The organism is Roseateles sp. P1_C1_2 (genome assembly GCF_056406535.1).
The window spans coordinates 1-185,853 of sequence record NZ_JBFUAB010000016.1 but is presented as its reverse complement, the minus strand read 5'-3'; the positions used below and the strand labels follow the sequence as shown (position 1 = coordinate 185,853).

General features: G+C 69.4%; 175 protein-coding genes, 1 tRNA gene, 1 rRNA gene and 1 pseudogene. 102 read left to right on the top strand and 76 right to left on the bottom strand.

Annotation, left to right across the window (positions count from 1 at the left end; genetic code table 11):
- From AC1D2H_RS17525 to AC1D2H_RS17505, 5 genes are all read left to right on the top strand, one after another.
- On the top strand, positions 1-1,950 hold a 1,950-nt coding region (locus AC1D2H_RS17525), incomplete at its 5' end, for a hybrid sensor histidine kinase/response regulator (protein ID WP_478011863.1).
- Between the two features lie 200 nt (positions 1,951-2,150).
- Positions 2,151-4,913, top strand: coding sequence for a TonB-dependent receptor (locus AC1D2H_RS17520; RefSeq protein WP_477937570.1), 2,763 nt, complete (start codon positions 2,151-2,153; stop codon positions 4,911-4,913).
- Between the two features lie 101 nt (positions 4,914-5,014).
- A complete protein-coding gene (locus AC1D2H_RS17515; protein ID WP_478011862.1) occupies positions 5,015-8,734 on the top strand; it encodes an ATP-binding protein in 3,720 nt (1,239 codons plus the stop codon).
- Positions 8,735-8,813: 79 nt separating this feature from the next.
- Positions 8,814-9,269 carry a (2Fe-2S)-binding protein gene (locus AC1D2H_RS17510; RefSeq protein WP_478011861.1) on the top strand — a complete coding sequence of 152 codons (456 nt, stop codon included), beginning with the start codon at positions 8,814-8,816 and terminating at the stop codon, positions 9,267-9,269.
- Positions 9,270-9,279: 10 nt separating this feature from the next.
- A complete protein-coding gene (locus AC1D2H_RS17505; RefSeq protein WP_477937566.1) occupies positions 9,280-11,499 on the top strand; it encodes a xanthine dehydrogenase family protein molybdopterin-binding subunit in 2,220 nt (739 codons plus the stop codon).
- On the opposite strand, the gene AC1D2H_RS17500 is transcribed toward AC1D2H_RS17505, so the two are convergent.
- A complete protein-coding gene (locus AC1D2H_RS17500) occupies positions 11,496-11,699 on the bottom strand; it encodes a heavy-metal-associated domain-containing protein (protein WP_477937564.1) in 204 nt (67 codons plus the stop codon). The two genes, AC1D2H_RS17505 and AC1D2H_RS17500, sit on opposite strands and share 4 nt — an antisense overlap.
- 38 nt (positions 11,700-11,737) lie before the next feature.
- Between AC1D2H_RS17500 and AC1D2H_RS17495 the strand changes: the two genes are divergently transcribed.
- Together AC1D2H_RS17495 and AC1D2H_RS17490 are read left to right on the top strand one after the other, a co-directional pair.
- Positions 11,738-12,292, top strand: a complete 555-nt coding sequence (locus AC1D2H_RS17495; RefSeq protein ID WP_478011860.1) for an NADPH-dependent FMN reductase — start codon at positions 11,738-11,740, stop codon at positions 12,290-12,292.
- Complete coding sequence (locus tag AC1D2H_RS17490) at positions 12,289-13,188, top strand: pirin family protein (protein WP_478011859.1); 900 nt, start codon at positions 12,289-12,291, stop codon at positions 13,186-13,188. The genes AC1D2H_RS17495 and AC1D2H_RS17490 overlap by 4 nt, the downstream gene beginning before the upstream one ends.
- 6 nt (positions 13,189-13,194) lie before the next feature.
- Here the strand turns inward: AC1D2H_RS17490 and AC1D2H_RS17485 are convergent, their stop codons facing one another.
- Entirely contained in the window at positions 13,195-13,941 is a 747-nt protein-coding gene (locus AC1D2H_RS17485) for a PA3715 family protein (protein ID WP_478011858.1), read from the bottom strand.
- A complete protein-coding gene (locus tag AC1D2H_RS17480) occupies positions 13,938-14,957 on the bottom strand; it encodes an STAS-like domain-containing protein (RefSeq protein ID WP_477937556.1) in 1,020 nt (339 codons plus the stop codon). Before AC1D2H_RS17480 ends, AC1D2H_RS17485 begins: the two co-directional genes overlap by 4 nt.
- Positions 14,958-15,369: 412 nt before the next feature.
- Between AC1D2H_RS17480 and fba the strand changes: the two genes are divergently transcribed.
- The 6 genes from fba to AC1D2H_RS17450 all read left to right on the top strand — a co-directional run bounded on the left by fba (position 15,370) and on the right by AC1D2H_RS17450 (position 22,582).
- Positions 15,370-16,434 carry a class II fructose-bisphosphate aldolase gene (gene fba, locus AC1D2H_RS17475; protein WP_478011857.1) on the top strand — a complete coding sequence of 355 codons (1,065 nt, stop codon included), beginning with the start codon at positions 15,370-15,372 and terminating at the stop codon, positions 16,432-16,434.
- Complete coding sequence (locus tag AC1D2H_RS17470; RefSeq protein ID WP_478011856.1) at positions 16,406-16,867, top strand: gamma-glutamylcyclotransferase family protein; 462 nt, start codon at positions 16,406-16,408, stop codon at positions 16,865-16,867. Before fba ends, AC1D2H_RS17470 begins: the two co-directional genes overlap by 29 nt.
- A 99-nt stretch (positions 16,868-16,966) precedes the next feature.
- Positions 16,967-20,089: a PAS domain S-box protein gene (locus AC1D2H_RS17465; protein WP_478011855.1), complete on the top strand. Its 3,123-nt coding sequence runs from the start codon at positions 16,967-16,969 to the stop codon at positions 20,087-20,089.
- Between the two features lies 1 nt (position 20,090).
- A complete protein-coding gene (locus AC1D2H_RS17460; protein ID WP_477937548.1) occupies positions 20,091-20,462 on the top strand; it encodes a response regulator in 372 nt (123 codons plus the stop codon).
- A gap of 31 nt (positions 20,463-20,493) precedes the next feature.
- Entirely contained in the window at positions 20,494-21,390 is an 897-nt protein-coding gene (locus tag AC1D2H_RS17455) for a phosphoribosylaminoimidazolesuccinocarboxamide synthase (RefSeq protein ID WP_478011854.1), read from the top strand.
- A 70-nt stretch (positions 21,391-21,460) separates the two neighbouring features.
- Positions 21,461-22,582 carry a hypothetical protein gene (locus tag AC1D2H_RS17450; RefSeq protein ID WP_478011853.1) on the top strand — a complete coding sequence of 374 codons (1,122 nt, stop codon included), beginning with the start codon at positions 21,461-21,463 and terminating at the stop codon, positions 22,580-22,582.
- Between the two features lie 7 nt (positions 22,583-22,589).
- Here the strand turns inward: AC1D2H_RS17450 and AC1D2H_RS17445 are convergent, their stop codons facing one another.
- A complete protein-coding gene (locus tag AC1D2H_RS17445) occupies positions 22,590-23,909 on the bottom strand; it encodes a hypothetical protein (protein WP_478011852.1) in 1,320 nt (439 codons plus the stop codon).
- Positions 23,910-24,015: 106 nt separating this feature from the next.
- On the opposite strand from AC1D2H_RS17445, the gene AC1D2H_RS17440 reads away from it, so the two are divergent.
- Positions 24,016-25,803, top strand: a complete 1,788-nt coding sequence (locus AC1D2H_RS17440; RefSeq protein WP_478011851.1) for a serine/threonine protein kinase — start codon at positions 24,016-24,018, stop codon at positions 25,801-25,803.
- A gap of 14 nt (positions 25,804-25,817) precedes the next feature.
- On the opposite strand, the gene AC1D2H_RS17435 is transcribed toward AC1D2H_RS17440, so the two are convergent.
- Positions 25,818-26,768, bottom strand: a complete 951-nt coding sequence (locus AC1D2H_RS17435; protein ID WP_477932607.1) for a tetratricopeptide repeat protein — start codon at positions 26,766-26,768, stop codon at positions 25,818-25,820.
- A 113-nt stretch (positions 26,769-26,881) separates the two neighbouring features.
- Here AC1D2H_RS17435 and purE point away from each other — a divergent pair, with 113 nt between their 5' ends.
- Genes purE through AC1D2H_RS17415 form a run of 4 tightly spaced genes read left to right on the top strand, consistent with a single transcriptional unit; the run spans position 26,882 to position 30,479 of the window.
- On the top strand, positions 26,882-27,346 hold the full coding sequence (gene purE, locus AC1D2H_RS17430; protein WP_477932611.1) for a 5-(carboxyamino)imidazole ribonucleotide mutase: 465 nt from the start codon (positions 26,882-26,884) through the stop codon (positions 27,344-27,346).
- Positions 27,346-28,509 carry a 5-(carboxyamino)imidazole ribonucleotide synthase gene (locus AC1D2H_RS17425; RefSeq protein ID WP_478011850.1) on the top strand — a complete coding sequence of 388 codons (1,164 nt, stop codon included), beginning with the start codon at positions 27,346-27,348 and terminating at the stop codon, positions 28,507-28,509. Before purE ends, AC1D2H_RS17425 begins: the two co-directional genes overlap by 1 nt.
- Positions 28,509-29,495, top strand: a complete 987-nt coding sequence (locus tag AC1D2H_RS17420) for an L-threonylcarbamoyladenylate synthase (RefSeq protein ID WP_478011849.1) — start codon at positions 28,509-28,511, stop codon at positions 29,493-29,495. Before AC1D2H_RS17425 ends, AC1D2H_RS17420 begins: the two co-directional genes overlap by 1 nt.
- 24 nt (positions 29,496-29,519) lie before the next feature.
- Positions 29,520-30,479, top strand: a complete 960-nt coding sequence (locus tag AC1D2H_RS17415; RefSeq protein WP_478011848.1) for an SGNH/GDSL hydrolase family protein — start codon at positions 29,520-29,522, stop codon at positions 30,477-30,479.
- Positions 30,480-30,503: 24 nt separating this feature from the next.
- Here the strand turns inward: AC1D2H_RS17415 and AC1D2H_RS17410 are convergent, their stop codons facing one another.
- Positions 30,504-32,237, bottom strand: a complete 1,734-nt coding sequence (locus AC1D2H_RS17410; RefSeq protein ID WP_478011847.1) for a long-chain-fatty-acid--CoA ligase — start codon at positions 32,235-32,237, stop codon at positions 30,504-30,506.
- 64 nt (positions 32,238-32,301) lie between these two features.
- Complete coding sequence (locus tag AC1D2H_RS17405; RefSeq protein ID WP_478011846.1) at positions 32,302-33,003, bottom strand: DUF8198 family protein; 702 nt, start codon at positions 33,001-33,003, stop codon at positions 32,302-32,304.
- A gap of 35 nt (positions 33,004-33,038) precedes the next feature.
- Between AC1D2H_RS17405 and AC1D2H_RS17400 the strand changes: the two genes are divergently transcribed.
- Entirely contained in the window at positions 33,039-33,875 is an 837-nt protein-coding gene (locus tag AC1D2H_RS17400; protein ID WP_478011845.1) for an esterase/lipase family protein, read from the top strand.
- A gap of 42 nt (positions 33,876-33,917) precedes the next feature.
- Here the strand turns inward: AC1D2H_RS17400 and hppD are convergent, their stop codons facing one another.
- Positions 33,918-35,057, bottom strand: a complete 1,140-nt coding sequence (gene hppD, locus AC1D2H_RS17395) for a 4-hydroxyphenylpyruvate dioxygenase (RefSeq protein ID WP_477932593.1) — start codon at positions 35,055-35,057, stop codon at positions 33,918-33,920.
- Positions 35,058-35,176: 119 nt separating this feature from the next.
- Between hppD and AC1D2H_RS17390 the strand changes: the two genes are divergently transcribed.
- From AC1D2H_RS17390 to AC1D2H_RS17380, 3 genes are read left to right on the top strand one after another with little or no spacing between them, the layout of a single operon-like run.
- Positions 35,177-35,659, top strand: a complete 483-nt coding sequence (locus AC1D2H_RS17390; RefSeq protein ID WP_478011844.1) for an Lrp/AsnC family transcriptional regulator — start codon at positions 35,177-35,179, stop codon at positions 35,657-35,659.
- 58 nt (positions 35,660-35,717) lie between these two features.
- Positions 35,718-36,254 (top strand): RNA polymerase sigma factor, encoded by a 537-nt coding sequence (locus tag AC1D2H_RS17385; RefSeq protein ID WP_478011843.1) that lies wholly within the window; start codon positions 35,718-35,720, stop codon positions 36,252-36,254.
- 54 nt (positions 36,255-36,308) lie between these two features.
- On the top strand, positions 36,309-36,953 hold the full coding sequence (locus tag AC1D2H_RS17380; RefSeq protein ID WP_478011842.1) for a PEP-CTERM sorting domain-containing protein: 645 nt from the start codon (positions 36,309-36,311) through the stop codon (positions 36,951-36,953).
- Here AC1D2H_RS17380 and AC1D2H_RS17375 read toward each other — a convergent pair.
- From AC1D2H_RS17375 to AC1D2H_RS17360, 4 genes are all read right to left on the bottom strand, one after another.
- The gene (locus tag AC1D2H_RS17375) at positions 36,938-37,780 is read right to left on the bottom strand and encodes an HDOD domain-containing protein (protein ID WP_478011841.1); all 843 of its coding nucleotides are present in this window, start codon (positions 37,778-37,780) and stop codon (positions 36,938-36,940) included. The two genes, AC1D2H_RS17380 and AC1D2H_RS17375, sit on opposite strands and share 16 nt — an antisense overlap.
- 236 nt (positions 37,781-38,016) lie before the next feature.
- The gene (locus AC1D2H_RS17370) at positions 38,017-38,253 is read right to left on the bottom strand and encodes a hypothetical protein (protein WP_477932583.1); all 237 of its coding nucleotides are present in this window, start codon (positions 38,251-38,253) and stop codon (positions 38,017-38,019) included.
- 65 nt (positions 38,254-38,318) lie between these two features.
- Positions 38,319-38,510 (bottom strand): hypothetical protein, encoded by a 192-nt coding sequence (locus tag AC1D2H_RS17365; protein WP_477932582.1) that lies wholly within the window; start codon positions 38,508-38,510, stop codon positions 38,319-38,321.
- Between the two features lie 288 nt (positions 38,511-38,798).
- Positions 38,799-39,368 carry a hypothetical protein gene (locus AC1D2H_RS17360; RefSeq protein WP_478011840.1) on the bottom strand — a complete coding sequence of 190 codons (570 nt, stop codon included), beginning with the start codon at positions 39,366-39,368 and terminating at the stop codon, positions 38,799-38,801.
- A gap of 147 nt (positions 39,369-39,515) precedes the next feature.
- On the opposite strand from AC1D2H_RS17360, the gene AC1D2H_RS17355 reads away from it, so the two are divergent.
- Complete coding sequence (locus tag AC1D2H_RS17355) at positions 39,516-39,935, top strand: nuclear transport factor 2 family protein (protein WP_478011839.1); 420 nt, start codon at positions 39,516-39,518, stop codon at positions 39,933-39,935.
- 6 nt (positions 39,936-39,941) lie between these two features.
- Here the strand turns inward: AC1D2H_RS17355 and fusA are convergent, their stop codons facing one another.
- Positions 39,942-41,999, bottom strand: a complete 2,058-nt coding sequence (gene fusA, locus AC1D2H_RS17350) for an elongation factor G (protein WP_478011838.1) — start codon at positions 41,997-41,999, stop codon at positions 39,942-39,944.
- A 329-nt stretch (positions 42,000-42,328) separates the two neighbouring features.
- On the opposite strand from fusA, the gene AC1D2H_RS17345 reads away from it, so the two are divergent.
- Positions 42,329-43,735 carry a M28 family metallopeptidase gene (locus tag AC1D2H_RS17345; RefSeq protein WP_478011837.1) on the top strand — a complete coding sequence of 469 codons (1,407 nt, stop codon included), beginning with the start codon at positions 42,329-42,331 and terminating at the stop codon, positions 43,733-43,735.
- On the opposite strand, the gene AC1D2H_RS17340 is transcribed toward AC1D2H_RS17345, so the two are convergent.
- A complete protein-coding gene (locus AC1D2H_RS17340; protein WP_477932609.1) occupies positions 43,732-44,610 on the bottom strand; it encodes a LysR family transcriptional regulator in 879 nt (292 codons plus the stop codon). The genes AC1D2H_RS17345 and AC1D2H_RS17340 overlap by 4 nt on opposite strands.
- A 115-nt stretch (positions 44,611-44,725) precedes the next feature.
- On the opposite strand from AC1D2H_RS17340, the gene AC1D2H_RS17335 reads away from it, so the two are divergent.
- Positions 44,726-45,595, top strand: coding sequence for an SDR family oxidoreductase (locus AC1D2H_RS17335; protein WP_478011836.1), 870 nt, complete (start codon positions 44,726-44,728; stop codon positions 45,593-45,595).
- Positions 45,596-45,599: 4 nt separating this feature from the next.
- Here the strand turns inward: AC1D2H_RS17335 and AC1D2H_RS17330 are convergent, their stop codons facing one another.
- The 4 genes from AC1D2H_RS17330 to AC1D2H_RS17315 all read right to left on the bottom strand — a co-directional run bounded on the left by AC1D2H_RS17330 (position 45,600) and on the right by AC1D2H_RS17315 (position 51,729).
- Positions 45,600-47,009, bottom strand: a complete 1,410-nt coding sequence (locus tag AC1D2H_RS17330) for a DUF1501 domain-containing protein (RefSeq protein ID WP_478011835.1) — start codon at positions 47,007-47,009, stop codon at positions 45,600-45,602.
- Positions 47,010-47,019: 10 nt separating this feature from the next.
- A complete protein-coding gene (locus AC1D2H_RS17325; protein ID WP_478011834.1) occupies positions 47,020-48,750 on the bottom strand; it encodes a DUF1800 family protein in 1,731 nt (576 codons plus the stop codon).
- Between the two features lie 206 nt (positions 48,751-48,956).
- Positions 48,957-50,699: a hypothetical protein gene (locus tag AC1D2H_RS17320; RefSeq protein WP_478011833.1), complete on the bottom strand. Its 1,743-nt coding sequence runs from the start codon at positions 50,697-50,699 to the stop codon at positions 48,957-48,959.
- Positions 50,700-51,285: 586 nt separating this feature from the next.
- The gene (locus AC1D2H_RS17315; RefSeq protein WP_477932562.1) at positions 51,286-51,729 is read right to left on the bottom strand and encodes a hypothetical protein; all 444 of its coding nucleotides are present in this window, start codon (positions 51,727-51,729) and stop codon (positions 51,286-51,288) included.
- A gap of 211 nt (positions 51,730-51,940) precedes the next feature.
- Between AC1D2H_RS17315 and AC1D2H_RS17310 the strand changes: the two genes are divergently transcribed.
- Positions 51,941-54,496 carry an EAL domain-containing protein gene (locus tag AC1D2H_RS17310; RefSeq protein WP_478011832.1) on the top strand — a complete coding sequence of 852 codons (2,556 nt, stop codon included), beginning with the start codon at positions 51,941-51,943 and terminating at the stop codon, positions 54,494-54,496.
- A 2-nt stretch (positions 54,497-54,498) separates the two neighbouring features.
- Here the strand turns inward: AC1D2H_RS17310 and AC1D2H_RS17305 are convergent, their stop codons facing one another.
- From AC1D2H_RS17305 to AC1D2H_RS17290, 4 genes are all read right to left on the bottom strand, one after another.
- Positions 54,499-54,966, bottom strand: coding sequence for a hypothetical protein (locus AC1D2H_RS17305; RefSeq protein WP_477932559.1), 468 nt, complete (start codon positions 54,964-54,966; stop codon positions 54,499-54,501).
- A 127-nt stretch (positions 54,967-55,093) separates the two neighbouring features.
- Complete coding sequence (locus tag AC1D2H_RS17300; protein WP_478011831.1) at positions 55,094-56,563, bottom strand: CHASE3 domain-containing protein; 1,470 nt, start codon at positions 56,561-56,563, stop codon at positions 55,094-55,096.
- Entirely contained in the window at positions 56,526-56,939 is a 414-nt protein-coding gene (locus AC1D2H_RS17295) for a response regulator transcription factor (RefSeq protein ID WP_477932555.1), read from the bottom strand. Before AC1D2H_RS17295 ends, AC1D2H_RS17300 begins: the two co-directional genes overlap by 38 nt.
- A 123-nt stretch (positions 56,940-57,062) precedes the next feature.
- Entirely contained in the window at positions 57,063-57,392 is a 330-nt protein-coding gene (locus tag AC1D2H_RS17290) for a BON domain-containing protein (protein WP_477932553.1), read from the bottom strand.
- Positions 57,393-57,583: 191 nt separating this feature from the next.
- On the opposite strand from AC1D2H_RS17290, the gene AC1D2H_RS17285 reads away from it, so the two are divergent.
- A complete protein-coding gene (locus AC1D2H_RS17285) occupies positions 57,584-58,234 on the top strand; it encodes a response regulator (protein ID WP_477932551.1) in 651 nt (216 codons plus the stop codon).
- On the opposite strand, the gene AC1D2H_RS17280 is transcribed toward AC1D2H_RS17285, so the two are convergent.
- A complete protein-coding gene (locus AC1D2H_RS17280; RefSeq protein ID WP_478011830.1) occupies positions 58,228-58,425 on the bottom strand; it encodes a hypothetical protein in 198 nt (65 codons plus the stop codon). The genes AC1D2H_RS17285 and AC1D2H_RS17280 overlap by 7 nt on opposite strands.
- Positions 58,426-58,543: 118 nt before the next feature.
- On the opposite strand from AC1D2H_RS17280, the gene AC1D2H_RS17275 reads away from it, so the two are divergent.
- Positions 58,544-59,311 carry a substrate-binding periplasmic protein gene (locus AC1D2H_RS17275; protein WP_478011829.1) on the top strand — a complete coding sequence of 256 codons (768 nt, stop codon included), beginning with the start codon at positions 58,544-58,546 and terminating at the stop codon, positions 59,309-59,311.
- On the opposite strand, the gene AC1D2H_RS17270 is transcribed toward AC1D2H_RS17275, so the two are convergent.
- The 6 genes from AC1D2H_RS17270 to AC1D2H_RS17245 form a co-directional block, all read right to left on the bottom strand.
- On the bottom strand, positions 59,300-60,886 hold the full coding sequence (locus tag AC1D2H_RS17270; RefSeq protein ID WP_478011828.1) for an acyl-CoA dehydrogenase family protein: 1,587 nt from the start codon (positions 60,884-60,886) through the stop codon (positions 59,300-59,302). The genes AC1D2H_RS17275 and AC1D2H_RS17270 overlap by 12 nt on opposite strands.
- A gap of 2 nt (positions 60,887-60,888) precedes the next feature.
- On the bottom strand, positions 60,889-62,046 hold the full coding sequence (locus AC1D2H_RS17265; protein ID WP_478011827.1) for a GGDEF domain-containing protein: 1,158 nt from the start codon (positions 62,044-62,046) through the stop codon (positions 60,889-60,891).
- The gene (locus AC1D2H_RS17260; protein WP_478011826.1) at positions 62,043-62,510 is read right to left on the bottom strand and encodes a CreA family protein; all 468 of its coding nucleotides are present in this window, start codon (positions 62,508-62,510) and stop codon (positions 62,043-62,045) included. Before AC1D2H_RS17260 ends, AC1D2H_RS17265 begins: the two co-directional genes overlap by 4 nt.
- Positions 62,511-62,741: 231 nt before the next feature.
- A complete protein-coding gene (locus AC1D2H_RS17255) occupies positions 62,742-63,854 on the bottom strand; it encodes a lactonase family protein (RefSeq protein WP_478011825.1) in 1,113 nt (370 codons plus the stop codon).
- Entirely contained in the window at positions 63,851-65,140 is a 1,290-nt protein-coding gene (locus AC1D2H_RS17250; RefSeq protein WP_478011824.1) for an alanine racemase, read from the bottom strand. Before AC1D2H_RS17250 ends, AC1D2H_RS17255 begins: the two co-directional genes overlap by 4 nt.
- 10 nt (positions 65,141-65,150) lie before the next feature.
- Complete coding sequence (locus AC1D2H_RS17245) at positions 65,151-66,044, bottom strand: diacylglycerol/lipid kinase family protein (RefSeq protein ID WP_478011823.1); 894 nt, start codon at positions 66,042-66,044, stop codon at positions 65,151-65,153.
- Between the two features lie 112 nt (positions 66,045-66,156).
- On the opposite strand from AC1D2H_RS17245, the gene AC1D2H_RS17240 reads away from it, so the two are divergent.
- Positions 66,157-67,347 carry a GGDEF domain-containing protein gene (locus AC1D2H_RS17240; RefSeq protein ID WP_477932533.1) on the top strand — a complete coding sequence of 397 codons (1,191 nt, stop codon included), beginning with the start codon at positions 66,157-66,159 and terminating at the stop codon, positions 67,345-67,347.
- Here AC1D2H_RS17240 and AC1D2H_RS17235 read toward each other — a convergent pair.
- Both AC1D2H_RS17235 and AC1D2H_RS17230 read right to left on the bottom strand, forming a co-directional pair.
- Entirely contained in the window at positions 67,344-67,940 is a 597-nt protein-coding gene (locus AC1D2H_RS17235) for a YdeI/OmpD-associated family protein (protein WP_478011822.1), read from the bottom strand. The two genes, AC1D2H_RS17240 and AC1D2H_RS17235, sit on opposite strands and share 4 nt — an antisense overlap.
- 2 nt (positions 67,941-67,942) lie before the next feature.
- Positions 67,943-68,524: a TMEM175 family protein gene (locus AC1D2H_RS17230; RefSeq protein WP_477932529.1), complete on the bottom strand. Its 582-nt coding sequence runs from the start codon at positions 68,522-68,524 to the stop codon at positions 67,943-67,945.
- 201 nt (positions 68,525-68,725) lie between these two features.
- Between AC1D2H_RS17230 and AC1D2H_RS17225 the strand changes: the two genes are divergently transcribed.
- The 4 genes from AC1D2H_RS17225 to AC1D2H_RS17210 all read left to right on the top strand — a co-directional run bounded on the left by AC1D2H_RS17225 (position 68,726) and on the right by AC1D2H_RS17210 (position 72,508).
- Entirely contained in the window at positions 68,726-69,721 is a 996-nt protein-coding gene (locus AC1D2H_RS17225) for a transglycosylase SLT domain-containing protein (RefSeq protein WP_478011821.1), read from the top strand.
- A gap of 94 nt (positions 69,722-69,815) precedes the next feature.
- Positions 69,816-70,958, top strand: coding sequence for a GGDEF domain-containing protein (locus tag AC1D2H_RS17220; protein ID WP_477932526.1), 1,143 nt, complete (start codon positions 69,816-69,818; stop codon positions 70,956-70,958).
- A 102-nt stretch (positions 70,959-71,060) separates the two neighbouring features.
- Complete coding sequence (locus tag AC1D2H_RS17215; RefSeq protein ID WP_477932524.1) at positions 71,061-71,957, top strand: ankyrin repeat domain-containing protein; 897 nt, start codon at positions 71,061-71,063, stop codon at positions 71,955-71,957.
- The gene (locus AC1D2H_RS17210) at positions 71,954-72,508 is read left to right on the top strand and encodes a DUF4124 domain-containing protein (RefSeq protein ID WP_478011820.1); all 555 of its coding nucleotides are present in this window, start codon (positions 71,954-71,956) and stop codon (positions 72,506-72,508) included. The genes AC1D2H_RS17215 and AC1D2H_RS17210 overlap by 4 nt, the downstream gene beginning before the upstream one ends.
- Before the next feature lie 9 nt (positions 72,509-72,517).
- On the opposite strand, the gene AC1D2H_RS17205 is transcribed toward AC1D2H_RS17210, so the two are convergent.
- Both AC1D2H_RS17205 and icmF read right to left on the bottom strand, forming a co-directional pair.
- Positions 72,518-73,363: a hypothetical protein gene (locus tag AC1D2H_RS17205; protein WP_478011819.1), complete on the bottom strand. Its 846-nt coding sequence runs from the start codon at positions 73,361-73,363 to the stop codon at positions 72,518-72,520.
- A gap of 255 nt (positions 73,364-73,618) precedes the next feature.
- The gene (icmF, locus tag AC1D2H_RS17200) at positions 73,619-76,909 is read right to left on the bottom strand and encodes a fused isobutyryl-CoA mutase/GTPase IcmF (RefSeq protein WP_478011818.1); all 3,291 of its coding nucleotides are present in this window, start codon (positions 76,907-76,909) and stop codon (positions 73,619-73,621) included.
- Between the two features lie 81 nt (positions 76,910-76,990).
- Between icmF and AC1D2H_RS17195 the strand changes: the two genes are divergently transcribed.
- From AC1D2H_RS17195 to AC1D2H_RS17185, 3 genes are all read left to right on the top strand, one after another.
- The gene (locus AC1D2H_RS17195; protein ID WP_478011817.1) at positions 76,991-77,473 is read left to right on the top strand and encodes an Lrp/AsnC family transcriptional regulator; all 483 of its coding nucleotides are present in this window, start codon (positions 76,991-76,993) and stop codon (positions 77,471-77,473) included.
- 97 nt (positions 77,474-77,570) lie between these two features.
- Positions 77,571-78,488, top strand: coding sequence for an SMP-30/gluconolactonase/LRE family protein (locus AC1D2H_RS17190; protein ID WP_478011816.1), 918 nt, complete (start codon positions 77,571-77,573; stop codon positions 78,486-78,488).
- Between the two features lie 75 nt (positions 78,489-78,563).
- Entirely contained in the window at positions 78,564-80,531 is a 1,968-nt protein-coding gene (locus AC1D2H_RS17185) for an OPT family oligopeptide transporter (protein ID WP_478011815.1), read from the top strand.
- A gap of 3 nt (positions 80,532-80,534) precedes the next feature.
- On the opposite strand, the gene AC1D2H_RS17180 is transcribed toward AC1D2H_RS17185, so the two are convergent.
- Together AC1D2H_RS17180 and AC1D2H_RS17175 are read right to left on the bottom strand one after the other, a co-directional pair.
- Positions 80,535-81,419 carry a hypothetical protein gene (locus AC1D2H_RS17180; RefSeq protein WP_478011814.1) on the bottom strand — a complete coding sequence of 295 codons (885 nt, stop codon included), beginning with the start codon at positions 81,417-81,419 and terminating at the stop codon, positions 80,535-80,537.
- 90 nt (positions 81,420-81,509) lie between these two features.
- On the bottom strand, positions 81,510-82,187 hold the full coding sequence (locus AC1D2H_RS17175) for a Bax inhibitor-1/YccA family protein (RefSeq protein WP_478011813.1): 678 nt from the start codon (positions 82,185-82,187) through the stop codon (positions 81,510-81,512).
- Between the two features lie 108 nt (positions 82,188-82,295).
- On the opposite strand from AC1D2H_RS17175, the gene AC1D2H_RS17170 reads away from it, so the two are divergent.
- The 4 genes from AC1D2H_RS17170 (at position 82,296) to aceK (ending at position 87,012) form a co-directional block, all read left to right on the top strand.
- A complete protein-coding gene (locus AC1D2H_RS17170; RefSeq protein WP_477932507.1) occupies positions 82,296-83,180 on the top strand; it encodes a LysR family transcriptional regulator in 885 nt (294 codons plus the stop codon).
- An 82-nt stretch (positions 83,181-83,262) separates the two neighbouring features.
- A complete protein-coding gene (locus AC1D2H_RS17165) occupies positions 83,263-84,441 on the top strand; it encodes an isovaleryl-CoA dehydrogenase (RefSeq protein ID WP_478011812.1) in 1,179 nt (392 codons plus the stop codon).
- A gap of 23 nt (positions 84,442-84,464) precedes the next feature.
- Complete coding sequence (gene can / locus AC1D2H_RS17160) at positions 84,465-85,139, top strand: carbonate dehydratase (RefSeq protein WP_478011811.1); 675 nt, start codon at positions 84,465-84,467, stop codon at positions 85,137-85,139.
- A gap of 25 nt (positions 85,140-85,164) precedes the next feature.
- Positions 85,165-87,012, top strand: coding sequence for a bifunctional isocitrate dehydrogenase kinase/phosphatase (aceK, locus tag AC1D2H_RS17155; protein WP_478011810.1), 1,848 nt, complete (start codon positions 85,165-85,167; stop codon positions 87,010-87,012).
- A 3-nt stretch (positions 87,013-87,015) separates the two neighbouring features.
- Here aceK and AC1D2H_RS17150 read toward each other — a convergent pair whose 3' ends face one another.
- Positions 87,016-88,170: an MORN repeat-containing protein gene (locus AC1D2H_RS17150; protein WP_478011809.1), complete on the bottom strand. Its 1,155-nt coding sequence runs from the start codon at positions 88,168-88,170 to the stop codon at positions 87,016-87,018.
- Positions 88,171-88,330: 160 nt separating this feature from the next.
- Here AC1D2H_RS17150 and AC1D2H_RS17145 point away from each other — a divergent pair, with 160 nt between their 5' ends.
- Both AC1D2H_RS17145 and AC1D2H_RS17140 read left to right on the top strand, forming a co-directional pair.
- Positions 88,331-88,915 carry a hemerythrin domain-containing protein gene (locus tag AC1D2H_RS17145; RefSeq protein WP_477932497.1) on the top strand — a complete coding sequence of 195 codons (585 nt, stop codon included), beginning with the start codon at positions 88,331-88,333 and terminating at the stop codon, positions 88,913-88,915.
- Between the two features lie 120 nt (positions 88,916-89,035).
- Positions 89,036-89,779 (top strand): transporter substrate-binding domain-containing protein, encoded by a 744-nt coding sequence (locus AC1D2H_RS17140; protein WP_478011808.1) that lies wholly within the window; start codon positions 89,036-89,038, stop codon positions 89,777-89,779.
- Between the two features lie 5 nt (positions 89,780-89,784).
- Here AC1D2H_RS17140 and AC1D2H_RS17135 read toward each other — a convergent pair whose 3' ends face one another.
- From AC1D2H_RS17135 to AC1D2H_RS17125, 3 genes are all read right to left on the bottom strand, one after another.
- On the bottom strand, positions 89,785-90,153 hold the full coding sequence (locus AC1D2H_RS17135; protein WP_477932493.1) for a VOC family protein: 369 nt from the start codon (positions 90,151-90,153) through the stop codon (positions 89,785-89,787).
- An 88-nt stretch (positions 90,154-90,241) separates the two neighbouring features.
- A complete protein-coding gene (locus AC1D2H_RS17130) occupies positions 90,242-91,666 on the bottom strand; it encodes a M16 family metallopeptidase (RefSeq protein WP_478011807.1) in 1,425 nt (474 codons plus the stop codon).
- Between the two features lie 14 nt (positions 91,667-91,680).
- A complete protein-coding gene (locus tag AC1D2H_RS17125) occupies positions 91,681-93,096 on the bottom strand; it encodes a M16 family metallopeptidase (RefSeq protein WP_478011806.1) in 1,416 nt (471 codons plus the stop codon).
- Between the two features lie 184 nt (positions 93,097-93,280).
- Between AC1D2H_RS17125 and AC1D2H_RS17120 the strand changes: the two genes are divergently transcribed.
- A complete protein-coding gene (locus AC1D2H_RS17120) occupies positions 93,281-93,904 on the top strand; it encodes a hypothetical protein (protein WP_477932487.1) in 624 nt (207 codons plus the stop codon).
- A gap of 5 nt (positions 93,905-93,909) precedes the next feature.
- Here AC1D2H_RS17120 and AC1D2H_RS17115 read toward each other — a convergent pair whose 3' ends face one another.
- From AC1D2H_RS17115 to AC1D2H_RS17105, 3 genes are read right to left on the bottom strand one after another with little or no spacing between them, the layout of a single operon-like run.
- A complete protein-coding gene (locus AC1D2H_RS17115) occupies positions 93,910-94,203 on the bottom strand; it encodes a hypothetical protein (protein ID WP_478011805.1) in 294 nt (97 codons plus the stop codon).
- Positions 94,204-94,215: 12 nt separating this feature from the next.
- A complete protein-coding gene (locus AC1D2H_RS17110; RefSeq protein ID WP_478011804.1) occupies positions 94,216-96,762 on the bottom strand; it encodes a serine/threonine-protein kinase in 2,547 nt (848 codons plus the stop codon).
- Positions 96,759-97,307 carry an ECF-type sigma factor gene (locus AC1D2H_RS17105; RefSeq protein WP_478011803.1) on the bottom strand — a complete coding sequence of 183 codons (549 nt, stop codon included), beginning with the start codon at positions 97,305-97,307 and terminating at the stop codon, positions 96,759-96,761. The genes AC1D2H_RS17110 and AC1D2H_RS17105 overlap by 4 nt, the downstream gene beginning before the upstream one ends.
- An 89-nt stretch (positions 97,308-97,396) precedes the next feature.
- Here AC1D2H_RS17105 and AC1D2H_RS17100 point away from each other — a divergent pair, with 89 nt between their 5' ends.
- On the top strand, positions 97,397-97,648 hold the full coding sequence (locus tag AC1D2H_RS17100) for a DUF3297 family protein (protein WP_477932479.1): 252 nt from the start codon (positions 97,397-97,399) through the stop codon (positions 97,646-97,648).
- 10 nt (positions 97,649-97,658) lie between these two features.
- Entirely contained in the window at positions 97,659-98,459 is an 801-nt protein-coding gene (locus AC1D2H_RS17095) for a substrate-binding periplasmic protein (RefSeq protein WP_478011802.1), read from the top strand.
- Here the strand turns inward: AC1D2H_RS17095 and AC1D2H_RS17090 are convergent.
- Both AC1D2H_RS17090 and AC1D2H_RS17085 read right to left on the bottom strand, forming a co-directional pair.
- Positions 98,456-98,854 carry a hypothetical protein gene (locus tag AC1D2H_RS17090; RefSeq protein WP_478011801.1) on the bottom strand — a complete coding sequence of 133 codons (399 nt, stop codon included), beginning with the start codon at positions 98,852-98,854 and terminating at the stop codon, positions 98,456-98,458. The two genes, AC1D2H_RS17095 and AC1D2H_RS17090, sit on opposite strands and share 4 nt — an antisense overlap.
- Entirely contained in the window at positions 98,851-100,209 is a 1,359-nt protein-coding gene (locus tag AC1D2H_RS17085) for a cytochrome P450 (RefSeq protein WP_478011800.1), read from the bottom strand. Before AC1D2H_RS17085 ends, AC1D2H_RS17090 begins: the two co-directional genes overlap by 4 nt.
- 60 nt (positions 100,210-100,269) lie before the next feature.
- Here AC1D2H_RS17085 and AC1D2H_RS17080 point away from each other — a divergent pair, with 60 nt between their 5' ends.
- The 9 genes from AC1D2H_RS17080 to AC1D2H_RS17040 all read left to right on the top strand — a co-directional run bounded on the left by AC1D2H_RS17080 (position 100,270) and on the right by AC1D2H_RS17040 (position 108,756).
- Positions 100,270-101,124, top strand: a complete 855-nt coding sequence (locus AC1D2H_RS17080) for a helix-turn-helix domain-containing protein (RefSeq protein WP_478011799.1) — start codon at positions 100,270-100,272, stop codon at positions 101,122-101,124.
- A 14-nt stretch (positions 101,125-101,138) separates the two neighbouring features.
- Positions 101,139-101,939 (top strand): substrate-binding periplasmic protein, encoded by an 801-nt coding sequence (locus AC1D2H_RS17075; RefSeq protein WP_478011798.1) that lies wholly within the window; start codon positions 101,139-101,141, stop codon positions 101,937-101,939.
- Between the two features lie 52 nt (positions 101,940-101,991).
- A complete protein-coding gene (locus tag AC1D2H_RS17070) occupies positions 101,992-102,813 on the top strand; it encodes a hypothetical protein (protein WP_478011797.1) in 822 nt (273 codons plus the stop codon).
- 83 nt (positions 102,814-102,896) lie between these two features.
- A complete protein-coding gene (locus AC1D2H_RS17065; RefSeq protein ID WP_478011796.1) occupies positions 102,897-104,075 on the top strand; it encodes an acetyl-CoA C-acyltransferase in 1,179 nt (392 codons plus the stop codon).
- Positions 104,076-105,779 (top strand): hypothetical protein, encoded by a 1,704-nt coding sequence (locus AC1D2H_RS17060; RefSeq protein WP_478011795.1) that lies wholly within the window; start codon positions 104,076-104,078, stop codon positions 105,777-105,779.
- Between the two features lie 3 nt (positions 105,780-105,782).
- Positions 105,783-106,910 (top strand): hypothetical protein, encoded by a 1,128-nt coding sequence (locus tag AC1D2H_RS17055; protein ID WP_478011794.1) that lies wholly within the window; start codon positions 105,783-105,785, stop codon positions 106,908-106,910.
- 29 nt (positions 106,911-106,939) lie between these two features.
- A complete protein-coding gene (locus AC1D2H_RS17050; RefSeq protein WP_478011793.1) occupies positions 106,940-107,569 on the top strand; it encodes a LysE family translocator in 630 nt (209 codons plus the stop codon).
- The gene (locus tag AC1D2H_RS17045) at positions 107,566-108,231 is read left to right on the top strand and encodes an SDR family oxidoreductase (protein WP_478011792.1); all 666 of its coding nucleotides are present in this window, start codon (positions 107,566-107,568) and stop codon (positions 108,229-108,231) included. The genes AC1D2H_RS17050 and AC1D2H_RS17045 overlap by 4 nt, the downstream gene beginning before the upstream one ends.
- A 54-nt stretch (positions 108,232-108,285) precedes the next feature.
- Positions 108,286-108,756: a MaoC family dehydratase gene (locus tag AC1D2H_RS17040; protein ID WP_477932459.1), complete on the top strand. Its 471-nt coding sequence runs from the start codon at positions 108,286-108,288 to the stop codon at positions 108,754-108,756.
- On the opposite strand, the gene AC1D2H_RS17035 is transcribed toward AC1D2H_RS17040, so the two are convergent.
- The 3 genes from AC1D2H_RS17035 to AC1D2H_RS17025 form a co-directional block, all read right to left on the bottom strand.
- Positions 108,737-109,117: a response regulator gene (locus AC1D2H_RS17035; RefSeq protein ID WP_477932457.1), complete on the bottom strand. Its 381-nt coding sequence runs from the start codon at positions 109,115-109,117 to the stop codon at positions 108,737-108,739. The two genes, AC1D2H_RS17040 and AC1D2H_RS17035, sit on opposite strands and share 20 nt — an antisense overlap.
- A complete protein-coding gene (locus AC1D2H_RS17030; RefSeq protein ID WP_478011791.1) occupies positions 109,114-110,925 on the bottom strand; it encodes a PAS domain-containing sensor histidine kinase in 1,812 nt (603 codons plus the stop codon). The genes AC1D2H_RS17035 and AC1D2H_RS17030 overlap by 4 nt, the downstream gene beginning before the upstream one ends.
- A gap of 106 nt (positions 110,926-111,031) precedes the next feature.
- The gene (locus AC1D2H_RS17025; protein WP_478011790.1) at positions 111,032-114,088 is read right to left on the bottom strand and encodes a VIT domain-containing protein; all 3,057 of its coding nucleotides are present in this window, start codon (positions 114,086-114,088) and stop codon (positions 111,032-111,034) included.
- Between the two features lie 122 nt (positions 114,089-114,210).
- Between AC1D2H_RS17025 and AC1D2H_RS17020 the strand changes: the two genes are divergently transcribed.
- Positions 114,211-115,347, top strand: a complete 1,137-nt coding sequence (locus AC1D2H_RS17020) for an acyl-CoA dehydrogenase family protein (RefSeq protein WP_477932451.1) — start codon at positions 114,211-114,213, stop codon at positions 115,345-115,347.
- Here AC1D2H_RS17020 and AC1D2H_RS17015 read toward each other — a convergent pair whose 3' ends face one another.
- A complete protein-coding gene (locus tag AC1D2H_RS17015; RefSeq protein WP_478011789.1) occupies positions 115,348-115,926 on the bottom strand; it encodes a GNAT family N-acetyltransferase in 579 nt (192 codons plus the stop codon).
- A 335-nt stretch (positions 115,927-116,261) separates the two neighbouring features.
- On the opposite strand from AC1D2H_RS17015, the gene AC1D2H_RS17010 reads away from it, so the two are divergent.
- Positions 116,262-117,197, top strand: a complete 936-nt coding sequence (locus AC1D2H_RS17010; protein WP_478011788.1) for an ABC transporter ATP-binding protein — start codon at positions 116,262-116,264, stop codon at positions 117,195-117,197.
- A 3-nt stretch (positions 117,198-117,200) separates the two neighbouring features.
- Positions 117,201-118,502: an ABC transporter permease gene (locus AC1D2H_RS17005; protein WP_478011787.1), complete on the top strand. Its 1,302-nt coding sequence runs from the start codon at positions 117,201-117,203 to the stop codon at positions 118,500-118,502.
- Positions 118,503-118,688: 186 nt separating this feature from the next.
- Here AC1D2H_RS17005 and AC1D2H_RS17000 read toward each other — a convergent pair whose 3' ends face one another.
- Together AC1D2H_RS17000 and lepB are read right to left on the bottom strand one after the other, a co-directional pair.
- Entirely contained in the window at positions 118,689-119,021 is a 333-nt protein-coding gene (locus AC1D2H_RS17000) for a hypothetical protein (protein WP_477932444.1), read from the bottom strand.
- 113 nt (positions 119,022-119,134) lie between these two features.
- Complete coding sequence (lepB, locus tag AC1D2H_RS16995; RefSeq protein WP_477932442.1) at positions 119,135-119,821, bottom strand: signal peptidase I; 687 nt, start codon at positions 119,819-119,821, stop codon at positions 119,135-119,137.
- A gap of 109 nt (positions 119,822-119,930) precedes the next feature.
- Here lepB and AC1D2H_RS16990 point away from each other — a divergent pair, with 109 nt between their 5' ends.
- The gene (locus tag AC1D2H_RS16990) at positions 119,931-120,434 is read left to right on the top strand and encodes a GNAT family N-acetyltransferase (RefSeq protein ID WP_478011786.1); all 504 of its coding nucleotides are present in this window, start codon (positions 119,931-119,933) and stop codon (positions 120,432-120,434) included.
- 47 nt (positions 120,435-120,481) lie between these two features.
- On the opposite strand, the gene AC1D2H_RS16985 is transcribed toward AC1D2H_RS16990, so the two are convergent.
- On the bottom strand, positions 120,482-120,655 hold the full coding sequence (locus tag AC1D2H_RS16985; protein ID WP_439467489.1) for a hypothetical protein: 174 nt from the start codon (positions 120,653-120,655) through the stop codon (positions 120,482-120,484).
- A 188-nt stretch (positions 120,656-120,843) separates the two neighbouring features.
- Here AC1D2H_RS16985 and AC1D2H_RS16980 point away from each other — a divergent pair, with 188 nt between their 5' ends.
- Positions 120,844-121,344: a TspO/MBR family protein gene (locus AC1D2H_RS16980; RefSeq protein ID WP_478011785.1), complete on the top strand. Its 501-nt coding sequence runs from the start codon at positions 120,844-120,846 to the stop codon at positions 121,342-121,344.
- Between the two features lie 60 nt (positions 121,345-121,404).
- Complete coding sequence (locus AC1D2H_RS16975; RefSeq protein ID WP_478011784.1) at positions 121,405-122,037, top strand: CPBP family intramembrane glutamic endopeptidase; 633 nt, start codon at positions 121,405-121,407, stop codon at positions 122,035-122,037.
- Here the strand turns inward: AC1D2H_RS16975 and AC1D2H_RS16970 are convergent.
- A complete protein-coding gene (locus AC1D2H_RS16970) occupies positions 121,965-122,483 on the bottom strand; it encodes a thioesterase family protein (RefSeq protein WP_478011783.1) in 519 nt (172 codons plus the stop codon). The two genes, AC1D2H_RS16975 and AC1D2H_RS16970, sit on opposite strands and share 73 nt — an antisense overlap.
- 3 nt (positions 122,484-122,486) lie before the next feature.
- On the bottom strand, positions 122,487-122,786 hold the full coding sequence (locus AC1D2H_RS16965) for a putative quinol monooxygenase (RefSeq protein WP_478011782.1): 300 nt from the start codon (positions 122,784-122,786) through the stop codon (positions 122,487-122,489).
- Positions 122,787-122,898: 112 nt separating this feature from the next.
- Here AC1D2H_RS16965 and AC1D2H_RS16960 point away from each other — a divergent pair, with 112 nt between their 5' ends.
- The 5 genes and pseudogenes from AC1D2H_RS16960 (at position 122,899) to AC1D2H_RS16940 (ending at position 127,052) form a co-directional block, all read left to right on the top strand.
- Positions 122,899-123,858 (top strand): GlxA family transcriptional regulator, encoded by a 960-nt coding sequence (locus tag AC1D2H_RS16960; protein WP_478011781.1) that lies wholly within the window; start codon positions 122,899-122,901, stop codon positions 123,856-123,858.
- A gap of 189 nt (positions 123,859-124,047) precedes the next feature.
- On the top strand, positions 124,048-124,599 hold the full coding sequence (locus AC1D2H_RS16955; protein WP_478011780.1) for a hypothetical protein: 552 nt from the start codon (positions 124,048-124,050) through the stop codon (positions 124,597-124,599).
- A gap of 152 nt (positions 124,600-124,751) precedes the next feature.
- Positions 124,752-124,952: pseudogene (locus AC1D2H_RS16950) on the top strand (helix-turn-helix domain-containing protein); the annotation flags it as partial.
- Between the two features lie 18 nt (positions 124,953-124,970).
- Positions 124,971-125,396, top strand: coding sequence for an SET domain-containing protein-lysine N-methyltransferase (locus AC1D2H_RS16945; RefSeq protein WP_478011865.1), 426 nt, complete (start codon positions 124,971-124,973; stop codon positions 125,394-125,396).
- Between the two features lie 72 nt (positions 125,397-125,468).
- On the top strand, positions 125,469-127,052 hold the full coding sequence (locus AC1D2H_RS16940) for an EAL domain-containing protein (RefSeq protein WP_478011779.1): 1,584 nt from the start codon (positions 125,469-125,471) through the stop codon (positions 127,050-127,052).
- Here the strand turns inward: AC1D2H_RS16940 and dacB are convergent.
- Entirely contained in the window at positions 127,049-128,434 is a 1,386-nt protein-coding gene (gene dacB, locus AC1D2H_RS16935; protein ID WP_478011778.1) for a D-alanyl-D-alanine carboxypeptidase/D-alanyl-D-alanine endopeptidase, read from the bottom strand. The two genes, AC1D2H_RS16940 and dacB, sit on opposite strands and share 4 nt — an antisense overlap.
- A 23-nt stretch (positions 128,435-128,457) precedes the next feature.
- On the opposite strand from dacB, the gene tsaB reads away from it, so the two are divergent.
- The 7 genes from tsaB to AC1D2H_RS16900 all read left to right on the top strand — a co-directional run bounded on the left by tsaB (position 128,458) and on the right by AC1D2H_RS16900 (position 135,242).
- A complete protein-coding gene (gene tsaB, locus AC1D2H_RS16930; protein ID WP_477932425.1) occupies positions 128,458-129,141 on the top strand; it encodes a tRNA (adenosine(37)-N6)-threonylcarbamoyltransferase complex dimerization subunit type 1 TsaB in 684 nt (227 codons plus the stop codon).
- Positions 129,138-129,623, top strand: a complete 486-nt coding sequence (gene rimI / locus AC1D2H_RS16925) for a ribosomal protein S18-alanine N-acetyltransferase (protein WP_478011777.1) — start codon at positions 129,138-129,140, stop codon at positions 129,621-129,623. The genes tsaB and rimI overlap by 4 nt, the downstream gene beginning before the upstream one ends.
- 23 nt (positions 129,624-129,646) lie before the next feature.
- Positions 129,647-130,363, top strand: a complete 717-nt coding sequence (locus tag AC1D2H_RS16920; protein ID WP_478011776.1) for a uracil-DNA glycosylase — start codon at positions 129,647-129,649, stop codon at positions 130,361-130,363.
- The gene (locus AC1D2H_RS16915) at positions 130,360-132,429 is read left to right on the top strand and encodes a putative bifunctional diguanylate cyclase/phosphodiesterase (RefSeq protein WP_478011775.1); all 2,070 of its coding nucleotides are present in this window, start codon (positions 130,360-130,362) and stop codon (positions 132,427-132,429) included. The genes AC1D2H_RS16920 and AC1D2H_RS16915 overlap by 4 nt, the downstream gene beginning before the upstream one ends.
- Before the next feature lie 169 nt (positions 132,430-132,598).
- Positions 132,599-133,678, top strand: coding sequence for a class I SAM-dependent methyltransferase (locus AC1D2H_RS16910; protein ID WP_478011774.1), 1,080 nt, complete (start codon positions 132,599-132,601; stop codon positions 133,676-133,678).
- Between the two features lie 11 nt (positions 133,679-133,689).
- Positions 133,690-133,995: a c-type cytochrome gene (locus AC1D2H_RS16905; protein WP_478011773.1), complete on the top strand. Its 306-nt coding sequence runs from the start codon at positions 133,690-133,692 to the stop codon at positions 133,993-133,995.
- Complete coding sequence (locus tag AC1D2H_RS16900; protein WP_478011772.1) at positions 133,992-135,242, top strand: FCSD flavin-binding domain-containing protein; 1,251 nt, start codon at positions 133,992-133,994, stop codon at positions 135,240-135,242. The genes AC1D2H_RS16905 and AC1D2H_RS16900 overlap by 4 nt, the downstream gene beginning before the upstream one ends.
- 264 nt (positions 135,243-135,506) lie before the next feature.
- Here the strand turns inward: AC1D2H_RS16900 and AC1D2H_RS16895 are convergent, their stop codons facing one another.
- The 5 genes from AC1D2H_RS16895 to AC1D2H_RS16875 all read right to left on the bottom strand — a co-directional run bounded on the left by AC1D2H_RS16895 (position 135,507) and on the right by AC1D2H_RS16875 (position 141,684).
- On the bottom strand, positions 135,507-138,080 hold the full coding sequence (locus tag AC1D2H_RS16895; protein WP_478011771.1) for a protein kinase domain-containing protein: 2,574 nt from the start codon (positions 138,078-138,080) through the stop codon (positions 135,507-135,509).
- Between the two features lie 15 nt (positions 138,081-138,095).
- Positions 138,096-138,515: a VOC family protein gene (locus AC1D2H_RS16890; RefSeq protein ID WP_477932408.1), complete on the bottom strand. Its 420-nt coding sequence runs from the start codon at positions 138,513-138,515 to the stop codon at positions 138,096-138,098.
- Between the two features lie 96 nt (positions 138,516-138,611).
- Complete coding sequence (locus AC1D2H_RS16885) at positions 138,612-138,815, bottom strand: hypothetical protein (protein ID WP_478011770.1); 204 nt, start codon at positions 138,813-138,815, stop codon at positions 138,612-138,614.
- Positions 138,816-138,943: 128 nt separating this feature from the next.
- A complete protein-coding gene (locus tag AC1D2H_RS16880; RefSeq protein WP_478011769.1) occupies positions 138,944-139,354 on the bottom strand; it encodes an SRPBCC family protein in 411 nt (136 codons plus the stop codon).
- 98 nt (positions 139,355-139,452) lie between these two features.
- Positions 139,453-141,684 (bottom strand): C1 family peptidase, encoded by a 2,232-nt coding sequence (locus AC1D2H_RS16875; RefSeq protein ID WP_478011768.1) that lies wholly within the window; start codon positions 141,682-141,684, stop codon positions 139,453-139,455.
- Positions 141,685-142,026: 342 nt separating this feature from the next.
- Here AC1D2H_RS16875 and AC1D2H_RS16870 point away from each other — a divergent pair, with 342 nt between their 5' ends.
- Positions 142,027-143,007, top strand: coding sequence for a 2-dehydropantoate 2-reductase (locus tag AC1D2H_RS16870; RefSeq protein WP_478011767.1), 981 nt, complete (start codon positions 142,027-142,029; stop codon positions 143,005-143,007).
- A 13-nt stretch (positions 143,008-143,020) separates the two neighbouring features.
- On the opposite strand, the gene AC1D2H_RS16865 is transcribed toward AC1D2H_RS16870, so the two are convergent.
- From AC1D2H_RS16865 to AC1D2H_RS16855, 3 genes are all read right to left on the bottom strand, one after another.
- Entirely contained in the window at positions 143,021-143,779 is a 759-nt protein-coding gene (locus AC1D2H_RS16865) for a substrate-binding periplasmic protein (RefSeq protein ID WP_478011766.1), read from the bottom strand.
- A gap of 101 nt (positions 143,780-143,880) precedes the next feature.
- Positions 143,881-144,450 carry an NnrU family protein gene (locus AC1D2H_RS16860; RefSeq protein ID WP_478011765.1) on the bottom strand — a complete coding sequence of 190 codons (570 nt, stop codon included), beginning with the start codon at positions 144,448-144,450 and terminating at the stop codon, positions 143,881-143,883.
- A 14-nt stretch (positions 144,451-144,464) separates the two neighbouring features.
- Positions 144,465-144,929 carry an Lrp/AsnC family transcriptional regulator gene (locus tag AC1D2H_RS16855; protein ID WP_478011764.1) on the bottom strand — a complete coding sequence of 155 codons (465 nt, stop codon included), beginning with the start codon at positions 144,927-144,929 and terminating at the stop codon, positions 144,465-144,467.
- 122 nt (positions 144,930-145,051) lie between these two features.
- On the opposite strand from AC1D2H_RS16855, the gene AC1D2H_RS16850 reads away from it, so the two are divergent.
- The 3 genes from AC1D2H_RS16850 to AC1D2H_RS16840 all read left to right on the top strand — a co-directional run bounded on the left by AC1D2H_RS16850 (position 145,052) and on the right by AC1D2H_RS16840 (position 147,814).
- Positions 145,052-146,146: a saccharopine dehydrogenase family protein gene (locus tag AC1D2H_RS16850; RefSeq protein ID WP_477932392.1), complete on the top strand. Its 1,095-nt coding sequence runs from the start codon at positions 145,052-145,054 to the stop codon at positions 146,144-146,146.
- Positions 146,147-146,154: 8 nt separating this feature from the next.
- Positions 146,155-147,675, top strand: a complete 1,521-nt coding sequence (amaB, locus tag AC1D2H_RS16845) for an L-piperidine-6-carboxylate dehydrogenase (RefSeq protein WP_478011763.1) — start codon at positions 146,155-146,157, stop codon at positions 147,673-147,675.
- Between the two features lie 54 nt (positions 147,676-147,729).
- A tRNA-Leu gene (locus AC1D2H_RS16840) sits at positions 147,730-147,814 on the top strand.
- Positions 147,815-147,976: 162 nt separating this feature from the next.
- On the opposite strand, the gene AC1D2H_RS16835 is transcribed toward AC1D2H_RS16840, so the two are convergent.
- A complete protein-coding gene (locus AC1D2H_RS16835; RefSeq protein WP_478011762.1) occupies positions 147,977-149,992 on the bottom strand; it encodes a putative bifunctional diguanylate cyclase/phosphodiesterase in 2,016 nt (671 codons plus the stop codon).
- A gap of 131 nt (positions 149,993-150,123) precedes the next feature.
- Here AC1D2H_RS16835 and AC1D2H_RS16830 point away from each other — a divergent pair, with 131 nt between their 5' ends.
- From AC1D2H_RS16830 to AC1D2H_RS16795, 8 genes are all read left to right on the top strand, one after another.
- Positions 150,124-150,465 (top strand): HU family DNA-binding protein, encoded by a 342-nt coding sequence (locus tag AC1D2H_RS16830; RefSeq protein WP_056194383.1) that lies wholly within the window; start codon positions 150,124-150,126, stop codon positions 150,463-150,465.
- Between the two features lie 12 nt (positions 150,466-150,477).
- Positions 150,478-151,518 (top strand): LacI family DNA-binding transcriptional regulator, encoded by a 1,041-nt coding sequence (locus AC1D2H_RS16825; RefSeq protein WP_478011761.1) that lies wholly within the window; start codon positions 150,478-150,480, stop codon positions 151,516-151,518.
- A 348-nt stretch (positions 151,519-151,866) separates the two neighbouring features.
- On the top strand, positions 151,867-153,234 hold the full coding sequence (locus AC1D2H_RS16820; RefSeq protein ID WP_478011760.1) for a GH1 family beta-glucosidase: 1,368 nt from the start codon (positions 151,867-151,869) through the stop codon (positions 153,232-153,234).
- A gap of 253 nt (positions 153,235-153,487) precedes the next feature.
- The gene (locus AC1D2H_RS16815; protein ID WP_478011759.1) at positions 153,488-154,789 is read left to right on the top strand and encodes an HD-GYP domain-containing protein; all 1,302 of its coding nucleotides are present in this window, start codon (positions 153,488-153,490) and stop codon (positions 154,787-154,789) included.
- Positions 154,790-154,845: 56 nt separating this feature from the next.
- Positions 154,846-156,921, top strand: a complete 2,076-nt coding sequence (locus tag AC1D2H_RS16810) for a putative bifunctional diguanylate cyclase/phosphodiesterase (RefSeq protein ID WP_478011758.1) — start codon at positions 154,846-154,848, stop codon at positions 156,919-156,921.
- 247 nt (positions 156,922-157,168) lie between these two features.
- A complete protein-coding gene (locus AC1D2H_RS16805) occupies positions 157,169-157,492 on the top strand; it encodes a DUF1840 domain-containing protein (protein WP_478011757.1) in 324 nt (107 codons plus the stop codon).
- Positions 157,492-158,136, top strand: coding sequence for a histidine phosphatase family protein (locus AC1D2H_RS16800; protein WP_478011756.1), 645 nt, complete (start codon positions 157,492-157,494; stop codon positions 158,134-158,136). The genes AC1D2H_RS16805 and AC1D2H_RS16800 overlap by 1 nt, the downstream gene beginning before the upstream one ends.
- A gap of 153 nt (positions 158,137-158,289) precedes the next feature.
- Positions 158,290-159,240, top strand: coding sequence for a porin (locus AC1D2H_RS16795; RefSeq protein WP_477937167.1), 951 nt, complete (start codon positions 158,290-158,292; stop codon positions 159,238-159,240).
- A gap of 71 nt (positions 159,241-159,311) precedes the next feature.
- Here the strand turns inward: AC1D2H_RS16795 and ruvB are convergent, their stop codons facing one another.
- The 4 genes from ruvB to AC1D2H_RS16775 all read right to left on the bottom strand — a co-directional run bounded on the left by ruvB (position 159,312) and on the right by AC1D2H_RS16775 (position 163,108).
- Positions 159,312-160,370, bottom strand: coding sequence for a Holliday junction branch migration DNA helicase RuvB (gene ruvB, locus AC1D2H_RS16790; RefSeq protein WP_478011755.1), 1,059 nt, complete (start codon positions 160,368-160,370; stop codon positions 159,312-159,314).
- The gene (ruvA, locus tag AC1D2H_RS16785; protein WP_477937163.1) at positions 160,367-160,936 is read right to left on the bottom strand and encodes a Holliday junction branch migration protein RuvA; all 570 of its coding nucleotides are present in this window, start codon (positions 160,934-160,936) and stop codon (positions 160,367-160,369) included. Before ruvA ends, ruvB begins: the two co-directional genes overlap by 4 nt.
- Positions 160,937-161,013: 77 nt before the next feature.
- Positions 161,014-161,667, bottom strand: coding sequence for a response regulator (locus tag AC1D2H_RS16780; protein ID WP_477937161.1), 654 nt, complete (start codon positions 161,665-161,667; stop codon positions 161,014-161,016).
- 28 nt (positions 161,668-161,695) lie between these two features.
- A complete protein-coding gene (locus tag AC1D2H_RS16775; protein ID WP_478011754.1) occupies positions 161,696-163,108 on the bottom strand; it encodes a sensor histidine kinase in 1,413 nt (470 codons plus the stop codon).
- A gap of 110 nt (positions 163,109-163,218) precedes the next feature.
- Here AC1D2H_RS16775 and AC1D2H_RS16770 point away from each other — a divergent pair, with 110 nt between their 5' ends.
- The 4 genes from AC1D2H_RS16770 (at position 163,219) to AC1D2H_RS16755 (ending at position 165,699) form a co-directional block, all read left to right on the top strand.
- Positions 163,219-164,187, top strand: coding sequence for a PhoH family protein (locus AC1D2H_RS16770; RefSeq protein WP_478011753.1), 969 nt, complete (start codon positions 163,219-163,221; stop codon positions 164,185-164,187).
- Complete coding sequence (locus tag AC1D2H_RS16765; protein WP_477937155.1) at positions 164,184-164,378, top strand: hypothetical protein; 195 nt, start codon at positions 164,184-164,186, stop codon at positions 164,376-164,378. Before AC1D2H_RS16770 ends, AC1D2H_RS16765 begins: the two co-directional genes overlap by 4 nt.
- A gap of 1 nt (position 164,379) precedes the next feature.
- Entirely contained in the window at positions 164,380-164,823 is a 444-nt protein-coding gene (gene ybeY / locus AC1D2H_RS16760) for an rRNA maturation RNase YbeY (protein ID WP_477937153.1), read from the top strand.
- Positions 164,824-164,916: 93 nt separating this feature from the next.
- Complete coding sequence (locus tag AC1D2H_RS16755; RefSeq protein ID WP_477937151.1) at positions 164,917-165,699, top strand: PEP-CTERM sorting domain-containing protein; 783 nt, start codon at positions 164,917-164,919, stop codon at positions 165,697-165,699.
- Between the two features lie 9 nt (positions 165,700-165,708).
- Here the strand turns inward: AC1D2H_RS16755 and AC1D2H_RS16750 are convergent, their stop codons facing one another.
- Positions 165,709-166,815 (bottom strand): magnesium transporter CorA family protein, encoded by a 1,107-nt coding sequence (locus AC1D2H_RS16750; protein ID WP_477937149.1) that lies wholly within the window; start codon positions 166,813-166,815, stop codon positions 165,709-165,711.
- A 4-nt stretch (positions 166,816-166,819) separates the two neighbouring features.
- Positions 166,820-167,836, bottom strand: a complete 1,017-nt coding sequence (hemB, locus tag AC1D2H_RS16745) for a porphobilinogen synthase (RefSeq protein ID WP_478011752.1) — start codon at positions 167,834-167,836, stop codon at positions 166,820-166,822.
- A gap of 372 nt (positions 167,837-168,208) precedes the next feature.
- On the opposite strand from hemB, the gene AC1D2H_RS16740 reads away from it, so the two are divergent.
- From AC1D2H_RS16740 to AC1D2H_RS16715, 6 genes are all read left to right on the top strand, one after another.
- Positions 168,209-168,637, top strand: a complete 429-nt coding sequence (locus AC1D2H_RS16740; protein ID WP_478011751.1) for a CopD family protein — start codon at positions 168,209-168,211, stop codon at positions 168,635-168,637.
- Positions 168,638-168,657: 20 nt separating this feature from the next.
- A complete protein-coding gene (locus tag AC1D2H_RS16735; protein WP_477937143.1) occupies positions 168,658-169,758 on the top strand; it encodes a VanZ family protein in 1,101 nt (366 codons plus the stop codon).
- 14 nt (positions 169,759-169,772) lie between these two features.
- Positions 169,773-170,099, top strand: coding sequence for a (2Fe-2S) ferredoxin domain-containing protein (locus tag AC1D2H_RS16730; protein WP_478011750.1), 327 nt, complete (start codon positions 169,773-169,775; stop codon positions 170,097-170,099).
- Positions 170,096-170,719: an alpha/beta hydrolase gene (locus tag AC1D2H_RS16725; protein ID WP_477937139.1), complete on the top strand. Its 624-nt coding sequence runs from the start codon at positions 170,096-170,098 to the stop codon at positions 170,717-170,719. The genes AC1D2H_RS16730 and AC1D2H_RS16725 overlap by 4 nt, the downstream gene beginning before the upstream one ends.
- Positions 170,720-170,740: 21 nt before the next feature.
- A complete protein-coding gene (locus tag AC1D2H_RS16720) occupies positions 170,741-171,886 on the top strand; it encodes a D-alanyl-D-alanine carboxypeptidase family protein (protein WP_478011749.1) in 1,146 nt (381 codons plus the stop codon).
- A 253-nt stretch (positions 171,887-172,139) separates the two neighbouring features.
- Entirely contained in the window at positions 172,140-172,424 is a 285-nt protein-coding gene (locus AC1D2H_RS16715) for a DUF493 family protein (protein ID WP_056194323.1), read from the top strand.
- On the opposite strand, the gene AC1D2H_RS16710 is transcribed toward AC1D2H_RS16715, so the two are convergent.
- Positions 172,425-173,054 (bottom strand): tetratricopeptide repeat protein, encoded by a 630-nt coding sequence (locus AC1D2H_RS16710; protein ID WP_478011748.1) that lies wholly within the window; start codon positions 173,052-173,054, stop codon positions 172,425-172,427.
- A 56-nt stretch (positions 173,055-173,110) separates the two neighbouring features.
- On the opposite strand from AC1D2H_RS16710, the gene lipB reads away from it, so the two are divergent.
- Positions 173,111-173,788 (top strand): lipoyl(octanoyl) transferase LipB, encoded by a 678-nt coding sequence (lipB, locus tag AC1D2H_RS16705; protein WP_477937133.1) that lies wholly within the window; start codon positions 173,111-173,113, stop codon positions 173,786-173,788.
- Between the two features lie 2 nt (positions 173,789-173,790).
- The gene (gene lipA, locus AC1D2H_RS16700; protein WP_477937131.1) at positions 173,791-174,768 is read left to right on the top strand and encodes a lipoyl synthase; all 978 of its coding nucleotides are present in this window, start codon (positions 173,791-173,793) and stop codon (positions 174,766-174,768) included.
- On the opposite strand, the gene AC1D2H_RS16695 is transcribed toward lipA, so the two are convergent.
- Positions 174,769-175,752 (bottom strand): N-acetylmuramoyl-L-alanine amidase-like domain-containing protein, encoded by a 984-nt coding sequence (locus AC1D2H_RS16695; protein WP_478011747.1) that lies wholly within the window; start codon positions 175,750-175,752, stop codon positions 174,769-174,771.
- 62 nt (positions 175,753-175,814) lie between these two features.
- Positions 175,815-176,720, bottom strand: a complete 906-nt coding sequence (locus tag AC1D2H_RS16690) for a LysR family transcriptional regulator (protein WP_478011864.1) — start codon at positions 176,718-176,720, stop codon at positions 175,815-175,817.
- Positions 176,721-176,820: 100 nt separating this feature from the next.
- On the opposite strand from AC1D2H_RS16690, the gene AC1D2H_RS16685 reads away from it, so the two are divergent.
- Positions 176,821-177,678 (top strand): alpha/beta fold hydrolase, encoded by an 858-nt coding sequence (locus tag AC1D2H_RS16685; protein WP_478011746.1) that lies wholly within the window; start codon positions 176,821-176,823, stop codon positions 177,676-177,678.
- Here the strand turns inward: AC1D2H_RS16685 and AC1D2H_RS16680 are convergent.
- From AC1D2H_RS16680 to AC1D2H_RS16670, 3 genes are all read right to left on the bottom strand, one after another.
- Complete coding sequence (locus AC1D2H_RS16680; RefSeq protein WP_477937125.1) at positions 177,675-178,160, bottom strand: TlpA family protein disulfide reductase; 486 nt, start codon at positions 178,158-178,160, stop codon at positions 177,675-177,677. The genes AC1D2H_RS16685 and AC1D2H_RS16680 overlap by 4 nt on opposite strands.
- A 21-nt stretch (positions 178,161-178,181) precedes the next feature.
- Positions 178,182-179,282 (bottom strand): ATP-binding protein, encoded by a 1,101-nt coding sequence (locus AC1D2H_RS16675; RefSeq protein WP_478011745.1) that lies wholly within the window; start codon positions 179,280-179,282, stop codon positions 178,182-178,184.
- A gap of 188 nt (positions 179,283-179,470) precedes the next feature.
- Positions 179,471-180,700, bottom strand: a complete 1,230-nt coding sequence (locus tag AC1D2H_RS16670; protein ID WP_478011744.1) for a CaiB/BaiF CoA transferase family protein — start codon at positions 180,698-180,700, stop codon at positions 179,471-179,473.
- Positions 180,701-180,780: 80 nt separating this feature from the next.
- Between AC1D2H_RS16670 and AC1D2H_RS16665 the strand changes: the two genes are divergently transcribed.
- From AC1D2H_RS16665 to AC1D2H_RS16655, 3 genes are read left to right on the top strand one after another with little or no spacing between them, the layout of a single operon-like run.
- Positions 180,781-181,257 (top strand): hypothetical protein, encoded by a 477-nt coding sequence (locus AC1D2H_RS16665; protein WP_478011743.1) that lies wholly within the window; start codon positions 180,781-180,783, stop codon positions 181,255-181,257.
- An 11-nt stretch (positions 181,258-181,268) separates the two neighbouring features.
- Entirely contained in the window at positions 181,269-181,667 is a 399-nt protein-coding gene (locus tag AC1D2H_RS16660) for a PTS sugar transporter subunit IIA (RefSeq protein WP_478011742.1), read from the top strand.
- The gene (locus AC1D2H_RS16655) at positions 181,664-181,933 is read left to right on the top strand and encodes an HPr family phosphocarrier protein (protein ID WP_477937115.1); all 270 of its coding nucleotides are present in this window, start codon (positions 181,664-181,666) and stop codon (positions 181,931-181,933) included. The genes AC1D2H_RS16660 and AC1D2H_RS16655 overlap by 4 nt, the downstream gene beginning before the upstream one ends.
- Here the strand turns inward: AC1D2H_RS16655 and AC1D2H_RS16650 are convergent, their stop codons facing one another.
- Positions 181,934-182,737: a GNAT family N-acetyltransferase gene (locus tag AC1D2H_RS16650; protein WP_478011741.1), complete on the bottom strand. Its 804-nt coding sequence runs from the start codon at positions 182,735-182,737 to the stop codon at positions 181,934-181,936.
- A 114-nt stretch (positions 182,738-182,851) separates the two neighbouring features.
- Here AC1D2H_RS16650 and ptsP point away from each other — a divergent pair, with 114 nt between their 5' ends.
- Together ptsP and AC1D2H_RS16640 are read left to right on the top strand one after the other, a co-directional pair.
- Positions 182,852-184,627: a phosphoenolpyruvate--protein phosphotransferase gene (ptsP, locus tag AC1D2H_RS16645; RefSeq protein WP_478011740.1), complete on the top strand. Its 1,776-nt coding sequence runs from the start codon at positions 182,852-182,854 to the stop codon at positions 184,625-184,627.
- A gap of 726 nt (positions 184,628-185,353) precedes the next feature.
- Positions 185,354-185,853: ribosomal RNA gene (locus AC1D2H_RS16640) — 16S ribosomal RNA — on the top strand; the annotation flags it as partial.

The window sequence follows — 185,853 nt, the reverse complement described above, 5'->3', positions numbered from 1 at the left end:
GGCGCCGCCCACGCGCCGGGGCTGGACTGGGACGCGCTGACGGCGCCTGCCGACGCGCTGCTGGACGCGCTGGCGGAGCCGTCCAGCCTCGGCGTCATCTCGGTGGCCCTGGACGACGACGGCTTGCTGCGGCATGTGCCGCTGCTGCACCGCGTGCAGGGCCGCAGCCTGCCCAGCCTGGCCTTTGCGGCACGGCTGCGGGCCGATGGCGCGCTGGCCTGGCGGCGCGACGGTGGCGATCTGCTCGCCGGGGCGCGCCGCTGGCCGGTGGACGAGGCCGGCCAATTGCGCCTGCGCCTGCCGCTGAACGGCGACGCGCCACCGCGGGTGTCCTGGCAGCGCCTGATGCGTGCGGCCCTGGGCGAGGTGGAGGACACCGAACTGGCCCGGTTGCTGGCCGGTCGCAGCGTCTTCGTCGGCAGCAGCGCCTTCTTTGCCGACGAGGTCATGACGCCCCAGGGACGGCTGTCGGGCACCGCGCTGAATGCCGCCGTCTTCGAAGCGCTGGGCGGCGAGCCGCTGCCGCTGCTGCGTGACCGTGGCGCGGCGGTCTGGGCTGTCGATGCCGGCCTGCTGGCCCTGGGCCTGTTGCCACTGCTGCTGCGCCGCCAGGCTCTTGCCGCCGGTGTGGCCATGACGGCCATGGTGCTTGCTGCGTGGTTGGCCGTGGCAGCAGGGCGGCTGCCCACGCCGGCGCCGGCCTTCTATCTGCTGGCCCTGGGCCTGTTGTTCACCGCCATCGAGCATGAGCGCGCCCATCGCGAGCGCGAACGCGAGCTGACCCGCGAGCGCGAGCTGGCCGACGCGCGCAGCCGCGCCAAGACCGAATTGCTGGCCCAGGTCAGCCACGAGATGCGCACGCCGATGAACGCGGTGCTGGGCTTCTCCGACATCCTGGCGCGCTCGCCGCTGCGGCCCGAGCAGGCCCATTACGTCGAGGTGCTGGGCCACGCCGGCCGCCAGGTCTTCGCCCTCATCAACGACCTGCTCGACAACGCCCGCATCGAGAGTGGACGGCTGGAGCTGGCCCCCCACCCCTTCAACCTCGTCGATCTCGTCGAGCTGCAACTGGAGCTGCTGCGTTCGCGCGCCCAGAGCCAGGGCCTGTGGCTGCGCGTGTTCGCGCGCACCGAGGCCACCGGCTGGGTGCTGGGCGACCAGCAGCGCGTCGCCCAGATCGTCACCAACCTGGTCGGCAATGCGATCAAGTTCACCAAGACCGGTGGCGTGACGGTGGAGCTGTCGCGGGATGGCGAGGGCCGCGTGCTGATCAGCGTGCAGGACACCGGCATCGGCATCGCGACGGACCGGCTGGAACGCATCTTCCAGCCTTTCGCCCAGGCCGACGCGTCCATCGCGCAGGAGTTCGGCGGCACGGGCCTGGGCCTGGCCATCACGCGCAGCCTGGCGCGGCTGATGGGCGGCGACGTCGGCGTGCAGAGCCGCCTCGGCGAGGGCAGCCGCTTCGAGGTCAGGCTGGACCTGCCGGAATCGCGCCCGCCGCATGCCGACCTGACCGAGGCGCGCGCCGAACCACGTGCTGACCGTATTGCGCCGAGCCGCTCGCTGGCCCTGCTGCTGGCCGAGGACAACGACGTCAACGTGCTCGTCATCGAGGGCATGCTGCAGCCCCTGGGCCACCGCATCACGCGGGTGCGCGACGGCGAGCAGGCGCTCGCCGCCTTGCGAAAGGGTACGGGCGACGGCGAGTTCGACCTCGTGCTGATGGACATGCTGATGCCGGGCATGGACGGCCTCACGGCCACGCGCCAGTGGCGTGCCATCGAGGCCGCAGAGGGCCTGCCTCGCACACCCATCGTCGCGCTGACGGCGAACGCCTTCGACACCGATGTGCAGCAGTCCCTCGCTGCCGGTTGCGACGCGCACCTGACCAAACCCCTGAGCCTGGCGGCGCTGCTGCAGGCCCTGGCCCAGTACGCGCGAGTCTGAGTCGTTAGGGGCCGGCCTGGCCCGTGTGGAAAGTCAGCCCCTAGTTCTTGGTGCTGCGATTGCGCCACAGCCTGACTTCCCGCAGGGGAAACCGCATGAAGTGCCGCTCACACTTCTTTGCACGAGGGCAACAAGCCGCGCCGCGGCGGGGGTCGGGGCGACCTCTTCACAAAGCCCCAAACGACAGGAGTACTGCTTCCATGCAACACCGTCACACCCGACTGGCGCTGGCGCTGCTGGCCGCCGGCATCGCCGGCACGGCCGCCGCGCAGAACGCGCCGGCCCAACAGCAGCAGCTCGAGCGCATCACCATCACCGGCTCGTCCATCAAGCGCGTCGAGTCCGAGACGGCCCTGCCCGTCACCGTGATGACGCGCGACCAGATCGAGAAGACCGGCGCCACCAATGTCGAGGACATCCTGCGCCGCATCGGCGCCAACACGGCCATGCAGTCGGATTCGACGCAGGGCGCCGGCTATTCCCAGAGCTTTGCCAACCTGCGCGGCCTGGGCCCCAATTCCACGCTGGTGCTGCTCAACGGCAGGCGCCTGGCCAACTTCGCCTTCGGCTCCATCGGCGGCAACTCGTCGGTCGACCTGAACAGCATCCCCTTCGCGGCCATCGATCGCATCGAGGTGCTGCGTGATGGCGCCTCGGCCGTGTACGGCACCGACGCCGTCGGCGGCGTCATCAACTTCATCACCCGCAAGGACTACGACAAGGGCGCCATCACGCTGAAGTACGGCGCACCCGAGAAGAGCATCGGCGGCAAGGAGACCAGCGCCTCCATCGCCTTCGGCATGGGCGGCCTCAAGACCGACGGCTACAACCTGCTCCTGACCGGCAACGTCAAGAAGCAGACCAAGGTCAGCTCCCTCGACCAGAAGTGGTATCTGCGCGGCATCGACGAAATCCCCGGCTCCGATCCCCCGACCTCGGGCCGCTCCTTCCCGGGCCGCCTCGTCGACTTCAACATCACGCCGGGCGCCTATGCCAACGCGGGCGCCGACTTCAGCCCCTGCGACCCCAACTTCAACACCATCCAGACGCTGGCGGCGACGACGCCCAACGGCACGCCGATCAAGCGCTGCCGCTTCATCTATCCGGCCATGCAGGAGAACCTGCCCGACTCCAAGAAGGCCGATGCCTTCGGCCGCTTCACGCTGGACACGGGCAACGATTCGCAGGTCTTCTTCGAGGCCAGCTACGCACGCAACGACTCCATCGGCCGCACGGCCGCCGTGCCCATCGACTCGACAGCGGGTCATGTGAAGGCCGACGGCACCTACCCGTCCTTTGCCTTGCCCATTTCGAGCAAGTACTTCCCGGCGGCGCTGCTGACCAGCCTGGGCTACACCCCGGCCCAGTTCGACACGCTGGGTGGCGGCTTCACCGAGATCGCGATGCGCTCCGTGCCGGTCGGCCCGCGCACCAACAACGTGTTGAACGAGCAGACCCGCTTCGTGGCCGGTGCCTCCGGCATCTTCCAGGGCTGGGACTACGACGCCGGCCTGACGATGTCGCAGGCCAAGGGCTCGCTGGACTACTACAACTATCTGCACGAAGGCCGCTTCATCGCCGAGCTGGCCAAGGGCATCATCAACCCCTTCGGCCCGCAGGACGAGGCCGGCCTGGCCGCACTGAACCGCGCCCGCATGGAAGGCCCGATGCGCCGCTCCAAGAGCACGACCTATGCGTTCGACGCCAAGGCCAGCAAGGAGCTGATGAGCATGGCGGGCGGCCCGATGATGCTGGCCGTCGGCACCGACCTGCGCAAGGAAAAGGCTGACGACCATGCCGTGAACCCGGACTACGAGCTGGGCCTGCACATCGGCGGCGAGGGCACCGTGCCCAAGACCGTGGCCTCGCGCACCATCTACGCCGTCTTCAGCGAGCTCTCCATGCCCTTCGCCAAGGGCTGGGAGGCGACCGTCAAGGCGCGCTATGACAAGTACAGCGACTTCGGCAGCACCTTCAACCCGGGCGTGACGCTGCGCTTCCAGCCCAGCAAGGAAATCCTGCTGCGCGGCAGCGCCGGCACCGGTTTCCGCGCGCCGACGCTGTGGGACGTCAACAGCCCAACGGCCTTCACCAACACCGCCAACTCCCTGGTCGACCCGAACTGCCCGGCCGGCCAGGCCGGCGACCCGCGCTGCGAAACGCAGTTCAATGTGCGACTGTCCAGCGACCCCAACCTCAAGCCCGAGAAGTCGCGCCAGTACTCCATCGGCGCGGTGTTCGAGCCGGTGCGTGACCTGTCCATCGCGCTGGACTACTGGCACATCCAGAAGAAGGACCAGATCGGCACCATTGGCGGCGACGCCATCATGTCCGACGCGACCCTCTACCAGCGCTACAACGCCCGCATCCACCGCCTGGCCGCGCCGAACAACTTCATCAGCTACATCGAGACCCCGGTCGAGAACCTGGGCGACCTGAAGACCAACGGCATCGACGTGGACGTGAAGGCGAGCTGGCCGCTGGGCAGCATGGGCCGCCTGGGCGCCAGCTTCACCGGCAGCTACATCAACCAGTGGAAGCAGCAGAACGGCAAGGGCACGCCCTTCGTGTCCTATGAGGGCACGGCCGGCGACGGCGCCGGCGTGCAGCCGGTGCCCAAGTGGCAGCACACCCTGGGCCTGGACTGGAACCTGGGCAACTGGAACCTGACGCTGGAGAACGTCTTCATCAAGGGCTGGACCGAGTCGGCCGGCCTGGTGGAGGCCAATGTCGGCCCGTTGGTGGAGCACAAGGTCAAGGACACCAGCCGCTGGAACATGGCCGTCGGCTGGAAGCCCATCCCGACCCTGGCCCTGCGCCTGGGTGCGCGCAACCTGCTGGACCAGGATCCGCCGTTCACGGCCGTGTCCAGCTATGGCTCGCATGTGACCGGTTATGCCGGCTCCTTCGTCGACCCGCGCGGCCGCTTCTGGTACATGACAGCAAGCTATCAGTTCAAGTGAAATGACTCGCGCCCAGGGCGCGATCGCAAGGGGCTCTTCGGAGCCCCTTTTTCTTTGGACAGGCAGCCTGGGCCGGCATGTTGCCGCTATCGTCACGCCGCATGAGCCTGCCCGCGCCGCGCGACTTCGACACCTCCTTCATGGCCGGCGGCGGCGAGCTGGGCGAACTGATGCGCGCCCACGACTGGACCGCCACACCGCTGGGTGAGCCGGCTCAATGGCCGCGCAGTCTGAAGACGGTCGTGCGCATCATGCTGACGTCGCGCCAGCCGATCTGGATCGGCTGGGGTCCGCAGCTCATCTATCTCTACAACGACGCCTACCAGTCCATCATTGGCGGCCGGCATCCCTGGGCCCTGGGGCAGCCGACCGCCATGGTCTGGCGCGAGATCTGGCCCGAGATCGCGCCGCTGCTGGGCACGGCGATGACGGGCGACGGCATCTTCGTGGAGAGCCAGCTCCTCATCATGGAGCGCAACGGCTACCCGGAGGAGACCTACTACACCTTCTCCTACAGCCCCATTCCCGGCGACGACGGCGTGCCGGCCGGCATCATCTGCGCCAACTCCGACGAGACGCTGCGCGTCGTCGGCGAGCGCCAGCTGGCCCTGCTGCGCGAACTCGCCTTGCGCGCGGCGGACGCCCGCACCGTCGCCGATGCCGTGCAGCGCTGCACCGAGGCGCTGGAGACCAACCGCAAGGACGCGCTGTTTGCGGCCGTGCTGCTGCGCGAGCATGGCGAGTCCGCCTTCGCGCTGGCCGGCACCGCGGGTGGCAAGGGCCCGTGGCTGGAGGCGCTGCGAGCGCTCGATGTGCGCGGCGAGCCCTGGCGGGCGAGCGAGGTGCTGCGCTCCCAGCGCCCCTGGATCGTCGACGCGCTGCCGGCCGGCGTGGCCTGGCCCCGTGGCGACTGGAAGGAGGCCGCCGCCAAGGCCATGGTGCTGCCGATCCGCCCCAGCGGCGATGCCGGGCAGGAGGGGGTGCTCATCGTCGGCCTCAACCCCTATCGCCTGCCGCGCGACCACTACACCGATTTCCTGGGCCTGGTGGCCCAGCAGCTGTCGGCGGCCATCGGCAATGCCGAGGCCTATGAGATGCAGCAGCGCAAGGCCGAGGAACTGGCCCGCCTGGACCGGGCCAAGACCCAGTTCTTCTCCAACATCAGCCACGAGTTCCGCACGCCGCTGACGCTGATGACGGGGCCGCTGCGCGATGCCCTCGAGCACGAGCAGCTGCCGCCCTCGGCGCGCAGCCGGCTGCAGATGGTGGAGCGCAATGCGCTGCGCCTGTCCAGGCTGGTCAATGCGCTGCTGGAGTTCTCGCGCATCGAGGCCGGCCGCGTGACGTCGGTGTTCCAGCCTACCGACCTGGCGGCGTTGACCGGCGAACTGGCCAGCAGCTTCCGCTCGGCGATGGAGAGCGCGGGCCTGGTCTTCCGCGTCACCTGCCCGGCGCTGCCAGAGCCGGTCTATGTCGACCGCGACCACTGGGAGCGCATCCTGCTGAACCTGCTGTCCAACGCGCTGAAGTACACGCTGCAGGGCGAAGTCGGCGTGCGGGTCGGCGCCGAGGCGGACTGGGCCATCGTGGAGATCGAGGACAGCGGCATCGGCGTGGCGCCCGAGGAGCTGCCGCGGCTGTTCGAGCGCTTCCACCGCGTCGAGGGCGTGCAGGCACGCACCCACGAGGGCAGCGGCATCGGCCTGGCCCTGGTGCAGGAGTTGATGCGCCTGCATCACGGCCGCATCGACGTGGACAGCGAGCTCGGCCGCGGCACGCGCTTCACGCTGCGCCTGCCGCTGGGCCATGCGCATCTGCCGGCCGAGCAGGTCAGGCACGAGCGGGTCGAGACACGCAGTGGCAGCCAGGCGCCCTCCTATGTGCAGGAGGCGCTGCGCTGGCTGCCCGAAGCGGTGGCCGAGGACGCGCCCCCGGTCGGCGTCGACAGGGTCGGCATCGGCGACCGCTACCGTGCGACGCTGGGCGCCCGCATCGTCGTGGCCGACGACAACGCCGACATGCGCCACTACCTGCGCCGGCTGCTGGCGCCCTATTTCCGCGTCGAGGAGGCGGCCGACGGCGAACAGGCCCTGGCCGCCGTGCGCCGTGAGCGCCCGGCGCTGCTGCTGTCCGACGTGATGATGCCCAGGCTGGATGGCTTCGAGGTGCTGGCGGCCCTGCGCGCCGACGATGCGCTGCACACCCTGCCCGTCGTCCTGCTGTCGGCCCGTGCCGGCGAGGAGGCCCGCATCGAGGGCCTGGGCGCCGGTGCCGACGACTACCTCATCAAGCCCTTCACGGCCCGCGAGCTGCTGGCGCGCGTGTCCGCCCTCATCGAGCTGGACCTGGCGCGCCGCGGCGGCGAGCAGCAGCTGCGCCTCTTCCTGGCCCATGCGCGCATGTTCACCTGGGAGATCGACCTGGGCACGCGCCGGCTGACCGTGTCCGAGAACGCGGCCGACGTGCTGGGCGCCACGCTGCGCCATCTCGAAGAGGGTTTTGCCCTCGTCCATCCCGAGGACGTCGACGAAATACGCACGAGCATCGAAACGGCGGCGCGCGACGGTGGCGGCTTCACGCTGGAGCAGCGCATCGTGCGGCCCGACAACGGCGAGCTGCGCTGGCTGGAGACGCGCGCCCAGGCGCTGTGCAACGACGCCGGCGAGGCCGTGCGCCTGAGCGGCATCTCCTTCGACATGACCGATCGCAAGCGCCTGGAGGAGACGCTGCGCCAGTCGGACCGCCGCAAGGACGAGTTCCTTGCCATGCTGGCCCACGAGCTGCGCAATCCGCTGGCGCCCATCCGCACGGCGGCGGCGCTGATGCTGCGCACCACCCAGCCCGGCGCGCCGCAGCGCCGCGCGGTGGAGATCATCGACCGCCAGGTGCAGCAGATGGCGCGCATGGTGGACGACCTGCTGGACGTGTCGCGCATCACCCATGGCCGCATCGAGCTGGAGTGCGAGCCGGTCGAGCTGCACAGCGTCATCGACGCGGCCGTCGAGGCCGTCGGGCCGGCGATGCTGGAGCGCCGCCACCGGCTGAAGGTCGTGTCCGGCCCGGCGCTGGCCGTGCTGGCTGTGCTGGGTGACGCGGCGCGGCTGCAGCAATGCCTGGTCAACCTGCTGTCCAACGCGGCCAAATACACCGACGGCGGCGGCGAAGTGTGCGTCGAGCTGGCCCGGGACGGCGAAGAGGCCGTCATCCGCGTGCAGGACAGCGGCGCCGGCATCGCGCCGGAGACRCTGCCCGTCATCTTCGACCTGTTCGTGCAGAGCGCGCGCACGCTGGACCGCGCCCAGGGCGGCCTGGGGCTGGGCCTGGCTATCGTGCGCCGCCTCGTCGAGATGCATGGCGGCCGCGTCGGCGCCAGCAGTGCCGGCATCGGGCGGGGCTCGAGCTTCGAGATCCGCCTGCCGCTGCTGCACCAGCGGCCGGCGGCCGCGCCGGTGGCGGTCAGCGCCGCCGAGGCGCCGCGGCGCGTGCTGCTGATCGACGACAACCAGGACGCCGCCGAATCCCTGGCCATGATGCTGCGCGCCGATGGCCATGAGGTGCGCACCGGTTTCGGCCCGCAGGACGCGCTGTCGATGGCGGCTGCCTGGCAGCCCGACGTGATGCTGCTGGACATCGGCCTGCCCGGCATGGATGGCTATGAAGTGGCACGGCGCTTGAGGGCCGCAGGCCAGGCGCTGCGCCTGGTGGCGCTGACGGGCTATGGCCAGCCCGAGGACGTCCAGCGCTCCGTCGAGGCGGGCTTCGACGGCCACCTCGTCAAGCCGGTCGCCCTGGAGGCGCTGGCCCGGGCCCTGCGCCCCTAGGGTCGCAATGCCCGACTGATGTACTGGGCGGCCGCTTCTGGCTAGAGTCCCGCCGTCCCACCCCCCCTCGGAGGAAACCATGATCAACATGACCGTCAACGGTCGCGCCGTCTCGCTGGATGCTGACCCCGACATGCCATTGCTGTGGGCGGTCCGAGAGGAGTTGCAGCTCACCGGCGCGAAGTTCGGCTGCGGCGCGGCGCAATGCGGCGCCTGCACCATGCACGTGGCCGGCGCGCCGGTGCGGGCCTGCCTGACGCCGATCTCCTCGGTGACGGGCCCGGTGACCACCATCGAGGGCATGGCCAACGACAAGGTCGGCCAGGCCGTGCAAGCCGCCTGGGTCGAGCATGACGTGGCCCAGTGCGGCTACTGTCAGAGCGGCCAGGTCATGAGCGCCGTGGCCCTGCTCAAGGGCAACAAGAAGCCCAGCGACGCCCAGATCGACGAGGCGATGGCCGGCAATATCTGCCGCTGTGGCACCTACACCCGCATCCGCGCCGCCATCCACGCGGCCGCGGCTCAACTCGCCTGAGGAGAACGACATGCTGAACCCACGTCGTATCGACCAGGCCCTGACTGGCGGTCTGTCCCGCCGCAGCTTCGTCACCACCACCGTCGGTGGCGCCGTCGGCCTGGCCTTGCTGCCAGGTCTGAGCCAYGCCCAGGCGCCCAAGCCCGGCTCCAAGCCGACCGAGCAGCCGCTGGCCTTCGTCACCATCGCCAAGGACGGCACCACCACCATCCTGTGCAATCGCATGGACATGGGCCAGGGCATCGAAACCGGCCTGGCCATGATCTGCGCCGAGGAGCTGGACGCCGACTGGAGCAAGGTGCGCACCGGTTTTGGCGACCAGAAGGCCGCCTATGTGGACCCGATGTTCGGCATCCACCTGACCGGCGGCTCCAACTCGGTCAAGAACAGCTACCAGCAATACCGCGAGCTGGGGGCCCGCACCCGGGCCATGCTGGTGGCCGCCGCTGCGGAGAGCTGGGCCGTGCCGGCCGCGTCACTGAAGGCCGAGAACGGCGTCATTTCGGGCGGCGGAAAAAGCGCCGGCTACGGCGAGTTCTTCGACGCCGCGATGAAGGGCACGGTGCCCGAGGCCGTCACGCTGAAGGACCCCAAGGCCTTCAAGCTGATCGGTCGGCCCACCGGCCTGGTCGTCAGCAAGGCCAAGAGCACGGGCACCCAGGCCTATGGCATGGACGTGCAACTGCCCGGCATGGCGGTGGCCGTCATCCAGCGCCCGCCGGTCTTCAATGGCAAGGTTGGCAAGCTCGATTCGGCCGAGGCCCTCAAGGTCAAGGGCGTCAAGGCCGTGCTGACCGTGCCGCTGGACCGCGGCGGCCAGGGCGTGGCCGTCGTCGCCAGCGGCTACTGGGCCGCCAAGAAGGGCCGCGATGCCCTCAAGGTCGACTGGGACCTGGGCGGCGTCGCCAAGCCCGACACGGCCGCGCTGACCAAGCAGTACCTGGCCCTGGCCAGGACGGCCGGCACGCCGGCGCCCAAGCCCGAGTTCCAGGCCGACGTGGGCGCCTGGAGCAAGGCGCCCAAGAAGATCACGGCCGACTTCGTCTTCCCCTACCTGAACCACGCCCAGATGGAGCCGCTGGCCTGCACGGTGGACCTGAAGGCCGACCGCTGCGATTTCTATTACGCGGCCCAGATGCCCGGCATCGACGCGATGAACCTGGCCAAGACGGTGGGGCTCAAGCCCGAGCAGGTGCAGATCCATGTGCAGATGGCCGGCGGCGGCTTCGGCCGGCGCGCCACGCCGGCGACCGAATGGCCGCGCGAGGCGGCGGCCGTGGCCGTCGCGCTGGCCCAGGCCGGCAAGCCCATGCCGGTCAAGGTGATCTGGAGCCGCGAGGACGACGTCAAGGCCGGCTACTACCGGCCCATGACCGTGCACCGCGCCGAGATCGGCTTCGATGCGGCCGGCAAGATCGCGGGCTGGCAGCACCGCATCGTCAGCCAGAGCATCCTGAAGGGTTCGCCGCTGGAGGGCTTTGGCTACCAGAAGGGCGTGGATGGCACGACGACCGAGGGCATGCGCGAGCCCTATGAGTTCCCGATGAACCTCAGCGTCCACCACCCCGACGTCAATGTGCCGGTGCTGTGGTGGCGCTCGGTCGGCTCCACGCACACGGCCTATGTGATGGAGACCCTGGTCGACGAGATCGCTTTCGCCACCAAGCAGGACCCCGTCGCCTACCGCCTCAAGCTGATGGAGGGCAACGCCAAGGCCGACCGCCATCGCGCCGCCCTGCAGGCCGCTGTCGACAAGAGCGGCTATGGCAAGCGCAAGCTCAAGGCCGGCCAGGCCTGGGGCGTGGCGGTGCACGAGAGCTTCGAGTCCGTCGTCGCCTATGTCGTCGTCGCCAGCATCAAGGGCAAGGGCAAGGACCGCCAGCCGGTGCTGCAGGAAGTGCACGCCGGCGTGCACTGCAATCTCTGCGTCAACCCCAAGGCCGTCGAGACCCAGGTGCAGGGCGCGGCCATCATGGCCCTGGGCACGACGATGCCGACCCACCGCGTCACGTTCAAGGATGGCGTCGTCGAGCAGAACAACTTCTACGACATGGCCATGCCGCGCATGCCGGACGCGCCCAAGGTCATGACGGTCAGCATCGTGCCGAGCAACGACCCGCCCAAGGGCATGGGCGAGCCGGGCCTGCCGGCGCTGGCACCGGCGCTCGCGAATGCGGTGGCGCGCCTGACCGGCCAGCGCCAGCGCGAGCTGCCGTTCCGCTTCGCCTAGGCTGATTCCGAGGCTGGTGGGTAGCCAGCCTCGGCCAGCACGGCCGCCAGCGCCTCGCGGGGCAGGGCGCTGTCGACCTGGGCCGTTTTGGCTTCGCGGTCGATGTCGACACGGGCCTGGGCGTCGGCGGCCTTCAGCGCTTCGGTGATGGCGGCCACGCAATGGCCGCAGCTCATGTCGGGCAATGTGAAGCTGTGCATGCTGGCATCATGCCCGCATCTCCGCTGGACGTACTGCCATGCACATCATTGCCCTCAGCGGCGCGCTGCGCCGCGCCTCCTACAACACGGCCCTGCTGCGCGCCGCCGTCGAGATGGCGCCCGAGGGTGTCAGCATCGAACTGCGCACCCTGCACGGCATCCCCCTCTATGACGGCGACGTCGAGGCCCAGGGCATCCCGGAGGCGGTGACGACGCTGCGCGAGGAGATCCGCGCCGCCGACGCGCTGCTCATCGGCACGCCCGAGTACAACAACAGCATCCCCGGCGTGCTGAAGAACGGCCTGGACTGGCTGTCGCGACCGAGCGGCGAGGGCGCCAAGCTGTTTGGCGGCAAGCCGACCGGCCTGATCGGTGCGACGCCGGGCGGCTTTGGCACGGTGCAGTCGCAGGATGCGCTGCTTTCCGTCTTCCGCACCTTCGGCAGCGACTTCTGGATGGGCGGGCGGCTGATGGTGTCCCGGGCCGGCACGGTCTTCGATGCCGACGGCAAGCTCGTCGACGACAAGGTGCGCGAGCAGTTGCAGACCTTTGTGCAAGGCTTTGTCGACTTCGTGCGCCGGAGGGCCGCATGAGCGTCCACGTCGAGCGCATCGCCAGCCACATCGGCGATGTCGGCGGCATCCCCATCCAGCGCGCCCTGCCCAACAAGGGCCGCCGCATCATCGGCGCCTGGTGCTTTGCCGACCATGCCGGCCCGGCCACGCTGCCGCCGGAGCAGCGCATGAAGGTCGGCCCGCATCCGCACACCGGCTTGTCCACCTTCAGCTGGATGATCGAAGGCGAGATCCTGCACCGCGACAGCCTGGGCTCCGAGCAGGTGCTGCGCCCCGGCCAGGTCAACCTGATGACGGCCGGCCACGGCATCAGCCACAGCGAGGAGTCGCTGAGCGACCGCATCCATCTGGCCCAGCTGTGGATCGCGCTGCCCGATGCCGAGCGGGAAAGGGCGCCGAGCTTCCAGCACTTTGCCGAGCTGCCGCACTGCTCGGTCGGCGGCTTCGACGGCACGCTGCTGGTCGGCGATTTCGATGGCCAGCGCTCGCCGGTGCCCAGCTTCACGCCGCTGCTCGGCGTGGACCTCGTGGCCGCTGGCCCGGCCGACGCGGTGCTGGCGCTGCAACCCGGTTTCGAGCATGGGCTGATGCTGCTGGAAGGCGAGGTCGAGGCAGCGCCCGCCGGGCATGATGCCGTCGAGACCATCACGCCGGGCACGCTGCTCTATATCGGCCCCGGCTGTGAGTCCGTCGAACTGCGCTGCCCGGCGGCCGCACGGGTGCTGCTGCTCGGCGGCGAGCCCTGGGCCGCGCCGCCGCTGCTGTGGTGGAACTTCGTCGGCCGCGAGCCGGCCGAGATGCAGGACTGGGCGATGGACTGGGCCCGCGAGGATGGCGGGCGCTTCGGCGTCGTGCAGGGCTATGTCGGCCCGCGCATCCCGGTGCCGCCGGTGCCGGCGCTCAGGAAGCCCTGAGCCGCTTCACCAATTCAGCGTGCAGCAGTAGCCGCTCCAGAACGGCGCCGGCTCGGCGTTCAGTCGATAGGACTTGCCGTCGTAGCGGTAGGCCCATCGGTGCGGCCGGCGGCTGGCTCTTTCGTCGGTGTTGGTCACGATGATGTCGGCCCAACCCGCCGGACCAGGCCGGCCCATGGCCAAGGAGAGTTCGGCAGCCTGCCACTGGTCCTCGGCGTTTTCGAGGCGGGCCCGGGCATGCGTCGCGACGTTCAGCACCTGGCGCAGACTGCTGCCTGCGGGCACGAACAGCATCAGCTCGTTGCCCCAGTAGGCCTCGGCATATTGCGAACCATGGGCGGTGGAATGAAAACGCAGCCCCAGCGCGCGCAGTTGCGGCGTCAGCTGCCAGGCTGCGGTGTCGAGCTTGAAGCTGTACTCACCGACACCGGTCAGCGCGTCCGAGTCGACATGGGTCCAACGCATCTGCAGCGGGCGCTGCGTACGGGCATCGAGCAGGGCCAGGACCACCTCCCAGGCCGCGTCGCCCTCGGGTGACTTGGCGGTGCTCTCGAAGGCCATCACGGCGGCGAAGACCTGGCCCGCTGAGGGTGGCCAAGGCTTGCAGTGCTGTGAGACCAGATTGCCCAGCCCGACGACGCTTGGCCGCGCCGCCCGCAGCGCCTGCTCGATCGCGTCGCTGCAGCCCTGGCGGTCCTGGGCCTGCGCCAGGGCGCAGCTTGCGCCCAGCGCCAGCGCGAGAACCCTTTTCATCCCGCGCGCGCGCTCTTCACCAGCGCCTCGATGCGCGGCGTGGCATTCACCGGCACCAGCTCGATCTGAGGATTGGCCTTGGCGAAGACGCGGAACAGCTCGTCGGTGAAGCCATGGCCGACGTCGGTGACGCCGTCGAAATCGATCTCGGCGCGCTTGAAGGCCGACAGCCGCGAGCCGACGCGGCGGGCCTGGGCGCGCGAGTCCAGGGCCTGGCCTTCGCTGGTCAGCAGGCGCAGCTGCACGCGGGTGTGGTCGAACTCGATGCCGTCGCCTGCCAGGCTCCAGGTTTCCATGACGCCGTCCAGCGTGCGCGTCGTGTTCAGCGCGATGGCCATGTAGATGCTGCTGCCCTGGCGCGGCAGGGCCCGGCCCTTTTTCCAGCCGGCGCTTTCCCAAGCGCGGCGCTGGTAGGCGGTGTTGTTGGCGTGGATGTCGAAGACATCGGCCAGCTGCGAGCTGAAGAACAGGCCGCGGCCGGTGTGGGCGTCGGGGGCGCTCGTCAACCGCCCCTTGCTGAGCTCCAGCATCGCGTGCTGCGGGTCTTCGAGCTGGAAGGCGGTGCAGATCTTGTCGAAGACGCCGATGCCGTCATCGCTGACGAGCAGTTGTACATGCGTCGGCGTCTGGCGCAGCGACACGGTGACGCTGCTGCCGCCCGAATGGTCGGCGGCGTTGTTCACGAGCTCGGTGAAACCATGCTGGACCATGCGCTCGACATGCTTGGGCAAGGCGAAGTGAGGCGCGAAATCGCGCTGCCAGGGCAGGTCTTCCTGCAGGCCATAGAGGGTGTAGCTGCGCGCCACCTGGCGCAGGCTGCCCGGCGTGAATACCGGCCGGCGGCCGCTGCCGCCGCGGGCCAGCCAGCCGGCTTCGACCAGGCGCTTGAGGGCGGCCAGCGTGGCGCGGTGGCTGGCGCCGGTGCGTTCCTCGATATGCGTCGCCAGATCGTGCGAATGCTCGCTGGCCGCCGCGGTGATCCAGTTGGTGAGGTGGTCGAACACCAGTCTTGTCATGAGCACGCATTGTGCTGACTACTTCAACTGCGGGGGGTGGGGCGGTCCCTGACTCAGGAGGCTGCCGGCCTTTGGGGCGGGCGCGCGCCGGGGCAAGTTGCCAGGCCAGACAAGGCGCGGCCGCCGCTGTGGGGTCATTCCCACGAGGCGGGCGCAACGCTGGATGGCGTGGCAACTCGCCCCGGCCCTACGGGTTGACCCGCCTTCGAGGCTCATGCGGCGTTGCAAATACTCGCCGGGTATCCCACCCGGCTCCGCTTTGCGCCTTGCCTGACCCCCGAATGCGGGTCAACGCGCGCCCGTCCCAAAGGCCGGCAGCCTCCATAGAATCCCCAACCAGTTACGGCGCGGTTACCAAGTACGTTGGGAACCGCAGTCGGTCGAGATTTATCAACTACACCGGGGACAACCCATGCCTCTCGTTTCCATGCGCCAGTTGCTGGACCACGCCGCCGAAAACGGCTACGGCATCCCAGCCTTCAACGTCAACAACCTGGAACAGGTGCAGGCCATCATGGCCGCGGCCGACGAGGTCGGTGCGCCGGTCATCCTGCAGGCCAGCGCAGGCGCCCGCAAATACGCCGGCGAGCCCTTCATCAAGCACCTGATCCAGGCGGCGGCCGAGATGTACCCCCACATCCCGCTGGTCATGCACCAGGATCACGGCACCAGCCCCAAGGTCTGCTCTGGCGCCATCGACCTGGGCTTTGGCTCCGTGATGATGGACGGCTCGCTGATGGAAGACGGCAAGACGCCGGCTTCCTTTGAATACAACATGGAAGTCACCCGCAAGGTCGTCGAGATGGCGCACCAGGTCGGCGTCACCGTGGAAGGCGAGCTGGGCTGCCTGGGCAACCTCGAAACCGGTGAGGCCGGCGAGGAAGACGGCATCGGCGCCGAAGGCAAGCTCGATCACTCCCAGATGCTGACCGACCCCGAGGAAGCCGCCGTCTTCGTCAAGGCCACCCAGCTGGACGCGCTGGCCATCGCCATCGGCACCAGCCACGGCGCCTACAAGTTCAGCCGCAAGCCCACGGGCGACATCCTGGCCATCGGCCGCGTGAAGGAGATCCACGCGCGCATCCCCAACACCCACCTCGTCATGCACGGCTCGTCCAGCGTGCCGCAGGACCTGCTGGCCATCATCAACCAGTACGGCGGCAAGATGAAGGAGACCTTCGGCGTGCCGGTCGAGGAGATCCAGGAAGCCATCAAGCACGGTGTGCGCAAGATCAACATCGACACCGACGTCCGCCTGGCGATGACGGGCGCGGTGCGCAAGTTCCTGGCCGAGAACCCCGACAAGTTCGACGCCCGCGAATGGCTCAAGCCGGCCCGCGAGGCCGCCAAGGTCATCGCCAAGGAGCGCTACATGCAATTCGGCTGCGAAGGCCAGGCCGGCAAGATCAAGGGCCGCACGCTGGTCGACATCGCCGGCGCCTACGCCCGTGGCGAGCTGGCACAGAAGGTCCAATAAGGGTTCAGTGACGCGTCACTGCTTCACTTACGGCTCACTGATGTGGGCCGACATCATGGCCCGCGTCTGCGGGCGTGAATTCGCCAGCGAGCCTGCCTCGCTGGCCGATCATCAGCGCCACCCGGTACGCGGCCAGGACTATCCCGGCCTGCGGCCCGCCCCCGGCGGGCTCGTGCAGGGGCGGCTCTACCTGGATGTGACGCAGGACGCCTGGGCGCGGCTCGATGCCTTCGAAGGCGTCGAGTACGAGCGCGCCGACATCGTCGTGACACCGGGCGATGGCGGCACGCTGCCGGCCCAGGTCTACCGTTTTCGCGCCGAGTTCGCTGACCGGCTTTTGGCCGGCGACTGGGATGCCGATGCCTTCGGCCGCGAAGGCCGTGAGCGCTTCATCGCCCGCTATGTCGGCTTCGACCTGATCACGCCACGCTGAAGCCCCGGGAATAAACCACGTTTCGGCCGATGCACCCCCTGTTTGCGGGGCCACAATGCATTGGCATAACCCCTTGGTAGTTGGGGTTGGGAGCATGGGATGGACGAGCTGACCGGAATCGTCGCGCGGGCAGGGTTCCTGCCCCACGGCTATTGCTTCCAATGGTCGCCGGGCCTGCTCTGGACCATGGTGAGCGCCGATCTGTCCATCGCCCTGGCCTATTTCTCCATTCCGCTGGCCATCGCCAGCTACGCCCGCCAACGCCCCCAGGTCAACCTCGGCAGCATCGCGACGCTGTTTGCCGTCTTCATCTTTGCCTGTGGCGTGACCCATGTGCTGGACGTCTGGACGATCTGGCGCCCCGACTACGAACTGCAGACAGCCGGCAAGGTCTTCACCGCCTGCGCCTCGGTGCTCACCGCGGCCGTCGCCTGGCGGCTGATGCCCACGCTGCTGGCCCTGCCGTCCATCGACGAGATGCGCACCGCCAACGAAGCCTTGCGCCGCGAGATGGACCGCCGCCACAGCGCCGAGGACCATCAACTGGAGGCCGAGCAGAACCTGGCCGCGACGCTGGCGGCCATCGATGCCGGCTTCATCACGACCGACGGCGAGGGCCGCGTCACGCGCATCAACGCCGTGGCCGAGCGCATCACCGGCTGGCCGGCGCGCGAGGCCTTGGGCCGTTCGCTCTGGGAGGTCTTCCAGCGTGAGGGCATGCCGGCTGACCTGATGGCGCGCAACCCCATCGACGTCGTCCGTGACCGCACTTCCGACGTCGCCTTCCGCAGCCAGGCTGTCTGTGTCGCGCGGGACGGCAGCTCGCGCCCCGTCGAGGTCCATGCCGACCTGACCCACCATGCCGACGGCAGCGAGCGCGGCGTGGCCATCGTGTTCCGCGACGTCGGCCGCCTGACCGAGGCCGAGGCCGAGGTGCGCCGCCTGGCCGCCGTCGTCGAGTCTTCGGCCGATGCCATCGTCGTGAAGACGCTGGACGRCCACATCACGAACTGGAACGCGGCCGCCGAGAAGATGTTCGGCTACACCGCCGCCGAGGTCGTCGGCCAGCCGGTGCAGATGCTGATCCCGCCCGAACGCGAGGCGGAGGAGATGGGCATCCTGAACCGCATTGCCCAGGGGCAGCATGTGCCGCCCTTTCGCACCGTGCGCATCGCCAAGGACGGCCGCCGCGTCGAGATCTCGGCCCAGGTCTCGCCGCTGCGCGACGCGACGGGTCGCATCATCGGTGGCATCAAGTCGGCACGCGACCTGACCCACCAGCGCCAGATCGAGGCCGCGCTGCGCCAGAGCGAGGCAAGGCTGCGCTTCGCGCTGGAGTCCGCTGCCATCGGTGACTGGGAACTGGAGCTGGACAGCGGCGCCATCCACCGCTCGCGCCGCTACGACCAATGCTTCGGCCTCGTCGACGCCAGCGGCAACTGGAGTCGCGAGCGCATGCTGGCCGCCGTCCATCCCGACGACCGCGCCATGGTGGAGGCTGGCCTCGCGGCCCTGCCCGAGGGCCATCGGCCCTGGCATGCCGAGTTCCGCGTCGTCTGGCCCGACGACAGCGTGCACTGGCTGCGCCTGGACGCGCGCGTCACCCACGACGATGCGGGCTCGCCGCGCCTGGTCGGCATTGCCGCCGACGTGACCGCCATGCGCACCGCCGAGCAGGCCCGCCAGCAGTCCATCTGGCTGGCGGCCGAGAACCGTCGCGTGCAGGAAGGCAGCCGGCTCAAGAGCCTCTTCCTGGCGAATATGTCGCATGAGCTGCGCACGCCGTTGAATGCCGTCATCGGTTTCGCCGACCTGCTGACCATGGGTGCCCACCCGCCGGACTCGCAGCGCCAGCGCGAATGGCTGCAGCACATCGCCAGCAGCGGCCGGCATCTGCTGGCCATGATCAACGACGTGCTCGACCTGTCCAAGATCGAGGCGGGCAAGATGGACTTCCACCCCGAGCCCGTCGAACTGCCAGCCCTCGTCGACGACGTAATGGCCACCGTCGCCGTGCTCGCCGAGCAGCGCACCCTGAGCCTCAAGTCCTCCATCGAGCCGGGCCTGCGCGGCCTGGTGCTGGACCCGGCGCGGCTCAAGCAGGTGCTGCTGAACTACCTGTCCAATGCCATCAAGTTCACGCCGGCCGGCGGCCACATCGAACTGCGCATGGTGGGTGAAGGGCCCCGGCTGTGGCGGCTGGAGGTCGAAGACAGCGGCATCGGCATCCCGCCCGAGCGCATCCATCAACTCTTTGTCGAGTTCCAGCAGCTCGACGACGGCCTGACCAAGCGCCACCAGGGCACCGGCCTCGGCCTGGCGCTGACGCGCCGGCTGGTGGAGGCCCAGGGTGGCCGCATCGGCGTCTACAGCGAGCCCGGGCGTGGCAGTCGTTTCTATGCCGTGCTGCCGCGCCAGCCGCTGGACGCGGTGCTGCCGGCCGAGCGGCCGGCCCACCAGCAGCTGATCGCGCTGTGCGACCACCCGCTGCGCGATGGCCTGGCGCGCGAGCTGTCGCAGGCCGGCGTCATCGCCGACACCGCGTCCACCGCCGGGGAGGTGCTGCGCCTGACCCGCGTGCGCCGCTATACCGAGCTGGCCATCGACCTGGGCTTGCCCGATGCGCCGGGCCTGTCCCTGCTGGCGGCGCTGCGCAGCGGCGGGCCGTCCATGCATGCGGCCGTCAAGGCCCTGGCGCTGACGCCGCGCGCCGGCGCGGGCGTCGCCTTCCCCGTCACCGATGTGCTGGCCAAGCCGCTGCGCCGGGCGGCCCTGGCGCGGGCCTTGCTGCCTTTGCGTGACCGGCTGGGCCCGGGCCGGCCCGTGCTCGTCGTCGACGACGAGGCGGCGTCGCGCGAACTGATGTGTGCGGCCCTGCAGGGCGCCGGCGTCGAGGCCGTCGCGGCGGCCAGCGGCGCCGAGGCGCTGCAGCGCCTGTCCGTGCTGCAGCCCGCCGCCCTCGTGCTCGACCTGATGATGCCCGGCATCGACGGCTTCCAGGTGCTGCACGAGCTGCGCGGCGACCCGCGCTGGGCCACGTTGCCCGTCATCGTCTGGACGGCACTGGCGCTGGGCGTCGAGGACATCGAGAGCCTGGCGCGCTCGGCCACGGCCATCGCCAATGCGGGCGAGGCCCAGCCGATGGCCGCGGTGCGCGATGCGCTGCTGAATGCCGCGCGCCAGGACCGCCGGGGCCGGCGTCGCAACGGAACCGGGAGCTGAAATGGCTGGCGAACGCATCCTCATCGTCGACGACAACGAGCTCAACATCGACCTCGCCCAGTATGTGCTGGAGGCCGACGGCTTCATCGTCGACCGTGCCCTGCATGTCGACGAGGCCTGGGCGCGGCTGCGCGCCTACCGGCCCGCGCTGGCCCTGGTCGACATCCAGTTGCCCGGCACCGACGGCCTGAGCCTGGCGCGCGCCATCAAGGCCACGCCCGACCTGGCCGACCTGCCCGTCATCGCCTTCACCGCCTTTGCCATGCCGGGTGACGAGCAGCGCTTCCGTGCAGCAGGCTGTGACGGCTATCTGACCAAGCCGATTGATGTGCACAGTTTTGCAGCGACTGTCCGGTCCTACCTCGGCACCTAAAATCCGCGGCGTTGCCCTTTCGCTCGCCGCCATGCCCCAAGCTCTGTACGAATCCAGCCTGACCTCCCTCCCGCTGCTTGGCCGCGGCAAGGTGCGCGAGAACTACGCCGTCGGCGACGACCGCATCCTGATGGTGGCCAGCGATCGCCTGTCGGCCTTCGACGTCATCATGGGCGAACCGATTCCCGGCAAAGGGGCGCTCCTGACCCGCATGGCGCTGTTCTGGTTCGACAAGCTGCAGGGCATCGTCCCCAACCACCTGACCGGCGAAGACCCGCTGTCCGTCGTCACGCCAACCGAGGCCGAGCAGCTGAAGGACCGCACCATGCTGGTCAAGCGCCTCAAGCCCCTGCCGATCGAGGCCGTGGTGCGTGGTTATCTGGCGGGCAGCGGCTGGGCCGAATACCAGCAGAGCCAGAGCGTCTGCGGCGTCAAGCTGCCCGCGGGCCTGCGCAATGCCGACAAGCTGCCCACACCCATCTTCACGCCGGCCACCAAGGCCGAGATGGGCGACCACGACGAGAACATCTCGTTCGAGCAGGCGGCCGGCATCATCGGCACGGAGCTGGCCACCCGCGTGCGCGACATCTCCATCCAGCTCTACCAGCGCGCCGCCGATTTCGCGCTGACCAAGGGCATCATCATTGCCGACACCAAGTTCGAGTTCGGCCTGGACGCCGACGGCACGCTCACACTCATGGACGAGGTGCTGACGCCCGACTCCTCGCGCTACTGGCCGGTCGAGAGCTATGCGCCGGGCAGCAACCCGCCGAGCTACGACAAGCAGTTCGTGCGCGACTGGCTGGAGGCGGTGCGCATCGACGGCCAGCCCTGGGGCAAGAAGGCGCCCGCGCCGGCCCTGCCTGCCGAAGTGATCGACCGCACGGTGCAGAAGTACGAAGAAGCGCTGCAGCGTCTGACCGCATGAGTACCGCCCGGCCGTCCGCAGGGACTCATTCCCGCTTGGCGGGACAGCGCGCAGCGCGAAGGGTGCACCAATGAACCACAAGCTGCGCAGCCGGCTCGCCCAGCGTCTGGATGGCGAGATCGCCGCCGTCGCGGCCATGCCGGCGCGCGCGGCGGTGCTGCAGGCCCAGCGCGCCATCCTGTGGCTGCGCCACGGCCGCGAGGCCGAGGCCCGCGAGGAACTGAACCGGCTGCAGGCCCGCGCGCTCGCCCAGCCGCGCGTCGAGCTGGCCGCCTGGCTGCACCTGGCCGAGGGCCTGACCGCCTATTTCAGCGCCTTTGGCGGCGGCGCCCGTGAGCGTGTGCGCCGGGCCCAGGTGATGGCCCAGGCCGCCAAGCTGCCGGCCCTGCAGTCGCTGTGCGACGCCTGGCTGGCCCAGATGGCCTTTGTCGACCGCGACATCGATCGCCTCGTGATCCATGCCGCCGCCGTGCTCGCCGCGCCCGCCGACAACCCGGCGGCCTGTCGTGTCGCCTCCGCCCTGGGCATGGCCTGGGACCTGGCTGGAGACCCAGCTGCCGCGTCGTCCTGGTATGCCTGGGGCCGCCGCGCCGCCAGCGCCGATGGCGACGACGCCGGCCTGGCGGCCCTGCTCTACAACCAGATGCAGATGCGCGCGCTGCGCATCCGCCACGCCGCCCTGGCCGGCGAACCCGGCGAGGCGCCGGCCGTGCTGCTCGGGGTGGATTCCATCGGCCATTTCGACGACGCCGTCGGCGGCTCGGCCCGCGCCGACCTGACGCCGCTGCTGCGCGCCCAACTGCTGACCGTGCAGGGTGACTTCGYCGCCGCCGCCCCCTTGCTGGAGGCCCATCTTCCCGAGGCCGTGGCCGCCGGCCTGGCCCGCACCGGCGGCAGCCTGCTGGCCGACCTGGCCTGGTGCTGGGCCAATACCGGCGAGTCCCAGCGCGCCCGTGCCCTGGCCGACCAGGCCGCCGTCGAGGTGCTGGCCGAGGACGCCGCCCACTGCGACCTGGACGAATGTGCCGCCCTGCATGCCCGCCTGGCCCAGGTCTACGCCAAGTTGCACGAGGACGGCCTGGCCGCCCGCCATGGCGATGCGGCCCAGGCCGCCTGGGCCCAGGACGCGGCCCAGCGCAGCCTTTGGGCYGAACGATTGACGTCGGCCGGCCTGCGCGAGCCGCCGCGCTGAGCGGGTTTCAGCAGCCGAAGTCGCCGGCGCGCCGCACGGCGACCAGGCCCTGCAGCAGCTTCTGCTCGTCGAAGATCGCCAGGTAGAAGCTGCGCAGCGCCGGGCCGTTGCTGGGGCAGCAGGGGCTCGAGGAGCCGGTGGTGAAACAGCTGGTGGGCGTGCCGCTGGTGGTGGTGATGCCGACGCCGTAGCTTCCGTTGCCGTTGGGGTTGTTCGGGTTGAAGGCAAAGCCCAGCAGCGCAGCGGCATTGAACTTCAGGCCGTCAGCGGCAATCCTGAACTCGCGCTCGGCGGTCACGGCCTGGGCGAAGTTGCCCCCCGTGCCGTCCATGGCCTTGAGATTGGCCTTCAGTGGATCCAGCGCGGCCGACAGGCCGGCGGCCCGCAGCCTGGTCGCGAGGTCGACCAGGGGGCGCGCCTCGGTGACGGCAATCTCTGGCAGCAGCATCTCGCCGGCGACGGGCAGGGCGGCGGCCGTGTTGAAGATCAGTGCGTCGGCGCTTTCCTTGAGCGCCGAGGCCAGGCGGCGCGGGCCGAAGGCGGCCAGGCCCTCGCGCGTGGGCCTGAGGGCCAGCAGCGTCAGCCGGCCGACCGTGAGCGCCTCGGCGCGATGGTCGTCCTGGGCGTAGCTGCGCACGCCGGCCTTGAGCCTGAGCATGCGGGTCTTGCGGCGCAGGCCGTCGTCGTCGGTGAAAAGGCCGTCCTCCCAGGTGGCGGCGGGCCAGTCCATCTGCAGCTGGAGTCGGTCGCGCAGCACCAGGCGCAGCGCGAAGTTGGGATCAAAGGCGGCCGTGGGCGCCGCCAGGCCGCTCTTGGCCAAATCCACTTCGGTGGTGGACCAGGCTGCCACCGTGGCGGCACCGGCCAGCTTCTCGGTGGCGACCCAGAACTCGGGCAGCAGCTTGTAACCCGATTGCAACCAGATCTCCCGCTGCAGCGCCGACGTGATGGCGGCGCCGCTGGCGTCCAAGGCCTCGGCCGGTGAGTGGCCGCGCAGTTCGCTGGCGCTGTCGCCGCTGGTCGCTGCAGCCAGCAGCTGCCAGGGCGCCAAGCTCAGCGCCGGCACGGCGGCATCGGTGGCGGTGGACAGCAGTTCGGTCACGGCCAGGCGCTGGCTGGCGGCGGCGGCGTTGGCCAGGTCGGCGCTGCCGGCTTGGGCAGGCGCGCTGCGCGTCGCCTGGTAGGACGCCAAGGCCTGGGCGCGGGCGCCCGGGTCGGCGGTCTGCGGTTGGCTGGTGGGTTCGCTGCCACCGCCGGCGCCACCGCCGCCGCAGGCACCAAGCATCAGACTGAGTGCCCAGAGGAGGCCAAGGCTGCGGGTTTTCATGGGCGTTAATGTAGTGATCCCGGGCGGCCGGGCCGGGAACTCCGGCACGCTGACCGGCTTTTTACGGAGTCTCGACGCGCCCGGGCTGCGTTACCCTCGCCGGCCTATGACCGCCGACTCCCGCGACGAAGACGCCATCAACGCCCTGCCGGTGGGCACGCGCTTTGGCGAGCTGGAAATCCTCGGCACGCTCGGCGTGGGCGGCTTCGGCATCGTCTACCTGGCGCGCGACCATTCGCTGGAGCGCGAGGTCGCGATCAAGGAGTACATGCCCAGCCAGTTCGCGCTGCGCGACGGGCAGTCCCAGGTGTCGGTGCGTTCGGTATCCATGAAGGAGACCTTCGAGCTCGGCCGGCGCAGCTTCGTCAACGAAGCCAAGCTGCTGGCCCGCTTCGACCACCCGTCGCTGCTCAAGGTCTACCGCTTCTGGGAAGCCAACGGCACGGCCTATATGGCCATGCCCCGCCTCGTCGGCCAGAACCTGCGCGAAGCCCGCAAGAGCCGCCCGACGCCGCCGCCGGAAGCCTGGGTCAGGCGCATCTTCGACGCCGTGCTGGGTGGGCTTGAGACCCTGCATGCCCAGCATGTCTGGCACCGTGACGTCGCGCCCGACAACATCTTCATGCCGGCCGACGGCAGCCCGCCCATCCTGCTGGACTTCGGCGCCGCCCGCCAGGCCATCAGCGACCGCACCCAGGTCTTCACCGCCATCCTGAAGCCCAGCTTCGCGCCCATCGAGCAATATGCCGAGGCGACGACGCTGCGCCAGGGCGCGTGGACCGACTTCTATGCCTTGGCCGCGGCCATGCATGAGCTGCTGACCGGCCGCCCGCCGCCGCCGGCCACGGCGCGCGCCATGGGCGACGAACTGGCGCCATTGGACGTACCCGGTTATTCGCCGGCCTTCCTGGCCAGCCTGGACTGGGCCTTGCGCGTGGCGCCCCACCAGCGCCCTCAGACCGTGACCGCCTGGCGCGAGGCGCTGGACGGCCGCGTGGCCGTGCCGCCGCCCCAGGCCGCCCCGCCGCGGGCCGCGCCGCCACCGCCTGCGGCGCCCGAACCCCTGGATCTCGAGTTCGCCGACACGGTGCAGGGCCCGCTGCCGGGCGATGACGACGATGCCACTGTCGTCGTGCCGCTGCGCAAGTCCGCGCCCAAGCCTCCGCCGCCGCCCCCGCCGCGGGCTGCAAAGCCGCCGGCCCAGGCCGTGGCGTCGCAGCCGCCCGCGTGGCGGATGCCGGCCATGATCGGCGGCGGCGTCGGCGCCGTGCTGCTGCTCGGCCTCTTCGTCATGCAGCTGCGCGGCGGGCCGGCCAAGCCCGAGCTCACGCCGGCTGAACCGGCCGCGTCCGTGGCGGCACCGGCGCCGGCACCCGCGCCTGCGCCCGTGCAGCAGCCCCAGCCCGAACCCCAGGCCGCGGTGGCCAGTGCGCCGCCTCCTCAGCCTGTGCCGGCATCGGCGCCGGCACCCGCGCCGGTGGTGGCAGCGCCTGTCAAGCCCGCGCCGGCCTCGGCCGCGACCGGTGTGAACACCCGTCCGGCGTCAACGCCCGCCTCGGCGCCGACGCGCCGTGACGCGACGTCCAGGCCCATGACGACCGAGAAGGCAGGCGACTTCCGCCCGGTGGTGCCGCGCAGCCCGGTGTTCGCGGCCCCCGAGCCGGCGGCGCCCAGCCCGGCCGTCCCGTCGAGCAAGGCGGCGCCGCCGCCCGCGTCCACGCCCGCTCCGTCCAGCGAGCCCCGCACCGCCAACGAGGCCTGCGGCGGCCGGGTGCTGTTCGCGCGTGCCTGGTGCATCGACCGGCAGTGTGAAAAGCCGATCTATCACAACGACCCGGAATGCGTCAGGCTGCGTGACATCCGCGGCAATCGCGGCAACAGCGGCGTGCCCTGATCGGGCGCCGCTGATCAGAACAGCGCCATCGACAACTTGCGGCGGTAACTGTCGATGAGCGGGTCGCTGTGCACGACGGCCGCCTTGCCGGCCAGTTCCAGCGTGCCGCTCTTGGCCTCGGCGGCCGGCTTGGGTGCCGGCTTGGCCAGCAGCTCCAGGATGGCCACATAGGTCTTGCGCGCGGCTTCGCCGTTCCAGGCCTTGTCGCGCATGATGATTTCCAGCAGCTCGTCCATGGCTTCGGTGAAGCGCTGGCCGGCGAGGTGGACTTGGGCCAGCGAGAAGCGGGCGTCGAAGTCGCGCTTGTTGGTGGCTATTGATCCCTGCAGCGCGGCCGGGTCGGCACCGGCGGCGGCCTCGAAGGCGCTCAGCCAGGTGGCCAGCGCGGCCAGGCGCGGCGAGGGCGTCAGCGTGTCGGCGGCCTTGGCGGCCACCGGGGCGAAGGCCGCCTGTGCGTCGCCCAGCAGGCCGAGCTCCAGCAGAGCCTTCACGTAGTCGAAACGGGCAGTGTCATTGCCCGGGTCGGTCTGCACGGCGTGGGCCAGCTTGGCCAGGGCCGCCTCCAGGTCACCTTCGGCCATCAATCCTTCCGCTTCGGCCAGGTCGGCCTCGGCCTCGAGCTCTTCACCGGCCGGCACATGCTTGTCCAGGAATTCGCGGATCTGGGCCTCGGGCAGCGCGCCGACGAAGCCGTCCACCGGCTGGCCGCCGGCGAACATCACGCAGAAGGGGATGGAGCGCACGCCGAACATCTGGCTGAGCTGGGTGGCGATCTCGGGCACCTCGTCGCTGTTCAGCTTGGCCAGCGTGAAGCGGCCGGCATAGGCGGTTTCCAGCTTCTCCAGGATGGGGCCGAGGGTGCGGCAGGGGCCGCACCAGGGCGCCCAGATGTCCAGCAGCACGGGCTGGGTCTGGGAGGCATTGATGAGTTCGGCTTCGAAGTTCTGGAGGGTGATGTCGATCATGGCGAGGAGGGAGGTGGAGCCTCGGCTTCTACAATTCAAGGCTTTCCTGAGCCCCGGAGCGCGATTTGCCTATCTCAGCCCCCACGAACCCGGATGCCGTCATCGGCATCGTCATGGGCTCCAGCAGTGACTGGGAAACGATGAAGCTGGCAGCCGAGATTCTGACCGAGTTCGGTGTCGGCTTTGAGGCGAAGGTGGTCTCCGCCCACCGCATGCCCGACGAGATGTTCGCCTATGCCGAGGCCGCATCCGGCCGGGGGCTCAAGGCCATCATCGCCGGCGCCGGCGGTGCGGCCCATCTGCCGGGCATGCTGGCCGCCAAGACGACGGTGCCGGTGCTGGGCGTGCCGGTCGCCAGCCGCCATCTGCAGGGCGTCGATTCCCTGCACTCCATCGTGCAGATGCCCAAGGGCATCCCGGTCGCGACCTTTGCCATCGGCAATGCCGGCGCGGCCAATGCGGCGCTGTTCGCGGTGGCGATGCTGGCGACGGGCAACGCCGCGCTGCTGGACAAGCTGAATGCATTCCGCACCAAACAGACAGCAGTCGCCTGCGCGATGAGCGAGGAACTGCGCTGATGACTGCTTTGCTCCCCGGTGCCGCGACGCTTGGCGTCCTCGGCGGCGGCCAGCTCGGCCGCATGTTCGTGCACGCGGCCCAGGCCCTGGGCTACCGCTGCATCGTGCTCGACCCGGACGCCATCAGCCCCGCCGGCGCCGTGGCCGACAAACACATCAAGGCCGACTACCTGGACTCCTTCGGCCTGGCCCAGCTGGCGCGCGACTGCGACGCCATCACGACCGAGTTCGAGAACGTGCCGGCCCTGGCGCTGGACACGCTGGCCGGCATGCGCATCGTGGCGCCCGCCGCAGCGGCCGTCGCCGTCTGCCAGGACCGCGCCATCGAGAAGGCGCATTTCGAGGCGGCCGGCGTGCCTTGTGCGCCGCATGCCGTCATCAGCAATGAGATCGAGCTGGCGGCCGTCGACCCCGCCCTGCTGCCCGGCATCCTGAAGACCAGCCGCATGGGCTATGACGGCAAGGGCCAGGTACGCGTCGCGACCGCGGCAGAGCTGGCCCAGGCCTGGGAAGGGCTCAAGCGCGTGCCCTGCGTGCTGGAGCAATTGCTGCCGCTGAAGCTCGAGCTGAGCGTGCTGGTGGCGCGTGGCGCGGACGGCCAGATCGTCAACTTCCCCGTGCAGCAGAACCTGCACCGCGGCGGCATCCTGGCCGTCACCGAGGTGCCGGCGCCCGACGTGCCGGCCGAGGTGGACAAGCTCGCCGTCGCCGCGGCCCRCCAGGTGGCCGCCGCGCTGGACTACGTCGGCGTGCTGTGCGTTGAGTTCTTCTGGCTGCAGGATGGCCGCCTGGTCGTCAACGAGATGGCGCCGCGGCCGCACAACTCCGGCCACTGGACGATGAACGGCGCCGACGTGTCGCAGTTCGAGCTGCAGGTGAGGGCGCTGACCGGCCTGCCGCTGCCCGAGCCGCGTCAGCATTCGGCCAGCGTCATGCTCAACCTGCTGGGCGAGCTGTGGTTCAACGAGGATGGCGGCCCGACGCCGCCGGCCTGGGAGCGGGTGCTGGCCCTGCCCGGCACGCATCTGCATCTCTACGGCAAGGCCGAGGCGCGCCACGGCCGCAAGATGGGCCATCTGAACATCACGGCCGACTCGCCCGCGGCGGCGCACGACGTGGCCCTGCAGGCCGCCGCCATGCTGGGTCTGCCGACCGACTTCTGATGCTGGTCCTCCCCGGTCACGACCCCGAAGCCGTGCAGGCCGCCGCGCGCCGCCTGGCCGACGGCGAGCTGCTGGGCCTGCCGACCGAGACGGTCTATGGCCTGGCCGCGCGAGCCGACCGCGACGCGGCCGTGGCCAAGATCTTTGCCGCCAAGGGCCGGCCGAGCGACCACCCGCTGATCGTCCATGTGCTGGACGTCGCCGGTGCCGAGCCCTTTGCCGACCACCTGCCCGCCACGGCGCGCCGGCTGATGGAGGCCTTCTGGCCCGGTCCGCTGACCGTCATCGTGCCGCGCAAGGCCGGCATGGCCGAGGCCGCGGCCGGGGGCCATGCCACCGTGGCACTGCGCTCGCCGGCCCACCCGGTCGCCCGCGCCGTGCTGGCGGCGGCACGCGAACTGGGCGTCGAGGGCGTGGCCGCTCCCAGCGCCAACCGTTTCGGCCGGGTCAGCCCGACGCTGGCCAGACATGTCGCCGAGGAATTCGGCCCCGGCCTGATGGTGCTCGATGGTGGCGCCTGCGAGGTCGGCATCGAGTCCAGCATCGTCGACTGCAGCCGCGCCACGCCGACCCTGCTGCGCCCCGGCCTGCTCAGCCGCCCCCGCATCGAGGCGGCCCTGGGCCAGACGCTGGCCGAACCGGACGCCACCGCGCCCAAGGCCTCGGGCACGCTGGCAGCCCACTACGCGCCGAGCGCCCATGTGCGCCTGCTGGATGCCGAGGCCCTGGCTTTACGTTTGGCCACAGCGGCCGCCAGCGGGGGCCTGGAAGGGGTGGCGGTATATTCACGCGCCCAGTTGCCAGCCTGGCGTTGGCAGGCCCTGCCGGCCGACCCGGCGGCAGCGGCCCACGAACTGTTTGCGGTGCTGCGGGCCCTGGATGCGGCCGGCGCCCGCGAGATCTGGGTCGAAGCGCCACCGCGCGACCCCGCCTGGGATGGCGTGCGGGACCGGCTCAGCCGGGCCGCTGCCGCCTTCACTGATTGAGTTTTTGTCCCTGAGTTGATCGTCATGCAACGTGTTGTGTCCCAGAAATTGAAGCGCGGCCTGGCCTTGGCCACGATTGCGGCGGCCGCGCTGATCGCCGGCTGCGGCGGCGGCAGCACGCAGCAGATCGACCCCTTTGCGCCCACCCGCGTCATCGCCTTCGGCGACGAGATGGGCACCATCCTGCAAAGCGGCAAGAAGTACACGATCAATGGCCTGAACGCCGACACCAAGCTGGTGGACTGCAAGCAGAGCCCGATCTGGAGCCAGATCCTGGCCGCCGGCTTCAGCTTCGTCTACCCGCAGTGCAACACCGACTTCGTCGCGCTGCCTCAGGGCATCATGTACGCGGCGGCGGGCCAGAAAGTGGCCGACGTGCGCGACAAGATCGACCAGCACCTGTCCAACGACCGCTTCGGGCCCAAGGACATCGTGGCCATCATGGTCGGCGTCAACGACATCGTCGAGCTCTACCGCCAGTTCCCGCAGCAGAGCCGTGACTCGCTGATCAACGAGGCCAAGGCCCGTGGCAAGCTGCTGGCCGACCAGGTCAACCGCATCGCCAACGCGAACGGCCGTGTGGTGGTGAGCACCATCTTCGACGTCGGCGTCACGCCCTTCGGCCAGAAGGAAAGGCAGCAGCAGACCGACATCGACCGCGCCATCTTCCTGAATGACCTGAGCGCGGCCTTCAACACGACCATGCGTCTGAACCTGCTGAACGACGGTCGCCTGGTTGGCCTGGTGCTGCTTGACGAGTACGTCCAGCAGCGCGTCCGCTTCCCCAGCATCGCCGGTTTCGTCAACGTGACGGATGCGGCCTGCCGCACCGACGTCGCGGCGCAGGACTGCACGATCGATACGCTGGTGACCGACGCCAATGCGACGCAGTGGATGTGGGCCGGCGACACGCTGCTGGGCCCGAAGGCGCAGGCCGACCTGGGCTCCAGTTTCCTGGGCCGCGCGAAAAACAACCCGTTCTGAAGCCCGCCGCGCGCGGCGGCCGCCTCAGGCCGTCGTGGTGCGCAGCTCGCGGCGCAGGATCTTGCCGACGTTGCTCTTGGGCAGCTCGTCGCGGAACTCGATGAACTTGGGCCGCTTGTAGGCCGTCATCTGCGCCGTGCAATAGCTGGCCAGGTCTTCCTCGGCCAGGGCCGGGTCGCTCTTGACGACGAAGAGCTTGACGGCCTCGCCGGACTTGGCGTCCGGCACGCCGATGGCGGCGCACTCCAGCACGCCGGGGTGCATGTTGACGACCTGCTCGATCTCGGTCGGGTACACATTGAAGCCGCTGACCAGGATCATGTCCTTCTTGCGGTCGACGATGCGCACATAGCCGCGCGTATCCATGATGCCGATGTCGCCGGTCTTGAAGAAGCCGTCGGCGCACATGACGTTGGCGGTCTCGTCGGGGCGCTTCCAGTAGCCGGCCATGACCTGCGGGCCGCGGATGCAGATCTCGCCGCGCTCGCCGATGGGCAGATCGTTGCCGTCGTCGTCGCGGATGGCGATCTCGGTGGACGGCACCGGCAGGCCGATGCTGCCGTTGAAGGCGCGCTGGTCCAGCGGGTTGATGGTGGCGGCCGGCGAGGTCTCGGACAGGCCATAGCCTTCGACGACCGGGCAGCCGGTGACCTTGAGCCATTTCTCGGCCGTGGCCTGCTGCACGGCCATGCCGCCGCCGTTGGAGATGACGAGCTCGGAGAAGTCCAGGCGCGAGAAGCTCGGGTCGGCGGCCAGCGCATTGAACAGCGTGTTGACGGCCGGGAAGATGTGGATCTTGTGGCCGCGCAGCGTGTCGATGAAGCCGGGGATGTCGCGCGGGTTGGGCACGAGGATGTTGAGGTGACCCATGCGCGCGCCGAGCATGAAGCAGGCCGTCAACGCGAAGATGTGATACAGCGGCAGCGCACAGACATTGGTGAACTGCATGTTCTGGTCGGGCAGCTTGGCCAGCATGGGCTGGAACCAGGCCTCGACCTGCAGGATGTTGGCGACGATGTTGCGGTGCAGCAGGGTGGCGCCCTTGGACACGCCGGTGGTGCCGCCGGTGTACTGCAGGAAGGCGACGTCGTCGGGGCCGAGTTCGGCCTTCTTCAGCGACAGGCGCTCGCCGTGGCGCAGCGCCTCGTTGAAGCGCACGACGGTGCGGCCGTCGCCTTGGGCCAAGCGGAACTCCGGCACCATCTTCTTCAGGTGGCGCACCGCGAAGTTGATCAGCGGGCCCTTCCACCAGTTCAACAGGTCGCCCATGGAGGCGAGCACGACATGCTTCACGTCGGTGGCGTTGATGACCTCGGACAGCGTGTGCGCGAAGTTCTCCAGCACGACGATGGCGCGCGCGCCCGAGTCCTTGAGCTGGTGCTCCAGCTCGCGTGGCGTGTACAGCGGGTTCACGTTCACGACGACGAAGCCCGCGCGCAGGATGGCCGCGATGGCCACGCCGTACTGCAGCAGGTTGGGCATCATGATGGCGACGCGGTCGCCCTGCTTCAGCCCCTGGGCCTGCAGCCAGGCGCCGAGCTGCGTGGACAGCTGGTCGACCTCGCTGAAGCGCATGCGCTGGCCCAGGCAGATGGCGGCGTCGCGCTGGGCGTGCTTGCGGAAGGCCTCGTTGAGCAGGTCCACCAGCGAGCCGTAGACGCGGGTGTCGATCTGCGCCGGCACGCCGGCCGGATAGCTGGCCAGCCAGGGCTTGGCGCGGGATGTCACTTCGGTGACTTCGGCAAGTACGGCGGTCATCGGCGGGCCCTTCTGGCGTGCGCTGGGTGAAGCCGATGATGTTGGGACGGCCGGTTACATCAAGCTAGGGGAGTTGCCCTAACGCAGAGGCATCGGCACGAAACAAAGCGCGTGCGAGTGTGTCCTCGCGGTGTCGCACAGTGGACAGGAACTCGCCCGCGCCACGCATCGCGCGGAAGGCGTCGAAGCCGCTTTCGAGAAAACTCTGCAGCGCGCCCAGGCCGGCCATCTGCGCCGGGCCGCGCATCAGCTTCAGCGTCTGGCGCAGCAGGGGCTTGCGCGTGAGCTTGTCCAGCGCCTCGCCGACCGCCATGGTCAGCTCGATCTGCTGCTGGCGCGAGGCCGGCTCGCCGCAGGCCCGCCAGGCGATGCCGTAGTCATGGGCCGTGATCTCTGGCGACAGCAGATGCTCGGCCATGCGTGTGTCCAGGCGCTCGGACAGGGCATGCAGGCGCGCCAGCCTGGCGACGGTGTCGACGACCTCCTCGGGAAAGAGGCGGGTCAGCGTCGGGATTACGCGGGCGAACTGGGCGTCGCGCTGGCGGTAGTCGTCGGGGCCGTAGAGCTCGTGCAGGAAGAAGCGCGTGGCGGCTTCGTAGCGCGGGTTGGCCAGCAGGTCGGCGTAGCTGGCGGCGAAGCGGCGCTGCTGGTAGGTCTTCAGGGCCTGGACGCGGGCTTCGAGCTCGGGGTCGGTGGCACGGCGGGCGCGTTCGGCGTCGACGGCGCGCAGCTCCTTCAGCAGGGATTCGGCACTGAGATGGTCCATGGGTCGGCGGAATTCTGCCTTCCTACACTCGGGCGATGAATGGACGACTGCAAAGGATCTGGGTGCTGCTGAGGCTGGCCGTGGCGCTGGCGGTCGGCTGGCGCTTTGGCTGGGCTTGGGGCGTGCTGACGCTGGGCCTGCATGCGGCCATCCTGGCGGGCGGCTTCCTGCAGCTGCGCTGGGTCAACCGGCCAGCGCCGACCTGGAGCCAGCTGCTGCGGGCCTGGGCCAGGGAAGTGATCGCCAGCGAACTGGCCTTCTCCTGGCGCCAGCCCTGGCGGGAATGGGTCGAGCCCGACCATCTGCCGGCGGGCGCCGGGCGCGGCATGCTGCTGGTGCACGGCTTCTCCTGCAACCGCGGGCGCTGGAACGGCTGGATGGAGCGGCTGCGCGAGCAGGGCGTGGCCTTTGTCGCGCCGTCGCTGGAGCCGGCCTTCGGCAGCATCGACGCCTATGCCGGCGAGATCGAGGCCGGCGTGCAGCGGCTCAAGGCGCACACGGGGCGCATGCCCATCCTCTGCGCCCACAGCATGGGCGGCCTGGCGCTGCGAGCCTGGTGGCGCCAGTACGGCGCGGGCCACGAGGCGCCGCACGTCATCACCTTGGGCTCGCCCCACCAGGGCACGCGCATGGCGGCGCTGGGGCTGGGCATCAACACCCGGCAGATGCGCCTGGGCAATGCCTGGCTGGCGGCCCTGCCCGGGCTGCCCGACGTCGACTGCTTCTGGACGCCCTGCGACCAGATCGTCAACCCGGCGGAGCGGGCCATCCTGGCCGGCGCGCGGGCGCACCGGCTGGACGGCGTGGGCCATATGGGCCTCGTCCACTCGGACGAGGCCTGGAACCTTGTCCAGGAGGCGTTGCTGGCCTAGGCATTCCAGGCTTTCGGGCCGAGCGCTGGGCGAGGGGCTATCTCAGACGGCCTTGGCTTCGGTGTCGGTCAGCACGCCGCGGCGGATCTGATCGAGCTCGATGCTCTCGAACAGGGCCTTGAAGTTGCCCTCGCCGAAGCCTTCGTTGCCCTTGCGCTGGATCAGCTCGAAGAAGATCGGGCCGATCACTTCCTTGGTGAAGATCTGCAGCAGCAGCTCGTTGTCCACGCCCAGGTGGGTGGCGCCGTCGATGAGGATGCGCAGGCGGCGCAGTTCGTCGACGTTCTCGCCATGGCCCGGCAGGCGCTTGTCGATGAGGTCGAAATAGGTCTCGATGGTGTCCTGGAAGGCCACGCCCGTGCCCTTCATGCCTTCGACCGACTTGTAGATGTCGGTCGTGCCGAGCGCCACGTGCTGGATGCCCTCGCCGTGGTACAGGTCCAGGTATTCGGCGATCTGGCTCTTGTCGTCCGAGCTCTCGTTGATCGGGATGCGGATCTTGCCGCAGGGGCTGGTCATGGCCTTGCTCTTCAGGCCGGTCAGCTTGCCTTCGATGTCGAAGTAGCGCACCTCGCGGAAGTTGAAGAAGCGCTCGTAGAACTCCGACCACTCCTTCATGCGGCCGCGGAAGACGTTGTGCGTCAGGTGGTCGATCTCGGTCAGGCCGTGGCCGGCCGGATTCGGGTCGACCGGCTGGCCCTGGGCGTCCAGCAGCGGCACGAAGTCCACGTCATAGATCGAGATGTTGCCGATGGCGCCGGCCTTGGCGCCGTGCTTGCCCTGCCAGCGGTCGACGAAATAGATCAGCGAGTCGCCGATGCCCTTGATGGCCGGGATGTTCAGCTCCATCGGGCCGGCCTTGTTGTCGAAGCCCCAGGCGCCCAGCTCCAGTGCGCGGTTGTAGGCGTGAGCGGCGTTGTCGACGCGGAAGGCGATGGCGCAGATCGACGGGCCGTGCAGGCGGGCGAAGCGCTGCGCGAAGGAGTCGGTCTCGGCGTTGATGATGAAGTTGACGCCGCCCTGGCGATACAGCGTCACGCTCTTGTGGCGGTGCTTGGCAACGGCCTTGAAGCCCATGGTCTCGAACAAGGCGCCCAGGCCGGCCGGGTCGGGCGCGGCGAACTCGATGAACTCGAAACCGTCGGTGCCCATGGGGTTGTCCCAGGGAGTGAACTTGGCCATGCGTTGCCCCGTCGAGAGTGCGTTGAAAGTGGAAATTCTGCGGCGCGAGGGGCGCAGATTTCATGCAATTTGAGGCGCAATACGTCGTTGTGGCGCAGTAAAGCTGCAAAAATAATCCAATGGACGCACCCATCGAGCTCGACGCCATCGACCGCCGCATCCTGCGCGCGCTGCAGGCCGACGGCCGCCTGACCTATGACGCGCTGGCCGCCGAAGCCGGCCTGTCGTCCTCCGCGGTGCTGCGCCGCGTGCGCCGGCTGGAGGAGGCGGGTGTCATCGCCTCCTATGTCGCCCTGGTGGCGCCGGAGCGCATCGGCCTGGGCCTGACGGCCTATATCAATGTCAGGCTGGAGAAGCAGACCGACAACCCGCTGCGCAACCCGCGCGATCTCTTCCGCGCCGCCGTGCAGACCTGGCCCGAGGTCGTCGAATGCGCAGCGCTGACGGGCGAGATGGACTATCTGCTGCGCGTGCTGGTGCAGGACATGCAGCACTACGCCCGCTTCATCAGCGACACGCTGCTGATGCACCCCAGCGTGCAGGACTGCAAGACCAGCTTCGTGCTGGAAAGGCTGAAGAACACGACTGCTGTGCCGGTGTGAGCCGTTGAATTGAACCGCTGAATTGAACCGCTGAAGGGCCGGCCGGTATTCACCGGCCATGGCCAGCCTGCAACCCCCCTCGTCGCCCGACGCCGGCGCCATGCTGGGCTGGCTGCCCCGATTGCGCCGCTACGCGCGGGTGCTGCGCCGCAATCGCGAGGATGCCGATGACCTCGTGCAGGACACGCTGGAGCGCGCCTGGTCGCGTGCCGGCCTCTGGCAGGGCGTGGGCGACATGCGCACCTGGCTGTTCAGCATCATGCACAACCTGCATGTCGACGCGCTGCGACGCGGCCGCCTGGACGTCGTCGAGCTGGACGACGGTCACGTCCCCGAGGTTTCCGTCGCGGCGACGCAGGCCGAACGCCTGGCCCTGCGCGACCTGTACAAGGCGCTGGCCGCCCTGCCGGACGAGCAGCGCGAGGTGCTGTTGCTCGTCGCACTGGAAGGCATGGCCTACGCCGAGATCGCCCAGGCGCTGCACATCCCCATCGGCACCGTGATGTCGCGGCTGTCGCGTGGCCGCGAGAGGCTGCGCGGGCTGGTGTCGGGCGACCGGACTTCTAGGGGGGCGGGGAATAGAGCCTCGTTCTGAGCGTCCACGCAAGGCGGGCCACGCGGCCCTTCAACGAATCTTTCTGGAGTCAGCATGCGCCTTCCCGTTACGACCCTCCTGGCTGCGGCCCTGCTCGGCCTGCCCCTGGCCAGCCACGCGCTGGACGGCATCACCGACCCGCAGGGCGACTTTCTCGCCACATTCGCGGGCAGCAGCAGCAGCCATGACCTGGACGTGCTGTCCGCCAGCGTCTTCTACAACCCGGGTACCGACGTCTTCACGCTGACGGCGACGCTGGACGGGGCGCCCGGCAGCACGGCGGCGGGCTTCTATGTGTGGGGCGTCAACCGCGGCGCGGGCACGGCCGGATTCGCGAGCCTGGGGGTGAACGGCGTGCGCTTCGACCGCGTCGTCATCCTGCGCCCCAATGGCACCGGCTCGGTGGGCGGCGCCGGCAACCTGCCTGCGGGCTCGGTCACCATCAGCGGCAATGTCATCACCGGCACGGTCAGCGGCAGCCTGCTGCCGAGCACCGGCTTCAACAAGCTGGACTACACCTTCAACCTGTGGCCGCGCGACGGCGCCTTCGCCGGCAATGCCGCCATCTCGGACTTCGCGCCCAACAACGCCAACTTCACGGCCACGCCGGTGCCGGAGCCGACCAGCGCTGCGTTGCTCCTGGGTGGTTTGGGGTTGGTCGCTTTCCTGAGCCGTCGTCGGCGTCAGTCGAATTCGTGAAGCAGCTTTAGCGCGTGGGCTTCGCTGAGGTTGAGCAACTCGGCGATGTCGTGCAGGTCGTCCGGCACACCGGCGTCATCCCAGCCCCGCGCCGTGTGCCGCGCCAGGCGCACGGCCAGGTGCACGCAGCGGATCTGCGGGTCGCGGCCGTCCTTTTCGCTGGTGATGCGCGTCAGCAGCTCCGGCAGGCGCCAGCGCCGCATCAGGGCCTGCTCCAGGTCGGCCAGTTCGAGGCCCAGCACCTGGCGTTGCGCGACCGCGCTGCGCAGATGCCGGTCGGCTTCCTGCAGTGCGGCAATCTTCAGCGCCAGCTCGGGCGCATGCACCCACAGCAGCATTTCGGCAAAGTCGTGCAGCAGCGAAGCGCTGTGGATGACGGCGGCGTCGGGATCGGCGCGGTGGGCGGCAAAGCCCAGCGCGAAACGTGAGGCGCGCTCGGCGCGCTGCATCACGCGTGACAGGCCGAGCAGGGCCTCGTCGTTGTCGGCGAGAACCATCTCCAGCGTCGGCTGCGGGCCGAAGTCGCGGAAAAAGGGGGTGATGCCCATCAGCACGATGGCGGCGGTCACCGTCTCGGGGGCCGCCTGCAGGCCGAAGCTGTGGCTGCGCTTGAGCTCGCTGGCATGCGCCAGCACCTTGAGCGTCATCAGCGGGTCGGCGGCGATCATCTCGCCCAGACCGTGCGCATCGACGTCGTCCTCGGTCGCGCGCATGTGCTCCAGCGACTCGGCCGTCTCGGCCAGCACGGGGATCTCCGCCCGCGCAAAAGCGTCCACCCAGGCATCCAGGCTGGGCAATGGGGCGGTCAGGCGCAGACGTTCGGCCATGTTGTCCCGATGCTAGGCCCGGGTGGGGCCGCCTGCTCGTCAGAAGCGGTCCCGTTTTGCCAACCATTTCAGCTTTGACGGCACCACTATTTCGGGGCGAGCGCAGGGCCGCTCCCAAGCCGGCCCGGCTGGCGATGTGCTTGCCGGTCAATACGGCAAGCATCGGCGTCCCCTCGGGGGACCTTTCGCACTTGCCGGCGTTCAGCCGGAGCAAGAGCGAACGAGGGGCGCCTTTCCTACAGCCTGCGCACGCCTTCCAACTGGGCAGTCAGCTTGCCGTCGACGTAGAGCGCCCCTTCGGGCGCGCCGGCTTCGGCATAGAACTCCAGGTGGTTGCGGGCGCGCCGGCGGCGGTAGGCCGGCGAGAACACCAGCCGGATCGCGCGGGCGGCGCGCTTGACGCGGGTCCAGCGGCGGGCCCAGGCGGCGTGGGTTTCGGCGGCGTCGGGGCCGCTCAACTCGATCAATCTCATGAGGGTCTCCTTGGCACCAAGCCGGCCCTCATGAGATGGATGAGGGAGCTGACGGTGCGCTGTTGTCAGGGGCTGTCGTCGGGGAATCTGTCGCGCAGCAGGCGTCGCAATTCGAGGCGGGCCTGCTGGCGCTGGGCATGGGCGTCGTGGGCGCTGCGGTGGGCGCCGGCCTGGCGTTTCATGGCCGGTGCCACCAGCGGATTGCGCGGTTTGAGCGCCTTGATCTGCAGGGGACGGGGAGAGGTGAACTGGGGCATGGCGTGCTCCGGTTGGGGCCGCGCGTGGGCGGCGGGCAATGCAGCGGCTCGGCCCGGGGTGGCGCCAGCGTTTGCGTGAAAGGTTTGGGATGCCCGGGGCTTGGCGCTCGAGGCAAGCGGGCCGGGCGGTCAGGGGGCTTGGGTGTGCGACCTCGCTGTGGCGGGAGAACTGCAACACGCCACAACTTGCGCAAATGATAAACAAACGTTGCTCTTGCGCAAGCGGTTTTTATCCAACACCCCTAACGTGAGTAGTCCCCACCGTCCAATGACGGATGCGTCCGAGGATCAGCGTTTTTTGGGCTTGAGCGGGGCGATGCCGGCCTGCAGCCTGCGCCATTCGTCCAGCTCGGCCTGCGGGCTGGGCGCGGCGGCCTTGGCCACCGGCGCGGGTGCCGGCGTGGCGGTGGGCGTGAGCACTTCGCCGAGCAGGTCCAGCAGCCGCGTGCGGGCGCGCTGCGGGTGGCGGCGGTAGTAGGTCAGCACCAGGCCGATGATGAAGCGCTCGTCGTCATCCTTGGGCAGACTGGGCGAGTCCGCCTCTGCAGACGCGACAGGTGCAGGCATGGCGAGCGACGCCAGAGGGGCCGATGCCCCGTGTTCCAGATCCATCCAGCCCGGCGGCTTGTGGCAGAGCTGCTCGAACTGGCGCGCCAGGCGCTCGCCGATCTGGCGCGAGCGGCCCTTGATCTGGCTCCAGTAGCTGGGCTGGATCTGCAGCCGTTCGGCAAAGCGTCGCTCCAGGCCACGCAAGGTGGCCGCATCGGCATGTTTGACGGTGGCGCTGACGAACTCTTCGAACAGCCGCATCGCGTTGTCCAATCGGATCTGCGCGACGTCGCGGGGGGCGCTGGGCATGGACCGCAATGATAAATGGATCTTCACCTTCACTTCTGCGCCACCCGAGCCGTAGGACGGCTCCGACCGGGCGGGGCTGGCGACTCCTACTGCGGGCACGCCCGGTGGCGCCCATAGTGAGGTTTTAGGCCGTCAAAGGAGATTGGCATGCACCCCGCAGACAGCACCCTCATCGCGCTGGAAAAGAAGTTCTGGCAGTCCATGGTGGACGAAGACACCCGACTGCTGGCCGAGCCGTCCATGATGGTCAGCTCGCATGGCGCCATGCAGTTCGACCACGACCAGTACCGCGAGATGGCCGAGAAGGGCAGCATGGTCATCAAGTCGTTCAAGCTCAGCGACATGCAGGTCATGTACCCCAACGACGACACCGCCGTGCTGACCTACCACGCCAAACAGACGCTGGCGCCGCGCGGCAAGTCCGATGAAATCGAGCAGGAAATGGCCGACTCGTCCGTCTGGCTGCGCAAGGACGGCGAATGGCTGTGCGTGATGCACACCGAGACCGAAGTCGACGCCAAGGCCAAGCCGGCGGCCAAGAAGACGGCCGCCAAGGCCAAGCACTGACGCCGCTCAGTCGCTCTCGTCGTGCGCCTTGTAGGCGCCGACCAGGGCAGTCTGGGTGTTGGGCGGCACCGCCTCGTAGTGCGACAGCAGCAGCGTGTAGCGCCCTTCGCCCGCAGTGATCGCGTTCAGCCGCGTCTGGTAGCTGGCCAGTTCCGCCAGCGGCGCCAGGCCCTGCACGATGAGGCTGCCCGGCACGGCGGCGCGCGTGCCGTTGACCTGGCCGCGGCGTGAGGCCAGGTCGCCGGTGATGTCGCCGATGCCGTGCTCGGGCGCGGTGATCTCGACCTGCACGATGGGCTCCAGGATCAATGGCCGGGCCTCGCGCACAGCTTCGATCAGCGCACGGCGGCCGGCGGTGACAAAGGCGATTTCCTTGCTGTCCACCGAGTGGTGCTTGCCGTCGTAGACGACGACGCGCAGGTCCACCAGCGGGTAGCCGGCGATGACGCCGCTGGCCAGGGCCGAGCGCACGCCCTTCTCGACGGCCGGCATGAACTGGCCCGGGATGGTGCCGCCCTTGACCGCGTCGACAAACTCGAAGCCGGCGCCGCGCTCCAGCGGTTCGACGCGCAGATAGACCTCGCCGAACTGGCCCGCGCCGCCGCTCTGCTTCTTGTGGCGGTAATGGCCTTCGGCCGGGGCCGAGATGGTCTCGCGGTAGGCGATGCGCGGCGGCTCGGTGAGCACATCGCCCTTGTAGAGCTCGCGCAGGCGCTCCAGCAGCAGGCGCAGATGCAGYTCGCCCAGGCCGTAGACCAGGGTCTGGTGGGTTTCGCCGGCCTGCTCGATGCGCAGGCAGGGGTCTTCGTCCACCAGGCGGGCCAGCACCTCCCAGAGCTTCTGCTCATCGCCGCGCCGCGCGGGGCTGATGGCCAGGCCATGCACCGGCGTCGGGAAGTCCAGCGGCTTCAGATGGATGTGTTCGTCCTCCTGGGCGTCGTGCAGAACGGCATCAAAGGCCAGGTCGTCCACCTTGGCGACGGCGCAGAGGTCACCCGGCAGGGCCTCGTCGATATCGACATGCTTGGCGCCCTGCAGCATGAAGAGGTGCCCGACGCGGATGGGCTTGCGCGCATGGCCGACAAAGAGCAGGCCGCCCTTGGCGACGCGGCCCTGGTGCACGCGCATGACGCCCATCTTGCCGAGATAGGGGTCGGCGACGATCTTGAAGATATGGGCCAGCACATGGGCGGCCGGGTCGGGCCTGGCCGGGTAGGGCACGGGCTCGGTGCCCTTGCCTTCCAGGAAGGGTGGCGGGTTGCCCTCGGCCGGGTTGGGCATCAGGGCCTCGATGGCCGACAGCAGCTCGCCAATGCCGGCGCCGGTCTTGGCCGAGCAGAAGCAGACCGGGATCAGGTGGCCCTCGCGCAAGGCCTGCTCCAGCGGCGCGTGCAGTTCCCGCGGGTCGACGTCGCCATCGGTCAGGTAGCGGTCGACAAAGGCCGCATCGACCTCGACGACCTGCTCGACGAGGGCCCGGTGCGCTTCGGCGACGGACGAAAAATCGGCGTCCCCGGACGCCGCGAAGAAACAGTCGGCGACGCGCTTGGCGCCGCCGGCGGGCAAGTTCAGTGGCAAGCATTCCTTGCCGAACACCTCGCGGATCTGGGCCAGCAACCCGGGCAGGTCGGTGTCGGGGCAGTCGATCTTGTTGACGACGATGAGGCGCGTCAGCCCGCGCTCGCCGGCGGCGCCCAGCAGGCGCTGAGCCATCAGCTCGATGCCGTTCTGCGCGTTGATGACGATGATGGCCGTGTCCGCCGCCTCCAGCGCCGGCAGGGCCTGGCCGACGAAGTCAGGCGCACCGGGCGTGTCGATGGCGTGCACGCGGATGCCGCCGTGGGTGAAGTGGGCGAGGCTGGACTGCAGGGAATGGCCGAGGCGCCGCTCCAGCGGGTCGTGGTCGCTCACCGTGCTGCCGCGCTCGATGCTGCCGGCCTGCGGGATGGCGCCGGCATGGGCCAGCAGCGCTTCCAGCAGCAAGGTCTTGCCGGCGGACGCGGGCCCCACCAGCGCGACCGTTCGGATAGCGCTCACTCGTGAATCCAGGCTTGAAGCACTCATAGCACCTCCTCGGTGTGGGGCCTGCGAACCCCTCTGGGATCGGTGCGAGAGGATCTGCGCGGGTGCAGGGCTAGGCGCGCGGCGCCGTCTGGGCTCATGCCCAGGCCAGGCGCGCAACAACACCATGCGCCCGCGCAGATCCTCTCCCGAAGGGTTGTCACTCAAAAGTCCGCGCGCGGCGTTGCTCGGCCTCGCCGGGGCCTACCCCGGCTTCACCTCACGCCTTGCTCGCGGACTTTTGAGTGGCAACGCATCCGACCCCAGAGGGGTTCACAGGCCCCGCCAGAGTAGAAGAAGCCGGCCAACCCGGCAAGGGCAGAATCGTTTGCATGCACGCCCGACTCGCCACACTCGCCCTCGTCCTGCTCGCCGCCACGGCCCAGGCCCAGACCCTGCCGGCCGACGATCTCCAGGCCATGCTGGCCGAGGTCAGCCCGGCGCGCATCGAGGCGCGCATCCGCAAGCTGGTGAGCTTCGGCACGCGCCACACCCTGTCCGACATCGCCTCCGACAGCCGCGGCATCGGCGCCGCGCGGCGCTGGATCACGGCCGAGCTGTCGACCTGTTCCAAACTGGCCGGCGGGCGGCTGCAGGTGGAGGAGCAGAGCTTCATCGAGCCGGCCGGCAACCGCGTCAACCAGCCCACCGAGCTGGTCAACGTCGTCGCGACGCTGCCCGGCCGCGGCGCGAGCAAGAGCCGCGTCCTCGTCGTCAGCGGCCACTACGACTCGCGCAACAGCGATGTCATGGACGCCCTCGGCGAAGCCCCGGGTGCCAACGACGACGCGTCCGGCACGGCCACGGTCATGGAGCTGGCCTGCGTGATGGCGCGGCGCCAGTTCGACGCCACCCTCGTCTTCATGACCGTGCCCGGCGAGGAGCAGGGCCTGCTCGGTGCCGCGCAATGGGCCCGCGAGGCCCGCGCCGCCGGCACCAACGTCGAGGCCATGATCACCAACGACATCGTCGGCAGCTCGCGCGGCGACGCCGGCCAGCGCGACGCGAGGCGGCYGCGCCTGTTCGCCGACGGCCTCGACCCGCTGGTGCGCCTGCTGACCGCCGCCAACGCCAACCGTCCAGCCAGCGAGACCGACGCCAAGTCCATTGCCGCCATGCAGGCCGAGCTGCTGCCGCTGCTGCAGGCCGGTGGCAACGAGGACCTGCCCACCCACCAGCTCGGCCGCCACCTCAAGGCGGCCGCCGAAGCGGCCATGCCCGGCTTCACGGTCCAACTCATCCAGCGCCGCGACCGCTATCTGCGCGGCGGCGATCACATCCCCTTCCTCGAACGCGGCTATGCGGCCGTGCGCATCAGCGAGCCCTTCGAGAACTTCGCCCACCAGCACCAGAACCCCAGGACCGAGAACGGCATCGTCTATGGCGACCTGCCCGAATTCGTCGACTTCCCCTATGTGGCCGACGTGACGCGGGCCAACCTGGCCGGCCTGGCGACGCTGGCCTGGGCGCCTGCGCCGCTCAAGGGTGTCAGGCTCGATGCCCGCGAGCTGACCAACGATTCGACGCTGGAATGGCAGGCCAGTGATGACCCCGAGGTGGCTGGCTACCGCATCGTCTGGCGCGATACCGATTCAGCCGCCTGGCAGCAGTTCAAGGACGTGGGCAAGGCCACGCGCGTGACGCTGCCGGTGTCCAAGGACAACGTCGTCTTCGGCGTGCAGGCGGTATCGAAGAAGGGCTACGCCAGCCTGGCGAGCTTTCCTTTGCCGCGGCGCTAGCCACTCAGCACCAGCGAACCGCCGGGGTAGCGCGACCCCATGAACTCGACGAAGGCCTTCACCTTCGGGCTGGCCAGGCGCCGCGAGGTGTGCAGCACCCACAACTCCACCGCAGGGCCGGCCACGGCGCCCCACAGCACGAGTTCTCCGCTGGCAAGCTGCCGCCAGACGATGGACTGCGGCACCCGCGTGACGCCGGCGCCGGCGATGGCAGCGTCCCGGATCATCAGCATCGACGACAAGCGCAGCACAGGGTCGGGCTCGACCGTGAGGCGGCCGTCGTCGAGGGCCCAGGTGGCGCCGTCGAGCAAGGCGCTGACGACGGCGGCGACCCGCACGGGCGTGGGGCTGGGCCCAGGCATGGCGATCGAGGGCGCGGCGACGACCACGAGCCTGTCCAGCGCAAAGCAACGCCCGACCAGCGCGGTGTCCGGCCGCGGGTTGGGGCGGATGGCCACGTCGAACTGCTCTTCCACCAGGTCGACCACGCGGTCGTCGGCCACCACGTCGAGGGTGACGTCGGGGTAGAGGCGCCGGAAGTCGGCCGCCAGCCGGCCCATCGCGAGTTGCGAAAACAGGATGGGCGCGGCAATGCGCAGCCGCCCAGCGACCTTGGCCGAGCCTTCGCGCGCCGAACTGAAGGCGTCGACCACCTCATGCATGGGTCCCTCCGTGCGCGCCAACAGCTGCTGCCCCGCCTCGGTGAGTTCCAGCCCCTTGGCGCTGCGCTCTATGAGCCGCACGCCCAGCTGATCCTCGAGGTCCGCCACGCGGCGTGACAGCGTCGCCTTGGAGCGCCGGCTGGCCCGGCTCGCCCGCCCAAAGCCACCGTGGGTGGCCACGAGGTTGAAGTCCACCAGCGCGTTCAGGTCCATGTGTTTTGAATTCAAGACAGTGAGTCTTGATTTTGGTGTCTGTGTTTATGGATTGCAACGGCCTATCTTTCGTTCCGTCCCTTCCGACACAACCTTCAGACCACGGAGTTTTCAAATGAGCATCCTCGTCATCGGCGCCACCGGCACCATCGGTTCCCTCGTCGTCCAAGGTCTCGCCCGCCAGGGCGCGGACGTCACCGCCCTGGTTCGCCAGACCGGCACGCTGTCCCTGCCCGCGGGCGTCAAGGGCGTCGTCGCCGACCTGACCGACGTGGCCTCCATGCGCCAGGCGATGTCAGGCATCCGCACGCTGTTCCTGCTGAACGCGCTCGCCGCCGACGAAGTGACGCAATCCCTGCAGGCGCTGAACGTCGCCCGCGAAGCGGGCATCCAGCGCATCGTCTACCTGTCGGTCATCAACGCGGACCTCTACGTCGATGTGCCGCACTTCACCGGCAAGTACACGGTGGAACGCATGATCGAAAAACTGGACCTGCCGGCGACCATCCTGCGCCCCGCCTACTTCATGCAGAACGACGTGCAGGTGCAGCCGGTCATCGAGGGCTATGGCGTGTTCCCCATGCCCATCGGTTCAAAAGGCTGCGCGATGGTGGACGCGCGCGACATCGCCGACATCGCCGTGGCCGAGCTGCTGCGCCGCGACCGCGCGCCGCAGCCGCTGCCACGCCTGCTGCTGGAAGTGGTCGGCCCCGACGTGATCAACGGCCCCGCTGCGGCGGCCGTCTGGAGCCAGGCGCTGGGCCGCGACATCCATTACGCCGGTGACGACGTGCAGGCCTTCGAGGCGCAACTGGCACAGAACGCGCCGGGCTGGATGGCCTACGACCTGCGGCTGATGATGAGCGGCATCCAGCGGCTGGGCCAGATCGGCGCGGACGGCGCGGCCGAAAAGCTGGTGCAGTTGCTGGGGCGTCCGCTGCGTACCTACCAGGCGTTCGTGGCCGAACGCGTGCAGGCGGGCTGAGCCGTCAGACGAAGCCGAGCGTGCGCGCGCTGCCGAAGTTGGCCAGGTTGGGCAGCACCGCGTCCAACTGCCCGGCGCTCGCGCCCAGCCAGCCCAGCAGCGTCGCGGCGTACTGGTCGACCGAGCTGGTGGGAATCCAGCGGCCCTGCTCGTCCCAGCTGTTCATGCTGGCGTCGTCCGGCCCACCGACGGCCAGCGTCGGGTAGCTGCCATAGAAGCCGCCCCGCACGGCCCCGCCCAGCACGAGGTGGTGGTTGCCCCAGGCGTGGTCGGTGCCGCTGCTGCTGTTGGGCTTGAAAGTGCGGCCGAAGTCGCTTTGCGTGAAGGTGGTGACGGCCTCGGCCAGGCCCAGTGCCTTCAGCGCGGCCTGGAAGCAGGCGAGGGCATCGCCGAGCTGCTTGAGCAGGCCTGCGTGATGCCCCGCCGTCGCGTCGCCGGCGACCTGCTCGCCATGCGTGTCGAAGCCGCCGAGCTGGGCGAAATAGATCTGCCGGTTGCCGCCCAGCGTGGCGCGCACGTCCAGCAGCTTGGCGGCCTGGTAGAGCTGTTTACCGATGCCGGTGCTGACGTTGCCGTCGGCGATCAGGGGTGCAAAGGCGGTGTCGATGGCGATGTTGCTGCCCGCCTCGCCGGGTTTGCGCTGGACCAGAGCACCGAGCTGTTCGGACAGCGCAAAGGCGTCGATCTGCTGCTTCTGGAAAGCACCGGCGAGGTCGGTGTCGGCCGACTGCTCAGCCAGCGCCTTCATGGCGTCGAGCTTGAGCGCATTGGGTTTCCAGCTCACGTCGGCCGCTGCCAGGCCGGCGGCGCCAAAGCCGTCGCCCGGGCCGGGCAGCACCAGTGGCGCGGCGAGTTCCGACAGGCCGAAGTGGCCATTGCCGCCCACGCTGATGACGGGGCTGGCCAGGCCCAGCGCCGCCGAAGCGCGGCCACCCCAGCCAGTGCGGCTCTGAGCGTCGGTGCTGGCACTTTCCCACAGCACCTGCTGGTCGCTGTGCGAGAACAGGCTGGGCGGTGTCAGCACTGTCTTGCCGGCGTCGGCGCGGTACTGGGCCTTGGTCAGCGGTGCGTAGAGCGGGCCGACGTTGAACTGCACGGCCAGTCTGCCGGCCGCGAACAGCGGGTTCAGCGCGGCCAGCGCGGGGTGCAGGCCGAAGTCGCTGTTGCCCAGGCGGCCCAGGCTGGCCAGCGGCAGGGCCAGGCCGGCGCGTACTCGGGTGTAGTCGGCATGGCGGGTGGCGTCCATCGGCACGACGGTGTTCATGCCGTCGTTGCCGCCATACAGGAAGACGCAGACCAGGGCCTTGAAGTCGGCCGCGCGCGCCACGCGCAGGGGCGCCAAGGCGCCCAGCGTGCCAAGGCCGAGGGCACCGGCGAGCAGACGGCGGCGGCTGGGGGTGGGGTGGTGGTGCATGGTGCGACCCTCAGCGGACGAGTTGGTATTGCGGCGCGGCGAAGACGAGGTAGGCCGCGGTCCTCACGCGGTTGCGCTGCCAGGTCTTGGCGTCGGTCTTGTCCGTCCACCAGGACACGGCCTCCAGCACCTTGGCGCGCGGCGCCGAGGGCAGCACCTCGCCGTGGGCGAGCAGCGACAGCCGGTCGACGAGCTTGCCGGCATCGGCCGCGTCGGCGTCGAAGGCGTCCAGCGTGACCTGCGTGCCGGTGGCCTTGGGCACCGTGGCAGAGGGCTGGGAGCCGCCCCAGTTCAGCAGATAGGTCAGGTAGTTCAGCCTTTCCAGCGACGTATTTGCGTTGTGGATGCCGAAGGCGCCGCCGCCCAGCTGGGTGCCGGGGACCGGGTAGTCGGGTGGGTAGAAGTTGAAGACCGACGGCGAGCGGAAGACATGCTGGCGCAGCGTCTCGCCCCACCACCAGCCCAGGGCGTCGCCGTCGGTCTGGCCGTTCAGCGCGCGCAGCACGCCGGTCATCATCAGCGCCGGCTCGCGCAGCCGGCCGCCGCGGGCACCAGGGGGCGCATCGCCGCGGGCTTCGGCGTCCAGCAGCACGGCGGCCACGGTGGCGGCCAGGTCGCCCGTCTTGCCCGTGCCGAAGCTGAGGCCCTCCTTGCTGAACGTGCCGCTCTGGAAGGCCGCGGCCACGCGGCCCACGTAGGCGGGCGTCGGGTTGGAGCGCACCAGGGCCTGGATGAGTTGGCGGCCGATGAAGGGCGGCATGTTGGGGTGGGCCATCAGGCTGTCCAGCACGGCGTCCAGCGCCTGGGCGGGCGTGCTGCCGGCGGCCTTCTTGCCGCCGGCCAGCAGCGCACGCTCGGCGCTGTCGTGCAGGCCCGGCAGCGGCGCCATCTCGCCGTCGTAGAACTGGCAGTTGGCGCCCTTGGGCGAGCAGCCCCACTTGGACTTGCCGCCGGCGGGGTAGGTCCAGCCGGTCAGCGCATAGGCGTAGTTGCGGACGGTGGCGTTGTCGTAGGTGGGCTGGCAACGCCCGCCCTTGAGGCTGCCGTCGGCCTCCAGCAGGCAGGTGCCCAGCGAGAAGAGCTGCAGCAGCTCGCGCGGGAAGTTCTCGTTGGGCGCGGTCTTGTCGTTGTTGACGCCATTCAGGTAGTCGCCCATCACCGGGCTCAGCGCCACCTGGCGCAGCACGTCGCGGTAGCTGCCGAAGGCGTTCTCCAGCAGCGCGTTCTGGTAGCGGCGCAGGCCGTAGGTGCCTTCCACCTCGAAGTTGCTGACGACGACGATCTGCTGCAGCGCGAAGGCGACGCGCTGGCGCAGCTGGTCGGGCTGGTTGACGGCATTGCGGTAGAAGTCCCACAGCAGCGGCTGGCTGGAGAAGGCGTCGCGCCAGCAGTTGTCGCCCTTGTTGGCGGCCTGGTCGCAGAAGCCGGCGCCGGTCGTGTCGGTGTGGACGGCGCTCGTGCCGCCCGAGGTGTAGCGCGAGGCCTGCGGCAGCTGCTGTTGGGCCTGCACCCAGGCGGCGGCGCTTTGCGTGCGCATCTGCGTGACCATGCCCTCGGTCGCGCCGAAGCTCGCCTGCGAGGCCAGGCGCACCGCGTCGCGCTGCGTCATCGGCGGCACGGCGGCGGCGGCGGGGGGCGTGGGGTCGGCGCTGGCGGGGCTGMTGGTGCTGCCACCACCACCCCCGCCGCCGCAGCCGGCCAAGGCCAGCGTGAATGAAATGACCCACGCGCCGGCGGACATGACGCGGCTGGGGCGAGCGAAGGGAGGAGCAGGCGGGCGCATCGTCGTCGGTCGCGAGGGTGAGGGCCGCGCATGATGGCCGCTCAGGGCTTGTCGCGGTAACGCGAGGTTGCCCTCGGGCGGGCCGCTTACCAATGGCAACAAGACGCCGCTTGAACCTGGCCGACGCGTGACATCGGGCACGCCCAATACGCCCCAATGGCGCGCTAGCAGGGCAGGCCGGCGCCCTTGGCCGTGCAAGCCTGCGCGTCAAGCTGAAGCGTCAGTCCGTCCGGCGTGCGGCCCAGCAGGCGCAGTTGCTTGAAGTCGGCTGCGTTGACCGCCGTGCTGCCGAGCGTGATCGACAGTGCGGCCGTCGCTGCGGCGGGTGCCAGGTTCAGTTCCATCACGAGCTGTGCGCAAGCCGCGTCTCTGCAGAGCTGGGCCTTGGCCATCGCCGTGCCGGCGTAGACATAGCTCCAGGCCGGGCTGTAGGTCAGCTTGGCGGCGGCCGCCGCCTTCAGCGTCGTCAGCGCATTGAGGGAGGTCGTGCCCAATTGCGGCCAGGATTGCCCGGCAAGGTTGGCCGCCAGCGGCGGCGCGCCGGCCAGGTCGAGCTTGATGCGGTTGCCATCGGCGATGCCGTCGGCCGTGGTGGTCTCGGTGACGCAGTCGGCGTCCTTGTAGAAATCGATCTGCAAGGCCGGGCCGGCGCGCGCGACGTTGCGCGCCACCGCGTCGCCCGCCGCCCCGGTCAACGGCATCGAATAGGCGTTGGCGCCACGCGTCGCGCCGCTGGCGGGATCGAGGCTGGGCGTCGCGTCCGTGGCGCCGAGGCTCCACAGGCTGAGATTGGCCGCGCCGCTCACCTTCTTGAAATAGGCGATGGGCACGTCAGCGCCGCTGGTGTCCTTCTGGCTGACGCGCGCGCACTGCAGGGCGCCCACGACGGGGATGCGGATGTCCAGGAAACGCGCATAGCTGTCGGCGGCGGTGTTGTCGACGCGGCGTGTCAGCACCACGCGCGCATTCGCCGCGGCCTGCACGGCCAGCCGGTTGCCGAGGAAGGACCAGCCGCCGGGCAGCTTGATGACGGCCTGCTCCACCCCCAGCGGCACTTGCACGCCGCTGCCGTTCTGGAAAATCAGGTTGACCCGGCAGCTCGGCGAGGCCGGCACGCTGAAGTCGCAGCGGCTCACCGGGCTGGGCAGCAGCTTGCCGCCGGTGAAGGACACCTCGTCGAAGGTGCCCGACAACCGGATGCACAGCAACTGGGCCGCGTCGGAGGCACCCGAGAAGGTCTGGCCGGCCGCCGTCACCCGCGTGCCGGCATTGAACAGCGGGATGAACTGGGGCTGGCAGTCCTTGCTGGCCGCGGCCGCGATCATCTTGGCAAAGAGGGCGTCGATGCCCGCCAGGTCGAGGCCGGCCGCGGCGCTGTCGAAGTTCAGGCTGCCCTGCGTCGTGCCCGGCTCCAGGTAAGCGGTCCCGGTGCCCAGGCGTGAGCTGAGCACGACATAGGGTTTTGTGTCGGTGCCGAAGGACGCGCCCACGGTGTCCAGCAGCCGGTCCTGGCCGGTGTGCGAGCCCGGCGTCAGCGCCCCGGCCAGCAGGTCGAAGTCGCTGGCCAGGCCGGCGTCGGCAAGGGCCGGTGCGAGGGCGGTGCGCACTTGAGTCTGGGCGGTGGCCAGGGCGGTGTCGGGCAGGGTCGCCAGGGCCCCCGTCATCAGCGCATCGGGCGCCCGGCCGCTGGCCAAGACCGTGATGGCGCTGGTCAGCGGCGTCAGGTTCAGCGTGCCGCCGTTGTTGGTGACGCCCCAGAGGCAGATCTGTCGGTCGTTCAGGTTGCCGCAGGCTTCGACCCGGAAGGGGCCGGCGTTGGTCAGCGTGATGGGGCCGTAGGCGCCCGTGCCGGCGGTCACTTTCTTGGCGCTCGCGATGGACTTGCCGGTGGCGTCCAGCACGCGCACGGTGGCGTCGCTCAGGGCCAGGCCGGCAGAGACGACACCGGCAACTGGTGGCGCGGGGGGGATCGGCGTGGGAGCCGGCGTCGGAGTCGGCGCAGGTGCAGGCGTCGGCGCCGGTGTGGGCGCTGGCGTAGGGGCAGGCGCTGGCGTGGGTGCCGGTGCGGGAGTTGGAGTTGGAGCTGGTGCCGGAGTGGGTGCAGGCGTTGGCGCCGGCGTCGGCGCCGGGCTCGGCGCTGGCGAGGGGGCCGGGCTCGGCGAAGGCGACGGGCTGGGCGTCGGCACGGGCACCGGCATGGGTAGCGGGCTGGGCGCTGGTGCGGGCGGCGGCGGCTCGGGCACCTCGCTGGGTGGGGCGCCGCCCCCGCCACCGCAGGCGGCCAGGGCCAGGGCCATGGGCCAGGCATAGCTGGAACGCCGGCGGGGAGCCGGCGGTGGGGTCAGCGGGAGTGGGGAAGCAGGGGAGGCAGAGTCGGGCATCCGGGCCAGCCGCGCGGAGGCGGCACAACGGTCAGGGTTGACCCGACTTTAGGCCGCGACGCCGCTGGCCGGTGGCCGGAACTGCGGGCCCGGCGTGGCCTTTTGCAGGTGATCAGTCGCGGTGGCCATGACCGTGGCCGTGGCCGCGACCGCGGTCGTGGTGATGATGGTCATGCCCCTCGTCGCGGCGCCAGTCGCGCTCGCGATGGACCACCACGTTCTGGCGGTACCAGCCGTCCTCGACGAAATAGACCGGGGCGCCGCAGGCGCCGTAATAGCTGCAGTGACGGCGCCAGTTGCGGCGGTGGTCGGGCGGCACCCACAGATAGACCGGCTGGGCGCGGTAGACCGGGCGGCCGATGATGACCGGTTGGGGTGCCCACAGCACCGGTTGCGGATAGCGACCGATGTCGACGCGCCCGTAGACGCCCGGTTGGCTGAACCCGATGGAGACGCCGACGTCGGCCGCCTGGGCGGTGGGCAGGGTGGTCAGCGCGGCCAGGCCCAGCAGGGTCGGCGCGATCCAGCGTGTGAAGGGGGTGCTGGGGGTGGTCATGAGGTGCTCCTGAGAAATGCGGCCGTGCCGCCGTGCCCAGTGAACGCCGCGCCGGGGGCGATCGTTGTCAGCCTGCCAGCGCCGCGCCTGTAGGACAGGCGGCGCGAACCTGCGAATGCGGCCTTGTCCTACAGGCCGCCTCCCGTCCTGCCGACGCGGCGGGGCAGTGGTGGGCTCGATGCTTGCTGGCCTTGGCGTTGGAGCAGCATTGATGAGCGAAACCCTGCACACGGAGGTGCCCGCCGATGCGGCACAGCGGGCCGGGCTCGCCGCCTCCGTCTCGGCCGCCGAATTGGCGCTGGCGCAGAACGCCCGCTTCCTGGCGCGTTGCAGCCGCCTGGCCGGTGTCGGCGCCTGGGAATGGCAGGCCGACACGGGCAAGCTGACGCTGTCCGACTCGGCCTGCGAGTTGCTGGGTCTGCCGGCCGGCCAGGTGCCGACGCTGGCGGCCCTGCTGCAGCGCTTCGGGCCCGACGGCGCGGCCATGCTGGACGCCGCCTTGCAGCGCGCCGCCGCCGATGGCGAGGGCTGGGATGTCGAGCTGCCCTACGAATCGGGTGCTGATGGGCGGCGCGTGCTGCGCGTCGTCGGCCGGTATGACGAGGACGAGACCGGGCGGCGCGTGGGCGTCGTCATGCTGGATGTCAGCGAGCCCGCGGAAGTGCGCGCCGAGCTCGAGCGCACGCTGGAACGCCTGGCGCTGGCCACCCACAGTGGCGGCATCGGCGTCTGGAGCCTGGACCTGCAGGACAACCGCCATGGTCAGGTGGCCTGGGACGACGCGATGTGGAAGCTGCATGGCGAGCCGCGGCAGGGCCAGATCAGCCTTGCGCGCTGGCGCCGGCGCCTGCACCCGCAGGACCGCCGCAACGCGATGGCGACCGTGCGCGCGGCCCTGCGCGACGGGCCGCAGCTGGACGGTGAGTGGCGGGTCTGCTGGCCCGACGGCAGCCTGCATGTGCTGCGCAGCTCGGGCCGCGTGCTGCGCGACGCCAGCGGCCGGCCGCTGCGGCTGTCAGGTGTCTGCTGGGACGTCAGCGAGGCGCGCCGCATGCAGCAGCAGTTGCAGGAGCAGCATGAGCTGCTGGAGGTGACGCTGCAGTCCATCGCCGATGCGGTACTGACGACCGACGCCCTGGGTCGCGTGACCTGGCTCAACCCCGTCGCCCAGCGCCTGACCGGCTGGGCGGCGGCCGAGGCGCGTGGCCAGCCCTCCAGCCGCGTCTTCCTGCCGCAGCGCGAGGAGACGGGCGAGTTGCTCGCCGACCCGGTGCGGCGCTGCCTGGACACCGGCCGCCCCACCCGCCTGCCGGCCGGTGCGATGCTGCTGAGCCGCGACGGCGAACTGCGCGCCGTGGACGACTCGGTCGCGCCCATCCGCGATGCCGACGGCCGTGTGCTCGGTGCCGTGCTGGTCTTTCGCGATGTCACGCAGCAGCGCCGCCAGTTCGACGAGATCCGCTGGCGCGCCAGCCACGACGGCCTGACCGGCCTCGTCAACCGCATGGAATTCGGCCAGCGCCTGGCGCGCACGCTGGAGCGCGCCAAGCGCGACGGCAGCCACCATGCGCTGCTGGCTTTCGACCTGGACCGCTTCAAGCTCGTCAACGACCACTGCGGCCACGCCGCCGGCGACGAGGTGCTGCGCGAGGTGGCGCGGCGACTGGAAGCCGGCGTGCGCGGCCGCGACACGGTGGCCCGGCTGGGCGGCGACGAGTTCGCAGCCATCCTCGAGAACTGCTCGCTGGACGAGGCCCTGCGCGTGGCGCAGAAACTCTGCGACGCGATGGACCAGTACCGCTATGTGCATGGCGAACAGCGCTTTCGCATCGGCACCAGCATCGGCGTGGCGCCGCTGGACGGGCGCTGGCCCGATGCCGACGCGGCCATGCGCGAGGCCGATGCCTGCTGCATGATCGCCAAGGAGCAGGGGCGCAACCGCGTGCAGCTGTGGGCGCCCGACGACGCCACCCTGCGCGCCCACCAGAGTGAACACCGCTGGGCCACGCGGCTGCAGCAGGCGCTGGACGAAGACCGTTTCGAGCTCGACCTGCAGCGCGTGCTGCCGGCTCAAGGGCTGGACGACGGCCGCCTGCGCGGCGAGCTGCTGCTGCGGCTGCGCGAGCCCGACGGCACGCGCGTGCTGCCCGGTGCCTTCATGCCGGCCGCCGAGCGTTTCCACCTCGCGCCGCGGCTGGACCGCTGGGTGCTGCGCCAGGCCGTCGAACTGCTGCGGCGCGGCGGCCCGCCCGAGATCGCGTCGCTGTCCATCAACGTGTCGGCACTGACGCTGCAGGACGCGGTCTATCACCAGGAGGCGCGCGCGCTGCTGACCGAGCTCGGCCCCGAGCGGGCCAGGACACTGTGCCTGGAGATCACCGAGACGGCCGTCATCACCCAGCTCGGCGTGGCGGTGCGCTTCGTCCAGCAGATGCGCGCCCTGGGCGCGCGCATTGCGCTGGACGACTTTGGCGCGGGCGCCTCGTCCTACAGCTATCTGAAGGCGCTGCCGGTGGACCTGCTGAAGATCGACGGCCAGTTCGTCAAGGCGCTGATGACCGATCCGCTGGATCAGGTGGCCGTGCGCAGCTTCGTCGACGTGGCCCAGACCCTGGGCCTGACGACGGTGGCGGAGTGCGTGGAGACGCCCGAGGTGCTGCTGGAACTGGTGCGCCTGGGCGTGGGGGAGGTGCAGGGCTTCCTGCTGCACCGGCCCCAGCCGGTGGGCGAATTGCTGGCCCTGGGCGAAGAGGCCGTGCCGGCCTGAGCCTAGCGCGTGGGCTGGAGCTGGCGCGGGGCCACGTCGGCGCGCACCGGCTGGTCGCGGTCGTCGGCGTCGGCAGCCGTGGCCGGGGCATCGGCACGGGCGACCAGGGCGGTGTCATCGGGCGGCGTGGCGGACGGTGTCGCGTCACGGCCATCGGCGACCGCGCGCAGCGACACCTGCAGCCCGCGCGACAGATGCTCCTGCCAGCTGCGCAAGGTGTCGCCGGCCCGGTGCAGGGCGGCGCTCATCTGCACGTCCAGCGGGCGCGGGTCGTCGACGACGTCCAGGCCGGCGCTGGCGCCCAGGGCCGCGATGATGACCAGCATGGCCACCGCGTGGAAGCGGCGGCTGTGCAGCGACGGCGACACGGCATCGGCGTCGCGCGGCGACAGCGGCAGGTCCGGCAGCGGTCGATGGGCCGGCATTTGCTTGCGCCAACCCTCGGCGTGCAGAGATCGCGGGAATTGCATGGACACCCTCCTGGCTGCTTCTGAAGCGGGCCGCCGCGCTCTGTCGGCGCGGCCACCCTGACGACGGCAGTGTGGGTCGGGCAGCGGCGGCGCCATGTCGGCCCGCGCAAGCTTGGCTTGTAGGAATTCAGGAAGGGCTGGAGGCGCCCAGTTCGCCCGGCACGGTCACGGCGACGGGCTCGGGTTCCGGGTCCTCGCGCATCGGCAGGCGGGCCAGCACCAGCGTGCCACGGCCGGGCGCGGACAACAGCTGCAGCGTGCCGCCCAGGCTCTCGATGCGGTAACGCATGCCCAGCAGGCCATGGTGGCCGGCGCCCACGGCCTCGGGGTTGAAGCCCTGGCCGTCGTCACGGATGTGCAGTTGCAGCCAGCCATCGGCTTCGGCCAGCGACACCCGCACATGCTTGGCCTTGGCGTGGCGCATCACATTGGTCAGGGCCTCCTGCACGAGGCGGTACATGGCCAGGCGGCCGGCCTCGTCGCTGGGGCCTTCCATCAGCTCCAGGCTGAGCTGCAGGCCGGAGCGCTGCGCGAATTCCTGGGTCAGGATCTCCAGCGCCGGAATCAGGCCCAGGTTGGACAGCGCGGAGGGGCGCAGATCCTCGATGATGCGGCGCTTCAGCGCGATGCCCTGGTCGAGCAGCTCGCTCATGTGCTTGAGGCGCTCGTCGATCTCGGGCGCCGCGGTGCGCGTCATGCGGCGGATGCGGGCGACGTCGAGCTTGGCCGCAGTCAGCAGCGCGCCGAGCTCGTCGTGCAGCTCGCGGGCCAGGTGGGCGCGCTCGTCCTCGCGCACCGTCTGCAGGTGATGGGCCAGCTCGGTCAGTTCGGCGGTGCGGCGCGCCACCTCGCGGTCGAGCCGGTCGCGCTCCTGCGCCAGTTCCTTGGCATGCTCGCGGCGGGCCATGTGCAAGGCCTCGTTGCGACGCAGGAAGATGGCCAGGCCGAACAGGCTGACCAGCGTCAGGCCATGCACGCCGATGCGGCCGTAGTTCAGCGAGCGCACGACGGCGTCGCGCTCGGTGGCGATCTGCGTGAGTTCGTGCTGGTCGAGCTGGCCGACGGCGTCGCGCACGGCCTGCATCTTTTCGCGGCCGATGTCGGACTCCACCAACCCGTGCCAGGCCGTGTCCTGCCCCTCGCGGTAGAGCTTGACCACCAGCTGCAGCTCGGAAAGCTTTTCACTGGCGCGCCGGCTGGCGTCGGCCACCAGGGCTTCCCATTCGGAGCTGGCGTACTGGCCGCGCAGCCGCGACAGTACATTGGGCAGCTCCTGCTCGGCCAGCTTGATCGGCGCGAGGTAGTCGTCTCGGCCCGTCAGCAGATAGCCGCGCTGGGCGGTCTCGGCGTCGGTCAGCAACTCGCGCAGCCGCAGCCCGTCGTTGCGGGCCTGGTGGCGGGCCTGCGACTGGTTGAGCGCCTCGTCGGCGCCCCAGAACGCAGCCTCGCTGACGCCCATGACGGCGGCCGCCGCCAGCGCGGCGAAGCCGACGGCCAGACCGCGATTGCGGCTGGCACCTTCCAGCCAGGGATCGAGATGACGCAGCACCGTCAGCCGTTCAACTGGCTGCGGCGGCAGGGCGCGCTGCTGGGGCATGTTCGGCCAGTTCGGCGCAATAGCTGATGAGGTCGTCGAGCTCGCGGCTCTTGTCGAACACCCGTTCGGCACCGAGGCTGGCGCAGCGGCGGCGCATTTCCTCGGTGGCGTAGTTGGTCAGCACGACACGCCGGGCTCGAAGGCCGAGCTGCTGGGCGGCCTGCAGCACGCCCAGGCCGGTGCCGGAACGCAGGAAGACGTCGACGATGAAGAGATCGGCATTGGCATCGGGGTCCCGGCTCATCCAGCGCACCGCGCCGGCCTCGTCGGCCACCGACCCGACCACCTCGACCTGAGCCAGCTCCTCGAGCGTCGCAATCAGGTTCTCCAGGATCACCGGACTGTCTTCGACGATGAAGGCTCTGAGTGCTGGCATGGCCCGACGGCGGCGCGAGGGTTGATGGGTGTGGAGTATGGACCGCTTCCGCGTCGGGCCGGCAGTGCCGGCAGCGCATCGCGCTGTAGGACTTCTCCTAGGGGAAGTCCCTGAGCGGCGCGCTTACTGCGGGTGGCGGACGGCGATGTCGTTGCGCACGGCAACGACGCCGGAGGTCTCACGGGCCAGCTTTTCGGCCATGGCCTTTTCCTCGAAGGACTTGGCAAAGCCGGACAGCTGCACCGTGCCCTTCAGCGTTTCGACGCTGATGGCCATGGCACTGACCGTCGGGTCGGCGGCGAACTTGCCCTTGACGCGGGTGGTCAGCGCAGCGTCGTCGACATAGGCGCCGACGGTTTCCTGGTTGCGGGTGACGGCACAGCCGCTGGTGGCGGCCAGGGTGGCCGTGAGAGCGGTGGCGACGGCGAGGGTGATGACGGACTTGTTCAGCATTGCAGTTCTCCTTGGATGGCGGCTTCACGGAACCGCTGGAGTCGACTATCGCGGCGCGCCGATAGCGGCGGCATAGTCCCGTAGCGCGGCGCCCTGTCGGACTCGGCCGGCGCCGATGTAGGACTGCGACTCTCGCGGCGCGCATGGCAGGCTGCTACGCTGGGCGCACTCCCCCGGACAAAGCTCTCACCATGATCCGTATCGGCATCGTCGACGACCACGCCATCGTGCGCACCGGCCTGCGCCAGTTCCTGTCCGAGCATGTCGACCTGCGCGTCACGGGCGAAGGCGCCAGCGGCCACGACGCGCTGGAGATGGCGCGCGGCGGCGAGGTCGACGTGCTGCTGCTGGACATCTCCATGCCCGACCAGAGCGGCGTGGATGCGCTGGCCGCCATCAAGGCGCGCTTCCCTGAGTTGCCGGTGCTGATCCTGAGCGGCTTTCCCGAGGCGCATTACGCGACGACGCTGCTGCGTCAGGGCGCCAGCGGCTACCTCAACAAGGAATGCGATCCGGAAGAGATCGCCAACGCCATCCGCCTGGTGGCGCGGGGCCGGCGCTACATCAGCCCGGCGGTGGCGGAGCAGCTGGCGGACAGCGTGATGGGGGGTGGCAGCGGCGGCGCGGCGCCGGACAAGCCCCTGCACGAGGCGCTGTCGGAACGCGAGTTCCAGGTCTTCCTGCGCCTGGCCCAGGGCGAGACCGTGGGGCATATCGCCGAGGCCTTGTTCCTCAGCGTGAAGACCGTCAGCACCTACCGCACGCGCGTGCTCGAGAAGCTCAAGCTGGCCACCAACAGTGACCTGACCTATTACGCGCTGAAGAACGGGCTGATTCAGTAGTACCGCGTCTCGCCGCTCTCGGCCGAGACGTCATCGCCCAGCGTCCACGGCAGGGCGGACTCATAGCCCAGCACCGCATCGTTGGCCGACCCAGCGGTCGGCGACCACCAGCGCGTCAGGGTCGTCCACAGCGGGCGATGGGGCGTGGCCTCGGCCAGCGGGTTCTGCGTCAGCGGTGCGTCGATGCTCATGAGGGGCTCCTGATGTGGGCCATAGCTTTGCCGCTGGCCGCCAGCCGCTGTATCAGCGGGCGGCGCTGTGGCCTGTCGGAGTGTTCTGACAGGGCTTGCCCTCACCCACAATGCGGGCGTGTCATCGCCTCGTCTTCTGCTGATCCTTGCCTGGCTGAGCCTCGTGGCGCTGCCGGCCGCCGCCTGCGAACTGCGCGTGCGCTGGAACCCCGACCCGCCGTACACGATGCGTGACACGGCCGGCCACATCGTCGGCCTGCAGGCCGAGCTGACCGAGCAGACGCTGCAGCGCATGGGTTGCCGGGCGGTCTGGGTCGAACTGCCCTGGGCGCGCGCGCTGGTCGAACTGCAGGCCGGGCGCCTCGACGTGCTGCCGGGCGCGCTGCGCCGCCCCGAGCGCGAGGCCTATGCCCATTGGGTGGAGCAGCATGTGCTGGTCGCCAACCGGCTCTTCGTGCGCGCCGGCCGCGAGACCGATTTCGGCAGCGCGACGCGCCTGCAGGAAGCCTGGCGGCCGGGCTTCAAGCTGGGCGTGCAGATCGGTGTCGTCTATGGCCCGGACTATGCCGAGCTGCTCGGCAATGCGGCCTTCCGCGCGACGCTGACCCAGGCCTCGGCGCGGCGCAGCCTGTGGCAGATGCTGGAGATCGGCCGTGTGGACGGCGTGCTGGCCAGCGAGGCGACGGCGCGCTGGGAGCTGCGCGAGCTCGGCCTGGCGAGCCGCGTCGCGGCGACGGCCGTCGTGCTGTCCCACGAGCCCGCCCAGGTCATGTTCAGCAGGCGCTCGGTCGATGCCAGCCTGGTGCAGCGCTACCGCGAGGCGGCCGAGGCGCTGGAGAAGGACGGCACCCAGGCGCGCATCGTGCGCAGATACCTAGCCGACTAGGGCGGCGTCCAGGATCTGCCTGGCCTGCGGCACGGTCTGGGTGCCCAGCATGCGGCCGTCGCCGCCGAAGCGGGTCGCGATGAAGGCATCGGCCGTGACGGTGGAAGACTGCTCGCGCATCAGCAGCCCTTGAGCGCACAGCACCAGGCCTTGCGCGACACGCCGGGCCTGGGCCTCCAGCGCGGCTGGGTCGTCGGTCAACAGCCGTCGCAGCGCCTGGACTTCGGCGTGCACCGGCGCATCGGGGCTGGCCGCGAACTCGTCGAGCAGGGCCAGGGCGACGTCCGGCTCGCGGGCGACGGCGCGCAGTACGTCCAGGGCCATCACATTGCCCGAGCCTTCCCAGATGGAGTTGACCGGCGCCTCGCGGTAGAGCCGTGCCAACACGCCGTCCTCGACATAGCCGTTGCCGCCCAGCAGCTCCATGGCCTCGCCGGTGCATTCGATGGCGCGTTTGCAGACCCACAGCTTGGCGGCCGGCGTCATCAGGCGCTGCCAGGCTGGCTCGTTGCTCTCGAAGCCGCGCGCCAGGCGCAGCATCAGGCGCATCGCAGCCTCGCTTTCCAGCGCCAGGTCGGCCAGCACGCTCTGCATCAGCGGCTGCTCGGCCAGGTGACGGCCGAAGGCGCTGCGTTCACGGGCGTTGTGCAGGGCCTGCACAAGGCCGGCGCGCAGCAGCGCGGCGCTGCCGATGACGCAGTTCAGCCGCGTGTAGCCGGCCATCTCGATCAGCGTCGGGATGCCGCGGCCCTCATCGCCGAGGCGGCGTGCCCAGGCGCCGTGGAACTCGACCTCGCTGCTGGCGTTGCTGCGGTTGCCGAGCTTGTCCTTCAGGCGCATCACGTGGATGGCATTGCGCGTGCCGTCGGGCGTGTAGCGCGGCAGCCAGAAGCAGGTCGGGCCAGCGTCGGTGCGGGCCAGCACGAGGTGGGCGTCGCTGGTCGGCGCGGAGAAGAACCATTTGTGGCCGGTGATGGCATAGCTGCCATCGGCCTGCTCGACGGCTTCGGTCGTCACGCGGCGCAGGTCGGAGCCGCCCTGCTTTTCGGTCATGCCCATGCCGACCCAGATCGACGGCTTCTCGGTCAGCGTCCGGTCCAGCGGGTCGTGCTCGCGGCTGAAGAACTTGTCGCGCAGCGGGGCGAACAGCTCGGGTTGCCTGGCGAGCACGGGAATCGCCGCCTGGGTCATCGTGGCCGGGCACAGCGAGCCGGCCTCGACCTGGCCGTGCAGATAGCAGCCGGCGGCGAACTGGGTCCAGCGGCCGGGCGTGTCGGTGGCGAAGACGTCGCCGACCAGGCCCTGGCGGCGGTACATCGCCAGCAGCGCATGCCAGCTGGGATGGAAGTCGACGAGGTCGATGCGTCGGCCGCGGGCGTCGAGCTGGCGCAGCTGCGGGCCGTGGCGGTTGGCGTCGCGGGCCAGCTGGGCGGTCTCGGCGCTGCCGAGTTCGGCGCCATAGCGCGTCAGCGGTTCGACGGCCTGGGGCGCGGCCTCGCGCAGCGCAGTCAGCAAGGCCGGGTCAGTCGCCAGCAGGTTGTGGCCGACCCATTCGTCGACGAGGTTGGCCTGCATGCTCAATCCGAAACGCCGGGTTCGGCCATCAGCTGGCCCTTGCCGGCGCGCTTGGCTTCGTAGAGGGCGGTCTCGGCGCGGCGCTGCAGGTCGGGCAGGCCGCGGTCGCCGGGGCGCAGCTTGGCCCAGCCGGCGCTGAAGGACAGCGGCATGCCCAGCTCGGCCGGCGCGCGCTCGGCCAGGGCCTTGCGCAGGCGGGCGTCCAGGGCTTGCGGGCCCTCGGGCAGGCAGCGCGCCATCAGCACGCCGAACTGCTCGCCGGCCAGTCGGCCGGCCAGGTCGCCCAGGCGCATCTGGGCCTGCACGCAGCTGGCGAACAGGGCCAGGGCGCGGTCGGCGAAATCCATGTCGCGCTCGGCCTGCAGCGTCGCGAAGTCGTCCAGGTCCAGCACGACCAGGGCCAGCGGCTCTTCGTAGCGGCGCGCCATCGAGATGAGATCGACGGAGCGTTGCGTGAAGGCATTGCGGTCGGTCAGCCCGGTCAGGCCGTCGGTCTGGGCCAGGCGGGCCAGTTCGGCCTCGGTCTGGCCGCGCCAGGCCAGCAGCAGCATGGGCAGGCTCAGCAGCAGCGCGAGCTGGCCGGCCAGGGCCAGCAGCAGATCGGGCAAGGGCGCCGTATCGCCGAGCAGGGTGGCTGCGGCGCGGCCGAGCATGGCGGCCAGCAGGGGCAGCACCGCGGCCAGGCCGAGCAGGCGCCAGCGGCGGCTGTTCAGGCCTTGCAGCACGGTCGCGCGTTGGGGCAGGGTCAGGGCCACGCCCAGCCAGGCGAGCTGGGCGCCGAGCGCCGCATCGGCCAGCGTCTGGGCCGCAGCGTGATCGTCCGCCAGCAGTGCATGGCCGACGCCCAGCAGCAGCGGTGCCGCCGCCATCACCCAGCGCCCGGGCCGCGGTGTCAGCCACAGGCCCAGGGCCCACCACAGCGAGGACAGGCCGAGGCTGATGACGGCCAGGCCGATGCTGTGCAGGCCAGGCGGCGCCGTGAAGCGTCCGGCCAGGGCGGGGCTGACGAGGGCCAGGCCGAGGGCCAGGCCCGTCATGCCGACCTGGGCCCAGCGCCCGCCGGCATTGGCGCCGCGCCAGCCGATCAGCGTGATCAACACCAACGCCGCGGCCAGCGCCTGCATGGGCATCAGCGCGAACAGGGCTTCGACGAAAGTCATTTCTTGACCGGAATGGGGGTTTCGCGAGGCACCGGCACGGCGGTCACGCTGTTCTGCGGCGAGCCGTCGATGAGGCGGTCGGAATAGGTCAGGTAGACCAGCGTGTTGCGCGCCGGGTCCACCATGCGCACGATGCGCAGCCGCTTGAAGACCAGCGAGATGCGCTCGTTGAAGACCTCTTCCTGACGCGGCAGCGGCTGGGTGATCGTGATCGGCCCGACCTGGCGGCAGGCGATGGAGGCTTCGGCCTTGTCCTCGGCCAGGCCGATGGCGCCCTTGATGCCGCCTGTCTTGGCGCGCGACACATAGCAGGTCACGCCTTGCACCTTGGGGTCGTCGTGGGCGTCGACGACGACCTTGTGGTCGGGGCCGATGAGCTTGAAGGCGGTGTCGACCGAGCCAATCGGCTCGGCCCGGGCCAGCGTGGTGGCGGCGAGCAGCAGAACAAGGGCGGCGTGCTTCATCGGGCCAGTCTAGGGCCTGTTCGCTTCATGGCAATGGGTCGCGAAGGTAAGTCGCCAGCGCGCAATCAAGGCGCAGCGCACAGCCCGCACTCGTGTGCGGGCAAGCGATGCAACGCAGAGTGCGCCCTGGCGGCTTGCCTTCCCGAAGGGTTGTGGCTCAGCAAGGTTCAGCGTGAAGCGTTCCGCAGCCGCCAGCCACAACGCGGCCCGTTGACATGGGGCGAACAGGCTTTATAGCGCGCAGGCGCCGGCCGGGGCGGGGACGGCAGCCTGGCGGCCCGTGAAGCGCGGGCGCTCGGGGCGGCTCAGGTCGAAATGGCTGAGCTGGTCGCTGCGCTGGTTGCACACATACAGATGCTGGCCGGCGCGGCCGGCGCTGCGTGGGTAGCTGCCATGCACCCAGTGGTGGTCGAGCAGGCGCGGGCCGGCGGGACGGGCCAGGGAGATGACCGCCAGGCTGTCGTGCAGGCGGTTCAGGGCGTACAGATGCTTGCCGCCCGGGGCGACGAGCAGGTCGGACGCGTAGCTGGTGCCGGCAAAGCCGGCCGGCAGCACCGAGATCTCGCCGTGCAGGCGCGGCCCGGCAGCGGTCAGCTCGACGGTCGACAGCGTGGACGATTCCTCCTGCAGCACATAGACCCAGCGCGGGTCTGTCGGATGGAAGGCGAAGTGGCGCGGGCCGGAGCCGGCGCTGAGGGCCAGCTCTTGCGCCGGCGCCTGCGGAATGCCGGGCGCCAGCGGCCAGACCAGCAGCTTGTCGCGGCCCAGGTCGGTGCCGAGCAGCCAGCGGCCGTCGGGGCTGGCCTGGATCATGTGGGCGTGCGGCGCGTCGTGGCCGCTGTTGGCCTGGCTGCCGGGCGGGCCCTTCACCGCCCGCTGGGGGCCGGGGCCGCAGTCGGGGCCGGTGCAGCTGGCCCAGCTCTCGGCCGCACCGAGGCGGCCGTCCGCTTGCAAAGGCAGGGCGGCGAAACGGGCGTCGCCATAGTGGGCGACCCACGCACGGCCCGCGCTCAGCGACAGCTGCGCGGGGCTGCGGCCGCCGCTGGGTTGGCGCTGCAGCAGCTCGAGCCGGCCGGCGTCGTCCTGGGTATAGACGGTGACGTGGTCACCACCTTCTTCGGCGGCATAGACGTGGCGGCCGTGGGCCGCCAGCCAGCTCGGGCTGTTGGCATTGGCCGTCAGGCCGAGCGGTTTCAAGCCGCCGTCGGCAGCGATGGCAAAGCTGTAGAGGCCCTGGCCGAGGGGCGCATAGGTGCCGACATGCAGGAAGCGCGGCGAGGGTGTGGCGGCAGTGGCGGGCATCAAGGCGGCGGCGGACAAGCTCAGCAGATGGCGGCGATTCATGAAAACTGTGTCGTGATGGCATCGACGACACGGTCGCCTTCGTCGACGACGGCCATCCAGGCCCATTTGTCGAAGGTGGTGCAGGGGTGGCTAGGCCCCAGGGCGACGCGCTCGCCGACGGCGGGGCCGTCGCATTCGCTCGGGTCCCAGCGCAGATAGGCATGCTGGTCGTTCAGGGCCGTCACGCGCCAACCTGCCGGGGCTCGCGTCCTTTCGGTGCCGCGCAGATGCCAGACCGGCAGCGGCCAGCCCGCGTCGAAGGACAGGTCGCGTCGGCCGGCGTTCAGCATCGCCAGGCCGGGCTCGGGGCAGGACAGCACCTGGGTCCAGACCTCCAGCGCCGGCAGCAGGCTGGGCGAACTGAGCGGCGTGCCCATGCGCGCGTCCATGGTCTGCATATAGCGGCCGTAGTGTTCGTGGTCATGGCAGACATAGCAGCCCGAGCGCAACAGGCCCAGGCGGCCGGGCTGGCCGGCCAGCACCGGCGCGACCAGATCGAAGGCGGCCGAGCCGCCGCCGCTGAGCCACATCGGCCGCGCGTCGACGTCCAGCAGTCCCTCGGCCTCGATGGCGTCCAGCAGGGCCTGGATGCGTGCCTGCCATTGCTGCATCAGCGTGCGGTCGGCGGCGTTCTCGCCCTTGATCTGCAGGCCTTCATAGAAACCGACGCCACGCAGCCGCAAGGCCGGGTGGGTCTGGAGGGCGCGGGCCAGGGCCAGCGCCGGTTCATGCTCGCGCACACCGCAGCGCGAGGTGCCGAGCTCGACCAGCACATCCACGCGCGCTTCACCCCTGCCGAGCTGGGCCCAGTGCGTCGCGAGCAGGTCGAGCTGGGCCTGCGAGTCGACGAAGAAGGCCAGCTCCAGGCCGGCGTGGCGGCGGCGCAGGTCCAGCAGTTCGGCCAGTTCGGCCGCGCTGATGAGCTGGTTGGCGATCAGGGCCCGCCGCGCGCCGGCCGCGAGGCCCAGGCGCAGCTGGTGCACGTTGGCAAAAGTCAGGCCCCAGGCGCCGGCGTCGAGCTGGCGGCGGAACAGCTGCGGGCTCATCGTCGTCTTGCCATGCGGCGCAAGTTCGACGCCGTGGCGGGCCGCGAAGTCCTGCATCCAGGCGATGTTGTGGGCCAGGGCCTGCTGGCGCACGACGGCCAGCGGTGTGGGCAGCGCGTGCAGCGTCCAGGCGCGCTGGGCGACATCGGCCAGCAGAACCGGCGGCTGCAGCGCCGGAAAACCTTTCAGCCAGGGGCCCAGCCAGCCGGCGCGCGGGGTGTTGTGGTCGTCGTGATCCATGTCGCCATCATCAACGAACAACGCTGAGGGCGAGGGGCCGCACGCGCACGGTGATGTCGGTGCTGGAGGCCAGGGGTTCGCCGTCCACGGCCAGCGGCACGGGCTTGAGCGCGGTCAGGCGCAGGGACTTGAAGCTGCTCAAGGCCACCTTGGCGTGGCGCAGGTGCTGGCCGGTCAGCAGCAGCGGCATCATCATCAGTGCGCCGAGGCGGCCGAAGGCGCCGACGCGCAGCAGCTGCAGCTCGCCATCGTCGACGCGCGCGCCGGGCGCCGCCGGCATGCCACTGCCGTAGGTCGATGTGTTCAGGCTGGAGGCGAACAGCAGCGGGCCGTCGTGCAGCAACTGGCCGTCCGCCTCGACACGCATCGCATAGACGCGCAGCCGGCCGATCTCGCTGAGCGTGGCCCACAGATAGCGCGGCTGGCCACGCAGCCAGTTGGGCGCGGCCTGGGCGCGGATGGCGATGGCTGCGTCGAAGCCGGCCGTCAGGCTGGACATGAAGAGCTGCGGCCCACCGTCGGGCGTCGTGATCTCGCCGAGATCCATCGCCGAAGCGGGTGCGCGCTGCGCGTGTGCCAGGGCTTCACGCCAGCCCATGCGGGCCAGGCCGAGTGCCCGCGCCAGGTCGTTGCCGGTGCCGCCGGGCAGGATGGCCAGTTGCAGCTTGCGCGCCACCAGCGCAGGCAGCAGCTGGTGCACGGTGCCGTCACCGCCGGCGACGATGACGCGGCTGCCCTCGGGCAAGGCCAGCAGGCGCTGGCGTGCGGCGGCGACGTTCTCGGGCAGCACCAGCGGTACCTGGGGCAGGGCCTCGCGCAGCGGCGCGGCGAGGGCGGCGCAGCGGCCGTTGGCGGCGTGCGGGTTCAGCAGGCACAGGGAGGGGGTCAGGGAAGAGGCGCTCACTCCGGCATTGAAGCCGGGCCCGGCAGACCGCGCCATCGGCGCAGACCCTGGCGGCAGCGGCCCTCGGCCTGCCTACACTCGGATCAAATCCCGGGGAAGGGAGCCGATCCGCATGACGCTGGATGTACCGACGCTGGTGCTGATGCTTGTCGTCGGCTTCGGGCTGCTCACCCTGCTGCTGGAGCTGGCGGGCCGAGGCGGCCTGCAGCGCAGCGAGCTCAAGCGCTTGAGTGGTGCGGCCAAAGCCTTGTGCGGCGGCTTTCTCTGCTTTGCGCTGCAGCCCTGGCTGCCAGCATGGCTGATGCTGCTGGGCGGCAATCTGCTGTTGATGGCGGGACTGGCCCAGTTCGCGTCGGCAGTGTCCTGGCATCTGCTCAACCGCGGCGTGAGGGTCTGGCAGCACTGGCTGCTCGTCGCCGCGGTGCTCACGGTGCCCGCCATCCTCGACATCGGCACACCGGTGCGCGCCGCCACCATGTCGGCTGCCATGGCCGCCCTGTTGCTGCCGGCCACCGTCATGGCCCTGCGCCAGGGTTGGCGCGGTGAATTGTCCTTTCGCGTCGTGGCGCTGATGCTGTTGCTGGCCAGCGTGGCCCTGTGGGTGCGCGTAGGTTTCGGTGTCTGGTGGGCGGGTGGCGCGCCAATGCCGACCGCGGCGGCGGCCTTCTGGAGCAGCGCCATCTTCATGCTGGCCTTCATGGCCGTGCTGGCGGCGGGCTTCGGCTTCGTGCTGGCCGGCTTCGAGCGCATGGCCGCGCAGATGCGCGAGCTGGCCAGCGTCGATGGCCTGACCGGTGCCGTCAACCACAACACGACCGTTTCCCTGCTGGCGCATTCGCTGGAACGCGGCCGGCGCGAGAACCAGCCGGTCAGCTTCGTCATGCTGGACCTGGACCACTTCAAGCGCGTCAACGACCAGCATGGTCACGTCATCGGCGACAACGTGCTGCGCGCCGTGGCGGCCTGCGCGCGGCAGCGGCTGCGCGGCTCGGACGTGCTGGGGCGCCTGGGCGGCGAGGAGTTCGGCATGGTGCTGCCGGCCACGGGCGTGGCAGGCGCCAAGCACCTGGCCGAACAGGTGCGCCTGGCCGTGGAGGCGCTGGAGCTCAAGGGCGATGGCGGCCAGCCGCTGCGCGTGACGCTGTCGGCCGGTGTCGCCGAGGCTGCCAAGACCGACACACCCGAGACGCTGATGCACCTGGCCGACAAGGCTCTCTACCAGGCCAAGCAGAAGGGCCGCAACCAAGTCGTCGTGGCGGATGACTGGATGCGCAATTCGACGCTGCAGTCGGTAGTGGGCTAGCAGCTCTCGTATTTCCAATTGCGCGACTTGCCTTCGGCCAGCCATTCCACGGCCTGCGCGATGCGCTTGGTGCGCGTCTCCTCGCGCTTGGCCTCCAGCACCCATTCCAGGTAGTCGCGCTGCTTGCTCGGCGCGAAGGCCTCGTAGTGCTGCTTCGCGGCCTTGACCTTGGCGAGTGCCGCGGCGAAGTCGGCGGGCATCTCCAACTGGGGGCGCGGCTCGCGGTTGGGCTTGGCGGCGCGCGGTGCGCCGGCCCGCAGCAGGGTCGCGGCGGCCTTGATCTGCTTGCGCAGCTCGGTGCGGCCGGGCAGATCGGTCATCTTCTCGATGCGGCCAAAGTCTCCCATCGCACCGCCCTGGCCTTCGGTCGCGCCCTCACGCTCCCAGAAACCGAAGGCGCAATGCGCCTTGAAGGCCGACATGCCGCACATCAGCTTGCCGTCGAGCGTGAAGTGGGGGCGACTCCATTTGATGGTCTCGACGACATCGGGGCAGGCCGCATGCACGTCCTCGCGCAGCCGCTCGAGGATGGGGCGGGCGAACTCGGGTACGCCGGCCAGATAGGTGTCGATGCGAGGGTCGAGTGTCGGCATGCTCACTCACTGCGGTTGAGGTGGTGCTCGATGCGGCGGTCCGGGATCAGCCACAGTGCCGCGGCGATGGCGTAGCCCGCCAGCGACAGGCCCACGTGCACGAAGGCCAGCGCAATGGACGCCAGGTAGATGACCGGCGAGATCTTGCCCTTCCAGTCCTTGCCCAGCGCCTGGGCCAGCACGGTGTTGTTGCCGGGGATACAGACCAGGGCGCGTTGCAGCAGCACCCAGGCGAATGCGGCCATGACGAGCACGCCGCCGTAGACGGCCACGGGCAGCGGCGCGAAATGGTTCTCGCCCATCCAGCCGGTGGCAAAGGGCAACAGCGACAGCCAGAACAGCAGGTGCAGATTCGGCCAGAGCACGCCGCCGCTGATCTTGTGCACGGCGTGCAGCAGATGGTGGTGGTTGTTCCAGTAGATGCCGACGTAGACAAAGCTCAGCACATAGGACAGGAAGACGGGCCACAGAGGCTTGAGCGCTTCCCAGTCGCTGCCGTGGGGCACCTTCATCTCCAGCACCATGATGGTGATGATGATGGCGATGACGCCGTCGCTGAAGGCTTCGAGACGGGTCTTGTTCATCTCAGTGATCCATTGCGCATTTCCGGCGCCCCGCTTCCATGTGGCCGGCATTTTTCGGGCCGCGCGCAGGGCCGCTCCCAAGCCGTCCCTCCGGGGACCGACCAGGTTTGCGCGCGTTCAGCGCCGCGAGACTGGGCGAGGGGCTGTTTCATCCGGCCAGTCTAGACTTCCGCCCCCTGATTGCCGCCTCCGGACTGACCCTTGCGACGCCTGTTGCCGCTCCTGTTCTTCGCCTGCTCGGCGGCCCTGGCCCAGTTGCCTCAAGTGCCGTCTTTGACGCTGGAACAACTGCCGCGCCCGACCATGCCCCCGGGTGAGCGCGGTCCCGTCGTGCCGGCCCAGGTGGAGCGCTGGCGCCAGGAGGCCAAGGCGCTGGAGTACGGTGACGGCGTCAAGCGCGACGAGGTCGCGGCGGCCAAGCTCTACTGCCGCGCTTCGCGCTACGGCGATGCCGAGGCCCAGTACAGCCTGGGCTGGATGCTGACCAACTCGCGCGGCATCCAGCGCAACGACGCCGAGGCCGCGCACATGTTCGCGGCCGCGGCCGAGCAGGGCATGGAGCAGGCCCAAAACATGCTCGAGCGCATGGGCGGCACGCCGCTGGGCGATCCGCCGCCCTGCCTGCGCCCGCCCGAGACCGACCCGCCGGTGGCGGTCGCGCTGCCGCCCACGCCGCGTGGCGCCAAGCCGGTGTCGCTGTGGGCCACCTTGCCGCTGCCGCAGCACGCGCCGCCGGCCATCGTCAGCTATGTGAAGCTGGTGGCGCCGGAGTACCAGCTCTCGCCCGCCCTGGTGCTGGCCGTCATGGCCACCGAGTCCAACTTCGACCCCCTGGCCGAGTCGCCCAAGCGCGCCCAGGGTCTGATGCAGCTGCTGCCCGAGACGGGGGCGCGCTTCGGCGTCGTGCGGCTGCGCGACCCGTCCCAGAACATCCGCGGCGGCATGGCCTATCTGCGCTGGCTGCTGGCCTATTTCGAGGGCGACGTGATGATGACGCTGGCGGCCTACAACGCCGGCGAGAAGGCCGTGGACCGCTACCTCGGCGTGCCGCCCTATGCCGAGACGCGGCTGTATGTGCGCAAGATCATGGCGGCCACCGGCGGCCAGCGCCTGCACCCCTTCGATGCCAAGGTGACCGGCGCCTCGCCCATGCTGCTGCGGGTCAAGGCCGCCATGCAGACCCTGCAGTCGCGTTGACTTCCGTGAGATAAATCATGGCGCGCTTGCGCCGCGTGCTGAAGAAACCACGCGATGCAGGCATCGTGCTCGTCGAGGCTGAACCAAGCTCACGATGGAACCCCTGCACGCCGACACCCTGCTGCGCGTTTTCCAGCTCGTCACCACGATGCTGGCCCTGGCCACGCTCGGCGGCGCCTGGCATCTGAAGGGCGAGCGCGCGCTGTGGTTGTGGGCCGGGGCCTTCGCTGCCGCGGCCGCGACCCAGGCGCTGCGTGCGACCTTCATCGCCCTGGAGGCGCCGCGCACGCTGTGGGTGGTGGGGCACCTGGGCAGCGTGCTGGCCGCGCTGCTGGTGCTGCTCGGCCTGCGCGTCTACCTCGGCCAGCCCTTGCGCTGGCGCTGGCCGGTGCTGTTCACGGGCCTGGTCTGCATCGCCTCCTTTGCGCTGACGGCGTGGACGAAGCAGTTCTGGCCGTCGTTGACACTGACCCTGCTGGCCTCGGCCGTGCTGAACATGCCCGCCGCCCATGCCGCGCTGCGGGCCTGGCAGGTGGAGCGCGGCTTCCCACTCGCCCTGCTGGGTGCCGATCTTTTGGCCAGCGCCGTCATCGAAGTGGCGCGCGGGTTGGCCGTCTCGCCGCTGATCGCCGAGTCGCGCGCCGAGCTCATGCTCTACAACTCCATCGGCCTGCTCGCCGTCATCGCGCTGTTCATCGGCCAGGCCCTGGCCATGCTGCTGCTGCTGCAGGACCGCGCGCTGCGCCAGATCGAACGCCTCATCGAGATCGATGTGCTGACCGGCCTCTTGAACCGGCGCGGCTTCGACGAGCGGCTGCGGCGCCTGCTCAAGCGCGACGCGCCCCTTCTCGCCGTGCTGGACGTGGACCACTTCAAGCGCATCAACGATACGCATGGCCACGCGGTCGGCGACACGGTGCTCAGCGCCGTCGGTGCACGCCTGCACGAGGCGCTGCGGCCGCTGGACCTGGCCGTGCGCCTGGGCGGCGAGGAGTTCGCCGTCATCTGGCTCAATCCGGAGGCCGGCGGCGAGTTGCGCCTGGGCGAGCGGCTGCGGGACGTCATTGGCCGCCACCCTTTCGAGACGGCCGCCGGCCCGCTGACGGTGACGGTCAGCGTCGGCGTGGCCCAGGCGCTGGGGCCGGAGGAGGCGCCCGAGGCCCTTTTCAGCCGTGCCGACACCGCGTTGTATGAAGCCAAGCGTGGCGGGCGCGACCGCGTCGTGCTGGCGCCCTGACCCCGGTTCAGGGGAGTTCAGGGGCTGGCGTCTAGATGCGGGCCCGGCATTGAAAAAGGGCTGCTGCACAATCCGGCCAGCCTAGAAAAGCAGGGAGAGACAGTGGATCGCGACGGCATCAATTGGCTGGGAATCGGCCTGCGGGCGGCTGCCTTGGTGGTCACCATCTCGCTGCTGACCTGGTGCAGCATGGCCAGGCAGAGCAGCCAGGACGTGGCCGGCCTCGGGCCCGAGTTGCGCGAGATGATGCTGATGGGCGGCATGGCCGACGCCAGCGGCATGATCGACCTCGACAAGACCGCCAAGCGCGTCGGCGCCGTCGGCATGAACCGCCTGCTCTATGACAACGCCGGCACGGGCAGCCTCCCGGCCCTGCGCTGGATGGTGAAGCATGGCGCCGAGCCGCGCTATGTCGGCGCGCTGGACAAGGGCACGCTGCTGCAGCAGGCCGCCGCCAAGCCGACGCTGGACCGCATGCGTTTCTTCATCGAGGAGCTCAAGCTCGACCCCCAGCAGGAGACGCCCAACCGCGTCGGCATCATGCATCTGGCGGCGCGCAATGGCGTCGATGCGCAGACCATGGTCTTCCTGACCTCACGAGGCCTGAACATCAATGCGCCCGACGCCGGTGGCCGCCTGCCCATCCACTACGCGGCACTCAAGTCCATCGGCCCGCTGGTGTCGGCCGGCGCGGACATCAATGCGCTGGACGGCCAGGGCCGCACGGCCCTGCACTGGGCCGTCGAGGAGGGGCGCCACGATGCGGTGGCGGAGCTGATCCGCCTGCAGGCCTCGGTCTTCGCCCAGGACCGCCAGGGCAATACGCCGCTGCACCTGGCCGCGGTCGGCAGCTCCGACCCGATCATCGACACGCTGCTGGCCGCCGGCTCCCTGAAGGCGACACGCAACGCCGACGGCCTGACGGCGCGCGAGTATCTCGAGAAGTCCCGCAACAAGCGCCGCTACGGCTACGGCAGCGAGCGGGAACAGAGGCTGTGACCCTGGCCCGCCTGGCCTGGGCCGTGCTGGCCCTGCTGGCACTGACGGGTACGGCGCGTGCCGACGGTGCGGGCGTCTACAAATGCCGCAAGCCCGATGGCACCACGGTCTTCAGCGACCGCCCCTGCCCCGAGGCCGAGTCGACGCAGATTGCCCGCAGCGGCCCCAAGGCGCCGGAGGCCAGCCAGTTCATGAGCCCGCGCTGCCTGCGCCTGCGTGAACAGTTGAACCAGGCCGGCAACGACGGCAGCACCGACGAGGCGACGCGCCAGCAGCTCGACTTTCGCTACCAGCGCGATTGCTATGCGGAAGAGCAGGACGCCAACGAAAAGGTCAATCAGCTGCTGGAGGATGCGCGCACGCAGTCGCTGCAGGAGCGTCGCGCGCTGGCCGAGGCCAAGGCGCGGCAGCAGCGCGAGTTCACCCAATGCGTGGAGCTGCGCAACAACCTGCGCGCCCGCCGCCTGCGCGAGGCCGAGATGAATGCTGGCGAGCGGGCCGATCTGGAGCGCTTGTCCGCCGCTTTCGACCAGCGCTGCCGCGGGCTCTAGGGGGCGCGGTCAGTTCGACAGCGTGTGCATCGTGCTGAACGACTGCCCCGCCTCGCGGAACACCGTTTCCACCGCGCCCGCCGCGTCGCGGTGGAGAAGGGTCTCGAGGTCGGCGGTCTCGACGTAGAACCAGCCACCGCTGCCGTCGCCAGTCCAGTATTTCGCGGTGGCCGTGGGCGCCGCGCCAAGACCACCGGCGCCTTCGTTCCAGCCCGGGCCGATCTGGATGCTGCCCGCTGAACCGGTGAAGCTGTGATCCGCGGGGAAGGGATCCGTGGCCAGCACGCCTGTGGTCCTGTTGGTGACCGGATTGAAACGAAAGGAGACGGCAAACGGCCCCGACGCACCGGCCGCCGAATAGCCGGTCGGCACCCGGCCGGTCGGTGTCAGCGCGGTGCCGACAAGCCAGGGCGAGGGGGCGCCCCGCGTGCCTGCGGGCGGCGGCGAGGCATCGCGGCGCAGGGCATAGGGCTTGGCAATCGTCAGCGCGAACATGCGGTTGCCCAGGATGCCCACCACCGTGGGGCCGTAGCGCAGCGGCTGCACCGCCGCGGTCGTGAACTTCAGCGACCAGCTGAGAGTGTTGGCGGTGCCGCCGGGTGGGGTGTCAACCCGCAGGATGCCGCTCATCTCGCAGCCGGTGCTGCCGGGCAGGTCGGCATAGGTCGTGCTGACGACCAGTTGCTCCGTCGCCGCGTTCCACTGGTCGGCCGGGGTTCCGTCGGACTGGATGGTGTCGGCGCCGCAGGTCAGCACATAGCCCGAAGACGGGTTGGTGTAACCGTGGACGCGCAGCGTGGTGGTCAGGGTGCCGCTATCGGCGCTGACGCCGGTGCTCGACGAGGCAGGAGACATGCTGACCACCGACAAGGATGGCGGCTCCACCGGAGGCGTGGGCGTGCCACCGCCACCACCACCGCCTCCACAAGCCGCCAGGACGGCAAGCAGCCCGAAAGACAACAACCTCGCTCGCATTGGATTCCCTTGTTGAGGCCGGCGAGACCGTCCGATCAGGGCGTTATCTCGCGAGATGCGCGAAGTTTAGCGACGGGTTTCAGTCAGATTTGTTATCGCGGTGTAAAGGGCTTGTGGCGGCGAGGGGCAAGGAACTCACATGCTGCGCCGGTACTGCCCACCTACCTCGAACAGCGCGCCGGTGATCTGGCCCAGCGAGCACACGCGCACGGCCTCCATCAGCACGTCGAACACGTTCCGGTTCTCGATGACGGCCTGCTGCAATCTCGCCAGCATCGCCGGCGACTCGGCCGCGTGGCGGTCCTGGAACTCTGCCAGGCGGGTCAGCTGCGACTGCTTCTCCTCGTCGGTCGAGCGCGCCAGCTCGATGTGCTCCGGCACCGTCTCGCCATTGGGGTTGCGGAAGGTGTTGACGCCGATGATGGGGTACTCGCCGGTGTGCTTGAGCATCTCGTAGTGCATCGACTCTTCCTGGATGCGGCCCCGCTGGTAGCCCGTCTCCATCGCGCCGAGCACGCCGCCGCGTTCGCTGATGCGCTCGAACTCGCGCAGCACGGCCTCTTCGACCAGCTCGGTCAGCTCGTCGATGATGAAGGCGCCCTGCGACGGGTTCTCGTTCTTGGCCAGGCCCCACTCGCGGTTGATGACGAGCTGGATGGCCATCGCGCGGCGCACGCTCTCGTCAGTGGGCGTCGTGATCGCCTCGTCGTAGGCGTTGGTGTGCAGCGAGTTGCAGTTGTCGTAGACGGCGATCAGCGCCTGCAGCGTGGTGCGGATGTCGTTGAAGGCGATCTCCTGCGCGTGCAAGCTGCGGCCCGACGTCTGCACGTGGTACTTCAGCTTCTGCGAGCGCTCGTTGGCGCCGTAGCGATCACGCATGGCGATGGCCCAGATGCGGCGCGCGACGCGGCCCAGCACCGTGTACTCCGGGTCCATGCCGTTGCTGAAGAAGAACGACAGGTTGGGCGCGAAGTCGTCGATGTGCATGCCGCGCGCGAGATACGCCTCGACAAACGTGAAGCCGTTGGACAGCGTCAGCGCCAGCTGGCTGATCGGGTTCGCACCCGCTTCAGCAATGTGATACCCCGAGATCGACACCGAGTAGAAATTGCGCACGTTGTGGTGCACGAAGTACTCGGCGATGTCACCCATGACCTTCAGCGAGAACTCGGTCGAGAAGATGCAGGTGTTCTGGCCCTGGTCTTCCTTGAGGATGTCGGCCTGCACGGTGCCGCGCACATTGGCCAGCACCCAGTCCTTGATCTTGGCGGCCTCGTCGGCCGTCGGCTCGCGGCCGTTGTCGGCCTTGAACTTGGCGAGGTTCTGGTCGATGGCCGTGTTCATGAACATGGCCAGGATGGACGGCGCGGGGCCGTTGATGGTCATGGACACGCTGGTGGTCGGGCTGCACAGGTCGAAACCGTCGTACAGCACCTTCATGTCGTCCAGCGTCGCGATGCTGACGCCGGAGTTGCCGACCTTGCCGTAGATGTCGGGCCGCGGCGCGGGATCGGCGCCGTACAGCGTCACCGAGTCGAAGGCCGTGGACAGGCGCTTGGCGGGCATGCCCTCGGACACCAGCTTGAAGCGGCGGTTGGTGCGGAAGGCGTCGCCTTCGCCGGCGAACATGCGCGTCGGGTCCTCGCCTTCGCGCTTGAAGGCGAACACGCCGGCCGCATACGGGAAGCTGCCGGGCACGTTCTCCAGCATCAGCCACTTCAGCAGCTCGCCGTGGCACTCGTAGCCCGGCAGCACGACCTTGCGGATCTTGGTGCCGGACAGGCTTTGCGTGACCAGGGCCGTGCGGATCTCCTTGTCGCGGATCTTCACGACGTACTCGTCGCCGGCGTAGGCCTTGACCATGTCGGGCCACTGCTGCAGCAGCTGGCGCGCGTCGCCGTCGAGCCTGGCCTTGCGCTGCTCGGCCAGGTCGCCCAGCGCGGTGCGGGCGCCGTTCTTGTCGGGGTTGGCGGCTTCCAGCATCGCGCGACTGGCTTCCAGCTGCTGGATCTCGCGGGCCAGCGCGGCCTGCTTGCGCGCGCGGCCCTTGTAGGCGCGCACCGTGTCGCTGATGTCGGCCAGGTAGCGCACGCGGGCGGCCGGCACGATGGGGGTCTGGTGGGTGCTGTGGCGGGTGTCGACGCGCGGCAGGCGGCCTTCGCTGAAGGGGATGCCCAGGTCGGCCAGTCGCACCTTGAGCGCCTGGTAGAGGGCCGTCACGCCGTCGTCGTTGAAGCGGCTGGCCATGGTGCCGAACACCGGCATCGTATCCGGCATGACCGTGAAGGCCTCGCGGTTGCGCTGCACCTGCTTGCTGACATCGCGAAGCGCGTCGAGCGAACCCTTGCGATCGAACTTGTTGATGGCGACGAACTCGGCGAAGTCCAGCATGTCGATCTTCTCGAGCTGGCTGGCGGCGCCGAACTCGGGCGTCATGACGTACATGGGCACGTTCACGAGCGGCACGATGGCCGCGTCGCCCTGGCCGATGCCGCTCGTCTCGACGATGACGAGGTCGAAGCCCGCGACCTTGGCGGCAGCGATGACGTCGGGCAGGGCGGGGGAGATCTCGCTGCCGAAGTCGCGCGTGGCCAGCGAGCGCATGAAGACGCGCGCACCACCGCCCCAGGGCGAGATGGCGTTCATGCGGATGCGGTCGCCCAGCAGGGCGCCGCCGCTCTTGCGGCGCGACGGGTCGATGGAGATGAGGGCCACGCGCAGCGCGTCGCCCTGGTCCAGGCGCAGGCGACGGATCAGCTCATCGGTCAGGCTGGACTTGCCGGCGCCGCCGGTGCCGGTGATGCCGAGCACGGGCGTCTTGATGTGCTTGGCCTGGTCTCGCAGCGCGTCAACAATGGCCGCGTCGGCCTTGCCGTTCTCCAGCGCGGTCAGCAACTGCGCGAGGGAGCGCCAGGCGGCTTCCGAGTGCCCGGTGATGGCCGACAGGTTCTGCGGCGCATAGACGCTGAAGTCCTGGTCGGCCTTCATGACCATCTCACCGATCATCCCTTGCAGGCCCATGCGCTGGCCGTCCTCGGGGCTGAAGATGCGCACGCCATGCTCGGCCAGCTCGCGGATCTCGGCCGGCACGATGACGCCGCCGCCGCCGCCGAACACCTGGATGTGCTCGCCGCCGCGCTCCTTCAGCAACTGCACCATGTACTTGAAGTACTCGACATGGCCGCCCTGGTAGGAGGAGATGGCGATGCCCTGGGCATCCTCCTGCAGCGCCGCGGTGACGACTTCGTCCACCGAGCGGTTGTGCCCGAGGTGGATGACCTCGGTGCCCATGCCCTGCAGGATGCGCCGCATGATGTTGATGGCGGCGTCATGCCCGTCAAACAGGCTGGCGGCGGTGACGAAACGGACCTTGTGGGTCGGGCGGTACTCGGCCAATGCTTTGTAGTCAGCGGCGAGATCGGTCATGGCTGTCTCCTTGCTCGGGCCGGATTCTAGGTCGCCAATTGACGTTAACGTCAATTGAGCGTCCGGGTATGGTGCTCGGCCATGACGGACTCCTCAACCGATCTGGACAAATTCGACCGCCAGATCCTCGCCCGCCTGCAGGACGACCCGCGCCAGCCGGCCGAGCGTATCGCCACCGCCATCGGCCTGTCGGTCACGGCCGTGCAGCGGCGCATCCGCCGGCTGCGCGAGGCCGGCGTCATCCGCGGCGAGCGCCTGGTGCTGGATGCGCTGGCCCTGGGTTACGGCCTGGCCGTGTGGGTGGAGGTGGAACTGCGCGAGGCCAGCCGCAAGGCCGTCATCGACGGCTTCAAGCGCCGCATGGCCGCCGAGCCGCGCGTGCAGCAATGCTTCTATGTGGCGGGCGACAGCGATTTCCTGCTGCTCATCCGCTGCCGCGACGTGGCCGAGTTCGAGGCGCTGACCCGCGAGCTGTTCTTCGACGACGCCAACATCCGCAAATTCCGCTCGGTCTTTGTGCTGGACGAGTGCAAGGCCGACGCCGGGCTTCCATTGACGGACTGAATTCGCCGCGCAGCGGCGTTCGCCCGCCCCGCAACGCCGCCGGGCGGCAGGCCCCTCGCCAGACGATGTCGACTTTCCAACGAAAGGACGACACGAGATGAGTTTCGAGATTGCCAGCGAGCCCACCGAATTCGAGGTCGTGGATGCCCGCTTTGAGGACTGCTTCCGCAAGAGCGCCCGGCTGGAGCGCCTGGCCAGCGGCTGCCGCTGGACCGAGGGGCCGGTCTACCTCCCCGCCCAGCGCCGCCTGCTGTGGAGCGACATCCCCAACGAGCGCATGCTGAGCTGGTGCGAGGTGTCCGGCCACGTCGCCGAGTTCCGCAAGCCCTCGGGCTATACCAACGGCCACACGCTGGACCGCGAGGGCCGCCTGATCAGCTGTGAGCATGGCGGGCGGCGCGTCGTGCGTACCGAGCACGATGGCTCGCTGACCGTGCTGGCCTCGCATCACGAGGGCAAGCGGCTCAACAGCCCCAACGACGTGGTCGTGAAGTCCGACGGCAGCATCTGGTTCACCGACCCGCCCTACGGCATCGTGGACGACTACGAAGGCGTGCGGTCGCCGCAGGAGCAGGCCGGTTGCTACGTCTACCGCCTGGATCCTGAGCGCGGCGAGCTGCGTGTGGTGGTCGACATGATGACCCACCCCAACGGCCTGGCGTTCTCGCCCGACGAGCGCTGGCTCTATGTCGCCGACACCGGCCTGGACGTCGGCACGATGCGCCGCTTCGCCGTGGACGCCGACGGCGCCTTGAGCGGCGGTGAAGTGTTCATCACCTGCGACACCGGCTTCTACGACGGCTTTCGCTGCGACACCGCCAGCCGCATCTGGACCAGCGCTGGCCGCGCCATCCACTGCCACGAGGCGGACGGCACGCTGATCGGCCGCATCCGCATGCCCGAGCGCGTGTCCAACCTCGTCTTCGGCGGCCCCAAGCGCAACCGGCTCTTCATCTGTGCGACGAGTTCTGTCTATTCGGTGCTGCTGGCGGTGAATGGCGTGAAAACGGTCTGACACGGGAATGCCCGCAAACGGTGCGCGGGGAATGGGCCGAAGATGCGCCCCCATCGAAAACTCCCCGCCATTCCCGTGACCACCAACGCCACGCCCACGCCGCTCGGGACCGAACTGACCGCCCGCGGCATCGTCCTGGGCATCCTCATCACCCTGGTCTTCACGGCCGCCAACGTCTACTTCGGCCTCAAGGCCGGCCTGACGTTTGCGACCTCCATCCCGGCCGCCGTCATCTCCATGGCCCTGCTGCGCCGGGCGGCGGGCAACTCCATCGGCGAGACCAATATCGTGCAGACGATTGCCTCGTCGGCCGGCACGCTGTCCTCCATCATCTTCGTGCTGCCCGGCCTGGTCATGATTGGCTGGTGGACGGGCTTCCCGTACTGGATGTCGATGACGCTGTGCGCCCTGGGTGGCGTGCTGGGCGTCATGTATTCCATCCCGCTGCGCCGGGCGCTGGTCACCAACTCGCCGCTGCCCTATCCGGAAGGCGTGGCCTGCGCCGAGGTGCTCAAGGTCGGCCATGCCGCCGACAGTGGCGAAGCCAATCGCCAAGGCTTGGCCGCCATCGTGGCCGGCACCGTCGTGTCGGCCGGCTTCAGCATCGTCGTCGCGACCCAGCTCTTCGCGGCCAACCTGGCCCAGTACTTCCGCCTGCCCGGTGGCGAGAAGAGCGGTACGACGGGCTATGACCTGAACTTCAGCTTCGCCCTGCTGGCCGTGGGCCATCTCGTCGGCCTGTGGGTGGGCGTGGCCATCCTGGTCGGCGCCTGTATCGCCTGGCTGGGCGGCGTGCCCTACCTGACGTCCGGTGTCGACGGCGCCGCAGAGGCGGTCGCGCTGTTCGCCTGGAGCAAGAAGGTGCGCTTCATCGGCGCCGGCTGCATCGCGGTGGCCGCCATCTGGACGCTGGTCAAGCTGGCCAAGCCCGTCGTCGCGGGCCTGCATTCGGCGGCGATGTCGGCGCGTGTGCGCAAGGCCGGCAAGGCCGACACGCTGCCGCGCAACGAGCAGGACATCCCCATCGGCACCGTCGGCCTGATCACGCTGGCCTGCATGCTGCCCATCGGCTTCATGCTGTCCAGCTTCGCCACGTCCGCAGGCCTGGGTGACCAGCTCGGCCTGCTCGTCGTTGGTGGCGTCGTCTATGTCGTGCTGATGAGCTTCTTCGTCGCCGCGGTGTGCGGCTATATGGCCGGCCTGATTGGTTCGTCCAACAGCCCGCTGTCGGGCGTCGGCATCCTCGTCGTCATCGGCGTGTCGCTGCTGCTGGCCCTGGTCGTCAAGCCCATGCTGCCGGCCTCCACGGGCCAGGCCCTGGTGGCCTTCGCGCTGTTCGTGACGGCCGTCGTGTTCGCCGTGGCGACCATCTCCAACGACAACCTGCAGGACCTGAAGACCGGCCAACTGGTGGACGCCACGCCCTGGCGCCAGCAGGTGGCGCTGATCATCGGCGTGCTGGCCGGCGCCGTCGTCATCCCGCCGGTGCTGGACCTGTTGAACCAGGCCTATGGCTTTGCCGGTGCGCCGGGCGTCGACGCCAAGAAGGCGCTCGCTGCGCCCCAGGCTGCGCTGATCTCGGCGCTGGCCAAGGGCGTCATCCAGGGCGACCTGAACTGGAACCTCATCAGCATCGGCGCGTTGATCGGCGTGGCCTGCATCGTCGTCGACGAGGTCATGAAGCGTGCCTCCGGTGGCAAGGCCCACCTCGCGCCGCTGGCCGTCGGCCTGGGCATCTATCTGCCGATGAACAGCACGCTGATGATCGTCATCGGCGCCGTGGCCGGCTGGTGGTTCGACCGCCGCGCTTCCTACAAGCGTGACCCGGAAGCCACCAAGCAGCTCGGCGTGCTGCTGGCCTCCGGCCTCATCGTCGGCGAGAGCCTGCTGGGTGTCATCCTGGCGGCCATCGTCGTGTTCTCGGGCAACGGCGCGCCACTGGCGTTGGTGGGCGACAGCTTTGCGACGGCGGGCCAGGTGCTGGGCCTGCTGGCGTTTGCAGGCATCGGCATCGGGCTGTACCGCTGGCTGCTCAGGGACTGAGCTTCAGCCGTAGTAACGCCAGAGCATCCAGCCCAGCCACAGCATCAGCAGGATGGCCTGGGAGACCGAAAACCCCCGGCTCGCTGATTCCGCGGCCTGGCTGGGGTCGGGCATGGCCAGGGCGGCCTGCACGGCCTCCGGTCCGCCCAGCCATTGCTCGATGTGGGCCATCGACGTGACCATGCCCAGCCAGTGCGGAAAGCGCCTGATGAGGATGCGCACCATCAGCTGCTCATCCCTCAGCAGGGTGGGCGATGGCGGCGTGGCGTCGCGCAGCCGGTGCGCGAGCTTGAGCTGGCGGCGCAGCACGCCGTCCGGTTGATCCAGCAGGACCTGCCTCTCGATGAGGGCCTCCTGCAGCAGTTCGCCGGCGGGGCCGAAGCTGCGCAGGTGCTGAAGGTCCTGCGTCCAGTTGAAGTTGTCGCAGGCCGCGTCGAGCAGGAATTCGTGGCCGGGCTGCCAGCCGCTGCCGAGCAGTTCCACGACACGCCGCTCCAGCAGCATGCCGGCTTCAAGGCTGGGCAGGTTTTGCTGCGCCTGCCGCAGCAGGGCGGCGGCGGCCTCGGTGCTGGCGATGGTGCCCAGCCCAGAGGCGAGGTCGTCGAAGGACGCCGTGGCTGGCGCGGGGCTGTCGATCTTGTCGAGCGGCGCGATCGGCGGCAGGGCCGCGGTCGGTGCGGCTTCGCCACGGCCGCGTTGCACCGCGTCCAGCGCCAGCGCGTAGGCCTCGCGCAGGGACTGGAAGCCCTGGATGTCGCTGGCCTGGTCGATCTGCTTGAGCTCGCGGGCGTAGGCCTGGCGCACCGCGCGCGCATCGGCGTCCACGGTCAGGCCGAGCCTGGACAAGGCCACGGCCAGCGCCTCCGTGATGCCCGGATCTGATGTCAAAAAGGCCTCCCCGCCACTTTGGTGGTGGCGGGGATGCTAAAGCCCGGGCGGTGTCGCTGCGCCGGGGCGATCCCGCGGGTGCGGGCAGGCTCAGTCGTCGGWACTGCCGTAGCCGAACAGGTGCAGCAGGCTCGTAAACAGATTGAAGATGGACACGAAGAGGCTGACGGTGGCGAGCACGTAATTCGTCTCGCCGCCGTCCACGATCTGCTTCGTCTCGAACAGGATCAGGCCGGCCGACAGCAGGGCGACGACGGCCGAGACCGTCAGCGCCAGTGCCGGGATCTGGAAGAAGATCGCCGCCAAGCCTGCGAGCACGGCGACGACCATGCCGGCGAACAGGAAACCGCCCATCCACGACAGGTCGCGCTTGGTCGTCGTCGCATACGCCGACAGGGCCAGGAAGACGGCGCCCGTTGCGCCCAGGGCCAGCATGACGGTCTGGCCGCCAGCCGGCAGGGCCAGCGTGCGGGTCAGCAGGGGGCCGAGCGTCCAGCCCATGAAGCCGGTCAGCGCGAAGACGAGGCCGACGGCGGCGCCGCGGTTCTTCAGCTTGTGGATGCCGAACAGCAGGCCGAAGTAGGCGACCAGCGTCAGGATCAGCCCGGGCGCCGGCAGATTGAAGGCGACCGCGGCCGCAGCGACGGCGGCGCTGAACAGCAGCGTCATCGACAGCAGGGCATAGGTGTTGCGCAGCACCCGGTGGGCGGTGCCGCGGTCGACGGCGGTGCCAAAGGGCACGGCAAGGGCAGTGGGGCGGGTTTGCATGGCAGACCTCCGGTTGAAAGAAAGAACACGCGCAGGGTAGATAGCCAAGACATCAAATAAAAGCAGAGAATCGCGAAACATTGCTTCGGAATAACTTGCTGAATTGCCATGAGCCTGAACTACAGCTATCGACATCTCTACTATTTCTGGGCCGTTGCCAAGGAGGGCGGCCTGACACGGGCGGCCGAGAAGCTGGGCCTGTCGGTGCAGACCGTCTCCACGCAGGTGCGCGAGCTGGAGCAGGACCTGGGCGCGGCCCTGCTCAAGCCCGCGGGCCGGGGGCTCACGCTGACCGAGGCCGGGCGCGCGGCGCTGGATGTGGCGGACCAGATCTTCTCGCTCGGCGAGACCCTGGCCGAGCGCGTGCGGGAGGCCATCGACGTGCCGACCGTGCGCCTGGCCGTCGGCATCTCCGACGGCCTGCCCAAGCTCGTCGCCCATCGCCTGCTGGCGCCCATCCTGGACACGCCGCAGCTGCGCCTGCTTTGCCACGAGGACGAGTTCGACGATCTGCTGGGCGACCTGGCCCTGCACCGGCTGGACGTCGTGCTGGCCGACCGGCCGGCGCCGCCCAACCCGAATCTGCGCGTCTACAGCCATTCCCTGGGCAGCTCGCCCATCGCCTGGTATGCCCATCCGCGCTGGGCCGAGGCCGCGGCACGCGACTTTCCGCGTTCTCTGGCCGACGTGCCGCTGTTGCTGCCGACCTCCCATGCCGCGCTGCGGCCACGGCTGGACCAGTGGTTGAACGAGGAGGGCTTGCGCGTGCGCGTCGCTGGCGAGTTCGAGGACAGCGCCCTGCTCGCCACCTTCGGCAGCGAGGGCCTGGGCGTCTTCCCGGCCGCGACTGCCGTGGACGATGCGCTGACGGGCCGCTACGGCGTCGTCAACGTCGGCCTGGCTGAAGGGCTGGCCGAGCAGTTCTATGCCGTCGGCACGGACAAGAAGATCAGCCACCCGCTGGTGCGCAAGCTGCTGCCGCCGACGGCGTGAAAGCAGCGCTTGCTACAGTTGACGTTTACGTCAATCAAGAGGGCTCGGCCGCCTTGAAGCCGGGCTGACAGGAGACCTGACCATGAATCTGCCCGGCCTGAACTTCCAACTCGGCGAAGACATCGATGCGCTGCGCGACGCGGTGCGCGCCTTCGCCGACGAGGAGATTGCTCCCCGCGCGGCCGAGATCGACCGCAGCGACCAGTTCCCGATGGATCTGTGGCGCAAGATGGGCGACCTGGGCGTGCTCGGCATCACCGTGCCGGAGGAGTACGGCGGCGCCAACATGGGCTACCTCGCCCACATGGTGGCGATGGAAGAGATCAGCCGTGCCAGCGCCTCGGTGGGCCTCTCCTACGGCGCGCACAGCAATCTGTGCGTCAACCAGATCAAGCGCAACGGCAACGACGCCCAGCGCAAGAAGTACCTGCCCAAGCTGATCAGCGGCGAGCATGTCGGCGCGCTGGCGATGAGCGAGCCGGGCGCGGGTTCCGACGTGCTGAGCATGAAGCTCAAGGCTGAGGACAAGGGCGGCGTCTATCTGCTCAACGGCAACAAGATGTGGATCACCAACGGCCCCGACGCCGACACGCTGGTGGTCTACGCCAAGACCGAGCCCGAACTGGGCGCGCGCGGCGTGACGGCCTTCCTCATCGAGAAGGGCATGAAGGGTTTCAGCATCGCGCAGAAGCTCGACAAGCTCGGCATGCGCGGCTCGCACACCGGCGAGCTGGTGTTCCAGGACGTTGAAGTGCCGGCCGAGAACGTGCTGGGCGCGGTGAACGGTGGCGCCAAGGTGCTGATGTCGGGCCTGGACTACGAGCGTGCCGTGCTGACGGGCGGGCCGCTGGGCATCATGCAGAGCGTCATGGACAACGTCGTGCCCTATATCCACGACCGCAAGCAGTTCGGCCAGAGCATCGGCGAGTTCCAGCTCATCCAGGGCAAGGTCGCCGACATGTACACCGTGCTGCAGGCCGCGCGCAGCTTTGCCTACACGGTGGCCAAGAATCTCGACATGCTGGGCGCCGAGCATGTGCGCCAGGTGCGCAAGGACTGCGCCTCGGTCATCCTGTGGACGGCCGAGAAGGCCACCTGGATGGCCGGCGAGGGCGTGCAGATCTTCGGCGGCAACGGCTATATCAACGAGTACCCGCTGGGCCGCCTCTGGCGTGACGCGAAGCTCTACGAAATCGGCGCGGGCACCTCGGAGATCCGCCGCATGCTGATTGGCCGCGAGCTGTTTGCCGAGACGATGTAACTCGCCATTGCGACAATGCTGGTATGACGACGACCAACCACGAACTGCAGGACCTGCTCGACAACAACAAACGCTGGGCCGCCGACACCGAGGCCCGCGAGCCGGGTTTCTTTTCCAGCCTGCTCAAGCAGCAGACGCCGCAATACCTGTGGATAGGCTGCGCCGACAGCCGCGTGCCCGCCAACGAGCTGGTCGACCTGCTGCCGGGCGAGCTGTTCGTGCACCGCAATGTCGCCAACGTGGTCGTGCACTCCGACCTGAACTGCCTGTCCGTCATGCAGTTCGCGGTGGACCAGCTCAAGGTGCGCCACGTCATCGTCGTCGGCCACAGCAATTGCGGCGGCGTGCGTGCGGCCCTCTACGACATCCGCGTCGGCCTGGCCGACAACTGGATTCGCCATGTGCAGGACGTGCGCAACGACCACCAGGCCTGGCTCGACAGCCTGCCCGAGGCCCGCCGCGTCGATGCGCTTTGCGAGCTGAACGTGCTGGAGCAGGCCCGTAACGCCTGCCAGACCACGGTGGTGCAGGACGCCTGGCAGCGCGGCCAGGAGGTCGTCGTGCACGGCTGGGTCTACGGCCTGCACAACGGCCTGCTGGAGGATCTGCAGCTCACGGCCGCCAAGGCCGAGGATGTCGAGCCCGCCTACCGTCGCGCGCTGGCGCGCGTCAAGACGCGCTACGCCACAGCGGGCTGAACACCGCCCGATAGAGTCGGGACGCATGTTCCCGACTCAACTCACGGACACGCGTGCCTTCGACATCGCCCAGGCCCTGCTCGGCGGCTTCGACAAGCACTACCAGCTCTTCCGCGCCACCTCGGCCGAGGCCAAGGCCCGCTTCGAGCGCGGCGACTGGCGGGGCCAGCAGCGCGCCCAGGCGCTGCGCATCGAGTTCTACGACGCCCGCGTCGCCGAAGCCACCGAGGTGCTGGAGCAGCGCTTCGCGGCCTCGACGCTGCCGATGGAGGTCTGGCAGCAGGTCAAGCTGCACTTCATCGGGCTGTTGACGGATCATCGCCAGCCCGAGCTGGCCGAGACCTTCTTCAACTCGGTGTGCACGCGCATCCTGCACCACACCTACTTCCACAACGACTTCATCTTCATGCGCCCGGCCATCTCGACCGAGTACATCGAGAACGACGAGCCTGCCGCACTGCCCACCTATCGGGCCTACTACCCGGCAGCCGACAAGCTGCACGAGACGCTCAAGCGCGTCATCACCAACTTCCAGCTGAATGGCGATTTCGTCGACCTTGACCGCGACGTCGACCGCGTGCTGGCCGCTGTGCTGGAGCGCCTCGGCGACTTCCGCCGGCGCGCCAACTTCCAGCTGCAGGTGCTGTCCAGCCTGTTCTACCGCAACAAGGGCGCCTATGTCGTCGGCAAGATCATCAACGGCTTCACCGAGACGCCCTTCGCGCTGCCCATCCTGCGCGGTGATGGGGCGGCGCCGGGCCGCCCCAAGCCGCCTGAACACCCCTCGGGGGGCGACGCCGGAGGCGTCTCGGGGCCAACAAATTCCGGCCGCTTCTTCATCGACGCGGCCCTGTTCGGCGAGGACGACCTGCTGGCCTTGTTCAGCTTTGCCCGCGCCTACTTCCTCGTCGATATGGAAGTGCCGAGTGCCTATGTGCAATTCCTGCGCTCCATGATGCCGCGCAAGCCGCGTTCCGAGATCTATTCGGCCCTGGGCCTGCAGAAGCAGGGCAAGAACCTCTTCTACCGCGACTTCCTCTATCACCTGCGCCATTCATCGGACAAGTTCCGCATCGCGCCCGGCATCAAGGGCATGGTCATGGGGGTGTTCGACCTGCCGAGCTGGCCCTTCGTCTTCAAGGTCATCAAGGACTTCTACCCGCCACAGAAGGACACCACGCGCGAGCTGATCCAGAGCAAATACCTGCTCGTCAAAAGCCACGACCGCGTCGGCCGCATGGCCGACACGCTGGAGTACACCCGCGTGGCCTTCCCACGCCACCGCTTCGAGGACGAGCTCCTCAATGAGCTGAAGCATTTCTGCCCCAGCCTCATTGAGGAGAACGGTGACGACCTCGTCATCAAGCATGTCTATATCGAGCGCCGCATGGTGCCGCTCAACATCTACCTGCAGGACGCCACGCCCGAACAGGTGGAGCGCGTCGTCATCGAGTACGGCAACGCGATCAAGGACCTGGTGGCCGCCAACATCTTCCCCGGCGACATGCTGTGGAAGAACTTCGGCGTGACCCGCCACGGCAAGGTGGTGTTCTACGACTACGACGAGATCGAATACCTGAGCGACTGCAATTTCCGCCGCGTGCCCGAGCCGCGCAATGAGGAGGAAGAGATGTCAGGCGAAGTCTGGTGGGCCGTCGCGCCGCGCGACGTCTTCCCCGAGACCTTTGCGCCCTTCCTGCTCGGCAACCCGCGCGTGCGCGAGTGCTTCATGCGCCATCACGCCGACCTGCTGGACGCGAGCTTCTGGCAGGGGCATAAGGAGCGCATCCTGGCGGGGCATGTGCACGATGTGTTTCCTTACGATGCGGCACGGCGGTTCGGCGCCGGCCGGTCGCAGCAGGCCGAGGGCTGAGGGTCAGCGGTCCGACGCGAACTCGAAGAACTGCTCGAACACGCCATCGCCCGTGCATTGATAGGAGCGCAATGCCTTCTCGATGCTGGCGATCATCTGCTGGGTGATGTTCCCGTCGGCCGAGGGATTGATGGCCTTGACCTGCGTGGTCGAGGCCTGGCCCTGCTGCACGACGATAACGGCGCGAAACTCGAGCCGTCCGGCCCACTTCGCGAGGGGCGCCAGGGGCGCGGGTCTCACGGGACACAGTGACTCGGCCGTCGGGAGCTTCCAAGAGGGCTTGAGACGCAGCGGCTTTTCATAGCGCAGTTGCTGCCACTGCTCGCGAAGTGCCGTCGCGCTCGGCGTCGGCGCGCTACCTCCCATGACCAGACCGCCCGGCGTGGCGGGCTTGCCGGCGGCGAATTCGCCTTCGAAGGCCAGGCCGTCGGCCCGCTGGATCCGGCCTTGCCCCCAGGGCACGCCATTGCGGAACTTGCCGGTGTAGTGGCCGCCGTCTGCAAACCGGTAGCTGCCGTCGCCCGACAATACGGCGGCGAGGACGCCGCCTTCGTAAACATCACCACCGGCCCAGGCATAGCGACCCCGGCCGGACGCCTGTCCGTTGGCGATGGCGCCATCGTAGGCATCGCCATTGGCAAACTGGATCCGTCCCGACCGGCTTGGTGTGCCGTCCCGGCACTGGCCCTCGTAGCGGTCGCCGTTGACCCAGCTCAGGATGCAGGCGCCGCTGAGTTTTTCGCTGACGAAGGTGCCGGTGCCTGTCGTGCCGTCGGCATGGGTGACTTTCCCCAGCCCCTGCATCAGTCCGTCGACGAAGTTGCCCTCGTAGCGGTTTTGGTACTGCACCTGCAGCACACCCGGGCCCGAGAAGCGGCCGGCACTCATGCCCCCTTTGTAGAACAGGACCAGCTCGCCGTTGGCAAGAAGCTGCATCTCGCCCTGGCCGTCGGCATGGCCTTCGCGGCAGGAGCCGCTCCAGCGGACCGAGGCGTGAGGCAGCTCCGGCTGGCCTTCAAGCTTGCAGCCCTTGGCGTCGGTCATCCAGCGCCCTTCCACGAGGTCACGGGTGGCGGCCTGTGCCGGGGCCAGCAGGCCGACGGCGCAGGCGGCCAGGATCGCGCCAGCGGTGCAGCGCCATGTTTCGATGGTGCTCAACTTGCCCTCCGACCGTTTTTCAGCGGGGCGCGAGCCTAGCAGAGGCGGCCACCTGGGCAACCTGATAGCGGCTGTCAGGAACCTGCGGCCGAGTCTTACAAGCGTCGGGGCGGGTCGTCCCAACAATGGTTGGTGCCGCATTGAGCCTGGAGACGACGCAATGATCTTCGACGCCATCCGCGAAAGCCACGACCTGCAACGCGACCTGTGCCGCAAGCTCACCGCCTCGCGCGGCGACATGGCGGCGCGCCAGTTGCTGTTCCTGCAGCTGAAGGTCGAGCTGATGGCGCATGCGGCTGCCGAGGAACGCCACCTCTATGTGCCGCTGCTGATGGAAGACGGCGGGCTCGACGCCTCGCGACACGCGCTGCATGAGCACCATCAGGTGGACGAGTTGCTTGAAGACCTGTCGGTGCGCAACAAGCAGCAGGACGGCTGGATCGCGACCGCGAAGACGCTCAGCTTCAAGGTGCGCCACCACCTGAAGGAAGAGGAATCCAAGTTCTTCCACGTCGCCGGCCGCCTGCTGTCCGAGGCCAAGAAGAAGCAGCTCGCCAGCAAGTACAAGCGCGAGATCGTGCGCATGCGCAAGCACTACGCCGACGAGTACCAGACCGTGGCGGTGTCTGCCTCGACCGGCCTGGTCAAGCCCGCCAAGCCTGCGGCCGACAAGCCGGCGACGCGCGGCAATGCCAGCGCCGGTGCCCAACTGCGCGGCCAGAGCAAGCCGCGGCGCACGCGCTGACTCGGTTGCGATCACGGGTGAGCCGGGCATGGCCAACCCGGGGTAGGCTTGGGCGCCATGAGAACAGCTTTCAACACTTGGCTTGTGCTGATGCTGGTCCTGGTCTCTGCCTGCACCACCATGCCCACACCCTCCGCTGAAGCCCTCGCCGAACTCGCTCCCACCGGGCGGCTGCGTGCCGTCATCAATCTGGGCAACCCCATCCTGGCCAACAGTGGCCCGACGGCCGGCGAGCCTGCTGGCGTGTCGGTCGACATGGCGCGTGAGCTGGCTCGGCAACTCGGTGTGCAGGCGGACCTGCTGGTCGTGAAGTCAGCCGGCGAGGCGGTGGATGCACTGGCCACCGGCCGCGTGGACGTGGGCTTCTTCGCCATCGACCCTGCGCGAGCCGCAACCACGGCCTACTCGGCGGCCTATGTGCAGATCGAGGGCGCCTACCTCGTGCGCAACGACTCGCCGCTGCAGGCCAACGAAGACGTGGATCGCGCGGGCACGCGTGTCGCCGTCGGCGCGCGCAGCGCCTATGACCTCTATCTGACACGCGAACTCAAGGCCGCCACGATAGAACGTGCGCCGACCTCGCCCGAGGTGGTCAGCTACTTCCTGGCCCGGCAGCTCGATGTGGCGGCCGGTGTGAAGCAGCAGCTCGAAGCGGACGCGCGGAGCAAGCCCGGGCTGCGCCTGCTGCCGGGGCGCTTCATGGTCATCAACCAGGCCATGGGCATGGCCAAGGGCAAGGAGGCAGGCGCCCGGGCACTCGCGGATTTCGTCGAGCAGGCGAAGGTGTCCGGCTTCGTCGCCCAGGCGCTCGAACGGCACGGCATCACGGGCGCTGCGGTCGCGCCGCCCGCCGCGCCGCGCTGACGCGATCAGCCCTGCGTGGGCCTGAACACCCGCACCCGATGCCCGTCCGGGTCGGCCGTCACGGCCGTGAAGCCGAAGTCCATGGCCGTCGGCGTCTGCAGCACCGGCCACCCAGAGGCCTTCCAGGCCGCGACGGCGGCGTTCACTTCGTTGTCCGTTCCGACCGTGATGCCGATCTCGGCGCCGCCACCGCGATGCGCGCCCGCGGGCTGTACGTCGTGGGCGGCCCAGAGGCCGAGCATGGTCTTGTCATTGAGCATGAACATCGCGAAGTTGGGGCTCTGCTCAACGGGTTCGCGGCCCAGCAAGGAGCGATAGAAGAGCACGCTCTCGGCGGGGCTGTTGACGTAGAGGATGAGGCAGTCGGGTTGCATGGAGGTCTCCCTGTGGATGAAGACCTCCATGCTCGGCGCGGGCGCTGACAGGGGCTGTCAGCAGCCCGCTTCACCCCCTTGCTTGACCCTAAGGCTTGACGGTCGTGAACTCGCCAAAAGCCTTCAGCTGCTCGGCGATCTTGCTCGAGTCGCCGACGACGACCCAGCTCTGGTCGTCGGGGTTGAAGTACTTCTTGCCGACGGCCTGCACTTCGGCGGCCGAAACCTTCTGCAGCGCCGGCACGAACTTGCCGAGGAAGTCGGCGGGCAGACCCACCAGCCAGTTGCTGGCGAGCTGGCGCCCCAGCGACCCCTGCAGCTGCGTGCTGACGAGATAGCTGCCGGCCATGTAGCGCTTGTTCATGGCCATCTCGGCTTCGGGCACGGCCTCGGCGCCGATGCGACGGTATTCGCTGATGTACTCGGTCATCGACGCCGCCGTCACCTCGTTGCGCACATCGGCGCCGCCGGTGATGGCGCCACCCACGCGCCAGGACACGCCGCCCGCGCGCGCGCCGTAGGTGTAGCCCTTTTCCTCGCGCAGGTTCTGGTTGATGCGGCTGGAGAAGCCGCTGCCCAGGATGGTGCTGGTCAGGCGCAGCGCGACCTGCTCGTCGCCGCTGGCGGCCATGCCGGGGCGGCCCAGGCGCAGCGTGGCCTGCACGCTGCCGGGGCGTTCCAGCAGCAGGCGCTGCACGGGCGCAGTGGCGGCGGGCGTCGGCAGATCGGGCACAGCGTCGCCGCTGGCCTTCCAGTCGCCGAAGGCCTCGTGCGCCAGCTTCAGCGCCGCGCCTGAGTCGATGCGGCCGGTGATGACGAGCAGGGCACGGTCGGGGCGGAAGCGCCGCGCGTGCTCGGCGCGCAGCCCTTCGGCCGTCACGGCCGTGATGGCGGCTTCGGTCTCCTGCGTGCGGCCGTAGGCGTGGCCGCCGTAGATGGCGCCGTCCAGTGCCTTGGCGGCGCGGAAGGACGGCTGCGTGCTGGCGGCCTTCAGGCCTTGCAGCGCATTGGTCTTGGCGAGTTGCACCTCGCCGTCGGGGAAGGCCGGCTGGCGGGCCACTTCAGCCAGCAGCCTGGCCATGCTGCCGGCATGCGAGGCCAGCGCATTGCCGATCACGCTGATGCCGTCATTGCTGGCGGACGCGCCGACCGAGCCGCCCATGGCCTGGGCGGCTTCGGCGATCTGCTTGGAGCTGCGCTGCGCCGTGCCTTCGGACAGCAGGCCGGCCAGCAGCTTGGCGCGGCCGGGCGCATCCGGACCGTCGGCACCGAAGCCGGCACCGCGCATGGCCAGCACATAGTCCACGCGCGGGATGCCGTTGCGCGGCACGACCCAGACCTGCAGGCCGTTGGGCAGGGTCTGCTGGGTGATCTTCGGGACGGCCAGCGGCTTGTCCTTGCCGAAGGCCGGCAGTTCGGCGGGCAATTCGGCGGTGGCGGCATGCGCTGCGCCGGAAAGCACCAGGGCGGCGATCAGGCCGAGGCGGAAGGCGGGGGATGGTGTCTTGTTCATCGTTGGCATCCGCATCAGGGTTGAGAAGCCGGCTTGGCAGGCGCGGCCAGCATGGCGGCGGGCTTGCGGTCGATGACCGAGCGGTTGGCCTGGGTCATGTAGGTGGCGGCGACGCGCTGCACATCGGCGGACGTCACGCCCTCGATCCAGCCCGGCACCTTGTTGACGACAGTCGCGTCGCCCCACAGCGCCTGCAGCTTGGCCAGGCGGTCGGCACGCAGCAGGAACATCTCCAGGTTGTTGTACCAGTCGGCCAGCAGCGCGGTCTTCAGGTTCTTCAGCGTCGCGTCGTCCACGCCGTCCTTGACGACGCGGGCGATTTCCTCGTCCATGCCGGCCAGCAGCGCGTCTGCCGTGGTGTTGGGCTTGTAGAGGGCGAAGACGGTGAACAGGCTCGGGCCGTCGTACTCCCACACGCCGGTCAGGCCGTAGAGGGAGCTGACGTTCAGCGCCAGCTCGCGGCCCTTGACGAGGCCCTGGTAGAGGCGCGACGCATCGCCACCGGCCAGCAATTGGCCCAGCACCGCAAAGGGGGCCTGGTCCTTGCTGCCGCGGGTCGGCAGCTTCCAGGCGGCGGCGATGGCGGGCACCTGGGCCAGCTTGTCCGGCTGGGTCAGGCGGCGTTCGGCGGTGTTCAGGCCTTCGGTGAAATCGGTGGGCTTGGGCGTGGCGCGGGCGGCGATCTTGCCGAAGTACTTCTCCGCCAGCGCAAAACCCTGGGCCGGCGTCACGTCGCCGGCAATGGACAGCACCGCGTTGTTGGGGCCGTAGAAGTCGCGGTGGAAGGCGCGCACGTCTTCCAGGTTGGCGTTCTCCAGGTCGACGAAGCTGCCGTAGCCGTCGTGCTTGTTCTCCCACTTGTCGAAGGCCAGGGCGGAGATGTCCAGCCACATGAAGCCGCCATAGGGCTGGTTCTGCACGTTGACGCGGATCTCCTCCTTCACGACGTCCTGCTGGTTCTTCAGCGACGTCGGGTTGAGGTCCAGCATCGTCATGCGGTCGGCCTCCAGCCACAGCATGGATTCCAGCGCCGACGACGGCGCGGTCTCGATGTAGTTGGTGAAGTCGGGCCGGGTCGAGCCGTTGTTGTTGCCGCCGCCCGAGGTGATGACCTTGTCGAACACGCCCTTGGGCGCCTTGGGCGTGCCCTGGAACATCAGGTGCTCGAACAGGTGGGCGAAGCCGGTGCGGTTCTGCGGCTCCAGCCGCATGCCGACCTTGTAGACGACGCTGATGCCCACGGTGGGGCTGCTGGCGTCGGGCGAGACGATGACGGTCAGGCCATTGGCGAGCTTCTTGGTGTGGACGGGGATCTGCCAGCGGTCGGCTTGCGCGCCGTCCTTGGGCGCAGCCATGGCCGGGCCGGTGGTGAGCGCGAGGGCCGCGGCGCTGATGGCGCCCAGCACCGCGCGGCGGGTGGTCTTCAACATGGGGTCTCCTGGAAGGGAATGGCGCGCAGTGTCCAGCCGTTTGGCCGGGATGCCGCAGGCCACATCGGGAAAACCCGTCGCCGGAAATTTTCACCCTGCCCCGCCTGATCCCTGGCGGGCCGCGCTTGCGTCCTTGAGGGGGAGTGCGGCGTGTTGCCGCGCTTCCAACCCACCGGAGACCATCATGGCCGCATTGCCCGTCACCATCGCCCTGAAGAACATCAAGTGCAAGATCGAGACCGACGAGGTCGGCGCGGACGAGCCCTATGTCCTCGTCACCGCCGTCGACCTCGGCAACCCGCTGCTGCCCAATGCCGAGGTCACCCTCTATGGCCCCTGGAGCGACGTCGACGCGGGCGAGACCCACGGCACCCAGCCGCTGCAACCGGGCATCAACCCGAGCGACATGCCCTTCATCGTCTGGCGCCGCAATGCCTGGGGCCCGTCGGGTTCGGCCAAGGCCATCCCCAACCCGACCAATGCCGTCATCCTCGTGTCCATGATGGAGCACGACGACGGCAAGCCCGGCACGGCGCGTGAGCTGGTCAAGGCCGCGGTCGTCGGCGCCCTGGCCGCGTCCGCCGGCATGACGCGCGCCCAGCGCGTGACCAAGCTGAAGGCCGACATCAACGGCGCCCTCGGCATCCCCACCGGCTTCCCCAACTTCGACGACCGCGTCGGCACGACGCAGGAGTTGGCGCTCAGCGCCAACCTGCTCGACGTGGCCGCCGGCCCCAAGACCAAGACGCTGACCATCACGGGCGACGGCGGCAAATACGAAGTCACCTTCGTGGTGACCAAGGGCTGAAGAGGCTAGCCGGCCGCCTTGACCGGCGCCTTCACCGCTGGGCAAGCGGTGTTGAGCGGATCCGGGCACTTGGGCTTCTTGGGCCCGACCTGGGTGCCCAGATTGCTGCCGTTGCTGCTGAGGCCGCCGCCGTTGCCGCCGGCCACCGGCGCGGCGCCGGTGGCGGGCTGGTTGGCTACCGGCGTCACAGCCGGCGAGCTGGCCGCCTTGCTGCCGCTCGCCGAGGGTGCCACCTCGGCGGCGTGGATCGTCGAGACGCCGAGCAGCGCCGCGCAGAACAGGGAGAGGGAACGCTTCATGGTGGACCTCCTTCAATAGTCCAGCAGGGCCAGGCCCGGCGGCGCCGGGTTGGATGAGGACGATATCAATCCCGTCAACCGGGCGCGCACGGCCGCGGCGTCGGCGCGATGCGACAGGGCGTCGGCATAGGCGCTGAGCGCGGCTGGCGCCTCATGACCGGTGCCCAGCGCAGCCAGGGCGCGCAGCCGGGCCCGGTCCGGGTGTCCAGGTGGCAGCTCCGACTCGCCGATCGCCAGCGCCTGGGCGTAGGCCGCGCGAGCCGCTTCACCGCGGCCGGCCGCTTCGTGCGCCAGGCCGAGCAGGGCCAGGGTGGGCCAGCGGTCGGCGTCCTGAGGGCGCTGGCGCTGTGCGGCATCCGCCACCGCCAGCAACTCGGTGGCCTGCGCCACCCGGCCCTGGCGCAGCGCGGCTTCGCCGAGCAGGGCGCGCGCACGTTCCGCGGCGGGGCTGCCGGCGGCCTGCAGGTCCAGCAGCAATTGATTCAGGCGCGACTGTGCCGCCGCGGTGTCGCCGCGGCGCAATTGCTGGCGCGCGGCCACCAGGCCGACCAGGGCCGCGGCCTCTGCATCGCTGCCGCGGCGGGCCTCCTGCCACGCCGCTTCGGCTTCCAGCGCCGCTGCGTCCTGCAGGCCGTGGTGGAACAGGGCCGTGGCGAGCCAGCTGCGCGTGTAGACGGTGTTCAGGTCGGCCGGCCCCAGCACCTCGCCCAGCTCCTGCACGCTGGCGCGCAGCAGCGGCACGGCCTCGGCATGGTGGCCCAGCTCGACCTCCATCGTCGCGACGGCCATGCGCGCCTGCGCGCCGATCAGGCGACCGGCGCCGGCGCTGGCTTCGACCAGGGCCTGCAGCCAGTGCCTCGCATCGGCCCAGCGGCCCTGGGCACGGGCCAGGCCGGCGAGTGCATCGGCCACGCGGCGATACCGTTCATGGCGGGTGCCGAAACGTTCGCGCGCGCTGCGCTCTGCGCGCTCCAGCAGGCCCTTCGCCTCGTCCAGCCGGCCCGCCTCGGTCGCGATCTCGCCGAGGTGGGCCAGCGCCGTGACGGCGACGCCGTCGTCATCCTCGGGTCGCGCGGGCACCAGGGCCGCCAGCAGCGCAACGGCCGCATCGGTCTGCCCCAGGCGGCGGCGCACATTGGCCAGCGCAAAGGCCACCTCGCGCCCCGCGTCACCCCGGCCCTGCAATCGCGCATGGGCCAGTTGCAAGGCATCGGCCGCCTGCTCCATGTCACCCGACTGGCTCAGCAGCACGCCCAGCGGCTGGGCCACTTCGGCGAGCAGCGCCTCGTCGCCGGCCAGGCGTTGCTTGGCCTCGGTCCAGCTGCGCCGCAGCAGCTCGACCATCGGCACCGTGGCGCTGCCCGACGTGCCCGGGCTGAGGCCACTCAGCATCTCCGTCAACACGCTCTGCACACGCCGCGTGCGCTCGGCCTCGCGTGCGGCCTCGCGCCATTGCCAGGCGGTGGCCGCCATGCCGGCGAGCAGGCTGGCCAGCACCAGGCTCAGTGCGGCGAGCTGCAGCCGATAGCGACGCGCGAACTTGGCGCTGCGGTAGGCCAGCGAGTCGGGCCGCGCCAGGATGGGCCGGTGTTCGAGATGGCGGCGCACGTCGTCGGCCAGCGCGCTGGCGCCGGCATAGCGCGCGTCGGGGCGCTCCTTCAGCGCGCGGCCGACGATGAGTGCGAGGTCGCCACGCAAGCCGGAGCCCGGCTCGCGCTGGCCGGTCAGCAGCAGGCACAGCAGCCGACCCAGCGCGAACACATCGGTGGCCGTGCTGACCGGCTCGCCACGCAGCTGCTCGGGCGCGGCGTACTCGGGCGTCAGCCCGGCGGGCATCTGCGCCGTCAGCTCGGCGCCGCTTTCTCCAGCCTGGCCCTCCAGCAGCTTGGCGACGCCGAAGTCCAGCAGCTTCACCTGGCCGTCGGCCGTCACGAGGATGTTGCCGGGCTTGAGGTCGCGATGCACGACCAGGCGCGCGTGCGCATGCGCCACCGCGTCGCAGACCTGCAGAAGGAGCTGCAGCCGCGCGGCCACATCGAGGCCCTGGTCCTCGCACCAGCGGTCGATGCGCTCACCGTCCACCAGCTCCAGCACCAGATAGCGCGTGCGCGCCGCGCCCAGCAGGGCCTCGCCGATGTCCAGCAGCCGGGCGATGTGCGGATGGGTCAGCCGCGCCAGCAGTTCGCCCTCGCGGCGAAAGCGCGCCTGGTTGCCTTCGCCGCGCCAGGGGCTGTGCAGCAGCTTGATGGCCGCCTCGCCCTGGTGGGCGCCATCACTGCGCCGCGCGCGCCAGACTTCGCCCATGCCACCGCTGCCCAGCGGCGCCACCAGGGTCCAGGCGCCCAGCACCTGGCCGGCCAGTTCGGGTGCGTTGGGCAAGGGTGCGGGTTGGTCCAGGAAGCCGCCTGCCTCGGCGGCGCGGTCGGCGTGGATGAGGGCCTGCAGCCGCTCGCGTTGCACCAGCGGCAGCTCCGCCAGCAAGGCTTCGCGCTCCGGCGGGCTCGCGTCCTGCCAGGCGTCGAAGGCGGCCAGCGCGCCGGCCCGGTCGGCCGTGTTCACGTTTGCAACGCGTCGAACAAGAAGGCGCGCGCCTTGCGCCAGTCACGCTTGATGGTGGGCACCGACACGTCCAGCAGCTCGGCGATCTCCTCCAGCTCCAGGCCGCCGAAGAAGCGCATCTCCACGACCTGGTGGGCGCGGCCGTCGGCGCGCTCCAGCATCTGCAGCACGTCGTCGAGCTTGAGCACGTCGGGCGGCGCGATCTGCTCCAGCGCCGCCGTCGACAGCGTCACCTCGGCCTTGCCGCCGCCGCGCTTGTCGGCACGGCGTTCCCGCACATGATCGACGATGACGCTGCGCATGACCTTGCTGGCATGGGCGAAGAACTGCGCACGGTGCAGGGCGGCCTCTTTCGGGATCGGCCCGGCGCTCTTCAGCCAGACCTCGTGGATCAGCGCCGCCGGCTCCAGCGTCATCGGCGCATGGCCGGCGAGATGACTCCGGGCCAGCCGCTTGAGCTCGGGGTAGAGCAAGGTGTAGAGACGATCACGGGCCTCGGCCTGTCCCGAGGCCAGGGCCGTCAGCAGCTGGGTGATCTCCGTCATGGGTGCGATGCTGGCCCCAAGCGCGCCCGCGCGGAACCCCCAGCTTGGCGCGCGAGAATGGCGGTTTGCTCCACCGCCCGCCAAATTTCATGTCCGAAGCTCCCGCCACCCGCCCCGAACTGCCCGACCACCTCAGCGTTGATCCGCGCAGCCCCCATCACGTCGCCGCCGTCTTCGAGCACGACATCGGCATCCGCTTCAATGGCAGGGACCGCCAGGACGTCGAGGAATACTGCATCAGCGAGGGCTGGGTCAAGGTGCCCGCCGGCAAGACGCTGGACCGCAAGGGCCGGCCGCTGTGCATCAAGCTCAAGGGCACCGTCGAGGCCTTCTACCGCTGAGCGATATGTGATGCCGCTGCGACGCCGGTTGTTGGGCGGATGGCTGCTGGCCCTGAGTGGTGCCGCAGCTGCCGCGCCTTGCCCGCAACCGCTGCGCATCGGCTTCAACGAGGCGCCGTTTCCGCCCTCCATCCTCGGCACCGGCCCGGCCTTCCAGGATCCACCGGGCTGGGCCGTGCAGGCGGTGCGCGAGGTCGTGCAGCGCCTGGGCTGCCCGGCGGAATTGCAGCGTTTGCCAGGCCGTCGGCTGGCGCGCGCTCTGGAACAGGACGAGCTCGAGTTCGCCATGTTCTTCGGCTACACGGCGGAGCGGCTGGGTGCCTTCCGCTTCCCGCTCGATGCCGCCGGCCGCCCCGACGCCGCCTGGGCACCAGTGCTGGGCCACCTCGCGCTCTATGGCGTGGCCGGCAGCCCGGCGCTGAAGGCCTGGGACGGCAGCACGCTGGCGCCGGGCGTGCGAGTCGGCGTCGTGGCCGGCTCCACACAGGAGACGCTGGCGCGCGAACGCCGCTGGCCGGTCGAGCCGACCAGCGCCTTTGACACCAGCGTGCTGGCGCTGCGAGCGCGCCGCTTCGAGCTGCTGCTGACCGCGCGCGAATCCCTGTCGCCCGCCCAGTTGAGCGGCGACGACGCCCTGGTGGAACTGTCCCCGCTGGTCGAGCGGCTGCCGTATTTCGCTCCCGCCAGCCGGGCAGTGCATGCCCGCCATGCCGGCTTCGTGGCCGAGTTCTGGCGTGAGCTTTGCGTCAGCGTCCGCCGCATCGCTCCCGAGGCGCGTGGGCAGGACTGCGGCAGCCGACCCTCGCGCTAGCGCAGCGACATCAGCACCAGGGCCGCCGCGGCCCACAGGGCCAGCCAAGCCGGGTGGCGACCGCGGTTGCTCAGCAGCACCAGTGCGCCGCTGGCCGCCAGCGCTGCGGCGATGACCGTCTCGGCAAAGCCGCCCGACGCCGCCCGCGCGGCCGGCTGGGCCAGCCACAGCAGCAGGCCCGCCAGCGCCCAGGCCAGCACGGTCACGACATGCCAGCTGGCCCACAGGATGCGGGTCTGGAAGGCGCGCAGCACCGGGGCGCCACCGGTGGGCACGATGCCGCTGGATGCCGAGTCCTCGCGCAGATGGCGAAAGATCCGCAACTCGCCCAGCCAGGAATGAACCAGACCGATGACGAGGACCAGGGCCGCTGCGCCGACAAGCCAGGGGTTCATGGCAGTGCTCTCGCTTTCAGGTGCAGTGTCAGGCCCCCATCGGGCCGCAGTGTGACCGCCATGCGCGGCTTGGGCGCCTCGTTGCCGACCGGGCTCAGCTCGAAGCGCTGCAGCACCAGGGCTGCAATCAGCGTCATCTCCAGCACCGCGAAATGCTGGCCCAGGCAGACCCGCGGCCCGAGGCCGAAGGGGATGTAGGCGCCGCGCGGGATTTCATCGGGCGCGTCGGGCAGGAAGCGCCCGGGCTTGAAGGCCAGCGGCGCATCCGGCCAGCAGCGCGGGTCGCGGTGCAGCAGCCAGGGCGTCACGCGCACGAGGGTGYGAGCGGGCAGACGCACGCCGCCGAGGGTGATGTCGCGCGTCAGCCGGCGCGTCAGCAGGCCGGCCACGGGCGGGTAGAGCCGCATCGCCTCCTTCAGCGTGGCCGACAGAAAGGGCAGGGCGGCCGCGTCGTCGGCCGTCGGCACGCGGCCGGCCAGCAGCGCGTCGACCTCGGTGCGCGCCCGCGCCTGGGCCTCGGGGTGGGCGGCCAGCAGCCAGCTCCACCACAGCAGCGCCGTCGCGCTGGTTTCGTGGCCGGCCTGGAAGCTGACCATGCACTGGTCGTAGACCTCCTGCGGCGACAGCGCCTCGCCGGTGGTCTCGTCGCGAAGCGCCGTCAGCATGCCGAGCAGGTCGGTACGTTCCTCACCCGAAGTCCGCCGGGCCGCGATGCGCTCGCCCAGCAACCCGTGGATCAGTCGCGCGGCACGCCGCTTGGCGGCCTTGCCGGGCAGGGGCAGCCAGTCGGGCAGTGTCACGGGCCAGAACATCTCCGCCAGCGCCGTCTCGCTGAGCACCTGCACGGCCTGTGCGGCCGCTGCCGTGTCGTTGCCTATGGGGGTGCTGAACAACGTGCGGGAGATGACGTCCATCGTCAGGTGGCTGTAGAGCTCGTCCATCGCGACCTCGCCCTCGCGCACGCGGCCCAGGCCGGCGACAGCGGCCTCGGTCATCAGCGCCGCATAGCCGGCCATGCGCTTGGGCGCAAAGGCCGGCATCAGCATGCGGCGCTGGCGCTGCCAGGTGGGTCCTTCGGTGACGAGGACGGACTGGCCCATCAGCTCGGCGAACACCTCGGGCCCGCGCGCCCAGCGAATCAGCGCGTCGGCGTGGTCGACCATGACGGCGCGCACCAGCTCGGGGTCGAAGACGTCGACGCCGCGCTCGCCCAGGATGGTCTGCGCCACCAGGTCGCCGAGCGGCCGCTGCGCAGCGATGACGGCGAGGTAGTCGCGGCGCATGGCCATCAGCACGGGGAAGCCCCACCAGCGGGTGGGGTGGCTTGGCAGATCGTTCCAGGTCTGTGTTGTCATGGCCCGCATGCTGCGCCTGGACGCTCAAGACGGTCTTGAACGAATGCGACACTGGCCGCGATGGATGCGCATACACATCTTTGGCTGCCGCCGCTGGCCCTGGCCGGCTGCGTGCGCGGCGTCATGCTGCGCGACACCCGTGGCCGCGGCCTGGATGCCGGTCAGCGCGAGAACTACTTCCCCGCGACGCCGCTGGTGACGCTGTTCTGGTGGGCCGAGGGCAGCAGCGAGTGGCTGGCCACGGCGGGCTTCTCGACGCCCCCGCCTGAGCGCCGCCACGCGCCCGTGCTGCTGGGCGGCCCGTTCACGTTGCCCACGCACACGCGCAACCCCGGCGAGATGTCGGCCTTCAAGCTGCTGCTGTTGCCCGATGCCTTCGTTGCGTTGACCGGCATCGCGCTGGAAGGCCTCGTCAATCGCGTGGTCGATGCCAGCGAGCTGCTGCCGGCCGACTGGCTGGCCTGGGCGACGCAGATGTCTGCCGCGGCCGACGACGCGGCGCGCCTGCGTCTGCTCGAAGACTTTTTGCTGCCGCGCTGGCAGGCCCTGGGCACGCAGCGCCCCGGCCACCGCTACGCCGTCTGGACCGAGGCCCTGGCCGTGCGTGCTGCCACCAGCGCCGCCGGCCGCAGCCTGCGCCAGCTGGAGCGCCGCATCAAGGCCTGGGCTGGTTTGCCGATGCGCGAGCTGCGTGCGGTGTCGCGCGCCGAGAACGCCTTCTACGCCGTGGCCGCCGCGGAGATCGGGGCCGGCGATGCAGGCGTCAACTGGGCGGACATTGCCGCCGACAACGACTACGCCGACCAGAGCCACCTCTGCCGCGAGACGCGCCGCCTGACCGGCTTCAGCCCCGAGGACCTGCGCCGCCGCATCCAGGCCGAGGAGGCTTTCTGGGCCTATCGGCTGTGGCGCTGAGGCAAACTCGCGCCATGCCCCGCGTCCTGCTCCCGGTGCTGGCCAGCCTGCTGTGCTGGGCCGCCATGCCGGCCGGCGCTGCCTGCCCCCAGCCGCTGCGCATCGGCTTCAGCGACGCCGCATCGCCGCCCGGGCTGCTCGGCCAGGGGCCGACATTCCCCGAGCCGCCCGGCTGGGAGGTTGTCGCCGTGCGCGAGGCGCTCAAGCGCATGGGTTGCACGGCCGAACTGCTGCGCCTGCCCAACCGCCGCCTGTCCGCTGCGCTGGCCCAGGGCAACGTCGACATCGCCCTGCTGTTCGGCGTCACGCCCGAGCGCCTGCGCAGTCTGCGCTTCCCGCTCGATGCGCAGGGGCGGCCCGACGTCGCCTGGGCGCCGGTGTTCGGTCACCTGGCGCTGTTCGGCCGCAGCGGCGAGACGCCGGACCCCAGCTGGGACGGGCAGCGCCTGCCGGCGGGCCTGCGCGTGGGCGTGCTGACGGGCTCGGTGCAGGACGTCATCGCGCGCGACCGCGGCTGGGCGACCGAGCCCATCGGCGGGCTCGACGGCGGGCCCGCCATGCTGCAGGCGCGCCGCTTCGACCTGCTGCTGTCGACGCGCGAGGTGCTTGCGCCGGAGCAGCGCGCCGAACTCGTGGAATGGACGCCGGGCGTGGCCAAGTTGCCCTATTTCGCACCGGCCGCGCCCGCCTTTGTCCAACGCCACCCGGATTGGACGCGCGCCTTCTGGCGCCAGCTCTGCCAGGCCGTGCGGCGGCTGGAGCCCGACGTCCGCCCGGCCGAGTGCGGCACGGTGCCGGCCACCGCCTGGCGCTGACCCGCCCGAACCGGGGTCGCGGCCGCGGCGCCAGCTTCCTAAACTTGGGCGCATGTCGCGCTGGTCCTGCGGGCTCTGTGGCGTCGCACTGAGCGGCGGCATGGCCTTGGCCGCGGCCCAGGGCTGCCCCGAGTCGCTGCGCATCGGCTTCACCGACCGTGCGGGCCCGCCGGGTCTGCTGGGCCATGGCAGCCAGTTCGCCGATCCGCCGGGCTGGGCCGTCGTCGCCGTGCGCGAGGCGCTGCGCCAGCTTGCCTGCAAGGCCGAGCTCGTGCGCCTGCCCGGGCGGCGCCTCAGCGTGGCGCTGGCCCAGGGCGAAGTGCAATTCGCGCTGTTCTACGGGCCCTCGCCGGAGCGGTTGCGCAGCTACAGCTTCCCCCTCGACGCTCAGGGCCGGCCCGATGCTGCCTGGGCGCCCGTCCTCGGACATCTGGCCCTGTATGGCCGCGCCGGCACGGTGCCCGATCCGACCTGGGATGGCATCCATCTGCCGCCGCGCTCGCGTGTCGGCGTGCTGGCCGGCTCGGTGCAGGAGGCGCTGGCCGGCGAGCGCGGCTGGGCGACCGAGACCGTGCTGACCTTCGACAGCGAGGTGGCCATGCTGCAGGCGCAACGCTTCGACCTGCTGCTGACCGCCCGCGAAGGGTTGTCGCCCGAGCAGCGCGCCGATCTCGTCGAATGGACACCGGTGGTGGCCAGGCAACCGTATTTCATGCCGGCCGCACCGGCCTTCGCCCAGCGCCACGCCGCCTGGACGCGCGCCTTCTGGGCCGAACTCTGCCAGTCGGTGCGGCGGCTGGCGCCCGAGGCCCGTCCCGTCGACTGCGGCATCGTGCCGCCCGCGCCCCGGCGTGAGGCCAAGTCCCCCGGCTGACCGGGGCATTGATCGGGTAATTGACGTGCACGTCAATTGATGGCGTCAAAATGGCGCATCTGAGTTACCAACGGAGTACAGCCATGTCCGATCCGATCGTCATCGTTTCCGCCGCCCGCACGCCCATCGGCGGCCTGCTGGGTGATTTCGCCGGCCTCGCCGGTTGGGAGCTGGGCGCCGTCGCCATCAAGGCGGCTGTGGAGCGTGCCGGTGTGCCGGGCGACTCGGTCGATGAGGTGCTGATGGGCAACTGCCTGATGGCCGGCCAGGGCCAGGCGCCCGCCCGCCAGGCCCTGCGCAAGGCCGGCCTGCCCGACTCCGCCGGCGCTGTCACGATGAGCAAGATGTGCGGCTCGGGCATGCGCACCATGATGTTCGCCCACGACATGCTGGCGGCCGGCTCGGCCGAGGTCATGGTGGCCGGCGGCATGGAGAGCATGACCAACGCCCCCCACCTGATGTTCGCCCGCAAGGGCGTCAAGTACGGCGTCGCGCAGATGTACGACCACATGGCCCTGGACGGCCTGGAAGACGCCTACGAGCGCGGCAAGGCCATGGGCGTCTTCGCCGAGCAATGCGTGGCCAAGTACAGCTTCAGCCGCGAGGCCATGGACCAGTACGCCATCACCTCCACCCAGCGTGCCAAGGCGGCCAACGAGAGCGGCGCCTTCGACTGGGAAATGGCGCCGGTGACTCTCTCCGGCCCCAAGGTCGACACCGTCATCAAGTTCGACGAGCAGCCCTTCAAGGCCAAGCTCGACAAGATCCCGTCGCTCAAGCCCGCCTTCAAGAAGGACGGCGCCATCACTGCCGCCACCTCGTCCAGCATCTCCGACGGCGCCGCCGCCCTGGTGCTGATGCGCGAGAGCACCGCCAAGGCCCGTGGCCTCGCTCCAATAGCCCGCATCGTCAGCCATGCCGTGCACGCGCAAGCGCCGGAATGGTTCAGCACCGCCCCGGCCGGCGCCATCCAGAAGGCCCTGGCCAAGGCCGGCTGGCAGGCCGGCCAGGTGGACCTGTGGGAAGTCAATGAAGCCTTCGCCGCCGTGACCATGGCCGCCATGGCCGAGTTCAAGCTGCCCCACGACATCGTCAACGTCAACGGCGGCGCTGTCGCCCTGGGCCACCCCATCGGCGCCAGCGGCGCCCGCATCGTCGTCACGCTGCTGGGCGCGCTGAAGGCCCGTGGCCTCAAGCGTGGCATGGCGGCGCTGTGCATCGGTGGCGGCGAGGCCACGGCGCTCGCGGTCGAGATGCTCTGAGTGCACCGCCCCCGCGTGCTCCTTGGTTGGCAGGTGGCGCTGGCCGTGGCCCTCGCCGCGGCCGGCGAGGCGCATGCCTTCCAATGCGTCTCCAAGTGGGGCAGCCAGGCGGAGGCGGAGAAGCAGTTTGCCGAGGCCAGCGCCGTCGTCGTCGCCCGGATTCAGGAGCTTGGGGACAGGCTGGACAACGGCTTCTCCTGGGATCAGCAGCAGATTGTCCGTCTCAAGGTCGAGCGCCAGTTCAAAGGCGGCCTGGGCGGCGACGTCCGCATCACCGTTCCTGCGCACCTGCCTCTGGGCGAGCGCCTGCTGCTGTTTGTGCACCCCAATCCGCCCGAGGAGCGCCTGGCGCAGACGCGCGGCCGGTGGGCGTGGCGGCAGTTCGTCAAGGCCGAGGCCTTGGCGGCGGCGGCCAATGGGCGGAGGTCGGAGCTCGAGAAATCGAATCGGATGAACGACGAAGGGCGGCGCGCCGATGAACTGGTGACGACGGTCGATGCCGACATCCCCTTGCTCTCGGCAGGGGGTGTCTGCAGCCGTTCGGTCTATAGACTCAGCAACGACCCGGCGAAATCGCCCGGCGCCAGGACGGCGCTGCCCCCGGCGATGGGCATGAGCGGGGATGACATCCTCTGGCTGCTGGAGACCACGCCGGCCGCGGGAAGCAGCGGGCAGGCCTGGTTGACCGTGGATGTCGAGAACCCTTTTGGTGACATCCTCAGCCAGCAGGCCATGGCAGCGCCGTTGAGGGCGGAGGAAGCCAAGCCGGGCGATGCGCTAACGCTCCGCGGCCCCGAAGGCGTGCGGCGCCTCCGGATCCAGTGGCCCAAGGCGGGTGAGCCGCGGCCGCCGCTGACGCCCACCGCATTGCCGCCGGGGCTCTACCAGATCGAGCTCCCCGAGCTCCCCGGCTACAAGCTGAACTGCTGGCGTGTGACCATTGCAGATGATTGCCATTCCTTCCTGGTCGGTGATGGCAGCGTGGTGCAGCGCGCCTTCTTTTACCGGCCCGCGGCATGGCTGAGCGTGGCGCTGACCCAATCCGATGGACGGATGGTCTACGCGGCGGGCCTGATCCGGGTGCGTCGCCTGTCGCCCTGGCCGGCAGGGCTGCCGTTTCAGCCTGCCGGCGTGGCAGTGGATACCTTTGAGCAGCGCGGCCGCTTCTCGACGCCTGGGGCGGAACAGCCCAAGGGCGCCCTGTTCACCCTGCCGCCAGGCCGCTATGCCGTCGATCTGGTGCTGCCGAAACTGGCGCCATCCGCAGCGGGAGAAGCTGCATCGGCGCGCAGGGTGGCGAGCGTTGTCGCTTTGCCCTTGCGAGGCGGTGAGAGCGTGGAGACCACGGCCAAGGGCGTCCGCTTCACGGCCCCCGTGCCGGCTGCCCTCAAGCCTGCCCGCTTGAAGATCCGGGTGCCGGGATGCGCCGACGGGTCGCTGGGCGTCGAGATGTTGACCACGGTGCAACCGGGGGAGCTGGCAGTCGCCCAAGGCGCCGCCATGAGCCGGCTGTCCGAACAGTGCGAATACGTCCACAACGGCTATATCGGACAGACGGTCCAGGTGCGCTTCGACCCGCGCTGGAATGAAACCCTGCTCGCCGGCTGGGTCGAGCTGAACTCCTCGGACACCGTCATCGAACTGGAGCGCTCCCCAACGCCACGCTGGCGCCTGCTGGCGGAGTCGGCCATCGACAGGCGCTGAACGATGCACAAGCGCCGCTGCTTCGACAGGATCTGGGTGCCGCTGTTGTTGGCGGTCTGTGCCGATACGGCCTGGGCCATGAAATGCCCGCCATTCGGGGTGACGAACACGGAGCGGGCGGTGCAGCAGAAGTTCAACGAGGCTTCGGCCGTCTGGGTCGGGCGGGTGAAGGCCATCGGGGACAAACTCAGTTACCGCGGCGATATGTTCAATGCGTCGCAAAAGGTCGAGTTCACGGTCGAACGGTGGTTGAAGGGACGCGGCGGCGCCGAGGTGGGCGCCGTGGTGCCGGCGGGCAGTGCTGAGGCGGTGGGGCAGCGCCTGCTGGTCTTCGCGCGTCCGAACACGCCGCAGCAGCGCCTGGAGCAGACGCGTATCCGCTGGGCGACCCGGCGCCAGGACGCCGCGATGGCGCTTGCCAAGGGTGCCAATGGCCTCTTGGCGGATCCAGAGCGCTTCGAAGCGCTGATGGCGTCAGCCGATCGCAGCCGCGAACTCGTCACCGTGGCGGCCGCTGACATCCCGCTGCTCACGGCGGCGATTGGGGCGTGCGAGTTCTCCGTTTTCCCCTTCGGCGAGCTTGCCGCAGAAGCGGGGGCTGGCCGCAGCGTGCTGCCCGACCCGTTCGACAATCAGGGCGAAGACCTGCTCTGGCGGCTGGAAAACATGCCGCCCGCGGGCACAGGCGGGCGGCTGTGGCTCAGCCTGGAGGTCGAGATGGCTCCTGCCATGGCAGACGTCGCCGTCCATGCCGAGATCCGCCCAGCGGCCAGTCCCACGGAAGGCGTGGTCGGCTTGCTTGGTGACGGACAAGGCGAACGCCGCTTCGGTGTGCGATGGCTGGATCTTGTCCAGCGGCGCAGCGCGCTGAGCCCCGTCACCCTGCCGCCAGGCAGCTATCGCCTCGAGTTGCCAACGCTGCCGGGCTACCAACTGCGCTGCCCGCCGGTGCTCCACCAGGACGAGTGCCTGAGCTTCACGGTGGCCGACGGCGAACTCGTGCTGCGCAAGCTGTTCTACACGCCGATGCCGGCTGCAGCCGTGCCGGCACCGGTCACCACCACGCGCCAGTTGGATGAATTCAAGCGTCGCTGGGCTCAGCACCTTGTCCGCGCGGTTCGACGAAACTAGTCCTCTTCGCTTCGACTCCCGCGACAGCCATGCTCGGCACCCACGACCTCCTGCTGTTCTCAGCCACCGTCTTCGTCCTCAACGCGACGCCCGGTGTCGACATGGCCTACACCGTCGCCAGCACGCTGCGCGGCGGCTGGCGCCAGGGCGTGGCGGCGGCCATCGGCATCATGGCCGGCTGCGTGCTGCATTCGCTGGCGGCGGCGTTTGGCCTCGCCGCCCTGCTCGCCACGTCGGCCGAGGCCTTCACCGTCGTCAAACTCGTCGGCGCGGCCTATCTGCTCTACGTCGCCTGGGGCATGGCCAAGGCCGGCCTGCGCCCCGCRTCCGCTGCCGCCGAAGTCAGCGCGCCGCCCTCGCTGTGGCGCACGGTGCGCCAGGGCTTCTTCACGAATGCGCTGAATCCCAAGGTGGCGCTGTTCTTCCTGGCGCTGCTGCCGCAGTTCATCGAGGCCGACGCGCCGGACAAGACGCTGGCCTTCCTGTTCCTGGGTGCCTGGTTCATCGCCCAGGGCCTGCTCTTTCTGCTCGCCCTCATCGTGCTGGTGGCCCCCTTGCGCCGCAGCCAGCCGCGGCCCTGGCTGGGGCGTGGCCTCAACCTCGGCGGTGCCGGCCTCTTCACCTTGCTCGCGGCCAAGCTCGCATTGACCAAACCATGAATGTTCTGATCATCGGCGCCTCGCGCGGCCTGGGCCTGGAATTCGTGCGCCAGTACCGCGCCGCCGGCGCCCGCATCACGGCCACGGCGCGCGACGAGGCCGCGCTGGAGCGCCTGCAGGCCCATGGCGCCCGGGCGTTGAAGCTGGACGTGACGGACACCGCCAGCGTGGCGGGCCTGGCCTGGTTGATCGACGGCGAGGCCTTCGACGTCGTCGTCATCAATGCCGGTGTCTACGGTCCCAGCACCGCGGGCCTGGCGGCACCGACCGAGGCCRACTTCGACGCCGTCATGCACACCAATGTGCTGGCGCCCATGCGCCTGCTGCCGCAGATCGCCGAGGCGCTGGCGCCCGGCGCGCGCGTGGCCATCATCTCGTCCAAGATGGGTTCCCTGGCGCTGCGGGTCAGCACGTCCGGCTGGCTCTACCGCGCTTCCAAGGCGGCCGTGAACTCGGTGATGAAGGACGCAGCCCTGGCCTTGGCCGGCAAGGCCACCGTCATCAGCTTCCACCCCGGCTGGGTGCGCACCGACATGGGCGGCGCCGGTGCCGACATCGACGCGTCGACCAGCATCGCCGGCATGCGCACCGTGCTGGCCAGCGTGAAGCCTTCGGATACAGGCAGTTTCTTCAATTACGACGGGCAACGACTGGCCTGGTGAGTCCCCTTTATCGGCGGCGCGGCGGGCCATCGGCTTGCGCTAAGGTCTCAGTCCATGGACACGACCTTCGCCGAAGCTGAAACCACCACACTGATCCGCGTCGGGGAAACCTGCGAGCGCCAGATCCGATTCACGCGCGAGGACATCGCCGCCTTTGCTCGCCTGACCGGTGACTCCAACCCCCTGCACCACGACGTGCAGGCGGCCCAGCGGGCCCGCCACGGGGAGATCATCGCCAGCGGCCAGCAGACGACGGCCCAGATGATCGGCCTCGTCGCCAGCCACTTCTCACGCGGCGACGATGGCCAGGCCCGCGAGTTGCTGTGCCTGAACTTCAACTTCGCCTTCAAGGCACCGGTGTTTGCCGAACAGGAGCTGTTGCTGCACTGGCGTGTGGCCAGCGTGGAATGGAGCGCCACGCTGGGCGGCTGGGTGGCGCATGTGGACGGGCGTGCCATGGTGCGCCACGCCCACCCTTGCGTGATCGGCCGCGGCACGCTGCTCGTCAAGGCAGCCAGGCCCTGACCTCGTCGGCCAGCGTGGCCACGTCGATGGGTTTGCCAATGTGGGCGGCACAGCCGGCCGCCAGCGCCCGCGCGCGCTCCTCGGGCATGGCCTGGGCGCTCATCGCCAGCACCGGCACATCGCGCAGTGCCGGATCGGCTTTCAGGCGGCGCGTGGCCTCGTAGCCGTCGAGCACCGGCATGCGCAGGTCCATCAGGATGAGGTCGGGCCGGTGCGCGGCAGCGGCCTCGAGAGCCAGCTGGCCATTGGCCGCCCAGTCCACCTCGAAGCCGGCCGCCTCCAGCACATAGCGCGCGAGATAGGCGTTGGTCGCGTTGTCCTCGACCAGCAGCACCCGCGGCAATGTCACGGCAGAGGTCATGGCACCGGCTCCAGCTCGATGATGAAGCGCGAACCGCCGCCTTCGGCCGCTTCGTGGCGAATGCGGCCCTGCATGCGCTCCAGCAACTGGGCGCTGAGGTAGAGACCCAGGCCGGTGCCTTCCTGGGCATGGGTGACACCGCCTTCGAGCTGCTTGAAGGGCTGGAAGAGCAGGGCGCGGTGCTCCTCGGGGATGCCGGGGCCGTGATCCCTGACGCTCAGCACCAGGCGCTCGGCCTCTTGCCAGGCCTGGATCTCGATGTCGCCCTGCTCGGAGAACTTGATGGCATTGCCCACCAGGTTGAGCAGCACCTGGGTCAGCTTGCGGCGGTCGCCGCGCCAGGGCAGCGACGGGGCCATGCCCAGCTTCAGAGCCAGGCCGCGCGGTTCGGCCAGCGGGCGCAGCTGGCCGGTGACGTCGGCGGCGATCGCGGCGATGTCGATGGGCTCGATGTGCAGGTCCAGGCGGCCGGCCTCGATGCGCGACAACTCCAGCAGGTCGTTGATGAGGGCCAGCAGGTGGCGGCCCGAACTGGCGACGAAGCCGAGCTGGCGCTTCTGCTCGGCGTTGACCGGGCCGCTGCGGCCATCGTGCATCAGGTCGGTGAAGCCGAGGATGGCATTCAGCGGCGTGCGCAGCTCATGACTCATGCGCGCCAGGAACTCGGACTTGAGCCGGTCGGCCTCCTGCAGTCTCAGGTGCTCGGCGGCCACCCGCTCGGCCGCCTTGCGCTCCGAGATGTCGTGCAGCAGGCCGACGAACAGCGTCTCGCCATCGAGTTCGAAGCGCGAGAAGCGGATCTCCACCGGCAGGTCGTGGCCATCGGCGTGGCGGGCCAGGGTCTCGACGCCGCGCCAGTTCAGGCGTTTTTCTCCGGTCGCCATGTGGCGGGCCAGGCCGGCGACATGGGCCGCCCGCAGGGCCTCGGGCTGCAATGTGGCCAGCGGCTGGCCGCTGAGGCTGCCCGGTTCATGGCCCAGCAGCGCGTGGATGGCCGGATTGGCGAAACGGATGGTGCTGCCGCCATCGATGATGACGGCGCCGTCGATGCTGGTCTCCCACAGCGAGCGGAACAGCGCCTCGCTGCGCTGCACGGCCTGGTGGGCGGCTTGATCCTCGTGGGCGCGCCGGATCACGAGGACAGCGGCGGTCAGGCCGAACAGCAGGGCGCTGACCATCAGCATCCCGATCAGCGCCGCCGCCGTGATGCGCGACGCCAGACCGAGGCTGGCCGAGAAGCGGTGCTCCATCGGCGTCAGTCGCGCGTCCAGGGCCAGCACGCGGGGCTGGAGCGCCGCGCGGGCCTCGGGCGGCAGTTCGCGAGCCTGGCGGGCCAGCGCGGTCATCTCGGCAATCAGCTCGTCGGCCTCACGCCAGATGCCGACCGAATCGGCCATGTAGGGCAGGCCCCGGCAGCAGCGGTAGAGCCGGACCATGCCCGGCGCGTCATCGGCGTGGTTGCGCGAATCGATGAAGCCCTGGCGGGCCTCATCGTCATGGGCGCCGCCTTTGTCCATGGCCTCGCGCGCACGCCTGGCGTTCAGGGGCACGGCGATCTCGCGCTCGAAGGCCTGGTATTGCGCTTCTTCACCGGATTGCAGATAGAGCACCAGGGCCAGCGCCGCGCTCTTCTGCGCGCGTGACCACTGGCTCTCTCCGGCGACATAGGCGCGTGCGGCCGACAGCGCCGTGATGGCGTACAGCCCCAGCACGGCCAGCAGCGCCGCCATGCCGAGCAGCAGCCAGGCCACGCGGCGCGCGCCGTGCGGCAGCACGGTCGGCCGGGTGGAAGCGTTAGCGGGGCTCACCACATCCGAGTATGCCCAGCCGCTGCCGGCGCGGGAACCTCAGGACGTAGGACGTTCCGTGCCGTCCTGCCCAGGCCCCGACCGCGCGGTCAGGGCAATCCGGTCGTTACTTCGTCACGCCGCCGGCAGGCCCCTCCACCTCGAAGCTGCCCACCAGCACCTGTTGGCCGCTGCCGGACAGGCGCAGCACGACACGCTCGTCCTTTTGCGCACCGCTGCCGAAGCCGGTGGACAGCCACAGCATCAGCGTCGTGTAGGGCGACACCAATTGCTGGCGGTGGCCGAAGAACTGGGCGCGCACCTCGTAGCGGCCCGGCTTGGCGCGGCGCAGCGAGAACTCCTCGGGGCCGTAGCCGCCGGTGAAGTCGCGGGACATGGCGCCGCCCTGGCGCGTCAGGCGGTTGCCGTAATAGGCCTTCTCCCCGTTGGGGTCGGTCACCCAAAGGTCGATGTCGGTGTTGTCGGCGTCCCAGCTCAGCACGGCGCGCAGGTCCAGCGGCAGGTTGCGGCGCAGGCGCGCATCGACACGCGACAGGTCCAGCTTCGGCGCACGGGCGGCGAGGGCGTTGAGCTCGGTCAGCGCGATCAGGTCGATGTCGGCAAAGCGACCATCCCAGGGTTGGCTGGCCACGTCCCACAGCAGCTCCAGCGCGCGCTGGGGCTGGGTGGCGGCGAGGGCCAGCGCCAGATCGCGCGAGGACTGGGGCTCGTCCGGCGCCAGTTCGCGCACGCGCTCCAGCAGCGGCACGGCCAGGGCGGTCTCGTCGGCCTGCAGCAGGCGGTAGGCCAGGATGCGCAGGATGTGGCGGTTCTCCAGTTCCATCTCGGCCAGGTTGGACAGCACGCGCATGGCCAGGCCGCGCTGGCCCTTCGCGAAGAAGATCTCGGCCGCGTCGATGAAGAAGGCGGTGCTGGACAGATAGCCCGGCCGCTCGTCCAGGTAGACGGCGTAGCGCTCGGCGTCGCTGGCCTCGCGCAGGCGGCGCACATAGGCGGCGTTGGGTTCCCAGGCGCGCAGCGCGATGCTGGCGGTGGACGCAGGCGCGACGCTGGCGCTGTCCATGGCCTCACGGCGTGCGCCGGCCAGGACCACGGATTCGAGCGTGGCCGGCATGGCCGCGCGGGCCGGCACAGGCGCAGCAGGCGCGTGCGCCGTAGCGGGAGCGGGCATGGGGAGAGCGCTGATCGGCGCCCGAATGTCCGCCTTGAAGGCCGGCGGTGGCGTCCTGGCATCGCGGGCCTGAGCCGGGGGCACGGTCTGCCGGCTCTGCTCTGCAACGATGGCCACGGCGGCGACCTTGGGTTCCGCCGCCACGGTCTGCGGGAACTCCTGTGCCCACCAGGCCTCGCGCTGCTTGAAGCGCTGCACCAGGCTGTCGATATGCCGCTCGCGGTCGGCCTGGCGCGTGGCGCCGCGCTGGGCCAGGCTCTGCTGGTAGGTCGCGCGCATGCTGGCGGTGGGCGGCACGATCTCGTAGCGCACGTAGTCGGCCAGTTCGTCCAGCACGATCAGCGAGGTCTCGGCGCTGAGCAGGCGGAACTGCTCGCCGAGGCGGCGGATCTGGGCGCGGTTGCGCTGCTGCTCGGCCGACAGCTCGGCCACCCGCAATTCCGCCCAGCGCCGCGCGGCCAGTGGCAGCGTGGCTTCGTCATGGGGCGGGACTGATCGCGGCGCCTGCAGTTCGATCCGGCGCTGGCTGCGCTGCCCCTGGCCGTCGACGAGGGTGAGGATGAGGCGGGCCGTGACCGTGTTCAGGCGGGCGGCGACCGCGAGGCGGCCGTTCTCGGGGTGGAGGGATTCGGCGACCACGTCCTCGGCGCCTTCGGCCCTCAGGTCCACCACGCGCAGGCCCGGCCGTGTCAGCGCGGCCAGCGCCGTGGCGGTGTCCATCCGGTTCAGGTCGAGCAGGCGGGCACCGCCGTTCTCGGCCAGCCGGCGCAGCCGCGGCAGGTCGGCCCGGCTGGCGGCATTCACCGTGAACACAGGGCCCACGGGGGGCAGGCTGCCGAGGTCGGGCCAGGTGGCCAGGCCGTCGCTGAACAGCAGGCTCAGGCTGGCATGGCCCGAGGCGGCTGCCGACAGGCCGGCGTACCAGGCGGCGGGGCTGCTGGCGCCGTCGTAGGGCAGTTGCTGCAGCGTGCGGCGCAGGGCCTGCCAGTCGCCAGCGCGCACATCGAAGTCGCGCACCGGCTCGGCAGTGTCGCGCGCGACGGTGAGGTGGACGCGTATGTCGCGGGCGGCGGCGAACAGCGCGTCCAGCAGCGCGAACTCGCGGGCGTGGTCGCGCTCGGCACCGGAGCCCGAGGCATCCCAGGCGAGATGGAGATCGCGAGGCAGGCGGGCGGCGCCACGCGCGCCCTCGAGGGCGGCGATCTCGGCATAGGCGTAGACCGCGCCGCCATGCTCGTTCACGACGATGCTGTCGCCGCCGCTGGCGGCCCAGCTCAGCGTGAGGGCCTCGCGCGGCTGCCAGTCGCTGCGCTTGAGCTGCATGGCCGTCTCGTCACCGCGTGCGAAGCTCTCCACGCCGGCCAGCGCGCCACCGGCCTGGGGCTTGCCGCCGCCGCGCAGGTCGAGGCGGCCTTCGAACTGGGCGATGGGCTGGCCGAAGTTCAGCGGCAGGCGGTATTGCATACGGCCCGAAGCGGTGGGCTGCAGCGTCTCGGCCAGTTGCAGCAGCACGCGCCGCTCGCCGTTGGGCGGCACGGGGTAGATGCGCAGCTTGAAGTTGTTGCCGGCGGTGCGCTCCAGCAGTGCCGGGTCGACGCGGCGGCGCGAGATGTCGTCGAAGACCTGGCGGCCCTTGTCCTTGGGCACGGGCACGGCGCTGACCATCTCGCCGCGCACGTCCAGCGCGAAGCCGACGACGCTCTGGCCCGCATCGAGCGGGAACTCCAGCGTGGCTTCGAGCTGGCGCGGGTTGGGGTTGCGCACGACCAGCTCGATGCGCGTCTGCGCCTGGCTGCCTGCCAGCGTGGCCTGGACCTGCACGCGCTGCAGCGTCAGCGGCAGGCCGGCCTCGGGCACGACGAAGCGCGGCATGGGCGGCGCTATGGGGGGCGGTGGCTTCACCGGCATTGGCGGCGGGCTGAGCGCGAAGGCGGCCGAGGTGGCAAGGCAGAGCAGGGCGAGCAGCGAGCGAAGCGTCGTGGCAGAAGGCATGAAGGAACTCCGTGGCGGGTGGCTCCTGCTTCTACGGCGGCGGCGGGCAAACAGGGTGAACGACCTCGCAACGCCCAAGTCGACAATAGCGCCATCCCCAACGTAGTCGGAAAGCGCCACCCATGCTCCTCCCCGAAGACCACCTCGCCGTGCAAGACGCCATCCGCGCCTTCGTGCAGGCCGAGATCGCCCCCCACGCCGCGGCCTGGGACAAGAACCATCACTTCCCCGCCGAGCAGTTGAAGGGCCTCGCCGCCCTGGGCTGCTATGGCGTCGCCGTGCCCACCGAGTGGGACGGCGCGGGGCTGGACTACCTGGCTCTGTCGGTCATCCTGGAAGAGATCGGTGCCGGTGATGGCGGCACGAGCACGGTGGTCAGCGTCAACAACTGTCCGGTCTGCTCCATCCTGATGGGCTTTGCCAACGACGAGCAGAAGGAGCGCTTCCTGAAGCCGCTGGCGCGCGGCGACATGCTGGGCGCCTTCTGCCTGACCGAGCCCCATGTCGGCTCCGAGGCTGGCGGCCTGCGCACGACCGCCGTGCGGGACGGTGACGACTATGTGCTGAACGGCGTCAAGCAGTTCATCACCAGCGGCAAGCACGGCGACGTGGCCATCGTCATGGCGGTGACCGACAAGGCCGCCGGCAAGAAGGGCATCAGCGCTTTCGTCGTGCCGACGAACACGCCCGGCTACCAGGTTGCGCGCATCGAGGAGAAGATGGGCCAGCACAGCAGCGACACGGCCCAGATCCTGTTCGAGAACTGCCGCGTGCCGGCCGCCAACCGCCTCGGCGACGAAGGCCAGGGCCTGAAGATCGCGCTGTCGGGCCTGGAGGGCGGGCGCATCGGCATTGCCTCGCAATCGGTCGGCATGGCACGCGCGGCGTTTGAGGCGGCGCTGCGCTACAGCAAGGACCGCGTCACCTTCGGCCAGCCCATCTTCAACCACCAGGCAGTGCAGTTCAAGCTGGCCGAGATGGCCACGCAGATCGAGGCCGCGCGCCAGCTGATCTGGCATGCCGCCAGCCTGAAGGATGCCGGCCGGCCCTGCCTGAAGGAGGCTGCCATGGCCAAGCTGTTCGCCAGCGAGATGGCTGAGCGCGTTTGCTCAGAAGCCATCCAGATCCACGGCGGCTACGGCTACCTCAGCGACTTCCCCGTGGAGCGCATCTACCGCGACGTGCGGGTCACGCAGATCTACGAGGGCACGAGCGAGGTGCAGAAGATCCTGATCGGGCGGGCGCTTGCCCAGGCCTGATCAGGCGATGCGCGCGAACAGCTGCTGAGCCAGGACCTGCTCGCCGTTCTCAGGCGCGCGGGAATGCTGGCAGGCCGGGCGCGTCTTGATCGGGCGCGTCATCAGCGTGACATGACTCGCGAAACCTTCGCAGGCGAGACCCTGGGTCTTGGTGCGGAAACCGCAGTGCCGCCAGAAGGCCAGCGCGCGGGCGTTGGACTCCACGACGGTGATGTACCAGCTCGAGATGTCCGCCCAGCGCCGCGCCTGCACGCTCAGGCGTTCGACGATTTCGCAGCCGATGTGCTGCTGCTGCACCCGCTGGTGCACCAGCAGCAGCAGCAGCGCGGCGCAATCGCGAGTGGGCGCATGCAGTGCGACCTGGGCCAGGCCGATGGCCTGGTCATGCTCGAAGGCCGCAAAGGTGAGGCGGTGTTCGGGGGCGCACTCGTCCGGAAAACGCCGCCACAGCGGCTCGGCCATGTCGGCGCTGGGCAGGCGCCCGTAGTTCTCCAGCTCGTAGCTGGGGTTCGAAAGAAAAAGCTCCGATGCGATGCCGCGATCGGCATCGGAGTCGAGATTGAGGCGGCGGAGAAACATTGTGGCAAACGGCGTACCYGGGACGCTGGATCTTCGTAACTGCAAGTCAACAGCAAGCTTCAACAAGGTAAACGAAAAGTAAGGCCCGTAGCCGATTCCGTGGTCCCTAACTTCGCAATCTGGGGGCTGTTGGTGCCATGTTGTTGCAATTTTTCCGACGCCAAATATCGGTCCGCAGATCCGGTTTATTTGGAACGTTGTTTTGCCTTTTGGCGCATTGACCGTCCGCGGCCTGGATCGTCGATTCACGCGCCGGGCTTGCCGTCCGTCGCAGCCCGATCGGCGGCAAGGGGCGGGCGCCCTAGCATCCGCTCCAGTTCGATTCAGGAGGTGGCATGGACGAGGTACTGGTGGCACGCGGCCTGCGCAAGGCCTACGGAGACCGGACGGCGGTGCACGAGGTCAGCCTCGCATTGCGGCCCGGCGAGGTGCTGGGTCTGCTCGGCCCCAACGGCGCCGGCAAGTCGACGACGGTGGGCATGATCTGCGGCCTGACGGTGCCCGACGCCGGCACCGTGACCCTGTCCGGCGGTGTCAGCCTGGCCTCGGACGAAGCCGGCTACAAGCGCCGCATCGGCCTCGTGCCCCAGGACATCGCGCTGTATGAGGAATTGCCGGCGCGCATGAATGTCGAACTGTTCGGCAACCTCTACGGCATGGCGCCCGAAACGCTCAAGCGCCGTACCGACGAGGTGCTGGCCATGGTCGGCCTGTCCGACCGCGCCAAGGACAAGCCTTCGACCTTCTCCGGCGGCATGAAGCGGCGCCTCAACATCGCCTGCGCGCTGATCCATGACCCCGAGGTCATCCTGCTCGACGAGCCCACGGCCGGTGTCGATCCGCAAAGCCGCAACGCCATCTTCGACAACCTCGAGATRCTCAAGCGTGCCGGCAAGGCGCTGATCTACACGACGCACTACATGGAGGAAGCCGAGCGCCTCGCCGACCGCCTCGTCATCATCGACCACGGTCGCGTCGTCGCCAGCGGCACCCAGGCCCAGCTGTTCGCGCTGCTGCCGGCCTCGCAGATCCTTCAGGTCGAGATCGAAGGCGAGCCCGACGATGCGGCGCTGCAGGGCCTGGCCGGCTTTCCCGATGTCAGGCGCGTCGGCCAGCGCCTGGACGTCAGCCTGGGCGACATCGCCCGGGACACCGGCCCCATGCTCACTGCGCTGGCCCAGCGTGGCGTCAAGGTGCGGGGTCTCGCCTCGGCGCGAGCCACGCTCGAAGACGTCTTCCTGTCTCTCACCGGCCGTCAACTGCGGGACTGAACCATGCAAGCCGTGCTCGCCCTCGTCCGTGCAGAACTCAAGCTGCACTTCTCCAACCGCCGTGCGCTGCTGATGAGCATCGTCGCGCCCATCCTCATCGCCGCCTTCTTCGGCAGCCTGTTCGGCACCAGCAGCAAGATGGCAGGCATCCCGGTCGGCGTTGTCGACAGCGACCACAGCCCGCTGTCCCAGCGCGTCGTCGCGGCGCTGCAGGCCGAGCACTCGCTGAAGACCACGGTGGGCGACGAGGCCGAGCTGCTGGCCCAGGTGCGGGCCGGCAAGCTGCGCGCCGTCGCCATCCTGCCCGCGGGCCTGGGCGAGCAGGCCGGCCGTGCGCTGTTCGGCGCCGGCAGCAAGCCCGAGATCGCGCTGTACTTCGACCCCTCGCAGGCCAGCGCTTTGGCCGTCGTGCGCGGGCTGCTGGCGCAGACGCTGATGCAGGAAGTCAGCCGCAGCAGCTTCAGCCCCGCGGCCCTGGGCGATATGCGCAAGCAGGTGGGCGACGCGACCGGCATGCCGACCGAACAACGCGCGGCCCTCGTGAAGATGTTCGACGCCATCGGCCAGGTGCAGCGCAGCGAGGCGGGGGCCTCCGCCGCGTCCTCCGCTTCAGCGGGCGACGCAGGAAATGTGGGCGGCTTGTCCATGCCCTACACGACGCGCGAGATCGAGGCCCTGCAGTCCGGCGCCAACGCCGCGCCGGTGGCCTACAACAGCTATGCCCACTCCTTCGCCGGCATGGGCGTGCAATTCATCCTGATGAGCGGCGTCGAGATGGGCATGGGCCTGCTGTTGATGCGCCGCCTGGGCCTGTGGAAGCGGCTGCGCGCCGCACCGTTGTCGCGCGCCCAGCTGCTCGGCAGCCGCATCGCGGCCAGCGCCCTGATCTCCCTGATCGTGTTCGCCGTCATCTACGTGGTCGCCATCGCGGCCTTCGGCGTGCGCGTGCTCGGCAGCCCAGCGGGTTTCGCGCTTGTGCTGGCCTGCTTTGCGCTGCTGACGGCCAGCTTCGGCCTGCTCATCGCGGCCCTGGGCCGCACGCCGGAGGCCACGCGCGGCCTGGCCATCCTCGCCACACTCCTGATGGTCATGCTGGGCGGCGCCTGGGTGCCGGCCTTCATCTTCCCGGAATGGCTGCAGACGGTGTCACTCGCCGTGCCGACACGCTGGGCCGTCGATGCGCTGGATGCCATGACCTGGCGCGGTCAGCCCTTTGCCGAGGCCCTGCTGCCGAGCGCGGTGATGCTGGGCTTCAGCGCGGCCTTCGGGCTGCTGGCGATCTGGCGGTTTCGCTGGGAGGAGTGAAGTTCACCGCCCGGGATGGCACCCTCTCGCGCAGCGTCGAGGGTGCTCGGTCAGGTTGTTCGCATCGAATGGAGAGCTCGGCAACGGGGCGCGAATCCACAACCGGCCTGGGATGACGAAAGAAGAACATGGCAGACGGATAGGGTTGCGAGACAGGCCGAGGGGGCCAAGCGAGAGGCGCGAGGCTCAGCCCTGCACCGGCTCGCTGCGGCTGGCGCGCCAGCAGGCAATCAGCTCGCGCGCCAGGCCAGGCAGCTCGCCGCGGCCCACCCGCTTGGCAAAGCCGAAGCGTTCACCGGCATAGATGCGGTCGTAGGCCATGCGCGAGACATGGGCCGGCCAGCCCTGGGCGGCCATCAGCGCGGAGAAGCGCTCCAGCAGTTGCAGCTCGGCCTGYACGGGACGCTCGTGCGGTGTCCAGCGGTCGTCCAGCACCAGACGCGACGACCCTTCGGCCAGGCTGATGCGGCGCGGGCCGAAGCTGGGCAGCGGGATTGGGCGGCGGTGGCGGCGTGACATGCCTGTGAAGATAGGCCCGACACCCGCAGCAGCCGTGCCGAAAAACACCGTTTCCGGGGCTTGCGATCCGGCCGGGCGCGTAACGGAGGCCCAAGGTGTGGGCTTGGTCACGCTCAGCGGATCGCGGCCACCCAACGCTCGAAGCGTGGCGCCATGCGCCAGCCATCCTCGCCCAGCCAGTCCGCCGAGACCAGCACATGATGGGCGCGGCCGATCAGCTTCTCGCGCGGCACGCTGCCGATGAAGCGCGAGTCCTCGCTGTTGTCGCGGTTGTCGCCGAGCAGGAAATACTGGCCCGCCGGCACCGTGATCTCGGCGAAGTCGCGTCGCGCGCGCAGGGCCGGCAGCAGTTGCACGGTGTGCTCGCGCCCACCCAGGTTTTCGGTCGCGCGGACCGCGTCGACGACCCAGCCCGGCGCCACGCTTTCGCCGCGGGTCTGGCGGTCGGTATGGACCAAGGCTTGACCGTTCAAGATCAGCACATCGTTGCGCATCGCGATGCGGTCGCCTGGCAGGCCGACGATGCGCTTGATGAGGCGCGTGCCGCCGGCCGGCGAACTCAGCGTGACGACATCGCCGCGCTGCGGTTCACCCAGGGGCAGCAGCACGACATCGGTCAGCGGCAGCTTGAGGTCATAGGCCAGGCGGTTGACGAGAACGACGTCACCCTCCAGCAGCGTCGGCCGCATCGAGCCCGAGGGGATGGGATTCCAGTCGGCCACCGCGGTGCGGAACAAGGCGAAGCTGAGCAGGAAGAGGATGAAGCCGCGGTTGTCGCGGAGGGTGCGTCGGATGTCCATGCCGCCATGTTCGGGTGGCCCCGCCGGTGGCGGCGCCATGAGCGGGTGAATGGCGGGTTGAGGTGGGCGAATGGCGGCGGCGTTGCGCGAACCGCAGGTACAAACCGGCATGGACATGGATTTCACGCCGCTGGCCGAAGCCGACCTGCCGATGCTGCACGGTTGGCTGCAACGCCCCCATGTCGCGCAATGGTGGGGGCCGGCCGACACCGTCGACGAACTGCGTGAGGACTTCCTGACCGGTGGCACGACGCGTGCCTTCATCGCCCACCTGGGCGGCGAGGCGATCGGCTTCGTGCAGTGCTATGTCGTCTTGGGCTCGGGCGACGGCTGGTGGGAGGACGAGACCGACCCCGGTGCGCGCGGCATAGACCAGTTCCTGGCCCACGAAACCCAACTGAACCAGGGCCTGGGCCGGGCAATGGTGAAGGCCTTTGTCGCCCAGCTGTTCGAGGACCCGGTCGTCACTGTCGTGCAGACCGACCCGTCGCCCGGCAACCCGCGCGCCATCCGCTGCTATGCGGCGGCTGGTTTCGAGGCGGCCGGCGAGGTGGTGACGCCCGACGGCGCAGCGCTGCTGATGCGCTGCCGACGCCGCACCGAGCGACGCTGAGGCGTGCGCGCCGCGACTGCGCGGCGATGCACGCCCCAGCGGGTAGCTCAGGCCGGTGGATCCTTGGACCGCGTGCGCGACACGGCCATCATGATGCCGACGCCGGCCACGATGAGGCAGGCGATGGCGACATAGGTGGCGGCCAGGCCGGCCGTGATCAGCGCCCAGGCGAGACCGCCCAGCAGCACGGCCAGGCCGACGATATAGAGCAGGAATGACATGGAACCTCCTGTCGGTGGAGCGATGCCCCATCTCGTCGGGACACTCTAGTGAAGCGGGCTGCCACGCATGGTCGGACGTCGTTGAAGCCGGTCGTAGGTGGCTTCCTACCGGCGCTGCGGATCTGCGCCGGCTCAGGCGCCAAGGGCTGCGGACTATCTTGGGCGTGACCGCAGATCGGGAGTCAGTCATGCAGTTGTCCCATCGCTCGATGCCGGCCCAGGCTGTCGGCCTGCTGGCCTGGCTGGCCATCGTCTTCGTCGCCGCCGCGTTGGGTGCCATCGCTTCCAGCGACGCGCCAGCCTTTTATGGCGGGCTGGCCAAGCCGGAATGGGCGCCGCCGGCATCGGTTTTCGGACCGGTCTGGTCCGTGCTCTATGGGTTGATGGCCGTGGCGGCCTGGTGGGTGTGGCGTGAGCGGACGGCCGCGGGCCGCGGCGCGGCACTGGGTCTTTTCGTCGCCCAGCTCGTCGCCAACGCGCTGTGGTCCTGGCTGTTCTTCGGCTGGCACCACGGTGCGCTGGCGTTTGGGGACGTGTTGCTGTTGCTCGGCCTCGTCATCGCGACGCTCATCGCCTTCTGGCGCATCCGCCGCGCGGCGGGCTGGCTGCTGCTGCCCTACGCCGCCTGGGTCAGCTTTGCCAGCGCGCTGACCTGGGCGGTCTGGCAGGCCAACCCCGGCCTGCTCTAGCGGGGCGTCTATGCTGCCGGGAGGGAGGCCGCTGTCTGGAGGACGGCGGGATACAAACGCTTGCGCAAGTCGACGCTCACCTTGACCGAGGCCGGCACGGTCACCCTGATCTGCTTCGGCTTGTTCATCCTGTTTTCCTTCCAGGCCATGGCGGAGGGCTTCCCGGAGGTCCGTTTCTCTGACGCGGGCAATGCCGGCATCGTGGGCCTGGAGCTGGTGCTGGGCGCCTGCGGGCTGATCTTTCTGCACCTGCGCGGCTTCGACATCCGCTCGCTCCAGCCCATGCCGACGCTGCGGGACAGCCTGATCGGCCTGGGGCTGTTTGTGCTGTCCTGGCTGCTGGCGGTCGTCGCGATGCTGCTGTTCAGCACGCCGGGCCAGACCGAGGCGGCGGAGATCTCCTCCCAGGGGCTTTCCGCGCTGTCGACGGTGACGCTGGCCCTCGTCAACGGCAGCTATGAGGAGATCTTCCTGCTCGGCGTGCTGGTGCGTGGGCTGCGGGGCTTCGGCCTGTCGCTGGCCGTTGGCCTGCCGCTGCTGGTCCGCGTGCTGTATCACACCTACCAAGGCCCCTTGGGGCTGGTGGCGGTCGGCACCGTGGGCCTGGTGCTGACGCTGGCCTACGTGGGCACGGGCCGGCTGTGGCCGCCGGTGCTGGCCCACATCCTGTTGGACGTCGCCGCGCTGCTCTGACTCAGCGCAGGCTGGAGGGCAACTCGGCAAAGTCCTCGCTGCGTTGCAGCGTGTTCAGTGCCGCCAGCAGGTCGGGCGGCGGCACGACCAGCTTGCGTGCCGCCAGGTCCAGCCAGCCCCCCCGTGCTGTCGATGCGCGCGCACAGCTTGCCGCCCGGGCCGACGATGTCGTTGCGCATCAGGAAGCGCGAGCCGTCCGCCGCCAGGCCGGCCAGGTGCAGCGTCACGGTGATGGGCTGCAACAGACCGACCTCGCTGAAGTAGGCGATCTCGTCCCTGGCGATGACCGGTCCCAGGCGGCGCTCGGCAAATGCCTTCATCTCGAAGCCGCTGTCGGCGAAGAACATCATGCGCACGTCGGCCGCCCGGTCCAGGAAGGCGGTGTTGCGCATGTGGGCGTTGCTGTCCATGTCGCCCCAGCCGGCGATGAAGGGTTTGCTGTACATCGCTCAGGCGTTCTTCAGGCCGAGCACTTCGATGGGCTCGATGTTGAGCGGGAAGGCAAAGAGCTCCTGCCCCTTGCCCATCAGCGCCTGGGCGATGGGGCCGCTGAGGTGGCGCTGGCGGCCGGCCTCGTCGTGGAAGGCGTCGAAGACGCCAAACGTCGTCGGCGACAGCTTGAGCGCGAACCAGATCGGCGTCGTCGCCTCTTCATTGGCCATGGCGAGGGCGGTGTGCAGAAAGTCTTCGGCATCGGCGGCCTTGCCGGGCAGGGCCTCGAGGCGTACGAACAGGGCAAGCTTGATCATGATGAAGTTCTCCAGAGGGATGGCGTCGCGGATTCGACCCTGCGCACTCTAGGCAGGCGGCCCCTCTGGAGCTATCGTCGCGAACGACAACTTTGATATCGTTCGCGCCATCATGAAATTGGACGTCCTGGCCCTGGGCGGTGTCTTCGACACCGGCCTGGCCGCCGTGCTCGACACGCTGGCCACCGCCAATGAACTCGCCGCCGCCCAGGGTTGGCCGGCGCCGCCCTTCGATGTGCGCATCGTCGGCCTGCGCCGGCGCGTGCAGACGGCGCTGGGCATGCAGGTACCGGTGCAAGCGGTGGACGGGCGGGCGGCCGACTGGCTGGTGCTGCCCGCCATCGGCGCCAAGATGCCGCCGGCGCTGGTGGCGGCGCTGGCCACGCGCGAGGTGCAGGAGGCGGCGATGCATCTGCGCGAGCGCCATGCGACCGGCACGCGCATCGCGGCGGCCTGCATCGGCGGCTTCGTGCTGGCCGAGTCGGGGTTGCTGGACGGTCACGACGCCACCGTCTCCTGGTGGCTGGGCCCGCTGTTCCGCGAGCGCTACCCGGCGGTGCGCCTGGACGAGTCGCGCATGCTGGTGGCCTCGGGCGACTTCATCACGACCGGCGCTGCCATCGCCCACATGGACTTGGCGCTGTCGCTGGTGCGCCAGGTCAGCCCCGAGCTGGCGGCGGTCACGGCCCGCTACCTCATCGTCGACCCGCGGCCCTCGCAGGCGCCGTACGTGATCCCCGACCATCTCGCCCACAGCGACCCGCTGGTGGCGCGTTTCGAGCGCTGGGCGCGTGAGCGCCTGGCCGAGGGTTTCTCGCTGGACGCCGCAGCGGCCGCGCTGGCGACCAGCCCGCGCACTTTGCAGCGGCGGCTCGAGGCCGTGCTCGGCAAGTCACCCCTGAGCTATGTGCAGGACCTGCGCGTGCAGCACGCCGTGCACCTGCTGCAGACCAGCCGCAGCGACGTCGAGGCCATCGCGGCCGAGGTGGGCTATGCGGATGCGGTGACGCTGAGGGCGCTGTTGAGGAGGAAGCTGGGGCGGGGCGTGCGGGAGTTGAGAGCCCGAGGGTAGGTGTTCAAACTCCGCCCGATGGCCGTTGCAACAGCGTGCCGCTTCTGCCGATGTTTTGTTGGCATAGTCATTGCCAACAACCTCTTGCGAGAGCCGCGGCGTTGTTATCCGGCAATGGATGCGGCTACACGACGCGTTAGGCAACCTCACAGCACCATGCATCTATTCTGCGCATTACTACTTGCGGTGATGTCATCTCTCGCCGTTGCGGGCGACAACCCGAAATATTCATGTGATGACAAGCCGGGCTGCACTCAAGAGACGTCAGGCCCATTCGACATTGGGGCCGGTGTGCTGCTCGACTTGCCTGACGGCTGGACCTTGCTGGCCTATCCGCAAATGCAAATCAACGACCTCAAGCTTCGAGAACTTCGGATATTCAAGGGCGAGGTCATTCTCGCGATCACACCCTTTCCCAATCTTGACGGACGTACCGTAAGAGAGGCGTGGCTTCGCCAGATGCTGCTGAAGTCGGCAGGCCAATACGTACGCCAATCCAAGGAAGAGGTCACCAGCATCGAGTCCATCAGTCACGATGACTTCGTCGGTGCGATGTACAGCTTTACCAGCGACCCGGGAGCCGGCAGACCCTTCAAGGTACTTCCCAATCGGCGATTTGCCAGCGTGTCTGGGCTCACCTTCTCGGCCAAGTCCATCATCTTCTCCGTGAGCGTGGCGTCTGAAGGCGAGCCCGATGGTGACTATCGGGCGGCGCTGGCAGCCTTTCGCGCCGTCAAGTAGCGTGTGGATAGGGGCGGTTTTCGGATCGCACTCACTTCCCCGCCCTCGCGTCCGGCGCAGCCTGCGCCACCACCTCAGCAGCGCTTTCAGCGCCCTCGCCCCGCCTGGGCTGCGGGTGGTTGACGACCGCCACCAGCCCACGCACCTTGTAGCGACGGCCTGAAGCGGTGCTCGGCAAGTCGCCACTGGCCTACGTGCAGGACCTGCGCGTGCAGCGCGCCGTGCACCTGCTGCAGACCAGCCGCAGCGACGTCGAGGCGATCGCGGCCCAGGTGGGGTAGGCGGACGCGGTGACGTTGAGATCGCTGCTCAGGCGCAAGCTCGGTCGCGGCGTGCGGGAGCTCAGGGCAGGGGTTAGCGAGAATGCGCCGATGAGCATCCAGCCCCCCAGCGCCTACATCAAGGAAACCGGCACCAGCAAGGGCCGCGGCGCGTATGCGGCGCGAGCCCATGCCAAGGGCGAGACCGTCGAGGCCTGCCCGGTGGTGCTGTTCACCGGCTCCTATGCATCCGTGCCCGACGAGGTCCGCAAGCTGCTCTTCAACTGGGGCGTGCTGGCGCGTACGGATGCGGCCCACTGCCTGGCGCTCGGCTATGGCAGCCTCTACAACCACGAGAACCCGGCCAATATGCGCTACGAGGCCGACGCCGCATCGCGGGTGCTGCGCTTCATCGCCATCCGCGACATCGCTGCCGACGAGGAGCTGACGGTGAACTACAACGCCGTCGGTGGCGGCCATGAGTCCGATCAGAACACCTGGTTCGACGGCATGGGCGTCGAGGTGTTCGGCGGCTGACGCTGGCGCCGATGGCATCATGCCCTTCGCAGGGGTGTCAACCCCGTTCCTCGGCGCCCTACCGGACCACCGATGACCAAGACGACCGCGACGCTGATCACGATCATTGCCGGGCTGTTTGCGATCGCGATGCCCATCCTGCTCGCGCTGCATGTCGCGAATCGCCAGGGTGAGGAGGCGGAGCTGGCGCGCGTGTTGGGCTATGCCAGGGACGCCCTGCACCGTTCCGACAGCTCGGCCGACCAGATCTACGAGGGCATCGCCCGCCTGGCCAAGGCCGGCAACGAGGCCTGCGGCCCGGCCGAACTCGCGCTGATGCGCAAGATCGATCTGGCGTCGAGCTATATCCAGGCCATCGGCAGGGTGCGCGGCGACCGGCTGATCTGCTCGTCCCTGGGCGGTGGCAGCAGCGAGGCGCAGTTCGATATCGGCAGGCCCGACATCCAGACGTCGACGGGATCGAAGGTGCGCAGGAATGTGGTGTTTCCGTTCGCCCAGGGCGTCACCTTCACGGTGGTCGAGCGCGAGGGCTTCGCCGCCATCATCCACAAGGACCTGCCCATCGACGTGTCGACCAGCGAAGGCGATCTGTCGCTCGCAACGATCACGCCCGACAACCGGCAGACGCGCAGCGCGCGCGGCTCGATCCGCGTCGAGTGGATGGACGAGCTGCGCGGGCGCCAGGAAACGACCTTCATCGAGGGCCAGCAGATCGTCGCCGTCGTGAAGTCCAGGCGCTATGCGACCGTCGTCGTGGCCGCGCTGCCCATCCAGCACCTGCAGGCCCGGACGAGATCGACCGCCCTGGTGCTGGTGCCCGCCGGCCTCGTCGCCAGCGCGCTGCTGGTCTGGGCGCTGCTGCGCGCGGTGCGCCTGCAGCTGGCCTTGCCGGCCGTGCTGAAGGTGGCCTTGCGCCGCCAGGAGTTCTTCCTCGTCTACCAGCCCATCGTGGACCTGGCGACGAGCCGCTGGGTCGGCGCCGAGACGCTGATCCGCTGGCGCCGGCCGAGCGGGGAGCTGGTGCGGCCCGACCTCTTCATCCCGGTCGCGGAGGAGAGTGGTCTCATCGAGCGCGTGACGGCCGAGGTCCTGCGCCTCGCGGGCAGAGACGCGGCCGGCCTCTTCAGCCGCCACGCTGACTTTCATCTGGCCATCAACCTGTCGGCCGCCGACCTGCAGTCCCACCGTACGCTGGAGCTGCTGGGTCAGCTGGCGCGGCAGACGGGCGCGGCCGCCGGCAACCTCTTGGTCGAGGCCACCGAGCGCGGCTTCATGAATGCCGATGTGGCGCGCGAGATGGTGAAACAGGTGCGGGCCGACGGCATTCGCGTCGCCATCGACGACTTCGGCACCGGCTACTCCAGCCTGTCCTATCTCGAGACCTTCGAGCTGGACTATCTGAAGATCGACAAGTCTTTTGTCGACAAGATCGGCACCGAGGCGGCGACCAGCCAGGTCGCGCTGCACATCATCGAGATGGCCAAGGACCTGAAGCTGGCGATGATTGCCGAGGGCGTCGAAACCGAGGCCCAGGCGCGCTTCCTGCGCGACCATGGCGTGCAATACGCCCAGGGGTGGCTGTTCAGCAAGCCGCTGCCGTTCGGCGAACTGCAGGCGGGGCTCGCGGCCCAAGGCGCCGCCGCGCAGCCCGTCTAGCGCGCCGCCCTGGCCTCCGGGGCATCCTGCGCCACCCACCTGAGCAGCGCATCCAGCACGCCCCGCGCGGATTGCGCCTGCGCATGGTTGACGATGGCCACCAGCACCCAGCGCCTGCCCGAGGGCGCATCGACGATGCCAGCCAGGGCGACGACGTCGCGCAGCGAGCCCGTCTTCAGATGCGCCCGTCCGACCGCGGTGCCGAAGCGCCCGGGCTGGCGTGACAGCGTGCCGTCCAGCCCCGCCACCGGCAGCGAGGCCAGCAGCTCGGGCATCCAGGGCTGGCTCCAGGCCCAGCGCAGCAGCGCGGCCAGCTGGGCCGGGGTGATGCGCGTCTCGCGCGCCAGGCCCGAGCCGTTGACGACGCGGGTCGGTGGCGTCGTGCCGGCATGGGCGTCCAGCCAGGCCTGCAGCCAGGTGGCCGCCGTGTCGGGCGAGGGGGTGGGCACGCCGGCGGCGCGGGCGGTGCTGAGCAGGACCTGCTGCGCCATCAGGTTGCTGCTGTATTTGTTCATGTCGCGCAGCGCCTCGCCCAGCGTCGGGCCAGGCCAGAGCAGCGTCGGCGCGGCTGTGGGTGCGGGCGCGTCAACGATGGCTTCGCCGCGCCAGGCGATGCCGGCTTCGCGCAGCATCAGCGCCAGCAGCCGTGCCGGGTAGGTGGCCGGGTCGGGGTCGGCCAGCGTCCAGGTCTGCTCGCCGCAGGCGGCCGGGTAGCTGCCCGCAAAGCGCGGCCGCTGGCCGGGCGTCCATTGCAGCTTCAAGGCGCCGCGCCAATCACCGCAGGCGCCGGCCAGCGTGGGCACGGTGACCGGTGCGTCCAGCGCCGGCTCGGCCGTGATGCGCGCCTGCAGGCCATCGATGCGAACGGTGTAGCTCACCGCCTTGGCGTTCAGCAGCAAGGCCTCGGGCAGGGCATTGCCGACTCGCCAGGCCTCGTTGTCGAAGTCGCCGGGCTCGGCGCTGCCGGGCGTGAAGGCGCTGCGGTCCAGGCGCAGGGGGCCGCGCAGCTCGCTCACCCCGAGGCGCCTCAACCCGACCCAGAGGCGCTCGGTGGACAGCCGCGGGTCGCCGCTGCCCTGGATGGCCAGGCCGCCGTCCTCGGTCAGCCAGACCGGCGTCTGCCATTGCCAGGCCGGGCCCAGGGTGTCCAGGGCCGCCATGCTGGTGACGAGCTTGGTCAGCGAGGCCGGGTTCAGTGGGGCGTCCGGCAGCCAGGCCAGCCGCGGCTTGGCCTCGTCCAGGGCCTGGACGACGACGCCCAGGGCCGTCGGCGGCAGCTGGGCCTGGCGCAGCGCCACCTGGACCGACAGCGGCAGCGGTTCCGCTGCCTGGACCCCCAGGATGCACCCCGCCAATACCCATCCCACCGCCTGTTTGCGCATGACCCGAAAGTTACACTGGGTTGATGCCCTCTCTCCTGGCTCTCGACAGCTCGACCGACACGATGGCCCTGGCCCTCGTGGCCCAGGGGCAGACCCGGGTTTTCGAGGCCCAGGGTGGTGCCCAGGCCTCGGCGCGCATGCTGCCCGAGGTGAAGGCCCTGCTGGCAGGCGCGGGTGTCGCAATGGCCGATCTGGACGCCATCGCCTTCGGCCAGGGGCCGGGCGCCTTCACCGGGCTGCGCACCGCCTGCGCCGTGGCCCAGGGCCTGGCCTTCGGGCTGGACCGGCCGGTGCTGGCCATCGACAGCCTGATGCTGGTGGCCGAGGACGCGCGCGCCCAGGGCGCCGGCGACGACCTCTGGGTGGCCATGGATGCGCGCATCGGCGAGATCTATGCGGCGCGCTACCGCTGGGTTGACGGCGCTTGGGCCATGGTCGAGGCGCCGGCCCTCTACAAGCCGGAGGCGCTGGCCGCTCATTGGGGCCAGCCCGCCGCTGTCGCCGGCACGGCCCTGGGCGAATACGCCGACGCCCTGGGCGTGCTGCCGCAAGCCTGGCCCCAGGCCCGCTCGCGCGCCGCGGCCCTGGGCGCACTCGCCCTGGCCGCCTGGCAGCGCGGCGAGACGCGCGACGCCGCCGAGGCACTGCCCGTCTATGTGCGCGACAAGGTCGCACTGACGACGGCCGAGAGAGAACAGAAGTCATGAGCGCGCTGCTGGAGCGCAACCTGCCGCCCTTCGAGGCCGCGGCCATGCGGGTGCCCGACCTGACCGAGATCATCGCGATCGAGCGCCAGGCCTATCCGGTGCCGTGGACACATGGCAATTTCGTCGACTCGCTGGCGGCGGCCTACCCGGCCGAGGTGCTGCGCGGGGCGCGCGCCGAGCTGCTCGGCTACTGGGTGGCCATGCCTGGCGCCGACGAGATGCACCTGCTCAACATCACCGTCGTGCCGGCCTGGCAGGGGCGGGGCCTGGCCGTCGCCATGCTGGACCGCCTGGTGGGCGAATGCCGCCGCCGCGGCCTCACGCAGCTGTGGCTGGAGGTGCGCGTCAGCAACGAGCGCGCCCGCGACGTCTACCGCCGCTACGGCTTTGCCGAGGTCGGCAGGCGCCGCGCCTACTACCCGGTGCAGCAGGGGCCGCGCGAGGACGCCATCCTGATGAGCCTGATGGTGGCGGCCGCATGAGCTGGGACGATCGACAAAGGGCCATGTTGGCCGAAATGGGATTGCGCGTGCCGGCAGCGAGTGCGGTGGCGCAGGCCGTCGACGTCATCGAGGCCGAACCCGAACCCATCGTCGTCGCCGCGCCGCCGCCGGTCGTCGTGCGCGTGGCAGCGCCCGCCGTGCCGTCGAGCTTCGCCAACCTCGACCTGCCCGCCCTGCGCGAGGCCGTCTCCGGCTGCCGCGCCTGCGGCTTGTGCGAGCAGCGCCGCAACGCCGTCTTCGGCACGGGCGCGCTGCAGCAGGCGCAATGGCTGGTCGTCACCGACCCGCCGGACGAAAGTGACGATGCCGCCGGTGAGGCCCTGGGGGGCGACGCCGGCCGTCTGCTGGACCGCATGCTGCTGGCCGCCGGCCAGCGCCGCGACGGCGACGCTGCCACCGCCTTCGTGACGCCCATCGTCAAGTGCCGCCCGCCGCGCGGCCGCCCGCCGCAGGCCGCCGAGCTGGACGCCTGCGAGGCCGTGCTGGCCCGCCAGGTCGAGCTGCTGAAGCCGCGCGTCGTGCTGGCCATGGGCCTGCAGGCGGCGCGCCGGCTGACCGGCCTGGCCGAGCCGCTGGGCAAGCTGCGTGGCCGCGTGCATTTGTGGCGCGACCTGGCCGTGGTCGTCACCTACCATCCCGCCTACCTGTTGCGCTCGCCGGCCGACAAGGCCGGCGCCTGGGACGACCTGTGTCTGGCCCGCATGACCTCCAAAGCATGACGACGGCCGGGGCTGAATCCACCCTGGGGAACGAGGCCGCGCGCTTCAAGCTGCTGGCCGACTATCTGCCGGCCTGGATTGCGCTGTACGACGCCAAGACCCAGGTCTGCCTGTTCGCCAACCGCGGCTATGCCGGCGCCTTCGGGCTGACCGAACAGAGCATCCTGGGCAAGACCTTCGCCGAGATCATCGGCCCCGAAGCGGCGGCCTTCATCCAGCCCTCGGTCGACCGCGTGCTGTCCGAGCGCATCGCCGTCAGCTACGAGCGCGAACTGCCCGAGGCCGACGGCACGCCGCGCTGGATCGAGGTCCACCTCATTCCGCAGCTGGGCGAGGACGGCGTGCCGGTGGCGAGCTGCGTGCTCATCAACGACATCACCAAGCACCGCCTGGCCGAGCGTCAGGTGCGCGAGTCGGAAGCGCGGCTGGACAAGTTCATGCAGGCCACGGTGGAGGGCATCCTCTTCCACAAGGACGGCATCACGACCGACGTCAACCCGCCCTGCTGCGAGCTGGTGGGCTACACGTTGCCGGAGATGATCGGCCGGCATGTGCTGTCCTTCATTGCCGAGGACGAGCTGAACAAGGTCAAGGAGGTCATGCGCCTCGGGCGCGAGCTGCGCTACGAGACCGCCGTCAACCACAAGGATGGCACGCGCATCCCGGTCGAGTTCATCGTGCGCACCATCGAGCGCGACGGCGAGAAGCTGCGCATGACCATCGTGCGCGACATCCGCGACCGCCTCGCCAGCGAAGCCCGCATCCAGCACCTGGCCCATCACGACGCGCTGACCGGCCTGCTCAACCGTGCCGCCTTCCTGGACCGCATGGCCCTGCTGATGCGGCGCGCCGAGCGCAAGGGCGAGATGCTGGCCCTGCTCTTCATCGACCTGGACAACTTCAAGCGCGTCAACGATTCCCTGGGTCATCTCGAAGGCGATCAGGTGCTGACGACGGTGTCCGAGCGTCTCGTCGGCGCGCTGCGTGCCAGCGACCTCGTCGGCCGTTTCGGCGGCGACGAGTTCGTCGTGCTGCTGAGCGACCTGACCAGCCGCGACGACATCAAGGTGGTGCTGGACGCGCTGCTGTCCGTCGTCGAGGTGCCCGTCAAGGCCGATGGCCGCGCGCTGTCCGTCACGCCCTCCATCGGCGTGGCCGTCTACCCGGACGATGGCCGGCTGGCGGAGGACCTCATCCAGCATGCCGACACGGCCATGTACCGCGCCAAGGCCCGCGGCCGTGCGACCTACCAGTTCTTCGAGCCGGCCCTGGCCGAGACGGCCTATGCCGATCTCGTGCTCGAGGCCGAACTGGCGCAGGGGCTGACGCACAACGAGTTCGAGCTCTTCTTCCAGCCCCAGGTCGAGGCGACGACGGGCCAGTTGTCGGGCGCCGAGGCCCTGCTGCGCTGGCGCCATCCGCAGCGCGGCCTGCTGTCGCCGGACGCCTTCATCTTCGTTGCCGAGCGTCACCGCCTGATGCTCAACCTCGGCGAATGGGTGCTGCGTGAAGCCGCCGTGACGGCGCGGCGCTGGCGCGAGAAGGGCCTGACGCGGGGCCATGGCGCCATGCGCATCGCCGTCAACCTGTCGCGCATCCAGTTCCACCTCGACGGCTTCGCCGACACGGTCAAGCGCGTGCTGCAGGAGTCCGGCGCCGAAGGCCAGTGGCTGGAGCTGGAGCTGACCGAGCGCATGCTCATCGACGACATCACCCACGCGCCGGCGACGCTGGCCCAGCTGCGCGCGCTGGGCCTGACCGTGTCGGTCGACGACTTCGGCACCGGCTACACCTCGCTGGCCCATCTGACCGAGCTGCCGCTGGACAAGCTCAAGATCGACCAGGGCTTTGTCGCCCGCCTGCCCGACGACGTCGGCGCCCAGGCCATCACCCGCGCCATCGTGCAGATGGCCGTCGGCCTGGGCCTGACGGTCACGGCCGAGGGCGTGCGCAGCGCCGCGCAATGGCAGCTGCTGGCGAGCTGGGGCTGCCAGCAGTTCCAGGGTGAGCTGGTTGGTGCGCCCATGCCGGCGGCCGAGTTCGAAGCCTGGGTCAGGGCTCGATGATGGATGCCCCTCGTCCGGTCTTGCCGCTGAACGCAGGCAAGCCCAGCCGGTCCCCCGAGGGGACGCGGCGGCCCGCGGCATCGAGCCTCGGCCTGCCCGCCAACGGGCCGGCTAGGGGCGGCCCGGCGCTCGGCCCGCAAGGCCCCCATCGGGCGTTGGAGTTGCTGACGTGACGCTGGTCGACCGCATCCATGCCGAGATCGCCGCGGCGGGCGGCTGGCTGCCCTTCGACCGGTTCATGGCCATGGCCTTGTACGAACCCGGCCTGGGCTATTACGCCGGCGGCCGGCGCAAGTTCGGCCTGATGCCCAGCGAGGGCTCGGACTTCGTTACCGCGCCGGAGATGTCGCCGCTGTTCGGCCGCGCGCTGGCGCGCCAATTGGCCCAGGCCATGGATGCCAGCGGCTGCCGCGACGTCGTCGAGTTCGGTGCCGGCTCCGGGGCGCTCGCGGCCCAGCTGATCGCCGAGCTGGATGCGCTGGGCGCCGGCCTGGCGCGCTACCGCATCGTCGAGCTGTCGGCCGAGCTGCGCGAACGTCAGCGCGAACGGCTCGCTCACTGGGGCGACCGCGTCGACTGGCTGGACACGCTGCCCGCCGAGCTGGAGGCCGTCGTCATCGGCAACGAGGTGCTGGACGCGATGCCGGTGCAGCTGATCGCCTTCGACGGCCAGGTCTGGCGCGAACGGGGCGTGGTGTCGGCGGGCGAGGGCTTTGCCTTCGAGGACCGCGACAGCATGCTGCGGCCACCGATCGAGACGGGCTTCGTGCCCAGCACCGTGACCGAGATCCACCCCCAGGGCGAGGCCTTCATCGCGACGCTGGCCCGCACGCTCAAGCGCGGCGCGGCCTTCTTCATCGACTATGGCTTCCCCGAAGGCGAGTATTACCACCCGCAGCGCCGCGGCGGCACGTTGATGTGCCACCAGGGCCATCTGGCGGATGCCGATCCCTTGGTGGCCGTCGGCGACAAGGACATCACGGCCCACGTCAACTTCACCGGCACGGCGCTGGCCGGCCAGGATGCCGGCCTCGTCGTGCTGGGCTACACCAGCCAGGCCAATTTCCTGCTCAACTGCGGCATCGCCGATCTGCTGGCCGGCGCCTCTTTGGGTGAGCGCGCCATGGCGCACCGCCTGCTGGCCGAGCACGAGATGGGTGAGCTGTTCAAGGTGATAGCCTTCGCGCCGCTGGACGCGCCCTTCGACGCGCTGGGGTTTGAACGCGGAGACCGTTCCCACAAGCTCTGAAAGGGGTTGTGATGAAGGCTTGGCTGTTGTTGTTGATGCCTCTGCTGTTGCTGTGCGCCCCGGCGCTGGCACAGGACCTGAACGTCGGCCGCAGCCTCGCGGCCACCTGCGCCAACTGCCATGGCAGCAACGGCCGGCCGCGCGGCAAGGTCATCCCGCCGCTGGCCGGCATGAAGGCCGAGGTGATGCTGGAGCTGCTGGCCGACTACCGCGACGGACGCCAGGCCGGCACCGTCATGCCGCAGATCGTCAAGGGCTATACCGAAGCGCAACTGCGCCTCGTGGCCGCCTACTTTGCCGCGCAGGCCAAGCCATGATCGCGCGGCGCCAACTGATCACGGCGGGCGGCCTCGCGCTGGCCGGCTGCGCGACGCCCAGGCCCAGCGCGGCCCGCGTCGTCGTCGTGGGCGGCGGCTTTGGCGGCGCGACGGCGGCCCGCTACCTGAAGCTCTGGGGCGGCCCGGCCGTCGATGTGACGCTGGTGGAGCGCAACGAGGGCTTCATCTCCTGCCCGATGTCCAACCTCGTCATCGCCGGCGCGCGCGACCCGGTCAGCATCGCCCATGGCTATGGCTCGCTGGAGGCGCAGGGCGTGAAGCGCCTGCGCGGCGAGGTCGTCGGCATCGACCCGGCCGCGAAGACGCTCAGCCTGGCCGATCGCAGCACGCTGGCCTGGGACCGGCTGGTGCTCGCTCCCGGCATCGACTTCATGCTCGACGGCGTGCCCGGCCTGGCCGCCGCGCTGGACAGCGGCCGTGCCGTGCATGCCTGGAAGGCCGGCGCGCACACGCTGGCCCTGCGCCGCCAGCTGGAGGTCCTGCCCGAGGGTGGCGTCGTGGTGATGAGCATCCCCAAGGCGCCCTACCGCTGCCCGCCCGGGCCCTATGAGCGGGCCTGCCTGATCGCGTCCTGGCTGCGGCGCGCCAAGCCCCGCGCCAAGCTGCTGCTGCTGGACGCCAACCCCGAGGTGCAGAGCAAGAAGGCGCTGTTCGAACGCGCCTTCACCCAGCATCACGCCGGTGTGCTGGAGTACCGGCCGAATGCCGAACTCAAGGAGGTGTTGGCCGACGGTACGGCGCGCTTCGAGTTCGAGGACGTGAAGGCCGACGTGCTCAACCTCATTCCGCCCCAGCGCGCCGGTGGCCTGGCGCGCGACTTCGCCAACGTGAACGGTCGCTGGGTCGGCATCGATTGGCTGACGATGCAGGCGCAGGCGGCGCCTGGCGTGCATGTCGTCGGCGACGCCATCTTCTCGCCGTCGGGCATGCCCAAGTCCGGCCACCTCGCCAACCAGCAGGCCAAGCTCGCCGTGGCGGCGGTGCTGCAACTGCTCAAGGGCGAGGCGGTGAACCCGGCGCCGGTCGTGATGAACACCTGCTACAGCTTCGTCACGCCACAGGACGCCATGCACGTGGCCTCCATCCACCAGTACGACGCGGTGGAGAAGACGATGAAGCCGGTGCCGGGTGCCGGCGGCGTGTCGGCGGCGGCCAGCGCCGCCGAGGGCGCAACGGCACTGGCCTGGGCCGAGAACATCTGGGCCGACACGCTGGCGCTCAGTTAGGGCCTGTTAGCGCTACGGCAATGGGCCGCGAAGGCCCGCCGCAAGGGGCCAATCTAGGCGCAGCACGCCGCCCGCACTCGTGTGCGGGCCAGGGCTGCAACAACGAGTGGCCCCTTGCGGCGGGCCTTCCCGAAGGGTTGTGGCCAGAAAGGCCGCATGCTGTGTTGCAGATCCTCGCTGGGTCGACACCCAGCTTGCGGTCTGCTGTCGTGCCTGCGGCCTTTCTGGCCACAACGCGACCCGTTGCCGTAGTGCTAACAGGCCCTAAGGCATCAGTCCACCGAGGCTGCCCAGCGTCAACGGGCCGCCGCCGCGCCGGGCGACCAGGGCGGCCCAGGCGCTGCGCACCGCCGGGGCTTCGTCGCCGGCCGCGGCATGGCGCGCCTCCAGCCACTGGCTGACGAAGTCGAGGTTGTGGCCGGCGGCGAGCCCCGCCGGTCGGGCGGCACGCGCCTGCGCCAGCATCTGGGCGGCACCGGCAGAGCCCTGCAGCACGGCGGTCAGGGCCACGTCGAGATGGGCGGCCCAGATCTGCACGGCGCCGATGTCGGGCGTGGCTTTGAGCTGCGCCAGGCGCGGCACCAGCAGGTCGGCGCTGCGGGCCAACTCGCCACGGGCGCGCGCCAGCCGGCCCTCGACCCTGGCCAACCGGTTGCCGGGGCTGGCCAGGGCAGCGGAGACCGGCAGCTCGTGCAGGCGCCGCTGGGCCTCGACGGCCAAGGGCGTGTCGCCGGCGGCCAGGGCGGCGTCGATCAGCCCCAGCAGGCTGCGGCCGCGCCGGTTGCTGGCGGGCAGGGCGCCGGCCTCGGCCACCAGGGCCTGCATGGCTGCCAGGTCGGGCCGGCCCAGGCGGGCCCGTGCGCCCTGCAGCTCGACGCGGTAGAGCAGCAGCGACTCGGCATCCAGGCCATCGGCGCCGGCCTCGGCCAGCAGCCGCTCGCGGGTGCGCAGTTCGTCGGCGTGGCGGCCCTGCAGCTGCTGGGTCAGGGCCACGCTGCTGAAGGTCTGCAGCGTCAGGTCGTTGCCTGGGCCGAGCACGCGGCGGATGTCGGCCAGCAGCGGCTCGGTGCGCTCCGCGATGCCATCGAACTCGGCCGTCTCGCCCATCAGCACGATCTCGGCGCGGCGCAGCACCAGCAGCAGCAGCGACAGCCGTGGGTTGGGGCTGGCCCACATCGGCTGCGTCTGGCGCACCACGGCCAGTGCTTCGCCGATGCGCCCCTGGCGCTGGCGCAGCACGCTGAGGTTCTGCAGSAGGTCGGCGCGCTCCAGCTCGTCGCCGGGGTGGAGCTTGTCGGTCAGCACGCGCACCCGCTCCAGCGCGCGGTCGGCCTCGGCCAGGCGCCGGCTGTGCATGTAGTCGGCCGCGAGGCTGAACTGCTGCAGCCGCACTTCCTCGCTGTCGGGGCCGAAATGACGCGCGAGGGGCGCGGCGATGGGCTCCAGCAGCGCAATGGCCTCGTCGTCGTTGCCCATGATCTGGTGCACCTGGCCGAGGCTGAGCCGGGCCTGCAGCACCGCGGCGTCGTCTTCGCCATGCTGCTGGCGTGCCAGCGCCAGCCATTGCTCGCCGAGGGGCAGGGCATGGTCGAAGCGGTTCAGCGCCATATAGGTGCGTGACAGCACTTCCAGCAGTTGCTGGTGCGTGGCGGGGTCGTCGGCGAACTGGTCGAGCCGGCCGCGGCTGCCGTCCAGCAGCTCCAGCACGCTGGGCGTGCGGTCCCGGTCCGGGCGGCTGCCGTCGGCGAGCAGTTGGGTGACGAAGCGCGTGACGCTGTCGCTGCGCCGGCGTGCGGTCTCGGCCTCGCGCCACTGCCAGCGGCTGGTGGCGATGCCGGCCGTCAGGCTGACCAGCAGCAGCGCGCTGAGGCCGGCCAGCAGCGCATGGCGGCGCAGCAGCAGGCTGCTGCGGTGGCGCCAGCCCCGGTTGCGGCGTGCGGCGACCGGGCGCAGCGCCTGCCAGCGGCGCAGGTCCTCGATGAAGGCGTGCACGCTCACATAGCGCTCGGCCGGTGACTTCTGCAGGGCCTTGGCGGCGATGGCCTCCAGGTCGCCGCGGGCGCGGCGCGCGTCGCGCGGGCGGCCAGGCCCGGCCGTGTCTTCGGGGCCGGCCAGCAGCGCCGCGAAACGATGCGGCGGCTGGTGCAGCACGGCATGCTCCATGGCCGCGCGGCTGTCGGCGCGCGCGCCGAAAGGCAGGCAACCGGTCAGCAGCTCGAAGAGCATGACCCCCAGCGCAAAGACGTCGACGGCGGTGCCGGTGGCATCGGCCTCGATGAGCTCGGGCGCCGCATAGGCAGGGGTCAGGCCGGCGCGGGTCTCGCCCGCATCCTGGCCGGGCGAGGCCGCCAGGCCGAAGTCCAGCAGCTTGGGCACGCCGGCGGCGGTGACCATCACGTTGGCGGGCTTGAGGTCGCGGTGGACGACGAGGCGGGCGTGGGCATATTCCACCGCCTCGGCCACGCGCAGCAGCAGGGCGACGCGGTCGGCCACGGTAGGCAGTGCGGCGCGCGCATGCTCGGCCAGCGGCAAGCCCTCGACGAGCTCAAGCACGAGAAAGGCATGCGGGGCCTGCACGCCGGCGTCCAGCAGGGCGGCGATGCCTGTGTGCGTGAGCAGGCCCAGCGCCGCACGTTCACGCATGAAGCGCCGCGCGACAGCCGGCGTGGCGCTGTCGCCGTGCAGCAGCTTGATGGCGGCATAGGCCTGGTAGAGGCCGTCGTTGCGCTCGGCTTCCCAGACTTCGCCGAGGCCGCCGCTGCCGATGCGGCGCGACAGCACCCAGGCGCCCAGCCTGAGGCCGGCCAGCGCCGCAGCGTCGCCTGCTTCAGCCTGCATGGCGCCCGGTCGGGCTTACCAGCTGCCGGTGTTGGGCATGGAGGCCCAGGGCTCGGCGGGCGCCAGCGACGGGCCGTGCTGCAGCAGTTCGACCGAGACGCCGTCGGGCGAGCGCACGAAGGCCATGCGGCCGTCACGGGGCGGGCGGTTGATGGTCACGCCATGGTCGGCCAGCTTCTGGCAGGCGGCGTAGATGTCGTCCACCGCATAGGCCAGGTGGCCGAAGTTGCGGCCGCCGGTGTAGCCCTTCTCGTCCCAGTTGTAGGTCAGCTCGACCTGGGCCGAGTCGTCACCCGGCGCGGCCAGGAAGACGAGGGTGAAGCGCCCCGCCTCATGCTCGCTGCGGCGCAGCTCGCGCAGGCCGAGGGCGTCGCAGTAGAACTTCAGCGAGGCGTCGAGGTCGCTGACGCGGACCATGGTGTGCAGGTATTTCATGCAGCGATTGTGATGCGGGCTCCGGCCTGCCGTGCGGGATGTGCGGGCTTGTGCTGAACCCTCTGCCGCGATGAGCTTGGCCGTGCGAACCCAGCGTCAGGGTCGGTAGAAAAAGGGGATGGCGCACAGCAGGGCGCCCACGCCGACCAGGGCCCAGACGTTGGAGAAGAAGTAGGGAAACACCATCAGTGCCAGGCCGCAGGCCAGCGGCACCCAGGCGCCTTGCTTCTTGCCATACATGAAGTAGCCGGCGCCGATGGCGCCGAAAAAGACTCCCCAGAGGATGGTGGCTGTGTCCATCGGTCGCCAGGCCCGGGGCCGGTGCCTTTTTTTTGCCATTGCGGCGGTGCCGGCAGTGTCGCCCGAGAACTCGGTGGCCCAGCCACTTCGTCGGCGCCACCAGCGCATGGTGGCGCGGTACGCAGTCCTCAGGTGGCGGATGCCCTCTCCTCGGCGTGGGCCTTCATCGCCTGCAGGCCGGCTTCGATCATGCCCGCGACGGCCGGCGCCAGTGCGTGGGGCAGCAGGTCGGCGATCCAGACCACACGGCAACGCGCGCCGCCCTCGTCAAAGATCTGCGTCGAGGCGTTGTGGTGGGTCAAGCGCCCGCCGACGGCCGACCACGCGATGCGGCGGGCGGAGTCATCGATGTCGATGATGAGTTCGCGCGCCGTCATGCCGTTGGCGAAACGGAGCTGGCGCGCCTCGTCGCCGTCCATGGTGCATTCGGTGATGAAGCCGGGCGCCAGGCGGGTGTGCAGGGCGCCGGCGTCGCGCATCGCGTCCCAGAGGGCGGCGGCGGGCGTGTCGACGAGGATTTCGCGGTGGATCGAGGCCATGGCCATCTCCTGAAGTGATGAGCCATCTTGGCCGCGCGACCGGCATGGCGCCGGCCGCATTCGGACATCTCCAACCGTCGCCGTGGCGTGAGCGGGCCCTAGTAGTCCAGCCACTCCATCGGGGCGACGAGCTTGTCGCCGCGGATGCGCTCCAGCGTGCCCGTCAGCACATCGATGTTGTTGTCGAAGCTGCCGTGGCCGGCGTCGATCTGGTCACCGGCCTTGGTGATGCGGACCTTGGGCGCCGTGATGCGGTTCAGCAGCGCGCCGGCCGGCCAGAGCTTGAGCCAGGCGGCGACGTCCGCGTTCGGCGAGCCCGTCCACTGGTCGTCGTTCCATGCGGGGTCGGGCTTCATCAGCGCGCGTTCCATGCCGAGCAGCGGCTGCTTGCGGACGTCGTCCAGCGCGCGCGACACGAGGTAGAGCAGGGACTTGCCGTAGATGTCGCGCCGGGCGTCGGGCAGGCCATCGCAGCGCTCGTTGGCATCGGTCAGCACGTGCAGGCGCAGCGTGTCCAGCGACAGCACGCCGGCTTCCTGGGCCGCGCCGTAGTGCTGCACGGCAAAGCCGCTGGAGCAGGCGGCCGCGTAGAGCTCGCAGCTGCTGGCCTGCACGGCGTTGGCACCGCCCAGGCGGCTGAGCAGGTGGCCGATGAGGATGGAGCCGGCCGAGTGGCCGGCGAGGTGCAGCTCCAGCGTCTTGCCGCTCTTGGCCAGGCCATCGCGCAGTTCGCGCAGCATGCGGGCGGCCAGGTCGAGCACATGGTCGGCCGTGGCGCCGCCCTCGGCGTTCTCGCGCATCTCGCTCCAGATGCCGCGCGCGAACTGGCGGCCGACGGCTTCGATGGCACGGTCCTTGGCCTCGCCGGCGCTCTCGCGCATGCGGTCCAGCCAGCCGGCGCTGGCGTCGGCCGAGTCGACGACGCGGTGCTTGAGGTCTTCGAGCATGTCCTTCAGCGTCTCGCCGGGGCCGGTCTTCCATGTGAAGAACAGCGGGTAGATGCCGTTGGCGAGGAAATAGGGCGCCAGCACGCGGATGCGCTGGATGGCGCCGACCTCGGAGTTCAGCCCGCCGTGGGCGTAGATGGCGAGCTTGACGGTCTTGCCCTTGCTCGCCTTGAACCAGGCGGCGGGGCGCTCGACGATGATTTCTCTAGCCAGGCCCTCGCGGTCGTGGCGGGCGCGGGTGAAGTCGGTCGCCATCAGTTGGCCGTCGTTGCCCGAGACCAGGGTGTGGGTATAGGCCTCGTCGGTGCGCAGCGGCTGGTAGGGCTTGTGGGCGAAGACATGGTCGATGGGCCAGGGGTCGTCGCGCGGGTTGTCCTCGTCGCGCAGCGTGGGGCCGACGTCCGCCAGGCCGCGGCCGGCCATGGTGCGAAAGCCCCCCGCGGCCGCGCGGCCTGCCTTGGCGCTTTTGCTGCTTTTGCCGGCCGGGGCCGGCGTGGGCTTGATGTCCGACAGGTCCTGCGGCACGCCCAGCGCGACGGCCCAGGCATCGGTGCCGTTGGTGATCCAGTCCTCGTAGCTCAGGATGGCGAAGCCGCTGGCGCCCCATTCCGTGCCCCAGCTGTTCTGCACGACGAAGCCGCGTTCGTTGAAGCCCACCAGCGCAAAGGCATGGCCGCCGGTCTTCTGGGCCATGCGCTGGATGCGTGGCAGCTGGGCGTGGCTGGACGGCGCGGCTGTCACGTCGACGGTCCAGCCGTCGTGCACGTCGGCCGACACATAGATGGCGCCGATCTCGTAGATGGCGGCCTGCATGTCGACGATGCTTCTCTTGTCGACGCGGTAGTAGACGCCCAGCGGCCGCCTCGTCGCGTCTTCGTCCCAGCCGGCGGCAGGGCGCTCGAAAACGCCGTTGCCGCGCTTGTCGATGGGGTAGGGCCAGTGCTGGAAGGAACACACGCCGTGCTTGTGCCAGCCCTTCAGCGCGCCGCGGCAGGACGAGCCCTCGTAGTCCTGGCCGGGCCATTCGTCGTAGAGGCGGGCCAGCTCGTAGAACATGCGCGGGCTGACCGGCTCGGGCAGGCGGGCGCGCGGCGTGTCGAGATGGCGCAGCCAGTAGAGGTAGTTGGTCACGCAGGCCAAGCCGAAGCCGGTGCAGGCGCCCTCGTTGCCCTGGTTGAGGATGCGGCCGGCCTTCACATAGGCGGGCAGCAGGCGCTTCAGGTCGGCGTCCAGCGGCCAGCGCGCCGGCAGGGAGCGCAGCGGCGAGCGGTAGACCAGGTCGCGCAGGTCCAGGCGGTCGGGGCGGGCGTCCAGTTTGGGTGTGGGCGCGGCGGCGGCGGTGGCCTTCTTGGCAGTGGCGGGCTTGCGGGGCTTGGTGGCCATGGCGGGTCTCCTCGAGAGGAGGGCGATCATGGCTGCGGGTCATCTCGGCCACAAGCCCACGTGCGAGACTGGGGGCCTGCTCACCCTCAGGGGAACGGATGCGTTGCCACTCAAAAACCCGCGAGCAAGGCGCGAAGTCGAAGCTGGGGTCGTCCCCAGCGAGGCTTCGCAACGCCGCGCGCGGGCTTTTGAGTGACAACCCTTCGGGAGAGGGGCTGCGCGGGCGCATGGCGTTGTTGGGCGCCTTGCCCGGGCGGCCAGCCCGGGCTTCAGCGCCACGCCTAGCCCTGCACCCGCGCAGACCCTCTCGCATCGCTCCCCTGAGGGCGAGCAGGCCCCCCCATGTTTAAGGTCTGCATCGTCGGCCTCGGGGCCATTGGCGGCTGGATGGTCGCGCATCTGCAACGCGTGGATGGCGTGGCCGTCAGCGCACTGGCGCGTGGCGACACGCTGGCGGCCGTGCGCGAGCACGGCCTGCGTCTGGACAGCGGCGAGGACAGCTGGCGCGCGCCGTTGCGTGTCAGCGACGACGCGGCCGAGCTCGGCCTGCAGGATCTCGTCATCCTCGCCGTCAAGGGCCCGGCCATCGCCGGCGTGGCGGCGCAGGTCGCCCGGCTCTGCGGGCCCGACACGCGCGTGCTGACGGCGTTGAACGGCCTGCCCTGGTGGTTCACGGCCGGCCTGCCGGTGCAGGGGCTGATGCTGCAGAGCGTGGACCCGGACGGCCGCATCGCCGCRCTGATTCCGCCCGAGCGCGTCGTTGGCTGCGTCGTCCATGCGAGCTGCTTCACCGAGGCGCCGGGGCATGTCCGCCATGTGATGGGCAACGGCCTGCTGATCGGCGAGGCCGTGGGCGGCGCGAGTGCGGCGGTCGATGCGCTGGCAACGCTGCTGGTCAACGCCGGCTTCGAGGCCAAGGCCGCGGAGAGCATCCAGCGTGACGCCTGGTACAAGCTGTGGGGCAATATGACCACCAACCCGGTCTCGGCGCTGACGCGCGCGACGACCGATCGCATCCTCGACGACGACCTCGTGCGCGATTTCACGACGGCCATCATGGGCGAGGCGGCCGAAGTGGGTGAGCGCATGGGCTGCCCGATCTCCCAGACACCGCAGGACCGGCACGCGATCACGCGCTCGCTCGGCGCCTTCAAGACCTCCATGCTGCAGGACATCGAGGCCGGGCGGGCCATCGAAACCGACGCCCTGCTGGCCGCACCGCGCGAGCTCGCGCAGCAACTGGGGGTGGCGACGCCGATGCTGGATGCCTTGCTGGGGTTGACGAGGCTGATGGACCGGTGCCGCGGCGCGTCGGCCGCCTGAGTCTCGCGGCCTGTCAGTAGGGCAACTGGCCCGCGTGGCGCTTCCAGTGTCGCGCCACGTCGCCCTTGCGCATGGCCTCGGCGAAGGCAGCATCCAGCCGCGGTAGCAACTCAGCCGCCGCGCTGCCCCGTGCGGCCACCACATGGAAGGCCGGCGGGGGCACGTCCGCCAACGGCGCGTGGGCCAGCCCCGGCGTGGCCAGATGGTTGACCTTGCCGAGTTCCCACTGCTCGATGACTTCGAGCTCTTCGACAAAGTAGTCGCAGCGGCCGAGCAGCAGTTTTTCGATCAGCTGCTGGTAGTTGCGCGCACCCTGGTCAAGATCGCCCGGGCTCAGCCCGTAGTGGGCATAGGTCGAGCCGTTCTTGCCGCAGCCGCGCCAGCGCTTCAGCCCGGCGCGGTCTGTAATGTTCAGCGGCTGCGCAGCGCGGAAGAAGACCTGGGGCGTGAAGGTCTTGTAGGGCTTGGAGAAGGCCAGCGTCTTGCTGCGCTCGTCGTCGTAGTAGGCGGCGAGCGCGAAGTCGATCTCGCCAGAAGCGACCGCGCGCAGGCAGCGCTTGAAGGGCAGGTCGATGAGCTGGAGTTCGACGCCGAGCCTGGCAAACAGCGGCGGCCAGAGATCGACGAGGAAGCCGCTCAGCTGCTGCGGCTGGCCCGGCGTGCGGTACAGCCAGGGCGGCCCGATGCCGGGTTCGCCGCAGGCAGTGAGAGGCCTGGCCTGGGCGTCTGCCGCGGTGGCGACCGTTGCCGCCAGGCCCAGAAGGCAGGCCAAAAAGCACATCCAAGAGCGGCGAATCATCTACCTTCGAGTCTACGCGCACTGCTGCGCGCGCAGGGCCTCGCCGAGGCCCTGGGGTCATGGACGTGTGCCGCCTATCCCAGCGGCGCGATGCCCAGCCATGCCGCATGGGCCCAGAACGCGAAGAAGGCCCACAGCGCGAAGCCGACGGCGATGGTGGCCAGCGTTCCTGCCACAGTGCCGGGTGCTGCCGCCGGCGCCGGCCGCCGCCGCGCTGCGCGGAAGACGAGGATGGACCAGACCAGGAAGCTGCCGAACAGCATCACGTCGGCCAGCGTGTTGTTGGCCAGCAGGTGGGCGAAGGCCCAGACCTTGACCGACAGCGTCATGGGGTGCTGCAGCTTGGCCTTGAAGTGGTTGCGCGGCACATAGGCCGCGGCCATCAGGATCATCGCGATCAACATCAGCGCGGCTGCAGCGTGGTTCATGCCGCGGATCGGCGCCCACAGCACGACGGGTTGCAGCCGCGCCTGCGAGAAGCCCCACAGGATCAGGCCGAAGCCGACCAGGGACACGAGGGTGTAAAGGCCCTTCCAGCCCTTCTCGCCGATGCGGGCCATCTGCGCCTCGCGCCATCGCGGCGCCAGCGCGCGGGTCAGGTGGATGCCGAGGAAGAGGGCAAGGCCGAGGGCAAGCCAGGTCATCGAAGGTCTCCAGTTCAGGTCTGTCTGTCTACTCGAAGCGCCAGCACCACCGAGCTGTTGGTGCGCAGCACGCCGTCGATCTCGCCGATCTCGTCGAGCAGGGCGTCGAGCCGGGCCGTAGTGTCGGCGCGCAGCAGCGCCATGTAGTCGAACTCACCACTGACGGAGGCGAGCTGGCGCAACTCGGGCAGTTCTGCTAGCCGCTTGACGACCTCGCGTCCGGCCTTGGGGCTGACGGTGATGCCGACGAAGGCCTGCACGCTGCGCCCCGCCTCGTCGCCGCCCAGCCGCGCCGTGTAGCCCACGATGCGGCCGCTGGCCTCCAGCCGGGCCAGGCGTGCGACGACGGTGGTGCGCGCCACGCCCAGCTTGCGCGCGAGGGTGGCCGTGCTCTCCCGCGCATTGGCCTGCAACAGCAGGATCAGGCGGCGGTCGAGGTCGTCCGTCGAGGCTATCGGGTTTACCCGCAATTCATTCATAACGACGAATCATCGCGACGAATCGTCGAAACAGCAATTGCTTTCGTCGGAGTGATGCTTTCTTTCGTCAGCGACCCTGCCTAGAGTGCGGCCCAGTTCAATCCCTCGACACGGAGCACCCCATGAAGATCGCCCTGCTCGGCGCCGGCCACATCGGCCAGACCATCGCCCGCCTGCTGCACGCCACCGGCGACTACCAGGTGACCGTGCTGGACAAGAACCCCGGCTATCTGAAGGTGCTGGCTGCCGAGGGCATCGCCACCGCCGAGGTCGACAGCGACAACCGCGCCGCGCTGGCCGCACAGTTGCGTGGCAAGGATGCCGTCGTCAACGCGCTGCCCTACCACCTGGCCATCACCGCCGCCGAACTGGCGCTGGAGTGCGGCTGCCACTACTTCGACCTGACCGAGGACGTGGCCGCCACCAAGGCCATCATGAAGATGGCCGAGGGCGCCAAGACCGCCTTCATGCCGCAGTGCGGCCTGGCGCCGGGCTTCATCGGCATCGTGGCCCACCACCTGGCCAGCGGCTTTGACTCGGTGCGCGACGTGCAGATGCGCGTCGGCGCGCTGCCGGCCTTCCCGACCAATGCGCTGAAGTACAACCTGACCTGGTCGGTCGACGGCCTCATCAACGAGTACTGCCACCCCTGCGAGGCCGTGCACGAGGGCGAGACCATCTCTGCGCTGCCGCTGGAAGGCCTGGAGCACTTCAGCCTGGACGGCACCGAGTACGAGGCCTTCAACACCTCCGGCGGCCTGGGCACGCTGTGCGAGACCTGGGCGGGCAAGGTGCGCAACCTGGACTACAAGACCGTGCGCTACCCCGGCCACCGCGACCTGATGCAGTTCCTGCTGGGCGACCTGGGCCTGAAGGGCGACCAGAACCTGCTGAAGGACATCATGCGCAAGAGCATGCCCGCCACCATGCAGGACGTCGTGCTCGTCTTCGTGACCGTGTCGGGCCAGAAGAACGGTGTGCTGCTGCAGGAAGTCTTTGCCCGCAAGATCTTCGCCACGCGTGACGGTGCCCAGCCCTTGAGCGCCATCCAGATCACGACCGCCGCCGGCATCTGCGCCGCCGTCGACCTGTTCCGCGAAGGCAAGCTGCCGCAGAAGGGCTTTGTCCGCCAGGAAGAAGTCAGCCTGCCTGACTTCCTTGCCAACCGCTTCGGCTCGGCGTATCAACAGTCCCGTCAAGTCGAGTCCATTTCCTGATCGGGACAATGCGGACCATGAAGCAACAAACCCTTTCCGTCCTCGACGCCCTCGGCGTCCATCTGCCCAGTTCGGGCGACCTGACCGTGCGCTCGCCCATCGACGGCAGCGTGCTGGCCCAAGTGCCCACCGCCAGCGCGGCCGACATGAAGGCGGCCGTCGGCCGTGCAGCCGAGGCCTTCAAGGCCTGGCGTGTCGTGCCGGCGCCCAAGCGCGGCGAGCTGATCCGCCTGTTCGGCGAAGAGCTGCGCGCCCACAAGGCGCAACTGGCCCAGCTGGTTTCCATCGAAGCCGGCAAGGTGACCAGCGAAGGCCTGGGCGAAGTCCAGGAAATGATCGACATCTGCGAATTCGCCGTCGGTCTGTCGCGCCAGCTGCACGGCCTGACCATCGCCAGCGAGCGCCCCGGCCATCGCATGATGGAACAGTGGCTGCCGCTGGGCGTCGTCGGCATCATCTCGGCCTTCAATTTCCCGGTGGCCGTGTGGGCCTGGAACTCGGCCCTGGCCCTGGTCGCCGGCGACACCTGCGTGTGGAAGCCGTCCGAAAAGACGCCGCTGACCGCGCTGGCCACGCAGGCCCTGTTCGAGCGCGCACTGAAGGCTTACCGCGCCGCGGGCAACACCGCGCCTGACGGCCTGTCCGAGCTGATCATCGGTCGTGCCGATGCCGGTGAAGCGATGGTCGACGACAACCGCGTCGCTCTCGTCTCCGCCACCGGCTCCACCCGCATGGGTCGCGCCGTCGGCCCGCGCGTCGCGGCCCGCTTCGGCCGCTCGCTGCTGGAGCTGGGTGGCAACAACGCCATCATCGTGACGCCCAGCGCCGACCTGGAACTGGCCGTGCGCGGCATCCTGTTCGGCGCCTATGGCACGGCCGGCCAGCGCTGCACGACGACGCGCCGCGTCATCGCTCACGAGAGCATCCACGACGCCCTCGTCGAGCGCCTGGACCGCGCCCGCGCCCAGCTGCCCATCGGTTCGCCGGTGGAGCAGGGCACGCTGATCGGTCCGCTGATCGACGCGCAATCCTTCGACGCGATGCAGTTCGCGCTGAGCGCGGCTCGCGAGCAGGGCGGGCAGGTCAGTGGCGGTGAACGTGCCTTGGCCGATCGCTTCCCCGAGGCCTATTACGTCGTGCCGGCCCTGGTGCGCATGCCGTCGCAGACCGAGGTGGTGTGTCACGAGACCTTCGCGCCCATCCTGTACACGCTGAAGTACAAGACGCTGGAAGAAGCCATCGAGCTGCAGAACGGCGTGCCGCAAGGCCTGTCGAGCGCGATCTTCACGACCGACATCCGCGAGGCCGAGCGCTTCATGAGCGCATCGGGCAGCGACTGCGGCATTGCCAACGTCAACATCGGCACGTCCGGTGCGGAAATTGGCGGTGCCTTCGGTGGTGAAAAGGAAACCGGTGGTGGCCGCGAGAGCGGTTCGGACGCCTGGAAGGCCTATATGCGCCGCACCACCAACACCGTGAATTACTCGAGTGAGTTGCCGCTTGCTCAGGGAGTGAAGTTCGACATCTGAGTCGACTTCGTCGGGGAGGGCTGAGAACTAGGCTATAGTCCGGCCTCCCTGAAAGCCCAGGTGGCGGAATTGGTAGACGCACTAGTTTCAGGTACTAGCGGGTAACTCCGTGGAGGTTCGAGTCCTCTCCTGGGCACCAAACGAAGAAGGCCAGCACGCAAGTGCTGGCCTTCGCCGTTTGGGGACCAGGAAGCGATGTCCAGTGGACATCGCGTGAGGACTCGAAGGGCTTGAAGCTGCGCTTCAAGCCGGGGTCGCGGAACGTGACCGAGTCCCCGCTGAATGGCCCTCGATGGGCCGTTCAGCGCGTCGGGGCGGAAAACCACCGCTGCTCAAATTCCGCAGCGGAAACCCCCTTCCCAAACCACCACCCCTGCCCCCAATCACAGCCCATCGCTTTCAAAGCGAGCATCTGCGCCTCGGTCTCCACCCCTTCGGCAACGACCTCCATCCCCAGCTCATGCGCCATCGTCACGATGGCCCGGCACAGCGCCAGCGCCTTGCCGCTGCTCTCGATGCCGGCCACGAAGCTGCGGTCGATCTTGACGGTGTCGATGTCGTGGTGCTGCAGATAGCTCAGTGACGAGTAGCCCGTGCCGAAGTCGTCCAGCGAGATGGCCAACCCCGCCTCGCGCAGCGCGCGCAGCCGTTCGGCCACGGCCTCGTCGCGTTCCAGCAGCAGGCCTTCGGTGATCTCGACGGCCAGCGCGTCGCCCGCCAGGCCCAGGTCGTGCAGATGCATGACCCAGTCCGGCTGTACGCGGTGGCTGCGCTCGCCGAGGAACTGCACCGGTGACTTGTTGACGCTGATCTGAAAGCCCTCGTGCCCCGCCGTCCGCCAGGCCAGCACCTGGGCGGCGGCCTCGCGGAAGACCCAGTCGCCGATGTCGACGATGAAGCCGCTGGTCTCGGCAATCGGGATGAACTGGGCCGGGCTGACCTCGCCCAGCTGCGGGTGAGTCCAGCGCAGCAAGGCCTCGGCCTTGCGCGGCGGCGCGGCCGGGTCCTGCAGCGACAGGATGGGCTGGTAGACCAGGCTGAACTGCGCGCGCCGCAGCGCTTCACGCAGTTCGGCGGCGAGGCGGGTGCGGCGCTGCGCGGCCTCGTGCAGGGCCGGCGTGAACATCGCCATGCGATTGCGGCCCGCACCCTTGGCTTCGTACAACGCCAGGTCGGCATGCTTGAACAGCGCCTCGATCTCGACGCCGTCGCGCGGCGCCAGGCTCACGCCGATGCTGGCCGACACATAGACCCGCTCGCCAACGACCTCGAAGGCCTCGGACAGGGCCTCCAGCAGATGATGGCCGACGCGCTCGGCCGCCGGTGCCGCCCTGTCCGTTGCGAGCAGCACCGTGAATTCATCGCCCCCCATGCGCGCGACCACGCCACCGGTGGGCATGTGCTGCTGCAGCCGCCCCGCCACCTGCACCAGCAGCGCGTCGCCGACGTCATGGCCCAGCGAGTCGTTGACTTCCTTGAAGTGATCGAGGTCGACGAACATGACGGCGAGTTCGTCGCCGCGCATCGCCCGCAGGGCCAGCGCGCGCTCGATGCGCTCGCGCAGAGAGCGGCGGTTGGGCAGGCCGGTCAGCGTGTCGACGCGCGCCTGTTGCCAGACCAGTGCCTCCTGGCGCTTGCGGTCGGTGATGTCGGTGTGCGTGCCGACCATGCGCAGCGGCTTGCCCGCCGCATCCCGCGCGATGACCATGCCGCGGCTCAGGATCCATTTCCAGCTGCCGTCCTTGGCCAGCACGCGGTGCTCGTTGCGGTACAGCGCCGTGCGGCCGGCGAAATGGTCTTCGCGGTCCTTGTCCATCTGCGCCAGGTCGTCGGGATGCGTGCGTGCATCGAAGGCCTCGGGCGTCGCGTCCACATCACCGGGCTCGAAGCCGTACAGGCGCAGATAGCGGTCGGAGAAATATTCGGTGCCCGCCTGCACATGCCAGTCCCAGACGCCGTCGCCGCTGCATTCCAGCGCCAGCTTCCAGACCTCGTCGGACTCGCGCAGCCGCGTCTCGACGGCGCGCCGCGAGTTGATGTCGGTGTGCGTGCCCAGCCACAGAGGCGAGTCCGGCAGGCGCTGGGCCTGGGCCAGCACCCAGTTCGTGCCGAGGCGGTACTCCATCTCGAAGCGGCCACTGCGCTGCGCCGCGGCCCAGCGCTCGGTGAAGGGGGCGCGGTCGTCCGCGTGCAGGCATTGGGTCAGGGGCGCCGGCAGGGCGGGGCGGTTCAGCGCTTCGGCCAGGCGGGCGTTCATCCACAGCAGGCGACCCTGGGCGTCGGCCTTCCACACCTGCTGGGGCAGAGCGTCGAGCAAAGAGGAAAAATGCACGTGGGCGGACATCGACGATGGATACGGGACTCTGCCGAGACTGTATGCCTCGCGCGATAAGCCACAATCGCGCCCGCCCGAGTCGTTCGGGCGCGTTTTTGGACGAGACCCCCCGCATGAACAAGACCGATCTGATCGAACACCTGGCCGCCAAGCACGAGCTGAGCAAGGCTGAAGCCGGCCGCGTCCTCGAGACCCTGCTGGACGCCATCGTCACCACCGTCAAAAAGGGTGGTGCGGTGTCGATCCCGGGCTTCGGCTCCTTCAAGCAGCACGCACGTGCCGCCCGCAACGGCGTGAACCCCAGCACCGGCGCCAAGATCAAGATCGCCGCCGCCAAGCTGCCCAAGTTCACCGCTGGTGCCGGCTTCAAGGCTGCCGTGGATCCCAAGGCTGCTGCCAAGAAGGCCGCTGCCAAGCCCGCCGCCAAGCCGGCCGCCAAGGCCAAGAAGAAGTAATTCTTCGTGCCCATGAGTCCGCGCGGCACCAGCCCCACCATCGTCGACGTCGCCCGCGAGGCGGGCGTCTCGATCAAGACGGTGTCGCGCGTGCTCAACCATGAACCCGGCGTGCATGAAACCACCCGGGATCAGGTGCTCAAGGTGGTGGAGGCGCTGCGCTACCGACCCAAACAGTCGGCGCGCAGCCTCGCAGGTGGACGGTCCTTCCTGATCGGCCTGCTCTATTACGACCCCAGCGCGATCTTCGTCGGCAGCGTGCAGCAAGGTGCCACGCTGCGATGCCGCGAGCTGGGATATCACCTCGTTGTCGAGTCACTTCACAACGATGCGCCCGACCTGCGCCAGCAGATCGACCGCATGGTGATGGCGCTGCGGCCCGACGGCATGATCCTGACGCCGCCGCTGTGCGACAACCCCGAGGTGCTGGCCGCGCTGCGCGAGAACGGCACGCCCTGCGTGCTGATGTCGCCCGAGCGCGACCTGCGCGGCGTCCCTTCGGTGCGCATGGACGATGTCCACGCGGCCGAGGAAATCACCAATCTGCTGCTCAGCCTGGGCCATCAGCGCATCGCCTTCATCAAGGGGCCGCCCGACCAGTCGGCCAGTGCGGCGCGCTACCAGGGCTTCGTCAATGCGCTGCGCGCGCATGGCCTGGAACCCGACCCCGAACTGCTGCAGCCCGGCGCCTTCACGTTCGAGAGCGGCCGCGAGGCCGCCCACCAGCTGCTGAGCCGCCGCCAGCGCCCGACCGCCGTGTTCGCCAGCAACGACGACATGGCCCTGGGCGTGCTTGCCGCGGCCCAGCGCCTGGGTCTGGCCGTGCCCAACGAGTTGTCGGTGGCCGGTTTCGACGATTCGCCGACGGCGGCGCTGGTCTGGCCGCCGCTGACCACGGTGCGCCAGCCGGTGGCCGAGATGGCGCGCATGGCGGTGGAAATGTTGGTCACGGGCCCGCGGGCTGGCGGTGTGGCCGCCTCCACTGATGAGGCCGACCTGCACAAGGTGCTGCCGCACGAACTCGTCGTGCGGGACTCCACGCGCGCCCGCTGAGCCGGCGCGCCTCCCGGACCTTCCGCGTTGTTCCGCCGCCTGAAGCGGCAAGCGGTATCGCTATCAGCGCGTATTGACAGCGTTGTCATCGTTCGGGCAAGATTGCCGCCTGCAGCCAGGACTGCGGCCGCGGCCGCCACGTTGTTGCCCATGAAACGAGTGGGTTGCCAGTGGCAAGCGCAGCTCGAACAACACAGGAGACACCATGAAACCCTGCCCCTGCCCAGCGGGCTCGCCCGGCCCGGCGCCCTGACCCGACCCGTTCTTCGCGGTACTGGTGCCAGTGCCGCCTTTCCCCCGTCTTCCCGCCTCATCGCCCGTCAGCCAGCCCGCCACGGCTCCGCCACCATGCCTCTTTCCAATCTCGATCGCATCGACCCTGCCGCCCTGGCCCAGTCCTTCCCGCCCGGTTTCCTCTGGGGTGTCGCCACCAGCGCGGCGCAGATCGAGGGCGCGGCCTTCGAGGACGGCAAGGCCGCGTCCATCTGGGACCATTTCTGCCGCCAACCCGGCCGCATCAAGGACGCCTCCAACATCGACGTCGCCTGCGACCACTACCACCGCTTCCGCGACGACGTCGCCTTGATGAAGGGCCTGGGCCTGGACTGCTACCGCTTCAGCTTCAGCTGGCCGCGCGTGCAGCCGCTGGGCGAGGGCGCCTGGAACGAAGCCGGCTTCGCCTTCTATGACCGCCTCATCGATGCGCTGCTGGAGGCCGGCATCCAACCCCACGGCACGCTCTACCACTGGGACCTGCCGCAGGCCCTGGACGAGAGCATCGGCGGCTGGCTGTCGCGCGGCGTCGTCGGCCGTTTCGCCGACTACGGTGCCGAAATCGCGCGCCGCTTCGGCGACCGCCTGGCCAGCATCGCGACGCACAACGAGCCCTGGTGCACGGCAACGCTGGGCTACGAGACCGCCCAGTTCGCCCCGGGTCGTACCAGCCGCGCCGAGAGTCTGCAGGTGGCCCACCACTTGATGCTGTCCCATGGTGAGGCGATCGCCGCGATGCGCGCCGTCACCAAGACCCGGCTGGGCATCGTCCTCAACCACACGCCGTCCTTCCCGGCCACGCCGAATGAGGCGGACCGCCGCGCCGCGCGCATCGACGACGGCTTGAACGTGCGCTGGTATATGGACCCGATCTTCCGCGGCGCCTACCCGGCCGATGCTTTCGAGTACGTCGGCGCCGACGCTCCGCTGGTCGAGGCCGGCGACCTGGAGCGCATCCGCCAGCCGCTGGATTTCCTCGGCATCAACTTCTACACGCGCAGCCTCTTCGGCGCCGACGGCAAGACCGTCCCGGGCCCGGGCAAGCGCGGCTTCACCGACATGGGCTGGGAGATCGTGCCCGAGGTCTTCGCCCAGCACCTGGTGCGCCTGGCCCGCGAGTACAACCCACCGCCGATGTTCATCACCGAGAACGGCATGGCCAATGCCGACCGCGTCGTCGACGATCCCACGCCTCATGTGCCCGATACCGAGCGCATCGCCTATCTGTCCGCCCATCTGCAGGCCCTGGCCACCGCCATGAGCCTGGGCGCCGATGTGCGCGGTTATTTCTACTGGAGCCTGCTGGACAACTTCGAGTGGAACTCCGGCTACGACAAGCGCTTCGGCCTCGTCCATGTCGACTATGCGAGCCAGCAGCGCCTGCTCAAGGACAGTGCCCACTGGTATCGCGACTTCATCGCCCAGCACCACAAGCACCGCTGAAGCGGAGCGGCCGGCGAAGCTTCACGCAGGCCCTCCGGTATGCATTCCTCCGCGTTTGCCCCGACTAAGCGGCGGGAAATCGGTCACGTTCAGGCGCTAAGCTCCGACTTGCGCCTTGCCCGGGATTTTTCCCAGGCAGCAGCAGGCGCGACCGGCCGATTTGACGTATAGCAGGAGACCGGTTCGAGCACTGCGGCAAGTTTGCCGGAGCTCGGGCCGAGTCGAGGGTGCCCGGCGCACGGGCTTTGAGCGAATGCAGGATAGAACCAGCGATCCACTGATCGATGTCAGCCAGTTGACGGTCGGGATGTTCATTCATCTGGATCTCGGCTGGATGTCGCATCCCTTTCCGTTGTCCAGCTTCAAGATCGCGTCCAGCGATCAGCTGCTGATCCTGCGCCGCCTTGGCCTGACCCAGGTGCGCTGGAGCCCGGCCAAGAGCGACCTGTCGCTGCAGTCGCCCGAGGGCGCCGTGGTTGCCGCAGGCGCCGATGCCGCCGACGGGTCCGAAACCTCTGTCCCAACCCAGCCCAGCCCCGAAGACCTGGCCCGTGAAGCCCATCGCCGCGCGCTGGCCGCCCAGCGCGAAGCGCTGCGCCTGTGCGAGGAGCAGTACGGCGAAGCCGCCGATGGTTTTCGCGGTGTCATGGACACGGTCCAGGCCGACCCCCATGCCGCCCGCACCCAGGCAGAGGCCCTGACCGCCGCCTTGCTCGACAAGATGCTGGTCGAGGGTGATCTGAACATGCGGCTGCTCAACGAAGCCGCCGGTGACCGCAGCACCGCCCATGCGCTGAACGTCTGCATCATTGCCCTGCTGCTCGGCCGCGCCTTCGGCCTCGGCCGCGACGAGATGATGGATCTCGGCGTCGGCTCGCTGCTGCATGACGTCGGCAAGCTCGAGGTCGCGGCGCGCCTGCGCCACCGCGACGAGAGCTTCACGGCCGCCGAAACCCAGGCCTACCAGCAGCACGTCGTCAAGGGCGTGGCCATCGCCCAGACCATGGGCCTGGCGCCTGGCCCGCTGCTGATCGTCGCCCAGCACCACGAGCATGCCGATGGCAGCGGCTTCCCGCAGCGCATCAACATGGACCGCATGAGCACCGGCGCGCGCATCGTCGCGCTGGTCAACCGCTTCGACGGCCTGTGCAACCCGCTGATCACGTCCAAGGCGATGACGCCTCACGAGGCGCTGTCACTGATGTTCGCGCAGGGCCGCAACCGTTTCGACGCGACCATGCTGAACGCTTTCATCCGCATGATGGGCGTCTACCCACCGGGCTCCACCGTGCAGTTGACCGACGACCGCTATGCGCTGGTCGTGTCCGTCAATTCCGCGCGGCCGCTGAAGCCGCGCGTCATGGTCCATGACGTCAAGGTCGCCAAGGAAGAGGCGCTCATCCTCAACCTGGAAGAGATGCCCGACCTCGGCATCCGCCGCAGCCTCAAGCCCCAGTTCCTGCCGCGGGCTTCGCTGGATTACCTCAGCCCCCGGGCACGCATCGCCTACTTCTTCGACGCCGCGAGTACGGGACCAGGGGAGTTGGCCGCGTGAACGCCGGCCGCGAGGCGAACCCGGCCTTGCCCCGCGTCCCTGAGGCGCCGCCCGTGATGAGCGCCATGTTGGAAGGCCTGCCCGAGCCGGCCTGGCTGGTGGATGGCGAAACCCTGACGGTCAGTGCCGTCAACCGCGCGGCGCTGCGCCTGCTCGGTCTCAAGCCGGAGCGCGCCCTCGGCCAGCCGCCGGCGGCCCTGTGCGGTTCGCTGGAAGACGAAGCCTTCTGGCAGGGCGCCGCCCGCGATCCCTTTGCCCGCATCCGCTCCGACACGGTACTGACGCACAGCGACGGCCAGCCGCGCTGGGTCAGCCGCAGCATCAGCCCGGTCCACGCGCCGCAAGGCGGCCGCTACTGGCTGGTGCTGCTGCACGACCAGACGCGCCGCCGCCGCGCCGAAGCCGAACGCGAGACGCTGCTGGCCGAGCTGCGTGCCACGCTGGAATCCACCGCCGACGGCATCCTGGTCGTCGACCTGGGCGGTCGCGTGCGCAGCTTCAACCGCCGCTTCGCCAAGCTCTGGGGCCTGCCGGGCGGCCTGCTGCACGAACCCGGCGACGCCGGCCTGTGGCTGAGCCTGCAGCGCGTGATGCGCGACGGCGAGCAATACCGGCTGCGCATCGAAGCCCTGCTGGACGCGCCGCTGATGCGCTCCAGCGACATGCTGCGCCTGGGCGACGGCCGCGTGCTGGAGCAGGTGTCGCTGCCGCAGATGAGCCGCGGCGAGCCCATCGGGCGGGTCTTCTCATTCCGCGACCTCAGCGAGAAGCTGGCCGCCCACCAGCGCATCGAGGAACTCGGCCGCTCCGACGCGCTGACCGGTGCGCCCAACCGCCGCGCGCTCGCCGACCGCATCGTGCAGCAGATGGCGGCCGTCGAGACCGGCGAGCCGGCGCCTGCCTTCGCGTTGCTGCACCTGGACCTGGATCGTTTCAAGCAGATCAACGACACCCTGGGCCACAGCTATGGCGACCGCGTGCTGCGCGACGTCGTCGAGCGCCTGCGCGGCGCGGTGGGTGCCAATGACACCCTGGCCCGCCTCGGTGGCGACGAATTCGCGCTGCTCATCGACGGCGCCAACATGTTGGAGGCCGAGGCTGCCGCCCGCCACGTGCAGCAACTGCTGGCCCAGCCCTTCAGTTTCGACACGCTGAGCTTCACCGTCACCGCCAGCTGCGGCATCGCGCTCTATCCCAGCGATGGCAGCTCGCCCGACGAATTGATGGCCAGCGCCGAGCGCGCCATGCACTGGGTCAAGGAGAGTGGCCGCGCGGGTTTCCGTTTCCATGTGCCGCGCAAGGAAGTCGACCTGCTGTCGCGCATGCGCCTGGACCATGACATGCGCCAGGCCCTGGCCGAAGGGCGCTTTCGTCTGCACTACCAGCCGCAGGTCGAACTGGGCAGCGACCGCGTCATCGGCGCCGAGGCGCTGATCCGCTGGCGCGACCCGCAGCGCGGCGACATCTCGCCCGCCGAATTCATCCCGCTGGCCGAGGAGAGCGGCTTCGTCGTCGCCATCGGCGAATGGGTGCTGCGCGAGGCGGTCGGCCAGGCCGCCCATTGGCTGGGCCGCGGCCTGCGCATGCCGGTCGCCGTCAACGTGTCGGCGCTGCAGTTCCAGCAGGCCCATTTCGTCGAGACCGTGGCCGAGGCCCTGCGCGAAGCCATGCTGCCGGCCAGCCTGCTCGAGCTGGAACTCACCGAGGGCGTGCTGCTGGGGGATGCCGAGGAGGCCCTGAAGCGCATGCGCTCGCTGGCGGCGCTGGGCGTGACGCTGTCCATCGACGACTTCGGCACCGGTTATTCGTCGCTGGGCTATCTGAAGCGCTTCCCCATCCAGCGCCTGAAGATCGACCGCAGCTTCGTGCAGGGCCTGCCCAACGATGCCAGCGACGTCGGCATCGCCAACGCCATCGTGCAGATGGGCCGGGCCCTGGGCCTGCAGGTCATCGCCGAAGGCGTCGAAACCGAGGCCCAGCGCGACTTCCTGGCCCAGGCGGGCTGCCACGAATTCCAGGGCTATCTGTTCGCCAGGCCACTGCCGCCGGATGAATTCGAGCGCCGCGTGCGCCCGCGCCGCCACGTCGTCGACACGCCGGTGTCCGGCTGGCTAGGGCTCGCCAGCGGCTGAGGCGGTACCCCTCGCCCAGTCCCGCCCTGCTGAACGCGGGCGTGCCTGGTCGGTCTTGCAGACCGCGCAGCGGCAGTGCCGCTGCTCCTCGGCAGGCACGTCGCGCCCATTGGGCGCAACGTGTCCGGCCTCAGCCCCGAGGGGACGGCGATGCTTGCGGCATCGAGCCGCAAGCACATCGCCTGACGGACCGGCTAGGGAGCGGCCCGGCGCTCGGCCCGCATACGTACACGCGCACAATGCCACCATGCTCTACCGCTTCAAATCCAAGGCCGGCGCCGACGTCATCATGATGGCCGACTCGGCCGATGCCGTGCTGCGCCTGATGGGGCGTGAACCCGCCCCGCAAGGCATCCTCGAGCAGGCGGCGCTGCCGGGCCTGATCCAGGCGCTGGAAGCCGGCGTGGCGTCCGACGAGGCGCAGTTCCAGCGCGGCGTCGACGAGGCCAAGGCCGCCGGCGAGGCCGTGCCGCGCCGCCAGGGGGTGTCGCTGCGCCAGCGCGCCTGGCCGCTGCACGAACTGATGCAGCGCAGCCTGAAAGAGGGCGCCGACGTCGTCTGGGGCGTCTAGTGCTCGAACAAGTCACCCGACTCGTCCTGGTCCGCCACGGCGAGACCGCCTGGAACCGCGCCACGCGCATCCAGGGGCATACCGACATCCCCCTGAGCCCGCTGGGCCTGGTCCAGGCCCAGCGCCTGGCCGAAGCCCTGGCCGACGAGCCGCTGGCCGCCATCTATTCCAGTGACCTCAGCCGTGCCCGCCAGACCGCCGAGGCCGTGGCCGCTGCCCAGGGCCTGGCGATCAGCTTCGACGCCGCCCTGCGCGAACGCGCCTTCGGCCGCTTCGAGGGCCTGAGCTGGGAAGAGATTGATCGGGGTTATCCCGAGGATGCCGCCCGTTGGCGCAGGCGCGAACCCGATTTCGCGGTGGGCGGCGGCGAGAGCCTGACTGTATTCAGTGCGCGCTGTCTCGCGGCCGCCCGGCGCGCCGCCGTCGCCCATCCCGGGCAGAGCATTGCGCTGGTCGCCCACGGTGGCGTGCTGGACTGCCTCTACCGAGCCGCTACCCAGGTGGCGCTGGACGCGCCGCGCAGCTGGCAACTGGGCAATGCCACCATCAACCGGCTGCTGGCGACGCCGGAGGGCTTCACGCTGGTCGGCTGGAACGACGACCGCCACCTGGCCGGGCTGAGTGCCGACGACATCGCCGCCTGAGGACAGTTGCGGCGCTTTTCAAGCTCCCTAGGCCCACTGTTGCATCCACGCGTCGCCGGCATCGGGCGTAGCAAAAGCCGCTCCTATACTGGCCGCCACTGTCCTTCTAGGCAGGGCTCCAGGCCCCGCCCAACCTTTCTGCAAAGGCAAACGATGAAGAAGATTGCACTCGTCGCCGCTCTGGCCGCTACCGCCGCCGCTCCGGCTTTCGCTCAAAGCGTCACCCTGTGGGGCCGCCTGAATACCACGGTCGAAAGCCAGAAGTTCGGCTCGCAAGACCGCAAGATCGTTGTGCAAAACAACTCTTCGCGCCTTGGCTTCAAGGGCAGCGAAGACCTCGGTGGTGGCCTGAAGGCTTCCTTCTCGCTGGAACACGGTGTGAACAGCGACACCGGCGTCGCCACCGGCGGCACGACCTTCTGGAACCGCGCTTCGTGGGTCCAGCTGGAAGGCAGCTTCGGCGGCATCCGCCTCGGCAAGTGGTTCCCGGGCTCGTATTTCGCGACCGCCGACTACGTCAGCAACCACAACCACGACACGGGCACCTCGTCCGACGCGCTGTACGCGACCCAGTTCTATACGAACAACAAGGTCTCCTACTTCACGCCGAGCGTTGCCGGCTTCTCCGCCGAACTGTCGGTGGCCGCTGGTGAGAACACCACGACCCGCGCCGAAGACATCGCCGTCAACTACGACATGGGCCCCTTCCACGCCGGCCTCGGCTACGAGAAGAAGGGTGACTTCACCCAGCTCGCCGTCCGCGGTCTGTACGAGTTTGGCCCCGTGATCATCGGCGGCTATGTCCAGCGTGCCGAGAACACCTTCGGTGCCGCAGGCAAGAAGGACTGGAACACGTGGCGCCTGTCCGGCATGTACGTGATGGGTCAGTCCGAGTTCCACCTGAACTTCGGCAAGGCCGACAAGATCATTGCCGACGACGGCGCCAAGCAGCTGACGGTTGGCTACAACTACAACCTGAGCAAGCGCACCAAGGTCTACGGCTTCTGGACCAAGGTCGACAACCAGACCAAGGGCAACTACTTCACCGGCGTCGCTGGTCAGGACTTCAGCTCGCTGGCCGCTGGCGTCCGCCACAACTTCTGATCCTTCGGGACCGGAACGAAGAAAGCGCCCTTCGGGGCGCTTTTTTTATGGGCGCCTTGCGGCGGCGCCTTTCATTCACCGAACAGATCGGTTGCGGCCTTGCCGCCGGGTGGCGCCAGGCCCAGGTGGCGGTAGGCGGCCAAGGTCGCGATGCGGCCGCGGGGCGTGCGTTGCACGAAACCCTGCTGGATCAGATAGGGCTCGATGACGTCCTCGATGGTGCCGGCTTCCTCGCCGATGGCGGCCGCCACGTTCTCCAGGCCGACGGGCCCACCGTCGAAGCGATGCACGATGGCCTCCAGCAGCTTGCGGTCCATCAGGTCGAAGCCCTGCGGGTCGACATCGAGCATGGCGAGCGCCTTGTCGGCGATGCCGGCGACGATGCGTCCATCGGCTTTCACCTCGGCGTAGTCGCGCACGCGGCGCAGCAGGCGGTTGGCGATGCGCGGCGTGCCGCGCGAGCGGCGCGCGATCTCCAGCGCGCCGTCGGCGTCGATGGGTGCACCCAGCAGGCCGGCCGAGCGCGTCACGATGCGTTGCAGTTCCGCCGGCGTGTAGAACTCGAGCCGCGCGACGATGCCGAAGCGATCGCGCAGCGGATTGGTCAGCATGCCGGCCCGCGTCGTCGCGCCGACCAGCGTGAAGGGCTGCAGGTCCAGCTTGATGGAGCGCGCCGCCGGGCCTTCGCCGATCATGATGTCGATCTGGTAGTCCTCCAGCGCCGGATAGAGGATTTCCTCGACGACGGGGCTGAGCCGGTGGATCTCGTCGATGAAGAGGACGTCGTTCTTCTCGAGGTTGGTCAGGATGGCGGCCAGGTCCTTGGGCTTCTCGAGGACCGGGCCCGAGGTCTGGCGCAGGTTGACGCCCAGCTCGGCCGCGATGATGTGGGACAGCGTCGTCTTGCCCAGGCCCGGCGGGCCGAACAGCAGCACGTGGTCCAGCGCCTCGCGGCGCTTGCGGGCCGCGCCGATGAAGATCTCCAGCTGCTCGCGCGCCTTGACCTGGCCGACGTACTCATCGAGATGCTTGGGCCGCAGGGCGCGCTCCATCGCCTCCTCGCGGCTGGACTCGGGCGCGGCGCTGACGATGCGGGGCGCGGGCGCGAAGTCGTCCGTTTGAATGGTCATGAGAGTTTCTTCAGCGCGAGCTTGATGCCGTCGCTGACGCCGACGTCAGGCGGCAGCACCTTCAGCGACGCAGCCGCATCCTTTTCGCTGTAGCCCAGCGCGACCAGGGCCTGCAGGATGTCGGCCTGCGCGTCGTTCGTGACGGCGGCGGGCAGCGCGAGGTCGGCGCCGAGCTTGCCCTTCAGCTCCAGCAGCAACCGCTCGGCCGTCTTCTTGCCAATGCCCGGCACCTTGGTGAGGCGCCCGGCGTCCTGGCGCGAGACCGCTCCCGCGAGTTCTGCCACCGACAAGCCCGACAGCAGCCCCAGCGCCATCTTGGGCCCGACACCGCTGATCTTGATGAGCTGGCGGAAGGTGGCGCGCTCCTCGTGCGTGAGGAAGCCGAACAGCTGGTGCGCGTCCTCGCGCACGGTCAGGTGAGTCAGCAGCACGGCTCGCTCGCCCAGGCTGCCGAGGTTGAAGAAGGTGCTCATCGGCACATCCACCTCGTAGCCGACACCCGCCACGTCGATGACGACCTGCGGGGGCGATTTCTCGGCGATGACGCCGCTGAGTCTTCCAATCATGGCCCGATTATCCGGGCCGACGCTGAGTCAGTTGAGGACGGAGCTGCGCGCTGTGCACGCAGGTCCATCCCAAGCCATTAGTTTCGACCGAACAACCCGAGGCGCTGCGCTTCCAATGCCGCCTCGGCACGCGAGCTCACATTGAGCTTGCGATAGATCTGCTTCACGTAGTCGGCGATGGTGTGGCGGGAGAGGCCGAGCTGCACGCCAATCTCCGGCAGCGTGTAGCCCTTGGCCACGCGCAGCAGCACTTCGGTTTCGCGGTCGGTCAGCGACACCTCGTGCAGCAGGGCCTGCGAACTCGGCTTGGCCTGGGCGGCGAAGTAGGCGATGACCTTGCGAGCAATGGATGGCGACAGCGGCGGCTCGCCCTGGCTCATGCGTTGCAACTGCTCGACCAGCAGCTCGCGCGACTGCTCCTTCAACAGATATCCGAAGGCGCCGGCCTGCAGGGCCGGGAAGAGATGCTCGTCGTCGTCGTGGATGGTCACGATGACGGACTGCACCTCGGGTTGCTTTTCACGCAGCGCGGCGATGACCTCGACGCCGGAGCCGTCGGGCAGGCCGAGGTCGAGCAGGGCGAGCGTGAAGCGCTGGCCGCTGACCAGGGCCAGGGCGTCCTGGACGCGGGAGCACTCGGTGATCTGGGCGTTGGCGAACACCTGCTTGACCAGGGCCTTGAGCCAGGCGCGGATCTCCGGGATGTCTTCGAGCAGCAGGATGTGGTTCATGGCGTAGCCTCGGAAATCTAGAGCGAAATCACAGCGGAATGGTCAGACGGATCACAGTACCCCAGCCAGGGCCGGATTCAACCAGGCATTGGCCATGCATCTGCTTGGCGCGTGACTTCATGCTCGCCATGCCGTGGCCTCTGTCCAATCTTCCGTCCAGTTCGGACGGAATGCCCTGGCCGTTGTCCTGAATGGTCAGGATGAAGTCGCCCTCCTGCACGGCGCTGGAGATGGTGGCGTGGGTAGCGCCGCTGTGCTTGATGATGTTGGACACCGACTCGCGCAGGATACGCGTCGTCTGCACATAGGAGCGGGCCTGGAAGGTGTGCTCGATCTCCTCGGCCGGCGATTTCCATTCGGCCAGGATGTTGGCCTGACCCAGGCGCATCACCACCTCGGCGCGCCAGTCGCCCAAGGCGTCGATCAGATGGACAGGCTTGCCCGTCAGGCCGCGCACCGAAAGCCGCATCTCCTCCAGCGCCTCGCGCGCCAGCGTGGAGATGCGGTCGGACTCGCTGGTGTGCACGATGGTCAGCAGCTTGGCGCCCAGGTCGTCATGCAGGTCGGCGGCGATGCGCTTGCGCTCGCGCTCCGTGACTTGCTCGAGCTTCTGTTCGGCGAGCTGGGCGTGGCTGCGTTCGACTTCGGCGATGCGCTCGGACATGCGCTGCTCGATCGCCGCGATGCGCCTCTCGGCATCCATGCGGGCGTGGGCGACGCTGTTCACGAGTTGCAGACCCAGGCCCAGCATCATCACCGGCAGCATCAGGTTCAACCAGGGTGCGGCGGTCGACCACAGCGAGTCGCTCGTGACGAGCAGCAGCCTTTCGGCGAGCAGGGCCGCCATGGTGGGCAGCAGCAGGGCTGCCATCAGCACGAACTCGCGCGACTGGGCCTCGTCAGCACCCGCCTTCAGGCGCTCACGCCGCAGCCACAGCGCCCAGCCCATGGCGGCCACCAGTTCCAGGCTCAGCACAGCCTGCCAGATCGAACCGAGCAGGCCGACCGGGCCGCCCGTCAGCAGCAGGCTGGCCGGCACGACGAGGCACTGGATCAGCAGCGCATGGTCGATCCAGCTGCGCTTCCAGTTCATCTGCCGCAACAGGTATTGCACGCCGCACAGCACGAGCAGGGTCAACAACAGGGGCCTCAGGCCAACCGCGCTGGGCGCTGCCGCCGCGCGCAGCACGACCCAGCTCAGCATCATGCCGATGAGGAAGCTCGCCGGCCGCTCGCGGTGATGCAGGCTGGAGACGAGGCCGACGACGGTCGCCATCAGGGCCAGCATGGCGGCGATCCAGCCGCGCAACGTCGTGGTCCAGTCCGCCCCGGCGACTGCCTGGGCCTGGGCAACGGCCGGGCAGAGCAGGGTGGCGCAAAGCAGCAGGAAAAGGGGCAGGCGCCGAGCCCTGGAGGCCCTCGGCGCGATCGGTGACGTCATGGGGCGGCATTGTGCGTGAGCGCCTGCTGCCCGCAGGCCGGGAATGCACCAGCGGCCTGTCTGTTTGCATGCAGCCGGCGACAATCCGCGTTCACTCTTTTCAGCCCACCGTGATCCTGCGCTTCACCCTCGAACCCATAGACAACACGCGGCTGGCCCGTGTCTGCGGCAGCCTGGACGTGCATCTGCGCGAGATCGAGGCCGCCCTGGGCGTGAAGCTGGGCCGGCGCGACGCCGAGTTCCGCGTCGAGGGCCCCAAGGCCGCGGTCGAGCGTGTCAGGTCGCTGCTGGAGGCGCTTTACGAGCGCGCCCGCCGGCCGCTGCCGGCCGAAACGCTGCAACTCGCCCTCGTCGAGGCCAAGGCGCCGGCCGCCGCGGCCGCCGACAAGCCGGCTGGCGACGACGCGCTGGTGCTGCGCACCCGCCGCACCGACCTGTCGGCCCGCACGCCGCGCCAGCACCAGTATCTGCAGCAGATCCTGTCGCACGACATCACCTTCGGCCTGGGGCCGGCCGGCACGGGCAAGACCTTCCTGGCGGTGGCCTGCGCCGTGGACGCGCTGGAGCGTTCGACGGTGCAGCGCATCATCCTGACCCGCCCGGCCGTCGAGGCCGGCGAGCGCCTGGGCTTCCTGCCCGGCGACCTGACGCAGAAGGTCGACCCCTATCTGCGCCCGCTCTACGACGCGCTGTACGACCTGCTCGGTTTCGACCGCGTGACCAAGGCCTTCGAGAAGGGCCTGCTGGAAGTGGCGCCGCTGGCCTTCATGCGCGGTCGCACCTTGAACCACGCCTTCGTCATCCTCGACGAGGCGCAGAACACCACGCCCGAGCAGATGAAGATGTTCCTGACCCGCATCGGCTTCGGCAGCCGCTGCGTCGTCACCGGCGACACCAGCCAGATCGACCTGCCGCGCGGCGTGCAGTCCGGCCTCATCGATGCCGAGCATGTGCTGGCCAAGGTCAAGGGCATCGCCATGACGCGCTTCACCAGCGCCGACGTCGTGCGCCACCCGCTGGTGGCCCGCATCGTCGAGGCCTATGAGGCCAGGGCCAAACGCGAGGCGCGTGAAGCATGAAGCCCCTCGTCCAGCCGCACACCGCTGAACGCGGTGCGTCTGACCGGTCCCCCGGGGGGACGGCGATGCTCGCGGCATCGAGCCGCGAGCACATCGCCAGCGCGGGCCGGCTCGGGAGCGGCCCAGCGCTCGGCCCGCAAGACGTTGGTTTCATCCATCGCATCAGCCGCGAATGCGGAATGGAAAACTGAGATGCCCAAGCCGGAACTGAGCCTGTCGCTGCAATTTGCCGACCCCCGTCACCGCGCGCTGCTGCCGCGCCACAAGGTGATGCGCTTCATCCGCGCGGCGCTGGAACTGCCGGGCGAGATCGCCGTGCGCATCGTCGACGCCGAGGAGGGCCGCACGCTGAACCGCGACTTCCGCGGCAAGGACTACGCCACCAATGTGCTGACCTTCGACTATGCCCACGAGCCCGTCGTGGGCGCCGACCTCGTCATCTGCGCCGAGGTCGTGGAGAGTGAGGCGGCCGAGATGGGCATTGCGCTGCTCGACCACTACGCCCACATGCTGGTGCACGGCACCCTGCACGCCCAGGGCTATGACCACGAAGCCGACGACGAGGCCGAGGCCATGGAGGCCAGGGAGACGGAAATCCTGGCGGCGCTGGGCTTCGGGGATCCCTATAAACGTTAGTGCCCTCGCGTCCTAGGGGGCTGGAGCGGTGGACAGTCCCGGCATCCGACGAGTATGTTTGCGTCTCTGTCGCGATCCGCTCGGGAGACCCTCATGCTGAAGATGATCCGCCTCGCTGCCGCCGCAGCCAGCCTCTTTGCCGCGAGTGCCAGCCAAGCCGTCGTCATCTCCGGGGTGGACATCCCGCTGGGCCAGATCTTCGCGGTCACCCAGACCTACCAGAACGTGCCGCTGGGCGTGGGCGACACCTTGAGCGGCTACGGCAAGATCGACTCCATCAACTCGGCAGCCGTCGCCGGCCTGTGCACCGATTGCGAGCTCACCTACGTCTTCGGGGGCTACACGGTCGCGTCGATCAGCTCCAGCGAAGTGCGCTTCAGCGGCGGCTGGCTCAAGGTCTATGCGGGCTTCGGGGCCGACAACGACTTCACGACCCTGAATGCCGGCGGTTCGGCGGGCGACCTGGCCGAAGCGTCCAACGGCACCCTGTTCCTGTCCCTCAAGGGCCATGCTGTCGACGCCGCGGGCAATACCTTCGTCGCCACGGGCGTGGGCATTGGCACCACCACCCCGACAGGCTTCAGCACCGGCCTGCTGGATGTGGACACGGCCGCTGGCGGTGCGGCCAATGCCAACTTCAACTCCAACGGCGTGGCTGCCCTCTTCGGCGGCGGTCCGGCTGATGCCCAGCTCGGCTCGTCCTTTTCCGCCTTCGCGCCCCTGTATCCGGCCGAGTGTGCGGGCGGCGCGGCCTGCCTGCGCGGCAGCTCGAATGTCTTCGGGACCGTGACGGCCGTGCCCGAGCCCGAAACGGCGGCCCTGCTGCTCGGCGGTCTGGGCGTCATCCTGACGCTGGCGCGCCGCCGCCTGCGCTGAGCTCCGCCCCTAGCGGCTGCTGCTCAGATAGCGCTTGCGGCGGAAGATGAACCACAGGCCGAGCGCCAGCGCCAGGATAAGCAGCGAGGCCTCCCAGAAGCCGTTGGGGTTCTTGATCAGCGGCATCCACTCGAAGTTCATGCCGAAGATGCCGGTGATCAGGTTCAGCGGCAGGAAGATGGCCGTCAGCACCGTCAGCGTGCGCATGATGCCGTTGGTGCGGTGACCCAGCGCGCTGAAGTGCATCTGCACGGCCGACTCGGCGGAAGACTCCAGCCGGCGCACATGCGTCAGCACCCGCTCCACATGCTCCAGCACGTCGCGTGAACGCACCCGCAACAGCTCGCGCTCGCGCGTGACCTGCGGGTCGCCGTCGACCGGCCATTCATCCAGCGCGTCGATCCACTCCTGGATGGCGGCGCGCTGGTCCTCGCAGGTGTCTTCCAGGCGGTGCAGGGCGTCACGGCTTTCCAGCAGCAGCGGCCAGTCGTCGAACTCGCTGCTCTGGTCCAGCAGCACGCGCTGCAGTGTTCCCAGCTGGCGCGTCAGCAGGCGGCGCAATTCCAGATAGCTGTCCACCATGTGGTTGACCATGCGCAGCATCAGGTCAGCCGGGCTGGCGGGCAAGCGGGCGCTGCCGCGGGCCGGCGCCTTGTCGCGGCCCTCGATCAGCCGGTCCAGCTTCTGGGCGAAGAACTCGCGCACCTGGCAATCGGTCGGGTGCACGGTGACGAGCACACGGTCGAAGACGGCAAAGCCGACCGGGCTGGTGTCGATGGCGCGCAGCGCCCGCTGGGCCGAGGCCAGGGTGCCGTGCTCGTCGTCGACGAAGAGGTCCTGGCTGCCCGGCGCCGCAGCAAGGCGGCGGAACACCAGCATGTCGTACCAGGACGTGTAGTCGAAGTGCGAGGGCAGCTGGTTGTTGATGAGGTCGGACACATGCAGGTCGACGATATTGCCGCAGCCCCAGCGCACCAGCGCCTGCTGCGCCGCGGCTTCGCCCACTTCAAACTCACGGCGGCCATAGCCCAGCCACAGAAAGCCGCGCTCCGGCAGCGTCTCGGGCAGCGCCGGGAGCTCGCGGAAGCTGTCGGTCTCGATATGGAAGACCCGCACTGGCTCAAGCCCCCTTCAGCAGTCGCGCGGCGTCCAGCGCGAAATAGCTCAGCACGCCATCGGCGCCGGCGCGCTTGAAGGCCAGCAGCGACTCCATCATGACGGCGTCATGGTCCAGCCAGCCATTGGCGGCGGCGGCCTTGACCATGGCGTACTCGCCGCTGACCTGGTAGGCGAAGGTCGGCACGCGGAACTCGTCCTTCACGCGGCGCACGATGTCCAGGTAAGGCATGCCCGGCTTGACCATGACCATGTCGGCCCCCTCGGCCAAGTCCAGGGCCACTTCGCGCAGGGCTTCATCGCTGTTGCCGGGGTCCATCTGGTAAGTCTTCTTGTCTGCCTTGCCGAGGTTGGCAGCCGAGCCCACCGCGTCGCGGAAGGGGCCGTAGAAGCTGCTCGCGTATTTGGCGCTGTAAGCCATGATGCGCGTGTGAATATGGCCGCTCGATTCGAGCGCGGCTCGGATCGCGCCGATCCGGCCGTCCATCATGTCGCTGGGCGCGACGATGTCGACGCCGGCGTCGGCCTGCACGACGGCCTGCTTCGCCAGGATCTCGACCGTCGTGTCATTGAGGATGTAGCCACTCTCGTCGATGACGCCGTCCTGGCCGTGGCTGGTGAAGGGGTCCAGGGCCACGTCGGTCAGCACGCCGAGCTGCGGGAAGTGTTTTTTGAGCGCCCGCACCGCGCGCGGCACCAGGCCGTCGGGGTTCAGCGCCTCGGCGCCGTCGGGCGTCTTCAGCGCGGCATCGATGACGGGAAAGAGGGCAATGACCGGAATGCCCAGTTCGACGCACTGTTCGGCAGTGCGCAACAAATGATCGAGGCTCTGTCGCGACACGCCCGGCATGGACTTGACGGCGTCCAGGCGGTCTTCGCCCTCGTGGATGAAGACGGGGAGGATGAGGTCGTTCGCGCTTAACGAATGTTCACGCACCAGGGCGCGCGTGAAGGCGTCGCGACGCAGGCGGCGCGGGCGCGCCGCGGGGAAGGCGGGAGGGGAAAAAACGGAGCGGGCCAAGTCGAATCCTCAGGCTGCGGGGGGTGCGGCCCGGCGCGTGATGGTTGACACATCCAGACGTCATTTATTGCTGACGTCACCGCTCAAGCGCGCTAAACTGGTCCGCGAATGATAGCCGCAAGGTGGTCGTTCCCTGCTTTTCCTCCCTGAGCAGGAGCCTTAGCGTGATGACAGCGATAAGGCTTTCTCGGCCCCGGTCTTGAACCGGGGCTTTTTTTTAGCTTTGCCCAGGCGCCATGCGCCCTCACGACACCATCGCTACGCGATGTCGCCGTGGTGTCGTTGCACGACACGGGCACGCTACAACGACCTCTCGGTCGTTGACGTCTGCACGTCAAGTTGGCAACGAAGCTGGCTGCCCATAATGCGGCCATGCTCTGGGTCAAAGCCTTTCACATCGTCTTCGTCGCCGCCTGGTTTGCCGGCCTGTTCTATCTGCCGCGCATCTTCGTCAACCTGGCCATGGTGCCGGCCGACAGCCATGCCGAGCGGGAACGCCTGCTGCTGATGGCGCACAAGCTGCACCGCTTCAGCAGCATCCTGATGGGCGTGGCCCTGCTGCTCGGCATCTGGGTGCTGGTGGGCTGGGGCGCCAGCCGCTTCGCCGGCAGCTACTGGCTGCACGCCAAGATGCTGCTGGTCGTCGGCGTCATCGGCTATCACCACATGAACCGACGCCTGCTGCGCAGCTTCGAGGGCATGTCCAACAAGCGCAGCCATCGTTGGTTCCGCGTCTACAACGAGACCGCCGTGGTCCTCTTCGCCGTCATCGTCGTGCTGGTGACGGTCAAGCCGTTCTGAACGCGCGAACGGGCATCGCGATGCGTCGCCGCCAAAGCTCCGCCACCTGGCTGCTGCTGGCCCATATGGGGCTGGTGGTCTATGCCAGCCTCTACCCCTTCTGGCCCTGGCGCTGGCCGCCCGGCATGGGCCTGCCCTGGCTGTTCGGCCTGCCGTGGCCCCCGCGCTTCTGGGCCTTCGACGTCGAGGCCAACCTGATCGGCTACATCCCCCTGGGCCTGCTCGGCTTTGCGGCGGCGATACGTTCGGGCCGGGGCCTGCGCGGCGCCCTGCTGCTCGGGCTGCTGCCCGGGCCCGCCCTGTCTTTCCTGATGGAGACGCTGCAGTTCTTCGTGCCGGGCCGCGTGCCTTCGCTGTCGGACTGGGCTTTGAACTCCGCCGGCAGCACGCTGGGGGCGGCCCTGGGCTTGGTGCTCAGCGGCCTGGGCGGACTGGAGCGTTGGGAGGATGTGCGCGACCACTGGTTCGGCGCCAGCAGCGCGCCGGCCCTGGCCCTGCTCGCGCTGTGGCCACTGGCCCTGCTGTATCCGACGCCGCTGCCCTTCGGCCTCGGCCAGTGGCTGCCCTGGTGGCGAGAGATGCTGCTCGACGCGCTGGCCGGCACGCCCTGGGCGCTGAACTGGGGCGATGCCGTCACCATCGAGCACGAGTTGCCGCCGGGCCTGGAGGCGCTGGCCATCGCCCTGGGCCTGCTCGCGCCGGTGCTGCTGATGATCACCGTCGCCCGCCCCGGCCTGCGCCGCCTGGCCCTGGCCGGCGGTGCGGTGCTGCTGGGCCTGCTGGGCACGGCGACGTCCACCGCCATGGCCTTCGGGCCCGATCACGCCTGGGCCTGGCTCAGCGAGGCGACACGGCCCGGCGTGGGCCTGGGTGTCATGCTGGCCCTGCTGGCCTGCCTGCTGCCTTCGCGCGTCGCGGCCGCCCTGGGTCTGTTCGCGCTGTGCGCCCTCATCGGCCTCATCAGCCTGGCGCCGAGCGACCCCTATCTGGCCCTGAACCTGCAGGCCTGGGAGCAGGGGCGCTTCATCAATCTCTACGGCCTGACGCGCTGGGTCGCCTGGACGTGGCCTTTCGTTGCACTCCTGTGGCTCACGGCCCGCCTGGTCCAAAAACCCCAGTGAGACAATCTCCGGCGATGAGTTACTACGAGCGCCACGTCTTCTTCTGCCTGAACCAGCGCACCAATGGCGAGGCCAGCTGTGGCGACCATGACGCGCAAGGCGGCTTCGACCACTGCAAGTCCCGCGTCAAGCAGCTCGGCCTGGCCGGCAAGGGCGGTGTGCGCGTCAACAAGGCAGGTTGCCTGGACCGCTGCGCTGGCGGGCCGGTCGCCGTCGTCTACCCGGACGCCGTCTGGTATTCCTGGGTCGACAAGAGCGACATCGACGAGATCGTCGAGAGCCATCTGCGCGACGGCCGGGTCGTCGAGCGACTGGTGCTGCCGGATTCCGTCGGCCGATGAATTCCCAGACCGAAAAGCGCCTCGTCCCCGGCCCGGTCGGCCAGATCGAGGTGGCCATCGACCTGCCACCCGACGGCGTTGCGCCGCTCGGCACGGCCCTGATCTGCCATCCCAACCCGACCCAGGGCGGGACCATGGACAACAAGGTCGTGCAGACGCTGGCCCGCGCCTTCATCCAGCTCGGCTGGCGGGCGGTGCGCTTCAACTTCCGCGGCATCGGCAAGTCTGAAGGTGGCTGGGACGAAGGCCGCGGCGAGGTCGATGATGCGTTGGCCGTGCTCGACGCCGTGCTGCCCTCGGGCGAGGCGCTGATCCTGTCGGGCTTCTCCTTTGGTGGCTATGTCGCCTCGCGCGCTGCCCAGCGCCTCAGCACACCGGCCCGGCGCCTCGTCCTCGTCGGCCCCGCGACGAGCCGCTTCGACACCGCCGCCGTGCCGGCCGACACGGTGGTCATCCACGGCGAGGTCGACGACGTTGTGCCGCTTACCGCGGTGCTCGATTGGGCACGGCCGCAGAACCTGCCCGTCACCGTCGTCCCCGGTGTCGGCCATTTCTTCCATGGGCAGCTGCCGCTGCTCAAGTCCCTTGTGGTGCGCGCGTTCGATCCCACGAAGATCTAGTCGCTGCGTCTGAACAGATCCATGAAAAGACTGCTTGCTGCTTTCCTCGCCACGCTCGCCCTGACCGCCCAGGCCCAGGCCCCCCAGCCGCCCGAACTCGCGGCGCGCAACTATGTGCTGATGGACCTGACGACGCACAAGACCCTGGCCGAGCGCGATGCCGACACGTCCCAGGACCCGGCCTCGCTGACCAAGCTGATGACGGCCTATGTCGTCTTCGGTGCCTTGAAGGAAAAGAAGCTGACGCTGGAGCAGACCCTGCCGGTGTCCAAGCGCGCCTGGGACGAGCGCAAGGGCGACCCCTCGCTGATGTTCATCGACACGACGATGACGCCCAAGGTCGACGAGCTGCTGCGCGGCCTCGTCATCCAGAGTGGCAACGACGCCGCCGTGGCGCTGGCTGAGGGCGCGGCCGGTTCGGTCGAGAACTTCGTACAGCTGATGAACCGTCAGGTCCAGGCCTGGGGCCTGAAGAACACCGAGTTCAAGAACGTGACCGGCGTGACCGAGCCCGGCCATCGCAGCAGCGCGCGTGATATCGCCGTGATCGCCGCCCACATCATCACGGACTACCCCGAGTACTACGCCTACTACTCGCAGCGCGACTACACCTACAACAAGATCCGCCAGGACAACCGCAACCTGCTGCTGCGCCGCGACCCGACGGTGGACGGCATGAAGACCGGCTACACCGAGGCGGCGGGCTATTGCCTGGTGTCCAGCGCCAACCGCGACTTCCCCAACGGCAAGCGCCGCCTGCTGAGCGTCGTCATGGGTACGTCGTCCAAGGAAGCCCGCGCCAGCGAGAGCCAGAAGCTGCTGAACTGGGGCTACACGGCCTTCGATGCGGTCAAGATCTTCGATGCCGGCAAGGCGATCGCCACCGTGCCGGTCTGGAAGGGCGAGGCCAAGGAGGCCAGGCTCGGCGCCGCCGACGCCATCTTCGTCGCCGTGCCGCACGGCGATGCCGCCAAGTTGCAGACGCAGGTCGAGCGCACCGAACCGCTGGTCGCGCCGCTCAACAAGGGCCAGCGCGTCGGCACCCTGCGCGTGACGACGACAGCAGGCGCGCCGGTGGCCGAAGTGCCACTGATCGTGCAGGAAGCCGTGCCCGGCGCCGGCCTGTTCGGCCGCGCCTGGGATTCGTTGCGTCTTTGGATCAAATGAACGAGCCCCTCGCCCAGTCGCGCAGCGCTGAACGCGCGCGCACCTGGTCGGTCTTGCAGACCGCGCTGCGGCATTGCCGCAGCTCTTCGGCAGGCACAAGACGCCCACTGGGCGTCTTGAGTCCGGCCTCAGCCCCCTGGGGGACGGCGATGCTTGCGGCGTCGAGCCGCAAGCACATCGCCCAAGCGGGCCGGCTCGGGAGCGGCCCAGCGCTCGGCCCGGAATGCCTTGGAATAACTGAAGAGACGTTGCCATGAATCTGCCACCCGACATTCCGCCCGAGCAGTCGCTGATCGAGTACCCCTCGCAGTTCCCGATCAAGGTCATGGGCGCCCATGTCGAGGGCTTCGTCGAAGCCATCGCCCACGTCGCCCGCCAGTTCGATCCGGCCTTCGATGCGGCCACCATCGAGCAGCGCCCGAGCAAGGGCGGCAACTACCTGGGCCTGACGATCACCATCACGGCCACCAGCCGCGAGCAACTCGACGAGATCTACCGCACCCTGACCACGCATCCCATGGTCAAGGTCGTGCTCTGATCAACTGGCCGCCTCGGCGTCCCGCATCGCCTTGAGCTTGGCCTTGGCCGCGTCGTCGCCGTTCCTGGCCGCCACGTCGTACCAGTAGCGCGCCAGCCTGTCGTCGGCCTCGACGCCCGACCCCGTCTCGAACATCGACGCGACGATGTATTGCGCGCCGACGTCGCCGGCCTTGGCGGCTTCCAGATACCAGCGGTGCGCCTGCGCCATGTCCTGGGCGCGGCCGCGGCCCAGGAAGTAGCAGGTGGCGGTGGCCAGTGCGCCGTCGCCGCTGCCATGTTCAGCCGCCTGCTCGAACCAGCCGCAGGCCGCCTTCGGGTCGGGCCGGCCGCGGCGGCCCTGCTCGATCATCTCGCCCAGGGCGTTCTCGGCCGGCGCCAGCTTCTGGGCCGCCGCGCGCTGCAGCAGCTGCCAGGCCTTGGCATCGCTGGCGCCCGGCAGCTCCTTGCGCAGATTCATCATCGCGAGGTTGAACTGGCCCAGCGCCTCGCCGCGCCGGGCGGATGCGGCAAAGCCCTTGGCGGCGGCCTTCATGTCGCCCTCGTCGTAGGCGGTCAGCGCGTCGGACAGGGTGGCGGCCTGGGTCAGCGAGGCGGCGAGCAGCAGGGCGGCGATCAGTGGCATCTTCATCGGGTCGAGTCGTCCAGGCAAAGCGAAGGCTTACAGCGGCTGCCTATGATGCCCGCATGATCGTCAAGACCCTCGGGCGGGTCGATTACCTGCCCACGCTGGAGGCCATGCGCGCCTTCACGGCAGCGCGAGATGCCGACACGCCGGACGAGCTCTGGCTGTGTGAGCACCCGCCCACTTTCACGCAAGGCCTCGCTGGCAAGCCTGAGCACCTGCTGCTGCCGGGCGACATCCCCGTCGTCGCCACCGAGCGCGGCGGCCAGGTGACCTATCACGGCCCTGGCCAGATCACCGCCTACCCGCTGATCGACCTGCGGCGCCAGGGCATCTTCGTCAAGGAATACGTCTTCCGCCTGGAGACGGCGATCATCCAGACGCTGGACGGCTATGGCGTGACCGGCCTGCGCGTCGGCGGTGCGCCCGGCATCTATGTGCGCCCCGGCGACCCCGGCAGCCATGCCGCGCTGGCCGGTCCGGCCGACCCTGAGAATGCGTTCCGGGGCCTGGCCAAGGTGGCCGCGCTGGGCATCAAGGTCAGCCGCCATTGCACCTATCACGGCCTCGCGTTGAACGTGGCGATGGACCTGGAACCCTTCCTGCGCATCAACCCGTGCGGATACGAAGGGCTGGAAACCACGTCTCTCGATAAACTCGGGGTTTTCACCGACTGGCCGACCGCGGCCGGCCGGCTTGCCGAGCGACTCTCGGCCCAATTCGAAGTCCCGACGTCCTGACCATGTCCGACACCACCACTTACGACCCGACGATCAAGCAAAAGGCCGAGGCCAAGACCTCCCGCATCCCGATCAAGATCGTGCCGGCCGAGGTGCTGAAGAAGCCGGACTGGATCCGCGTCAAGGCCGGTTCGCCGACGACCCGCTTCTACGAGATCAAGCAGATCCTGCGCGAGCACAAGCTGCACACGGTCTGCGAAGAGGCTTCCTGCCCCAACATCGGCGAATGCTTCGGCAAGGGCACGGCCACCTTCATGATCATGGGTGACAAGTGCACCCGCCGCTGCCCCTTCTGCGACGTCGGCCACGGCCGGCCCGACCCGCTGGATGTCGACGAGCCGCTGAACCTGGCCAAGACGATTGCCGCGCTCAAGCTCAAGTACGTCGTCATCACCAGCGTCGACCGCGACGACCTGAAGGACGGCGGTGCGGGCCATTTCGCCGAGTGCATCACCAAGGTCCGCGAGCTCAGCCCCGCGACGCAGATCGAAGTGCTGGTGCCGGACTTCCGCGGCCGCGCCGACCGCGCGCTCAACATCCTGAAGGCCGCGCCGCCGGACGTGATGAACCACAACCTGGAAACCGCGCCGCGCCTGTACAAGGAAGCGCGCCCGGGCTCCGACTACGAGTTCAGCCTCAACCTGCTGAAGCGCTTCAAGGAAGAAGTGCCGGGCGTGCCGACCAAGAGCGGCATCATGGTCGGCCTGGGCGAGACCGACGACGAGATCCGCCAGGTGATGCGCGACATGCGGGCGCACAACATCGACATGATCACCATCGGCCAGTACTTGGCTCCGTCGGGCCACCACCTGCCGGTGCGCCGCTATGTGACGCCGGACAGCTTCAAGCAGTTCGAGAAGGAAGCCTACGAGCTCGGCTTCACGCACGCCGCCGTCGGCGCCATGGTGCGTTCGAGCTACCACGCCGACGAGCAGGCCCACGCGGCGCTCAATCCGACGGTCAGCTCCAGCGCTGCCTGATCAGGACCGCCTGGGCCGGGGCTGCGGCGCCATCGGCGGCGGCTCAGGCGTGTCGTTCAGGCGCAGGAACTTGAAGCCGGACAGTTGCGGCTTGTTTTGCCCGGCCTGGCGCGCGTCGCGCTCGGCCATGCGAGCGATGAAGCCTTGCAGCGTCTCCTCGCGCACCTGGGGTTCGGCCGAGTGCAGCAAGTGGCGTGAACCGTCCGCTCCGGTGACGATGAGGCCGACATGCGAGGCCCAGGATTCGCCGCCACGGCTGGAGATGATGTTGACGAAGTCGCCGTCCTGCAGCTGCGCTTCGATGGCCGCGACGTCCTGCTTGGCGACATAGACGTCGTCGAAGTCCTGGACCGGGATGTCGCGCCGGATCTTGAACTGCTTGAGCAGGAAGGCCTGGCGGTTGATGCGCTGGCGATAGGCCTGGGTCGGCGCACCCAGCGTGGCGGTGACGTCGGTCACCAGCCAGCGGTTGGCGATATTCCAGTCCGCCTCGGTGTAGTGGTTGCGCGTGGCCGTGCCGATGACGCCGTCGCGGTAGCGGATGCGCTGCAGCATCCAGAAGAACTCCTCCCACGACGCGCTCAGCGCCATCGCATAGGTGTGCTCGGCGAACACGACGCAGTCGCTCTTGCTCAGGTCGAACAGCGGCTGGGCGTCGTAGGTCTCGTAGGGGAACTCGCCCAGCAGGAAGAGCTCGTAGGGCTGGCCGATGTTCTTGCGCGCCAGCGCCGCGATGCGTTGGCGCAGGTTCGGTTGGTCCAGTTGCTGCCAGGCCAGGAAGCGGCCAACCTCGGCCGGCTGCATCTTGTACAGGGGCTTGTTGAGCAGGCCAGCCAGCTCGGTGGCGCTCAGCCCGGCCTTGCTCGCGCTCGCCAGCTGGGCGGCGGTGGGCTCGATACGGGGCGGTTCAGGAGGCAGCGGCGGTTGATGGGCGCAGGCCGCGAGCAGCAGCGAGAGGGCGAGGGCGCCAAGCGTCTTTTGCATCGGCGCAGTGTCAGCCCAGTAGTGCCTCCGTGGGCATGAGAGCTTGTGGGGCGGCCATAACGTCAGGATGCACCGGCCTGCGCGCGCAGGGCCTCGATGAGCACCCGCGTCTTGCGTGGCGGCTGGCGCGCGGCCGGGTAGAGGGCGTGGACGCCGCCTTCTGGCAGCTGCCAGCCCGGCAGCAGGCGCACGAGGCGGCCGGCGGTGAGGTCGTCGGCAACCAGATAGTCCGGCAGCATCGTGAAGCCGCCGCCCGCCAAGGCGGCGCTGCGCAGCGCCGATGCGGTGTTGAAGGAAAGCCGGGCCTGCAAGTGCGGCTGCTGGTCGGCCTGGCCTGCGGCGCTGAAGCGCCACAGCAGCGGCTGCGCCAGTACCGACAGTGCCAAAAAGGGCAGGGCGGCGAGATCGGTCGGCTCGGCAGGCGGGCTGCGGTCTTCCAGTAGGGAGGGGCTGGCGACGACCTGCTGGCTGAAGCTGCCGATGCGGCTGGCGCGCAGCTCCGAGTCGGCGAGCTGGCCGATGCGGATGGCCACGTCGATCTGCTCGGCGACGAGATCCAGCGGCCGGTCGACGGCGAGTACGTCGATCTGCAATTGCGGGTGTCGGTGCGACAGCGCGACGGTGATCGGCGCCAGCACGCGCTCAGCGTAGTCGACCGGCGCCGTCACGCGCAGCCGGCCGCGCGGCTCGACGGTGTCGCCCGCGGCGGCGGCAATCGCCGCTTCGGCATCGGCCACGATCTGGCGCGCTGCGTCGAAGAAGCCTTCGCCCGCCTCGGTCAGGCGCAGGGACCGCGTCGTGCGCAGCAGCAGGCTGGCGCCGACCTCGCGCTCCAGGCGCTGCATGTGGGCGCTGACCATGGTGGTGGCGATGCCGAGCCGACGGGCAGCGGCGCTCAGTGAGCCGGCCTCGACGACGGCGACGAAGACGGCCAGGCGGTTGAGGTTGACGTCGGCGAGGGAGTTGATGGCAATCTTCCACTCAAAGTGCAAGGTGCTTGCAGGATAGCGCGGCTACCGGGGAGTCCGCGCGGGTCGCACACTGGGAGCATTCCCTGAGGAGATCGTCATGAACCGCCCCATCTTCCATCGCAGCATCCAAGTCAATGGCCTGAACCTGTTTTACCGCGAGGCCGGCCCGGCGGACGCGCCGACACTGTTGCTGCTGCACGGTTTCCCGTCGTCGTCGCGTCAGTATGTGAAGCTGATGGAGGCGCTGGCCGACCGCTACCACCTCGTCGCGCCGGACTATCCGGGCTTTGGCCTCAGCGATGCGCCGCCGGCTGCCGAATTCGGCTACAGCTTCGACCGCCTGGCGGACGTCGTCGAGGGCTTCTGCGAGGCGCTGGGCCTGGACCGCTTCGTCGCTTATCTGTTTGACTTCGGCGCGCCCATCGGCCTGCGACTGGCCGAGCGCCACCCCGAATGGATCACCGGCCTGGTGATCCAGAACGGCAATGCCTACGAGGAGGGACTGAGCGCGATGGCCCGCGACATGGTGGCGCTGCAACCCGGCCGGCCGGGGGCTTCAGAAGCCGTCATGGGCATCTTGACCGCCGACGTCACGCGCATGCAGTACGAGGGCGGCACCCGTGAGCCGGCGCGTATCGCCCCCGAAGGCTGGCTGCTGGATCAATATTTTCTGGACTTGCCGGGCCGCAAGGCCATCCAGGTCGACCTGGCGCTGGACTACCACCGCAATGTGGAGCGCTACCCGGCGTGGCAGGCCTGGCTGCGTGAGCATCAGCCGCCTGCGCTGGTCGTCTGGGGGCGTAACGACGCCTTTTTCCCTGCGGCGGGCGCCGAGGCCTATCTGCGTGACCTGCCCGAGGCCGAACTGCATCTGCTCGACACGGGGCACTTCGCGCTGGAAGAGGAGGTGGAATTCATCGCGGCGCGCATGGCCGCCTTCGTCGACGGGCTTTAAGCCTCGGCCAGCAGCTGCTCGATGAGCCCATGCAGCGCGGCGAAGTCGGGTTCGCCGACAAAGCGCTTGACGATCTCGCCGCGCTTGTTGATGAGGAAGGTCGTCGGCGTCATCTGCACCGAGCCGAAGGCCTGGGCGACGCTGCCGGTGTTGTCGATGGCGACGCCAAAGGGCAGCTTGCGCGTCTCGGCGTACTTGGCGACGAAGGCCGGCGGGTCGTAGCTCATGGCCACGGCCACGGTGTCCAGGCCGCGGGCCTTGAACTTGTCGTGGGTGGCGACGATCTGCGGCATTTCCTTCACGCAGGTCGCGCAGCTGGTAGCCCAGAAGTTCACCAGCATGACCTTGCCTTTCCAGTCCCGCGAGCTGGCCTTCTGGCCATCCAGCAGCACATAGTCGACGGCAGGCGCCTGTTCGCGGGCACAGCCCGCCAGCGCGGCAGCGCAAATCAGGGCGGAGGCAAGGGCGCGGCGGGACAACATGAGCGGATTCTAGAGAAGCCGCTAAACCCTCTTGGCCAGCTCGAACATCAGCAGCGACGGCAGGGCGTCGGGCAGGTGGCGGCGCGAGATGCGGGCCACGCCGTCGCCGGTGGCCGTGGACAGCTGGGTGCGGTGCTCGCCGTCGAACATCTCGACGAAGGCAAAGTCCGGCGCGTCGCGCATGATGCCGGCGATGAGCTGCAGCAGGGGCTCGCTCATCTGCGCCGCGTCGAACAGCATGGCGTGGGGCAGGCCTTCGCGGCAGAACTGCTCGGCCTCGGCCACGCTGCCGACCACGTCCACCAGCATGCCCATATGTCGCACGGCGGCCTGGGCCTCGGTGCGCATGTCGCGGTGGGCCGACACGATCAGCAGCTGGCAGCCCGCCAGCGGCCGCGAATTGCCGCCCATGCGCTCGGCCTCGGCTTCGAGGCGGGCATGGGTGCTGTCGGGCGGCGGCGCTTCCTCGGGCGCCAACTGATTGAACTCCAGCGTCAGCAGCGTGATGCCAGCCTCCTGCTCGCGCAGCGGCAGCACGCCCAGCGTGATGGCCGTCTGCTCCAGCAGGCGCCAGGCCAGGGAATCCAGCCCCGGCGTGGGGGCATGCGGGTCGGCATCGTCGCTGAGCAATTCCAGCGAGCGGTGGGCGAAGCGGCAGCTCAGCCGCGCCTTGACCGGCCAGGGCGTCAGATCCAGTCGCAGGTCGACGGAGGAGTGCGTATTGGCCAGCGCCCAGTCCATCAGCGCATTCAGCAGGCCGAAGAGCAGCGCGCCGTCGGCCCAGATCTCGACGGGCTTGAGTGATTGGCGCACCTGCACCCCGCGGGCCTGCGTCTCGCGGCTGCGCTGGGCGAGCACGCTGCGCAGCATCTGGGTGAGGTGCTGGCGCTCGCGATTCAGGCGCAGGCGGCCGGAGGCGAGGCGGGACAGCTGTTGGCCGAGCATGCCGGCCGTGCGGGCGTCGTCCACGCTGCGCTTCAACAGGCGCAGGCCGCGGCGGTCGATCTGGCCGGTGGTGGCGAGGTTCTGGATCTGCTCCAGCGCCGCGCTCAGCGGTCCGGCGATCTCGGCACCGAGTTGCTGGACGATGTCCGCCCACTGGACCGGTGAAGGCTCAGGCATGACATCGTTGGCGGCACTCGCTGGCGCTGAAGAAGGTGGCGTGGACATGACCCGGTGGCTGCGGACCCGAGGCGGATGGTTCTAGGTGGTTGGCCCACCTCGGTGCGTGAGCGCATGCTGAGGACAGGAGAGCGCTACCTCCATCCCCCACGCAGGGGGAAACCCTTGGTTCAGGGGTGGGTTAGCCCTCACGCAATGACACCGCTGTTACGCCAGTTTGTGATTTCTTCCACAGTACAGCCCGCTTCTCGCAACAACTCGTCGCTGTGCTGGCCCAACAGCGGCGGTGCATGGCGGTAGCTGATCGGCGTCGCCGACAGCTTCATCGGGCTGGCGATGAGCCTCAGATCGGGCGTCAGGGGGTGGGGCATGGGAACCACGGCACCCCGAGCTTGCGCCTGCGGGTCGGCCAGCGCCTCACCAATAGAGTTGATCGAGCCGCAGGGCACCTTGGCGGCCTCCAGCGCGGCCAGCCAGTCGTTGCGGGGGCGCTGGCGGACGGCGTCTTCCAACTGGGGCACGAGGATGGCGCGGTTGCGCACGCGTTCCGAGTTGGTCGCGAAGCGCGGGTCGGTGGCCCAGTCCGGCCGGCCGGCGATGTCGCAGAACTTGGCGAACTGGCGGTCATTGCCGACAGCCAGGATCAGGTGACCGTCGCTGGCCTCGAAGACCTGGTAGGGCACGATGTTCTGGTGGGCATTGCCCATGCGGCCGGGCGCCTGGCCGCTGCAGAGGTAGTTGCTGCCCAGGTTGGCCAGCATGGCGAGCTGGGTGTCCAGCAGGGCCATGTCGATGAGCTGGCCCTGACCGGTGGCGTCGCGGTGGCGCAGTGCGGCCAGGATGGCGACGGTGGCATACATGCCGGTGAAGAGATCGGACACGGCCACGCCCACCTTCTGCGGGCCGCCGCCGGGCAGGTCGTCCCGCTCGCCGGTCACGCTCATCAGCCCGCCCATGCCCTGCACGGCATAGTCATAGCCGGCGCGCTCGGCGTAGGGGCCCGTCTGGCCGAAGCCGGTGATGGAGCAGATGACGAGACCGGGGTGCTCGGCCAGCAGGCTTTGCGCGTCCAGGCCATAGCGGGCCAGGTCGCCGACCTTGAAGTTTTCGACGAGCACGTCGACCTGCGCCGCCAGCTTTCGCACGATGACCTGGCCCTCGGGGGTGGCCAGGTCGACGGCCAGCGAGCGCTTGTTCCGGTTGGCGCCCAGGAAATAGGCGGCCTCAGAAGTGTCCCGGCCGTCGGCGTCCTTCAGATAGGGCGGGCCCCAGGCGCGGGTGTCGTCACCGCTGCCGGGGCGTTCGATCTTGATGACGTCGGCGCCGAGGTCGGCCAGCGTCTGCGTGCACCAGGGGCCGGCCAGCACGCGGGACAGATCCAGCACGCGCACGCCTGCCAGGGCTTGGGGAGAAGGCATTTCTTGCATTGCGGAATTGTCCTCGGGCCGCTGTCGATAATTCGCCCATGCCTTGCCGCCCGACCGCCGGATTTGCCCTAATGCTGAGCTTGCTCGCGGCTTGCCAGCCGGCGCTGAACTGGCGCGAAGCCAGGCCGGCCGGCTCCGGCGCCGTGGCGCTCTTCCCCTGCAAGCCCGACGTCGACCAGCGCCACGCCAGGGCCGGCCAGGGCGCGATGGGCCTGGCTCAATGCGAAGCCGGCGGTGGGCGCTTCGCGCTGTCCTGGGCCGACGCACCCGACCCGACCCAGGCCGGCCCGGCTCTGAAGGCCATGCCCCAGGCCCTGGCCGGCAAGCTCGGCCAGCCGCTGCCGCCGGGCCAGGCGCTGCAGGTGCCGGGCATGACGCCGATGCCGGAGGCTGTGGAGTACCGCCTGGCGGGTGCGGCTGGCGTCACGCGCGTGGCGGTGTTCGCCCATGGCGGCCGCGTCTATCAGGCGCTGATGACGCTGCCGCAGGACGATGCGGGCGCATGGGAAAGCTTTCGCGCCGGCTTGGCCATCGAGACCGCCCGCTAACATCCCGCCCCATGCCCAACTTGCTTGTGATCGCCCACGCACCGCTGGCCTCCGCGCTGCGGCAGGTGGCCGAGCACACCTTTCCCGACTGCGCGCCCACACTGGCCGTGCTGGACGTCGATGCCGGCATGTGCGCGGATGACGTCGAGACGGCTGCCCGCGCGTTGATGGCCGAGGCCGGCCAGCCCGAGTGGCTGGTGCTGACCGACGTGTTCGGCGCCACGCCCAGCAACGGCGCCCAGCGTTTGGCGGGAGAGCAGGTGCAGGTGCTGAGCGGTGTCAGCGTGCCCATGCTTTGGCGCACTCTCTGTTATGCCAGCCAGAAGCCTTTGACCGAGCTGGCACGGCGCGCCATGCAGGGCGCGGTCAGCGGCATCGTCGCCATGCCTCCCTTGCCCCCCGACGAATGATCAAGTCCACCCTCACCATCAGCAACAAGCTGGGTCTCCACGCACGCGCTTCGGCCAAGCTGACCAAAATGGCCGGCAGCTTCAAGTGCGAGGTTTATATGAGCCGCAACGGGCGCCGCGTGAATGCCAAGAGCATCATGGGCGTCATGATGCTGGCCGCCGGTATCGGCGCCACGGTCGAACTGGAGACCGATGGCGAGGACGAGCAGGCGGCCCAGGACCAGATCACCGCCCTCGTCAACGACAAGTTCGGCGAAGGTCAGTGATCAACCGAGGATGCGTTTGAAGCGTGCGGGCAGGTCGGCCGTGCGCAGCAGCAGCGGCAGGTCGGCGGTGTTGAAGTCGGGGTCCCAGGCAGGTTCGCCCATCAGCTTGGCGCCGCAGCGCAGATAGCCTCGGATCAGGGCCGGCGGCTCGACGACGAGGTCCTGGCGCAGATGCTGGATGGGCAGGGGCAGGCGCGGGCGCACCTGGCAGTCGATGGGCGCGAGGTGGTCGGCGGCGATCTGCTTCCACAGGCTGGCTGCGAAGTGGCCGCCGTCGCGCATGCTGACGCTGGCGCAGCCGATGACGGTGTCCAGGCCATTGCGGGCCATGAATTCGGCCAGCGCGCCCCAGAGGGCAATGATGGCGCCGCCGCCGCGGTGGTCGGCATGCACGCAGGAGCGGCCGATCTCCGCCACGCGGGAGCGCAGGCCGCGCAGCCGGGTCAGGTCGAACTCGGTGTCGCTGTAGAAGCCGCCGGCGCGTTTGGCGGCCGCCGGGGTCAACACGCGGTAGGTGCCCACGACGGGGCCCGGCTCGCCGTCTTCACCCTCCGCGCGCACCAGCACATGCTCGCAATGGGCATCGAAGAGATCGATGTCCAGACCCACCGGCGCGCCCTTCGGGCTGGGCAGGCGGGCACCCATCTCGACAGCGAAGACCTGGTAGCGCAGCGCCTGGGCTTCGCGCACTTCGGCTTCGCTCTGGGCCCAGCTCACGCTGAGGCGGGTGGAGGGCGCGCGCTGCGGGCGTTGCAGGGCAGGGGCATGCGGCAGCGCATGGGTGACGATCAGACTGCGGTTCATGCCCGGCATGCTGGGCCGGCGGTTTGACGCTGCGGTGAAGCCCCTATGAAAAAACCATGACGTTGGAGCGCCCCGGCTGCGGCTACATTGGGGATTGATCTGCGGAGGATGCTGATGAGTTTTCAGGTGTTCGGCATTGCGGTCTCACGCGGCGTGGCGATCGGTCGAGCGGTGCTGATCGCTTCCAGCCGTGTCGACGTGGCCCACTATTTCGTGGCGCCCGACGAAGTCCAGTCGGAGATCGCGCGTCTGCTGCGTGCGCGTGACGCCGTGGTGCTGGAGCTCGAGACGTTGCGCGACGAGCTGCCGGCCGACGCGCCTCACGAACTCGCTGCGCTGCTGGACGTGCACCTGATGCTGCTGCACGACGAGGCCCTGACCGGCAGCGCCAGCCAATGGATTGTCGAGCGCCACTACAACGCCGAGTGGGCGCTGTCCGCCCAGCTCGAGGTGCTGGCGCGCCAGTTCGACGAGATGGAGGACGACTATCTGCGCGAGCGCAAAGCCGACCTGGAACAGGTCGTGGAGCGCGTACTGCGTGCGCTGGCCCACGAGCAGGGCGACACGCCGACACCGGTGACGCCGCGCGACTTCGGCGGGGAGGACCCCTTGCTGCTGGTAGCGGCCGACATCGCGCCGGCCGACATGATCCAGTTCAAGCGCAGCGTCTTCCGCGGCTTCATCACCGACATCGGCGGCAAGACTTCGCACACCGCCATCGTCGCGCGCAGCATGGACATCCCGGCGGTGGTCGGCACCCGTGAAGCGTCGCGCCTCATCATGCAGGACGACTGGGTCATCATCGATGGCGACGCCGGTACCGTCATCGTCAACCCCTCGCCCATCGTGCTGGAGGAGTACCGCTTCCGCCAGCGCCAGAGCGAACTGGAGCGGGCCCGTCTTGGCCGCCTGCGCCACACGCCCGCCGTCACGATGGACGGCGAGCACATCGAACTGCACGCCAATATCGAAATGCCTGCAGATGCCGAGTCGGCCGTCGAATCCGGCGCGACCGGCGTCGGACTGTTCCGCAGCGAATTCCTGTTCATGAACCGGGAAGGTGAGCTGCCGAGCGAGGACGAGCAGTTCGCCGCCTACAAAGCGGCGGTGCTGGCAATGAAAGGCATGCCGGTCACGATTCGCACCGTCGACGTGGGCGCCGACAAGCCTCTGGACCGGCTGACGGTCAACGAACTGCGCCACGAACATGTGCTCAACCCGGCCATGGGCCTGCGTGCCATCCGCTGGAGCCTGGCGGAGCCCAGCATGTTCCGCCAGCAGCTGCGCGCCATCTATAGAGCGAGCGCCTTCGGCAAGGTCAAGCTGCTGATCCCCATGGTGGCCCATTTGTCGGAAGTTCGGCAGATCGTGGAGACGGTGCGCAAGGTGCAACAGCAGCTCACCGATGCCGGCCACGCCTACACCCGCGTCGAGCTCGGCGTCATGATCGAGATCCCGGCGGCCGCCGTCATGCTGCCGCTGCTGTTGCGGCACGTGGATTTCGTGTCCATCGGCACCAACGACCTGATCCAGTACACGCTGGCCATCGACCGCGCCGACGAGGCGGTGGCCCACCTCTACGACCCCTGGCACCCCGCGGTGCTGCAACTGATCAGCCAGTCCATTGCGCAGGCGCGCGCGGCGGGCAAGGGTGTCAGCGTCTGCGGTGAGATGGCGGGGGACCCCGTTTTCACCGAACTCCTGCTGGCCATGGGTCTGCGCAGCTTCTCCATGCATCCCTCGCAGATCCCTGCCGTCAAGCAGCGCATCCTGCGCGCCGACGCGCAGCGTCTGGCCGCAGCCTTGCCGAACATCCTCGAAAGCGAGGATCCGCAGGCTGCCGCCGAAAGGGAGTTGATTGGCACGCGAGGAGCGACGGCAGTGCATTGACCGTGCATGAGTAGGGCGGGCGTTGGTGGATGCACTGCTCTGCGGCGATGCCGGAGTCTTGGGTGGCGATGAAGCCGGTGCGCTCGCGATATCTATAAGTAGATGCAGGGGCGAAACGTCGCCGCAGGTGGGCATCAAGATATCAACTTGGGGCGAGTTCTTGCGAAGCCCGAAAAACCTGTGCTACAGTCGTGGGCTTCGCTGATTACAACGCAGCGCTTGTCGGGAACGGCAGCAGCGGTGGAGTGGTTGGAGAAGGGCTGGATCTGGGCTTCGGTTTGGATCTGGTGGCGAGCTTGAGAGAGTTGCCGAGTGCTTCGAAAATAATTTTCAAAAGTACTTGACGACACTGCGAAAGCAGATCAAAATCTCGCCTCTTTGCTGCTGACGAAGCGCTTCGGAAACGAACAAATCGGCGGTAGTAAGGAAAGCAAGTTGCCGAGTATTGAGAAAAGAAATTTTCAAAAATACTTGACGACGAAGCAAAAAGCAGATTAGAATCTCGCTTCTTTGCTGCTGACAACYAAACGACGTCAGCGCCGCGATTGAAACGAAAGTTTGATTGCGATGTTCTTTAAGAATTCACAGCCGATAAGCGTGGGCGTTTGAAGTGAAGTGATGTTGCAAGGTGACTTGCAACGGTCCTTCGGACTTTAAACGCTCACGGAAATTAGATTTGAATCATGCAAATGGTTTAAGTCGATTCCGTTGAGTAAATTCAAGATCGAACTGTAGAGTTTGATCCTGGCTCAGATTGAACGCTGGCGGCATGCCTTACACATGCAAGTCGAACGGTAACAGGTTAAGCTGACGAGTGGCGAACGGGTGAGTAATATATCGGAACGTGCCCAGTCGTGGGGGATAACTGCTCGAAAGAGCAGCTAATACCGCATACGACCTGAGGGTGAAAGCGGGGGATCGCAAGACCTCGCGCGATTGGAGCGGCCGATATCAGATTAGGTAGTTGGTGGGGTAAAAGCCCACCAAGCCAACGATCTGTAGCTGGTCTGAGAGGACGACCAGCCACACTGGGACTGAGACACGGCCCAGACTCCTACGGGAGGCAGCAGTGGGGAATTTTGGACAATGGGCGCAAGCCTGATCCAGCCATGCCGCGTGCGGGAAGAAGGCCTTCGGGTTGTAAACCGCTTTTGTCAGGGAAGAAAAGGGCGTTTCTAATAAAGATGCCTCATGACGGTACCTGAAGAATAAGCACCGGCTAACTA

Coding starts and splice junctions, on each gene's coding strand:
- AC1D2H_RS17145 (WP_477932497.1), top strand. CDS start 88,331: ATGATCTTCGACGCCATCCGCGAAAGCCACGACCTGCAACGCGACCTG.
- AC1D2H_RS17440 (WP_478011851.1), top strand. CDS start 24,016: ATGACCGCCGACTCCCGCGACGAAGACGCCATCAACGCCCTGCCGGTG.
- AC1D2H_RS17335 (WP_478011836.1), top strand. CDS start 44,726: ATGAGCATCCTCGTCATCGGCGCCACCGGCACCATCGGTTCCCTCGTC.
- AC1D2H_RS16675 (WP_478011745.1), bottom strand. CDS start 179,282: ATGCCTGAGCCTTCACCGGTCCAGTGGGCGGACATCGTCCAGCAACTC.
- AC1D2H_RS17065 (WP_478011796.1), top strand. CDS start 102,897: ATGTCCGATCCGATCGTCATCGTTTCCGCCGCCCGCACGCCCATCGGC.
- AC1D2H_RS17070 (WP_478011797.1), top strand. CDS start 101,992: ATGTCGCGCTGGTCCTGCGGGCTCTGTGGCGTCGCACTGAGCGGCGGC.
- rimI (WP_478011777.1), top strand. CDS start 129,138: ATGAGCGCGCTGCTGGAGCGCAACCTGCCGCCCTTCGAGGCCGCGGCC.
- AC1D2H_RS17230 (WP_477932529.1), bottom strand. CDS start 68,524: ATGAACAAGACCCGTCTCGAAGCCTTCAGCGACGGCGTCATCGCCATC.
- AC1D2H_RS17460 (WP_477937548.1), top strand. CDS start 20,091: ATGGCTGGCGAACGCATCCTCATCGTCGACGACAACGAGCTCAACATC.
- AC1D2H_RS17205 (WP_478011819.1), bottom strand. CDS start 73,363: ATGTCTCCTGCCTCGTCGAGCACCGGCGTCAGCGCCGATAGCGGCACC.
- AC1D2H_RS16825 (WP_478011761.1), top strand. CDS start 150,478: ATGAGTCCGCGCGGCACCAGCCCCACCATCGTCGACGTCGCCCGCGAG.
- tsaB (WP_477932425.1), top strand. CDS start 128,458: ATGCCCTCTCTCCTGGCTCTCGACAGCTCGACCGACACGATGGCCCTG.
- can (WP_478011811.1), top strand. CDS start 84,465: ATGACGACGACCAACCACGAACTGCAGGACCTGCTCGACAACAACAAA.
- AC1D2H_RS17300 (WP_478011831.1), bottom strand. CDS start 56,563: ATGCCCCAGCAGCGCGCCCTGCCGCCGCAGCCAGTTGAACGGCTGACG.
- AC1D2H_RS17105 (WP_478011803.1), bottom strand. CDS start 97,307: ATGACGGAGATCACCCAGCTGCTGACGGCCCTGGCCTCGGGACAGGCC.
- AC1D2H_RS17340 (WP_477932609.1), bottom strand. CDS start 44,610: ATGGACCTGAACGCGCTGGTGGACTTCAACCTCGTGGCCACCCACGGT.
- AC1D2H_RS16730 (WP_478011750.1), top strand. CDS start 169,773: ATGAGTTACTACGAGCGCCACGTCTTCTTCTGCCTGAACCAGCGCACC.
- AC1D2H_RS16670 (WP_478011744.1), bottom strand. CDS start 180,700: ATGCCTTCTCCCCAAGCCCTGGCAGGCGTGCGCGTGCTGGATCTGTCC.
- AC1D2H_RS16955 (WP_478011780.1), top strand. CDS start 124,048: ATGTCATCTCTCGCCGTTGCGGGCGACAACCCGAAATATTCATGTGAT.
- purE (WP_477932611.1), top strand. CDS start 26,882: ATGGGCTCCAGCAGTGACTGGGAAACGATGAAGCTGGCAGCCGAGATT.
- AC1D2H_RS16960 (WP_478011781.1), top strand. CDS start 122,899: ATGAAATTGGACGTCCTGGCCCTGGGCGGTGTCTTCGACACCGGCCTG.
- AC1D2H_RS17405 (WP_478011846.1), bottom strand. CDS start 33,003: ATGGACCATCTCAGTGCCGAATCCCTGCTGAAGGAGCTGCGCGCCGTC.
- AC1D2H_RS17040 (WP_477932459.1), top strand. CDS start 108,286: ATGGACACGACCTTCGCCGAAGCTGAAACCACCACACTGATCCGCGTC.
- AC1D2H_RS17485 (WP_478011858.1), bottom strand. CDS start 13,941: ATGAAAAGGGTTCTCGCGCTGGCGCTGGGCGCAAGCTGCGCCCTGGCG.
- AC1D2H_RS16920 (WP_478011776.1), top strand. CDS start 129,647: ATGTTGGCCGAAATGGGATTGCGCGTGCCGGCAGCGAGTGCGGTGGCG.
- AC1D2H_RS17090 (WP_478011801.1), bottom strand. CDS start 98,854: ATGAACCCCTGGCTTGTCGGCGCAGCGGCCCTGGTCCTCGTCATCGGT.
- AC1D2H_RS17490 (WP_478011859.1), top strand. CDS start 12,289: ATGAGCGTCCACGTCGAGCGCATCGCCAGCCACATCGGCGATGTCGGC.
- AC1D2H_RS16830 (WP_056194383.1), top strand. CDS start 150,124: ATGAACAAGACCGATCTGATCGAACACCTGGCCGCCAAGCACGAGCTG.
- AC1D2H_RS17380 (WP_478011842.1), top strand. CDS start 36,309: ATGCGCCTTCCCGTTACGACCCTCCTGGCTGCGGCCCTGCTCGGCCTG.
- AC1D2H_RS16665 (WP_478011743.1), top strand. CDS start 180,781: ATGCTGAGCTTGCTCGCGGCTTGCCAGCCGGCGCTGAACTGGCGCGAA.
- AC1D2H_RS16980 (WP_478011785.1), top strand. CDS start 120,844: ATGCAGTTGTCCCATCGCTCGATGCCGGCCCAGGCTGTCGGCCTGCTG.
- AC1D2H_RS17290 (WP_477932553.1), bottom strand. CDS start 57,392: ATGCTGAACAAGTCCGTCATCACCCTCGCCGTCGCCACCGCTCTCACG.
- AC1D2H_RS16710 (WP_478011748.1), bottom strand. CDS start 173,054: ATGAAGATGCCACTGATCGCCGCCCTGCTGCTCGCCGCCTCGCTGACC.
- AC1D2H_RS17265 (WP_478011827.1), bottom strand. CDS start 62,046: ATGACTTTCGTCGAAGCCCTGTTCGCGCTGATGCCCATGCAGGCGCTG.
- AC1D2H_RS17520 (WP_477937570.1), top strand. CDS start 2,151: ATGCAACACCGTCACACCCGACTGGCGCTGGCGCTGCTGGCCGCCGGC.
- AC1D2H_RS17130 (WP_478011807.1), bottom strand. CDS start 91,666: ATGAACAAGACACCATCCCCCGCCTTCCGCCTCGGCCTGATCGCCGCC.
- AC1D2H_RS16650 (WP_478011741.1), bottom strand. CDS start 182,737: ATGAACCGCAGTCTGATCGTCACCCATGCGCTGCCGCATGCCCCTGCC.
- AC1D2H_RS17495 (WP_478011860.1), top strand. CDS start 11,738: ATGCACATCATTGCCCTCAGCGGCGCGCTGCGCCGCGCCTCCTACAAC.
- AC1D2H_RS16985 (WP_439467489.1), bottom strand. CDS start 120,655: ATGTCATTCCTGCTCTATATCGTCGGCCTGGCCGTGCTGCTGGGCGGT.
- AC1D2H_RS17330 (WP_478011835.1), bottom strand. CDS start 47,009: ATGCACCACCACCCCACCCCCAGCCGCCGCCGTCTGCTCGCCGGTGCC.
- AC1D2H_RS17190 (WP_478011816.1), top strand. CDS start 77,571: ATGAGTTTCGAGATTGCCAGCGAGCCCACCGAATTCGAGGTCGTGGAT.
- AC1D2H_RS17140 (WP_478011808.1), top strand. CDS start 89,036: ATGCCCACACCCTCCGCTGAAGCCCTCGCCGAACTCGCTCCCACCGGG.
- ruvA (WP_477937163.1), bottom strand. CDS start 160,936: ATGATTGGAAGACTCAGCGGCGTCATCGCCGAGAAATCGCCCCCGCAG.
- AC1D2H_RS17360 (WP_478011840.1), bottom strand. CDS start 39,368: ATGCCCAGCGCCCCCCGCGACGTCGCGCAGATCCGATTGGACAACGCG.
- lipB (WP_477937133.1), top strand. CDS start 173,111: ATGATCGTCAAGACCCTCGGGCGGGTCGATTACCTGCCCACGCTGGAG.
- AC1D2H_RS16735 (WP_477937143.1), top strand. CDS start 168,658: ATGCGTCGCCGCCAAAGCTCCGCCACCTGGCTGCTGCTGGCCCATATG.
- AC1D2H_RS17005 (WP_478011787.1), top strand. CDS start 117,201: ATGCAAGCCGTGCTCGCCCTCGTCCGTGCAGAACTCAAGCTGCACTTC.
- AC1D2H_RS16715 (WP_056194323.1), top strand. CDS start 172,140: ATGAATCTGCCACCCGACATTCCGCCCGAGCAGTCGCTGATCGAGTAC.
- AC1D2H_RS16795 (WP_477937167.1), top strand. CDS start 158,290: ATGAAGAAGATTGCACTCGTCGCCGCTCTGGCCGCTACCGCCGCCGCT.
- AC1D2H_RS17235 (WP_478011822.1), bottom strand. CDS start 67,940: ATGCCGACACTCGACCCTCGCATCGACACCTATCTGGCCGGCGTACCC.
- AC1D2H_RS17020 (WP_477932451.1), top strand. CDS start 114,211: ATGCTCCTCCCCGAAGACCACCTCGCCGTGCAAGACGCCATCCGCGCC.
- AC1D2H_RS17095 (WP_478011802.1), top strand. CDS start 97,659: ATGCCGCTGCGACGCCGGTTGTTGGGCGGATGGCTGCTGGCCCTGAGT.
- AC1D2H_RS16900 (WP_478011772.1), top strand. CDS start 133,992: ATGATCGCGCGGCGCCAACTGATCACGGCGGGCGGCCTCGCGCTGGCC.
- AC1D2H_RS16855 (WP_478011764.1), bottom strand. CDS start 144,929: ATGAATGAATTGCGGGTAAACCCGATAGCCTCGACGGACGACCTCGAC.
- AC1D2H_RS16880 (WP_478011769.1), bottom strand. CDS start 139,354: ATGGCCTCGATCCACCGCGAAATCCTCGTCGACACGCCCGCCGCCGCC.
- AC1D2H_RS17415 (WP_478011848.1), top strand. CDS start 29,520: ATGCAACGTGTTGTGTCCCAGAAATTGAAGCGCGGCCTGGCCTTGGCC.
- ruvB (WP_478011755.1), bottom strand. CDS start 160,370: ATGACCATTCAAACGGACGACTTCGCGCCCGCGCCCCGCATCGTCAGC.
- AC1D2H_RS17455 (WP_478011854.1), top strand. CDS start 20,494: ATGCCCCAAGCTCTGTACGAATCCAGCCTGACCTCCCTCCCGCTGCTT.
- AC1D2H_RS16680 (WP_477937125.1), bottom strand. CDS start 178,160: ATGTTGTCCCGCCGCGCCCTTGCCTCCGCCCTGATTTGCGCTGCCGCG.
- AC1D2H_RS16685 (WP_478011746.1), top strand. CDS start 176,821: ATGAACCGCCCCATCTTCCATCGCAGCATCCAAGTCAATGGCCTGAAC.
- AC1D2H_RS16765 (WP_477937155.1), top strand. CDS start 164,184: ATGAAGCCCCTCGTCCAGCCGCACACCGCTGAACGCGGTGCGTCTGAC.
- AC1D2H_RS16850 (WP_477932392.1), top strand. CDS start 145,052: ATGAAGATCGCCCTGCTCGGCGCCGGCCACATCGGCCAGACCATCGCC.
- AC1D2H_RS17120 (WP_477932487.1), top strand. CDS start 93,281: ATGGCCGCATTGCCCGTCACCATCGCCCTGAAGAACATCAAGTGCAAG.
- AC1D2H_RS16915 (WP_478011775.1), top strand. CDS start 130,360: ATGACGACGGCCGGGGCTGAATCCACCCTGGGGAACGAGGCCGCGCGC.
- AC1D2H_RS16860 (WP_478011765.1), bottom strand. CDS start 144,450: ATGACCTGGCTTGCCCTCGGCCTTGCCCTCTTCCTCGGCATCCACCTG.
- AC1D2H_RS17375 (WP_478011841.1), bottom strand. CDS start 37,780: ATGGCCGAACGTCTGCGCCTGACCGCCCCATTGCCCAGCCTGGATGCC.
- AC1D2H_RS17250 (WP_478011824.1), bottom strand. CDS start 65,140: ATGGATCACGACGACCACAACACCCCGCGCGCCGGCTGGCTGGGCCCC.
- AC1D2H_RS16990 (WP_478011786.1), top strand. CDS start 119,931: ATGGACATGGATTTCACGCCGCTGGCCGAAGCCGACCTGCCGATGCTG.
- AC1D2H_RS17075 (WP_478011798.1), top strand. CDS start 101,139: ATGCCCCGCGTCCTGCTCCCGGTGCTGGCCAGCCTGCTGTGCTGGGCC.
- lipA (WP_477937131.1), top strand. CDS start 173,791: ATGTCCGACACCACCACTTACGACCCGACGATCAAGCAAAAGGCCGAG.
- AC1D2H_RS16905 (WP_478011773.1), top strand. CDS start 133,690: ATGAAGGCTTGGCTGTTGTTGTTGATGCCTCTGCTGTTGCTGTGCGCC.
- AC1D2H_RS16655 (WP_477937115.1), top strand. CDS start 181,664: ATGATCAAGTCCACCCTCACCATCAGCAACAAGCTGGGTCTCCACGCA.
- icmF (WP_478011818.1), bottom strand. CDS start 76,909: ATGACCGATCTCGCCGCTGACTACAAAGCATTGGCCGAGTACCGCCCG.
- AC1D2H_RS17220 (WP_477932526.1), top strand. CDS start 69,816: ATGGAACCCCTGCACGCCGACACCCTGCTGCGCGTTTTCCAGCTCGTC.
- AC1D2H_RS17055 (WP_478011794.1), top strand. CDS start 105,783: ATGCACAAGCGCCGCTGCTTCGACAGGATCTGGGTGCCGCTGTTGTTG.
- AC1D2H_RS17420 (WP_478011849.1), top strand. CDS start 28,509: ATGCTGGTCCTCCCCGGTCACGACCCCGAAGCCGTGCAGGCCGCCGCG.
- hppD (WP_477932593.1), bottom strand. CDS start 35,057: ATGGCCAAGTTCACTCCCTGGGACAACCCCATGGGCACCGACGGTTTC.
- AC1D2H_RS17305 (WP_477932559.1), bottom strand. CDS start 54,966: ATGCAATTCCCGCGATCTCTGCACGCCGAGGGTTGGCGCAAGCAAATG.
- AC1D2H_RS16885 (WP_478011770.1), bottom strand. CDS start 138,815: ATGGACACAGCCACCATCCTCTGGGGAGTCTTTTTCGGCGCCATCGGC.
- AC1D2H_RS16875 (WP_478011768.1), bottom strand. CDS start 141,684: ATGGCCACCAAGCCCCGCAAGCCCGCCACTGCCAAGAAGGCCACCGCC.
- dacB (WP_478011778.1), bottom strand. CDS start 128,434: ATGCGCAAACAGGCGGTGGGATGGGTATTGGCGGGGTGCATCCTGGGG.
- AC1D2H_RS17025 (WP_478011790.1), bottom strand. CDS start 114,088: ATGCCTTCTGCCACGACGCTTCGCTCGCTGCTCGCCCTGCTCTGCCTT.
- AC1D2H_RS17035 (WP_477932457.1), bottom strand. CDS start 109,117: ATGACCTCTGCCGTGACATTGCCGCGGGTGCTGCTGGTCGAGGACAAC.
- fba (WP_478011857.1), top strand. CDS start 15,370: ATGCCTCTCGTTTCCATGCGCCAGTTGCTGGACCACGCCGCCGAAAAC.
- AC1D2H_RS17240 (WP_477932533.1), top strand. CDS start 66,157: ATGACGCTGGATGTACCGACGCTGGTGCTGATGCTTGTCGTCGGCTTC.
- AC1D2H_RS17255 (WP_478011825.1), bottom strand. CDS start 63,854: ATGAATCGCCGCCATCTGCTGAGCTTGTCCGCCGCCGCCTTGATGCCC.
- AC1D2H_RS17510 (WP_478011861.1), top strand. CDS start 8,814: ATGATCAACATGACCGTCAACGGTCGCGCCGTCTCGCTGGATGCTGAC.
- AC1D2H_RS16780 (WP_477937161.1), bottom strand. CDS start 161,667: ATGAACCACATCCTGCTGCTCGAAGACATCCCGGAGATCCGCGCCTGG.
- AC1D2H_RS17500 (WP_477937564.1), bottom strand. CDS start 11,699: ATGCACAGCTTCACATTGCCCGACATGAGCTGCGGCCATTGCGTGGCC.
- AC1D2H_RS16815 (WP_478011759.1), top strand. CDS start 153,488: ATGCAGGATAGAACCAGCGATCCACTGATCGATGTCAGCCAGTTGACG.
- AC1D2H_RS17435 (WP_477932607.1), bottom strand. CDS start 26,768: ATGATCGACATCACCCTCCAGAACTTCGAAGCCGAACTCATCAATGCC.
- ybeY (WP_477937153.1), top strand. CDS start 164,380: ATGCCCAAGCCGGAACTGAGCCTGTCGCTGCAATTTGCCGACCCCCGT.
- AC1D2H_RS16890 (WP_477932408.1), bottom strand. CDS start 138,515: ATGAAATACCTGCACACCATGGTCCGCGTCAGCGACCTCGACGCCTCG.
- AC1D2H_RS16820 (WP_478011760.1), top strand. CDS start 151,867: ATGCCTCTTTCCAATCTCGATCGCATCGACCCTGCCGCCCTGGCCCAG.
- AC1D2H_RS17480 (WP_477937556.1), bottom strand. CDS start 14,957: ATGACAAGACTGGTGTTCGACCACCTCACCAACTGGATCACCGCGGCG.
- AC1D2H_RS17115 (WP_478011805.1), bottom strand. CDS start 94,203: ATGAAGCGTTCCCTCTCCCTGTTCTGCGCGGCGCTGCTCGGCGTCTCG.
- amaB (WP_478011763.1), top strand. CDS start 146,155: ATGCGGACCATGAAGCAACAAACCCTTTCCGTCCTCGACGCCCTCGGC.
- AC1D2H_RS17310 (WP_478011832.1), top strand. CDS start 51,941: ATGAGCGAAACCCTGCACACGGAGGTGCCCGCCGATGCGGCACAGCGG.
- AC1D2H_RS17315 (WP_477932562.1), bottom strand. CDS start 51,729: ATGACCACCCCCAGCACCCCCTTCACACGCTGGATCGCGCCGACCCTG.
- AC1D2H_RS16740 (WP_478011751.1), top strand. CDS start 168,209: ATGCTCTGGGTCAAAGCCTTTCACATCGTCTTCGTCGCCGCCTGGTTT.
- AC1D2H_RS17280 (WP_478011830.1), bottom strand. CDS start 58,425: ATGAGCATCGACGCACCGCTGACGCAGAACCCGCTGGCCGAGGCCACG.
- AC1D2H_RS16720 (WP_478011749.1), top strand. CDS start 170,741: ATGAAAAGACTGCTTGCTGCTTTCCTCGCCACGCTCGCCCTGACCGCC.
- AC1D2H_RS16945 (WP_478011865.1), top strand. CDS start 124,971: ATGAGCATCCAGCCCCCCAGCGCCTACATCAAGGAAACCGGCACCAGC.
- AC1D2H_RS17365 (WP_477932582.1), bottom strand. CDS start 38,510: ATGCCCCAGTTCACCTCTCCCCGTCCCCTGCAGATCAAGGCGCTCAAA.
- AC1D2H_RS17165 (WP_478011812.1), top strand. CDS start 83,263: ATGAATCTGCCCGGCCTGAACTTCCAACTCGGCGAAGACATCGATGCG.
- AC1D2H_RS17135 (WP_477932493.1), bottom strand. CDS start 90,153: ATGCAACCCGACTGCCTCATCCTCTACGTCAACAGCCCCGCCGAGAGC.
- AC1D2H_RS17355 (WP_478011839.1), top strand. CDS start 39,516: ATGCACCCCGCAGACAGCACCCTCATCGCGCTGGAAAAGAAGTTCTGG.
- AC1D2H_RS16725 (WP_477937139.1), top strand. CDS start 170,096: ATGAATTCCCAGACCGAAAAGCGCCTCGTCCCCGGCCCGGTCGGCCAG.
- AC1D2H_RS16970 (WP_478011783.1), bottom strand. CDS start 122,483: ATGTACAGCAAACCCTTCATCGCCGGCTGGGGCGACATGGACAGCAAC.
- AC1D2H_RS17410 (WP_478011847.1), bottom strand. CDS start 32,237: ATGACCGCCGTACTTGCCGAAGTCACCGAAGTGACATCCCGCGCCAAG.
- AC1D2H_RS17100 (WP_477932479.1), top strand. CDS start 97,397: ATGTCCGAAGCTCCCGCCACCCGCCCCGAACTGCCCGACCACCTCAGC.
- lepB (WP_477932442.1), bottom strand. CDS start 119,821: ATGGACATCCGACGCACCCTCCGCGACAACCGCGGCTTCATCCTCTTC.
- ptsP (WP_478011740.1), top strand. CDS start 182,852: ATGAGTTTTCAGGTGTTCGGCATTGCGGTCTCACGCGGCGTGGCGATC.
- AC1D2H_RS17295 (WP_477932555.1), bottom strand. CDS start 56,939: ATGCCAGCACTCAGAGCCTTCATCGTCGAAGACAGTCCGGTGATCCTG.
- AC1D2H_RS16660 (WP_478011742.1), top strand. CDS start 181,269: ATGCCCAACTTGCTTGTGATCGCCCACGCACCGCTGGCCTCCGCGCTG.
- AC1D2H_RS16755 (WP_477937151.1), top strand. CDS start 164,917: ATGCTGAAGATGATCCGCCTCGCTGCCGCCGCAGCCAGCCTCTTTGCC.
- AC1D2H_RS17400 (WP_478011845.1), top strand. CDS start 33,039: ATGAATGGACGACTGCAAAGGATCTGGGTGCTGCTGAGGCTGGCCGTG.
- AC1D2H_RS17125 (WP_478011806.1), bottom strand. CDS start 93,096: ATGTTGAAGACCACCCGCCGCGCGGTGCTGGGCGCCATCAGCGCCGCG.
- AC1D2H_RS16940 (WP_478011779.1), top strand. CDS start 125,469: ATGACCAAGACGACCGCGACGCTGATCACGATCATTGCCGGGCTGTTT.
- AC1D2H_RS17370 (WP_477932583.1), bottom strand. CDS start 38,253: ATGAGATTGATCGAGTTGAGCGGCCCCGACGCCGCCGAAACCCACGCC.
- AC1D2H_RS16695 (WP_478011747.1), bottom strand. CDS start 175,752: ATGCAAAAGACGCTTGGCGCCCTCGCCCTCTCGCTGCTGCTCGCGGCC.
- AC1D2H_RS17270 (WP_478011828.1), bottom strand. CDS start 60,886: ATGCAGGCCAACCTCGTCGACGAATGGGTCGGCCACAACCTGCTGGCG.
- AC1D2H_RS16965 (WP_478011782.1), bottom strand. CDS start 122,786: ATGATCAAGCTTGCCCTGTTCGTACGCCTCGAGGCCCTGCCCGGCAAG.
- AC1D2H_RS16810 (WP_478011758.1), top strand. CDS start 154,846: ATGAGCGCCATGTTGGAAGGCCTGCCCGAGCCGGCCTGGCTGGTGGAT.
- AC1D2H_RS17015 (WP_478011789.1), bottom strand. CDS start 115,926: ATGTTTCTCCGCCGCCTCAATCTCGACTCCGATGCCGATCGCGGCATC.
- AC1D2H_RS17445 (WP_478011852.1), bottom strand. CDS start 23,909: ATGAAAACCCGCAGCCTTGGCCTCCTCTGGGCACTCAGTCTGATGCTT.
- AC1D2H_RS17080 (WP_478011799.1), top strand. CDS start 100,270: ATGGATGCGCATACACATCTTTGGCTGCCGCCGCTGGCCCTGGCCGGC.
- aceK (WP_478011810.1), top strand. CDS start 85,165: ATGTTCCCGACTCAACTCACGGACACGCGTGCCTTCGACATCGCCCAG.
- AC1D2H_RS17195 (WP_478011817.1), top strand. CDS start 76,991: ATGACGGACTCCTCAACCGATCTGGACAAATTCGACCGCCAGATCCTC.
- AC1D2H_RS17285 (WP_477932551.1), top strand. CDS start 57,584: ATGATCCGTATCGGCATCGTCGACGACCACGCCATCGTGCGCACCGGC.
- AC1D2H_RS16775 (WP_478011754.1), bottom strand. CDS start 163,108: ATGACGTCACCGATCGCGCCGAGGGCCTCCAGGGCTCGGCGCCTGCCC.
- AC1D2H_RS17170 (WP_477932507.1), top strand. CDS start 82,296: ATGAGCCTGAACTACAGCTATCGACATCTCTACTATTTCTGGGCCGTT.
- AC1D2H_RS17260 (WP_478011826.1), bottom strand. CDS start 62,510: ATGAAGCACGCCGCCCTTGTTCTGCTGCTCGCCGCCACCACGCTGGCC.
- AC1D2H_RS17390 (WP_478011844.1), top strand. CDS start 35,177: ATGGACGCACCCATCGAGCTCGACGCCATCGACCGCCGCATCCTGCGC.
- AC1D2H_RS17385 (WP_478011843.1), top strand. CDS start 35,718: ATGGCCAGCCTGCAACCCCCCTCGTCGCCCGACGCCGGCGCCATGCTG.
- AC1D2H_RS16805 (WP_478011757.1), top strand. CDS start 157,169: ATGCTCTACCGCTTCAAATCCAAGGCCGGCGCCGACGTCATCATGATG.